The sequence below is a fragment of the Taibaiella koreensis genome (assembly GCF_003545715.1).
Classification (GTDB): domain Bacteria; phylum Bacteroidota; class Bacteroidia; order Chitinophagales; family Chitinophagaceae; genus Taibaiella; species Taibaiella koreensis.
In genome coordinates, this window is sequence record NZ_QVNU01000004.1 from 230,687 (window position 1) to 461,372 (window position 230,686).

Sequence of the window (230,686 nt, forward strand, 5' to 3'; positions counted from 1 at the left end):
GTGCTTTCCGTCGTCTTTCTTCCGGCCCTTGCCGCAGGTGTGCTGGGCTGGGTGCTCCCCGGCAACCTGCTGGGCAGCGACAGTACCGACGCCTTTATCTGTGCCGCGATACCAGTGGTTGTTTTCTTTATTTCACTATATGTAAGAGCTACCAAAGAAGATAAGCGCCCTATTGCGGCCCTGTTGGCCATCTTTGCTGTGAGCGTGATGTTCTGGGCAGTATTCAAACAAAACGGCACCGCGCTTACCCGCTGGGCCAAATTCTATACGGACAGGCAGGTATCTGAAAGCGTCGAAAAGCCGGTAGCTGCCTTATACCTCGCCGAAGAGGTGCCCTCATCAACTCAGACCGTAACCCGCTACGACAGCGAATTCCGCGCGGCAAAAGATGAACAGGGTAATGTTATTAAGGAACAGGGCAAAGACATTTACTTCCGCAACGCAGCGTCGGCAAGTATACCCACCGACGGGCGGCCGGTATACCTGATGAATACGGAATTATTCCAATCGGTAAATCCTGCCTGGGTTATTATTCTCACACCGCTGGTCGTTGCTTTCTTTGCGCTGCTGCGCCGGCGCGGTAAGGAGCCTAGTACACCATCCAAGATCGCTTTTGGCCTGCTCATATCCTCTTTATCCACACTGGTGATGGTGGCGGCCGTGTATATGGGCAACAATGGCGCCGTTAAGGTATCGCCCCTGTGGCTGATCGCCTGCTATGGCGTGATCACCATAGGCGAGCTGTTCCTTAGTCCAATGGGCCTTTCGCTGGTATCGAAGCTTAGCCCGCCACGGCTTACCGCACTGATGATGGGCGGGCTCTTCTTATCGATCTCGATCGGCAACAAGCTTTCCGGCGTACTGGCCAGCACCTGGTACAGCTACGAGAACAAAGCTCATTTCTTCCTGCTCAACTGCGGCTTGTTGCTGGCCTCGGCAGCGATAGGCTTCGTGATGCTGCGCTGGCTCAACCGGATCATGCGGGAAAAAGGCCTGAGATAAAGCCCGCCGTTAAACGAAATGGCCGGTTATCGGTCATAGAAAAGAGCATGGGGGAAAATTAGGGGTAATTTTCCACAGGCCTCTTGCTGATGCAAAAAAATAACTACCTTTCCCCACGTTTTTTATTCATAATAAAAATTTAACTACTACGAATGTCTCAACCAACTACTATCGATGGACTGAACAAGGACATGCCTGCGGATATGCCACAAAGCGGCAAGGGGCATCCTAAAGGTCTCTACCTTTTGTTCTTTACCGAAATGTGGGAGCGCTTCAGCTACTATGGTATGCGCGCCATCTTCGTGCTGTTCATGACCAAGATGCTGCTGATGACCAACCAGGATGCTTCCAATATTTACGGAAGCTATACCGGTCTGGTATACCTCACTCCCCTGCTGGGCGGTTACCTGAGCGACCGTTACCTCGGCAATCGTCGCAGCATCGTCATCGGTGGTGTTCTTATGGCCATAGGCCAGTTCCTGATGTTCCTCAGCGCCTCTACCGCAGGCGGAGCGGCCATCACCATGATGTGGGCGGGCCTTACTTTTCTCATCATTGGTAATGGTTTTTTCAAGCCGAACATCTCCAGCATGGTTGGACAGCTGTATCCCAAAGGAGACAGCCGTATCGACGGAGCATTCACTATATTTTACATGGGCATCAACCTGGGCGCCTTCTTCTCTCCCCTTATCTGCGGCAGTCTGGCCGAGAAAGTGGATTTCAAATGGGGTTTCCTCGCAGCATGTATCGGCATGATCATCGGTATCATCACCTTTGTCATGTTCAAAGGCAAGCTGCTGGTCAATAGCGAAAAGAACGGCATCGGGCTGCCGATCAAAGGTCTGGATATTAAAGGTATCAGCATGATCGTGGGCACCATTGCGCTTATCTTCTTCCTGCTCAACTTCAAAGACCTCTTCAAATCGGATGCGGACATCATCGGGTACCTCATCTACGGCGCTATGGTCGTAATACCGGTAGCCATCCTTACCGATAAAAGCATTACATCCGAAGAACGTAGCCGTATCCTGGTGATCTTTATTCTCGCCTTCTTCGTGATCTTCTTCTGGAGCGCCTTCGAGCAGGCCGGCGCCTCGCTCACCATCTTTGCCGAGCAACAGACCAACCGCGATATTGGCAGCTGGCAAATGCCGGCCTCGTGGTTCCAGTCGGTAAACCCACTGGCGATCATAACCCTGGCACCCATTTTCTCTGTGATCTGGTCCATGCTGAGCAAGCGCAACCTGGAGCCTGCTTCTCCCCGCAAAATGGCCTACGGCTTGCTGCTGCTGTGCCTGGGCTATATCGTGATCGCCGTGGGCGTGCATGGTGTCGACAGCAGCGTGAAGATCAGCATGTGGTGGTTGATGGCGCTGTACCTGCTGCACACCATGGGCGAGCTTTGTCTCTCCCCGATCGGTCTTTCCATGGTGTCTAAATTGTCGCCGCTGCGCTTTTCTTCCCTGCTGATGGGTACCTGGTTCCTGGCCAATGCTGCCGCCAACAAGCTGGCTGGTACGTTGAGCGCCCTGATCCCTCCCAGCGCCGAAGAGCTGGCCAAGGGCGTTAAGATCCCGCACCTGTTCGGCTATGCGATCAACAACCTCTACGATTTCTTTATGGTGTTCATCATTATGACCGGCGTAGCTTCTGTTATCCTGTTCGTTCTAAGCGGCTCGCTGCTGAAGATGATGCGTGGCATCCGTTAATATTTTTTTATCTATGATCAGGAGGCAACCTCAAAAGGAGTAAATTTTATCCTGTTCCGCCATCCGAAAGACAATAACACAACGACTCAAGCCTGTTTACATTTCGACTTCGCTCAATGTGACAGGCTTGCGTCCTTTTAAGACGGCCTGTTATCTTTATCTGAGTATCCGGATATAGGAAACAAAGTCGGTCCTTGAGCCTGTCGAAAGGACAAAGATGGTGCTTCGACAAGCTCAGCAGCCGTTATGTAGAAGCAAATTATATCCTGATAGTCACTTACCTTTAAAACACCCTCCAAAGAACACATATGGACAACCGGACGCTGAGCCTGGAAGACATCCAGGATTTCAAGGGAAAATATCCCAAACAACTGTGGTACTTATTCTTTAGCGAAATGTGGGAGCGGTTCTGCTTCTATGGTATGCGCGGTATGCTCACCTTTTTCATGATCCATCAGCTGATGTTCAATGAAAAAGATGCCAACCTGCAATACGGCGCTACGCAAGCCTTTGTCTATGCCTTTACTTTTATCGGCGGCTTGTTTGCCGATAAGATCCTCGGCTTTCGCAAGTCGCTCTTCTGGGGTGGTATCCTTATGATCGTGGGCAGTTGTATTCTGGCCTATGATCCGCACAAGTTCTTTTTCCTGGGTATCAGCTTCACGATCATCGGCACCGGTTTCTTCAAGCCCAACATTTCTACCATGGTGGGCTCGCTGTATCGGAACGACGATAGCCGCAGGGATGCCGGCTTCTCGCTGTTTTACTCGGGTATCAATATTGGTGCATTGCTGGGCGGCTACCTTTGCGTCGCTATCGGCAAGGGCCAGGTGCTTAGCTCGGTCATACCGGCCGATCATACCTGGAACGTTGCCTTCAGCCTTGCCGCTGTCGTGATGACCATTAGCCTGATCACGTTCATCTTTACGCAGCGTACTCTGGGGCCCATCGGCCTTTCACCGCTGCTGCCCAAACCAGTGGCCAACCAGGGCATGGAATCCGATACTATTTTCAGTGGTGATCCTAAAGTTGCCGGTCCCGCTGCTACCGGCAAAAAACGCCAATGGTACGAATATGTGGTTTACCTGGGTTCGCTCGTATTGATCCCCATCATTATGACCATGGTATCCAAAACAGAGTATACCAATTATTTTATGTGGACTATAGGCCCGCTAACGCTGGTATACCTGTTCTATGAGATGTCGAAATGTACAGCGGAAGAAAGGAAGAAGCTGGGCGCAGCACTTGTCTTCATCATCTTCTCTATCTTTTTCTGGGGCATCTATGAACAAAGTGGCGGGTCCCTGAGTGTATTCGCTGCCGAGAACCTGGACGATAAAGTCCTGGGCTTTCTTCACCTGGACCCCAACGGGGTGAATAACGCGGCCAATGCGCTGTTCGTGATCATCCTGGCGCCGGTGATCGGCGTGCTCTGGCTGTGGATGAGCAAGCGTAAGATTGAGCCCAATACCGTTGTGAAATTTGGCCTGGGCTTTGTATTTCTTGCCTTGGCCTATTATGTTTTCTATGCCACACGTTTCTTTGCCGATGCCAAAGGCGTGACCTCGCTCGACGTGTTTACCGTAGCATACCTGGTGGTAACCATAGGCGAGCTCTGCCTCTCTCCTATAGGCTTGTCTATTATGACCAAGCTGTCGCCGGGACGCCTGCAGGGTATGATGATGGGTATGTGGTTCCTGGCCAGCGCTTATGGTCAATACGTAGCCGGCCTGGTAGGTGCAGGTCTTGCCGAAGTAAAAGAAGGCAAAACCTATTCGCTGATCGAAAAGCTGCAGATCTATACCGATGGCTATTTTATGCTGGCCCTGTACGCACTGGGCGCCGGGGTGCTGCTGATCCTTATTTCACCCATCGTAAGAAAAATGATGCAGGGGGTGAAATAAAAACGGGTCATTTATATTTAAATGCATAGAGACGTAGCATTGCTACATCTCTATGCATTTAAGGACATTCTGTTCCGGACATTGTCGGAAAAAGAACAGCCGCCGGATATAAAATTGTCCGGCGGCTGTTCTTTATTTAAGATAAATATCGATATCCTGTAGCTTACACTTTAAAGCGCCAGCCGTGGGTATCGGCTACACGACCATAGCGAATATCGTCGAGCTGTACTTTGATCTTGGGTGAAATGCTCCAGGTGGCCACATCGGGCAGGTGCATCGTTTCTTCTTTATAAGTAAGGTCGGAGATAAACGACATCGAAGCCGCTGTACCACTGCCAAAAGCTTCCTGAAGCTTTCCATTCTTCTGCGCTTCGATCAATTCGTCGACGCTGATGGGACGTTCTTCTACTTTAATACCGTTTTCCTGCAGCAAGGTAATAATGCTTGCCCGGGTAACGCCGGCCAGGATGGTACCACTATTCAGATCGGGCGTCAATGCAACGCCGTCTATGATGAAGAATACGTTCATGGTACCGATCTCCTGTACATATTTGTTCTCTACCGCATCGGTCCACAGGTTCTGATCATAACCCATTTTGCGCACTTCGGCCGCAGGCAGCATGCTGGCGCCATAGTTACCGGCCGCTTTAGTAAAACCGATACCGCCTTTGGCTGCCCGTACGTAATGATCCTGCACATAAATGCGCACAGGCTTGTTGTAATAAGCGCCGGCCGGGCTGGTAATAATGGCAAAACGATAGGTATCTGAAGGGCGAACGCCAATAAACTCGTCCATGGCGATCATAAAGGGACGTATATACAGGGAGGTCTCTGCTTCGCCGGGTACCCATTCGGCATCCAACTCGATCAGCTGACGCAGGCCTTCCATGAAGATCTCTTCGGGAAGCTCGGGCATACCCATACGGTGTGCCGACACATTCAAACGCTCCCAATTGTCGTGCGGCCTGAAAACGGAGACCGATCCATCGGGTTGACGATATGCTTTAACACCTTCGAAGATGGCCTGACCATAATGAATGAAAGAGGTCGCAGGGCTCAGACTGAAGTCTTCGTAGGGTACGATCCCGGGAGTTTGCCACTCCCCATCTTTATAGTCACAAACCAGCATGTGGTCGGAATATTCTTTTCCAAATACGAGATTATCCTTGGTTAAAGGATGGATCCTGCTTTTCTCCGTTTTGCGGATGTTAATGTTAAGCATAGATACATTCATAAATTTTACGATTTACTCAGTTTTTGATTTAACTTTCTTTCTGCACTTCGCTATCTTTGACGGTGCAAAGGAACGAAAATTTTCTCTCCTTTGATTATCAATAGAATATTTTACAATAATATGATAATGTTAAATAGTAAAAATGATAGATTTTTTAATGTTTTATTTTCTAATAATAAAATCATTAATTATAAAGATAATTCTGAAAAAAATATTAGTGAGGAATTACTAACCATCAGAACATTAGTATTTTGCCGGCCTTTGGAAAATGTGCCGGAAGAGACAGAACAGCTGGAAAAAATATTGATTGCCTGTAAATTACAAAAAGAAGCGTATAAAGTTGTCCAAAACGTTCATTCATGGTCTTTTTACCGGAAAATAGAAAATATAAAAGAAATATTACTATTTGGTATAACTGAAAAAGACTTGAACTTAAACATACTTTTTACTGAAAATCAAATAAATAAATTCGACAACAGGATATTCATTAAAACGGCTTCGCTGGCGACCTTGCTCAGCAATCAACAAATCAAAAATGATCTCTGGCAGAATGCATTGAAAATCCATTTTTTATCCTAAGCCAATTTAATTACTACTTTAAAATGAATTTAATTTTTGCTTCTAATAATAAAGGTAAAATAATTGAAGTTCAAACGTTAATATCAGAAAGTATTACTGTGGTTTCATTGTTAGACGCCGGGATAACGGAACCCATAGAAGAGCCCTTCGATACCTTTAGAGAGAATGCCTGGGCCAAAGCCGATTATGTTTACCGTAAAACAGGTTTGCCTTGCTTTGCCGACGACAGCGGGCTTGTGGTTCCGGCGCTCGACGGCGCACCGGGTGTATATAGCGCCCGCTATGCCGGCGAATCCGCAAACGATGCAGCTAACAACCACAAGCTGCTACAGGCGATCGCCGGCATCGACAGGCCTGGGGCGTATTACCAGGCTGTCATTTGTTATATCGACAAGAACGGCGATACGCATTATTTCGACGGCCGGTGCCAGGGCTATCTTATCCATACGCCAAGGGGAAAGGGCGGCTTTGGTTACGATCCCTTATTTGTACCGGATGGCCATACCGGTACCTTTGCCGAATTATCGCAGGACATTAAAAACGAGATCAGCCATCGCGGCGCGGCCATGCGCAGCTTTATCGCCTTCCTTGACCAAACAGAATCCTAGCCTCTCCCGGCACTGTTCAAAAATATAAGCTATGATTGTACGCTGTTCTTTTGTTTTTCTGCTCCTGCTGGCCTCAATACCGGGGTACAGCCGTAAGGAACGTCCGGAGGCCCTTCGTCAATCCATTCAGGCGATTGTGGATACCGCCCGCGCGCATATCGGCATCGGCGTGCTTGACCTGGACACCGGCGACAGCCTGCTGTACAATGGCGCCGATACCTTTCCCATGCAAAGTGTGTTCAAGTTCCCGCTGGCGGTGGCGATGCTGCACCAAATAGAACAGGAGAAAAAGCCTCTATCCACACTTGTAAATCTTTCCCGGAAAACAATGGACCCGCATACATGGGGGCCATTGTTAAAGGAGCACAAGGAGGAGCATATCCATATCACCATCGGCGACCTGCTGGATTACAGCGTAAAGAAAAGCGATAACAATGCCTGCGACGCTTTGTTTCGCCTGGCAGGTGGCACCGGGACGGTGAACCGCTATATCCGGTCTCTCGGCATTACCGGCATGACGATAAGGGCTACGGAGGCCGAAATGCGGACCGCATGGCCGGTACAGTACACCAACAGCTGCCGGCCGGGAGCCATGCTGCAATTGCTACAACAGTTTTACCGGAAAAAGCTGCTTTCTCCCGAACACCAGCAGTTTTTGTGGCAGATCATGACGGACAGTGAAAATCCCTCCGATCGTATTAAAGGTCTGCTGCCGGCCAATGCCGTAGTCACCCACAAAACCGGGACCTCGGATACCAATGAACAGGGCCTGATGGCAGCCACCAATGACGTTGGCATTATCAGTCTGCCCAACGGCAAACATATCGCATTGGTGGTCTTTGTATCGGATTTTAAAGGCGGTACGGCGAGGGCTGCACACCTGATCGCTCTTGTCGCAAAAGCAGTGTGGGATCACTATAGCGATAAGTAAAAACAACATCAGGCACCCATACCAGTAGGGACGTAGCATTGCTACGTCCCTACTGGTATGGTATCAACAATAAGTGAATTGGTCCTCCTCTCGCTATTTACCTGCCGAAAGCAGGTTCATCATTAACCGGATCGCTCCATTGTTACCCGCAGGCAGCTGTCTGAAGAAGACCAGTGACGTATAAATAAACTGCCCCTTGCCGTAGGGCGCATAAATGATCGCGCTTTCTAAAGGCTTTTCACCGGTATCGTGCATCGACAACAGTGTCTTATAACGTCCATCGAGGCCGGCAGGATAATAAATGCCCCTTTCCTGTACCCAGTGATCAAAATCCTGTTCCCTGATCTCGTTAGGGAAATGCAGCAGCCTGGCCGAGGGATCGGTAAAGGTTACTTTGGCATCTTCTTCCGTTACCCTGTCTCTCGATATGCTGAAGGGATAAGGACCGTATTGCGTTGTCTGCAGATTTTGGTTGGTGTTGTATTGCACCAGTAAAGTACCACCGTTGGCTACATATTGCAGCAAAACGGGCATCCAGCTGCTGATCTGTTTCCGTGTATTGTAAGCGCGTACGCCCAGCACGATAGCGTCGAATTGCGACAGGTAGGCGGTATTGCTCATCGCGCTTTCCGGCACCTGGTCGATATCCAGACCAGTTTGGCCCAGCACTTCGGCCACATGATCGCCGGCGCCCTCTATATAACCTATTTTTTTTACCGCTGCTTTCCAGTCTTTGCGCACGATCTTCATTGAGGCATCGGTAAAGTATTGCAGATCGGGCAAATGAGGATACTGGATCAGGTGCATATCCCGGCTATAGACCTTTCCTCCGGCCTCAACAGAGCACAGCAGCCCATCCTGCTCTTTGGCGGTGGAAAGACCGGCTACCGGTACATCAATACTAAACAAGGTATCGATGTCCTTCCGCAGCTGCCCCAGGGATAGCGCGGTCAGCTCCTTATCTTTGAATTTAACCAGCAAACGGGCGTTATCGACCGCATCAAATGTTCTCACCCTTATCCCTACCTTGCTGCTTTTCCCTTCTTCGTAGATGAAAAGCGCATGCAGGGGAGCTACAGTAACTGCCGGAACGATACGCAATTGCTGTACCACATCGCCCTTTACCGGATCAAGCTTTTTATAGGAAACGGGTGCCGCTGCAGAGAACGATGCCCCGGCCACTTTGATCGTCACTCCGGCTGCCAGGTGGTTGGGCGTCTCAGGAGCGCCGGCATAAATGCTGTCGTATTGGTAAGCGCCGGTAGAGGCAGCATACCGCAGCCAGTACGGTTCGGTAAGCGGTTCTTCAGCGTTTAACCGGATGTCATATTTAAAGGACTGCAGTACATCGGACGATAGTACTGCCGGTCCGGCGCTCCCCTGCACTATTGTCGCGGGAAAACTGATCGATTCCAGGCTTACCGGCACACTACTCCGGGCGATAACGTTTACTGTAACCGGAATGGTTTTGCCGGCAACCGATTCAGGGTTATCGGTCAGTGCCTCGACCATAAGGCCGGCACAGGATGTGGCAATATCGTTAAGCTCCTGCAGCTTTCTCGTTTTCCAAAACGAGTCGCTAACTGTGTTGATCTCCTTTTGGATTGCAGCCAGTGCGGGCAGGCTTTTGGAAGGATCTTTATAGTCAAATGCATCGATCACCTTTGCAATATGCTGACCTATCTCCCTGCGCCCTACCCGGCCCCAGCTAAGGTCAATGCCATCATACAAGGAAGAAGTAACAGGCTTGCCCGCCAGCAATTTGAAATATTCATCATTAACGCCCACCGACTGCGGAGTGCCGGCGCCCTGGCTCTTATGAATGCTGCGGCTGCGCCCGGCCATTTCGCCATACCCTTCGCCCAGCAATGGATCAAATTGGTTCACAGCGACTTTGAACTGGTCTTCGCTTGTGGTGTTCATACTGCCGAAACGGAAGGCGTTAAAGAACAGACGGGTGGGCACCCAAACCGGCTTACCGGATTGCTTCATTTGTTCCAGGTCTTTAAAGGCATCCCCGGCAACGATAGCTGAAACGGTATGTTGCCCGTGACCGCCCTCTCCTGTAGTAGGGAAACGGCAAATGATCACATCCGGATGGTATTGCTGAAAGGCAGCTTTAACATCTTCTGCAAGCTTTGCCCTGTTCCAGAATTTAAAGGTTTCATCCGGGGATTTGGTATAGCCAAAATCAATCACGTGTGAAAACAGCTGCTCGGCGCCATCGATCTTCCGGGCTTCGATCAGCTCATGTGTGCGGATGAGCCCGAGTGTGCTTCCCTGCTCGTTGCCCAATATGTTTTGTCCGCCATCGCCACGGGTGAGCGAGAGGTATACGGTACGCACATGATCGTGGTGAACCAGGTAAGAGATCAGGCGGGTATTCTCATCGTCGGGATGTGCTGCTACATACATTACCGTCCCCAAAACATTCAGCTGCTGCAGCTTCTGGTAAATTTCAGCGGAAGGTGCCGGGCGATATTGCTGCGCCTGCAGGGAGAGCGACAGGCTTGTAAACGCCAGTAGCGTAAAGTATTTCTTCATTAATCAGGTTGAATTTAAAAACCCCGCAGCAAAGCTACGGGGTTTCAAAGATCAAAAACCAAGCTGGTTTTCGTCATCGAAGATTTTTATCGCATAATATATAGCTTTCCATAGCCGTTTTTAAAATACTTGTCGACCGCTGTATTCTTGCGTTGCTCGATGCTTTCCCCCCTGATAGAAGTAACAACCCGGTAGAGATACACGCCATTGCCCAGCATCTGGCCAAACTCATCTTTTCCATCCCAGCGATAATCCGTAATGTTCCGGCCGATATGCAGATCGCCAAGCTCGTACTTCTTGATTTCCCGTACTACCTTTCCCGTTACGGTCAGCACCTGTATCTTAAACTGCGAAGGGATCTCCGACCCGGTCATCGTAAAGATAAACTGGGTTGCGGTAGAGAAGGGGTTGGGATAGTTGAGCACATTGGTGATAGAGGGTTTGTTCTCGACGGTAAAATTGATCTCGTACTTTAGCGCATTGTTGGCCTGGTTACCTACTTTATCCCTTCCCGAAACGATCAGCTTATACTGCCCGTCCTCATTCAATGTGGGACGGAATTCAACACGCGATTCGTTCTTGTGGCCGTTGGCCGTATCGGCAGGGAAGAACTTGCATATCGTTCCATCCATGGGTATCTGCACGGGAGTAGATTGGTTGGGATACAGGAGCTGCACGTTCATCAATGCGGTGTCGTTGAGCGGCATAAATTTATTCTCGTCACGCATCTGTACTTTGATGAACGGCTTCGCCGACACAATGTCCTTATCGAGAATATGTACCCCGTCGAAAGTAACATCCATCAGCGGATTGTACTTATCCGCATTTACGAAGAGGTCCAGATAGCCCAGGTTGTTGGGATGGTACTGCTCAGCCTGATCGTTGTTAGGGTTTGCTTCAAGAAACAGAAAGTTCTTGCCATGGTAGGTAGAAGGATTGAAGTCTAAAGATGCGATCAGCGTATCGTTACCAGCCAGTTTTCGAAAGCGTTTGCTGGCGAGGTCATGCTTGATATTGTTGGCATCTATGATCTTAAAATTAACAAGCATACTATCCATGGGCAAGGGAGTAAGGTTCTCTATAGCGATCCTTATTTTGCCCTGCTGTCCTTCGTTTAGCGAATCGACATATTCGAGATGTGCCGCAGCATTGAGCGCAGCCTCTGGCACGGGGCTATACAATACCCGCCAGTAATCCAGGTAGGGACTGGTGCGGGATATATTGTCCACGCTGAACCATTTAAGCTTTAAGTTGGGATATTGAACTGCAGAAATAAAAGATAAGGGTACATCCCGGTCTGCACCCGAATATAATAGCGTCTCGTGGTGGAAGGTATCGACGCCATATACCGCCACATAAGGCGAATCGTTAGCAGGGTTGTCCAATGCCGATGTGCGCCATTTAAGTGTCTGCCATTCTTTGGCCGGCCCCACAAGGCTGGTCTGCATCGTAGCGGTATCGGGATAGCTAAAGAAAGGAACTTCAAATTGTATTTTGTCGCTGGCACCCACACCCAAGGCTTGTGTTACCGGAAAATTGCTGTCTCCCTTCTTCCTGAAGAAGGCAAAGACCCTTTTATAGGTAAACTGATCGATCTGGTCGAAACCCAGGTTCTTGATCGCGTGATAAAGCGAATTTCCTGGGCCATATGCCTGGGTGTCCGTTTTCCAGTCGTCAATCACCTTACCATCCCATGTTGTACCAGGAGGACCATCATAAATCAGGTTTTTGATCATCACATAATTACCGGCAGGAATGCTTTCAATAAAGGCGCGAGCGCTTTCACGGGAAATTCGGGTATCGGTCAGGAATTCGAACATATACCGTTGTGGCGGAATCTGCAGGCTACCGCAATAAGCTACGGAACCATACAAGCCTGCGGTTGTGTTCGTCCAGGGCTTACCCGAGGTCGAATCAATAACAAGAACCTGTACTGAACCGGACTTGTAGGTAACAAACGAAAACCCGCAACCCCAGCTATCCAGTAGCTGATCATTTAACGTGTGTCCTACATTAAAGTAGTCGTTCAGGGAAGGGTTTATTACCTTATCTTCGACTTTAAGCACATTGGTTACGGGGCTAAACCGGAAGCGCCGGTTGCTGGCAGGCAGCTCAAGTCCAAAATAAGGTTCATTCTTTTTATACTGGAAATAATGGGATTGGTTCCAGCCTTCAGAACCACCTGCCAGATAAATAAATGAGCTGTTACTCCAGGCATAGGCGCCGTTAACCAGCTCATCGGGAGCGGCTCTCCAGTAGTAGACAACGCTATCTTTATAATTGATGACCGGTTTCCATTTAATTACCCCTCCGCTACTGGCTATTTGGGTCGATTGCAGCAGTGGACTATCGAACGATTCGGTAGTATCGATCGAGAGGCGATAATTTTTCATAGGCGCAAAAGCGTTCAACGTAGAGGCTTTTAAAGTAATGCCCTGATCGTGAACGATAGCAAATTCAGGTGGGTATACCGGCTGCAGGTTTTGGGAGTAGATAAATATCTGCAGTGTCGCCTGGTTATTGGCTTCGGAGAGCTCATCAAACTTTTCGGCAGCATCTACCATTACGGTATAGTTGTTCAGGCCTACATCACGATTGGGATCGACCGGTATCCGGAATGAAACCGTATCTGAGCTCAGCAGACTTGGCAAGCGTACCGAATCGGCAAAGACTACGGTATTGGCTCCGGGAAGGGTATGCTGTACTCTCACCAGCACACTGTCGCGTGTGGTACGACCCAGGCTATAGACTACGGCCTTCAGCGTAAAGGTATCCACCGTAGTATTAACATTGGCCGGATTGGAGGATAAACCATTCTCCTCCACGGCAAAGTCCGGCTTTTCCGGACTATAAGTGGCCAATGCCGGATCACCCTGGAACAGCATGCTCTGGATATGGATATCCATGAATGCCGACGATGCGTTATCTTTCAGATAGATGAGATTCGCCTGGTATTGCTCACCCAATGTTTTCCCGAATTGCCGGTAGGACCAGCTCCGGTAGAGATTCTGCATGTAAGTATCCAGATAGCCAGTCCAGCCGAAATTATTGGCGGCGATCATGGCGATGGAGCCACCGGAAACAGAGTTAATATAATTCTCGCTCACGGTTTTGGCCGACGCATAACCGAAAATATGGGCAACTTCGCAGGCGAAAGAAGAGAATACCGGGTACTTTGGCTTGGAATGGTACTGATCGGGCGAGTTTAGATTGAAATCAAATCCTGAAGCAGCGCCATGTCCGTAAAAAGAAGTAAAGCGCAGCCCCTTGTTCATCAAAGAATCGATCACATAGTTATTGCCCTGGTCAACGGGGTCCGTAGAGGTTTTCCGGACAGTCGCGGCGACACCACCAATAAGCGTATCGGCCAGTATTGTGGCACATACGTTCAGCGAAGCTACCAGCGCATTCTGCTCGCTTAAAATAGGTGAGCCCGCAACATGGAGCGCCTTCTTTTTCCAAAATTCATGCTCCACAGTGGGAACTGCCAATGGCTTGATCGCCTCTTCATATACTTTTACCTTCTCCAGATACAGGCCAACTTCATCATTGCTCCAGGCCGAAAGCCGGCCTGTGGCAAGCGTCGGTTTCTCACTGTTGTTAAAGCTTGAAAACAGGTTATCGGACCCGGGATAGCCCCATGTCGGTACCGGGGCCAGGGGGCCTGGCGTAGCAAGGTAGCTCCTGTAATAGTTATAGGTATGGCCTCTGCCAATGATAAAGAGAAACCGCGGCTTAATGCTCCAGGTGGCCTGCGCATAAGCGATGAAATCCTTTACGCTAGAGGGATGGTATTCGTAACCATATCCGAACTGATCGTACAGTTCAGACACATCTACAACTACCGGATGATAAGATCCTCCGGTAATGCTGCTCCTGTAATTTTTAAAATCGTTGATGTAGCCAGGCGAGGCGTTGATCCAGCTCTTGTGCGACAAAATAATATAATCACCCTGGTTGGCACTATTGGCATAATCCCTGAATACAACCGGCACTAAGGAGGGAACGTTACTGATTGCCCCCGCACTGCTGAGAAAAGCGTCCCTGGGACCAGCGCTTGGATCGAGGTAAAACTTTACCACACCGCCGGTTTCTATGCCGGAATAAATCTTATTATTGGTCAGATCATATAGCCTTGGCGTCTGCCCACTGGTATTAAAGCCGGTAATTTCCAGATAGCGCTCTCCGGCGGGTATCTGAAACGCGGCTTTGGTGCTGAAGTTACCGGAAAAATTATAGGTCCTTGGATAGATAATAGATGTACCCAGGACCTGGAAATTAAATACATCTGAGAATGCTATCTGATTATTGTTGCTGCTGAGCTGCGCTGCCGCAATACCCACTTTCCTTTTGACCATTTTAAAGGCATCATACGTGGTATCGAATGCATTAGTACCATTTAATGTAACATAGGTATGATGTTGGGTAGCCACCACCGATTGGCCTGCAAAAACAACTTGTAGGTTGGCCATCGGTCCGGCTGCAAATAAACCAGGGGTAGCAATATTGAGAATTGTTGCTGAACTGGGATTATTATAGGCGTATCCTTCACCCAGGTCATAATCCGAAGAATAGTAATATTCTATAGTGGAGTAGGATCTTCCCTGGTCTAAGGCGGCATGGACATCCTCAAGCGGAATGCTGGTTGCCATGCAATAAGGCGATGGCGATGGTGCCGGCGAAGGGATCGTATTGCTTACCAGCGGCAACCGCTGGTGCACGTTATTATTGAAAGTCAGAAAATAATAAGCGGTATCAGAAATGAGGTTGACGTCAGTATTAGGTTGATAAGAAGGATCAAGATAAAGCTTGGTGTCGATCTTGCCATCGGCTTTGGCGGCATACAGCTCTATATAGTCGCTGCTTCCGAAGCTGCCGGTAGTAGAAGTATAAATGGGTACCTCCTGCCCTTCGCGGTACACGGCAAACTGGCTACCGGTCACAATTCCCATTCCTATTGCGTCAAGCTGGGACTTGGAAATACGGTATACCCCGCTCTGCCCTATCTTAAATTTATAATAGGTATTACCGAATTGGATCCAGGAGTTACTGAACGGCTGAGCAAAGCCATGCTCTATGGCTGTCGCCGAAAGCAGCAGGCCGATGAGCAAACCCAATAAACCGGAAGTAAGTAGTTTTCTTTTCTTCATCTTGATCGTGATATGGCGCCGGTGGCCGGCAGTTTCTTTACTTATCTTTTTTTGGATCGGCGGGTGTTGCAGACGGTACCGGAGTTGCCGGAGCGGGATCATCTGTTTTCGGCTTTCGTGATTTCAGGATGTCTAACCGTATAGACACCACATGGGACATCAAAGGATTGTCCTGCATTTGCAAACTGGTAAAAGCATAATCTACAGAAAAGCTCTTGACCTTAAAGCCTACCCCTACAGAAGGCTGGAATACGGTATATTTCTTGATGTTGTTGGTATCGGCGTTATCAAGGGCGCGGTAAAAGTTGCCAATACCGGCTCTTACAAAAATGGCATTTTTATAGCTGGCCTCCACACCCATTCTCGGATCGACACTCACAGGCTTAGACGAGATCAGCGTAGACCGTTTACCGTCGGTGGTGATATCGAAGCCCAACTCGGCCAGTACCTGGATATCGCTGCTTTCTTTAAGGAAGCTGCGTGCTACGCCAAAATTGAACCGGGGCAGCATTACTTCATAGGACTTAATCGGGATTTCATTGCCCGTAGCCGCAAATTTGGCTTTTTCCGCATCGGTAAGGTGGAACGACCAGGCGGTATAGCTGGTGGTAATGTCTTTGGCCGCCAGTCCAAACCGCCATCCCTTGTATCGCGCCTGCACACCGATATCCAGGCCAAAACCCCAGGCATTGGCCATGCTGCCCACATTGCGGTACAGCACTTTTGCATTGACACCTATGCTGGTATGAATATTGGGATTTTTTTTGATTAGATTTAGCTTCTGGGCATAGGAGAGTAGCACGGCATAGTCCCCCGCGGAGAAATCCTTTAGCTTGCTTTCGTCGAAAGAGCCATCAGGCTGCACATAATCGAGCGTATAAGGGATATTATCTGTGGCAAAACGGATAAAAGATATGCCCAGGGCGCGATCTTTGTTCTTTAGCGGAATGGCCACCGCGCCATAATCATATTTGAAAATGCCGGCAAAATACTCGGCATGCATGAGCCCCGCCTGAATGTCAGATTGCATCTGGACCAGGCCTGCCGGGTTCCAGTAGCCGGAGTATACATCGGAAGTGGAGGCAGATGTGGCGCCGGCCATGGCGAGGCCCCTCGCGCCGACACCGATATTCAGATACTCATTAACGTAGATCCTGCTTTGCGCTTGTGCCCCAACCACAGTCCCCAGTAAGAACAACGACAGTATAGTTTGCTTCATAAAGATCTTTTCCCGGCATTTACAAATACAACAATTATCATTTAACAATCCATTGCAGCCTAAACGACCGGACAAGAATAATATTGTCCGGCGCATATATTAAATTTTACGGTGATTTAGCAACAAAGTTAATGAAGATTAACATATTCTTTAAGCTGCCTTAAAATCTTGTCCATTATTTAAAACACATTATCTTACAGGGACCGATTTAGTCCGCTCTGCTACCTGATTTAGTCCCTTTTTAGGTAAAGCGGCTTACCGGGCGCCTGTTGAAAATCTTGGCCGTTAAGGAAAACGCCGTTACTTTTGCAGGCCGGAAAAGCATTAGTAATGATAAGGCTTTTGCGTTTTTTTCCTATTCATAAAATTACTTTTAGTGTTTCAAAATTTCATACCCGAGCTGCAAAAAAGAGGCCTCCTGCAAGACATTATTCCCGGTACCGAGGAACAACTGGCTAAAGAGATGACCTCCGGTTATGTGGGTTTCGACCCCACCGCGAACAGTCTCCATATCGGCAGCATGCTTCCGATCATTTTGCTGATGCATATGCAAAAATCGGGCCACAAACCCTACGCCCTTATCGGAGGCGCCACCGGTATGATCGGAGACCCCACAGGCAAGTCGGCGGAACGGAACCTGCTCGATGATGAAACATTGCAACGTAACATTGCCGGTATCAGCAAACAACTGGAAAAATTCCTGGATTTCGACGAAAGCCTGCCCAATAAAGCCGAGCTGGTCAATAACTATGACTGGCTCAAAGACTATACTTTCCTGGATTTCATACGCGACATCGGCAAGCACATCAGCATCAATTATATGCTGGCCAAGGATTCGGTGCAGAAACGGCTGGAATTTGGCCTGTCTTTTACCGAGTTCAGCTATCAGCTCATCCAGGGCTACGATTTTTATTACCTGAATAAGGAGCGTAATATCAAGCTGCAGTTCGGCGGCGCCGACCAGTGGGGCAATATCGTGACCGGTACCGAGCTCATCCGTCGTAAGGGTGGCAGTGATGCCTTCGCATTTACCTGTCCCCTGCTCAAGAAAGCCGATGGTGGTAAATTCGGGAAAACAGAATCCGGCAATATCTGGCTCGACCGGGAAAAGACATCGCCCTTCCGCTTTTACCAATACTGGTGCAGGGTAGCTGATGAGGATGCCAAAAATCTCATCAGGATCTTCACCTTCCTTCCGATAGAGGAGATACTGGTCCTGGAACAAGAGCACGATAAAGATCCTAGCCGGCGGATACTGCAGCACAAATTGGCTGAGGAAATAACCCGTATGGTACACAGTGAAGAAGACTTTCAGTTTGCCAAACAGGCTACCGGCATATTGTTCAATAAATCAGCTGTTGAACAGCTGGCCCAGCTGAACCAGGAAGATTTTCTGATGGTGATGGATGGTGTTCCCCAGGTCGAAGCAGACCGTTCTTTGTTGAAAGAAGGCCTGGACCTGATCTCTTTTCTTTCCGAAAGTGGTATCTTCTCTTCGAAAGGCGAGGCGCGTAAAATGATTCAAAATGGCGGGCTCAGCATCAATAAGGTCAAAGTATCGGGTATAGAGGCGAGGCTTGAAGAAAGCCATCTGCTCAATGACAAATATATTTTGCTGCAAAAAGGCAAGAACAATCCTTATCTCGCAGTATTTAATTAAGGAGCAAAAATGCGGAACAGTCGTTCCGCATTTTTTCAAGGCGACTATACAAATCACATATAGTGCCAAAAATTCTTAACCATACCCAAGGACCAGAACAAGAAGAATTGTACAACGATAATACCTCCAATTTATAACAGTAACTTTTTCGCACAAGAAATATAACTATATGCAACAATTCATTGAGGTTACTGATATTAGATATAATAATGGTGGCTTCTTAATAAATACTAGTCTCATAGCATCCATTACTGCCAATGGTAACAATGGTCTTACCGCAAGGATAAATTTTACACCTGTTGGCAGAGAAGTATTCGGAGCAACTGGTTTGGAGCTTAGAGAGACTTATAACGAGATATGTCAACAAATAGAAAATAAGCGATAAAAAGCTAAGCGCACTTCATCGGTGTGCCTTTCTTATAAAGAATTGTCCCAACTTGCATATAGTCACTTTTTTTTAACCCGGACCTATGAAAATTTTCAGCGCGCAGCAGATAAAGGAAGGCGATGCCTTTACCATCAGGCAGGAAGGGATCAGTTCTGCAGCACTCATGGAGCGTGCTGCAGGCAGCTGCTACCGATGGATCGCTGCGCGGTATAGCCGCGATACACCGGTCCTGGTTATTTGTGGCATGGGCAACAATGGCGGCGATGGCCTGGCGCTTACCCGCATATTGCTACAGGAAGGCTTTTCGGCCCGTGCGGTAGTGTTGAAGCATATGGAACAGTTCAGCCCCGATGCGACCCACAACTTCACCCTGCTGCATCAGCTGGCGCCCGACGAAGTGCAGATACTCGAACAGGGTATGTTTGTGACCGGGCTGCCTGCGCATATCCTTATCGTCGATGCCTTGTTCGGCGCCGGACTCAACCGGCCGCTCGAAGATTGGCCGGCGGCATTTGTACGGGAGCTCAACGAGCTCCCCAATGAGAAGATCGCCATCGACATTCCCAGCGGCCTGCCTGCCGACAGTCTGTCCCTACCCGATGCAGCCGTACTCAGGGCGCAACATACCCTGAGTTTTCAATTCCGGAAACGCAGCTTCCTGCACCCGGAAGCAATCCCTTTTACAGGCGCTGTACATGTGCTCGATATCGGCCTAAGCCGTACCTGGCAGGAAGCGACGCATTCCCAATACCATACTATCGACCCTGAGACGGCGCGATCCCTGTATCGTCCGCGTCAGGCTTCAGGGCACAAAGGCACCTACGGCCGTGCTATGCTGGTAGGCGGCAGTTATGGTAAAATGGGCGCTATTGCCCTGAGCACAGGCGCTGCCCTGCGTAGCGGCGCCGGCCTGGTGTATACACAGGCGCCTTCCTGCGGCTGCGACATTTTGCAAGCCACACATCCCGAAGCTATGTTCCTGCCTGACGGCGAAAAGCACATAGTGCATATCGGGAATACCAACCAGGCTACCGCTATCGGGATCGGACCAGGGATGGGACAAGAACCGGAGACAGCTAAGGCATTGCTGGCTTTCCTGGAACAATACGATAAGCCCCTGGTACTGGATGCCGACGGTCTGAATATCCTGTCGGGAAAAGAGGAGCAACTTCACCTGCTCACCGCCGCTTCCATTCTTACGCCACATCCCAAAGAGTTCACCCGGCTCTTTGGGTCCACCCGCGACAGTATGTTCCAGGTAGAGCTGGGCAGAGCCAAGGCTATGAAATATAATCTTTGCATCGTACTCAAAGGACACCATACAGCTGTATTACTGCCTAATGGGGAGTGCTGGTACAATACGACCGGCAACCCGGGCATGGCCACCGGTGGCAGCGGCGATGTGCTTACAGGTATCCTTACCGGTTTACTGGCCCAGGGTTATCCCACAAGGGACGCGGCGCTGCTCGGTGTGTTCCTGCATGGCCTCGCCGGTGATATAGCCGCAAAAGAGTTATCGGAAGAAGCATTACTGGCAGGCGATCTTATCCACTACCTGGGTAAGGCCTTTCTCAGCCTTCGCTAAATTATGTTCCGCTTTGCAAAATATCCCGGACAGGCACACCGTTTTCCAGTGATGCGCCTGGAATTTTCGCTGTTACTCTTCTGCTGGCTTACGACCTTCTCCGCCTCAGCCCGGGTCAGCTGGCTGTTCCAGGCCGGTGCCGGTACCGCCTACGGCTCTGTCAATAGCCGTATCGACAAGCCGGAAAACCATTATCGTGTCGACATCAGTCCGCGGATCACACCTACCGCCGGCCTTTCCGTTCTTATACCGCTCAGTCAGCGCCTGACGCTGGAACCCGGCTTACTTTACAGCAGGAAAGGTTTCCGCGGTATAGACGAGTTTGTGGTACACGACGGCAACTATACCAGCCAGGTGTTATTTGATACTCATTACCAGCTCAACTACCTCACGCTCCCCATCCAACTTAACTATACCCTGCTGCAATGCGGGCAACATAAACTGTTGCTTGGCGGTGGCATGAACTACGCCATCCTGCTCAACGGCAGCAACGACTATTTCACCCGCCAGGTATGGCGGGGCGCGGCATACGAAGGATGGTTCCGGAACAACCAGGTATTCAAAGGCTTGATGCAAACGAAAAATACCTATGAAGGCACCATGAGCATTTTCGATGCGGGGCTCAGACTGCAGGTAAGCTATATTTTCCGCTCCCGGCTAATGCTGCGTGTGTTCCATGAGCAAAGCCTCTATAGCGTTTACCTTAAGGAACCCAACAACCGGCCGGCGGTACGCCTGCGCTATACGGGATTGAGCATAGGCATCCTGTTTCCTTCGTTCAAAGGCGTAACAGCTGCCGCTGCAGGACCTGGCAGGTCTTAGGCCACAGCCGCCTTGCGTGAAGCAGGCTTAGCCGCTGTTGCTTTCTCTTTTTTGCTTTTGTTTTTGCGTCCCCACCAGATGAGGAAACCCGTAACGGGCATGCTGGCACAAATAAGGCTGGCGAAGAAGGCCAGTATTTTGCCGGCAATGCCGGCGACAGCACCTACGTGTATGTCGTAGTTCATACGCTGTATCTTTTCGGCCATGGTGGTCTGGCTCAATTTGCCATAAGTATGCCGCACCGGCATTTCTTTAAGGGTGTACTGGTCAAAGAAGCGGTAGTCGGCCTTCCAGTAAGTGCCACCGTCGGGATTAAGGGCTATTTCCAGCGCAGCGCTCCGCTCTTCGGGTATATGAACCTCCATTACACCGCGGTAGCCGGGGTTTTCCTGCCGCATGCGCTGCCACAGGACGTCGGCCGCCGGTTGATCGCCGCGTTGCGCCATAGCGGTCGTGTCCGATAATGGTGCATTGAACTCTGTCAGAGCTTTTCCACCCGAGGTGGTCCAGAAGACTGTTTTGGCAAACCATTCGAAGCCCCATACCAAACCGGTGAATGCGATGAAGATGATGATCCAGCTCATGTAAAAACCCAGCACATTGTGCAGGTCATAATTCTTTCGCCGCCATTTGGCATTGAGCTTAACGGTGAAACGCTGTTTGCGGGCAGCCTTATTCCTGGGCCACCAAAGAATGATTCCGGTGACCAGCAGAACTACAAATATGAGTGTAGCAGAGGCAACGATCGGTTGTCCTATTTTCGGCGGCAGCCAAAGATAAAAATGTCCGCTAATGACCACGCGGAAAAAGTCGCTGTCCATATCGCGGGTATGCAGCACCTTGCCGGTATAAGGATCGATGAACACCAGGTAGTAATATTCCGGGTCACCGTTGTAAAAGGAGGCAATAACAGAATGCCCGGGCTCATAAGCCAGGCTATGTAGCTTTTTGCCTGGCAGCTGGCCGCGAGCAATCGCTTCCAGCCGGGAGGGTGGCAACTGCTGCTTTGGTTGTTCCTTCACAAAGCGAAAGCTTTGCGTAGCATTTTCAATTTCCCGTTCAAAAGCAAGCATACAGCCGGTAATACCCAGGAAACAAACGATAAGCCCTGAAGCCAGGCCCAGCCACAGATGTACTTTGCCTACCGCCTTTCTGAATGGCGTAGGTCCTCCTTTTTTCTTTTTACCTGTCTTGTCCGCCTGTTTCATATTCTGTATGGCCTGCATTTGCAGCATTTAAGGGGGGAAGACAATCCGGCAGGCCGCCGGCCTTGCCTTCCCATATGATCGTCACCAATAGATTGCCTAAAAGCGGTAGCTCACGCCCAGGCGCCAGTTACGGCCCGCCTCAGCTTGCCAGGAATAAGCGGGGTTGCTGAAATAATTGCTGTAGTAAGCGCCGCTGTAAAGATAGGTATCCAATATATTAAACACATTCAATGTGAGCCTGATCTTACCCGCCTCGTAAAACAAACCGCCGTCGAGCTTAAAGTAGTCGGGCAGGTTCTGCTCCGGTTCCGTTTTGCTGTAAGATCCGGTAGCCCTGTCGCCAAGCCAGGTAAAGCCTCCGGAGATACCCAGGCCTTCCAGCACACCGCTTTGCACTTTGTAGCTCAGCCAGGTGTTGACCGTGTGGCGGTTGGAGCCCGCTACACGTTGTCCTTCGTAGGCAATGCTCTCCCCTACGCCGGCATTCACCTTATTCACTTTGGCATCGGTATAGGCATAGTTGGCGATAACGCTGAAGCCCGGGAAAATAGTGCCTCTCAGGTCAAACTCCACACCCTGGGCCAGCTTCTGGCCTATCTCCATGCTGAACTGCGAGTTGGGAATACCGGTAATCTCATGATCTTTCATGATACGGTATACCGACAAAGTGGTGTTCCACTTCCCATCGAACCAGTCCCGCTTTACGCCTGCCTCGATGTTACTACCGGTAATCGGACTAGCCGCTTTGCCGCCCACCAGTATGCCCGATTGTGGTACGAAGGCCTGATCGTACAGGGCATACACCGCTGTGTTCCTGTCGATAGAATAGCTGAGCCCGGCACGGGGTGTAAAGCGGTTAGCGCTCTCCCCTGCCGCACCATAAGCCGACTGGGTTACGGTGGTATAACGTGCTGCCAGGGTAAGCCGTAGACGATCATTAAAGAAACCCAGCTCGTCCTGTACATAGATACCTGTGTAGTGCTGATCGATAATACCGCCACCGGCTGTCGCCCGCTGATCGAGGCTAAGGGTTCTGTCAAACTTGGGATAGCCGAGATCGGGAACGCCGTATACCGGGTTTTTGGTATCGAATGGCGCTCCGGCCGAATCGAGTGGATAAGAACGCGACCAGTCGGCTAAATAATTTTTGGTGCCTACATCCAGGCCGGCCAGGATACGATGCGTTACAGCACCCGTTTGTACTTTGCCGTTAAGGAAAGCTTGTCCCAGGGTCATTTGGCTTTTGGCATCCCATATACCAACGGAGCGTATCATTTTGCCACCGGGCAATACATCGGCCGGCCACATGCTCGAACCGGTCTGGTTGTAATTAAAATAGGCGGCCTGTACGGTCAGTTTCCAGTCGTCGCTCAGCCGGTGGTTGAGCGTAAGGTAGAGGCTGTGATCGTTGATATTGGTGGGCGCCAGGCCGGGTGGTACAGCAGTAAAGTTGCGGGGCAGCGTAGCATATCCTTCCGTAGAGAAGACGTAGTAGGAGCCTACGTCGGTCATATTGGCGCGCTGATACGTATACTCGGCGGTAAGGCGGGTACGGTCGCTGATCTGGTAAGAGATTACCGGCGCCACCGTATAGCGGTCGTTGAATTCATTGGGCCGGAAAGAACCTTTCTTCTGACCGGCCAGGTTGAGGCGGAACAGCAGCTTACCATCTTTACTCAACTTGCCGTCGAGATCAAGCGAAGCCCGGTAGAAGTCGTAGCTGCCCATCATCAGGCTGGCTTCTCCTTTGGTTTCGCCCGTAGGCTTTTTGGTTACCACATTGTACAAGCCGGAAGGGTCGCCATTGGCCAGCATAAAGCCTGCCGGGCCTTTTACAAATTCGATATGATCTACCATGCTCAGATCTTCTGTAAGCGGCCCCCAGAAAGAATTCACCACGTTGAAACCATTACGGAAGGCCTGTATCTGCGACCCACGCATGGTAATATTCGTATAAAGATCGCCCCAGTGTTCCTGGCGGTTGGCGCCGCTTACATTACGCAGTACGCCATCGCTCATACTGGTTACCTGTTGATCGGCCAACACCTTGCCGGTAACGACCTGTATATTCTGAGGTATTTCCAGCAAGGGGGTCTGCAGCTTCAGGCTGTTGGATGTTTTGTCGGCAGTATAAGACTGGCGGTTGGCGCCGATAACCACTTCGTCCAGGTCGGTATTGCCTTTTTTTAGCTGGATATCATCAAGCATAAGCGTTTGTTCGTCGCTGATCGTAAACTCGACCGATCTGCTTTGTGCGCCTACGGCATGTACATAGAGCTTGTGCTTGCCCGCGTCGGCCTCCATAGTGAAGCGGCCCTGCTCGTCTGTTGAGATTTCTTCATTATGGTGATCCAGACGCAGCGTCACTTGCGCCGCCGGTGCGCCATCTGCATTAAGGATGCGTCCTTTGAGAATTCCTGTCTGGGCATAAGCGGCAGCGCTGGCGCCCAACAGGCCAAAAATCATAAAGATTTTGTTCATTTGTCTATACTGTTTTGCAAAAGGGAGATGTGATAAAAACGCAAGGGATAGGGCTTTGATCTTCAGGAGGGATATGCCTGATTGCTTTCTTCGCTGCAAAATTAGAACCGGGCGCAGCCACGGGTTTTCAAAATCGGGAAAAATACTTTCAAAATCGGGAAAACACTGTCTGCTCCGTGTCAAAAAACGGGACCTGTTACCGGTCCCTTTCCAGCAAATGATAATTGTAAGCTTTGTGTCATTTCTTAAAGGCGCCCTCTAACCCTGTAAGGGTTTAAAACCCCTGTAGGGTTAGGCGAAAATTTTTACATTTGCCTCATGAATTTCCAGCTAACAGAAGTCAGCAACGCACAGCACAGCAAACAATTCCTGGAGCTTCCACTTAAGATCTATAAAGATGACGCCAACTGGATCCGTCCCTTGGATAAAGATATCGAAGCCGTTTTTGATCCGGAAAAGAATAAATTTTTCAAACATGGGTCCTGCAAGCGTTGGCTGCTCCTGAACGGGCAGCAGGAGGTGATCGGGCGCATTGCTGCCTTTATCAATAAAAAATACAAGCAGGAGCAGCCCACCGGCGGCGTAGGCTTTTTTGAATGCATCAACGACCAGGCAGCAGCCAGCTTCATGCTGGACCATTGCCGCGATTGGCTGCAGGCCCAGGGTATGGAAGCGATGGACGGGCCGATCAATTTTGGCGAGCGGGAGCGCTGGTGGGGACTGCTGGTAGAAGGTTTCCACGAACCCCTGTACTGCATGAACTACAATCCGCCTTATTATAAGGAGCTGTTTGAACACTATGGTTTCCAGGTATATTTCAATCAGGAGTGCTTTGGCATGGAAGCCATCTACGAATTCCAGGATAAATTTTATACCCGGCACGAAGAGCTGTTGCGGAATAAGGACCTGCATGCGGAACCCATACGCAAAAAGCATCTCGAAAAATATGCCCGCGATTTCACAACGGTCTATAACAAAGCCTGGGCCAGCCACGGCGGCGGCAAAACGCTGGACGAGCGCCAGGTGATCGCGATGTTCCGCACCATGAAGCCGGTGATGGACGAAAGGCTAAGCTGGTTCGTTTACCATAAAGAGGAACCTGTAGCCTGCTGGCTCAACCTTCCCGATCTCAACCAATACTTCAAGCATATGAACGGCAAGTTCGGGCTGCTACAGAAGCTCAAATTCCTCTGGCTGCAGCGTTTTGGTAAAAATGAGCATTTCCTGGGTATCCTTTTCGGCGTGGTACCCGGATGGCAGGGCAGAGGCATGGATGCCTACCTTATCCTGGAAGGTTCTAAAGTGATTTGCTTCAAAACACCTTTCAGGCATTATGAAATGCAATGGATCGGCGACTTCAATCCCAAAATGATCAATATCGCCCACAATCTCGGCGCCCATATTACCCGCCGGCTCAGCACCTACCGTTACCTGTTTGACCGGCAAAAAGAATTCAGGCGGCACCCCATGCTCTAGGCTATGCGATGTTTCCGCCAAAAAAGAGTGGCACTTTGGTCCGGCATGCCTTATTTTTGCCGCTATCCCGTTTATCATTTTCAACGACAAATGCTCAAAAAACGCCATATCCTTAATATTGCCCTGCTCCTGTTGAGCAGCTTACCCGTACTGGCACAGGAAGACATGAGCGCCGATGTACGGCGCATGCAGGAAAGCGCCCATGCTTATCTTGGCCGCGGCGACTATGCCAATGCCATTATGATGTTCAGCCAGGCTATACGCCAGGCGCCTTCGGAAGTATCGCTGCGCCGCGACCTGGCGTATACCTACCTGCTGTCGGGCGACACCAAGAAGGCCAAAGAGATCATCGATCCCGTGGTTTCGTCCGAAGCGGCCGATGAGCAGACCTACCAGGTGGCCAGTGCCGTAGAAAATGCCCTGGGCAACACAGGCAAAGCTAAACGGCTGCTGAATGAAGGCATTGCCAAATACAGCAATTCGGGCCTGCTTTACAATAGTAAAGGCAATATTCTCAACTCGGATAAAAGCACCAAAGATGCGCTTGAAGCGTATAACGCGGGCATCAAGGCCGAGCCCTCCTATCCTGTGAATTATTATAATGCCGCCCGGATCTATTACCAGAACGATGATGCGGTATGGGCACTGATCTACGGAGAGATCTACGTAAACCTTGACCCTGCCTCGCCAAGAACTACGGAGACCAAAAAGATGATGATCGACGCTTATCGCAAACTGTTCTCCCCCGGCAAAGACGAGGCACTGCCAGGTTTTAAAGCAGCCAGCAAAGGAGAGACCAGGACCCGGAGTTTTGCCGATATCTTCAAAAAACTGATGCTGCAGGGGGCACCGGCGATCAGCGAAGGACTCAATACCGAGAACCTGATCATGCTGCGCAGCCGCTTCATGCTGGCTTACAGTAAGGATTACAGCATCAACTACCCTTTCACCCTGATGTCGTACCAGGACAAAATGCTCCGCGATGGCGTCTATGACGCCTATAACCAGTGGCTGTTCGGCGCCGTGGACAACTCGCAGGAGTTTTCTCTTTGGGTAAAGGTAAACAGTAAGGAATACAGTGCTTTCGAAAACTGGCGGAAAAACAACCCGCTACAGCCCACCCTTTACGATCCAAGACCGGGTAAATAAGGTTTCCGTTGAAACACGTATTCCACATAGCTGCTTTTAATAATTCATTTTTTGGATTACCTTTGCGGCTTTCACTATAGCTTACATGGAAGATCTGAAAGTAACTTTAAAGCAACAGATTATTGAATCGCTGAATCTTCAGGGTATGAAGCCTGAAGATATTGATGATAACGCACCGCTGTTTGGCGACGGACTCGGGCTCGATAGTATCGATTCTCTCGAACTGATGGTATTGCTCGAACGCAATTACGGCATCAAGATTGAAGATGCCCGTGAAGGCCGCAATATTCTCGCCTCTGTGCAAACGATGGCCGACTATATCCAGGCCAACCGGAAATTCTGATCAGGAAAACGATCTTATACAGGCTGTTTGGAAGCACCGGCGATCCGATAGACGGGAACCGGCCCTTTTGAACAGCCTCATTTTTGACCCCTATTCCCGCTACCGCTATAATGGTCCTGATCACCGGCACAGGCATGATCACCAATCTGGGCGATACCGTTCCGGAAAACCTGCAGGCAATCCTGGAAGAAAGGCAGGCGCTATGCGCCCCTGAGATTCTGCAAACCCGCCACCGGGAAGAAATGGTAGTGGGCGAGATACGGAAAACCAACGGGCAACTGGCCGCCATGCTGGGATTGCCCGCCGAAGGGTTCAGCCGCACGACACTCCTGGGCATCCTTGCCGTGCGGGAGGCGCTGCAAGGTTTACCGGCACAGCAACGCCTGCAGAAAAGGATCGCTTTCATCAACGCTACCACTGTAGGCGGCATGAGCGATGTGGAGAACTTCTATGGCGATATGATCTCCGCTGCTACCGAAGGCGATTTTCTCAGCTATATCGATTCACTCGATTGTGCCGACTGCACACAACGCATAGCCGATTACTTTGACCTCACCGGCTTTCAATGCACCATCAGCACGGCCTGCTCGTCGTCGGCCAATGCTCTGCAACTGGGCGCGCGTATGATTGAGAATGGTGAGGCCGACATTGCGATCTGTGGTGGCACCGACGCGCTTACACGATTCACCCTTAACGGCTTCAATGCGCTCAAGAATGTAGACAAGCAGCCCACCAGGCCTTTTGACCAGCACCGCAACGGTCTTAACCTGGGAGAAGGCGCTGCCTACCTTATATTGGAATCGGAAGCTTCGGCCCGCGAAAGGGGCGCCACACCGGTGACTACCTTGGCGGGCTATGGCAATACCAACGAAGCCCATCATCCGACTGCCCCATCTCCCGATGGCGCCGGGGCCTTATTGACCATGCAGGAAGCCCTTGCCGTGGCCGGACTGGATAAAGAAGCTATTGACTATATCAATGCGCATGGTACGGCAACGCTGGGCAACGATCTTTCCGAAGGTACGGCTATCGAGCGCCTGTTTGGCAGGAGAAACTGCCCCTACTTCAGCTCTACCAAGGCCTTTACCGGGCATACCCTGGCCGCCAGCGGCGCCGTTGGCGCGATCGTATGCTGCCTGGCCATACAAGGATCATTTATACCGCCTAACCTGCGCTTTGAAACGCCTATGGAAGAGATTGGCATCGTACCGCAAAAGACCTTGCGCCGCGATACGCCCGTCCATTATGCCCTGGCCAATTCCTTCGGTTTTGGCGGCAACAACGTATCGCTGATCTTTGGATCATTAGATGTTAGATGTTAGACATTAGATTGTTGGTTTTTGGCGTACAGAAGTATCAGGTATCAAGTATCAAGAGCCAAGTAGCAGGAGCCAAGAACCAAGTATCAAGAACCCAGTTACCTAATACCTAATACCTAATACCTAATACCTAATACCTAATACCTAATACCCAAATCCCTGCACCTCTGCGTCACTTTGCGCCTGCTTAGCGACCTTTGCGGTTAGAAGAAAACCCAATACACAAAATCCAAATCTCAATACCCAATACTCAATACTTAATACCCAACATGCTGGATATTCTTATTATCGGTGGCGGCCCCATAGGTCTGGCTTGCGGCATAGCCGCCCGGGAACAATCCCTTTCCTACCTCATTCTGGAAAAAGGCGCCCTGGTCAACAGCATCTATCATTACCCGCTTTACATGACATTTTTCTCTACGGCTGAGCGGCTGGAGATCGGTAATATTCCCTTTCAATGCATTGCACCCAAGCCCGGCCGGCAGGAAGCGCTAGAGTATTACCGCAGCGTAACCCGCAGGTTCGACCTTAATATTCATCTTTATGAAAATGTAACAACGGTCGAAAAAGGAGAGGACCATTTTGTAGTACAAACGGCCAAAGGAAGCTACCAGGCGCGGAAGGTGATCATTGCTACCGGCTTTTACGATATTCCCATCACCTTGAATGTGCCCGGTGAAGCGTTGCCCAAAGTACAGCATTATTACAAAGAGCCGCATCCTTATGCCTTCCGGAAAGTGACGGTGATCGGCGCGAGCAATTCGGCCGTAGATGCCGCACTGGAATTATGGCGCAAAGGTGCCGAGGTTACCATGGTGGTGCGCGGCGAAGCCATAGGCGCAAGAGTAAAATACTGGGTAAAGCCCGATATTGAGAACCGCATCGCCGAAGGCAGCATCAAGGCCTATTTCAGCTCATCGGTAACCGCTATCAGGGAGCTGGAGATCGATGTACAAACACCCGATGGGCCGCTGACGCTGGAGAATGATGTGGTGCTGGCCCTTACCGGCTATTGTCCCGATAACCAATGGCTGGAGCGTTGCGGCGTGCAGCTTTCCGATGACGGGCTGAAAAGGCCACAGCACGATCCACTGACCATGGAGACTAATGTGCCGGGCCTGTACCTTGCCGGCGTGGTATGCGGCGGACTAGAGACCCACAAATGGTTTATCGAGAATTCCAGGGTACATGCTAATCTGATCATTAACGATATCCTCGCAAAAAAATAGCCTTCACGCCGCCGGCATTGTCCAAAAAAGAGTTTCTTTGCGGCTAATGCGGTCGCATATTGTCCTTGTGGCAAACGAGCCCTAAACTTGCTGTTGTTGAAACCGATTTACATTACCCATACGAGTGCCATTACCCCGCAGCACCAAGCTGAGGGGCGCCTGCTCGATCCCCTGGTAGCAGATACCGATGGTAAGCTGCAAGTAATCGAGCCCGACTATACTGCGGTCATCCCGGCGATGCAGCTCCGTCGTATGAGCCGTGTATTGCGTATGGGAGTCTACACCGGCATGGATTGCCTGCGCCGTTCAGGCTGCGAATGTCCCGACGGCATCATCACCGGTACCGGCAAAGGCAGCATGACCGACACGGAAAAGTTTGTAAAAGAGCTGGCCCAATACCAGGAAGGATCACTCAATCCTACCCCATTTATCCTGTCCACCTATAATGCTGTCAATGGCGCCATTGCCTTGCAAACCAGGGCCACAGGCTACAATCAGACTTATGTGCATCGTGGCAGCTCCTTTGAAACGGCTCTTTACGATGCCCAGCTGAAGCTGAATACAGTGGCGGCGACGCAACATTACCTGGTCGGCTGCTTTGATGAGATCACCCCCGAATACTTTCTCGTTAAAAGCAAGGTCGGTTATTGGAAAAAGGAACGGGATCCCGGACAATCGTTGTGGCAGCAAGCCGATAGTCCCGGCACCCTGGCCGGGGAAGGTGCAGCCTTCTTTATGCTCAGCAATAGCCACGACGGCGCTATCACCGGCATACATGCGCTGCAGACAACTTACAAAACACCGGTAGCTGCCATTGGGCAGGTAGCAACGGAACTGATTGTCCGTAACGGCTGGCAGCCAGGAGATATTGATATGCTGGTGCTGGGCTTTAACGGCGACAGCAGGGATGAGCCCTATTATGAGGCATTGCAGCAAAGCATTCCCGGAACCCCGCCGGTACTGGCTTTCAAGCATCTTTGCGGCGAGTACGAAACTTCCGGCGGCTTTGCGCTGTGGCTGCTCTGTCAATTGCTTAACGGTAAGTCCTTGCCCGGGGCCGTCTGGTACAGGGCGCCGGACAAGGAGCGTTTCCATCCCAGAAAGATCCTTTACTACAATCATTACCGGGGTCAGAACCACAACCTGATCCTGCTATCGGCATAATAATCTGTTGCGTTCATTACTACTATTTTTCGCTGCGATGCTGCGCCCCCAAGAGCCATTGATAAAGGCCGTTATCTATAGTTAAGTAAATCAGTTCCGGGTGGTGAAACAGCGAAAGCTAAACGCAATAGCCTGGAATATAATTACAGCGGGTAAATTGATCTTGGGCCTCATTTTTTTTAAAATTCGCAATGGCCCCAGCTAGCGCGACATTGATAACCGGCAAGTAAGGACGGGGTTACATAGCTTCCTGCCGGCGGCTATTTGCTAATTAAAAATAACTCTGTACAACTCATTTCAGCCTCGCCAAAGCACTTATCGGTTCTCAATCCAATCTACGAGCAACTTGCGTTCAGAAAAGAGCCATTGGCCATTTTCTTTTGTAAACGTATCATGGTAACGGATAGTAGCTATCATCAATTTTTGCCCACCCTCTTTTATAGATAAGTGATGTGCCATACAGTAAGTAATACCTGTAGCATTATCGCCACGTAATGTTACCATGCTTTGCCCATTAAAGTGCATGGTGGCATTATAGGTATTAAGATTGTCGAATACAGGGAATAGGTTTGCTCTTTTATTGATGACTTGTGTCGGCGTATCAGATTTACTATCCATAAATACTACAAAATGGGTGTCCTCTGTAAACAGCGCCATTTGACCTTGCGCGTCTCTTGTGTCGGCGCAATAGGCATAGCGGTCCACCAATTCACGAATAGCAAGACGATCATCCGCTTCGATCATTTTTTGTTCGTCGTTCATTGTTGTTATTTTTTGATCATTAGACTCTCAGTAGGGGTAAGGCCGTACTTTTTTTTGAAACAAGTATAGAAATGGGATAAATTTTCAAAGCCCAGATCAAGATAGATATCGGCAGGTTTCTTATCCTTTCGGTGAATAAGATAGAAGGCTTCTTCCAAACGTTTTTCTTTGAGCCATTTGGCTGGCGGGGTTTTAAATTGCTTTACAAAATCCCTTTTGAAACCGGCGAGGCTTCTTCCTGTTAGTTTGGCGAAACTTTCAATCGGGGCATTGTACCGAAAGTGTTTGAGCATAAAGGTTTCCAGGTTTATTTTATACGGCTCGTTAAAATCAAACAGAAAAACGTTCAGGTCCGGATGTGTATGCAGTAGGAGCTCTATGGCTTCATTTACTTTTGCAATCGCCAGTTTCCTATTGCTTCTTTGTGGTTGTTCGAGGAACGGAACCAACGATTGAAAATAGCTTTTCAGGTACATATCGGCTTTTAAAACCATGTTGTATTTTCCTGAATATCTTTTATCCGGAATGATATTATTGACAGCAGCAAACCTCCTTAAATCTTCCGATCTCAGGATAATGGAAACTGCTTTATATTCAGGGTCAGTTGCAGGCATTTTTAAACTTTTCGCAAACTGGTTTTTACGAGCCAGGAGTATTTGATTTTTTCTTAAAACGAAAGTGCCCTGCTGATGAAAAATATGGGTTTCGCCAGATACCTGATAGGCTAAGATATGCTCCGGTATAAATTGCTCATAGCCCCATTTATCTTCAGAGGCACAGGAATACACAAATGAATCGTCGCTTGATGGAAGTATGCTTTTCATTGCGGTATGAATTTTAGCAATTGCTCCCGATAGGCCCTGTTTCGGGCTTCTGTATGCGTATCAACAGCCATCAAAAAAGCAGCCGTTAGCATGGTAGTAACCGTTATGGCACGCCAACTGGCAGAAGGAAATAACAGCAAAAGAATGGCAGCCAATATGACAATGGCCGGCAGTATTTTGAACACCTGCTCCAGTTCTCTCTTGGATTTTGTGGTTCGGGCAATTTCATTTTTCACAAAGCTGTCTGTATCGGCCCTATACTGCTTTTCAAATTGGATAATGCGGGGTTTATTGGCTGCATACAAACCAATACCTACAGCTATAAGAAATGCTGCTGAAACAAATAGTGGAATTACGAAGGCTTTAGCTGATACTGTTTTTCCGCAATAACTAAAACCTGCGGCGTTCAGCAATATGATTACACTAAACAGCCAAACTATTTTCGCAGAAAACAATTCTGCCTTTGCCCAGTCTGTACTCAACTTCAGTAAGTCCATTTTTTATGAATTGTAAGACAAATGTCTAAAATTACCAGCAATGATTATTTTCTAAAAAGCTCAAATATTGCTTTCTGTATGGCTTAGCTACCTGATGACCTTAACTGACATTTTTCGAAAAATCACTTGTCTTTTTAACCGGCTTGCGTCGACTCAATTGCCGCAAGCCGGCTCTTTAGTTATTTTGCCTGTATAAATTCGAGGTTTAAGCTTATCGTGACGTCTTTGCCAACGCCTCCTCCGGTTGGATCATATTTTATATGGTAATCTAGGCGGTTGATCGTAGTAAATGCTGAGAAGCCTGCCCTGGTATTTCCTTGAGGATCTTTGGTCGTACCGCCAAAGGTGACCTTAAATGTAACCTCCCTGGTAACATCGCGGATGGTTAGTTTGCCGGTAAGTTCATAGTCATTGCCTTTGCGTTTTTTAAAGGATAGGCTTTCGAAAGTCATATTGGGATAGGTAGCCACATTAAAGAAATCATCAGACTTTAAGTGTGTGTCGCGTTGCTCCACATTGGTAGAAATGCTATTGACATCTACCGTGAAATTAATCCTTGCATCGGTTAAATCCGGCTTGGTGGCTACAACAGTTCCATCAAATTTCTTAAATGAACCCTCTACAAACGAAATTCCCATATGCCTTACCGAGAAGCTGACAAAAGTGTGCAAGGGATCTACCGCCCATCTGGTTTGTGCGCTAGTTGCGATACTGATTGAAATGGCAACCAGCAATAAAAATACTTTTTTCATATTTTTTAAATTGATGAGTTGATAAAAGATGATTGCTTTGCTTACTTCATATTGTAATAACCACCGAAATACTTTACTGGCGACCATGCTGGAATTATTTTGGGAAGTGGGAGCGCCAGGTTGTTGTATTTGCCAGTGCCAAATACCACCCGTCCATCTACAACAGTCAATACGGAAGAGATGTTTTTTATTTCATCATCCGGTACCATGAAATAATCTGCACTGAGCAGTGCAAAATCTGCCAGGTTGCCGGGCGCAATTCTGCCTTTTTCATGCTCATTGTGCTCGAACCAGGCGGCGCCCAATGTGTATAACTTTAATGCCTCTGCCCGGGTTAAACGGTTGTCTTTGGCCAGTATTTCAGAACCTGATACAGACTTGCCAGTAATTGTCCAGCTAATGCCAACCCAAGGATTGTAAGAGGAGGCTCTAAAACCATCGGTTGTCATGGCCAAAGGAATACCGCTATCTACCAAGCGCCGTAAGAGCGGTGTTTGCAAAGCCTTTTCCCTGCTATAGGTTTTAATAAAAGCGTCTCCATGTAAGGCCATTTTATCATCCAAGGCAATACCGCCTCCCAGCTTTTTAACCCTTTCTATGTTTTCGGGGCTAATGGTCTCGGCATGTTCTATGCTCCAACGCATGCCATCAAGAGGGGTTTGCCTATTTACCTTCTCCAAAGCGTCCAAAAATGGTGTGATGTTTTCGTTATAGCTCATATGCATCCTAAAAGGGATTCTTCTCTTTACCAGTTTGGTCACATCTTCTTCAATGTAATGTCGCATCGTATCTGCATTGATAATGATCGCCGGTTCATCAAAATTTTCATAATCATGCAATTCAACCCGCAGTAATTCGCCAGCACCTTCATACTCATGACCGTGCGCCATGGTGGGATGGATATTTTCTCCGGGGCTGATCGGAGCTACTTTTGTGATGGCCCTGATATCTGCATCTACCATGGTGCCAGCACCAGGACTTCCAGCGCCCAGGTCAATAAAAGGGTACCGAATGTTCAGACGGTTGTCCCGGATCAATGCCTCAAGCGGGATATGCGCTCCCGGATAGCCTTTTATGCTTCCGCCATCATTAACCGAGGTGATCCCGAAGCGGTTAAGGTCGTTGATCACGTAGGCCAGCGAATTGATCTGCTCCTCAGGCGAAGGCTGTGGCACCATGTTCTCCAACGCCAGGAAAACAAAAGCATAGCCAATCACAAGGCCCGTATATTGCTCTTTTTTGTCTTTTTCGAGTACAGTGCCGGGAATCATCGGAAAACGTGAAGTACCTAAACCCATGGCCTTCATGGCCGGCTTATTTAAAAAAGCCCTGTTATAGGCGTATTGTACAATAAGTGGCTTATCGGGTACTGCGTTGTTAAGCTCTTCAATGGTCGGGTGCCTGTTTTCTTTAAACTGGTAGGGAGACCAGCCTCCGATCACCTTCACCCATTGTCCGGCGGGTGTTCTTTTTGCCTGTTCACTCAGCATTACCAATGCTTGCTTCAGGGTGGGTACGCCATCCCATCTTAGGTTGTAATTGTAATTGCTTTCGTTCAGTACATGGATATGCACGTCATTGAGGCCCGGTATCAGCCGCCGGCCATCGGCATCTATCAGTTTGGTGCTGTTGCCTTTGAGGCTAAGGATTTCGGAATCGGTGCCTACCGCATAAATCCTCCCTCTTTTTACCGCCAGTGCAGACGCTTCTGGCTGTGACAGGCTTTGTGTGGTAATTTTTGCATTGAATACGATCATGTCGGCACCTACAAACGGATCGTTAGTTTGGGCCTTTGCAGTAACAATAAATAGTACTGCTATAATTAAAGCGATTAGTTTTTTCATTGTCTTGATTTTTTAATGTGAATGATATTTAAGCCTGCTCTTCGTATTTGATTTTACCATATTTGCCATCGTGGAAATCGGTGTAGGCTATGGCGATCTCTTCGTGCGTATTCATTACGAAAGGGCCTTGCGCAACAAAGGGCTCGGTATAGGTGGCACCGCCAAAGAAAATGATATCAATAGGTTGTTCTGAAGGATTTTGGCTTTCGATGGTACCAGCACTTTTTTCGAAAAGCAGGAGCTCGCCCTTGCCAAATGTGGTGCCGTTGATCCTTGCGCCGTTGACCAAAAAAGAGGCGTATTCCAGGCCTTCTTCATCCTGCAGTTGGAAGGTTTTTCCAGGTTCGAGGTGGAGGTGATAAATGAACTGTTGCAGGTAGACCGGGATTGTTGAGGACTGTTGCCCGTAGGTGCCGGTAACTGCTTTTAGCCATCCCGCATTATCGTCCAGTTTTTTTACTGGGATTTCCCGGGCCTGTACGGGAACGTAGTCTGGCTTTTCGACCTTGTTTTTTGCAGGCAGATTTACCCAGAATTGGAAGCCGTGCGTAAGCCCATCGCCAGTATGAGGATCGGGATTTATCACCTCGTCATGTATAATGCCGGTACCGGCTTTCATCCATTGCGCCCCGCCCGAATACACTTTTGCGTGATGGCCGTTACTGTCAAAATGGTCTGCTTCTCCGTTTAGTACATAGGTTAGTGTAGCGATGCCCCTGTGCGGATGGGCACCGCTTCCGTTTACAGCCTTGCGGGGCTCGTTGGAGGCATGTAGCACAGGTGGCACATAGTCAAGGAATACAAAGGGCCCAACGGCCTGGGCATGCTGGTTGGGGAGCATGCGATGGATTTCGTATTCGCCCACCTTGGTCTTATGGCCTTGTAATGTGGATGTGATCTTCTTTTTCATAACATTTAGTTTTGGGATGTCGGTAATTGAATTGACAACACAAAATTGCTATGAAGAGAGAGCTCAAAACGATGATTAATGTTTCAAAAAAACGTTGATATTTATCATCATCTTCCTGAAAAGAAGGTGGGATTCTTTACTTTTTTATGGCCTGACTGCGCACCCTGCTTAGGGTTTCTTTGGCAACGCCGAGGTAAGAGGCTATGATATGCTGTGGAAAGCGTTGCAGGAATTCGGGATACTTCTCGGCCACGTGGGCATAACGTTGTTCGAGCGAAAGGCTATTGGAAGCGTTGAGCCTTTTCATATTGGCGAAGGAATGATTTTGGTCCAGCCTTCTGCTCAGTTCGAGCAGGGCAGGGATCGAATTGAACTCGACCAATCTGGCATGGGTAATGGTAAGCATATCTGTGTCTTCCCAGGCATCGATGTTATAGATGGAGGGGGTAAGCATGGTAAAACTTTCACGGTCGCCTGCCCACCAGTTCTCAACAAACAAGCTAAGAACGTGTTCTACTCCCCTATCGTCTACACTATACATGCGCATTGCACCTTTTACGATAAAGCCCATGTACTTGCATACCTCGCCTTCCTGCAAAAAATATTGCTTTTTCCTTATCCTTTTTGGTTCAAAAATGTTTTTTATAAGCCTCACCTCTTGTTCGTTAAGCGGCGTGGTAGCGTGCGTGTTGATATAGGAGATAAATTTTTCGTACATAATTTGCCAGCTGTTGACGCAAGATACAATATTTGATCCTGCAGGAACAAATCGTGCTTTGAGCTTATCCAGCAAAAGCGCTAATTTTAAATAGCTACTTTTGTTAACAGCATGCCGAGAAGCAGGTTTCATTTTGATGCTAATTTTAAAAATTGCGCAGCCAGAACGATGGAAAAATTGATTAAGGTACCCGGCCGGTTGCTTACCGGTGCTGCCACAGAAAATAGTCTGACTGTTGACGGCTGTTCGGTAATAGAGCAATGCACTCAACGTAACGGAGAAAGGGGTATCCTGTATCCGCAAGAACATGTATTGCTTTGTGTACTACAGGGTAGCGTGTTGCTCACGATGGGAGCACAGACCTATACAATTGCAAAAAATGAAATGACCTTGCTGAAAAAGGCAACAGTTGTTCCCTACGAAAAAAAGGGAGATTCAGACGGCGAGCATATTTACTACGGCTTGATGTTTAGCATAAAAGATGACCTCATCAAATCATTTCTGGCAACTACCGAAAAGATAACGCCAAAAGGAACAAGTGGCGAGATAAGGACTGGCGTACATGCCATGACGGAATGCCTGATCACATTTGCGTCATCGCTTCGCCCTTATTTCCAAAACACTGCTGAAGTTTACCCCGGTCAGCTCAGCCTGAAGATGAAAGAAATGCTGTACCACTTAGGTATAGGCAACCATGCTCTATACCAGCAACTGTTGCAGTTTCATCAGCCGGTACAAACAGGAATTCAGTATATCATGGAAGAATATTATACCTCGCCTGTACCGATCGCAGAACTTGCGTATATGTCTGGAAGAAGCCTTTCGAGCTTTAAAAGAGATTTTCAAGCGGTTTATAACATGCCTCCGGCTACGTGGATACGAAAGAGACGCTTGCAGAAAGCAAAAGAAATGCTAGAAGCAACGCAACTGCCGGTATCGGATATCTGCTTCTCCTTAGGCTTCGAGAATATGTCGCATTTTTCGAGAATTTTTAAGGACTTCCACGGACAGGCCCCCTCGTTCTATAGGAGCTGACAGAGCCTCATTTCAATTTGAGCTAAAAGGAAAAATAATCTGGACGTTTTGGAAAAACAAAGAATATGCCTCTCCAATACTTTTGCATAACAACAATCAATCAAAAAAGTATGGAATCGTTAAACACTCAAGACAAAGAAATCATATCGGTATTGGAAAACTATGCAGAAGGATTAAGAAATGGAAATATCGAACAACTGAAAAAAACATTTCATAGGGACGCGATTATGTATGGATACTGGGACCAGTATCTTGTCGAAGGCAGCATTACCAATTTATATGATTCCGTTGCCAGGCATGGATCTGCACCACATCTAAATACGCGCATCGAAATACTGCACAAGGCCGAAAATATAGCGTTAGTGCGTGTGGAGTACGAAAAAAATGCTGCCAATAAGGATGGCATGGATTATCATTCGCTAATCAAAGTTAACGGTGAATGGAAGGTCATCGCCAAATTGTTCCAGACATTTGAGAAGTAAATCTCTGGTTATCGGAGAGGGATCAGGGAGCGATCAATTTTGATCGTTCCCTTTTTTTATGTCAGAGGGGTTCGAACTTTTTTTTATTCATACCTGCTTTGGGAAGGGAGTTTTGTTGGCAAACCAAAGCTTCCATAAAGCTGCTCAATAAATAGGACAACGGTATACAAGTATCATTCGCCTTACGAGAACCCACCGGAGCGTTGACAGATAATGGTGCACCTGTTTGCGCAGGGACACTTGTGTAACGCGATATTTGGCCAGGTCCGTAATCCGCTTTGGGCATACTTCAGGAAGGGTCTCCATTTCTGGACTTTTCAAGACATAAACATTGGCCTTTTAAAGAAACCCGGGCGGATATCTCATGCTTATTTTTGCAGTGTAAATTCTCAGCTAATGGAAACAAAAAAAGCATACGTAATTACGGGGCCTACTTCGGGAATAGGTTATGAGACGGCATTGGAACTGGCCAAGTTTGGAACAGTTATTCTGGTTGGCCGGAATCCGGAAAAACTGCAGCGCGTCCAAAAAGCAATCGAAAATGCAGGACAAAAAGCAGTTTCGGTAATTTGTGATATTTCGGACATCACAGCGGTGAAACGCGCGGCGCAACAAATCGCTCACCTCGGTCTTACCGTACATGGACTGCTTAACAACGCGGGGATCATGCCACAAAAAGCGGCGAAAAGCGCCCAGGGATTTGATCTCACGTTTGCAACAAATTACCTTGGTGCATTCGCACTGACCGAAGCGCTTGCGCCCCATCTTCCTGATGGAGCAAACCTGGTGTTTGTTGGTTCCGCCGTCGAAGACCCTGAGCGTAAACCTGCAAAGATGGTCGGGATAAAGGGCGCCAGATTTATATCTGTCGAGGCGAGTGCAAGGGGCGAGTGGAAGCCGGGGGGGTCCAAAATTGCCGGAATAGACGCCTACGCTACTTCCAAGTTGTGCGTCCTTGCGGCAGCGATGGCTTTGGCGCGGGAAACCACGAGGCTCCGTTTCAATGTTGTTGAACCTGGTATAACCCGCGGAACTGCTCTTGGGGCCGAAAGTACAAATGCCTTTGTCCGTTTTATGTTTGGTCATATCATGGCCATGCTGCCGCCTTTCTCCAGATACAGCAGCACGCCCAAAAAATCGGCAAAAGTGATCGCGGGCATTCTTGTTGACAAACCAAGCCAGACAGGGGTCTACTACGACGAAAAGGGAAGACCAATGCAAGGCTCCGAGCTGTCGCGCGATACAAGCTTTCAGGATCTGGTTGTAGCAGAAACACGTTCTTTACTCGTAAAGGCGATAGCTGGCGGACAGGAATATTTTCAGCAAAAAAATACCTGAGCCAGAGGTTTCGGAAGTAGTTCGTGTATTGTATTTTAGCCAATATCTTCAGATAGTGAAAATGAAAGATTGTACAGCACATATACGGTACGTCGGCAGCGAAATTTCACCCGAACAGTTCATTGCCGATCATACCCTCGTCTATATCATAAAGGGGAGAATGAATATATACGACGGCAGCAGGCATACTGTACTCCAGGCCGGCAGCTGCTGTATTGCAAGAAAAAACAGGCTGGCGCGCTACAGCAAGGAAAAGGTAGCCGGCGCGCTTGAAAAAGTGTTTGTTTTTTTTGACGATGCATTTCTGAGACGGTTTCGGGAACGGCATAAGCTGCCGGTCACAAAATTTGAAGGAACAGATACCCTGGTGCCAATAGCGGAAAATGATCTGCTGCCAGGCTATATGCAGTCGTTGTTGCCTTATTACCACCGTGGCGACATCAGGGCCGCTTTTGCCGATGTAAAGCGGGAAGAATTGTTGATTATCCTGCTGGAAGTACAGCCGGAGCTTTCAGGCATCCTTTTTACCGACGACCTGCCACAGAAAATAAACATCGAAGCGTTTATGAACCGTAATTTCAAGTTTAACGTCAGCCTTGAACGGCTGGCTTTTCTTACAGGTCGTAGCCTATCCGCATTCAAAAGGGATTTCAAGAAGACATTTGACGATACGCCCGGCCGCTGGCTCGTGAAGAAGAGACTCCAGGAGGCGTATTTCCTTATTACCCGGAAAAATAAGCGTCCGTCCGACATCTACCTCGATCTGGGCTTCGAAGCACTGTCACATTTTTCTGCTGCCTTTAAAAAGGAATTTGGGAAAACACCAACCGAACTTGCAAGCCAGGGATAAGGCATCGGCGGAGTAGCCTCTTCATGTGTTGGCCTTAATTTCTTCGTCTGTTGAAAAAGCCGCGGAATGTGGGTCTTTTACCCATGCATGCCGTAGCTCACAACCAGGCTCCGGGAACCTAATCGAACATACTATATTTTATTAAAACATGATGTAGTCAAATCCGGCTGCAGGTAAATTTTAATAACCAAACGAATGGTTTGGTCAAAAAGGGAAATAATCACAACTAATCGGGAAAAGGGCTCACCCTTTACCCCTGGTCTTCCCCCCATCTTTGCATTATTAAATCACAACAAAAATTCTAAAATCATTCAAGATGGAAAATCATTCAAAAAACCAGGAAGTAAAAAACGTAGTATTGGTTCATGGCGCCTTCGCCGATGGTTCCGGCTTCAAAGCGCTTTACAACGAATTAACCCGAAAAGGCTACAATGTTTCGGTTGTACAAAATCCCCTGACTTCTCTCGAAGACGATGTTTTGGCAACACATGTGGCATTGGACAAAATCGGAGGTCCGGCCATCCTTGCTGGCCACTCCTGGGGTGGTGCAGTGATTACCGAAGCAGGTAACCATCCCAATGTAGCGGCCCTGGTTTACATTGCCGCATTCCAGCCCGACAATGGCGAATCGGCCTTACAATGGCTGCAAACAGCACCTATGGCGCCTGAGAACGGCGTTTTGTCTCCCGACGAAAAAGGCATTGTTTATTACGATAAGGACAAATACCATGCGGGCTTTTGTGCCGATATTGATGCCGGTGAAGCAGCCTTTATGTATGCCTCGCAAGGCGCATTCTACGCCAAAGGCTTTGTAAGTCCTATTACCGATGCCGCCTGGAGGCATAAACCAACTTACGGCCTGGTCGCTACTGAGGATAAAAGCATCAACCCCGACATCCAGAGAAATATGTATAGCCGGTCCAATACTGTGGTAACCGAAGTCAAAGGCAGCCATGTGATTTTCATGTCCCAACCGGAGATCGTCGCCGATGTCATTGTCAAAGCTGCACAGGAAGCCTCAGCAGAATAATAAGCATATTTTCAAATCATATGCCCCGTTTGCCGCAGCCGGTAACGGGGCATCTGTATTTTAATACTTCTTTCGTATTTTGGTTGACCATTTGATCTACCATGAAACTTACACTAAGAGCGGAAAATACCGGCGGCGAATTATTGCTTTTTAAAGAGGAGGCAGGGTTCGACCGCTTGTTCTTTAGCAGGGACAGGTTTAATAAGTACTTTACTATTGCCTGGAACCCCGGAGAAAAACAGACTGTCACCATCGATGGCTCAGAATATGATTTTCCCGCCAATTCGCTGCTAACACTCCTGTTCAACCAGTCCTTCAGCTTTGAAAATTCGGCGAGTATCGTGGCCTGGCAGTTCAACCGGGAGTTTTATTGTATCATCGACCATGACAGCGAGGTAAGCTGCGTCGGCTTTTTGTTCAGTAGCACAGACCATATGTTTGTTCAATTGAATGATCAGGCACAACAAAAGTTACAATTGTTGTCTGATGTTTTTATAGAAGAATTCAAGACCTCGGACAATATCCAGAACGAAATGCTGCTGGTACTGCTCAAACGATTGATCATTTATGTAACCAAGCTGGCCAAGTTAGGCTATATGCCTGTCAAAAAAATGCAAGATGACCGTTTTCATATCATCCGTAAATTCAATCTGCTGGTAGAAGCTCATTTTAAATCAGAACATTCCGTCAGCTTTTACGCAGGACAACTCTGTAAATCACCTAAGACCCTATCTAATCTGTTTGCGCTGTTCAAACAAAAGACGCCTTCCCAAATCATCCAGGAAAGAGTTATGGTGGAAGCCAAACGGCTTTTATGCTATACTGACAAATCGATAAAGCATATCACTTTTGAACTGGGCTTTGAAGACGTCTCCTACTTCTCCAATTTTTTCAAGAAAAATAGCGGTACGGCGCCATCGGATTTCAGGAACACAAAATGAGCGGATAGGCTTAGTTTGAATGCCGGTACCCGCTTGGGGAATGACCTGTCTTGCTCTTGAACAGCCTGCTGAAATGCGAGGGGTGCTCAAAGCCAAGCATATAGGCGATTTCGCTGACTGGCTTTTGCGTGCTCCACAATAGCGACCTAGCTTTATCCACCAATTGTAAATGAATATGCTCCAGTGTTGTCTTACCGGTAAAACGCTGCAACAGATCAGATAGGTAATTGGGCGACAGGTTCATCCGGGAAGCAAAGTAGCCTACATTGGGCAGGCCGATATCAATCAGCGTTTCCGGTGCAAAGTAATCTTTGATCAATTTTTCAAATTGTTGTACCACATCAGTATTTACTTTCTCGCGGGTATAGAACTGGCGGTCGTAGAAACGGCTGCAATAATTAAGCAATAGTTCAATATTGGATTGTATCAAACCGTTGGTATGTCTATCAATATTCTGTTCATATTCTTTCCGGATGTTACAGAGACATGCCGTCAATACACGCTTCTCGTCCTCAGAGACGTGCAAGGCTTCGTTAGCCTCGTAATTGAAAAAGGTATAGCTGGCCATCTTGCGACCAAGTGCGCAGGTATTGATCAGGTCGGGATGGAAAAATAATCCCCAGCCTTCTTCGATATGCAGTTCCGGGCTGGAAGTGACGACCTGGCCGGGCGCCGTGAACATTAATGATCCTTCGCTGAAATCGTAATAAGAATGTCCGTATTGGATGGAACCAGTGAATTTTTTACAAAAAATCGTGTAAAAACCAAGACAGCAGGTAACAGCAGCTTTGGGACGTTCGACCTGATTGTTGCCCATCTCTATTACCGTAATTAAAGGATGCCTGGGTTGAGCTACGCCATAAAACTTGTGCAGCTCGCTAATGGATTCAATTGCTAAATAGGACTCTGGCATAAATGTAAATTTACTATTAAGCTATTTGACAAAATAACTGCGCATTTGCCGCATATATTCCTGATCACTCTTTTGGTGCTTAGTGTCGATATAGAAATGAGCATCTGCACCGACTGCGTAGCGCAAGCGGTCGCTGTCGTCGGTCGCCGCTTCATAAATTGTTTGCGCAACCTCTTCTGGAGTAGCTTTGGATAAATGTGCAGCAGCCTGAGCATAATTGCTATAGAAACCGGCAAATAAAGGATCGTAGGCGGGGATGTCATTTTTGATCATATCCACGGCACCCCGGAAATTGGTAGCGATACTGCCCGGCTCGATCAGTTTAACAGCGATGCCTAAGGGCCGGAGTTCATGTGCCAAAGATTCTGACAGCCCTTCCACAGCAAATTTAGAGCTATGGTACAGGCCGCCAAAAGGAAATGTAACCTGCCCGCCCATCGAAGAGATATTGATAATGGTGCCGCTACCTTGCGCGCGCAAGTGTGGCAGCACAGCGCGGGTTACTTCTATTAATCCGAAAAAATTGACATCAAATTGACGCCGGATCTGCACGCTGGTGGCTGATTCGAATACACCGATCAGGGCATAGCCCGCATTGTTCAGGAGCGCATCTATCTGACCAAAGCGGCCGATACCTTCAGCAACAGCATCCTCGATAGATTGCTGGTTCTGTACATCAAGGCGGGCAACCAGTACATCAGCCAGCTTATTCAGCTCCGCTTCCTTTTCGGGTGAACGCATAGTAGCAATAACATTCCAGCCTTTTTGCTGAAACAGTTTGGCGGCGTCTCGGCCAATACCGGAAGAAGCACCGGTAATCAGGATAGTCTTTTTCATAATCTTGTATCATTTTGATAATACAAAGTTCCGGCAAGCCAGGTGGTAAGACTTGACGATATCTACGCAATCCTTAACGATTTCACGGCAGCAGCATCCTTTAAGCGTAAAGAAGGGAAATAATAGCAACTAATCGGGAATTGTGCCCATAAACATTGCCTGCTTTTCAGGGCACCTTTGTATCGTTGATTCAAACAAAAACTTCAACACCACAAAAAATGAACATGCAAACCTTAATGAACTCAATGAAAACCGGCGCCCTGGCTGCAACTGTTACCCTTTCTGCTATAACCGGCACGGTGGAACAGACCTATGCGCAAACAGTAAAAAATGTAGTGCTTGTACATGGCGCTTTCGCCGACGGCTCCGGCTACAAAGGCGTCTACGAGATCCTCACGAAACAGGGTTACCACGTAACCATAGTACAAAACCCTTTAACTTCCCTAGAAGATGATGTTGCAGCAACTAATCTGGCGCTGGATGCACAGGACGGTCCAACTATACTTGCCGGTCATTCCTGGGGCGGTGTTGTGATCACACAGGCTGGTAATCATCCGAAGGTTGCAGGGCTGGTTTATATTGCGGCCTTTCAACCCGACAACGGTGAATCTGCCTTGAAATGGTTCCAGACTGCCCCACCCGCCCCGGAAAATGGTGTGCTGCCTCCTGATGGGAAAGGCATCGTTTACTACGACAAAGCAAAATTCCATGCCGGTTTTTGTGGCGACCTGAGCAGCACGGAAGCCGAATTTATGTACGCCTCACAAGGCGCCTTCAACGGTAAATGTTTTGTGAGCCCCATCACAGAGGCAGCCTGGAGGAATAAACCTACTTATGGCATTGTAGCCACCGATGACAAAAGCATCAACCCGGAGATTCAGCGCAATATGTACAAACGTTCCAACACGAAGATTACCGAGATCAAAGGCAGTCATGCCGTTTATATATCACAGCCTGAGAAAGTAGCTGCTGTGATCGCACAAGTAGCCAAAACGCTCTCGGACAAATAACTAGTGCCGGACAAAGCTTAACACTAGAATTCTTTAGACAAGATTACCTTTGTGTTAATTTTTAAAACCGCACTACATGGCTAAAGAAACAAAAGCAATCCCCGAAAAAAAGATTTTACAAAAAGAGATTGCTTACCAATTGGAAAATTCCCTCGGAAAGCTAAAGGACCTTCTGGGTGAGAAAAAATTTAACTCCCGCATTAATAAAGCTGTGAAGCTCTTTACAGAAGGAATAAAAACAGATGAAAAGAAACCAAAGAAAGGAATTGTGAATCCCATCCCCACAAACAAGACGACAAAGGGTAAAAATGACCTTGCCGTTAAGCCAAATCCTCCAAAAGCACCTGTAAAGAAAAGGCCAGCAACAAAGAAGTCAGTGGTAGCGAAAACGCAGGTAGTTGCCCAATAAAAAAGGTTTATCCTGATAAGCAGAAAAGGCCGCCATTGTTGGCGACCTCTTCTGCTTATCCTGTTAGAATGTCCCCGGATTTTTGCAACGACCTTATTAGAATTTCACCAGGTTTAAGGTAGCCAGCGCGCCCTTTGCCTGTTGTAGCTTGCTGCCTTCGCCAAGGGAGCCCAGGTCGATCGGGGCAAAGCCCAAAGATTCGATAACGCTCATTACCTCACTTTTAGCAGGCTGGTCATTGCCGGAGACAAACAATACCCGGTTGCCTCCAGACACTGCCGGGTCTTCGGCCAGTGTTTTGTAAAAGATCGTATTAAAGGCTTTTACAATCCTGGCACCCGGGAGCAGTGAAGCTACTACCTCGCTGGATGCCTTACCACCCAGGTCTTCTACTTTAAACTCCGGGGCATAGGTGATGAAGTGGTTGGTGGCATCTATAACCACACGGCCTGTCCAGTCGGTAACACCGGCGAGTGTCGGTACCTGCGACCAGGGAAGCGAAAGCAACACAATATCGGCCTGGGCCGCCTCCTGGATGGTGCCGGCTTTGGCAGCCGCGCCCAATGACTGAACGATCTCTTTCAACGAATCGGGGCCGCTGTTATTAGCCAGGATAACCGGATGACCGGCTTTTATTAAATGGCGGGCCACGGTCTGGCCGATATTTCCCGCACCAATGATACCAAATGTCTTTTTCATGAATTTTGTTTTTGAAGCGTTGAACTAAATATTGATTGCCGTTCTCAAACCGAAATACAGGATATCGCTTTTTGTATCGCTGTTCCCCCTCAGGTAGCTACCTCTTCGATAGTAGGCCGAAATGAATTGGAAGCTGACGTGCTTACCTGCCTGGTATTGCGTAAATAAATCGTACATGTCGCCAACATGTTTCCCGGCATCTGCCGCAGGTAACAGGAAGGCGCCGTTAACTGCGTAGAGACCATCCTGCAGGCTTTCTCGCCAGAACCTGTAATAGTTTACTGTCAGGATAATCTGCATTGTTATCCTAAGCTCCACTTTGGGATGAATGACAATCAGGTTGGAAGATCCTGCATTGTCGATGTACCCGTAGAATATGGCCTTGGGATAGATCGGGCTAAATGTCTGCAGGCTATTATCGTTCGCATTACCATCACCACTGGAAATAGCGCCCTGGACAGATATTACGGGTCTTAATGCAAAAGAGCTGAGCCGGTAGCCAAAGGAGGGCGCTATCTTCCAGGCCAGGATACTGCCCTTGTTAAACTTACCCCATTGGAAGTCCAGCTCTGTAAAGCTAAACCAATCCTTGCTATCAAGGCTAAGCCCGGTTCCAGCAGTGTGCCTGAGCTCCTTGCCGCTGCCCTGGTTGTAGTGACTGTCATCACGATCCGTCACCAAGTAATAGAGATCGATTTTAGCCAGCACTGTTACCGGAAAATTCTGTGTCAGCCACAGGCCGCCGATGGTTTGATCCTGATCCACGGCATCGTCCAATACCCCCGGACGAACAGCAATGGCCTTCATCGCAAAGACGTCCAGTCTTGTACGCTTTGTCTCTAACAATAATTTACCACCGATAAAAGACCTCCGGACATTTGCATCGCGCAAGTCCAGCAATGTTCCCTGGCCATATTTCAGGTACTGCTTTCCAAGACGCAGCCGCAACCGGCTGTTTACCGTGGGGCTTACTGATACTTCAGCAAAAAGCTGGTTGACCGCCAGCTTATTTTGATCCTGCGCCGGGCGCGGCCCTCCATTCCTTCCGCTGATCAGGCTGCTCTGGAGCTCTGTAAAGAGGCGGAAATAACGGCTATATCGAAAGTTACTGTGCAATAAGGCGCGGTGCAGGAAATAACCATCCCGATCCTGCGGCCCTATTCCCCACTGGTAATCTTTAAAATACTCAAATCCTTCCCTGATATTGATCCCGGTACTTACAGACTCGTTGCCGCGAAAAACGGGCAGATGTTTAACGTTGGCTGGCAGCGTGCGTAGCGTATCCGCCGGCCAATACTCTTCGGATGCGTCTGTCAAATACCCGGTTGGTATTGTATCCCTTATCTGGGCATCAACCGACCGGCTTAAGATTGCTATCACAAAAATTGTCGCCAGTAGCTTCCCAATCATCAAACGCAGGCGCCTGTTCATTGCTGATAGCATGTCGTGGGTTAAGAGAACCGGGCGTGGCAATGCTACGACTGAACCGGTGTTGCCAGCAGCTGCAATTCCCAGTTAAGGCTTGTACCCACATTGCCCATGTGGTCCACCAGCATCTCGGCCAGCTTGGGAACGGTTTCAGTACGCGCCCAGTCCCTTTGCAACTCGGACCCGAATACGGTCCAGGTAATCGGAACCGCACCTGCCTGCACCATACGCGTTACCGCCATTTCATGTGCTTCCAGGCTTACACCACCTGAAGCATCCGTAACAATATACACTTCATACCCTTCGCCGAGGGCCTGAATAACCGGCATTGCCAGGCATATCTCTGTCCATAAAGCGGCCATTACTATCTTCTTCTTTCCCGTTGCTTTTACCCAATCGGTCACCCGGGTGTCTTGCCAGGTATTGATGAAAGTGCGGTCGATCGGTTTCTGATCTGGAAAGATGTCCTGGAGCTGCCTAATCAGGAAACCGCCCCGTTGTTCGACAACCGTTGTGAAAAGAGTCGGCACATTAAATGCTTTTGCCGATTTGGTCAGGCCAACCACATTGTTGATGATGGTCTGCGTGTCGTGGCTTCTCAATCCGGCGAACTGGAATGGCTGGTGATCGATGAGGATCAGCGCACAGTTGTCCGGAGTCAGCAGGGCTTCGAGGCCCGCTTTTGTGTTGGATTGGTTTTGAGCTTGCATTGCTTTTAGATTTTTAATTAATAAGGAAATAGATTACCGGGTCGATAATACGCAGGTGTCTGTTTCTGCGTCGCTATTGACAATGCGAAGATGGGCTGATAATGGGGGGAGATTTTTGACCTGCAATAAGAAATGCGATTGATACAGATCAATGGAAACGGGCAATAAATTTCTTATCGAAAGACAAAAAGAGACCTAATGGGATCAGGCGTGCAAAATCATTATGAGGTTTATTACTGGGAAAGCACCTGTTTGCGTACCCTGCTCATCGTTTCCGGTGTCAGGCCCAGGTAGGAGGCCAACATGCTTTGCGGAAACCTGTTGAAAAACTCGGGATGTGTCCGCATCAGGTAGCGGTACTTTTCTTCTGCCGTGTAGCTGATACCGGCTTCTATCCTTTTTTGAGCGGCAACGGAATGGTTCTGATCAAGGATATGGGCCATTTTCAGAAAGGTAAGCGACTGTTCCTTGAGCCTGGTGATTTTATCGAGGGTGGTGACCAACAGTTCCGTATCTTCTACGGCATCGATGTTATAACGGGAAGGTGTCAGGCTCATAAAGCTGCCCCTATCACTCATCCACCATCCCTCTATGGCCAGGATGGTAATGTGTTCCGCTCCATTATCATCTATAGTATACTGCCGCATGGCGCCTGAAGTAATAAATGACATGTACCGGCAAACACTTCCTTCATGAAGCAGGAACTGCTTTCTTTTAACCCCTTTGGTATCAAATGCCTGCTCTATATATACAAACTCCTCGTCGGGAATTACGGCGGCCGTTACGCGGTCAATATACTTCCGGAGTATGTCGTACATAAAATTAAGAGGCTGCAAAAAGATTTTACGAAATAGTGAATAGCACTGGCCCACTCCTTTTCTACCTTGATCAACAAAATGCTTATAGGCAATGCAGTATATCTCTGATTACCCGGCCGAAATTAAGGTTTTGTCATCAAAAAAAGGAACATGGTCTTGGCATACCTTAATATGGGATAAGCCAATTCCTTGATCTGCATCAACCGGCGGACAGCTCCCCGGTACTACTTTTGATGATGCAATGCTAAGGGTAACTATTAAACTATTAAAGTCTAAATCATGGCAAGGTTAAAAAACAAAGTAGCCATTGTGACCGGCGCTGCCAGCGGCATGGGTGAGGCAACCGCAACACTTTTTGCAGCAGAAGGAGCCAGCGTGCTGCTGACAGATATCCAGGAAGAAAAACTCAGGTCAGTCGTTGGCCGGATCCGGCTGGAGGGAAATACCGCCGACTTCATTATACATGATGTAAGTAATGAAGCGTCCTGGCAAAAGGTTGTTGAAACGGCTATAGATCTTTATGGAAAAATTGACATTCTGGTGAACAATGCAGGTATCACCGGAAACCTGTTTGCCCCGATACCGGAGCGATCGGCGGACGAATTCAACCGGGTGTTATCGGTCAACCTGCTAAGCCAGTTTTTGGGGATCAAGGCCGTGGTCTCTCCTATGCAACAAGCCGGTGGGGGCGCCATCATCAATATTTCGTCTATAGGTGGAATTATCGGATCAGCGGGCGCCACGGCTTATACTGCTTCTAAAGGTGGTTCCCGGGCACTTACCAAAGGGGCTGCCGCAGAACTCGCCAAAGATCGTATCCGTGTCAACTCTGTTCATCCGGGCTATGTGGCCACACCTATGACAACAATGATGGAAGGGGCAGAAGATTTTGCTGCTAGGGCCATCGGCACCACACCGCTGGGAAGAGGCGGAACGCCGGAGGAAATCGCCTTTGCCGTGCTATATCTTGCATCTGACGAATCTTCTTTCACAACAGGAGCTAAGTTTGTTATCGACGGAGGAACTATCGCTTTATGACCTGTCCCTAGTGCACATGAGATTATAAAAGATACCAGCTTTACATGGCATCGAAGTCTCCCTGCCCATTAGGTGTTCGACAACTACTGCTTTCTCAATTTAAATACGCGTGTCGATTATCTTGACAAGTTACCATATGTAGCCAACAGAAAAAGGACCCGCAACGGGCCTAGCAGGCGCTTCAGGAGCTTTTTCATTTAAGGGGCGGGTTGGGATCGCTGAAGGCGGGATTACGGATAAAGGAAGAATCGGTAAGCGTGTTCAGGAAAGCGATCAGGTCGGCTTTCTGCTCAGCGGTAAGGAATAAACCTTTGCCCAAAGGAACCACATGCTCATCAATATTGGGGCTTTTTTGGTGAATGCCGCTGCTGTAAAAATCCAGGACCTCTTCCAGTGTCTGGAAACGGCCGTCGTGCATATAGGGCGCCGTCAGGGCGATATTGCGCAGGGAAGGTACCTTAACCCGTCCCCGGTCCGATTCCTTGCCCGTTGTATTGTACAGGCCGGGCTTGGGGGTCAGGTCCAGGCCGTTGTTACGAAAATAGTTATCGGTGAGCAGCACATCGCTATGACAATGATTGCAGTTGCCGAAACCAAAGAAGATATCCAGGCCGCGTTCTTCCTGTGGTGTAAGCGCATCGGCCTGTCCGTCAAAATAATATTGGTCAAAACGGGTGTTGAAGGAGACCAGTGTAAGCTCAAATTGGGTGAGGGCTTTGGCTACCATGGTACTGTTGATCTTCCCGGGACCGAATACGGCTCCGAATAAACGGGGATAATCCTTATCCTGCTGCAGCTTATCCAGCACATCGGCCCAGGTGCCGGCCATCTCGAGCCGGTTGATCAGCGGTTCCGTCACCTGCTCGCGCAGGGAAGGCGCACGGCCGTCCCAGAAAAAGCTGCGGGCCCAGCCGAGGTTGAACAACGGCATGGTATTGATGATGCCGACGCTGTCGTGCACGCCCAGACTGAACGGGCGGTTATCGGCAAAGGCATGGCTTTGCTGATGGCAGGAGCCGCAGCTGAGCGTATTCCCGGCGCTTAAGCGCTTATCGTAGAACAGGCGGCGCCCCAGCGCAATACCTTCTTCGGTAAGCGGGTTCTCTTCATCCACCGGCATCTTGTCAAAGTAATCGCCGACGAATGCCGGCAGGGGAATGGTATACGGCGTAAGGCCCGTACGGTTGCGTTTGTCTTTACCCGCCAGGTTCGCCACTGCAAACAGGAGCGCTATGATCGTTATGACCGTCAGCCGCTTCATTTTTCTTTTTCCGTTCCTTCAAATTTACTATCCGACAGCTTCAGGGCCCTTCTTGCGGCTTTAATGATCACACCGTTGTCCCTGGGCGAGTAGCCCAGCCGCTTATAATAGCCTTTGTGGCGCTTACCACCGCCCAATACAAGGATTGTAGGCATACCCATTCCGCCATAGAACTTCACCTCTTCAGCGCCTTTGATGAAGACGGCGTCGGGTGTGAATCCGTTCTCCTTTACCCATTTCTTCATGGTAGCCGCATTGGTCTCATCTTCATATACCGTCTGAAAGTAGCGTATGCGGCCGGGATACAGCTTGCGCATGGAGTTCACGATCTTTTCCAGGCCTTTACCTGCCGTGATACAAGGCCGGCAGCTCATCATCACATACTCATGAATGATCACAAGTCCGCTATCCATCTGGTTATACAGGTCATACGCCTTCCCGGTTCGTATCTCTTTTTTTGTCCAGCGCAGCGTATTGTAAACATCCGATTTCGGGAAGGTAAAATTATGCACGTGATCGGCCTCTTCCATCACATATTGGGCAGCACAAAAGGCAGTCGGGAGCAGCAGGAAAGTAAACCATAGCAATAGGCAGCGCATCGTTCAAAGTTAAGGGTTCTATAGCAGATAAGACGGCGCCGCCTGCCTTTTGGTAAGCCCATGCTATCCCTTTCTCCTGAATTTAATTAGTTTTGCGACCAAAAGGCAACGTTCATGAAGAAACACCTGTGCTATTACCCGCTCCTGGTATTGCTCTGCTCACTCTATTTGTTCTCCTGTGGTTCGAAGGACAAGGGTGCCGATGCTCCCGACGCCTCCGGCATACGCATCAGCTATACCTCCTACCCCTTCTATAAAGATTTTTCGGCGCTGGATCCCAATCATGTTGCCGCCGGTCTCAGCAAGCTGAAGCAGCAATATCCCGGCTTCCTCGATTTCTATCTCGATACGCTTATCGGCTTCGGCTACCATCAGCAATACAACGACAGCAACCGGATGATGTACGATTTCCTGACGATGAAAGACTACCGCAACCTGCTGGACACCGTAAACATCGCCTTTCCCGATACCAAAAAATACGACGACTGGCTGAAGCAATCCTTCCGGTATGTTAAGTACTACGACAGTACTTTTGAGCTGCCGCAGCAAGTTTATTATTTCGTGTCGGGCATCAGGGGTGTCACCGCAGTGCTGCAATCCGAAACCAATATGGGCATCGGTCTCGACATGTTCCTGGGACAGGATTTTCTGCCTTACCGGCAATTGAACAAGTCGCAGTTTGAAACCATACGTATGACCCCGGAGAACATCCCGGTTTGGGCAGGCATGGCTATATACGAAGACAAGTATCCCTTTCAACCGGAGAACAAGAACCTGCTGGACCTGATGGTTGAGAAGGGAAAAGAGCTTTATTTCCTGGAAAAAATAGCACCTTATGCCGGCGACGAAGTACGGCTGGGCTTTACGCCGGAGCAACTAAAGTGGTGTCGCGAAAATGAAGCGCTGATCTATAACTTCTTTATCAAAAACAACCTGCTATTTGAAAACAACCTGCAGAAGACCATGCGGTATGTAAGCGATGGTCCCTCTTCTGCCGGTATGCCCGGCGACAGTCCCGGCAATACAGGCAGCTATATCGGCTGGCAAATCGTAAGGCGGTATGCAGCGCAGCGCCAGGTAAGCCTTCACCAGCTGCTGGAATTGAAGGACGCGCGCAAGATCCTGGAAGGCGCCAACTATAAACCCTGATCCAAAAGGAATTGGCATATTTTTTGCTCATAAACACCAAACACAAAAAAAGACCGCACATGAAGAAGCTACTTCTACTTTCCGCGCTTGCTGCGGGCGTGCTGCAAGTACAGGCCCAGCAAGGTTCCTACTACGAAGACCTGGCCAAAAAAAGCGCCGAGACAAAAAACCTCGATACCGTTGCCTGGATCCATTCAGGCGTGCTGAATCTGGGTATCAACCAGGGTATCCTGCACAACTGGGCGGCAGGGGGCGAACTGGCCTCGCTCACCGTCAATGGCCTTTTCAACGGTAGCCTTACCCGGTACAACGGGCGCAGCATCTGGACCAATAACCTGGATGCCGCGTATGGCCTTTTTTATGCTTACTCCAATTCTTTCGTACCCCGCAAAACGGATGACCGCATCGACCTGACCTCCAAATACGGCTATCGTCTCAGCGACTCGGGCAACTTCTATGTTACCGGACTGTTTAACGCCAAATCCCAGTTTACCAAAGGTTACAATTATGATGCACCGGAATGGGATACCTTTTCCACTTCCAAGTTCCTGTCGCCGTTGTACCTCACCTTTGCCCCTGGTATTGAATACCGCAAAGGCAGCCAGATCAGCGTTTTCTTCTCTCCGGCCGCCGTGCGCACTACTTTCGTGAGCAAGTATTACACCGTCCGCGACGAGGCCGGCGCCTACGGCGTGGAGAACGGAAAGACTTTCCGCTTTGAATTGGGTGCTTATGTCACTGCCCGCTATGTAAAGGACCTGACCAAGAACATCTCATTCCGCAGCCGCCTGGACCTGTACAGCAATTACCTGGCTAAAGATGTGTACAACAAGAGTGGCCTGCTGGTCAAAAAGGATAATCCCGGCAATATCGATATCCTCTTCGACAACTTTATCGCGATCAAATTCTACAAATTCTTTTCTGTCAACCTGGGGGTAGTTGCCATCTACGACAACGATGTACCCTATGTCAAAACCCTGGAAGATGGTACACCCAAGAACGAGCCTTACGAAGGCCTGGGCTGGTGGCAGATCAAGCAAGTGCTGAGCTTCGGCTTCAACTATAAGTTCTGACGATATCAGCCTTTATCAAAAAATATCCCGGTCCTGTTACGAGACCGGGATATTTTTTTCTTGCTCATAATTTCTTTATGGCTGAGGTTCTGCTTCGGCAATAGGCGCCGGCTGCGCTTCGCAGTTATACAGCTCGCTCTCCCTTTTCAATTGTCCGCAATGATAGGGATTATTGGCGCCGAGTCCTTTAGATTCCCTGCAAAATTGTCCCATGGACAGGGAATAGGTAAAGCCGCCCCTGATCGCTTCCTGGCTGTCTTCGTGCAGCGCCATAATTCGTTTTTTTACCAGCCGTAATGGCCCGCTGTGCAAATTGATTTTTTTCATAAACGAAGGTTTTAAAGTTATGCTTCCGGTAACTGCTCCTCTTGCGCCTGGGCCATTTCGGTACAACCATGAACATCCGATGCAATAGCAACGCCGCATGCTCCCGGGTTGTCTGCCCCAAGCCGTTGAGACCTCCGGCAACGATAACCCAGGGAAAGCGCATAGGTGAAACCACCCTGGATATCGGCCTGGCTTTGGCTGGTCAATGCCATCACCTGCTTTTTCTTCAGGCTGAGTTTCTGGCATTTAGGATTTACTTTCTTCATAGTCTTTCATTTAAATCATTAAGAAACAGATCATACAGATCCTGATGAATTCATAATTAATGCTAAAATACATTATTAAAAGCATTAAAAATGCTAAAAAGAATAAAAAATGAATACAAAGTAACCAGGCCAAACGAGTCCCAACAGCATAAGCATGTAGTCACGGAAAACCTGTATTTTTTGCGTAATGCTATGATAAAAGTGTGCTGCAGCTTGCAGGGGCTATTTGAGCCGGTTACATTTACACTCGCAAACAGCCTCAATTCTTCAACATATGGAAGCACAGATAGCGCAACTGAAAAAAGACGTCGCCCGGTTAAAACTATATGCGGCGATCATTACCCTCATATTCTTCTCTTTCATACTCTATTCGTTCAATCAGAAAGAGCGACCGGCGCCATTTAAAGAGATCAACGCCGAAAGGATCAATATCGTAGAGCCCAACGGACAACTAAGGATGGTGATCGCCAACAAAGAGCGCTCGCCCGAAGTATTGACCCACGGTAAAGGCTACCAGCCACCGATCCCCGGTCATAACCGTCCCGGCATCATTTTTTATAATGATGAAGGCACCGAGAACGGCGGACTTGTATTTTCCGGAAAAAGCGACAGCAATGGTCACTATTATGCCTCAGGACACTTCTCCTTTGACCAGTACAACCAGAACCAGGTGCTGTACCTGCAATATGGCGACGAGAATGGTGAGCGGAGCACAGGCTTGCATGTGGACGACTGGCAGGAGTCGCCTCCTTTTTGGGAATGGCGACGCCAGTACCGTGAGGCGCAAAAGCTGGCGCCCGGCGCCGAAAAAGAGGCTTTGCTGAAACGCCTTATGGAGCCCACGCCGGGCAACCCGGCTTATGCACAAAGAGTATTCGTGGGTAGAAATACCGAAAAAGCAGCTGTACTGCTGCTTTCCGATAAAGCCGGTAACCCGCGGTTGCGCTTGCTTGTAGATAGTACCGGCGCTGCGCGCATCGACTTCCTTGACGAAGCAGGGCGAGCAACCTATAGCCTGCCCGACCGGCGATAGCTGCGCTGGTTAAGCCACCGGTGCATAAGTGATCTCCAGTACACCCAGATCAAGCTCGGAGATGGCTTTGCGTTCCAGCCCGCTAAGCACGCCTTCTTTAAAGAACCTTTGTCCCCGTCCCATGATATGCGGATGGAGCATTACCCTGAGCTCATCCAGCAGTCCTTCCGCAATGAGGCTGTTGACCAGTTCGCCGCTACCCTGCACCAGGATATTGCCGGTTCCATTGGCCTTGATGTCCTTCAGCCGGGCCACGAAGTCTTCGCCGAGGATCGTGGTATTTTCCCAGGGCGCCGTCTTCAGCGTGTCGGATACGACGTACTTTTTGGTTTGGTTCAGCTTATCGGCCACCCCCATTTCATTGTTCTTCAACGACGACCAATAGGGATACAGCATTTCATAGGTCTTGCGGCCGTAAAGCATGGCGTCGCAATCCTGGATATTCTGTGTAATGCGTGCAGCGCGGCTGTCGCTGTGATAAGGGTTGAACCATTCTGCCATCAGGGTGGCGTCGAAGATGCCGTCCAGCGACATCCATACTGTTGCGATGATCTTGCTCATTTTGTGGTTTGTTTTTAGCAAAAGTAGTACCGCGGGGTACCCGGAAAATAGGATGGACCCGACAAAATGATCAGGAGGCCGTATAACCGGAGCGCAGGGCCAGGTAGGCTTTGGGCGTCATACCGGTGAACTCTTTAAATACCCTTACGAAATGGCTTTGATCGAAAAAGCCGTGCTGGTACGCAATATCGCTGAGCTTCGCAAACTGGTCCTTGTTGAGCTCGTTGAAAGCCGCATGAAACTGGCATATCCTTTTGTATACCCTGGGCGAAACGCCTATTTGCTCCTCGAAAAGGCGTTGTAAAGAGCGTTCGGTGCTGTACAGCTGCTCCCGTAGCCGGCTTAGGGAAGCCTCGCCCTGATCGCGTTGCAGTGAATCTGTGGCAAAGGCAATACGGCTGTAGTCGATGCGATCGGCCGCTACCCTGCTCCATAAAAAAGTATTGATCAGCTGCAGCCGGCCTGCTACCGACCGGGCTTCCAGCAATTGCTCCTGCAGCCCTATATCCCTTACAGCCTTAAGCTCGTCCAGGTCGATAAAGGCATTGGTAAGCTCCGTCGCGGATAGCCCGGTAATTGCCTTTGCCACATAGGGACGCAAAAAATAGGCGATCAGCACAAAGCGCTCCGGCAAACGCAGCTGACCGGGTGCAATCGTTTGCCCGTAAATACCCAAATGACCTGCTCTGTTACTGTCGCTCTGCGCTGCGTCATTCCGGAATACCAGGGTGGGCATGCCATTGGCAAATAAAGGCAGGACAAAATCGCTGCGGGGCTCATCCTGCTCGATCACAAGAATACCATTTACATAGGCAGAAAGTGCATCGGGCGGCGTCAGAGACCGTATGTTCATCATTGGATAATGTCGTTCAGACCCCAAACGGGTATCGTAAAGATAGCGCTCCGCCGGCTTTTTCCGAAACCGCAACGTGCTATTGTCCCGATGGCCCCTCTTTTTGTCGCAATGCCCCGTGGTCAGGCAAACAGGCACACGATACCTTCGAATCATACTTCCTTACGAAGGTTCAATGGTAGGTCGTCTATAAACATTTGTGAAAAACAGAAGAAAATTTTGCGCAACCGATTATTTGCATTTAAATTTGCAACCGAAAGGTAGCACATAATCAAGCACCCTTTTTGAAATAAAAAATATTCATCAATACTTCTAAAAAACAGCAATGAACACAAAACATCAGGTTAACATCGAGAAAGATCCCTCAGGCAAAAAAATGGTATTGACCCGGGAATTTGATGCCGATCCGGCTACGGTTTGGCAGGCCTACACCGACCGCAATTTATTGGACCAATGGTGGGCGCCCAAACCCTGGAGAGCGGAGACCAAGTCCATGGATTTCCGCGAAGGCGGCCACTGGCAGTATGCCATGATAAGTCCCGAAGGCGAACGGCATTGGGGCAAAGTGATCTACGGCAAAATAGAACCCGGCGTATCTTTTGTGGCCAACGACATGTTCTGCGACGAGCAGGGCCAGCCCAATCCCGGGCTGCCGGCCATGAACTGGACCAACAGCTTCAACGCAACGGCTTCAGGAACCAGGGTAACCGGTACCATCCTCTTTTCCAATGCAGAAGACATGCAAAAGATAACGGAGATGGGCTTCCAGGAAGGCATTGCCATGGCGATGAACAATCTTGATGAGCTGTTTGCCAAAGCATAGATAAACCAAGATTGATGCAAAGAGGCTGTCTCCCATGTTTGCGCCAGCAAACGTAGAAGACAGCCTCTTTTGTATTGCAGCGCCCATCCTAAGCACACGCCTGTTCCGTTGTTGGTTCAGAAACGAAACCCGACAACCGCGCAAATCGAAGGCCAGATAGCGAAATCATTAAAATTGAGGCTGTATTCTGTTCCGGAAAGGTAAGTCGTGAATCGCTCCCGGTTATCGCTCAGCCATAATGCTGCGGTGTTCAGCTGCAGCCCCATATAGCTACTGGACCGGGATCCTTCATACACGTATGTCAGCCATTTTATATTCAGCTCGATCTCCGGAAACCAGGCCTGGTTTATATGCGTATCGTATCCCAGGGAAGACTCACGCCCTTCTATCAGCAGCGTCTCACCTTTCGGGCGCAGCATACAAATGCCTACTCCTCCTCCAACGGACCATTCGTTGCGGTTCTCTTCGGTTTTAAGGATATCCCTGTTGATCCCTGCTGCTAAGGAAGTATGCCACACCGGCATGGCGAGGCTTTCTATTTCCTTGTTGTGCACCGGCAGCCGCATGGCATTGAGGGATACTGCCAGATAGGGTTGCCAGAAGAGCGATTCGCTATGGTACATAAACTGCAGGCGTCCGCCCAGGGTAGCATAGCCCAGCATATTTCTTCCCGATAGCATGAACGGGCAACCGCCCATAAATAAACCTTCAACTTGTATTTGCGCCCGGGCGACCGGCAGGCCCACCACCAGCGACAGCACTAGAGCGATCATTTTTTGCATCGATCTTTTTAACGCCGGAATACGGGTAATATTGCCTGCTGACCCGGCGAAAGGCGTTGCCGCGTTACCACCCAGGTACGGATTTCAGATCTTATAACTATCTTAATGCATAGGAAAATGGAGAATAGATCGCTTCGACGAGCGTACAGGAACCGGGATGGATGAACCCTGCGGTTTATGCTTATCGAGCATCAGGGAAGGATAGACCCCACCCTGCACTTTCCACACGGATAATATAGAAATTTAAGCGTACTTTGCCATCCCGAATGTTCTTTTGCAGCATATCGTCGCGACAACATGGCATCAACCGGTTACCAGATCAAGCTCCCACAGTTCGAAGGCCCTTTCGACCTGCTCCTGTTCTTCATCGAGCGGGATGAGCTCGATATCTATAATATCCCGATTCATACACTTACCCGCGATTTCCTGGACTATATACATCACCTGGAATCGCTGAATATAGAGCTGGCCAGCGAGTTCATCCTGTTCATTTCTACCCTGATGCGGATCAAAGCCAAAATGCTGTTGCCCCGCCGCGAGCTGGATGCACAAGGCAACGAGATCGATCCCCGTCACGAACTGGTGGATAAGATCCTGGAATACAAACGCTTTAAAGAAGCGGCAGCTACTATGGCCATGATGGAGGCTGAGCGCCTGCTCCAGGCCCGCCGCGGCAATATACGCAAGGAGCTCGAAGAGCTGGGCCAAACCTATGCCGAAGGCACTGAAGTGCAGACCGTAACCCTGTACAAGCTGATGAGCACCTTCGAAAAGGTAATGAAACGCTTCAAAGACAGGAATGAGAAGCCACAACATGTGGTGGTCAAGTACAACTACTCGCAGGAGGGACAACGCCTGTACCTGATCGAAGAAATGAAGCAAAAGAGAAAGGCTTCGTTCGAGGTTGTCTTTTCAATATGTGAAAACCGGATACACGCCATTTTTACTTTCCTGGCCATGCTTGAGCTGGTGCAACAGAAATACCTTACGGCGCTCATCGGCACAGGACGCAACAATTTTATTATCGAATGGAACGATGAACGGCCCGAAGACATTGACGTGTTTATCGGAGGCCCGGCCGGTCCCGGCGAAGAGCCTGATCATACAGGCGAGCTCGGTTTTTCCGCTGAGTGAGTATTGGGTATTAAGTATCAGGTATTAAGTATTAGGTATCAAGTATCAAGATCCAGGTATCGGATATCAATTATTGGGTACTTGCTTTTGGAAATTGGAATTTAGTAATTGGAATTTGAATTTTTGACATTGCCAACTGCATTTTGCCAATTCAAGATCATTCAGAGCGAAGTATTTTTCCATTGAAAAGCCAGGTGGGCTATAACCGGTAAGGCCGCTAAGTGATATGCAAAGGGCACAAAGGTTTGGTATAAAACCGGGACTTGGGTAATCACTTCTTGGGAATTGGAACGTAACAATTGGAGTTTGCTCTTTTCGAATTGCCAACTGCTTTTTGCCAACTTGCCAATTGCCAACTGCATTTTGCCAACTTATCCATTGCCCACTGATCCCCACATCCTGACGCTTGCGTCTCACTATCACAAGCATTTCATCAGGCTTTCCCATATCTGCACGGCCGAACGGTCCCAGCTGAATTTCAACTTTTGCACCCTGGCGGCTTCTATCATCTTTTGCCGCAGGCCCTCATCCTTATAGATCTGCATCATTTTGGCGGCAATGTCTTCCGGCGAGGCAGGGTCTACCAGTAAGGCTGCTTCGCCACCTACTTCGGGCATGGAAGAAGTGTTGGACACAATCACCGGCACATCGCAGGTCATGGCTTCCAGTATGGGAATACCGAAACCTTCAAACAAAGAGGGATAGACCAAAGCATAGGCCGAACCGGTAACCCGGGCCAGGTCTTCGACATTAAGATAACCGGTCCATACCACATCCTCTTTATAAGGCATCAAGTCCCGGGCCTTCGTGATCTCATCGTATTGCCAGGCCATCCGCCCTACGATCACCAGCTTGATACGGCTACGCTGCCGGCGTTTGAATTGTACAAAGGCTTTAAGCAGGTTCACCACATTTTTACGGGGATGCAGCGCGCCGGTAAAGAGGAAAAATTCTTCTCCATCTGTATATTGGGCCTTTACCTGCTCTTTTTTTTCATAATCCAGGGGTTTGTAGGCTTCATGCGCCCCATTATAGACCACGTCGATCTTTTCTTCCGGAATGCCGTATTGTTGTATAATGTCCTGGCGGGTATATTCCGATACGGTAATGATGCGCCGGGCCTTACGGGCAAAGCGGGGCAGGTAATGAGCATAATGCCACTTGTGCATCTTGTCCATAAACTGCGGGTAATGCAGGTAAGCCAGATCGTGGATCGTAATACAGGTAGGTACCTTCGAACGGAGCGTTCCCAACCCGTCGGGTGAAAAATAGAGGTCGGCCTTGTACTTACGCAAGGCATAGGGAATGGCCCATTCGGTCCAGAGGTAATACAAAACCGGATGCCGCGCCTGTGGTTTCAGTACCACAGGCGTGACATTGGGAGCAAAAACAAAGTCTTTATGATAGGGACGGTCAAAAAAGAAGATAAACTCGTGCTCGGGGTGCTGTCGCACCAGCCTGGAAAGGGTTTCGTGAGCAAACCAGCCGATACCTTCCAATTTACCTTTGAGAAATAACCTGGTGTTTACAGCAATGCGCATGATGGCCGCAAATGTACTAAACCGGGAGCATTAAAAATGAACTTCGGTAATACTGTTCAGCGGAACCGTGATGCCTCCTTTTAGTACGATATCATTTTCGGTGAGCGACCATACCGTCGTTTGTACGGTGCGCGCCCCCTTGGTAGTTGAAAACGTAATGGTTGTTTTACCCTTGAATTCATTTCCCAAGCGTTCTGCATAGCTCAGATCCTGTTGCAGGTGCAGATTGCGGGTCAGCTGGGAAGGAACAATCTCATACTGTCCGATCTCCTCTTTTAATATCATCGTATGTTCCATAACGATTGTAAACGATTTTTAGGTTAACGATACTCAAATTTAATAATAATTTTAAACCGAAACAATACCAGGTTTTCACCTGAACACCCGCATAAAAATGTAGCTACCCAACCTTTTCATATGCTATGCATAAAGAATGCCGGGGCCCTTAGCCAAAGTTTCGTTTTAGGGTTATATCAGTTCTGATCACCGGTTTTAAGCCTTGATTTTCTATATATCGCAGTCACTTTTTCTTTTTTGGTCAATAGATTACCTTTGCGAAAATTTTCTAAAAAGACATGGCATTACAAGTAGGCATTGTGGGATTACCCAATGTAGGCAAATCGACGCTTTTCAACGCAGTAAGCAATAGTGCAAAGGCACAGGCAAGCAATTACCGTTTTTGCACTATCGAGCCCAATATAGGCCTGGTGGATGTGCCGGACGAGCGCCTGGCCAAATTATCCGCCATTGTTCAGCCTCAAAAAATTGTTCCTACTTCTATCGAATTTGTAGACATAGCCGGCCTGGTAAAGGGTGCATCCAAGGGAGAAGGTCTCGGCAACAAATTCCTGGCCAATATTCGTGAGGTAGACGCCATTATCCACGTAGTACGCTGCTTTGAGGACGAAAATATCCTCCGCGATGAAGGGGCTATCAATCCCGTAAGCGACAAAGAGATCATCGATACTGAGCTGCAACTGAAGGACCTGGAAAGCGTAGAGAAAAAAATAGGCCGTACCGAGAAGATCGCCAAGAACGACCCCAAAGCCAAAAGGGTGCTGGACGTGCTGCTGCAATGCAAAAGCCACCTGGAGCAGGGTAAGAACATAAGGGGACTGAAACTGGAAGGAGAAGACAGGGAAGCCATCGCCGACTTGTTCCTGCTGACTGAAAAACCGGTATTGTACGTCGCCAATGTAGATGAAGGCGCGATACTTACAGGCAACCGGTACAGTGAAGCGATAGGCCAGGTAGCCAAAGAAGAAGGCGCCGAAGTGATCGTGATGAACAACAACATCGAAGCGCAGATTACCGAGCTGGAAAGTGATGAGGACAAACAGCTGTTCTTTTCCGAATACGGGCTTACCGAACCGGGTCTTAACCGCCTGATCCGCTCGGCCTATAGCCTGCTTAATCTTATTACCTATTTTACCGCGGGCGTACAGGAAGTAAGGGCCTGGACCATTCACCGCGGCTGGAAGGCCCCGCAAGCCGCCAGCGTGATCCATACCGACTTTGAAAAGGGCTTTATTAAGGCTGAAGTGATCGGCTACGACGATTATATTACGCTCGGTGGCGAAACGGTAGCCAAAGAAAAGGGTAAGCTGCGTATCGAGGGTAAGGAGTATATCGTGCACGACGGCGATGTGATGCATTTCCGTTTCAACGTATAACCGGGGAGCAGCATTCCTGCTGCCCTGGCCATGTTTAAGCTGCTTCGTAAGGGGCAGCTTTTTTTTGCGGACATCGTTCAGGTCGCTACGCGTCCCGACCGATCGCTTTTCGTTCAGGTCGCTTCGCGTACCAGGTGGTGTTCCGCTTTTCGTTCAGGTCGCTGCGTGTACCAAGCGGTGTTCCGTTTTTCGTTCAGGTCGCTACGCGTCCCGACCGATCGCTTTTCGTTCAGGCCGCTTCGCGTCCCGACGGGTGTCCCGACCGGGCTTTCGACAAAACGGGCTTTTCTTTCGACGAAAGTACCATGTAGCCTTTCGTCGAGAATTTTACGCCGTAGGTCTAATTGTTAAACCGTTTCCTTCCAGGCTTCTTTTCTTTGTTCTGTAAAAGCTTGTATCTTTTACCCGAATCAGGCAATCCTTTTCCCTGTAGCAGCCCTACCCTTAACGCTCAATTCAAAAAAGCAACGATGGAACTCGTTATCTCCAATGTAAGCAAGACTTACTCCAACGGCCTCAAAGCCCTCTCCGACATCAGCCTTACGATAGGCAAAGGCATGTTTGGCCTATTGGGCCCCAACGGCGCCGGCAAATCGACCCTGATGCGCACCATCGCCACCTTACAGGATCCCGATACCGGCAGCATTAAGCTGGGCGATATCGATGTGCTGCAGCAAAAGCCGGAGCTGCGCAAGACCCTGGGTTACCTGCCCCAGGATTTCGGCTTTTATCCCAAAGTATCGGCGCTTAGTCTGCTTGACCATTTTGCCGTGCTCAAAGGGATCAGCAATAAAGGAGAGCGTAAAGAGATCGTGGAAGCGCTGCTGCAGCAGACAAACCTGTACGACGCCCGCAAACGCAATGTGAGCGATTATTCGGGTGGTATGCGCCAGCGTTTCGGCATAGCCCAGGCCTTACTGGGCAACCCCAGGCTGGTGATCGTAGATGAACCCACCGCCGGCCTGGATCCTATGGAGCGCAACCGTTTTCACAACCTGCTGAGCGAGATCGGCGAGCAGGTGATCGTGATCCTTTCTACCCATATTGTCGACGATGTGAAGAACCTTTGCAACCGGATGGTGATCATGAACAAAGGCCGCATCATGCTGGACGGTACGCCTGCCGAGGCAGTAGCTTCGGTGGAAAATAAGATATGGAGCAAGCCTATCGCCAAAGAAGAGATCAATGATTACCGCAGCCGCATGCAGATCATCTCCTCGCATATGTCCGATGGCAGGCTGATCATTCACGCCTATGCCGACAGCGATCCGGGCAATGGATTTGAGCCCGTAAAGGCCGGACTGGAAGATGTGTATTTCTCTACCATCACCAAAAACTAACGCGCCATGTTCAAAGAGATCTTCCTATTTGACCTGAAGCGGAACTTCAGGAAACCGCAGACGTATATCTTTTTCGGTATCTTCTTTATCCTTATGCTTCTGCTGGGGCTGGCCGCCGCAGGCGTGTTCAACGTTGCCGCCGGCGACACCAACCTGGTGAGCAACTCGGCTATGGCCGTGGCGGGCGTTATTGTAAGCCTTAACAGCGGTATACTAGGGCTGGTCAACAGCGTGATCCTCGTGGCCGTGATGGCGACCGGTATCCAGAAGGACTACGAATACAATACGCATCCCCTGTACTTTACAAAACCGATAAGCAAAACGGGCTATTTCTTCGGCCGGTTCCTGTCGGTGCTCATAACGGCGCTGTTCGTCTTCTCGGCGCAGGTGATCGGCTACTGGATCGGCAGCTTATTCGGCATGGGTACTCCCTTTATGGGACCTTTCCGACTCATGAATTACCTGGAGCCTTTCCTTTTGTTTACCCTGCCCAACATCCTGTTACTGGGGATCATTATTTTTTCTATCACCACCTTTACCCGGAGCACACTCTCGGCCTACCTGTTCTGTATTGTTTTGCTCGTGATCAGGACCATTACCGACAATATCACCGCCGACCTTGACAATAAGGCTACAGCCGCCCTGTGGGAGCCCTTCGGCACAGAAGCCCTGCAATACCTCACCCAATACTGGACGCCCGACGAGCAAAACCACCGCATGATTCCGCTGGAAGGCGTATTGTTCCACAATCGCGCGCTATGGCTGGGTCTTGCGCTAGTCATTACCGGCTTCAGCTTCTACCGCTTCCGGTTCAGCCAGTTCCTCAGCCCTATTTCTTTATTCCGTAAAAAAGAGGAAGCTGTTTCGGGCCAGATCACCCTGCATTCCCTTTCGCTGTTGCCCAAAGTGCAGCAGCGGTTCTCGACAGCCGAGACCTGGCGGCAGCTCTTCTACCTCGCCCGCTTCGAATTCCGCAAGATCACCCGCAGCACCTTCTTCATTATCTTTTCCCTGCTGGGCATTATTACCATGTGCATGGTAGCCCGATTTATGGGGGCGATCTATGGCACCGAAACCTACCCCGTCACCTACCAGATCCTGGAAATGGCCTCGCCTTTCTTCCAGCTCTTTATCCTGCTGATGATCGTTTTCCTCTCGGGTAACGTGATCTGGCGGGAAAGGGAGACCAAGACCGACGAGCTCATTGGGGTTACGCCGGTAAGCAACACCGTGCTTTTCTTCTCCAAATACCTGAGCCTGTTCTATGTTACGGCGTTGCTGATGCTACTCATGTCGCTTACCGGCATCATGATACAGCTCACCATGGGCTTCTACAACATCGACCCGCTTCAATACCTGGAAAAATCGCTGATGCTGCTGGTGGCCGACATGGTGGTGGCCGGCCTGTGCCTGTCGGTGCAAACCGTGATCCCTAATAAGTACCTGGGCTTTTTCCTGTCGCTGGTACCTATCCTGTTCACCAATATTATCTTCAACTTGCTGGAATGGGATTTTGCGCTCTACCATTTCAATTCCAGCGGACCCAATATGCCCTACTCCGACATGAACGGCTTTGGGCATACCGTTAAGGTATGGATGCTGTTCAAAACCTACTGGATGAGCATTATCCTGATCCTGTGCCTGCTGGCCCTGATGCTGTACGCCCGTGGTAAGGAGAAAGGATGGAAGGCCCGCTACCGCTTGTCCAAAGGCAGCATTAAAGCGCCTTACCGTATCGCCTTATTCCTGTTGCTGGCCTGCGCTGCGGGTACGGGCGGTTATATTTACTACAATACCAAAGTACTGAACGAATACCGCACCGGCAAGGAGCAGGAAGCGCGTACGGCCGCCTTTGAGAAAAGATACAAATCCTTTGAGCAGGTACCCCAGCTACGCATCGTGTCTACAACGGCCGATGTCGATATCTATCCCCACGAGCGAAGCGTACACGTTAAAGGATACTATTACCTGAAGAACAAGCATGCCCTACCCGTCGATACATTATACATCGACTATCCCGGAGGAGGCAAGAGCTATTATCACTTTGAACAACTGCAGCCTTCCGTTCCTGCTACTGCAATAATCAGCGACCAGGAATTTGGCATCAGGGTATTCCGGCTCAACAAGCCCGTACAGCCCGGAGACTCTATCCGTTTCGACTTCGAGGTATGGTACCGGCCGGTAGGCTTTACAAACGACGGGACCGAAACAGATGTGGTGTATAATGGCACTTTCTTCAACAACATGACCTTCCCGGCGATCGGCTACAATCCTGATGCTGAGCTGGGCTCCAACAAGGCCCGTAAAAAATACGGCCTGTTGCCCAAGCCACGTATGGCGCCCGTAAACGATTCGCTCGCGCGAATGAACACGTATATCTCCAACGATGCCGACTGGATCCGCTATGAGACCACGGTTAGCACCAGCGAAGACCAGATTGCCGTTGCCCCGGGCTACCTGCAGCAGGAATGGACAAAGAACGGACGCCGGTATTTCCATTATAAGATGGACAGTCCCATCCTCAACTTCTATGCCTACCTGAGCGCCGCTTACCAGGTGAAGCGGGATAAATGGAAGGATGTGAACATCGAGATCTATTATCAAAAGGGCCATGAATATAACCTCGACCGGATGATCAAGGGCATCAAACGCTCGCTCGATTACTATACCGCCAATTTTGGTCCTTACCAGCACCGCCAGGTGCGCATACTGGAGTTTCCCCGCTATGCTTCCTTTGCGCAGTCTTTCCCCAATACCATCCCCTTCTCCGAATCGGTAGGCTTTATTGCCAGGGTGGATGAGAAAGACCCGGAAAAAATCGATGTGCCTTTCTATATTACGGCGCACGAAGTAGGACACCAATGGTGGGCCCATCAGGTGATCGGTGGCAATGTGCAAGGCAGCGTGCTGATGTCGGAGACCATGAGCCAGTATTCGGCACTGATGGTCATGGAAAAAGAATATGGTAAGCAGGCCATGAAAAAGTTCCTGCGCTACGAAATGGACAAGTACCTGCTGGGAAGGACCTTTGAGGCCAAAAAAGAGGTACCGCTGATGCTGTGCGAGAACCAGGACTATATCCACTACAACAAAGGCAGCGTGATTATGTATGCGTTGCGCGACTACCTGGGCGAAGATGTACTCAATGGTGCAATAAGGGCTTACCTGGAACGCTATAAATTCCAGGAGCCGCCTTATACCAATTCGATTGAATTTGTGAACTACCTGCGGGCCGCAACACCCGACAGCCTGAAATACATTATCAGGGACATGTTTGAGACCATCACGCTCTACGAAAATTATGTAAAGGACCTGAGCTATACCCGGCAGGCCGATGGCCGATACCTGGTAAGCCTGACTGTGGGCTCGGCTAAATTCAGAGCAGACAGCCTGGGCAAAAACACCAAAGTACCTGTATCCGATTATATGGATGTAGGCATATTTGGCGCAGGCGCAACGAAAGGCGACAAGACAGGCAAAGAGCTGCTGTTGCAGCGGATCAAAATGGACAGGCCCGAAAAGACCTTCACCTTTATCGTCAATGAAAAGCCCGTGAGCGCCGGCATCGATCCTTATCACAAGCTGATCGACCGCGCCCCGGACAACAATACCTGGAAGTTTGGCAGCAAGCCACCCCTGGTGAATACAGATGTAACCAGCAATAGCCCCGGAAGTATCTTAATAGACGCGGAATCAGACTAACAGACTCAGGCTTCCGGATTACCCTACCCCTGGCTGTACGGCACAGCCAGGGGTTCTTTTTGAAAAATCTGTCAAAAGGCAAAGGGATCGCTGAACAACCGGCCATGCGGAGAATACTTCCCGCCTATGAATTTCAAGCCATCATTTGTACCCCTTATCTAAAGTTTTGCCTCCTCCATGGCGAAGTGGTAAATCTTTTGCAGCGTCGCCGCCAAGAGCGGCAAAAACAAGCCATACTGCGATAAAAGCTTTGAAAATAATACAGGCCTTCCTCTTTTAGGGGGAAGGCCTGTATTGCTCAAATGAATAGTCATGAACCAGGCTACTCAGCCGGCTGTTAAAAGGTTCGCGGGCATACCGTACAATCGACGCAGCCGGTATTGCCGATCGGTGGCATGGGTTCTTCGCCGCACCATTGAGAAGCACAGGCGGAAACGGAAAAACAACCTCCAAGCGGATCGACAGACCATTGCGGCGTAGCGCCGCCAAAGGCTTTAGTCTTTTCTGTATTGGTCAGGCCACCGATCCTGGCCTTGTTCAGCTGTAATTTTGCTGCTTTGATCTTTGTCTTTTTCATGGCTCTCTTTTAGAAAGCAATATACACGTATTCAGGATCATGTGGAAATATCAAGCGCCATTAATGATCCGGGGTTAAATCTACAATTATTGCCCGGGAACAAGCATGGTGTCTGTTACCATAACTTCAGCCTTGTGTTCCAAGCGGGCTAAGCCGGTTCAAACAGCTCGATATTATTGCCTTCCGGATCGAGGATGTGTACAAACTTGCCGTATTCATAAGTAGCGATATCGTCGAGCACAGTTATACCCGCTTTCTTCAGATCGGCTACCAATGCCTCTATATTTTCGACCCGGTAATTGATCATAAAGTCCTTTTGCGAAGGTTCAAAATATTGGGTATCGGCAGGTTTGGGGCTCCATACGGTATAGCCTTCCTTTTCTGTATTATCCTTTTCGCGCCAGGGAAACATGGCGCCCCATTCTGTGGCCGGTATGCCCAGGTGTGTCGCATACCACTCATTCATTTTCGACGGATCGGCGCATTTAAAGAAGATACCGCCTATACCTGTTACTTTTTTCATTGATTGAAGTATTGAGAGATGATGAACAAAGCTAAGCAAAAAGATTCCCGGTCGCAGACCGCGGCCATCGTATTTTTTGTGTTGCCGGCTCATTACATAAATTATATTTTTTCTTAAAAACTGTTTGAAAAACCGGGCCGTATATAAGCAAAAGCAAAACGCTTAAAAAAGGATTCTTATGAAAAAAAGCCAACTCTTCCCCAGGAACGTGCGCAAGGCTGCTTTCCTGCTGTGCATGATGACGGCAGGCCTCCCGGCCTTTGCATCCAGCCATAGAGAGGCGCCGCTGATCTCGAGTGATCCGCAGGCCGACAACACCGATCTCTATGCCTTCAGAAGCCCGGATGACCCCGGTACCGTGACGATTATTGCCAATTATATTCCCTTTCAGCTACCCGAAGGCGGTCCTAACTATTATACCTTCGGCGCCAACATCCGTTACGAAATCCACATTAAGAACAAAACGACAACAACCGGCGACGATATTACCTACCGCTTTACGTTTAACCAGACCAATGAGGACAACACGACCTTCTTTAATATCAGGCTGGGACAACAGAACCTGAAGACAAACTATACCTGCGAAAAAAGCACCGATGGCGGTAATACCTTTACAACAATACTGAGCAATGGCGTGGTTCCGCCACCCAATATAGGCCCCCGCTCCATCATCAGCACGCCTGTGGGCCTGGGCGTTGCCTCTTACGGAACGTTGGTTCAAAATGCCATTGGCACTGCCAGCACAGGCGAAACCTTGTTTTGCGGCCCGGCCGATGATCCGTTCTTTGTAGACCTGGCCGGCGCTTTCGATGCCGGCAATTTCCGCCCCGAAGGCAATACCGTTAATGCACCCAAAGATGGCCTGGCACGGTATAATGTCAATACGATCGCGATCAAAGTGCCGATAAGCCTGTTACAAAAGGATGGTAAAGATGCCGGACAGGCAGCCAATATTCTCGATCCCGATTTTGTGATCGGTGTATGGGCATCTGCCAGCCGGATGCAAATAAAGACACTAAATGCCGACGGTACAGCAACCGCTTCCGGCGATTGGGTACAGGTTTCACGCCTCGGCATGCCCCTTACCAACGAGGCGGTAATACCGGTGGGCACTAAAGACAAATGGAACGCCACTACGCCCTACAATGACGTACAGTTTGCCGCATTCTTCAAGAATCCCGAGCTCGCGCTTTATATGGATGATTCGCAATTTGGCGGTGCGGTTCCCGCTCTTGGCGCCTTGCGCATACAGAAAAGCGCCTTGCAGACCTATGATTTCCGTAATGGCAAACCCGGTCTTTTTGCCTTGCGCAACACTGCAGCCGTAAGCGGCACGGCCTTTGATGAAACCTTGTTCGGACCGGTGCTGCTGCCCGATAATGCGAGCCCCCGTGCGGTAGACATCCTTCCGATCTTCTACACCGGCGTGCCCAACCTGGCGCCCTACCAGCTGGCAACAGGCAAGGCGGGCAATCCGCTGGCGGCCGGCAAACCATTTATCAACAACTTCCTGCCTACCCTCGGCGATATGCTGCGGCTCAATATGGCGGTCCCGCCCACCCCCAGAAACGATCCGAACTTCAGTTCCCTGGGAATCGTTAAAGCCGCTGTGCTGGGTCTTACCGATGCAGCCTACAACACCAATGCTACCCTCCAGTTTATTCCCAATATGGATGGCTTTCCCAATGGCCGCCGCCTGGAAGACGATGTGACCACCATAGAGCTCCAGGCCGTATCGGGTGTGGCTTTGGCCGCTATCGGGCTCTGGTACGACGACTATACACCTTCATCCACTTCTCCCGTAACGCCTCAATTACTGAATGTCCTGGGCTTTACGGCAGGTGTTACCCATAACGATACCACCTTTAAGGCGGCCTTCCCATACGTGCAGGAACCCTGGCGTGGTTACGACTATACCTTACAGGCCCGGTTCTGATCTCTTCCTTCTTTCATCAAAAAATAAAACATGAAAAGCTATATCCATAAAATAGCGGCCGCGCTGGCGATCTGCCTCCTGCCGCAGGTTGAGCTGCAGGCCTCGTCGCACAGGGAAGCGCCATTGATTGCCAATGACCCCCTGGCCGACAATACTGACCTGTATGCCTTTAAAAGTCCCTGCGATCCCAACAAGATCGTGCTGATTGCCAACTATATCCCTTTTGAGCATCCGGCGGGAGGTCCCAACTGGTACACCTTTGGCGAAAATATCCGCTATGAGATCCATATCGATAACAATGCCAATACCCCCGGCGATGATATCATTTACCGCTTTACCTTTCACAGGGAGAACGAGGACGGCACTACCTTCTTCAACATCAGGCTGGGTCGGCAGAACATAAAGACCACTTATACCTGCGAGCGCAGCATAGATGGCGGCGCCAGCTTTACTGCTATCGTAACAGCAGGTGTGGTACCCCCGCCCAATATAGGCCCCCGCTCCATCAATAATGCTACCGTGGGCCTGGGCAGCGATTATGGCAGCCTGATGACGGCTGCTGTACAAAGTCCTGCAACCGGTGAAAAGATATTCTGCGGTCCCATCGACGATCCCTTCTTCGTTGACCTCGGCGGCGCTTTCGATGCCGGTGGCTTTCGCCCTTCAGCGCAAGCCCGGGATGGCCTGGCCAAATTCAATTGCCATTCCATCGTGATCGAGGTACCCGTAGCGACGCTGCAGAAAGATGGTAAAACCGTATCGCAGGCGGCCAATATCCTTGACCCCGATTTCGTGATCGGTGTATGGGCTTCGGCCAGCCGCCAGCAAATTACGACGCTGAGTAATAACGGTGATCCCGCAGGTGTAAGCGGCGACTGGGTACAGGTATCCCGTCTGGGCATGCCACTTACCAATGAAGCGGTGATCCCTATCGGCAGCAAAGACCTGTGGAACAGGACCAACCCTTATACCGGCGACCTTACCTTCGCTGCTAATTTCTCCAATCCCGAGCTGGCCTTGTATATGGATGACTCGCAATTTGGCGGCGCCGTACCGGGCTTGTCTGCCCTGCGCATCCAGGCCAACTCCCTGGGCGCATTCGACTTCCGTAATGGTCATTCCGGCTTATATGCTTTGAAAAACACAGCAGCCGTAGCAGGCACAGCACTGGATGATGCCGCCTTCGGGACCGTCCTGCTCCCTAACAACACCAGTCCGCGTGCCGTGGATATATTACCGATCTTTTATACCGGCGTACCCAACCTGCGTCCTTACCAACTCGCTACCGGCAAAGGCGGCGATCCGCTGGCAACAGGCAAGCCGTTCATCAACAACTTCCTGCCCACGCTCAGCGATGCGCTTCGCCTCAACATGGCCGTACCGGCTACTCCCAGGAATGATCCCAACTTCAGCTCACTGGGCATTGTCAAGGCAGCGGTGCTTGGGCTTACCGACCCGGCTTATAATGCCGATGCCAGCCTGCAGTTTATCCCCAATATGGACGGGTTCCCCAACGGCCGGCGCCTCGAAGACGATGTGACTACGATTGAGCTGCAAGCCGTATCCGGCGTGGCCCTGGCCGCTATAGGCCTGTGGTACGACGATTTTACCGGTGGCAGTCCCGTAACGGCGCAGCTGGGCAATGTGCTGGGCTTTACTGCAGGTGTAACGCATAACGATACCACTTTCCAGGATTGCTTCCCCTATGTGCAGCAACCCTGGCGCGGCTTCAACGGCGATAGCTATACCGGTCCCGGCAGCACAGGCATAGCCGGCGTAGGTATGGGCGCACCGGAAGCGATCATGGTTGCCTTCCCCAATCCGTTCAGCAGCATGGTGAACCTGAAGTATAAGCTGGCGGCCAAGGGCGTTGTAAGCATCCGCATTACCGATCCTGTAGGCCGCGTAGTCGCTACGATAGAAGCAGGAAGCCAGCCTGCGGGTGAGTACACCACACGTTGGAGTGGCGCTGGTCTTACTGCAGGTACCTATTATGCACAGATCACTGTAAACGGCAAGACATTCAGGAGTGTAAAAGTAGTTAAAGTAAAATAACAGTAGTGGCCGGAGCCCGGTACGGGTTTCGGCCATTTTTTTTCCCAAGCAATACTTCACACACAAAAGTATTTTTATGTTCTCTTATATTACTACAAACTATAAAAAATGCCTGGTAACCGGTCTGTTGGCTGTCTACGTCATCGGCACCGTGTCCTGCAAACAGGGTCCAGGAGCACAGGAGGTTACCGTGAGCGAAGGCCTGTCGGTACCGCGGTTGCTCGACCGGGAAACCAAGACGGGCCTGCCGGAAGAAAATATACAGCTCCGGAAAACCTATGACGAGGCGATCGCCGCCCTAAAAACCAACCCCGCCAACCTGAAACCTTACCTGAGCCTGGCCACCGTGTTCATTACAGAAGGCCGCCTGACAGGCAATAACGGTTACTATGCCCGGGCAGCCCTGCAAATGCTGGATAAAGTAACAGAGGGCAATCCCTCTGATAAAAACCTGCTGTTTGAAGGTCTCAGCCTCAAATCGGCCGTGCTGCTGAATATGCATCAATTTAAAGCAGCCCTGGAGGTAGCCGAAGCAGGCGAAAAGATCAATGATTACAATGCCGGTATCTGCGGTGCACTGGTAGATGCCAATGTGGAAATGGGCCATTATGATGCTGCGGTAAAAGCCTGCGACAAGATGTTAAGCATACGCCCCGATCTACGTTCTTATTCGAGGGCTGCCTATCTGCGTCAGCTTCACGGCGACAATAATGGTGCGCGCGAGGCCATGCGTATGGCGGTGGAAGCGGGCGTGCCCGGTATGGAAAGTACCGAATGGGCCCGCGTGCAATGGGGCGACCTTTATCTGAATGCAGGTAAGCTGGATACTGCACAAATGATTTACAATACCGTCTTATCGTTCCGGGCCGGCTACCCTTATGCAGAAATGGGGCTAGCACGTGTAGCAGCAGCAGACAAACACTATGACGAGGCCATTGCCCATACCCGGAATGCGATCAGGACGATGAGCGAGGCCTCCTTCGTTTCTTACCTGGGCGACCTGTACCTGCTTAAAGGTGACAAGGGAAAGGCGATGCAGGTATACAAAGATGTGGTGCAGCAATTGGAACAGGGCGAACGGGAGCAATCGGGTAAAACCTTACAGCATAACGGCCACCGCGAGCTCGCCATGGCTTATCTCAATCTCGACGACAAGGCCAAGGCGCTGGAGCATGCGAAAGCCGACTATGCCATGCGCCCCGACAATATAGACGCCAATGACCTGATGGCCTGGGTGCTCTACAAAATGGGCGACTACAAGCAGGCAGCGCTCTATACAGAAAAAGTATTTACCACCAGGGAAAAAAATGCTACGCTCAGCTATAAGGCTGGCTTGATCTACGCAGCAGCAGGAAACAGCGATAAGGCCATGCAATACCGCAGCGAAGCCGCAGCCATATCACCCTATATCGACCCGAGGATAACGGCATCATCTATCAAACTGTAAGATCGCCCACTAAAGCCAGACTTATGAAGAAGCGATATGGTTTGCTTTTGCTATTGCTGTCTTGTGTTGCTGTAGCACAGGCGCATGTGATCTCCTATGACCTCGATCCTTTGCCTAAAGACCAGGTTTTTGTCCGGTACCTCGGGCTGGGCTACCAGCATATCATCCCCCTGGGCCTCGATCATATCCTGTTTATCCTTTGTGTCTTTTTCCTCAACAATAACCTGAAGCAGATCGTGCTGCAGGCCTCCATGTTTACCCTGGCACATTCCCTTACACTAGGGTTAGCAATGTATGGCGTAATACAGCCTCCGGCATCCCTTATCGAACCGTTGATCGCCTTATCCATCGTACTGCTGGCGCTGGAAAATATCTTTTCCCGACGCGTGAAGCCCTGGCGACTGGTCATAGTCTTTATTTTCGGGCTGGTGCATGGTATGGGATTTGCCGGTGCCCTTTCGGGCCTGGGCATGCCCTCTTATGCATTTGCTACGGCGTTGATCAGTTTCAATATCGGTGTGGAGCTGGGGCAACTAACGATTATCCTGCTGATGTATTTTCTTGTAGCCCGTTCATTTGCTCATAAAAACTGGTACCGGAAAGTGATCGTCGTTCCGTCTTCCCTGCTCATAGCCCTTATAGCCGGCTATTGGACAATAACGCGTATTGTTTACGCAGGTTAAGAACAACCTGCCCTAAATCTAAAACATGGCAAAAATATACCCCGCAAGGCTTATAGCCTTTGCAGCAGCCCTTCTTTTGCCCTTTGGCCTGCTGGCCCACACCGGCAGCATACGAGGCAAGATCACCGATGGCAAGACCGGTAAGGCCCTGGACGGGGCCAATATTTATGTGTTGCAAAGCAATAGCAGCGCCGTAACGAATGCCTTCGGCCAATTTCTGCTGCGCAATATAGAACCCGGTCCGCACACCGTCGTCATTAGTCACCTGGGCTTTGAAACGGTAGAAAAGGAAGTCAATGTAGAAGAGGGTGTGTCGGCCGATATCGTCGCTACCCTGCTTGCTTCCGGCATCAAGCTCAACGAAGTTATGATCAATGCTGCGAAGGCGCAGCCTTTCAGCACGATAAGCGACATAGACCTCAAATTGCGGCCGCTCAATACTTCCCAGGACTTTATGCGCCTGGTACCGGGACTCTTCACGGCACAGCACCAGGGTGGCGGTAAAGCAGAACAGATGTTTCTCAGGGGATTTGATATTGATCATGGTACCGATATCAACGTTACCGTTGACGATGTGCCCGTCAACATGGTGTCCCATGCTCATGGCCAGGGATATGCCGATCTGCACTTCCTCATTCCCGAGCTGGTGCAACGGATCGATTTCGGCAAAGGGCCTTACCAGCTGGATAAAGGTAATTTTACGACTGCAGGATTTGCCGCTTTTAAGACTTACGATGATCTTGAAAACAGTTTTGTAAAGCTGGAAGGCGGCCTGTATGGCTATTTTCGTACCGCTGCAGCCATCAACCTGCTCAACAGCAGCCAGGGCGAGGGTAAAAGCAGCGCTTACCTTGCGGGGGAGTATAGCTATAACCGGGGTTACTTCGATGCACCGCAGCATTTCAACCGGATCAACCTTACAGGAAAATATACAACACAATTGTCGGCCGACAAGCAGCTCAGTATTACGTTATCTGCTTTCCGCAGTCGTTGGGATGCTTCAGGACAGATACCGGAACGGGCCGTGGCAGAAGGGATCATCGGCCGCTTTGGCGAACTGGATGGCGAGGGTGGCAATACCAGCCGCTATCACGTCAATATCCAATACCTGCAATCGATCAGCGATCACAGCCTGTTCAAAAGCAATGCCTATGCCGGCTACTATGATTTTGACCTGCTTTCCGACTTTACCTTTTTCCTGAACGATCCCGTAAATGGCGACCGGATACGGCAAAAGGAAAAACGCCTGTTCACCGGCTACAATGCCAAATATGTAATCGATTATCGTGTAGGCTCCTTTAAAACCACTACAGAAGCGGGTTTAGGCTTCCGGTATGATCATACAAACAATTCAGAGCTAAGCCATATGCTGAACCAGGATATTGTACTGCAACGACTGGCTTTTGGTGATATTGACGAAACGAACCTCTATGGCTACGCCGGCCAGACACTTTACCTGCTGCCACAACTGGTGTTGAATGCCGGTATGCGATTCGATTACTTTATTAACGGGTACAATAACAAGCTACCATCGGAACCATCGCGCAGCACCTATACTACCCATGGGCTCAGCCCCAAGGCCGGCCTGTACTATAACTTCAGTAACCGGGGCCGGCTCTACTTCAATTACGGCACGGGCTTTCACAGTAATGATACACGGGTAGTGGTCGCACAGGCAGGAAAAGAGGTACTGCCTATGGCACATTCCTTCGACCTGGGTACGGTCATCAAACCTATACCCAAGCTATTGCTTTCCGGGGCCCTGTGGATGCTCGACCTGCAGCAGGAATTTGTATACGTGGGTGATGAGGCCATCGTGGAACCCAGTGGCAGAACGCGCAGGCTGGGAGTAGACTTTTCTTTACGTTATGAGCTATTGAAATATTTATTTGCCGACGTGGACTTTAATTATGCGCATGCCCGCGCCAGGGATGCCGCCGAAGGGGACAATTACATTCCGCTTGCAGCCAGGATCACCTCGACCGGCGGGCTCACCTTCAGGAAAGACCATTGGGGCGCCAGCCTGCGTTACCGCCACCTCGGTAGCCGTCCGGCAAATGAAGATAATACCGTAGTCGCAAAAGGATATACGGTATTCGATGCCGCAATCAACTACACTTTGCGATCTTTTGAGTTTGGCATACAGGCGCAGAATATTTTCAATACGGAATGGAATGAGGCGCAATTTGACACCGAATCCCGGTTAAGAAACGAAACGATGCCGGTATCGGAGATACATTTTACACCAGGTACACCTTTTTTCCTGAAGTTGACGGCTACATATAAATTTTGATAAGCTTAATTACTCCCTTATTGCCTGCCGGCAGTATCCTGGGACAAGCGTCAAACACTGCCATCGCCGGCGGCTATAATTGTCAGGTAATTTGCTACAACAGGTTAACTTTGCCCTCGATTGTATACCAAAAAACAAACGATGGCCAACTGGCACGCAGGCGTCTGCGAAACAAACGGAATTAATATACACTATACGCGAACCGGCGGCGATAAGCCACCCTTGATCCTGCTACACGGATTAATGACGAACGGCCTGTGCTGGACCGGTTTGGCCCGCACTTTGGAGCAGGAATATGACGTGATTATGCCCGATGCCAGGGGACATGGGCTATCGGATGTCCCTGACTACGGCTACCGGTACGATGATCATGCCAATGATATTGCCGGTCTCATCCATACTTTAAAGCTTCAAACGCCGCTCCTGCTAGGGCATTCCATGGGCGGTATGACGGCCGCAGTAGTAGCCAGCCTTAAGCCCAACCTGCTCCGCGGGCTCGTCTTAGCCGATCCAAGCTTCCTGAGTCCCGGTTGGCAACGCGAAGTACGTGACAGCGATATTGCCACGCAGCACCGGGTAATGCTCGGTAAATCGTTTGAAGAAGTGCTCGCCGATGCATGCAGCCGGCATCCTGGTCGTTCGCCGGAAAACCATGAATTGTTTAGCCGCGCACGGCTGCAAACCAGTATGGCCGCCTTTGATGTGCTCACCCCACCCAACCCCGACTATAGCGCGATAGTAAGCCAGATCGACATACCTTGTCTGCTTCTCTTTGGCGACAAGGGCGTCGTTTCTGTTACGGTCGCTGAGGCCTTACAAAGCCTTTGTATAAGCCTTGAATGGGAACAGATCCGGGATGCTGGTCATAGCCTTCATATGGACCAGCCGGAACGCTTTGCTATGGCTGTGCAAACATTCCTGGGACGATTGCATACCCAACGGAAAGCCATTCAGTAAAAGCAGTAACGATCCGTAGTTTTACCCTAAGCGATCTGGTATTCCTACCGGTTTTATCAAGCTGCCTGTTGCGGAAAGAAATCTTTCTCTATTTTGCACTGCGAAGCGAAACCAAAATCCCTCAACATGCTTTTTATGAAGAAATGGCTATGCCTGTTACCGGTCACTTTGTATGGCAGCTTTTTATGGGCGCAGACCAGTTTTAAATTTGAGCTCATCGAACAAAAGGAATTCAGCGAATATGTGGATGCCGCCTGCAAGGAGAAATTTGGCGGCATTTCTGCCATTGAGATGATACCGGATGCGGTGGCTCCGGGCAATCCGGAGCATAAAGCCGGTCGACAGTCTTCACTGTATCTCGTTTCCGACCATTATCCCAACAGGAGAAGTGCCGGCGTAACCCAGTATAGCTATAGCTTCCGTATAGATGCGGCAGACAAGGTATACGAGCCATCAGTTTTCTTCGGGCAGAACAGTGTTGAATCGGTACGTTATAACGAACAATCGGGCAAGCTGTTTTACAGCTATGAAGGAGACGATAACACAGGCATCGGCTATATCGAATCAGGGAAAGGCCATATCCTGTTTGAAGAGCCTATTCCATCAGACAACCGGGGCATCGAAGGCATTACCTTTACCAGCGATAATCGCTTGTGGGCCGTTTGTGAATCGGGCGATCAGCAATCCTGCGGGTATACGGTACCCTTTTACTGTTTTCCACCCGACAGCAGCACCAATGGTGCTTACGATATCAAGGCCAGGACCGAATACCAGTACCCTTTCGACAAATGCAGCTGCCTGGATGCCGGCTGTGGTTTTAATGGCAGCATCGGGAATGGCATATCCGAAATACTGGCGCTACAAGGCAGGAAAGATAAGATCCTGGTATTGGAACGCTGCTTTGAGGGGAAGGCCGCTCATGTGCGGCTGTTTCTCGCGACAGTAACGGCCGGTAGCCGTATTTTAACCAAGCAGCTTGTGTTTGACTTCAACGACAATGCCACTTTCAGCGCAAAAGACAAAGCCTTTACCCCAGACAATCTGGAGGGAATGGCATGGGGTTCGGCTGAGAACGGCAATCCTGTCTTGTACCTCGTAAGCGATAACAACTTCAATCCTTCCCGTCAGCGTAACCAGATCGTCAAATTGAGGATGATCGCCCAATAATGCTTGTGTCAGGAACAGCGGCTGTCTCCCCTGCTTGCTTACACAAACAGAAGAGACAGCCACTCGATTCAATTGAATAGCGATCAATCGAATTGCTTTTTGAATGATCGGCTTGGAAGACCACACCTGTAACGACTCCGGACAAAGCAGGTTTTCTTAATAGCTCAAAGCCGGTAGTGCGGGACTGGCGGCAAACGTATAATTATCGAGCTCCTCCTCTGTAAACCGGAACAACTCCTCCTTATCCATCACCACCGGCAGCAGCTCATTGCAGGCTCCCGCCATCATGATCATTTCCACATGGATACCCGGATATTGCTTAGGCGCTGAAATAGGCTCCAGGCCAAGGAAGCGCCGGTATAGAGGCACATGTTTGGGACGAACGGCGGTGAGGATATAATCGCTTCTGAATTTTAGTACATTGAGTATAATGAACCGGAACGGGATCTTGAACAGATACTTGGAGTCGACTTTCCCGGGGTGTATCACAAACCGGTTGGATTCGACGATGGTTTTATCCAGGTCTATCGCCTGCTCAATTTCCTGCCGGTACACTTCAAAAGCCGGCAGCGGCAGAAAATCATGCGCCTTACTGTAGATACAAGCCCTTACCGATGCTACGGGCGCACCTTCCTCATATACGATACTGGTTGCGGCATTGGGCAGCAGGTCATATTTGTCCCTGAATTCGGCCATTGCATTTTCTTCTATAGCCCCTGCATTGTGATAGGCAAGGTATCTTAATCTGACAGCTTCCGATAGCTGTTGTTCTGTTTCGCAACATGCTAACAGGTACTTGTTTTCCATGTGATAGGGGGTTTATTGTTTGGGTTCTAAATATGCGCTGATGGCATTATTGGGATGCAAAAGTAGAAGACAGGATTGATTATCAAAAGGGTATGCCGGAAACTTTACGTTACGATTTCCTCTTGACGACGGCTCTATGCCTAGTTGCTGTGGATAGACGCTATTCTTTCTTGTGTTCAGAAAAGCGCCTATGCCGGAAGAAACAAAAATGATCTTACAAAACCTTTCCTTATAAAAGGCTTGCAAAAGAACAGCGGCCGGCCAGAAAATGATCCGGTGAGGATCCGCCGGCTACAGAATGTTGAAACAATACTAGTAAAGTTAAGAGGTACGAAAATGGGGTTGCAGGCATGATAATAAATCCAAATCTTTAGGGTCAATATTTTCAAACCTTAACCAAAATCTCAACAATGAAAAGCAAACTTTTCCCGATCTGCGCAGCAGTAGCGTTTATGGCGCCTGCATTCCTTTCCTGTAATAATGGTCAGGTAAACAATAGTGATAAGAACACTAACGATACTGCACAAACAATCACGATCCCAAGACCTCCAAGAGAACGGGTATTGACGGCAGCAGAACAAGCCGCATTGACACCCGATGAAGTGATCAAAAGCCTGAAAGAAGGTAACGAACGATTTGTAAGCAGTGATATCACCGCGAGAGATCATTCTGCCATGGTGCGTAATGCAGCTGCCGGGCAATTTCCCAAAGCAGTAATTCTCTCTTGTATCGACAGCCGCATACCCGTGGAAGATGTTTTTGATAAGGGCATAGGCGATATGTTTGTGGGACGGGTCGCCGGTAATTTCGTGAATACGGATCTGCTGGGTGGTATGGAATTCGGATGTAAAGTAATGGGCGCAAAGCTGATCCTTGTCCTGGGCCATGAATCCTGTGGGGCCATCAAAGCGGCTATCGACGATGTAAAGCTGGGCAATATAACAGCTATGCTCGCCAATATACGGCCGGCAGTGGTTGCTTCGCAAGACTTTGCAGGTGATAAAACGTCAAAGAACGATGAATTCGTACATTATGTTTTGAAGAACAACGTGATCAATGCAATAAAGACCATTAAAGAAAAAAGCCCGATCTTAAAGGAAATGGCAGATAGCGGCGCCATCAAGATCGTGGGTGCTTATTACAATATTAAAACAGGCGCTGTAACTTTTCTGGATTGATGCCGGCGATGCGCTTCATTTACAAAATGCCAGGATAGCGCTTACACATAAACATGCCCCCGGGAAATATCTGCATTCCCGGGGGCATTAATTTATAGATAACCCTTTCGACAAAAGTTATCCGCTTATATTTGCTCACCTCCGGCCGGGACACCCTGGCCGCTTTTGAACGTTCCTTTTTCTACAGTGCTGGCCTGGACATTAAACTCTTTGCAATAAGTATCAATGGCGTCTTGTGTAAATTTTCCTGTTTCCTTATGATCGGGATGCGGCACCGTTTGCCTCCTGTAATAGGTCACTTTTTTCTTAATGCCGCTTTGCATCGGCTGCGTCATGTATTCTGGCATTTGCGTTTTTTTATTCCTACTCTTTTTTCGGAAGGTTAGAAAATGATGTTTGGCACTTCGAATTTACCATGAGTATCCTGGCTTATTACGAGTAGAAACACCTGTTTTCATTTTCCCGTGAAAACCCGTACCAACCCGGAGTTGACAATGCATCCGGCAAAGAGCAATTATCGCACGCCACAAACACAGCCGGCGGTTTTCCCCCGGATTCCATGCGATGGTAAAATATTTATTGAACTTATCCCTGCTGTAGCACAGCCGGTCGAAGCCTGCTTCCTCCTTGAAGAGCAGCAATTCCCCGCCCGTGTTTTCCTCCCTTAATTTGAGCCTCATTACGTGTCGAATGAATGGTCGTTAACTGATGCAGTCACCGGATTGTTGCCGGCGTTGGTGACTCAAAATACAAAAGGTGTGGGGGAAGGTCAAAGCCCGTACATTCCAGGTTTTCATTTCGTAAAAAGATAAGCCCTGTTTGCCACTCAGGGCAAACAGGGCCACGATATAAATGGTATCCTTCTTATTTAGATAATTCCTGTGCAGCTTGTGCGATAACGGCGGCAACTTTTTCCGGCTGCGATACGTAAACAACATGGCTACCCTCGATCTCCGTCACCCTGGTACCAGATCGTTTATACATGTTCCGCTGAATATCGGGATTGATGCTTTTATCCTGGGTAGCGACAATTCCATAGGTAGGTTTGTTTCGCCATGCGGCATCGGTGATCGGCGTTACAAAGCACTCGCCGTAAAAAGCCCCTTGCGAAGCATACATGAACGCCGCTTCTTCTTTGCTCAGATCGCCACAGAAGCCGGCATGATACTTTTCCTGGTCGTAGTACACGATGCCCTTGTCATCGGGGGGTAGCACACCATTTTCCGGTGCGGGAGGAGCAGACTGGAACCATGTCAATGCAGACTCGTTATTGTCCGGCTGAAAGGCGGCAATATAAACCAGGCCGGCAACTTTAGGGTGATTCCCCGCCTGCGTGATAACGGCGCCGCCCCAGGAATGACCGGCAAGAATAGCGGGACCGTCCTGGTTATCCAGCGCCAGGTGCGTAGCGGTTACATCGTCCTGCAGGGAAGTAAGCGGGTTCTGTACTACGGTTACCCGATAACCTTGCCGGGTAAGGGTATCGTAAACACCTTTGTAACCGGAGCCGTCGGCGAATGCGCCATGTACCAAAACGATGTTCTTTACTGCGGGGGAATTGGTTTGATTTTCCATTTTGTTTGTTTTTGAAAGTTTTCGTTTAGAATGATGACACAAAGGTGCGGCGACCAGGCCGGCTCAGTTATGCGTACATTTCCCTTTTACTTGTAATCATTTCCCTTTTTTACGATTCCAGCTATTTTCTCAAGCCGGAGCACGCTATGGCTGCCTATCATTCCTGCCGGGGCGCCCCCGGATCAATCTTTACAGAGTAGAAGCCATGCCTAAAAAAAGAAGAGTGCCCTCAAAGCAACTGCTGCTTGGGGGCACTATACGCCAAAGCCGGTATCTTTTACATACCGGCTGCTGTATTCCTTAACTACACCTGCGACCAGGGCAGGGATTGGTTATACAGCCGATCTTGGGATCATAAGTAGGACTACCGGCCGACGGTCCGCAACCTGCCGTAGCGCCACCGACAATGGCATTCCGCTTTTGGCGATCCAGCTGATCGACGATTTCTTTTACTAAAACAAGCTTTCTGTCGAGATTCAATGTTTTTCTCTTCATAAGACGTAAATGTTTAGCGTTGTGAAAATTCAAAGTTAACTTGAATGGCTGCAGATTTCATGCAGTAAAGGGGCGGTATGATCATTGGACAACCCAAATTGCATAGCCTCCCTTGCTCTTCCCCCACCCGTCTTCCTTTCATTTGGCCGACGGTAGCTGTATAGCACTCCGCTCAAAAAATGAACCCAAAGATTGCCGCGGTTTACCTAAATTTACAAACGAGAATTCGTGCCAAGCGCTGCACCGATCGCAGCCAATAGCGGGCCTTAAGGAATAAGTAATATTTCAATAATTTCAGAATTTACAGAATTATTGATTTCTTCAGTAGTACCGAATAACCGGATGAATACAGGTTTTAAAACATCAATCAAAAAAAAGGTCTTTGCGATCTTCCTTATCAGTCTGGTTGCTTTAATCAGCTCCTATTTTATCAACCAGTTCGCCTTTAGCGAAATACAAAGCTCGGTAGACGACTTGTCTCATACCACCAAAAAGCTGATCACCATTAACAATGTCTTACTGGAGGTGAATCAGTCGGAAAAATCGTTCCGGAACCTGCTGACTACAGATCGTTCCATCGATGAATTTGTACGGCAGTCGCAGCAATTAAAGCGCAGCTCTGATAGCTTAAGAAGCCTTTGCGCTGCCAATAAATACCAGGTGAGCCTGATCAACGCCGTAGACAGCCTATTGGGCATCAGGCAGAAATTCCTGCTCAATTATATCGACTTCAGGCGTAAGCTGAACAACAGCAATCCCCTGATGGATCGCGCCAGGATACTGGACTCCCTCTTTTCTATTGAAAGCGCGCCCATCGATAGCCTTGTCTATTCCAATGTGCGCAACCAAAGCGTTACGCAAATTGATACCGTCCTGCTGGCAGAGCAAGAGGAAAAAAAAGGGCTTTGGAAGAAAATATTCGGATCAAAAAGAAAGAGTGTTCCAAAGACCAATAAAGTTATCCGGATGGATGAAAACAATAAAGTGGATACCATTATCCAGGTCCGGAGAAATAGCGTTACGCAGGAAACACAGCGGATCCTCAATGAAATTTATAAGGAACAAATTCAAAGACGGGAAACCTTTAAAAACAGGGAAAACCGGCTGAATGGCTTCGAGAGCTCCTTTCATAATCAAATTACCAATCTGCTTTCTGAAATAGAAAGGGACATCACACGGCAAACAGGGTTGATCCATGACAAAGCTGAGAATAGCATCGGGGTAAGCAAGAACCGTACTTTTGCCATTCTTTCCCTCTTTTTATTGGTATTGCTGATCATCGTTTTCCTCATGTTGGGCGATATCACCAGGAGCAATAAATATCGTCAATTGCTGGAAGAAGCGCGGAAAGACGCCGAATGGCAAAGTCTTTCCTGGCAGCGCTTTTTATCCAATATGAGTCATGAGATCAGGACACCGCTGCAATCCATTATCGGTTATTCCGAGCAGATGAAGAAGCAAGACCGGGCCGACCCTGGCTATGTTACCATCATACACGACTCCTCGGAGCATTTGCTACAGATCATCAATGAAATACTCGATTACAACCGGATCAGCTCCGGCAAATTTGTGTTTGAACGTGTTCGCTTTAATATGCGGCAATTGCTATCAGAAGTATTGGCTATATTGAGATTACCTACAGAGCAAAAAGGGATTGACCTTATCTCAAACGAGCATGCGCTTCCTGAAGACGGTTTTCTGGAAGGCGATCCTTTCCGGCTGAGGCAGATATTGCTTAACCTCATTGGCAATGCGATTAAATTTACCGCCGAAGGAAAAATAGCATTACAGGTAACAACCACAAGTTCCGATACCCTTACGGAAACCTTTACCTTTAAGGTGAGTGATACCGGTCCTGGTATCCCGGTGGACATGCAGGAGGTGATCTTTAACCGGTTTGAAAAGGTAGCCCTTTCGTCGGAACAGCAATACCAGGGTTCCGGCCTGGGCCTTAGCATCGTTAAAGCGCTGATAGAGGGGCAAGGCGGCCATATTTCGCTGCTGAGCGAGCCAGGAAAGGGCGCGTGCTTTACCTTTAGCATAACCTATACAAAAGCCGGCGCTTCCGTTGCCCGTAAGACACCCGTACCTGCGCCTTTACGAAGCGCCAATGGCCCGGTATGGCTTGTAGACGACGACCGGCTGATCCTGCAATTGTGTGGCCGTATACTGGAAAAGCATCATATTCCTTACGAATGCTTTCATACGGTCGCATCTTTTCTCGATAGCGCAGCGGATCAACATCCATCTTTGTTCCTGGTAGATATAAGAATGCCCCACAAGAATGGCTTCCAACTGTATGATGAGATCAGGAACAGTTTCCCGGCCGGCATTCCTGTGATTGCCGTAACGGCTCAGGCACTTGCCGAAGAACGCTACGAGATCTTACGCCATGGATTCAACGATATTTTGCTGAAACCTTTTAGGGAAGAGGAGTTGCTCTCTTTGATCCATAAATGGACCGGCCATAGCTTTCCCGCAACACTTGCCCCGATAAACGATATAAACGCCAATGGCGGCCGGCCTGTAAAACAGGTAGACCCGGACATTGAGATACTCCAATGCTACAGGGAAGAAACCGCGCAGGATATTGCTCATTTGCAATCGGCCGTGGACGGAGAAAACGGGGAAGCGGTAGCGATGATGCTACACCGCCTGGCAGGAAGGACCGCCCAGATAGGCGAAAAGGAGCTGGGGCAGAACATCAGGAAGATGGAGCTGTTGGTGAGAAACACCCAGACGGTTGACCATGATGGGATCGATAAGCTCATCAAAGCGCTCCGGGCTTTCCTTTCGACAATACCATCATCCTGAATTTACTTTCCCTGAATATTATATTTCTCCATTTTGGCGTACAGGGTACTACGATTAATATTAAGCAGCCTGGCGGCTTTCAGCTTATTGTAGTTTACTTCCTTAAGTGTCTTTTCGATCAATGCTTTCTCCCTTTGCTCCTGGTCCAATTTCAAATCGGGGCTGAAAGGCGTTGTGGAAGGCTCCAGATCTAAAAGCATATCTTCGGGAAGATCGGCTTTGCCGGCAATAGTGCCATCAGCCAGCAGCACCAATCTTTTTACGATATTTTTGAGCTCGCGGATATTGCCGGGCCAGTCGTACTTTTCAAATATTTCCACCACCTCCGGGGAAAGCTGGCTTACATTCCGGTGAAGCGCCTCGTTCGATTGCTTAATGAAATGCGCGACAAATAAAGGCAGGTCTTCCATACGCTGACGCAGGGGCTGAACATCTATCCTGAATTCATTCAGCCGGTGATAGAGATCTTCCCTGAAATTTCCCCTGCCGGCCTTAGCTTTGAGATCATCGTTGGTCGCAACGATGATGCGGATATCAAACCGTATCATCTTACTGCCGCCAACAGGATAGGCTGTTCTCTCCTGCAAAGCCCGCAGCAATTTTACCTGCACCTCATAACTGAGGTTTCCTATTTCATCCAGGAATAGCGTTCCTCCGTTGGCCTCTTCAAACTTACCTGTTTTATTTTGCAGGGCACCGGTAAAAGCACCTTTTACATGTCCGAACAGCTCGCTTGGGGCCAGCTCGGGAGATATGGTGCCGCAATCTACCGCGATAAATGGCCTGCCAGATCTGTGGCTCTGCTCATGTATCTGCCGGGCTATATATTCCTTGCCGGTTCCGCTTTCCCCATAAATAATAACGGACATATCCGTTGGAGCAATGAGGCTGATCTGCTGAAGTATCTTTTTGGTGGATTGGCTTATCCCTTCAACAAAGGAAGATTGGACAGCAGCTGTTCCCTGGGCGTGATGTTGGGCTTGTATCGCATCCCGTATCAACATCAGCAATTCATCCTGGTTTACGGGTTTGGTGATGTAGTCCAGCGCACCCGATTGCATCGCTTTTACCGCAGTTCTCACATCGTTGAAGCTGGTCATGATAATAGCGGGTATCCGGAGAGCTTGTTGCTGCGCGATGCGCATTACATCGAGCCCTGTACCATCGGGCAGGCGATAATCCAGCAACAGCAAGGCATAGGAGCGCGTCTGCAGCAGCACGGTTGCCTCCGTAACACGATGACAGGTATCGATCACATAACCGTTTCTTTTCAGAAACTGTTCTACGATCTTCGTGAACGTTACATCATCATCGACCAGAAGTATTGTCTCCATACTATTTGTTGCCGCAGCTATTGTCAAAATTAAAAAAGACCAGGAAAATCCAGGCCTTTTACATGCAATGTCGCTTAAATATCTTTAACAGGGCGCACCATAATTATTTTTTCCCGGGCAGGCTACGCGTCAGCCAGCCGCTTCGTGCCACGGTAGCAATCGAATAGGGCGTAATCCAAAATAACGAAAAAGTACAGAAAATGCTGTAGGTATATGCCCACAAAGACTCTCCCACATGGTAACGCCTGGCATAAAACAGCATGGGAATGCTTGAAAAAACCAGTATACCCGACAGCGAGGCACTAAAGAATAAAAGAGGCTGTGTCAGTATGAAAAACAACATGAGCAATACCATAGGACAAGACAATATTAGTTTTGACCATTGGTCCAGCAGCAGCACCCTGGTACCGGCTTTGTTTCCCTCCCTGAATTGACCGAAAGCAAACTTACTCATCATGATGCTCTCGCGTACATTGCTTCGTTCCCAACGGATAAGCATTTTGGTCAGTGTCTTGTATTTTTCAGGTATATTGGTAAGCACATAGGCATTACGCTGAAACAATACATGGTAGCCCTGCTTCAGGATCATATTGGTCATGGCCCTGTCTTCTCCTATATCGGAAGGCTTGCCCATGAACGTCTGATTGATCCATTGGGGAAGACAGGCGAGCACCACATCTTTCCGGTAAGCAGCCAGGGCGCCGGGTGTGCAGAACACAGACCCCAAAACACTTTGCGCAGACCGGATAAATTCAAAGCTAAAGGCAAAGCTCACATTGAGCATTTTGGGTATGATCCCTTTTTTATTGTTCAGTACACGTACGTTTCCGGCTACAGCACCGCATTTAGCATTGGTCACGAACGGACTGACCATGTTACGCAAGGTATTTTCTTCGACAATGGAATCGCTGTCGACAGTGACCAGCACTTCGCCTGTGGCCAGCATAAAGCCGCGGTGCAGGGCTTGCCGCTTTCCTTTATTTTCCAGTTGCTGATAAATCGAAAGCCTGTCGCCCAGGATACCTTTTGCCTTTTTCATCCAGGCCCGGGTATCGTCCCCGCTACCATCGTCTATCGCAATGATCTGCATTTTCCCCTCCGGATAGTCGCTGTTGGCAAGGCTCATCAGTGTTTGAAATACAAGCTCCCCCTCGTTGTATGCCGGAACGATAACGGTGCAGGTAGGCAACAGCTCATTGGCAACAGAGGACACCGATCTGTAGCGCAGAGACAGTAAGAACAGGTACAAGAGAAAGGCAATTCTTAACCCCAGCAAAGACAAGGAGACAACGATAAACGCTTTTCCCCATGGAGTGCTCAACCGCTCCAGCTGCACTTTCGCAAAGAGCGGCTGCAATTTATAGACCAGGAACACCGCGGCAAACATCAGAAGGAAGGTGCCTGCCAGGATAAGGAAGTTTATGCGCGAGGAAGCGCGGGGGGCGACCGTTGCTGCAGCATTCGAACGTTCTCTTTTGTTCACCTGGATTTTGGGAAGCCCAGGAAAGGAGACCTGGCTCAGCGCGGGCATGGGACAATAGGCTTGCTCCTTGGTATCTATCATATGTAAACGCATTTAATTTTATCCTTGTTACTATTATTGTCGTATCTCCCCTCTTACTGTTTCATTGTGACGGGCGCCGGCGCCACATGAATCGTATCACACTCACTGTATAGAATGTTCCAAACATCATGCCATGCGGCTTTTGCCCTTATTTTGCCCCTTCAGACGCATATACCCCCAGCATTTTGCCGGAAAATCCGACAATATGCTGTTGTATCTTCCGACAGTATATAGCGTGCCTTGCACAATAGTTGGCCTGGATCATAGCAGATGGACCGGGACTGACTATAAAAAGAAATGAGATGTGCGCGTAAGGAATAGTATCTGCCGGAAAAAGGAATCTGGGATAGAGAAGCTTGTCTCATGTTTCCGATACTGCGGCCAGGAGAAAGTATTACTTTAGCGGTAATATGGAAAATAAGATCATTGTCGTCAGCATCGAGATCAATGCGCCGCTGGACAAAGTCTGGAGCGTGTTTACCAACCCGGACGTGACCAAACAAATGGGTGGCTATTACGATACGGACTGGAAGGCCGGCAGCCCCTTTGCATTTAAGAAAACGGATGGGAGCAAGCTTACCAGTGGTGTACTCCTGGCGTTCGAGCCCGGGCGGCTCATAAAGCATAGTTTGTTTGAACCCGGCAGCGAGGCCGTAATGGCTGTTCTTACCTATGAATTCCACGAAAAAGGTGATTTTACCCTATTGACGGGCAAAGAAGAATTATCTCAGCCATTGGACCAGGCCGGCTTTGACGATGCGCTGGCAGGTTGGAGAGCAGCCCTGGAAAGTGTGAAAAGGATCGCTGAAGCGTAAAACGCATTCTTCCCTACTGTAATATTTCCGGGAAGAAATGAAATCAATAGCGTAAGCAATATATCCAATGGCCCCGCATTCCTGATATCGCCAGCAATATCTTGCTTCTTTTATTTGTCCATATTCTTCTTGAAAAATCCCTGAAGCAAAGCTTCCCTAACCAGGCTGGCAACATTTTTGACACCAAATTTCAACAACAGGTGTTGCCGGTGGTTTTCAACCGTACGAAAGCTGATAAACAGCTTCTCCGATATTTCATGTGTCGTAAGTCCTTCCACCAATAGCTGTAATACATCGCATTCGCGGGGTGTTATATTTACTTCGGAAAGTTCCTTTTTATCATCGAGCAAAGCTTGCGTTGCTAGCAAAGGCTGTATGAATTTTGCGCCATCATAAACCGTGTGGATAGCGGTCAAAAGTGTCTGACTATCGGTGTCTTTTGATAAATATCCTTTGCACCCGCCAAGCATAGCCGATCTTATTGCAGAAGGCAGCACCACTACCGTCAGGACAATGATACTGATCGAAGGATATTCATTGGTAATTATAGGTATCAGTTCCCTGCCGTCAATATCCGGCAAAAGAAGATCCAACAATAGTATATCGGCCTGCCTTATCGATAAACCCGTTAAAAGTGCCTGGCCGTTAATATAGCGGCCAACGACAAGTATCTCCTCATCATAATTTAACGAATCGACAATGCCACTGATAATCAAAGGATGATCATCCGCGATCATAACATTAATGGGCATCTGTTTGTGTTGTCTGTATTGGTTGATATTGGTACTGTAAGTTGAAATATAGCATTAACCATATGGTCTGGTCATTTCGATCTCAATATGAATCGTTGTTCCCTGTGCATTACTGTTTATATCCCATTGACCGCCTAATGCCGCCAGCCGTTCCCATATATTATTAAGGCCGCTCCCCTGCGCCCGAGTAGCCGACAGATCAAATCCCTTACCATTATCCTCTACCGTAACAGACAGCAGATGGTTCCGGCAGCTCATTTGCAACAGCACTTTTGTAGCCTCCGCATGCTTCATTATGTTCTGCAGTAATTCCTGTATGATCCGGTAAATAAAAAGTTCCAGCTCAACGTTGAGGCGGGGAAACACTTCTGTTCTCTGAAAGACAATGTCCAGAGCCGTTCCCTGTCTTAAGATCAGGCAGAAGTCTTCAATAGCCTTCACCAACCCGTTTTCATGCAACCTGTGAGGCATCAGGTTGTTGGAGCTGATTTTAAGCTCTCTTATGGCATCCTCCATTCGATGTGTAACCCAGGAAAGATCGGCAGAAGACAGCGGATCCTTACGCCATTTTTCTACCCTCATCTTTATAGAAGAAAATAAGACCACTACCCCATCATGCAGATCTTTTGCGAGCCGCTGACGCTCCTTTTCTTCTCCTGCAATTCTGGACCTTAAAACATTGACCTCGTTTTCCCTCTTCATCATCTCTACACTTTTTTTGTGTATCCGCGATGCAGCCTGGTGCTTCATCAGGATAATGATGATTAAACAGATGAGCAGGAAGGCTGCTAAAGTAATTGTCAGGATCCACGATCGTTGCCTGGACGACGAAAGCTGCTCTTTTGCTATGGCTATATCCTTTTTAATCAGGAAGGCCTGCTTACGACTGATCTCCTTATCTTTCTCCGAAGTGCGATACTTAACTTCAAGTTCGTTGATCAATTTTTGCCTGCTTGTCAGATGTAGACTGTCGGCTAGCCGGCTTGCGAGCGCTTTATAATGGTAGGCCATTCTGTAATCCTGCAAGGGCCCGGTATACAACCGGCACATCAGGTTGTAGGCAGCATTGAGCGTGTGGTGGTCTATTTCATTACGTTGAGCAGACCGTAGCAGTTTTGCGATTGTCGCGCTGGCTTTATGAGCATCGCCCGATAAGTAATAAACCCTGGCAAGGCTGACATATATTTCCGGCAGTTGCCCCGGCACAGGTTGCCTGTCATCCTCTGCAGCCGCCTGTAAATGGTGTGCTATGGCACTCTTCCATAGGTTATGCAAGGCTTCGGCCTGCCCTAACCTAAAGTGTAATGTACTCCGTACCATTTCGTAAACGGACAACTTGTACTTTGCCAACAATAACAATCCCCTATCGGCATAGGCTTTTGCTTTTTGAAAATCTCCGGCCATCACATAATTGGTCGAAAAATTTTCATACAACGGTATCAGATCAATTTCATCGCTGATATAGGGCTTAGCCTTGTTAAGATAGAACAAAGCCGTATGAGGTTGCTCATTATTACTGTAAACATTGGAAAGCTCAATAAATATGCTGTAGGGAAGTTCTGTCTTCTGAAGACCAAATTCATCTACTGCGGTCAAAGCCCTGTGATAGTAGCTGGCCGCGCTATCGATCTGATCAGACAAAACGAAGCAGTAGGCCTTTCTCCTGTAAAAATTAGCCCATTGTATACCTTGGTCTTTATAACACAATTGTGGTATTAATACAGACACTACCGACAAATATTGGTTACAGGCAGCAATGTCCCTTTTGTACCGAACGGCCAGGAACGACAGGTGCAGCAGTGATACCGATTTACCGAGCGTAAAGTGACGGCTATCACAGTATCCGATTGCTTGTCTCGTAACATAGATAGCGCTATCTATGTCAGATCCTTGCAAAGCCATAGCTCTTCCGATCATATCTGAAATAACAGCCTTATCCTTGCTTTGATCCGCATTTACAAGTGCAATGATATGCTTACTCCAGCAAGTATTATATGCGTTAGAAGACCAGGACAAACAGAAAAGCAAGGCCAATAAAAGATTACCTGGGGTATATATTTTCATTCGTGATTAAAGATAAATCGTCTCCTACAAACGCCATATAGGGGAAATCTCTCATTTGCAATTTGCGCGATTTCCCCTATAGCTTTTTTTATAGTTTAATCTTACTCTTGTGAAACGAATAATAGTTGCTTACCAACACACAATTTATGTTCAATTATTCATACCAAAAGTGCATTTGTGTATTCTTTATATTTCGTAAATGTTAGCATTGATCAGCACAAACCAGCAGTTTCTGGAGCTGGGAATAATCAGCATACTGCAACGAAATGTGCCCTTTCTGCAAACAATAGCTGTTCTGCCTTCTCAAAGCATATCGGGTATTTGTGCCAGCCCCGATCTATTAATCCTTGATTTAAATAGGCTTGCGGAGTATATCTATGAAGGTGAATTATACAAGTTAAAAGAGCATAACCCTCAATTGAAAATATTGGTGTTAACGGAGCATGCTGATGAGGCATTTCGCTATGTACAATCCATTGGCGCAATACCAATAAACCTGAAGAGCACCTGTGAAGAGATTACAAAAGTGATCGGGGAAACAATAAGGCAAATTTGATTTCAACATTATCGCCCTGCTATGTACGACAACTGTTTAAACATTCCTCCCGGCAGCATTTTCAAAGTCGATCTGGGAAAGTTCAAAATCTATGGAAGGATTTTGAACTACGGAGATATTGCGATCTATAAGACCGGCCTATCAGACATAATAGATCCGGTTCTCATAGACACGGCTGCGCCAGGTAATATTTTGCTGAGAGTGATTTTACTGGGAGATTGGCGGTCGTCCTGTCTTTGGGAGATTATCGGCAACCGTCCTTTGGAAAAACAATTACAACACTCGAGATATTGGCTGCTACGTTTCACCGGCGATTATTCCTGTACGATATTCGACGATGGTCATTACTACTCCGGAATGCCCGAAATAGCAAGAAAAAATCTTGATTTTGCGCTGGAGCTTACTTTGGAAGAAACCATTATGCTGGTATACGATCACTATCTATAGCACCTCCTTTTGCCTGCAAAGCGTACATACAGGTTATATATACTCGAAAAATGCGGGCGGACTGTCGCAGAGCTGCTTTTGCTTCGCCCATTGTCTATGTGCCTTACTATAGCGATAATTGCGGCGATAGCCGCTGCCCGGCCCATTAGGAGCAAGCGGGCAAAAAGACGCAGCTATAAGCAGGTATAGCCGATCACTATTCTTTCTCCTCTTCATGATATTGTGTGTAATAGTCAAACTGTGGCAGGCGCTTACCGCACCATGGACAATAGTTGACAGGTACACAGAATTTTTGCGACGGATGCTGCATGCCAAAAGCTTTAAAGTCGTCCCAATAGATCACAAATTTTTCCGGACTTGGTATCTCCTTCTTCCTTACTTTCTGTGTCAGGTCCTCCAGGTGCCACAAAGCAAATTCAAGACAGCAGAATTGATCGACATCAATATGCAGATCCTTAAATCGTTGCCTTATGTACCAGTTCCTGCACTGAGGATCATTTGTAAAAGCCATTGCAAACGCAAATGGAGCCTTCTTCAGAATCTCCGTTACGGGCATCCTGGAGTACAATAAGTATTGCCCGATAAAATCTCTCAATTCCATTTTCAGCATCTGATTTTGATATCAGGAAGACAAATAAACAATATTTCCCGTACTGTCTTTACTTTGATTGCTCCATAAGTTAACGCATAGTTTGGCTTTATTCCTCATTTAAGTTACAAGTTTCCGGACTTCGGTTACAGAAACATCGCCTGAGGGCTTCACCTTTGTGATATGAAAAACGAAACAAAAAATAAACGCATAACCTTGGTTACAGGTGCTAACCAGGGCGTCGGCCTTCAGGTGGCCAGGGAATTGGCAAAAGAAGGTAATACGGTACTGCTTGGTGCACGAGACCTGGCAAAAGGAGAAGCAGCAGCTAAAGAGATCGGTGCTGATGTTATGGCAATACAGCTGGATGTGACCGATCAAGCCTCTGTCGCTGCCGCAGCAGCTTTTGTAGAAAAACAGTTTGGTCATTTGGATCTTTTGGTGAACAATGCCGCTATCTCCAATACCCGGAAAGGCGATTTGTCGCTGCAGGAATACGCAAAGATCAGCCAGGCCAGCAATATATCTCTTGAAGAGGTCCGTTCCATTTGGGAGACAAATGTGTTTGGAGTCCTAGCCGTTTACCAGGCGATGCTCCCTTTGCTGCGCAAGGCTGAACATGCACGGATCGTAAATGTATCCAGCGGTGTAGGCTCGCTTACACTCAATGCAGACCCTTCCTTTCCTTATCGTGGTGTGTTCAGCCCTGGTTATGCAGCGTCTAAAACTGCGCTGAATGCCATCACCCTGGCAATGATGATCGAATTGGAAAACAGCAACATAAAAGTTAATTTAGTATCGCCGGGATTTACCAGCACCGCACTCAATGGCTTTGAAGGAACAGAGTCCCTGGAAGAAGGTTCACGCGAAGTAGTGCGGGTGGCCTTATTCGGGCCCGAGGAACCATCAGGAACCTTTACCCGTTGGGAAAATGAACAGATACCATGGTAACGCAACCCCAAAGGATGAATTCGCTATCGGAGGTACATGCGGCTTTCGGCCTTCCGAAACCGCTGCATCCGCTCATTAGCATCGTTGACGGTATCAATAATGATATCGAAGTTACCTTCAGTTCCGATTCCCTTATAAGCAGCTTGTACAAGATTACTTATACGGACAAAACAAAAGGTAAGATCAAGTATGGCCAGGGTTACTACGACTTTGACGAAGGAGGATTGCTGTTCGCTGCGCCCAATCAGCTGATGGGTGGCAGCGAACACAATGGTCCCTATTCCGGTTATAGCCTTTTCATTCATCCCGACTTCTTACTGGGTTATCCGCTGGCTAAAAAGATAAAACAATATGGCTTCTTCTCTTATGCCACTAATGAGGCCCTGCATTTGTCCGAAGCGGAGCGAAATACCATCATCACCATTTTGAAGGGTATAGAGGCGGAGCTATTACTACCTATCGACGATTTCAGCCAGGAAGTGCTGGTAACGCAAATAGCGCTTTTGCTCAACTACAGCAACCGCTATTACAAGCGCCAGTTCATTACCCGCAAAGCAGTCAATGCCGGCCTGCTGGAAAAGATGGAAGCCGTTCTGGACGATTATATCAGTAATGAAAAAGGCATTCCGACAGTTCAGTATCTGGCTGAGCAGCTTACCGTTTCCCCCAGCTATTTGAGCGATATGCTACGTATCCTGACCGGTGAGAATGCGCAGCACCATATACATGAAAAGCTGATTGAAAAGGCAAAGGAACAGTTGACGACTACCGATCTGTCGGTTGCTGAAATTGCTTATAAATTAGGCTTTGAGCACGCCCAATCGCTTAGCAGGCTATTTAAGGTAAAGACCAATATTACTCCTGTCGCATTCCGGGCATCGTTTAGCTAAAGAGAACATGGCCTTTTGAACTATAGCCTCATGCTCAAAAATCAATGCATATGGATTTTGTATTGCGATGAAAGAAATGCACCGCCGCCGCATGATGTTTGATTTTATTAATTTTGCCCTATGGCATTTCAAACATTATCTGATATTCCGGGACTAGATATGGCCGATCTGCGGCTAAAAGGCTTTAAGGTTCATAAGTTGGCTGCATCGACAGATGTGCCCGTCCGGTCGGGCCGGCGTGACTTTTATAAAATGGGCCTGGTCAATGGCGACATGACGATTGACTACGGAGGGCAATTGCTGGAGATAAAAGGAACAGTGCTTTTTTTTGTAAATCCCCAAGTGCCGCATGCTATTGTTCGCCGTGTGAAAAGGACAAGCGGCTATGCCTGTATGTTTACGGAAAGCTTTATCCATACCAGGGAATTGCGGGACTCGCCGCTCTTTAGTGTCGGCGACAATCCTGTGATCGTGCTCAATAATGAACAAGCCGCCTTTATGGAAGGGATTTATCAAAAAATGGTATCTGCTTATTCCGGTGATTATCCCTACAAGGCAAACCTGATCAGAAGCTGCATCGAGCTCATTATTCATGAGGCTTTAAGGATACAGCCATCTCAAATGGCTTCACCTCACCGCAACGGAGCTACCAGGATGTATCATTTATTTGCGGACCTGCTCGAAAGGCAATTCCCCATTGAACGTAGCAGTGAGCCCCTAAAGCTGCGGACGGCACAAGGTTTTGCAGAGCAGCTTTCTGTTCATGTGAACTACCTCAACCGCGCAGTAAAAGAGGTGACAGGCAAGCCTACTTCTGCACACATAGCAACACGTGTTGTGGCTGAAGCCAAAGCCCTGCTTCAGCATACCGACTGGAGCATCGCCGATATTGCCTACGCGCTGGGCTTTGATTATCCCGCCTATTTCAACAACTATTTCAAACGGCTGACAGGCGCCACACCGAATTCTCTTCGAAAGGTTTGAAAATTATAACTATTGGTTTGATTACGCATCTGCTCTTTAAGATTTCAGGCGCAATTTTGCCTTATCAAATTAATAAAGACCTATGAAGATTTTAGTAACAGGAGCTACAGGCAAAGTAGGCAGCAGATTTGTCCCACGTCTGTTAGCAAAAGGATATGATGTTTCCATACTGGTAAGAGATGCCTCCAAAGCATCTGAGCTGGCCGGGCTCGGCGCAAACATAATTACAGGTGATCTATATGATCCCGGCACCTTGCCGCCAGCGGTGGCGGGTATGGATGCAGTAGTGCATCTTGCGGCCCTTTTCCGGACTTTTACCGACAATGAAGGTATCGTTAAGACCAACCGGGAAGGTACTGTAGCGCTGGCAGAGGCAGCGCTGGCAGCAGGCGTTAAGCGATTTGTTTTTGCCAGTACAAGCAATGTTTACGGCTCCGGGTACCGGAGACCTGCCAGGGAAGATGAACAAGTAGACATCAACGATCCCAGGGCGTATTCTTCCAGCAAGATTGCAGCAGAGCAGCAGCTGCTTTCGTTGCATAAAAGTAAAGGTTTCGACGTGCGCATCTTGCGACTAGCATTTGTATACGGGGACAAGGACCCTCATATCGCAGAGATCATTCCGCTATTAAAGCAACTGAAACGGCATTCCGGATCCCGCATGCATATGGTACATCACCTGGATGTTACGCAGGCCTTGTTACTACTACTGAATACCAATGGGCTGGACGGAGAAATATTCAATGTCGCTGATGACGCCCCTATTACGCTCTATGAGCTGGCAGATTCTGTAGGAAAAGCGGCGGAAACCTTTGATGCCGAAGAGAGCGCCCTGAACGATCCGTTTGAAGGCATCCAGGATATTTCGAAACTCCGGCAAAAAACCGGTTTCAGGCCCATGGTACCGAGCTATTATGTGGCGCGCGATCTGGATATTTTATAAGCTTCGGCCTGATAAGTAGTGTGAAAAGAAAACAATAACGCGTAAAATATGCAAAACCCGCTCTAGGAGCGGGTTTTGCATATGGCATTCATGAGCGGAAATCCAGGTCAAAAATGCTAAAAATGAGCTTAAAAAATGAATTAGCCTTAGTAACCGGCGGCAGCAGTGGTATCAGATTGGCTACGACCAATTACCATGCTCTGCAAAAATACTATCAAATAAAAATCAAGGGAAGGGATGTCCGTGTTAGCTTCCGGGAGCCAGGAAGTTTGATCCGGATTGGATGATCTACGATGAATTCATTGAGGCAGGTCTATAAATGCCTTTACTATGCCAGGAAGCCTTTCTTTCCATCCTTGCTTGCTGGGCTGCTTGGAATAGTTGAATTCCGGAACTTTTGCCTGAAATTTGGTCTGCTCCGGTAATTTTATTAGTTTTGCGGCCGTCCAGAGGGTCCGGTAGCTCAGCTGGATAGAGCATCAGCCTTCTAAGCTGAGGGTCATTGGTTCGAATCCAATCCGGATCACAAAGTAGAACAGGTTCGCAACGCGAGCCTGTTTCTTTGTGCCCTAAATCCGAACTAAAATATGAGAATAGCGATAATTGGTGCGCACTGTGCCGGTAAAACGACCTTGGCGGAAGAACTTCTGGAGCACCTTCCCGGTTATATATTGGAAATAGAACCCTATTATCAATTGGAAACATTGGGCTATGAGTTTTCAGCGATGCCTACTGCTGAAGATTTCATAGAACAGTTTAATTATTCGACCAAACTACTCGCCAAAAACGAAAGCAATGTGCTATTCGACAGGTCTGTCATTGATATCCTGGCCTATATTCATGTTATCGATCCAGAGAGGAATATTCAATCACTATTTGAAACAGCTCAATCAGTAATGGCCGGTATCGACTTGCTCGTATTTGTGCCTATGGAGGAACCCGATCTGATACCTGGTTCTCAGACAAATCTTCCAAGATTTAGAAGTAAGGTGGATGATCTACTCCACAATTGGATATGGGATTTGGGTGTGGAGACCATTGAAGTCAAGGGGCCTTTATCGAAGCGCAGAGACCAGGTACTCATTAAAATTTCATGATGCCACAAAAGATCATCGGAGATAATCCAATCCGGTTCAAAAGTACATTAAAACTCTCTCCAGGAACAGGTTTTTCTGTTAACGATTTTATCAATTTTAGCTCATAAGCAGCCATCTCGTTATTGTGAGTATTTTAGTATTTTTGCATGAAATGTTGCCTAATGATACCAGAATCGAAATTGAAAATATCGTTGCGGGAATTATCCTTGAAGGGAGAACGGATCATTGCGCGACAATCAGGAATTCGCTTTGCAACCGCTATGAAACAAGTAGAGTGGTTAAAGCAGCATTCGAAAGTAACGCAATCATTAAAAAAGAGCAGGCCGGCTTAATTGAAGCTTATTGTGACAAACATAGCTTTTGGTTCAAAAATCTTCCCGGTGAAGATAGGTATCTTACACGCGGTGGAGAATCCAAAGTATATCTTGCCAATGATGACAAGCATGTTGTAAAGTTGAATGATGCCGTCTATTATGCTACCTGGCTTGAATATATCAATAGTATTCTGCTTCACAATATACTATTTACAAATACTTCTTACCGGCTACTGGGTTTTGTTAAACAAGACAACACATTGTTTGCAGTAGTTGAGCAGATGTTCATCGTTGCAGATGCCTTGGCTGAACTTGATGACATAAAGAAATTTCTGGAATTCAACGAATTCGCAAACATCCGTAGAAATGATTACGCAAATAAGCGCTTGGGACTAATTCTTGAAGATATGCATGATGAAAATGTCCTCGTAAGTTCAGAAACGTTATTTTTTATCGATTCCGTGTTTTACACTGTTGCTCCTGAAAAAACCTAACAAGGCTCGGCCGGCAAAGTAATTCTCCTATTTATTCTCTGAAATAAAAAAGCTCTGAATTCAATCAAATCAACCATCGATAAGTTCGAACTCAGTCCAACCGCTTTCGCAAACAGCAGCAACCAAGACTGCTTTCTTTATTTTTAGGCGTTTCATTAGCATTATGGTGCACTAGTTTACCTTATTTTACACGTATAGCCGGGGCAAATAAGAGTTACCTACATTGCAAATTCCAGACACGCTTAAGTTCAATCCGATACGTAACAGCCTTCCATAGGAACCTTTTTCTAACTAACATGAGGACTTACTTTCATAAACGCCGCAATCCCTATTTTTACCGCCCATACCGGCATTTTCCATGAATCAAAAATCAGAAGACGAACAATTCATGCGCCGTTGCATCGTGCTCGGCCAAATGGCAAGGGAACAAGGCGACAGCCCCGTTGGCGCGCTGCTGGCTAAGGATGGCCGGATTGCCGCCGAGGGCATCGAAGCGGGCAGATCCCGGAAAGACATTACTTACCATGCCGAAATTGAGGCCATAAGGGCCTTGATACAGCAAACCGGCGACACAGATCTGTCGGGGTACACGCTGTACACCACGCACGAACCCTGTATTATGTGTTCCTATGTCATTCGCCACCATAAGATAGCGAGGATCGTTTGGGGTATTTCCACCGGCGCTATTGGCGGATATAGCTCCGACTATAAGCTGCTGAAAGATACAGTACTGGAAAAATGGGGCGCGCCACCGGAAATTGTAGCCGGCGTGCTGGAAGCAGACTGCCGGCTATTGCACCAGGAAAACAAATTGAAATGAATCTGTACAAACGTTACCTGTCTGTCGCCCTGTTGGCCGCATTGCTATTACCGGTGGCCTGTAAATCTATATCCCGGTTCTCGCAGGGTCGTGTTATTGATGAAGAAGGCCGGCCGTTGACAGGCGTCAGGGTAAAAGAAATGCACGGTATGCCTTCGGCTACAACCGATCGCAATGGCTATTTCAGACTGGACAAAGCGCCGGACAGGATTGACGACCTGGTCTTCGAAAAAGAGGGCTATCGTAACGATACGATCCCTTCTGTGTTTACGCATTCGGGCGAAAGCATCGATTACAATTTCCAGGGCAAAGATACCACCGTTGTCATTTTAAGAAAATCAATTGCTCCCTGAGCGCCCTTCAGAAAGGGCGGCTATAAAATCCAGGAATCCCGGCACGCTTTGCGCGATCCAGGCCGGCGAGCTATTCCGTTCGATACCATAATAAGCGTGAAAGCCTTTATAGTCGGCCCTTATATAGGCAAAGGTCAGTTCGAAGGGCGCTGTCAGCTCTTTCAGGGTATAGCGGTATGCTCCCGAGGCCTGGTATTCTTCCTCGTCGATCCCCGCTGTAATGGCCAATGCCACCTTTTTCCCACTCATCCTGTAACCGCTCCCGCTGCCATAAGCCCAGCCATAGGTCAGCACCTCATCCAGCCATTGCTTGAGCAAGGGCGGACTGCTAAACCAGTAAAACGGGAATTGGAAAACAATATGATCGTGCGCTTCGATAAGGGCCTGCTCCCGGGCAACATCGATCTGCCCGCCGGGATAGGCCTCATATAAGCAATGCAGGGTATACCTGCCGGGGTCTTGTTCCAGTGCGTCTATCCATCTTTGGTTGATCTTCGAATCTGCTATCTTTGGATGTACGATAATGACCAGTGTTTTCATGTCTCTGCTGAATCTTTGCAGCAAAACTACACCGCTGTATCAACACGGGCTTCAACACAACCCATTGTTCGGTACGATCAAAAATGTAAGTAATGACCAGGATCAAAGAAACGTCGACCCATGCCGAAAACAAAAAGACACTGGCCGGCGAATGCCCCGAAGTATATGCTGCCAGTCTCATTGGCGGACAATGGACGCTGGCTATATGCTGCTATCTGATCAACGGCAGACAACGGTTTGGAGCGCTACGGAAGCAGTTCCCGGGCATTACAGAGCGCATGCTCACGCTTCAGCTGCGCAAACTGGAGCAGCACGGCATCGTGCAGCGAACGCTATATGCAGAAGTGCCGCCCATGTAGAATACGAGCTCACGCCCATCGGCTACCGCCTGCATACGGTGATCAAAGCGCTGGAACAATGGGGTAAGGAACATCAGGCGCTTTAAAGCAACGCCGCTAATGACCAGTAATAGTAGATAGGCCCGGATCGTAAAAAACATTGGCCGCTCAGGTAAGAGCAGCCAATGTCCTCTATTCAATGAGCCCCTGTAATTACTTCGCGACCTTATAACGGTATACTTGTCCTTGCGCCGTATATTCAACCGTATATATGCCTGCAGGCCATGTGGCGCCCGTTGCCAGCGTAATATCATTATATCCCTTTTGCAGGCTTACCGCTTGCTGTACCAACCGGCGGCCATCCACGCTGTAAAGCGCTACAGAACCCTCACCCTCGTTTGCCGACTGAACACGCAGGTGCAGCACATCTTTAAAGGGTACAGGATACAATACAACGCCTTCTTCGTGCTGCAGGCTTACCTGTCGTACAATGCTGTACTCGCTGCTACCATCGCGGTCAATTTGTTTCAGGCGGTAGTATAGCATGCCTGCAGGTTGCGCCATAGCATCGGCATCACGCATAGCATATTGATGTTGCTCCTTGCTGTCGCCGCTGCCCTTTACACTACCTATCGTTTGAAAATGTCTACCGTCGGTGCCGCGCTCGATCTCAAAGTGGTCGTTGTTGATCTCCATAGAGGTAATCCAGGACAGCTGCACATCATTGCCCGAAGGACTGGCAACGAAGGAAGATAAGGTAACCGGCAAAGGCGCCTGGACCATGGTGTATACCGTATCGACATTATTGGTGGTATCCTGGTCCTGGATGGAAGCCGAGCTGATGCGCACCGTATTGCGTATGGACTGACCGGCGGTAAGCCCATTGATTACGCCCCTGAGATGCAAGGTTACCTCAGCGTCTGCCGCAATGCTGGCCGTACCGCTCAGCACACCATTACTCACGGTAAGGTTGCTCACCGTATTGGCAGGGTTGCCATAATTTTCGATAGTAATACCGGTATCCACGCTCAGGGTATATCCGGCGGGTAGCAGATCCCTTACCTGTATATCGTTCAGTGCTATAGTGGATCCGTTGCTCACGGTAATATCGTAGTTCAGACTATTGTGGCCCCCGTTCAGATTAATGTATTCAGGTCCCTGCTTGTCGACCGAAATATTGCCCGGTGTGGTGATGATCAGGTTCCTGATCTCATGAAAATTATGCTGGGCGCCGGTGGCAGAGGCAAGTCCCAGCTTCAGCATGGCCGGTGGCAGGCTGGTCATGGTTACTGGTCCGAATAAAGTGGTAAAGGGATCAGAGGTATGCTTTTTCCATTTAACCGTTACCCGGTAAGTACCATTGTAAGGCTCCAGGCTGATCTGTACCCTGCGGTAAAACTGGCTGGCCGTAGGCCTTGTAGCCGTAGTGCTATTGTAATCGATGCCGCCATTATCGCCGGTACCACCGTCGTCTGTGATCACCTGGTTGCCCGAAAGGTAGGCATAGTTTGGCGCTGGACCTCTGAGCACAACAGCATTCTTAATGAAGCCGGGACCACCTACCCTGCCTTCGGTAGGATTGGAGTAATTGCCGAATTCGTCAAGCCCCAGGCCCAGGTAACCTCCACTCAGGCCTGCTGCCTCCGTCCGCTTGGAGTAACCTAACGAACCGCCATAGCCACCGACCCGAAACGAGTCGGACTGGGTGGCATCAAAGAGGAAAAGAGAAATACCGTCGGCGCCGCTGCCATCGCCGGGGCGGCTCCAGGTAACGTATTCAAAGTCGACCAATACCCCCATGGCCGAAGGGAAGGCCTGCTGGATCACAGCATAGCCGGCCTGGTAATTGCTGTCGCTTGTAAGCCGCAGCCAGCCTTGTCCTTGCGGATCGCCGGCGCCGGAGGTAAGGCGGGCATTGCCGCCCAGCGTAATGCCGCTTGCGATGGTGTTGTTGCGAAAAGTTTCGTTGATATTGAACTGCGCTTGTGCGGTTTGAACCAGGGAGAGACACAAGGCAATCCCGGTCATAGTGTAGGTTAACTTCTTCATGTTTTAAACTGTTTCTTTGTTTCGCAGTTCAAAACAAGTGCCACAAAATGCAGGTAATCAAGTCAGGCTGATAATCCAAACGGAAAACGGATAAATCATAATTGATACGTGAGTTTTAGAAGCTGGATGTTAGGGGTTAGATATTAGACGTTAGACATTAGATTTTAGAATCAGGATGCAGGGTCTGCGAAATGTAAGTTATTGTAAGTAAGGTATTAAGTATTGGGTATTGAGTATTGAGATTTAAGATTTGCCAACTGCCAATTGCCAACTATTCCAATGGGTATTGAGTATTGGGTATTGGGTATTGAGCAGTGAGCAGTGAGTATTGAGTAGTGAGTAGTGAGTATTGAGATTTAAGATTTGCCAATTGCCAACTATTTTATTGAAATTAGGATCTGGAACTTAAGATTTGCCAACTGCCGATTGCCCACCAGGCAAATAACCGCAAAGGGCGCTAAGCTATACGCAAAGGACGCAAAAGGTGAGTGTGAATTCAGATGGAATGTCCAGTAGCCGTCAACGACATTAGGACTGTAAGTGCTGCTTATTGGGATTTGGAACTTGGAATTTTAAGATTTGAAAATTGCCAATTGCCAACTATTTTATTGGAAATTGAACTTTGGAATTTGAATTTTAATTTTTGACTTTTGACTTCTAATTTTTGACTTTGAACTTATGCCCCCTGCACCAATCATCGAGAAAGATATCCTGATCAAAGCCACGCCGCAACAGGTGTGGACGCTGCTTACCGAGCCGGTGCATATGCTGCAATGGATGGGCGATCCCGAAATGGCGCTGGAGATCGATACCAATTGGCAGGTGGGAGAACCTTTTATAATCAGGGGACGGCATCACATCCGTTTCGAGAATAAAGGCATCCTGTTGGTGTATGAGCCATTCCGTCGCTTGCAATACAGCCAGCTCAGCTCCTTATCGCGCCTGCCCGACCTGCCCGGAAACCATACCCTTTTTGATTTTGTGCTGCACTCTCAGGAAGAAGGGACCTTGCTTACCTTAAGGCTGTCCCATTTCCCCACTGAGACCATAGAAAAACACCTGGCCTTTTACTGGCACACCACCTTGCATAAGATCAGGAAAGCGGCAGAGTCATTAACTCAGGCCTTAATGTGAAGGGGCGTTGCCCTGCAACGCCCCTTCACATTAAGAATTAAATGTCGTTTTCGTTAACACACACAACCGGGCATGCCGCTAAAGCAGGTGCCGCCGTTGCAGGATACAAAGCAGGTATTCTGGTTGCAGGTCTGCTTAATGGTGCCTACAGGTGTGCCGGTACAGGCCGCGCAGTTGGTCTGGCAGGCCGATAATGCTTCCGTATTGGTGACCCCGCCGAATACGCTTCCTTCCTGGTCGTCGTTAAGCATCATGATCGTTTTTTTCTGCAGAGAAAGGCGAATACTCATGTTTTTCTTTTTCATTTTGTTTGGTTTTTGGTTTTAAATGAACAATAATATGATCGAAATTACAAGCCACCGCTGCAGGAAAAATGCAGCACCGGCCTGTATCTTTACCCTAACCTGTAAATCGATAAAAATGAAAAAGAAAAAAGTACCCCTGAAGCTTTCGCTGAACAAAGATTTTGTTCTCGCCCTGCAGCAGCGCGCCCTGGGCGGCCAGCTCAATCCAACCACGGCGCAGCCGGTCACCCGCCATCCTGATCTTACCTGCCAGCGCGAATCCAATTGCCAGTCCTGCGGCACCAACACAACTTGCCGTACCATACCGGCCGGAGGACATAAGTGCTTTGAATGCTAGGCGCCAGCCACCCCACAAATGCAGGCGCGTCCGCTGTGACGAGCCTGCATTTGTCTTTCCCGGTCAAACATTGCCCTTTTTTGCTTCACATCGCCTACGCTATGGTGCACCGGCATTAATATCTGCTGCAGACCTGTTGGTCGAATAATTGCCGGCATCCGCATAATATCCCATAGCGCCGCTACCGCTTCCGTTACTTTTACCAGGCAACGCTTCGTTCCCGCAAGCAGCGGGACCATCGAAAGTATAGGCATCAGGAACCGGCCTGGGATACCGGGTGCTATTTATGAAGAGGATCGTAACACTATTATTGTTTCTGTATGCATTTGCATTGAATACCGCAGCGCAATCCTTTGGCCTCGGTGCCAAAGGAGGCATGAACATCAGCGGCTATGCCGGCGGCAATATGCAATCCAAAGCGCTCGTGGGCTACCATATCGGCGGTATGCTGAGCTTCGGCTTCGGCCGGGTGCTATCGCTGCAGCCCGAAGTCCTGTTTTCTACCCAGGGCGCTATGGTTACAGCCAACGGAACCAGCGAGCGGCTGCGTACACAATACATCACCGTACCGGTTATGCTTAAGCTGAAGGCCTCCGGGGGCTTTTACCTGGAGATCGGGCCACAGTTTGCCTACCGCTCTTCCGAACGGATACCGGAGCAAAATTTCGGCAGCTTTACCCGCAACCTGGATCTGTCTGCCGGCTTAGGCATGGGTTACCAATCGCGGGCAGGCTTTGGCTTTGGCGCACGCTATCTGGTAGGACTTTCCAGGGTCGGCGATTTCTCCGGCCGCGATATCAGCCCCGATTTCAGGAACAGTGTTCTTCAGCTCAGCCTGTTCTGGATGTTCCATTAGCACCATACCAGGCAACTTTTTTGAAATGACCTAAATTCGCCGCTATGATCCGCCCCTTCTGTTCAACCGCCCATCCGAATTTGCGCTCATGATGTCTCATCCAGACCAGGGCGGCCAGACCCGCGATTTTGATCCGCGCCGGACCTACCTGTATATATTTCTTTTCGACAGGCGGTTCCGGTTTCCCCGGCATGCCCTGGTGATCCTGATCCTGATGCTGGCCTTCTTTTCCAGCTTCAAGGAATTCCGTAAGCCGGAAGTGTATTTTATACAACCGGTCAACCTGCTGTACATTTTCCTGCTGCCCTTGTACACCAATATGTACTTCCTGGTGCCCCGCTTCCTGTTCCGGGGAAAGTATTTCCGCTATGTGCTCCTCGCAGCGGCCATGCTGGTCCTGCTCCTGATCGGGGCTTTACTGCTCGACCGGGCCTGGGACCCCTACCGCGTGGTACCTAAGCAACCGGCTGAAGATGAATTGCAGGGCTTCCTGGCATTGATCATCCTTTTTGCCGTTTTCCTGTTGTCCTCCACCGCGCTTAAGCTGTTTAAGCGATGGATAGACGACAGCATTACCATTCACGAGCTGGAAAAATACAGGGTGGAATCGGAGCTGAATCAGCTGAAGAACCAGATTACACCACATTTCCTGTTCAATATGCTGAACAATATCAATGTGCTTACCCACAGGGACCATCAAAAAGCCTCCGAGCTACTGTTCCGCCTGTCGGATCTGCTGCGGTACCAATTGTACGACAGCGCCAAGGCCAGGGTCTTTCTCAATGCGGAGATCCGGTTCCTGGAAGATTTTCTCACCCTGGAAAAGATCAGGAAAGATCATTTCCGCTTTAAGATAACGGTGGAAGGTAATCCTGATGCGATCGTGATCCCGCCTTTCCTGTTTATCACCTTTGTGGAAAATGCGATCAAGCACAACGTTTTCGGCAATCGTATTGCCTTGGTAGACCTTCTTTTTCGCATAGAAAAAGATCATTTATTATTTCTTTGCATCAATTCAAAACGGGCTGCTCAAGAAAAAATTTCCGGCAGAGAGGGGGGATTGGGCCTTTTAAGTGTCAATAGATGGTTGGATCTCAATTATGGCCGGCAATACGAGCTGGAGATTAGCGAAACCGACGAACGTTTTTCCGTTACCTTAAAAGTCCCCCTATGACCTGTATCATTATCGACGATGAGCCTTTGGCGCGCGAAGCCCTGAAGATGCTTATCGACGACAGCAAGGAGGTAACCTTGCTGGCCAGCCTCGGCGACCCCGAAGAAGCCGAAGCGCTCCTGCCCGCCCTGCGCCCCGATATCGTATTCCTTGATATCGAAATGCCCGGCCAAACCGGCCTGGACCTGGCGCAAAAGATCGCATCCGATGCACTCATCATTTTTACGACCGCTCATCCGCAATATGCCGTGGAGAGCTATAACATACAGGCTTTGGATTATATCCTGAAGCCTATAAAACCCGACCGGTTCCATAAAGCGTTGAGCAAAGCCAGGGCATACCTCTCACTGTTGAGCCAGCATATTGCCGACGCAGGCGATTTTTCCGAAGATCATGTTTACATCAAGGCCGACCGTAAATTCATGAAGGTCCAATATGCCGACATTCTGTATATCGAGGCCTTGCGGGACTATGTTGTGATCCATAAAGCCGATCAGAAGATCATCACGGCTATGAATTTGAAGACGATCTATGAGCAGTTGCCCAAGGGCAGGTTTGTCCGCATCAGCCGTTCTGCCGTGGTCAACAAAGATCATATATGCTCTACCGATGGCTTTGTGATTACCGTGCAGGAACAAGAACTGACCATAGGCGAAAGCTATAAACAGGACTTTTTCAAAGAAGTGATCCACCGGCGGCTGCTATCACGTTGAGGCTAAGGTCGCGTAAAGGATGGGTTGGTAGAAAAAAGGCCGGGGCTCATCGAAAATCAGGAAAGGGCATCAGGTAGTAAGCTAATTTTGAACAGAACAAGTCCTTAAACCTGCTTTCATGCAATACCTGGTCTATCATAAGTTTGAAAGCCCTTTGGCGCCGGAGCAGCTCACTGCCCACCTGCGCGGGGTAGCGGATAAGATGTATGCCTGCAATGAGCTGATCACCATAGATGCAACAGAGACATTGACACTGTCCCTGCTCATCGATACCCTGCACGACTTCCTGGGAGAAAGCAGCCTGCAACGCGACGATATCCTGTACTTGTTCTACCCCGATGCCGGCGGTCAGATTGCCCTCTGGCCGTTTAAAAAACAGGGCAACCTGCTCCAACGGAAACGGGAGACAGTATGGACGACGCCGGGCAAAATGGCAGATGCCTTGTGCTAAACGGGTTACACTTTGCGGGCTACCAGGATCAGGTCCATAGTCCCCATCGGGCCGGGAGAAGATTGCTGCTGTGTATGAAGCAGCTCAAGCCCTGCGGCCTCAACAGCGGGAATAAGATCGGGCGCCTCGTAGTAATGCATATACACCTGCTTACCATTGGAAGAAGTGTATAGACCAGAACTGCTGTAAGGTCCTTCAATGGTGCTGAGGTAAAAGATACCTCCGGGCAACAACAAAACAGCCGCATCGGCTATCAGCTTCAATGCTTCGGCCCGATCGAGGTAAGGCAGCACGAAGCCACAGACGAGGCCATGATACCGGTCGTTGAGTCCGGCAATATCACGGCAGTCCATCTGCGCAAAGGTTGCTCCGGGATTGTTGCTCCGGGCCAGCTCCAGCATGGCGGGCGCGAGGTCGAGTCCCAGCAGCTGTAATTCGGGCCTCTGCTGCAGCAGGTAACGGGTAATGTTGCCGGGTCCGCAGGCGAGGTCGAGCACGGTTGCTTTGCCAGGAGGCAATGAACTACAAAACAGATCAAGTGTATTGCCGTAGAGGCTTTGATCCATATACTTATCCTGGTAGTTCCTGGCTTGTTCGTCAAATACCTGGACGGCTATTGTAGTCTTGTCCATAAAGAATGAATTTAGAATTAAAGAGATGTATCCATAAAAGCCGGGGATAGGCAGGTTAAGGAGTCGGGCTTGGGGGAGTCTATCCTTGTTGTCGCCCCGGCTTTGGATACGTTATTATCATACAGCGATAAGGCTCTTAGTCTTATCGCTTTTTTATAGCTGTTTACTGATAATTAATCTTTTACTCGTACTACCTAATGCATAATATGCAATACCCAACACTTGCTTCCTGATTCAATATCAAATACCAATACGCAAGGAAATAGTGAGCAATTGGCAGGTGGCAAATACCATTACCCAATAAAGTAGTTGGCAATTGGCAATTTTTAAACCTTAGATCCCAATCCCATACTCAATACTAAATACTTGATTTTTAATGCCCGATACTTGATACCTAATACTTAATACCTGATATTTAATACTTAATACCTGATACTTGATTCTTAACGCTTAGGTCAGTGCTGTTAACCTGCCTGGTTGGCAATCGGCAGTTGGCAATACTCAATACTCAATGGAATAGTTGGCAATTGGTAGTTGGCAAATCTTAAATCTCAATACTCAATACTCAATACCTAATACTTAATACTTAATAATCAATACTTAATACTCAATACTTAATACTCAATACTCAATACTTAATAACCCATAACTAAGCGCCGGCTTTTCTAGCAAACTTATCTGCGACGAGGTTGAGCTCGATACCATGTTCCAGGTAGGCCTTAAGTCCGTCCAGCACCGTAGTAAACCCACCGGTATTGTCGTTGATCGCCCGGATGAGCGCATCGCCTTCAAGCTGAAAGCCATAGCTCCGGATGGTCACATAAGTAGTATCGGCCGTCAGTGCTTCAAACATAAATTCGACCGTAAGCGGCGGCTCCTGCCATTCGATGACGATGAGGCTGTCGGGTATCAGCTCCCTTACATGTACTTCAGATAACACCCCATACATACGCCATTCCCAGGTCACTGTCTTTCCTTTTTCCAGCATACCACTGGCATGTGTAAACCAGAAGTGTGTTGTAATAGCAGGATCGGTAAATGCCCGGAAGACCATCGCAACGGGTTTCCGGATCAGCATTTGGGCTTCTACGCCCGTAAATGGTTGTGCAGACATCGTACTTCTTTTTTTGATCTATGGTAAAATGAGTGATTGTATCAGAAATCGACGCCAAATCGAGGATCAGGGTCTGTTGGCAACTATAAAAGTAAACCGTCATCGCCGACCGGACTATTGTGAATAAGATGATGCGATGGTTTTACCCATACGGCTACTTAAATAAAAATATGTGACTATCCGGATATAGGAAACAGGATACAATTTGCTTCTAAATAACGGTTGCTGAGCCTGTCGAAGCACCATCTTTGTCCTTTCGACAAGCTCAAGGACCGGCTTTGTTTCCTATATCCGGATAGTCAGATAAAAATAAATAAAATAAACCAATAATAGACTCCTGCGAGCAAATCGTCTTTAAAGCCGGGCTTGCGACGATGTGACACCGTAGGGTTGCCAGGCAATTTCTTTCCAAAAGGGAAATGTAAAATTCAGGAGTAAATGAATAGAACGCCTTATTTTTCCTTATTTTTAGGATATGATTCTTGAACTGTCGCTTTCTGCTCCGGAACACGCCCACCTGATCGAGGGCTATCATGATTTTTTCCAGGACAATCATATCTTTTCGACGGAATGGCCTTACCCGGCGCTTCCCGGGATCGGCCATTCTATAGACGAAGCCTATATCGTTGCCTTCCTGGCCGGGAAAGTGAATACGGATATGCTGCCGCATACCTGGACCATCGTGGATCTGAAATGGCACGTGGTGTCAGGATCTGTGCTGCCAAGACTTTATATAGTAGGAAAATAACTGACACAGCGCCTATCAACACATGGACCATCATGACGAACAACACCGTCGCTATAGAGATGAATGCGATGGAGCGGAAGATATCAAAGCAACCGTAGGACTGGCAAGATCGTTTGTTGAAAAAAAATTGATGACCCTGCCCGAAGCCCTTAAATATTTTAACCTGCCCCTTGCGGTCTACGAACAATATGCTCAAGAGGCCACAGGACAAGATAAAAGATAGCAATAGCAAGCCCAATACGCCCCGCATGATAATGCAGGCCTGCATTCCCGCCCGTTTTACAGAATAGCGATACCTTTGTATCCGTTTCCCCGCATAGCCGGGAACAAAAAAACCAAGCCAATAACCTGCAGCCGACCCGATCTGTACTGTCCGGAATGGAAACATAACATCATTCATTACAGCTATATCCGGTTTAATCCTCATTGCGTGCTACGTATCAACAAGATCATAGTATTTTCTCCTATACGACGTTTGAGCTGGCTTTGCTCAATGGTCTTCCTGCTTGTCTCCTGTGAAAGGCCGCCGGCATCGGATCCTTTGCGGGAAAAGAATAGCGCCGGCCTGGCAGCGATAAGCGCGCCATCGGCGATCGTGGCGCCCGAAGCCAAAGGGACCAGGCGTATTCTATTTGTGGGCAATAGCCATATCCGGTATTATATCAGCATACCCGATCTGTTTGCCAATCTTTGCCGTTTCAATAAAGTGGAGATCAAAGAGGAGCAGGTAGTAGAAATGGGCATTTCACTACTGGATATTTACAATGATCACAAAAAAAAGCTGGAGCAGGCCTGCAGTAAAAAGGATCCTGACGGTAATTATTTCGACTATGTGGTTCTTCAGGAACGGACCCCGGTGGTGACCAACAATGCGGCCGAATACAAAGCTTCGGTAAAGCGGTTGATGGCGCTGATACGGGCCAACAGTCCGGGCGCAGTATTCCTGGTGTATGAAATGGCGCCCTCCCGCGATTACGTTCGTAACCAGGACGAGTTCCGGAAACTCTACCAGAATATTCTTAAAGTAAACCGGGAAATCGTGGCAGAGCAAAGCAATACCAAGCTGTACAAGGTCGCAGAAGCCATTAATGCCGCTTATGCAGGTCAAAGTGGCTACCAGTACCTCGTTGGCGGAGAAGACCGCCTGCGCCGTGGGAACCTGACGCTGCACCTGCTTAACGACTCGGGCTTTATGGCCGCGGTACAGCTATACGCCTCATTATTTGACAGATTGCCGGCCATACCTTCGGAAATGCATTTTAACGATAATGAGCCCGGTAAGCTGCGGCTCTATGCGGTGAAAGACGCTGTATCCAATCCTGAAGCATTGTTGCAGATCGCCATGTCCTACCGCTGATCGCCTCTTTCGCAGTGACCAAATAAAGAGATTCAAGTTTTTTGAAAACTTGAATCTCTTTATTTATACCCAAAAAATATTTTCCCCTCCCAAAAGAAGACTGCCATACTGTTGTCAGTGACCGCCGCTTACTTTGTCTTAGCAAATCAAAAAAACACATCTTATGTCAATGATCCCCATGTTCCGGAAGGAACTCGAACAAGAATCTGTAGTGACCCACAAAATGCTGGAGCGCATTCCCGACGATAAATACGACTGGAAACCGCATCCCAAAAGCATGACCATCAGGCAACTCTCCACGCATATCGCCGAGTTGCCCACCTGGGTCACCATGGCGATCACCACCGATGGCCTCGACTTTGCCACAGCCCCTTATAACCCCCCGAAAATTGACAACACAAAGGAGCTGATGAACCTGTTTGAAGCTTCGCTGAAAGATGGCCTGTCTGAACTTAAGGAAGAAAACGAAGGCAAGCTGGGTGATCCCTGGACACTCCGCAATGGCGAAGAAGTGTATAGCACCACCAGCAAGGCCGAGACGATCCGCATGGCCCTGAACCAGATCACACACCACCGGGCACAGCTGGGCGTGTTCCTTCGCCTGCTCGATATTCCAATTCCCGGCAGCTATGGTCCAAGCGCCGACGAGATGAATTTCTGATTTTCTTACAGATACCGGAGCACAATGCCTGACAGGCCTTGTGCTCCGGCAATATTAACAGCGATGACCAAGATCGATTTTACCCGCCAGTACCGGAACTATTATACGGCCAAAGACCGACCCGAACTGATCCACATAGAACCGGCAATCTATTTGTCTGTTGAAGGCAAAGGCGATCCCGACGGCGCGCCTTTTGCCGAAAACATACAGGCTTTGTATAGCTTGGCTTATGCGATCAAGTTTGGCTACAAGGCACAGGGCGCCGACTTTGTAGTAGCCAGACTGGAAGGGCTTTGGTGGTTTGATGAAGAACGTTTCAGCGGGCAGCATATGGGCAGCGCACCGCAGCAGGTGCCACGCAGCGAATGGTCGTATCGCCTGCTGATACGCATGCCGGAAACCATAATAGCGGAGGTGCTGGAAGAAGCGAGGGAAAAAACCATGCAAAAGAAATCCCTGCCCGGCCTGGAAAAGGTATCGCTGTACCGCATGCATGAGGGTCAATGCGTACAGATGCTGCACAAAGGCCCTTTCGCCAACGAGCCGGAGTCGCTGCAGCAAATGCAGGCTTTTATGACCGATTACCAGCTGGCACGGAACGGGGTGCATCACGAGATCTATTTGTCCGACTTCAGGAAAACCAGCCCCGAAAAGCTTAGGACCATTCTACGGGAGCCGGTAAAACAAGCGTAGCTGGTCAACATCGGGGGCATCTGGTTTGTTTAGGTTGTATGATCTTAAAAGCAAAGGCTATGCAACCACAATCTTACAGCAACCATATCCGCTATTACGCCCCACATCATTTTGTCTTCTATCCACTGCTATTATTGCTGCTGCTGGCCTGCCTTTTTATGGGATGGCACGATCCTGCGCAACGCACCCTGTGGCTTGGTTTCGGCGTGCTGTTGGTATTGCTGGGCTGGCTATCCTTCATGATGCGCCAGCATTATGCGTTGAACAATCAGAACCGGATCGTAAGGCTGGAGATGCGTTTCCGGTATTTTACACTCACGGGCCAGCGCCTCGAGCCAATGGAACACCGCTTGTCCTTTGGCCAGATCGCCGCGCTCCGGTTTGCCGGCGACGAGGAATTGCCGGCCCTCATCGGCCGTACACTGGCCGAAGGTCTTTCCCCAGGGGCAATCAAGCGGGCTATTCAACATTGGGAGCCCGATTATATGCGTGTGTAAAACGCCCGTCAAAATAAGCTTTCCTTAACAGGACATGTCCGCAAACGCAGTTATCTTTACGGGACATTTAACCAGTTAAAAAACAAATAACTATGAGAAAGATCGCTGCTTTCTGTACACTTTTGATGACGGCTGCGGTGCTCCAGGCGCCTGCACAGGATATGAAGCATGAGCAATCGGCACCGAAAAGCCCCCGTGTAACCGCCAAAAACGACATTGCAGAAGTAAGCTACGGCCAGCCTTCTAAGCGTGGTCGTGAGATCTTTGGCAAACTTGTGCCTTATGGTGAAGTATGGCGCACCGGCGCCAATATGTCGACCGACATCACCTTCAATACCGATGTCCTGTTTGGTGGCGTTACAGTACCTAAAGGCACCTATTCGCTGTTCACTATCCCCGGCAAAGAGGTATGGACGGTGATCCTCAACGGACAGCCCGCCCAGAAAGGCGCTTTTGAATACGAAGCCAACAAAAGCAAGAATGTAACCGAGGTACGTGCCAAGGTGAACAAGCTGAGCAGCGTACAGGAGGCTTTCGTGATCGAAGCAGGAAAAGATGCGCTGACCTTTAAATGGGACAACGTATCGGTTTCGGTACCGATGAAGAAAAAGTAATAGCCGCCAATGGCAAACGAAGAGGCTTTCCCTACCGGAAGGCCTCTTTGTTTTAGGACAGGCTACGGCCTTATCCTGCGGAAGGTAAGGCTCATACGGCCACCGGCGGTATCGGCGGCGGGAATAGCATGCTGCCAGTGCTGCTGCACTTCTTGTGTCATATACAGTAAAGAACCTGCAGGCAAAGCAAAATCGCGGATATCCTCTTTATTATCTATGCTGCGGAAATGTAGTATCCTCGTTGTACCTAAGGAAACAATAGCAATCCCGGTGCCGTCTTCGAGTATATCTGTCTGATCGGCATGAAAGCCCATCCTTGAACGGCCATCGGGATAGTAATTGATCAGGCAGTTGTTGGCTTCAAAGCCTATGGCCGGCGCCAGGTCGCCCATTACCTTCAGTAAGGGTTCGGGTATCGCCCGGTAAGGATAAGCCATCTGGGAATAATTGTAGGCGCTGCCATAGCTGGCCGTTCTGCGGGCAGCCATGCTTTCGTCCCAAACGGCGTGCTGCTGCAGGTAGTCCAGCAATATGCCGGGCTCATTTACAAAACGTTCCCGGTAAAGTATGCCTTGAATATCAGGTTCCATGTTTTTTTGCTTAAAATCCCGACGTACGAAATATAGATCAAATTTACTCCGGCTGAGGTTGCTGAGCCTATCGAAGCACGGTTGCTAAGCCTGTCGAAGCACCATTGTATACTTGTCCTTTCGACATGCTTAAGGACCGGAAGGGTACTTTGTTTCTTGTATCGGGAGGAGGTATGCTTATTTTTTCAGGATACAGGTGCCGCTGCTTAATGCTTATCAAGCCGGCTCAGCAAGGGAGACAGCAGGTATTGCCGCACCCAGGCTTTGCGATGGGCGCTGCGCGCAATCCAGGCGGCCATAGGTGGTGACAGCAAGTAATAAGTTTTTATAAAAACCCTTCCAGTCACCGACCAGGACAACACCTCGTCCCGGTAACGGCGTAGCCGCACTACTTCCGGAGCATCCTCATCGCCATAGCAGGCTGTCGCCACAAAGCAGGCTTTCTTGGCCGCAATGTTCCGTTCTTTCATCAGGCGGTCGACATAGGCTTTCCCTTGCTGCAGGTTCCAGCCTGTAGCCGTCGTAACATATTTGATGGCCTGCAGCAATCCCTGGTTTTGCAATATGGTAGCGACAGCACCTGGATCGGGCCCATTCTCGTCAGCTGGTGTAGCGGCCTGGAACGACGCATTATGCGGCGTCGCGATACGGTCGACATATTCTTTCGACTCTTTCAGGCCCCAGCCATAAGTATCGTAGCAATATTTAACAGCGGCGAGCTTACCCTGTGTATTGACCATGCTCAGGACATAGGCATCATCGCCCCCCGATACCGCAGGCCGGCTTTGCGGCGTAGAAGCGGACCAATTGCCCGCCTCCTGCGAAAGCTTGCCCTGTCCGGGTTTAAACACATGACCGCAGGCATTGCACTTCAGTTCCATGTTATTGTTATCCACATTACCCGAAGGCATGGTCATAGCGCCGGCAGCGCTGCTGCTCAACCCTTCGAGGTACATGCTGAGATCGGGCGAGTAGCAATAGGGACAAATGATCTTTACAGGAGGATTCATAAACCGGCGTTTGATACCGCAAGATAACCATTAGCGACCATTCGGAGTTCGATAGTCTACCGGATGCGCTTCAGCACACTGAATTTCTGTATCTCAAATGCTTCGTCTTCTTTATCATTCGCATCGTCCTCGCTCAAGGGCTTCAGGGCAGGCTTTTCCAGCACGATCACCTTCTTCAGCAGCTTTTCACGTGGCCGCCCCCAGTTCTTGTACAGTTCCACATAAGCTTTGGCCTTAGACGAGGTTTTGGTCTGATCATCGTTATAGTATTCCAGCCAGGTCCTGTACACGCCTGAAGCGGCGTTTTCCTGCACAAACATTTCCGGTCCAAAGCCATTGGTGACATCTATAGTAAGCCGGCCACCCAGCTTGGTTTCCCGGTTGCGGTAAAAACATTCCTCTCCGGACGGATCCTTTACATGCAGGTCTATGTCCGTATTATCAATATTCCAGGATAAGATCACGACCACATCGGCTTCCGGCACAAACAGATCTTCTTTGACAAGATAGCTGCGCACCTGCTGCTGCTGTTGCCGGTAATACTGCTGTGCAGCTGGCGACAGCTTCTCAGGCTGCTTCAGCAGGCGGTCAAGCATACGGTAATGATACAGGGACGCGATCTCCCTGATACTGCCGTAATCCCTGTCCCAGTGGCAATGCGTGCAGATATAGTAATACACCAGCGCCAGATCGTTCTCTCCAGCACGTTCCAGGGCACGAGCCGCGATAAGATACGATAAGGCAAGCTCTTCCCGGGCCGAGATCAGGCGCCGGATCATGTAATAGGCCTGCACGCCCATATCCCAGTCGATGGCCTTCAGGCTCAGGTCCCGGAAAGCAACATAGTCGGCAGGATTGCGTTCGATCACTGAGCTCATCAACGTGAGCGCCGACATCCTTCCGTACAGGCGTTTCCGCTCCTCTGCCAGTGGCAGCAGGTTATCGTATTTGAGCCGCTCATTGCCCAGCATCTCCAGTTCATCATCGGTCTGGCTGCCGGCCGGCAAGGGCTTTTGCGTAGCAGTTCCATTGCCCGGGGAAAACACAGCCGGCGGAAGCTGACCGACATACTGAAGGAAGCTGGTATCTGTATCCATAGCAAGGCGTTTATGCTGTCGTAAACGGCCAAGCCAGGCCATAAAGTCTGCTTTGCCATTGCCCAGCGGCGGGCCATCAGCAAGTTGCCGCCATTTTTCAAGCAATGCCGCAACCAGGTGATGTTGGACATAAGCTTCAGATGCGTCATCGTCAATGTCGTAACGGTAATAATCCGACCGGCTTTCCAACATCAGGAAAGACATGGTTTCGCCCGGGATACGGAAATGCTGTGCATAGGCTTCCGTAGCATCTTTGACCGTTTCATCTGCCTGCACATAGGGGGCCAGGCTGGACAGCGCCAGCTGCCCATAGATACGGGCACTAAGCCCTGAGGCCAGCGGCTGGCCGGCAGCAAGCAGCAGCTCCCTGGTTTCCGTACCATTGCTTAGCTTCAGATAAATATCGCCGCCGGGTCTGCCCTTGCCCGCAAGGATCAGCTTTTGTCCATTGTACAATTGTGTAGGCTGTCCCGAGATCAGGAAATCGCGCACGCCTTCCACCCGAACCGCTTCAATATTCCAGGGCCGGTAACGGAATGACTTTGCCGTAAGCGCGGCCTCCTCTTCACCGGTAACGGTAAAGGCAAAGCCGTTCGTTCTTTTGCTCAGGGTATTCAACACTTCGGCATTGGTTCCGGGCAACCCGGTCTTATAGGTATGTATCCGGTCGCCCGGGTGAAGGACTGCCTGCAGGGCATTCAGATTACTCTCGCCCCAGTTGTAGTCGCCATCGCTCATCAGGAAAATATGCTTGGGCAGATTCTGCTTTATCCAGGATGGCGCCGATGCTTCTGCCAGGGCACTACCCAGGTCAGTAGCGCCCTCCAGGGCAAGTGTCTGTGCATAGTCGAGGAAGCGGTTCAGGTTATAGCTGTTGTTCCGTACAAAATGGGGTTCCCACCAATGCTTTTCGATATTGAAAGTTAGCACGGCAAATTCCTTTATGACGTCTCTGTTCTTTTCCAGCACCTCTTCGATCAGCTTCAGCCATACGTTGAACTTATCAGGATTGGCGCTTAGCGAAAGATCAAGCAGGAAGACCGCTTTCGAAGGCAAGTCGGCCTGGGCGATCTCGGGCAGATTGATCCGGTAGCTGCCGCCAAAATATCCCTGCACACTGTCGTAGAGCATCAGAGGATCGACCTGCGGATAGGTTACGGTGTATGCCTTTTCCTTCGGATCTTCCACCATAAACTGGATACGGTCTCCTCTTTTAACCGTGACTACTACAGGACTGATCTCAGGTTGCAGGGAGCCGCCGGCAGCAATATCCATCGCCACACGCAGCTTGCCCGTCCCGGGTAGTGCCAGCTCGTACGAACGAAAGTCGAGCGCTTCGGTCATGTTAAGGTCGTAGCCGATCACGATACGATGCATTTTGCCTTTCGCGAGCGGGAACACGCGGCAGCTGAACATATCAGCGCCCGCCCACTCCATCAGCGCCGGATCAATGCGGGCGCCCACAGTCTCTTCATAGGCCCTGGCCGCCTTTTGCCTGGAAACGATCCGGGCTTCTTTCATATGTTGCCAAACACGGCTGGTATCTTTGCCCAGCTCATCGGGCGACAGGTGAAAGCCTTGCTTCAGGTAATCCACATAGGCCACCCCGGGCAAGTCATCGGTATTGGTCAGCACCGTTTCGCCAAAGGCAAAGTAATAGGGTGTAGCCCCTGTGGGCAGCTTGAGCTTGAACACGCCCTCTATGCCATTTTTAAGATCATTATAGAAAAAACAATCCAGGAGCACGCGAACCCGGAAACCATCCACTTTTACGGCCACCTGGGCCGCCTTCAAAGGCAAGTACTCCTCATCGCCGGTCTCGAGCCGGATCGCATTCTCCGGCAGACCAGACCGTTTCCACGTTGTTCCTTTACCTTTCCTGTCCCGGGTTATCTGTGATGCGGAAGACATAGACGCAGCCCCTGTCATTTGCCGCCTGCTTACGACCCTGCCCGTCACTACAACCTCTTCCAGATCCAGGCTCGATTGCTGCAGGGTTATATGTACTTCAGACCGGGCCGCGCTTACCAATAGCTCAAACCTTTGGAAGCCGATAGCATCGATCTCCAGCCGTACACTATCCCGGGCAACGTCCAGCTCAAATTTGCCATCCAGATCCGTGACCGCGCCATCAGGCAAGCCTCCCTTTATACGCACAGTGGCTCCCGGTATCCCTTCTCCCTTTTCATCAACAACTGTCCCATGAAGCTGCCGTAGCTGTGCCTGAGCAGCCAGAGGAAACAGCAGCATGAATAGCACCAAACTAAAAGCATATCTGGTCATAGGAAATATGGTTTAGGTTACCATCAATGTACGGCGATATCCCGGAATAAGAAAGGTTTAACGATAAAGCGCAAATCATCACAACAATGTCATATATCTGCTTTCCGGTTAACATTTTCATTTTTTGTCCAAACCATTTTACAAGGCCCTTCCCGGTTTGAGCCGATACCCTTACATTTGCAGCCTCCCCCTTTTACCTGTTACAAACCCTATTGAAATGCACCCTTTGAAATGGCTCCTTTGCCGGGCATTGCCTTTGCTGCTATGCTATACCACCAATGCCCAACAGGTATTAAGCGGTAAAGTGAGCGACAAAAAAGGAGCGCTCGCCTTTGCCACTGTACTACTGCACGATGGCAGGGACAGCTCCCTGTTATTGCCACCTGTATTTACCGACAGTAACGGCGTTTTCTCGCTCAGCCTCCCCGATCCCCAACCCTCCTGCTTTATAGAGATCAGCTTACTGGGATACAAACCCTTTTTCAAGTCTGTACCGGCCAGCGGCCCGATAAGCACACCGATGCAGGTCGTGCTGGAATCCGACGGCGCCTTGCTTGAAGATGTGGTGATCAGTGGAAAAAAAGCGTTGATCGAGCGCAAACCCGATCGTACCATATTCAATGCCGAGCAGAGCATCGGCGCTGTAGGAAGCGATGTATACGAACTGCTGAAAAAGACACCCGGCGTCCAGGTCAGCAGCGACGGGATAAAGATCGTGGGCAAAAGCACGGTCAATGTAATGGTCAACGACAGGCCCGTACAGCTCACGAACGAAGAGCTGGAATCGATGCTGCGCAGCATGCCCTCAGGCGATGTGTCGCGCATAGAAGTGATTACCGCACCGCCCGCCAAGTACGACGCCGAAGGCAATTCGGGCATCATCAATATCGTCACCAAGAAGAAAAGGGCCAACGGCTTCAACAGCACGCTTACCGGCACCTACGAGCAACGTACCCGGCCTGCCTTTGAGGCAGAAGGTCTTTTCAATTACAGGCAGGGCAGGCTAAACGCTTATGCAACGCTTAGTGGCGCCAGGAACCGCTATGTCTCCCAACAGCAAACCAATACTTTTTATCCCGGGCAGGAGCAGGCCCTGATGCTTAACCAGGATAACCGCCCGGCTTACACCTACTCCCAGGCGGGCATAGACTACGATGTCAGGGACAACATGACACTGGGCGTACAATATACCCATGGAACGCTGGATGCCAAAAGGGACGAGCAGATCCGTATCAACGTATGGCAACGCCCGGGCCAGCAGCTGGATTCTACCATGAACACCGATGCCTTTGCAACCGAGAAGGCGGTGAGGAATGTGATCAACCTCAACTACGACTGGAAGCTCGATAGCAGTGGCCACCGGCTGACGCTCAATGCCGAATATTTTGAACGGCGAAGCGATAAGACAAGAAATTTCACGACCGGCAATTTCTTTACGGATGGCACCGCCACCGGGACCAGCAGCGACAACCATACCGGTGGCATGCAGCGGACACGCATCACCAATGTACGGGCCGACCTCGAATGGCCCACAAAGCTTGCTACCTTTTCTACCGGCGCCAAAGTCACTTTTATCCGGAATAACAGCGATAATAGGTTTGAATACCTGGAGAGACCGGTATATGTCACAGATCCGGGCAAGACCAACAGCTTCGATTACCAGGAAAACACCCAGGCCCTGTATGCCAGCGCACAGCGCTCCTGGGGCAAGTGGCATATGCAGGCAGGCCTCCGGGCGGAATATACGCAGACCCAAGGCTTTTCGCAAACCATCAACCAAACCAATACCAATGATTACCTGAAGTTTTTCCCCTCGGCTTATCTACAGTACCAGCCCAATGAAACGCATAGCTGGAACATTAACTATACCCGCCGTATTAACCGGCCGTCATTCTGGAGCATGAACCCTTTCCGGGTCTATAGCACCGCTACTGCTTACGAGCAGGGCAACCCCTTCCTGCAGCCCTCTTTCAGCAATAATATTGAGCTGGGCTATACCTATAAGTCCATGTTGACGATAAGCGCATTCTTCCAGAAAGTGGACGCCTTTGCCACCAGGGTATCTGCTATCGACACCATCAACAGCACGTTCTTTTTCTTCCAGGCCAATGCCGGTAACGAGATCCAATTTGGTTTCAACGCGAGCCTTACCTTCAATCCCCTGCCCTTCTGGGAAACCTCAACGCAGTTCTTCGGCGTCTACAACCGTTTTCATACCACTTATTATAATACCGGCCAGCCCGGATCGGGCCGGCCAGCCTTCTCGCTGGAAACCGACCATACCTTTACCCTGAACCGGTCAAAGACGCTAATGGCGCAAATACATGGGAATTATTACGGGAAAGCGCAGGACGATGTTGACATCCAATCGGCCGGCGGATCCTTTGATATCGGGATGAAAGTGTTGCTGTTCCGGAAAAAGATCACGGTATCGGCCTATGTATCGGATCTCTTCCGAACCGATATTGTCGCATTTGTCAATGCCTATAACGGCACCTACCAGCACCGTTATTTCGATAGCCGCAGCCTGCGCATAGCGCTGAGCTGGAAGTTTGGCAACAACGATCTGAAAGCCCGGAAAGAACGGAAAGCAAACGAAGACACACGCCGCGCCGGCTGATGCAACCACTATGCCCTATACCAGCATACTCCTGATCAGGTTGCCCAGGACCTTTAGGGCATTGTCCAATTGCTCGTTCCAGGGCATACCATAGCTGATCCGCATACAATTGTCAAACTGTTTTTTCAGGGTGAACATGCGCCCCGGCGCTATGCTGATCTTCTTCTTCATGGCGCGCTCGTATAGCTCCATCGTATCGATACGCTTGTCGAGCTCAACCCACAACACAAACCCGCCCTGCGGCCGGCTGACCTTGGTCCCTTCGGGAAAATAGTCGGAGATCGCCCGGATATACTGCAGGAAATTGGTGTGCAGGGTTTGTCGTAGCCGGCGCAAATGGCTTTCGTAGCGCCCGTTCTCCAGGAAATCGGCGATCACCTCCTGGGTTAGCGTCGTAGGCGAAATGGAATGGACCTGCTTCATCCTGATCACTTCGTTCTTGAATTGACCGGGTGCTACCCATCCCACGCGATAGCCCGGCGCCAGCGTTTTGGATACCGAGCCGCACCAGAGCACAAGGCCACTTTCATCGTAGGTCTTGCAGCATTTGGGTCTGCTATCACCGAAATAGACATCGCCATAGAGGTCGTCTTCGATCAGGGGTACATTGTAATGTTGCAGCAGCGCCACCACGGCTTTCTTGTGCTCATCGGGCATACAACTGCCCAACGGATTATTGAAATTGCTCACCAGCAGGCACAGCTTGATCTTATTTGTTGCCAGCGCCTTCTTCAGAGCGTCGATCTCGATGCCGGTCTTCGCGTTGGTAGGCAGTTCCAATACGTTCAGGCCAAGGCTCTCGGCCAAGCGTACAATACCAAAGTACACGGGACTCTCCACCGCAATCGTATCGCCCCATTTGGCAAGGGTCATCATGCAGAAAGAGATGGCATTCATGCAGCCCGCAGTGGCAATAATATCCTGCTCGCCCAGGTTGCCGCCCCAGTTATACGACCAGCGTGCAATATCTCTACGCAGTTTTTCGTTACCTTGGATCGGCTCGTAAGCGGTACCACTGCCGGGCAGGGTTCTTATTGCCTGTACCACGCCTTTGTTCAGCTTGGCGATAGGCAGCAGCTCATCGGCCGGAACGCTAAGGGAGAACAGTGTAATATCATTGCTGCCGATAGTGCGGAACACCTTATCCACAATATCGCGCGGGTTATGCTCTCCCGGCTGGCTGGGCTGGCTTGTACCGGGAATCGCCGGCTGCCGGTGCGGACAATAGGATACATAATAACCCGATTGCGGCCGCGACTCGATCAGCGAACGGCTTTCCAATTCCAGGTAAGCCTGCTGGGCTGTGCTCATGCTGACGCCGTGCTGACGACATATCATACGGATGGAAGGCAGCTTATCTCCTATTTTCAGCAACCCTTCCTGGATCTGCTGCTCAATACCCCGCGCAATGCGCAGGTACAGCAAATCTTTCGAATTTTTTAAAAGCGTTTTCATAGTATCAATACCCAAACTGTACTGGTCAAAATTAACAAAATTGTATCTGTATTGGAAAATAAATTTCCCACACCTTTGTGTGGCATTTCGAAAAAGACCGGTACCGGTCATCACATCTCTGAAACATGAATCAATCAAAGGCTTACCTGGCGCTACTTGTGATCTGTATCGTCTGGGGCACTACCTACCTTGCCATGCTCATTGGCGTTGCCAGCTTCCCGGCATTTTTATTTTCCGGGCTGCGGCATACGATAGCCGCCACTATACTGTGGCTGTCTATGCCATTGCTGAAGAAGAAGATCTCACTCAACGCACGCGACATCATGAAACAAGTTATCCCGGGCGTATTAATGCTGGCGCTGGGTAACGGAACCATAGGCTGGGCCGAGAAATATATTCCCAGCGGCCTGGCCGCGCTCATTGTATCGGTAATGCCCGTCTACGTGGTCCTCATCAATTTCGTGACCGGCAGAGGCAAAGGAACACTTAATGGCAAAATCATACTTGGTCTTCTTCTTGGTTGCGCCGGTATTGTTCTGATTTTTAAAGATAACCTCGGCGACTTGCTCGATACGCGTTACCTCATGGGCGTACTGGTCTGCTTTGCCGCCTCACTCAGCTGGGCCGCAGGCACCGTGTACATGAAGCATAGCGGCGCTACTACCGATTCGTACGTCAATACAGCGATACAGTTGAGCAGCGGCGGACTGGCACTGCTGATCAGCTCGCCCTTTCTCGACGATCTGGGGCAGCTGCAGCATATCGAGCCCGAAAGCTTGTGGGCACTGGCGTATCTCATCGTGTTCGGCTCGATCCTTTCGTTCCTCTGCTACATATACGCGATCAAGAATCTGCCGGTAGGACTGGTTTCTATCTACGCCTATATCAACCCATTTATCGCCGTATCGCTGGGCTTCCTGCTTAAAGATGAACGCGTCACCTGGATCACAGTAATCGCCTTCGCGACCACGCTTGGCGGTGTATTCTGGATCAACAGGGGCTATAAAGTCAACAATCAACTTAAACCTGTTTCCAAATGACAGCAGAACAATATACCTGGCTGTTCCGCCAGGGCATCGATAAAGTAAAGGCCGAGTTGACCGCTTATCCGGATGAAGAAAGCCTGTGGATCAAGGCCAAAGCGATCAACAATTCCACCGGCCACCTGGCACAGCACCTGGTAGGCAATCTCAGGCTGTTCGTAGGTAAAACTATGGGCGAAGTGCCTTATGTGCGCGAGCGCGACCGGGAATTCAACGAACGGCAGTTTGACCGGGATCAGTTGCTGCACATGCTGGAAGAAACGGCAACTATTATAGTGCATGCGCTCCAGGGAAAAGACGAAGCATTCTTTGCCCAGGCCTTCCCGGAGACAGTAGTAACAATCAAGGAGGGACAAACCTTTGGTTTCATGCTCCATTATCTCTATGCGCATCTCAACTATCACCTGGGACAGATCAATTATCACAGGAGGCTTTTATCATGACAGGAACAACAGACATTACGATACAATCCTACCGGAAAGAATACCAGCCTTATTTTGAGCGGCTGAACATAGCCTGGCTGGAAGCATACTTCAAGGTCGAGCCGATAGATGCTTATGTACTGGGAAACCCCGAAGAGGCCATACTGAATGAGGGTGGCGCTATCCTTTTTGCGGCCATTGATCAACAGATCATCGGCACTGTAGCCCTAAAGTATATGGAACCCGGCGTTTACGAGCTCACCAAAATGGCTGTCGACGAGTCGTTCAGGGGGAACGGCGCCGGAAAAATACTCTGCGCCGCTGCCATAGATAAAGGCAGGGAACTGGGCGCCCATAAGATCATCCTGTATTCGCAAACAGGTTTGAAAGCAGCCATAGGCATTTACCGTCAGCTGGGCTTTACAGAGCTTCCCCTTGAACCCGGTAAATATGAAAGAGCAGATATCAAGATGCAATTGCTCTTGTAGTAACGATCATGAACATTAGATATGATGCACCGCCTGCAAGCGGTGCATTTTTTATACAACTGCAAACCTGGTAGCTGGTGTCCACATAGGCAACTTAATACCTTGCCATTTGTTAAACAGTCAGATAGGGATATTGTATTACCAGGATACAGAGCGTTATTTATGAAAATGTCTTCAACCATTTTTAAAATAAAGGGTTATGGAAACAGAACAGCTGAAGCAGGAAATTAAAGATAAAGAGTTGCGGCTAAGCCAGCTAAGAAGTATGGATACGCACCAGCTACACAAGGAAGACCGTGAATTGATCGGTCAGCTGGAACAGGAAATCAAGGAGTTGAAAACGAGGCTTCACGAAACGGATTAAGCGTTTTGTATGACATTAAAAACGGTAAAAGATGGCAAAAGAAATCGGAAAAGATAAAGCTGGCGATGAACAGGAAAATTCTTTAAATAAGAAAAGCCCCGACACACAAGCTAAGGTAGATGACCCGCATAGAGATATTACCGGAACACCCTCGCAGCATGAAGACCTGGCGTCGGAGACAGCGCCCAATAATGAAGCAGATGAAGTAAGTGCGCAGCAACAAGCAGCCAATAGGAAGGGACACGCTACAGATGAAGAGAGGGAACAAGATAAAGATCCGGCAAGTGAAGCAAAGGAATCCGGCGACGCAGACAAACAGGACGAGGCAACTGAACAGCAAGAGACCCGGCCGGAAAAGCCTTCGGACCAGGAGCATAGCGAGGATCCCCACCGGGGTACTGCAGAAACACCCTCACAGCACAAAGGTCTTGAGCCGGGCGGCGAACGGAATAATGATGCAGAAGCCTATGGCAAAGATGCTGCCCGACCCGACGTACCGGACGATAAAAAGAATGCAGAAGAAGACCAGAACATCGGGGGCAAAAAGGATGGGTTGTCCTGATCGCTCTCTGAAATGCCGGTCTTGCCGGCTTTTTTTTGCCCTTAATTTTATAAGATTAATATTCACCTTTAAAAATGATATGATATGAAAGCGACGAACCTGTTTTTTCCGGCCCTCTTATTGATGACAGTATTCTTTACGGCCTGTGCCGGCAACCCGGAAAACAATAATGCCCGCAGTGTTAATGTCGACAGCAGTAATGTACATGGCGCCGCACCTGTGCAATACGGCGCCGATGATCCTGCCGATACCACACCAAAGCTGGAAGCCAGTGACGATACCGGCCGCAGGGCGAATACCGAACAACGTTAAGCCTCCTGATTTGCCCGTAATACGTTAAACGCCATATAAACACCACCAGATGAAGGACAAACCGGTGATCAGGATCAGCGATGCAAGCAACAACCAATTACTGCAGCTAAAAAACTGGCTGAACGAAGACTATACGATCAGCACCGACACTGCCGAAAGTGCCAACCTATCGATATCGTATACAACAGAGCTCACTTCAGGCATCCATACACCTTTTATCCGTTTTGAGTCGGTAAATACAGGAGATCTCCGGTCGACCTCATTATCTTATCAGCTTCCGGCACATCACGTTACCCCTTCTATCATCAAAGTGATCGTGGGCCTGCTGCTGCATTCCGGTAAAGAAGCGCTGGACAGTAAGAACTACCGGATGGCCTTCGACAGGGCCCATGACCTGATCCTGCTGGCCGACTGCGAACACAATATCCTTCGCGCCAATCAGTCGGCGATAGACATACTCGGCTTCAGCGAAGCGGAATTGAAAGGCATGAACCTGGCCTCGCTGTTTTATTCCGCAGCGGCGGGCGAGGATTTCATCAGCAATATCTGCGAGAAAGGACGCATCGTGCATTGGGATTACCGGCTCAGGACCAAAACGGGCTTGCCTGTCGATGTAATGATGAGCGCCGATATGATGAATGAAGAGGACAAAATATTCCTGTGCATCGCCCAGAATATTTCGGTACATAAGGAAGCAGGAAGACAACGTAAGCAGGAAGAGCACCTGGTGATCATGGGCAAAATGGCCCAGATGATCGCCCACGAGGTACGCAACCCGCTGAATAATATCCTGCTTGCCGTAAGCCAGCTAAAAACAGATCCGAAACCTCCGCCGGAAGCGGAAAAAATGTTCCTGGACATCATCGACCGGAATTGCCTGCGCATTAATGCACTCGTAACCGAAATGCTGGAGCCCAGCCGCCTCCTGGATATGGAGCTGGAACCCGTTTCTCTGCGTACTATCGTCGAAGAAGCGCTTTACCTCAATGAGGATCGCATAGGCCTGCAGGGGATCAAGGTAACGCTCGACCTGCAGCAAGATAGGCCGCTAATGATAGATAAAGAGAAAATGATCATTTGCGTTTCTAATATCCTGGTCAATGCTACCGAGGCAATAGACGGCGATAAGGGCAGGATCACAATCAAAACCCGTCAACATGGTGATCGGATATTGCTGTGCATAACCGACAACGGCAAGGGCATGACAGAAAATGAAAAGAATAATATCTTCAACCCTTATTTCACGACAAAACCAAGGGGAACTGGTATGGGTATGGCAGCAACACAGCAGATCGTCAGGGCACACAACGGAACGATCGAAGTCATCAGCGAAAAAGGCAAAGGCTCTGAGATCATCCTTTCCCTGCCCCTACCACAGCAACAATAAAATTATCTTATGGATCTATCGGCATACGATACGCTCGACATCCCCTCGGCCAGGGCCGTACAGGAAACGCTGAGGAAGAATATTACCCTGATGCCCATGCAACAGGAGATCCATACCATCGCCGGCGCCGATATATCCCTTAACCGCTTCAGCGAAGTCATCTATGCCGGACTGGTCGTACTGCGCTACCACGATTTACAGCCGATCGCGTATTCACTGGTTAAAGGCATTACCCGTTTTCCCTATGTGCCGGGTTTCCTGGCCTTCCGCGAAGTGCCGGCATTGATGCGGGCCCTGGAGCAGATGCCATTGAAGCCCGATGCGATCATGGTAGACGGCCACGGTATCGCGCATCCCCGCCGTATGGGCATTGCGGCACACCTTGGCTCATTGGCCGGACTTCCCACTCTGGGTTGTGCCAAGAAAAAGCTGTTCGGAAAATATACCGAGCCGGAAAATACAAAGGGGGCACATGAGCCGTTGAAAGATAAGGAAGAGACTATCGGCTATGCCTTACGTACCAAAAATCGCGTAAAAGAAGTATTTATTTCACCGGGCAATATGATGAGCCTTGAAGACAGCCTGCGTATTGCCATGCATTGTACCGGCAGCTATCGCCTGCCGGAGCCTACACGCCGGGCGCATGAATATGTCAACCTGCTGCGTACCGGTCAGATCCCGGAAGGCTACCATGAGCTACCACAAGAGACGCCGCTCTTTTAAGCCGTACCACTTCAACCTTAAGCATCAGAAAATGTTATCCTCTCAAGAAATGCAGAGCGGATGACGATTATCCCAATAATAGCCCCTAAAGAGATGGCGAGGGCCATGCAGCTACGCTACGTAAGCCCCGAGCAGAAAGGCTACCGGCGCAGTAAAAGAGGAAATACTTTTATTTACCTGGACCAGGAGAACAAGCAGATCACAGATCCCGAGATCATCGCGCATATCCGGGGCCTGGTATTGCCTCCGGCCTGGGTCGATGTATGGATATGCCCTTTTCCCAATGGCCATTTACAGGCCACAGGTATCGATGCCCGCGGACGAAAGCAGTACCGTTATCACTCCCGGTGGTCCAAGCTCCGTAACGAGCGTAAGTTTGACCGTCTTCTGGCTTTTGGCAAAATGCTTCCGAAGCTACGCAGGCAGCTGAGCAAGGACATCAGGCGCCGGCAGCTTATTCGTGAAAAAGTAGCTGCCATAGCACTCGGCGTCATGAACGAGACTTTCATCAGGGCAGGCAATGCCGCTTACGAAAAGGAATATGGCTCCTACGGATTAACGACACTTAAGAATAAGCATGTGTCGATATCCGGGTGTCAGGCTTTTTTCCGGTTCAAAGGAAAAAAGGGTGTACTGCAGCAGGTTGCTTTAAAAGACGCGTCCCTGGCCCGTTTGCTGAAAAATGTACGGGAATTGCCCGGACAGGAACTGTTCCAATACTACGATGATGAAGGTGAATTGCATAAGCTGGAGTCGGGCGATATTAACGACTACCTGAAAGCGCATATGGCCGAAGATTTCAGCTGCAAGGACTTCCGCACCTGGGCCGGCTGTATTGTTGCACTGCAGCTAATGGCCGATCTTACCGATTTTAACTGTGATACCGATTGCCGGAAAAACATTATTGCCGTTGTAGACGGCGTGGCCGCACGCCTGGGCAATACCCGCACCATTAGCCGGAAGTATTATATCCATCCACTGCTGTTACAATCCTATGAAGAACGTAAGCTGGATGACCTTTTGCTAAAGCTGCAAAAGATCAAAGACCCGAAGGCACTAAACACGGCCACAGAAAAAGCGTTGCTTGCGTTTTTAAAAACATTGTCATAACCTAACTTGTCTTCCGCTATGGACCTGTATGCCGGCTTTCCTTTCTGGCTGATCAAAAATCCCTTGTACAACTACGTCAACGAGGTAAAAGACCGTATGCATACTGATGTAGCGATCATTGGCTCCGGCATTACAGGCGCCCTGGTGGCACACGAACTGTGTGCCAGCGGTATCTCCTGTGCTATTTTTGACAAGCGTGCAGTGAGTACAGGAAGCTCGGCAGCCAGCACCGCGCAACTGCAATATGAGATCGATGTACCCCTGTTCAAGCTGCTTGAGAAGATACCAGAGAAACCGGCCGTAATCGCTTATCGCGCCAGCTTGCAGTCCATCAGCGATATCGAGCAGGTATTCCGGAAAGCAAAAATTGATGCGGAATTCCAGCGCCGGTCCAGCCTTTTCCTGGCCAGCGACAAAAAGGGCTGCAAAGAGATCAAAAAGGAATTCCTTACCCGGAAGAAATACGGGCTTCCCGTCAACCTGCTGGAACACGAAGAGCTACAGCAAACCTACGGGATCAACCGCCTGGGCGCCTTGTGGAATGAAGAGGCCGCCCAGATGGATGCCTATCGCTCGGCTATACTCCTGCTACAATACAACCAAAGGAGGCATGACCTCCGGCTTTATCCTTATACCAGAATCGCGAAGCATGAGGCCGTACGCAACGGCTATGTGCTGCATACAGACGATGGCAAGCAGATCAGCTGCCATTACCTTATCGTAGCCGCTGGCTATGAAGCAGGTCAATTCCTGCCCCGTAAAGTGATGGATCTCTCAAGCACCTATGCCCTGGTCACCGAACCCTTACGTCCTGACCAGCTGTGGCACGATGAAAGCCTTATCTGGGAAACGGCCCTCCCCTACTTTTACCTTCGGGTTACAGCCGACCACCGGATCATGATGGGAGGCGAAGACGTACCCTTCAGGAACGAGCGGCTCCGCGATGCGCTACTATCCCGGAAGACAAAACGGCTCCTGGAAAAGTTTGCCGGCCTGTTTCCACACATACCGGTACATTGCGATATGACCTGGTGCGGCACGTTCAGCAGCACCAAAGACGGGCTGCCTTATATAGGTGCCTACCCGGGCAGCCCTAACCTGTTCTTTGCCCTGGGCTATGGGGGCAATGGCATAACCTTTAGTATGATCGCCGCGCAAATGATCCGCAATAAGCTCAAAGGCGTTAAAGATGAGCGGGAAAGTGTTTTCGGCTTCGACAGGAAATAAAAACAATTACAACAAGACAATACGCCCGGGCAATATGGCAAAGATGCTGGCCCGCTTTGTCCTTTCCATCATATACAACCCGGTAAGCGCGCCGAAGGCAGGTAACAGGAATACTTGCTCATAAAGATAAAAGCAAGGCAGCCGTACGCTTTGCCTGCCAAGCCCCCGCAAGAGGCAACCCGGATGAATATGTCCCGCGACGTTGATCTTACCGGGTGCAACGTGCTCCAGCGGCTCATGTGAAAAAACAAGATCGTCTAACTCCAATCTTTCCGGAACAACATCCAGCGACAATGCCGCATAATGCTCCGGCGCCAGGATATCGTGGTTGCCCCTGATGAGCACAAAGCGGACGTCGGGATAAGTAAGGATAAAGGCTTCGAACAACAGCCAGTCGGAATTGTGCGCGCTATGGAACAGATCGCCCAGGAACCAAACCTGTCGCGGACGGTAGCGCTGCATCAGCTCATGCAATACAGCATAGTCCCGGTCGCCACTGTCGCGTGGCATAAAGATACCGGCCTTGCGAAAATGCATACCCTTGCCCAGGTGCAGGTCGGCGATCACCAAAATACGGTCTTGCGGCAGGAATAAGGCTCTTTGCGATAGTAATTCAACGACGGCGTTTCCCAGTACGATCTCCATGCTTGCTGTCTTCTTGCTCCAATTGTGCTTTGATCTTGTTCATCCGGTCTTCCAGGCTTTCGTTGCTGAACTTTTCCCGGAAAACTTCTGCAAAAATAGGAAAGGCGAACGGTGTAAGCTGTTCCGGCTGCTTCAGGATCACCTCATGTGTGCTGATCCGTTCGAATGCCTGGCGCATCCTTACGATCTCCAGCTGAAAATCATATACCTCCTCATAGGCCTCTCTGAGCAGCAGATTGTTGGGGTCGTAGTCCTGGAAAACCTTAAAGAACAAGCCGGAATTGGCCTGGAGGTGCCTGGCCTTAACCTGCTTGCCGGGATAGCCCTGGAAGACGAGCCCTGCAATACCGGCAATATCCCGGAACTTACGCCGCGCCATTTCCGTTGTATTAATGCTGCCGGCAATATCGGCGCTCAGGTTGTCCGTAGAAAACAATTCCTGGAGCAATGCATCCTCCACCGGGATATCCTGGTCGCTGAGCAGCTCAAAGCCGTAATCATTCATGGCCATCGAAAAGCTGAAAGGCCGTATACGGCCCAGGCGGTAAGCAATAATGGCCGCCATCCCCTCGTGAACAAATTTACCTTCGAAGGGATAAACAAAAAGGTGACAGCCTTCCTTGGTCCATATCTTTTCGATCAGCAATTCCTGCTCCCCGGGCAGGTAGGATCTACGCTTTTGCTCTTCAAACAAGGGCTTCAGAAAATCCAGCTCCCGGTCGGCAACACCCTGCTGCGCTTCGTTCAGCTTATGCCGCAGAGCGCCGGTAAGGTAGGAGGATAAAGGCAGCCGTCCGCCCATCCACGAAGGGACCACCCCTTTCTTTTTATTCGAGGCCTTTACAATAGCCTGCATATCCTTTACCCGTATCAATTCCAGGTTACGGCCGGCAAACCAGAAATTATCCCCAGGCTGCAAGCGGGAAATAAACCACTCCTCAATGCTGCCGAGGTATTTGCCGCCCAGGAATTTGACCTGCATCATCACATCGCTTACAATAGCACCGATGCTCAGGCGATGCCGCATTGCGATACGCCGATCGATAACCTTGTATAAGCCATCTTCGACAACCACCTTATGAAACTCATCATAAGCCTCCAGCATACGGCCACCCCTGGTGATCATCAGCAGGCACTCGTCAAACTCTTCCCGGGTAACCGAAGCATAGCAATGGGTTTGCGTTATCTGCTCAAATAGCTCGTCGGCGCGGAAACCGTCGGATACCGCCAGTGTCACCATAAACTGGATCAGCACATCGAAGGAGCGGATATAGGGTAGCCGGCTTTCTATCATCTGGTGCTTTGCTGCATAGCGGAGTGCCGAGCCCTCCATGATCTCCAATGAATGTGTTGGTACAAAGTATATCCTGCTGGTCGCCCCCGGGTGATGGCCGCTGCGCCCGGCCCGTTGCAGGAAGCGCGCCACGCCTTTGGCGGAACCGACCTGGATTACGGTGTCTACCGGGCGGAAGTCCACACCCAGATCAAGACTGCTGGTACACACCACCGCCTTCAGGATACCCTGGTGCAGGGCTTCCTCTACCCACTGCCGTATCTCCTCGCCCAGCGAGCCATGATGCAAAGCCATGACTCCCGCCAGATCGGGATGGACCTGCAGCAGGTGCTGGTACCATATCTCCGCCTGAGAGCGGGTGTTGGTAAAGATCAATGTTGAGCGGCTGGCATCGATGATGGGCAATATTTTACCGGCCAGCCGGATACCCAGGTGCCCCGCCCAGGGAAACTTCTCCAGTGTGTCGGGCAGTACGGTTTCAATAAGCGTTTTTTTCTGGATATTGGCCCTGATCATGGTTGCATGGGGATGTTCCATGCCCAGCAGGATATTCCGCGCTTCGTCAATATTGCCGATCGTAGCGGAGATGCCCCATATCTTCAGCGCCGGGTTGATCCTTTTCAGCATGCTCAAAGCCAGCTCTACCAGTACGCCTCTTTTGGTACCCAGCAGCTCGTGCCATTCATCTATAATCACAAATTGAAGGTTCCTGAAAGCATCGGCATAACCCTTCTGTGACATCATAATGTGCACGCTCTCCGGTGTGGTGACCAGCGCTTCGGGCCACTGCCGCTTTTGCCGGGCTCTTTCTGCCGCCGGGGTATCGCCGGTACGCAAGCCTATCCTGTAAGGCAGATCCAGGTCTTCGCTCACCGTAGTGGTCGCATTAAGTATTTCCTTTGATAAGGCACGTAGCGGTGTAATCCAAAGGCAATGCAAGCCCGAAGCCTTCTTTTTGCCTTCGTAACGCTTTTGGTGATCGGCCAATACACCAAACCAGATCGCGTAGGTCTTACCACAACCCGTAGGCGCATTCAACAGGCCCGAATACCCGCCGGCAATGGCTTTCCAGGTATTGCGCTGAAAAGGATAAGATGTCCATCCTTTGAACTCGAACCAATCTTCTGCCCATTTGTTCATGTACGCTGTGTCGCTATCAGTTGTAAAAGGTCTGCCTTGGTATTGGCTTCGGCGGCTGCTTTATCCTTCCGCCATCGCAATATACGGGGAAAACGAAGCGCTACGCCTGATTTATGTCTTGAAGATAAGTTAATCCCTTCAAATGCCAGTTCGAATACCAGCTCCGTCTTAACACTGCGCACCGGCCCGAAACGATCGATGGTATTGCGTTTGACCCAGGCATCGACCTCCAGCATTTCTTTATCGGTAAGGCCGGAATAAGCTTTGGTAAAAGGCACCAGGACATCGCCGTCCCATACAGCGAAAGTATAATCCGTAAACAGGTTGGCCCTGCGCCCATGTCCCTGCTGCGCATAGATCAGCACACCGTCTACCGTGAGCGGATCGACTTTCCATTTCCACCAGTTGCCGCGCCGCCGCCCCGTTTCATACACGCTGTTTTTCCGTTTAAGCATTACCCCTTCGCTGTTGTTGGCGCGTGAAGCCGCCCTGATTTCACGTACCGCTTCCCAGGTGGGGCAATCGATCACAGGCGACAGCAAGAGGGCAGCAGCATCGAGACCGTTAAGCAACTGCTCCAGTTGTGCCCTGCGATAGCTGAGGGGTTCATTCCTGATATCGCGTCCACCCAATTCTAATAAATCGTAGCAAACCATCACCAGGGGTGCCTCCTGGAGGGCTTTACGCGTAAGGCTCTTTCTGCCAATACGGGTCTGCATCACGGCGAAGGGCAAAGGTCTGCCTTCCTTCCAGGGAATGACCTCGCCATCGAGAACGGTACCATCCGGCAGCAATGCCGGCAACGAAGCGAATTCAGGAAATTTGTCCGTCATCAGCTCTTCGCCACGGCTCCATACAAACAGCTCCTGGTGACGTACAATGATCTGTCCCCTGATGCCGTCCAGCTTCTCTTCAATCTGCCAGTCGCTCACCGCACCCAATGCCTCTGGTACCTCTTCCAACTGGTAAGCCAGGAAAAAAGGATAAGGCTGATAATAGCGGTCAGTATGTTCCTCGTTCATCAGCAGTGCCTGCAGGGTAATCGATGCGGGATCCCAATGTCCCATCAACCGGTGCGCCACTTCAGCTTCCGCCATTCCGAAAGACCGGGCTGCCGCTCTGATGACCAACTGACGGGACACGCCCATCCGGAAGTTACCGGTGATGAGCTTATTGAACACAAATCGCTCAGCAGCCTGCTGCAGCATCCAGCGACCGGTCACGGCAGCTTTTTTCTGTTCGTCAGTATAGCTGCCCAAAAGCTGTAAAAAGTCGATCGTTTCGGAGAGCGAATGATCTTCCTGCCCCGTGGGATCGGGAAGGATGAGGGTAATGGTCTCGGCCAGATCGCCCACAATGGGATAAGCTTCCTCAAACAACCATAAAGGCAAACCCGCCAGTTCGGCCGCCCAGGCTTTCAAGTCAGCTGTCTTCAGCTGCCGTTTCAGCGTCTTACCAATCAGGATGCTGATACACCAAAGGATATCCCGTTCCGGCGCATTTGCAAAATACCGGACCAGGGCGTCGATCTTGGCATTGGTCTTGGTCGTTTGCTCTATGGCGGTGAACAGCGCGGCAAATGCTTTCATTTCAAATATTTTTTTCAGACGTTACGTGCAACGTATCCACATAACAATGACTGTCCATAATTCATGAGACGTTGCATGCAACGTCTCTACAACAATGCCAATGGAAAATATAGCTATGCGTATAGAGACGTTGCGTGCAACGTCTCTACGGACGATATTTCTACGAAAAACATATTTGCAGGTGATGAGACGTTGCAGGTAACGTTTTTACGGGGGCAATATGTCTTCGGTATCTTCGGCCCCTTCTGCTTCGTATAGGGTGTCTACCTCAAAGGCTTGTAACCCCATTTCCTCCCGCAGCCAGCGGGCAAATATCGATTTATAGCCATGGGTGACGTATATATGTTCAGCACCTGTGGCCTTGATCGCCTCATTCAGTTGCGGCCAGTCGGCATGATCCGAAAGTATGAAGCCCCGGTCGGCCGACCGTCGGCGGCGTGCACCTCTCAACTGCATCCAGCCGCTACAAATGCCCAGCCTGTAGGGCAAAAATCGTTTCAGCCAGGGACTTCCTATCGCAGAAGGCGGCGCTACGATCACGGCATCCTGCATACTATCTTTAGACAATTCAGGAGTAATGCGCAGGGAAGGATTCAGCGATACACCGTTTGCGGCAAGGGCTGTATTGACATTATCGACCGCGCCATGCACCAACACGGGACCAATACTACTGTCCAGATGACGAATGATGCGCTGGGCCTTACCCAGCGCGTAGCCTATGATCACAGTATGTTGCCCATCGGCTGCATTTTGTTGCCACCAGTCATTGATTTCCTTGTATACCTCTTCCGGTGCGGGAAAGCGGTACACCGGCAATCCGAAGGTGGACTCCGTAATGAAATGATGGCAACGCAGCGGTTCAAACGGCGCAGAAATACCATCCTCCTGCAGCTTATAGTCGCCCGACACCACCCATACCACGCCCTGGTATTCCAGGCGTATTTGCGCTGATCCGATAATATGGCCCGCAGGATGGAAGCTGATCCTGACACCATTGAGAAATACCGGCTCACCATAGCCTATGCCTTCTACGTTGATCTCCTGGCCCAGCCGCAGCTTCAGTAAGGGTACCGTATTGTGGTGACACAAATAGGCCTTGCTTCCGCTGCGTGCATGGTCAGAATGCGCGTGGGTAATCAGCGCCTTATCTACCGGCTGCCAGGGATCAATGTATACCCCGGCCTGGCGACAGTAAATACCCTTAGTATCAAATTGTAACATATAGCTTAGGAGAATAACAAAGCCTCACTCCCATTTGTTCGGTATACACAGCATTGCCGGATGCTTTTATACATACTCATTTCCTATGAATTATAATTAGGCCTAAATCGTTGTCCCGTAACGCTTCCGGCGGCTTTTCCCCGCCAACATTTTTGCCTTCCGATTGTATTTAACTGGCATCCAACCAAGAGCCTGCACAAAGTGTATTATGAAACAACCTAAGATCATTATTGTCGCTAACCGCCTGCCTGTGCGTGTAGAAATCAAGAATGAGGAATGGATTTATCATTCCAGCGAAGGCGGATTGGCCACGGGCCTCGGCAGCATCTATAAAGACGGAAATAACATATGGATCGGCTGGCCCGGCGCCTATATCGAAAATGAGAAAATACAGCATATTATACGGCAAGACTTTCTGAAGCAGAACCTTTACCCGGTCATGCTTTCCGAGTACGAGATCCACCACTATTACGATGGCTTTTCCAACGATACGTTATGGCCTTTGTTCCACTATTTCCCCAGCTATGCCAGCTATGGCCGTAAGGACTGGGAGGTATACCAGAAGGTGAACCGCAAATTTGCAAAAGCCGTCACGGAAATTGCCGATCCGGGCGACACCATCTGGATACAGGATTACCAGCTCATGCTGGTGCCGCAGATGATAAGGGAAGCGATGCCCGATGTCAGCATCGGCTTTTTCCAGCATATCCCCTTCCCTTCTTACGAAGTATTCCGGCTCATACCCTGGCGCGACCAATTATTGAAAGGATTGCTGGGAGCTGATCTTATCGGCTTTCACACTTTCGACGATGTACGCCATTTCATGAGCGCGGCTACCCGCATCGTTCATGCGCCGTCCAACGCCAATGAGCTGATCCTGGACGATGAGCGCTCGGTGATCGTCGATGCTTTCCCTATGGGGATAGACTATGACAAATACCGGGATAACGTCTTCAATCCTAAGACCAAACGGAATGAGACCAAATTGCATCAGCTCATGGGTGATCGCAAATTGATGATCTCGATCGACCGGCTCGATTATAGCAAAGGCATTCCGCAACGGCTGAAGGCTTACGAGCTGTTCCTGAGAAAGCATCCCGAATGGAAGGAGCGGGTGATTTTTATACAGCTGGTGGTCCCTTCCCGCGACCAGGTAAAGCAATATGCATCGTTGAAAGAAGAGATCAACCGATTGGTCTCCGAGATCAATGCCAAGCATGGCACATTGTCCTGGCAACCGATCCATTACTTTTACCGTTCTTTCCCGCTGGAAATGCTTTCGGCCTTGTATGCTTCAGCCGACATCGCCCTGGTAACACCCCTGCGTGATGGCATGAACCTGGTATGCAAAGAGTATATCGCCAGCCGCATAGATAAGACCGGCGTGCTGATCCTGAGCGAAATGGCCGGCGCCTCAAAAGAGCTCTACGAGGCCCTGGTTATCAATCCTACCAACGAGGACGCTGTAGCAGAAGCCATTTACGAGGCGCTTACCATGCCAGAGGAAGAGCAGGTACGCCGTATGGAAGCCTTGCAGCATACAGTAGCCAAATTCAACATACATCACTGGATCAAAAATTTCATGGATAAACTAACCGAAGTAAAGCTGAAGCAGGAGCAATTAAGCACCCGTATGCTAACCGAAACATTTAAGGACACTTTGCATCTCCGTTATAAGGAAGCCGGCAGACGCCTCATTTTCCTTGACTACGATGGTACGCTGGTCAACTTTACACCCGATCCGCTCAAAGCCATTCCCGACAATGATCTCAAAGCATTGCTGCAGGAGCTTTACAGCGATCCCCACAATAAGATCGTGCTCATCAGTGGCAGAAAAAAGGAGACCCTGGAGAGCTGGGTGGGCGATATGCCTATCGATATCATTGCCGAGCATGGCGCCTGGTTACGGGAAGACGGAAGGCCTTGGGTAATCGCCAAGGACCTGAATACCGATTGGAAAGAAGAGTTCATTCCCATGCTGAAGCAGTTTGAAATGCGCACACCGGGATCATTTATCGAAGAAAAGGACTATTCACTGGCCTGGCATTACCGCAAGGTAGACAAAGGCCTGGGCGAGCTGAGGGCAAAGGAAATGACCGGCAATATGAAATATGCCGCGGCTAACCTGGGCTTGCAGCTACAGGAAGGCAATAAAGTAATCGAGATCAAAAGCGCTATGATCAACAAGGGTAACGCAGCCCGCGAATGGCTGAAGCAATATCCGGCTTCATTCATTCTCGCAATAGGGGACGACTATACCGATGAAGATACCTTCAAAGCTATGCCGGAAGAAGCAGTTACGATCAAAGTGGGTTCCGGCATCTCTGCCGCTACCTATTTTCTGAAAAACCCGGAAGAAGTGCGCAGCTTCCTCAGAAAGCTGATCGGAAGCAGCGAAGACAACAATCAGAATGAAGAAAAAAACACCGCCCTTATAAAAAATTAGGGCGGTCGCGCTTCATAGCAATACGATAAGCGGCATTCATTAATCCCACATGGCTATACGCCTGTGGGAAATTGCCCCATTGGCTGCCGGTAGAGGCTTCCACATCTTCGCTCAGCAGACCCAGGTGATTGGTATAGCGCAGCAATTGCTCAAACCGCTCCTGCGCCTCATCTACACGGCCAACGCAGGCAAGTGCCTCAACATGCCAGAAGGCAGTGATAAGAAAGGTAGACTCAGGCTTACCAAAGTCGTCTTCGTGCTTGTACCGGTAAAACAAGCCGCCTGGCGCCGACAAAACGGTTTCCACAGCTTTAAGGTGATCCTTTGCACGATCCGATGCGGGATCCAGGTAGTTCATCATGATCAGCTGCAGCGTGCTGGCATCCATATACGGCGAATTGATCGCTTGCTGATATACCCTGCGTTCAGGATCGTAACAAGCTTCGATACGGTTGGCTGCCTTTTCGGCAAGCCTTGCCGCCCAGCGTTCCAGTTTTTTGTCTTTGATCTTTTGTGCGATAAGGATAGCCGCCTGGCAACCTGCCCACTGGAAGAGATAGGTATAGCAGAAATAGCCGCTGATATCGCGGAACTCCCATAGCCCCGCGTCTTCCTCATCGATCACCATTTCGATCATCTTCAGCACCGAAGATATCCAGGCCGAAGAATCGGTACGCTCCTCAAAAACAAAACGCTCGTCGGAGTATAGCGGCAACAGCGAGAGCAATACTTGTCCGTACACATCGTTCTGGATATGCTCACTGGCCTGGTTGCCGATACGTACCGGCTGATTGCCCAGATAACCGCTGAGCGGGATCTCGTATTCCTTCAGGTACTTTTCCCCCGTGACACTGTATAGGGGCTGGTAGCGGCCCTCTTCCTTTACAGAAATATTGGCGATAAAATTGAAATACCCTTCCATCTCCTCGAAGTGACCGATATGGTTAAAGGCCTGGAGGGTATAATAAGCGTCGCGCAACCAGCAGTAGCGGTAGTCCCAGGTACGGCCGCTGCCCGGGTATTCGGGAAGGCTGGTCGTGCTGGCAGCGATAATAGCACCGGTATCTTCATACTGATGTATCTTCAATACCAATGCGCTGCGGATTACCGCATCCTGGTAGATATTACCGATGCTCGTCTTTTTGATCCATTGCCGCCAGTAGTCCTTGGTACGGGTATAAAATTCTTCCACGGTACTTTTCAATGGCGCTTCCAACGGCGTGCCATAGGTCAGTACCAGGTATTTGGTCTCGTTCAACACTACATGATGCTCGTCGAGAATATGATTGATAGAAAAATTAGTGGTCAGCCTTATCGTATTGGCAGCGCCGAAATAATCGATATGGTTGCTGGCCGGCGAAGCTTCCAGCGCCCGGGAGCCATATTCGGTTACCGGCTTACAGGTAACCTTTATACGCGGATTGCCCACAAGCGGCTCTATCTTTCGGATAAGCATTAGCGGCTTAAAATAGCGCTCATATAAGTAGAAGCGCGGCGCGAAGTCGGTGATCCGGTAGCTGCCGTCCTTACATTCAACTTCGGTACACAGGATATTGGTATTTTCTACGTAATACTGCTTCGAGGTAAATTTGCCATCGGGCAATATGGAATAAGCACCGCCGCTTTCGCGATCAAGCAGGTTGCCGAATACAAAGCTGCTGTCGAAACGCGGCCAGCACAGCCAACTGACATTGGTGTCGAGACCGACGTGCGCGATGAAAGAACAATTGCCAATGATACCTGATTGGTACAGGTGCTTCTTTTTTGCCATAGATGAGCCGGAATTGGTCCGGTTCAGATAAACCGGCGGATGAAAAAATGTTCATCACAAAACTGTAATTAGCAATTGTTTAATAAAAAACAGCTTCATATTTCAAAAACGAAGAATCCGTCGGTAAGGCCCTCTTTTTGCAATACGGGCTTAGCTACATTGAATATCTTTATTCCCGATAGCTCCGCATCGAGGTTGCCGGCATGGGCATGACCGTGAAAGGCGGCTACCACTTTGCGTCGTAACAGGGGCTCGGCCAGGCGTGAAGAGCCCAGGAACGGAAAGATGACTTCCGGCTCGCCTATCACCGTTTCGCTTATAGGCGAGTAGTGCATCAGCGCTATTTTTCTGATACCATCATGCTCCTGATCGAGCCTTGCCAAAGCTCTTTCCAGATGCAGCGCCTCGTCTACCGCCTCTTGTACAAAAGCCTTCATCGCCTGCTCGCCGAACATCGACAGCATATAGTTGTCAAACCCTCCGCCAAAGCCCTTTACCCCGGCAAAACCGACGCCATAAAGTACCACCGATTCCCCGTCGAGCACATGCAGATGCGCGTGTTTCAGCAGGATCTGCCGGATCAGCTTTTGCCGCCCCTTCTCATAGTCATGGTTACCCAGTACCACCACGATGGGTATGGTACAAGCCCTCAGCTCTTCCAGCAGCACTTCCGCTTCCGCTTCGTCGCCGGTATGGGTTAGGTCGCCCACAATAAGGAAAACGTCGGCCGATGCTGCTACTTTCGCAAAATAATCTTTCCACTTACCCTTATCCGATTCATGTACATGAATATCGCCTACAGCGGCGATCCTTACTTTTTTTGCTTCAGGTTCCATAAGCGTTATACTGTTTTTATGGTGTAGGATTTATAATCCCATTCTTTAATGTCCACCTGGTATTGCGTTTGGTCGATCCAGGGCCCGCGACATACCTTTTCTACCGGCGGCGGCAAATCGTATTGCGCTTTTGCCCGCTCCAGCAATTCCTCAAACATCTTACGCGGCAATATCCTGAAATAGTCGGCGGGATAGACAAACTGGAACAACAGGAAGCAGGACAAAAGCAGGTGCCAGTTGGGTTCCATCAGCTGCTTTAAGAAAGGCCAGTCCAGGCGCTCGCCCTGCTTCAGCATCAGGTGGTTCACATCGGCGCCATCGTACCGTTCCCGGTTCATTACGTACATTTTTCCCCAGATCAGGTGTTCCGGAGAAATGAAACTTACCGGCATATCAAATACGGTGGCCTCGCGGGCCCGTTCAAACCAGGTATCATCTACCCGGCATATATTGTTTACCGTATCGAAGATAATGTCGATGAACCGTCCTTCCTCATTGAACACTTTGGCCAGCCAGCGTACATCCGTTTGCTGCACTTCGTATCCCTTACCGGCAAAGAACTTCAATATACCGGGATAATCTTCGGGACGGCAATATATGTCCATGTCCTTGGTTTCTCTCGTAGTGCAGGTGTATTCAAATACAGCAAATGAGCCGCCGATGAGGAAAGGAATAGCACTATCCTTAAGCAGCAACAATATCTGCTTGTAGAACATGGCTGTTTTGTTGTATTCTTCATTGGTCTTCATGGGCATTAATTATATTGCAATAACATCTGTAGCGGGAAAAAGATCAGGGATACCGGCACAAAAAAAGCTGCCCGTACAGAGCAGCTCTTCTTATATAGCTTTCGGCAGGAACACTACCGGGCGTCCCGTAACGATTTAACACGGTTGTGCATCGTGAGAATGCCGTCCTCCTGGCGTTTCAGCACACTGTGCACCATAACTGATTCTGCCCGTACACCACTTTCCACGATGTCGCGATAAGCACTGAGGGCCACATCTTCTCCCCGCTCGCAACTTTGCAGCACTGCTTTGGTATTGCTGAGAGACAAGGCCGATTTTACATCCATCCAGATACGGTACAGATCCCCGGCTGTCGACGTATCCGTCACCGGCGAGCCGCCGTGCTGGATCACGATCTGCCGCAGCTCATTAATGTTCTCGTTACTTTGCTTGCAGCAATCTTCGAAAAACGCTTTCAACTGGGGTTCTTTAGCCTGGTCTACAGCCTTTTCATATCCTTCCCGGCGGTCGATATTGGTTTGAATAATTTTGTTGACCTGTGTTACCAAATGTTCGTTCGTGTCCATCATATACAATTTATAGTTGAAAAATATCGCTGTTATTGCTTCCTTATCGTGTCGGGTGGCGTCGGCATTGGCTGCGGTGGTGGAATAGGTAGTGTATCCCTTTTTCGGATCAGTTCCGGATCATTAGTGACCGGTATACGGGTATTGGATTGGGTATCCATGCCCATCCGTTGATTTTTGGGTCGTTGTTTTCCCTGCGGATCACCTGCCTGGGCGGTAACCGCTATAGAAGTAAGTGCCAGCAAGAGCACGGCAGCAATATTTAAAAAGAACGTTTTCATATAAAACCAGTTTTATAAAATGAAATAATCGGTGTGCCGCTATTTGGGCGGCATGGTTCCCTGTTTGGCAGCCGAATCGAGCGCCGGGTCTACGTGCGGGACGATAGCCGTATCGCCGGGCCTTGCCGGAGCGGTTTCCGGGGATGATGGCGTCGTCTCCGCCGGGAGTGTATTGACCGAAGTATCGGTATCGCTTTCGTTGGTATTGTCATGGTTACTGCAAGCACCCGCAAACAAGGCAGGAATAGCTGCTGTAAGCACACTTAAAAGGTATCGTTTCATAGCTTTTGTTGATTTAATGAGACCAGTAAGCCCTGGTCGTTCTATAAAAGAGCCAAAAACCATACCAAAAGCATAAGGCTTATGGCAATCAGCGTTTACGGTATGCCATGTGTCCGGCTTGCTGGGGAATTACGGCACCATTATTCGCCTTTTTTCCTCAATGCTTACCTTATTCGTCTCGCTGCGATGCGGCGAACAAAGCAATTAATCCTATTATTTTTTTTATCTCGCAGCGACGCCGCGGCGCGGCGAGCAATACAATTTAGCGCCTTGCCTTGTTAGAGAAAAAGCGTGCCATGAGATTTTAAACAAATAGCCTCATGCAGTAACGCAGCCACGCAGCGAGTAATATAATTTAATGCCTTTGGTAGAGAAAAAGCGCGCAAGGAGATCTCAAATAAATAGCCTCTCGCAGCGACGCAGCGGGCAATACAACTTGGTGCCTTGATATAGAAAAGCACGCAAGAAGATCTTAAATAAATAGCCTCTTGCAGTGACGCCATGAGCAATGCAGTTATCAAAATATTTTTGTGTTTTGAAAATTTTTGCTACTTTAGATGTCATAAATATGACATCTAAAATGTCAAAAGGAAATTTCACCAAACAACAAAGCCTGTGACGCTGCCTGCCGGGAATTGGCCCGGCAGGCTTTACTACCTGAGAACAAAATGATTTGAAAATGGAACGGCATATCGTGCACCTGGACCTCGATGCTTTCTTTGTGAGCGTAGAACGGCTGCGAAATGCGGCGTTGAAAGGCATTCCTTTACTGATCGGCGGCATGGGCGATCGCGGCGTGGTGGCTGCGGCCAGCTACGAGGCCCGCAAATATGGTGTTCACTCGGCAATGCCCATGAAGCTGGCACGCAAGCTTTGCCCCGAAGCCCGCATAATCAGGGGCGATGCCGAAGAGTACAGTAAAATGTCTCACGTGGTCACCGATATCATCGCTTCCAAAGTGCCGGTATATGAAAAAAGCAGTATCGACGAGTTTTATATTGATCTCAGCGGCATGGACCGCTTTTTCGGCTGCACCCAGTATACTGCCCACCTGAAACAATATATTCTTAAAGAATCGGGCCTGGTGGTCTCCTATGGCTTGTCGACCAATAAGCTGCTCAGCAAAGTGGGCACCAACGAGGTGAAGCCAGATGGCGGTGAAATCATTCCTGCCGGTGAAGAGAAGGCTTACCTGGCGCCCCTCAGGATAGATAAAATGCCGATGATCGGGAAAAAAACAGCCGATCTGCTGTACAGCATGGGTGTCAATACGATCAGGCTGCTGAGCGAAATTCCCAGGCCTATGCTGGAGCAATTGCTGGGACGCAATGGCTCCGAATTGTGGCGAAAGGCCAATGGTATCGACGATACGCCCATTGTGCCTTATAATGAACAAAAAAGTGTAAGCGCTGAAAATACTTTCGGCCAGGATATTACCGACACCCAGTGGCTGAAAGGTCAGCTGGTAAGGCTCACCGAAAGGGTCGGCTTCGAGTTGCGCGAGCAGCATAAGCTGGCGGGCTGCCTCACGCTGAAGATACGCTATGCGGGCTTCGATACCTATACCAAACAGGTGACTATCCCTTATACCGCCATGGACCATATCCTGGTCGATAAAGCCAAAGAGCTGTTTGACCGGCTATATGATCGGCGGCAAAGGGTGCGCCTGATAGGCGTGCGGCTATCCAGGCTGGTGCCCGGCAATTATCAGATCGACATTTTTGACGACACCCGCGAGAAAATCGCTTTATACCAGGCCGTGGATCAGATGAAACACAAATACGGCAGCCGGTACCTGAGCAAGGCTGTAACGGGTCTCCGGCTCAGCGACGAGCTGCAGTCGCTGCATGCTCCCGAAGAATCGCCGGCACTCAGAGAAGCCCGGCTTAAAGACTTCAAAAGGCAGACCCGGAAACCTTACCTGTTCGAAATCAGAAAAAGAAATGCCCATGTATCTCAATTGTAAAACCTGGTTCAGCTATCGCTATGGTACGTATAAGACCAAAGATCTGGTAGCCGATGCCCGCAAACAGGGCGTCACCACGCTGGCACTCACCAATATCAACAATACAACCGACACCTGGGATTTTATACGTGCCTGCCGGGAGAATGATATACAACCGATCGCGGGCGTCGAAATCCGAAACGGAGATAGCTTTCTATACCTGATCCTGGCCCGTAATGCGCGAGGCTTCTTTATGCTGAACCGTTTCCTGAGCGAGCATTTGCATGCAGGCAAACCCTTTCCATCAAGACCTTTCGCGGCCTGTGAAGACCTATGGGTCATTTACCCGCTGGGCGCTGCCGATCCTTTAAGCCTGAAGCCCTGGGAGAAGATAGGCGTGCAAACCGGTGAATGCAACAAGCTCTACCGCTATCGTGATGAAGCTTATGCCAGCAAGTTTGTGATCCGGCAACCGGTCACTTTCCGGGATAAGATACAGTACAATATTCACCGTCTGCTCCAGGCTGTGGATAAAAACACCCTGCTTAGTAAGCAAGACCCCTTGCTGCTGGCGGCCGCCGATGAAGTATTCCAAACCGAGCAACAGCTGCTGCAAAGATTTTCAGCTTACCCTCAACTGATAACCAATACGAGGACGGTGATGGACAGCTGTACTACCATCGATATGGATGACAAAACGCCCAAAACCAAAAAGACCTTTACCGGAAGTGCGGCGGAGGACAAAGCGCTGCTGCGGCGGCTCGCGCTTGAGGGCATGCAGCAGCGGTATGGAAGCAATAATGCAGCAGCCGAGGCCCGCGTTGACAAGGAGCTGGCCATCGTGGACAAGCAGCAATTCAATGCCTATTTTCTCATTACCTGGGACATTATCCGTTTTGCACGCGAGCGGGGCTTTTTCCATATTGGCCGGGGCAGCGGCGCCAATTCTATGGTGGCCTATTGCCTGCGCATTACCGACGTGGATCCCATGGAACTGGACCTGTACTTCGAGCGTTTCCTTAACCCGCACCGGGCCAGTCCGCCCGACTTCGACCTGGACTTTTCCTGGCAGGACCGCGACGAGATCACACGGTATGTGTTTGAGAAATACGGCCGGGAACATGTTTGCCTGCTGGGTATGCACAGCACCTTCCAGCAAAGAGCGATCACCCGGGAGCTGGGCAAGGTATTCGGCTTGTCCAAGACAGAGATTGATAACCTGGTCAATAATCCTTATGCAGCCTATGCCGACGACTCGTACCAGAAAACGATAGGCTACTATGTAAAGGAGATCACCGATTTTCCCAACCACCTGTCGATCCATGCCGGTGGTATGCTGATCAGTGAGGAGCCCCTGTATCGATACATGGCTACAGAACTGCCACCCAAGGGGTATCCCACCTCACAGATTGACATGCATGTAGCCGAAGCGATAGGCCTGGAAAAGCTCGATATCCTGAGCCAGCGCGGGCTGGGACACATCAAAGATACGTTGCAACTCGTGCTGGAAAACAAAGGCGTAGCAATCGATATCCACGATATCAGTCGATTTAAAGCGGACAGGCAGGTCGCGGCCAATATCAGGCAGGCCAACAGCATCGGCTGCTTCTATATCGAAAGTCCGGCGATGCGCCAGCTGCTGAAAAAACTGGAATGCGATACCTATCTTACATTAGTGGCTGCCAGCTCGATCATCAGGCCCGGTGTGGCGCAGAGCGGTATGATGCGACAGTACATCCACCGCTTTCATCACCAGGAAGAGATTCCCTACCTGCATGAAAAGATGAAAGCCTTGCTGGAGGAGACTTATGGGGTAATGGTCTACCAGGAAGACGTAATCAAGGTAGCCCATCATTTTGCCGGTCTCGACATGGCCGAAGCCGATGTACTACGCAGGGCTATGAGTGGCAAATACCGGGGCAATGAAGAAATGCAGCGCATCAAGACCCGGTTCTTTGATAACTGCAAGGCCTTAGGTTACGATGATGCGGTGACGCAGGAGGTCTGGCGTCAGATCGCCAGCTTTGCCGGCTATTCTTTCTCGAAGGCCCATTCGGCCAGCTTTGCAGTGGAGAGCTACCAGAGCCTTTATCTGAAAACCTATTATCCTATGGAATTCATGGTCGCCGTGATCAACAATTTCGGTGGCTTTTACGGCACCGAACTATACTTCCAGGAATTAAAGAAAACAGGCGCCAGGCTGCATGCGCCCTGTGTGAACCACAGTCGCCGGCTGACCCATATTCAGGATAAGGACGTTTACGTAGGATTTATCCATATACAAGGCCTGGAAGACGGCTTACTGCTCCGGATCGAGAACGAACGGAATCATTACGGCAGCTTCCTCAACCTGTACGATTTTATCGAACGCACCGGGGCCGCTACCGAACAATTGAATATACTGGTACGGGTAGGCGCATTACGTTTTACCGGAAAAAACAAAAAACAACTTCTATGGGAAGCAAACTTCCTACGCCGGCGGCGCCCGGAGCCTGTCCCACTCGCAACCGGCGGCTTATTTTCCGAACAACCGGAGGTCTATACCCTACCCGAACTGTACCAGCATCCGCTGGACGATGCTATGGATGAGCTGGAACTACTGGGCTTTTCATTGGGCAATCCTTTCGACCTGGCCGATGATGATGTACGCCAATACCCGGCTACCGACGATTGGGCGCCTTATACCGGCAGGGAGATCACGCTGCTTGGCTACCTGGTCACCACCAAACCGATCCACACACTTAAAGGAGAGCGGATGTTTTTCGGCACCTTTATCGACGCACAGGGCAATTGGATTGACACCGTCCATTTTCCGGAGATCGCTTTTAAATATCCCCTGTCCGGCAATGGCTTCTACCGGATTCGCGGCACGGTAATCGAAGAATATGGCACTTACAGCATTAACGTGCAGCATATGGAAAAGGTGGGCATCAAATCGAGACGCTAGTATACCGCTTGCAGAGGAGGTAGGCTATGCTCGCAGCGCCGCAACGTCGCTGTGGGAAAAACTTGTTGTGCCTTGGTGTCATCGTGGCAAAAAGTACGTAATAGAATTTCCACCGCGGCACAACGACACAAAGAAGAATACTACATAAGACATCTCTGCTACGTCGCTGCGAGAAAGCTCAAGGCCCCTTTGCATGGGAAGAAGAATTGATCTAGGTCTAAAGCATGGCGGGAAAAACTGTAGCATCCTTCTTTGCCGTGCAGACCGCTGCGCGTTCCGACCGGCTGGTTACGGCTAAGGGCAAAAAAAGGATCGCTGTGGGAAGAAAAATATTCTCGCCGCGACGCGGCGCCGCTGCGGGATACACCAACTTTGTGCCATCGCCTTCGTGGAAAAAGCATGCCATAAGAAAAGAAAACAGTTGCCCACCACGACACAACGACGCAAAGAAGAATGTCATATAAGCCATCGCTGCTACGACACTGCGGCGCTGCGAGAAAACTCAAAGCCCCTTTGCCTTTGCATGGGAAGAAGAATTGATACAGGCCTAAAGCATGGCGGGAAAAACAGTAGCATCCCTCTTTGCCGTGCAGACCGCTGCGCGTTCCGACCGGCAGGTTACGGCTAAGGGCAAAAAAGGATCGCTGTGGGAAGAAAGATATTCTCGCCGCGACGCAGCGCCGCCGCGAGCAAAAAATCTAAATTCCTGGGTGACGCGGCTAGAAAAACTAAAGCCCTAAAAGTATCAATCGTGCGCTTTACCCGCTACTTTCAGGTATTGAAGGGGCGCTTTACCCGTAAACCGTTTGAAATCTTTGGCAAAATGGCTCTGATCGTAATAACCATGTTCCTGGGCCAGTGCCGCAATATCTGTCTTCTCAGACAAGCTAAGGCAGGCGAGGAGAAAGCGTTGCTGACGGATATACTCCTTGGGTGAAAGGCCCAGGTTAACCAGAAAGTTCCGTTCAAGCCATTTACAGGTAACTTTCAGCTTTAAGGCAAGCTCCTGAACCCGGATGTTACCACCGTACTGCCCCACCAGCGCAATAGCTCGTTCCAGCATGGCATTATGCTTAGTATCCTTGATGCACTGTGCTAGGCAAAATGCTTCTATCGCCGCTATTTTGCCCGCCGGCGTATCATGCTGTTGTACTTTACGTAGCAGGGCGACTCCCGCTTGGCCAAGCGCCGCAGGTAGTTCCCGGCAATGACGATCTCCTGTGCCTGGTGCGACGGCTCCGAAGAGGTGGTAACCATGTGCAGGCCGGAAACGGACAATCAATAACGCTTCCTTACGCTGTTGCCACATAAGGCTCTGTTCCAGATAAGGACTGTTCAACCAGGCCGGGCCAGGCCTAAACGTATTACCGGCCACGGAAAAAATGACCTGGTTGCCGGTCATTGTAAACACCAGCGTCGGTATACCGTCGCTAAAAGCCATGGTGGGACCGGCCCAGGCGCCGGCCGGTACAAAGTAGAACCTGTCTATTACAGCCGCCAGTTCAGTCGAAGGCTGGAAACGCTCTACCAGACCACCGGCCACCGGAACATCACGTAAATAAGGTAATAAACTCAGGGGCATGGTACAAAGATAGCGGGCTGCCGACAGACACAACTGTCTAAAATTTACTATGTTCGCTGGATTTTTTTAAGCAGCTTTGCCTTTATTTGCCTTTATGATCTTACCGATTGTCGCTTACGGCGCGCCGATACTGCAACAGAAATGCTTTCCCCTGCCCGCCGACTATACTGCTTTACCCGAGCTGATCGCCTGTATGTGGGAAACTATGTACGGTGCTTCCGGCTGTGGGCTTGCCGCCCCGCAGATTAACATGCCGGTACGTGTTTTTATCGTCGATAGCATAGTTACTTACGAGCAAATGGAAGAAGAGGAAAGAGCGCTCTATTTTTATGGGGATACGGGGATCAGAAAAGTATTCATCAATGCCGAGCTCCTGGCCGTTTCCGAAGAGCAGCTATGGGACGACGATGAAGGCTGCCTTAGCATTCCTGGTCTTTCCGCCAGCGTGCGTCGTCCATGGGCGGCCACCATCCGGTATTACGACGAGCACCTGGTGGAACATACAGAAACCTTTACGGGGCTTACGGCCCGGATGATCCAGCATGAATACGACCATATTGAAGGCAGGCTCTATCCCGACCTGCTTGGCCCGGATGCCCGGAAAGCGATCAACAGAAAACTTCAGAATATAAAGAAAGGACGATTTAAGTCGCTATACCCCATGACCCGGGAATAAAACTATTTTTACAGAATACGCAAACGAGCCGCTCCCGAAAAAGAAAGGCTCGTTTGCGTATTATCATTCGTTAGCGGATCAGGGTAAGGTCGCCGCGCTTGTCCAGCACTTCGCCATTCACGCACTTGCCGGTAACGCGGTAGTGATAAGTGTCGATATTGGCCGGCTTGCCGTTGACGGTACCATCCCATCCATCCGTAACATTATAAGAGACGAAGACCATTGCACCCCAGCGGTCAAAGATACGTAAGGCATATTCCTTGGGATGACCGTTGGTTTCGGGTTTGAAGCGATCGTTAAGACCATCTCCGTTAGGACTAAAAGCATTGGGCAGCCATAAGGTGCAACAAGGCTGCGCGTTAAGCGTAATAGAAGCCGAATCGCTGCAGCCATTGGCATCGGTACCGGTTACTGAGAAAGCGTTAGCATAATCGGGGAGATATACTTTATGGGTAATGCCGGTGCCGATATCGACGCCGAAAGCATTGGTCCAGCGATAGCTGTCGCTACCTTTCATATTCAGCACAATGGAATCACCGATACAATAGCTGGTCTTCTCCGGCGCTTCAAAAGCAACAACCGGCAAGGGATTAACATCAAGCACGAGCACAAAACTGGAATCGCATCCCTGTGCACCGGTATAAGATGCCTTATAGACACCTGCTGACTGATAAGGCTGTCCGTGGAACATATAGCGCTGCCCTTCACATATCGCAGCATTTACGGTATCTATCTGAGGCTGCACTACGGTAACCGTCACCGTCCGTTCCAGGCTATCACAGCCATGCACGCTAGTGAACATCCGGTGCAGCATGGTTGATGACGTGTAGGTAATGCCTTCAAATACTACAGTGCCACACCCCGTGGTATCAACATGCAGTTGTACAGGTGTATTGTTATAGACCGTGATATGGATGGTACGATAAAGGCTGTCACAATGATTAACTGTTTTCAGAGTATCGTTAAGCGTAATGCTGGAATGGTACTGATGACCTTCAAAGTTGACCACACCACATGATGCCGTGTCGATACTTTGTGTCCCGGGCGCCGGCGATATGGTAAGCGTCATTGTAACCGTACTATCGCAACCCGAAGCGGCCGTGAATACCTGGTTATAAACGCCTGCGGTAGTCAGGGTCTGCGTACCCCATACGTAACTGCTTCCATAACAGATAAGCCGGCTCGCGCTATAAGTGATCTGTGGCCTTACGTAAAGCTGCAGTGTAGCGATACTGTCGCAATGCACGGCAGCGATGAATGTCTGGGTATAGGTGCCTGTCGCTGCCAGGGTTTGTGTACCCCAGGTATAGCTTTGACCAAAGCATACGGTATCGGCAAAGGTATGGGTGATCTGGGGTCTTACCCACAGGTGCAGAGTAACATTACTATCGCAACCTGCTGCCGCTGTGAAGAGCTGACTATAGGTTCCTGTGGCCGTCAGCGATTGGGTGCCCCAGGTATAGGTTGCACCAAAACAAATAGTATCGGCTGTGGTACTGCTCAGCTGAGGGGCCATGAATAAATTCAGGGTAACCGTGCTGTCGCAATTTACAGAAGCCGTAAATACCTGTGTATAGGTACCGGCGGCGGTCAGTATCTGTGTGCCCCAGGGATAAGGCTGGCCAAAACAAATCGTATCGGCCACGGTCTTTGTGATCTGCGGGCGGACGAAGAAATTCATGGTCACCAGGCTGTCGCAGTTAACGGCAGCTGTAAAAGTCTGGGTATAGGTGCCCGTGGCTGTCAGCGTTTGCGTACCCCAGGTACGGCTTTGGCCAAAGCATACCGTATCGGCCACGGCCTTGGTGATCTGCGGGCGGACAAAGAAATTCATCGTCACCAGGCTGTCACAGTTCACGGCAGCTGTAAAGGTCTGATTGTAGGTTCCTGTGGCCGTCAGCGTTTGGGTGCCCCAGTTACGGCTTTGGCCGAAGCATACGGTATCGGCCACAGTCTTGGTGATCTGCGGGCGGACAAAGAAATTCATCGTCACCAGGCTGTCGCAGTTAACGACAGCCGTAAAGGTCTGCGTATAGGTTCCAGTGGCCGTCAGGGTTTGGGTACCCCAGCTACGGCTTTGGCCGAAGCATACGGTATCGGCTACGGACTTCGCGATCTGCGGGCGGACAAAGAAATTCATTGTCACCAGGCTGTCGCAATTGACAGCGGCCGTAAAGCTCTGGGTATAGGTGCCTGTGGCCGTAAGCGTTTGTGAGCCCCAGCTACGGCTTTGTCCGAAGCATACGGTATCGGCCACGGTCTTCGTGATCTGCGGGCGGACAAAGAAATTCATCGTCACCAGGCTGTCGCAATTGACAGCTGCCGTAAAGGTCTGCGTATAGGTCCCCGTGGCCGTCAGCGTTTGTGAACCCCAGCTACGGCTATGACCAAAGCATACCGTATCGGCTACTGTCTTTGTAATTTGCGGGCGGACGAAGAAGTTCATGGTCACCAGGCTATCGCAGTTAATTGAAGCCGTAAAGGTCTGCGTATAAGTCCCCGTGGCCGTGAGCACTTGCGTTCCCCAGTTACGGGTATGACCAAAGCATACCGTATCGGCTACCGTCTTGGTGAGCTGCGGGCGGACGAAGAAATTCATCGTCACAACGCTATCACAGTTAACGGAGGCCGTAAAGGTCTGTGTATAGATCCCTGTGGCCGTCAGCGTTTGCGTTCCCCAGCTACGACTATTACCAAAGCATACTGTATCGGCTACCGCCTTCGTGATCTGCGGGCGGACAAAGAAGTTCATCGTCACAACGCTATCGCAGTTAACAGCAGCCGTAAATATCTGTGTATAAGTCCCCGTGGCCGTGAGCGTTTGTGAACCCCAGCTACGGCTATGACCAAAGCATACGGTATCGGCTACGGTCTTCGTGATCTGCGGACGGACAAAAAAGTTCATCGTCACAACGCTATCGCAGTTAACAGCAGCCGTAAAGATCTGTGTATAGGTGCCCGTGGCCGTCAACGTTTGCGAGCCCCAGTTACGGCTATGACCGAAGCATACGGTATCGGCTACCGCCTTCGTGATCTGCGGTCGGACAAAGAAGTTCATGGTTACCGCACTATCGCAGTTGTTTGCAGCCGCAAAGGTTTGGGTATAGGTGCCCGTGGCCGTCAACGTTTGCGAGCCCCAGTTACGGCTATGACCAAAGCATACGGTATCTGCTACGGTCTTCGTGATTTGCGGATGATAACCCAGGGTTATCGTTACCATACTATCGCAGCCGCTGCTATTCGTAAAAGTATGCGTCAACGTTTGTGGCGTTGTGTAAGTGTTACCGTTCCAGCTAAAAGGAACGCCGTAGCAAAGCGTAGTATCCTTTACAGTAGGCGGCGATGGCGAACAGGAATACATCTGAAAATCGTCGATCGCATTGCCGTTATCACTTCCCGCGCCGTCGGCGCAAGCCCAGCTAATACCGAAGACAGCACCCGGCAAAATATTGAGCCCGGTAAGCGTGATCGACTTGGGTGTAGTGGTCGCAGTACCTGTAGGGCCCGCAAGTGCGCTCGTGCTGTTGAGCCCCGCCAATGAAGAAGCGCTGAGCGCACCTGTGCCCGTTACCGTCCATCCGACGGTATTGCCCCCGGCGTAGCGCCATTGCTTGTACTTATAAGAGATCACCAGCTGCGTAATGACAGCGCCGGTATTGTTGGTAAAGCTGGCATTGTAGGCGATGTTGGGGGAAGTACCCGATCCCAGGTAACCTAGCGAATAGTCGCCGGCGCTACCATAAGCCCAGGCGCCACCCGAGTTGCTGGTACCCGTGCCTTGTCCCCGCCAGCTGAATGAGCCGGTTGCCGTCCAGCCGTAAGGAAGCGAGACAGCAGAACTTCCGTTATAGCCGTTAAAGTTCTGGGTATAGGTCATACCCGGCATAAAGAGAATCTGTGCCTGCCCCCTGAATCCCGTCAATGACAGGAGGAGCACAAAAAGATAGAGAAACTTATAATAGCGATGCTTCATGATCAGGTTTTATTTAACGACAAGCACTTCTCCTTTTCTCCGGATCAGGGTGCCATCCTTGCAGGTTACTTCTATGAGATAATAATAATTGCCCTGATCAACAGACTTACCCTGATGGGTACCATTCCAGGGCTGATCGCTGCTTCGGTCGTAGAGCAACTGTCCCCAACGGTTGTAAATGATTGTACGGGTAACCTTGCTGCCATTCCTTACAGCAATTTCAAAAAGGTCGTTCCTGCCGTCGTTATTGGGCGTAAAAGCAGAGGGGATAAAAATGTAGTCGTCGCAGCAGCGTTCTACGATCACGGAGAGCTTTACCCGCTCGCTCTCACAAGAACCCAGGCTGCGGGAAACATAGAAGTCAAATACACCTTCTGCCGAGGTAATGATCGCCGGCCGGCCATCGTAGCGGTCGTTACCGGTTGCTGTCTTGTACCAGACCAGGTCTTTGTCGTTAAGGGGAAAATTGCTTACTTCTTCGTTCAGGCAATACTTAAAGGGTCCGTTGACCACCGGTGTCGAAGGGAAGGTCACAATGTCCACTTTTACCGAATCCGTAGCCGAACCGCATACGCCACCTGATACGGAGACATAGTAATAGCCGCTTTGCGAGCTCAGGGGATCGGCAATGCTCAGCTCCCTGGTGGTAGCGGTAAAACCATGCGGGCCGGTCCAGCTATAGGTAAATTCCGGATCATCGGGCTGTATATCCGGGTTGATCAATACCGGTGTATGTTCGCACAGCGTCATGTCTTCACCAGCCTCGACCGTACCAGGTATCGGCAATAAGGTAATGGTCAGGCTACCGGATATAGGTGCACAACCGCTGCCAGGCAGGGTTGCCGAAAGGGCATAAGTAGTGGTTGTCCCCGGTGAGGCCACAGGTTCTTTAATTGCAGGATTATTAAGTCCCGATGCGGGTGTCCAGCTGTATTGCAGATCATTGCTGCCTGCTACGCGAATGCGGACCTGTCCACCCTGGCACATCACTGTATCCGGGGTCAGGATCACTGCGGAAGGTGTATCCAGCAGCTGCAGGATTACGGAGTCCAGGAACTCCGGCGTACCGGCGCAGCTAACCGGCGCATTCAGGTAAAGCTTCAGGAGTTTTGCTCCGGCCGGCGGGGTAGTCAGCCCGGTAACGGTAAGCGTAGTCTGGGTGGCATTGGCGGGTATGGTTACACTTGCCGGAAGCGCCGCATAGTCTGTGCCGCCAATAGCATCGCCACCAGCTACAAAGGTGAGCACCTGGGGTGTCGGCTTGGCCACCGAACGGCTAAAGGTAAGCGTGGCCGGACTACAGCCTTTGTAAATTGTAGGCAGACCGCCCACTGTCAGCGGCGCAGTAAGTGCTACATCATAAGTAGTGGATTGCAGGCTGCCGGCTTTGATAAATACACCAGAATCGTACAAGCCATTTACGGCATCGGCAACAGTAAGCTTCAGGTGATACGTATCGCAGGGAATTACGGTCTGGGCTGCTGTCAGCACCGTAGTCAGTCCCCTGTAAGCTACCGTCGTGCTGCCCTGGTTATTGTTGTACCAGGTGGTAAAGGGCGCGCCAGGACCCATAGCGGTACAGTTGGGTAAGGAACCATATGGTCCGGGGATACCGGTATTGATAGAATTGACAGCCACCGGGATATTGGTCCCCGGTACACGGGCTATATTCTGTATGCCGGTAATACCCGGCCCGGAGATAAAGAAGGCGAAGGCATCGTTGTAAGGGCCACAGATGGAATTGATATATTCTTCAGAGCCGAACACATAATCAAACTTCACCGTATCGCCCTTAGGAACCAGGTCGAACTGCAAGATACAAGCATCCCTGGTGGTCGATGCACCGGAAAGGGCCGTCAGATCAGGATCACCGCCGGTGTTGTTGTTAAAGCTGGTGAGCCCCGGCTCGGGCCCGGCTACAGCCGCCGCATTGCCGGTCGTCAGCACGATGCCGTCTGAAATGCCCAGGCTGCTGGATACTGCGGTAAACGAACCATTGCCCTGTGCGGCACAGGTAAGTGTGGCATTCAGCACAGTGACGCCGCTCCCGGCCAGGTTTTGGGCAAGCGCGGTGGCGGTTTGCCCGGTGGTTACGGTAAGCTGCGCCGCGCTGCGCGACAAGCAGCCCAACAGCGGCAATGTAATCAATGCAAGGCGGTAAAGTGGCTTCATATGCTTTGTTATTTCATCAATATTCCGGGCCCAATGGGTCCGGAATATTTTAGGGTTATACTTTGATAAATTTCATGCTCGTTGTTCCCGTCGTCGCCTGTAACGGGAACAGGTACAGGCCCGGCGGAAAACCGGTAAGGCAGATACCCACTTTGCTGCTACGGCCGGCATAGATGTGCCGGTACTGTTGCTGTATCATCATTGCCATGATCCTTCTCGTGTTACAGGTAAAAAACGGGGCTGTTTTACAAATAAGCCTTCAGCACCTGGTGCGAGGGCTTTACCCGCAAAATATCCAATGCCCTATCCTTGATTTGCCGCACCCTTTCGCGGGTTAGCTGATAATAGGCAGCTATATCTTCGATAGAATAAGGCTCCGGCACTCCAATGCCGAAGTACAGCTTGATAATATTGCGCTGCCGCTCCGGCAATACGGATAAATATTGGTTGATATCTTTTTTAAGCGAATCGTGATGCTCCATAGCACGGTCGATACTGGCCGCGTGCCGGTCTTCCAGCAGATCGGCGAGCGTGGCATCTTCGTCGTGCTGTACGGGTGCATCGATACTGGTATATTTTTGTGAGGCATGCAGTACGCTTTCCACTTCGGTAAGCGCAACGCCCAGGTGCTCGGCCAGCTCACCGGCCAGGGGCTCCCGCTCCAGCTGCTGCTCGAGCAGGTTGTTGGCCCGGGCTATGCGATTGTTGAGTGCCACCTTATTGAGCGGCAGCCGGATGAGGCGGCTATGCTCGGCCAATGCCTGTAATATGGACTGCCGTATCCACCACACGGCATAGGAAATAAACTTAAAACCCTTTGTTTCGTCAAAGCGTTGTGCGGCTGTGATAAGGCCCACGTTGCCTTCGTTGATCAGATCGCTGAGACTTACCCCCTGGTTCTGGTACTGTTTTGCCACCGATACCACAAACCGGAGATTGGCTTTGATCAGCTGATGCAGCGCTTTTTCATCGCCAAGCCGGATCTGCACGCACAATTCTGATTCCGCATCGGCAGAGATCAGGTCTACTTTACCAATTTCCTGGAGGTATTTCTCAAGGGCATGGCTTTCACGGATCGTAATGGACCTGGAGATCTTTAGCTGTCGCATAACGCAGAAGGATATATTAATGTACCGCTTTGGACGGTAGAGATAACGTGCGAAAAAGGGGGGCTTGGTGCTGGATTGGTGGTGCGTTTGATCTGTTGTTTCCCCCACTCTGAATTACAATTCAAAAGTATTTCCCTTTCGGCTGCCGGCCTATAATCCTATGGTTATGTATTTAAATTAACAATACGTTTATAGCTGACAAACATTACAATAACGAGTAGTCATTCAATTTGATAACATTATAATAATAGCTACATAATACCCCTGTTTTCGTTCTGTTTTTAATAAAAAAAACGTTGCTGAATGCCTGGCAACAACTTATGTCAATGGCATTTCTCATGGCTATCTCAGATAGGGGGGAACCGGTAAAGGAGCTATGTCTGTATTAGAGAACGGACAAGAAAAAAGCGGCCTCTTTTCAGAAGCCGCTGGACGAAAACAATTTTGTCTTGATCAATGTACCAGCACAAGCTTGTGCAACAATCCATTGCCCTCTCTGCCCTTAAGCTGCAGCAGGTACAGACCGGGTATCAGGCCCGGTATCGTCACGCGGAAATCGGACTGACGCCTTGCCTCCCAGGAGGCGCTGTACAAGGCCGCTCCCGACAGGCTGTGAAGGGTAACCTTAACTGCGCCATCGACCTTTGCCACATCGCTGCAATGCAGTCGCAGCAGGTTCCCCTCCAACGGGTTTTCTACGTTGAATATGCCCGGGTCACCGGCTTGAGGGCCGGATATACCGGCGCCTTGGGTCACTTTACGTACCACGAAGCGGGCGGTAACGGGAAGATGATCCGACATGTTGTATAAGGATTGCAGGACCGTCGAAGGCACGATGGTATTCGCAGGATTGTCCAGCAAGCCCCTGTTGAAATGGTTGCCATCCTGGCCAATGATGCGATAGCTCATGGGCTGGTAGCTGATCCGCTGCTCGTTGTTCTTTATGGGGCCCGATATCAGGATCTGATCGAAGCGATCGTCGAGCCCTCCGGTGGCGCCGCCATCGGCCAGGGCCACCCTCCGGGTACTCTGGCTATGGATATCGGCAAAAGAGCTGTTACCATTCCAGTTGCCCGGGCGGTCAATAGGGTCGTAGAATTTTGATTTGGGATTGCTGCTGTTTACCAAGTTCTGGTAGCAGCCTTCCTCCGAGGTATATACATTCATGTCTCCCATGAAGAGGTAATTGCCCGGGTTCCCCGGATAGGTATTCAGGTAAGTAGCGACGAGAGCTGTTTCTCTTATCCTGTCGAGCGAGTCCTGGCTATAGCTGCCTGCTTTCAGGTGCGCTACGATCACCGTGAGGAAGGTGGTGTCCCGTGTCTGTGCCAGCATCGCATCCTTGTAGTACAGCCGGAAGGCAATAATATCGCGGGTCTGGCTGGCGATGGTTTGCTGGTGCAACAGGCCCAGCTTGCTCTTTTTCCAGAAGAGCATATTGGTCTGGATCTGGTTATTCGCGTTGGCGTAACTTCCCTTTTCCCATTCGGCGCCCAAAACAGTATTGAGGATCTCCTCCGAATATTCGGCGCCCCTTGTAATCTCATTGGCGCCAAAAATATCGGGCTTCACGAAATCGAGGATCGTCTGTAATCTCGGGTTCTTATAAGAAGTCGGATTGTCCCCGTCGCCATAATTCAGCAGGTTGTACTGCATTACGCGAAGGGTGTCGGTATCCTGGCCGCGGGCGGGGGTAAAAGCCTGTCCGCTCAACATCAGGAGGAACAGGGGTAGTTTTATTGGTTTTATTGACATAGAAAAGATTACCGGGGGCCTGTGATACGTTTGTAATTTTTAAATCGTTTATCCTTTTTCAGTTCGAGGTGCTTTTTCCTGAATTTACGCTTGTTCATCATTTCCATGATGTGGTAATGTTCGGCCAGCTCCTGTATCTCCTGCAACTTGGCTTTATACTTCACAAAGATATTTTCCTGCTGCACGATATCGTTGATATACTGAAAGATTTCTTCCTGGTCGATACCCAGGTCTGACCACAGCAGCACCTGCTGCCTCAATTGCACACAAAACTGATCGTGTCTGCTCGCGCTGATGAATCCCATATGTAGCTTCGTTTTGGTTGAATAATTAACGTAGTAAGGTCACATTACCCTGGTAGTTTTCGGAGCGACCGTTGCGGAAGGCCACCTGGATCAGGTAAATGTACACGCCACCTGGCTGTGCCGTTCCGTTGAAGTAGCCATCCCATCCCCGCCCCTCCGGTCTTGTGGTCTCGAATACCACCTGCCCCCAGCGGTTCAGCACCTGCATTTTGAAAAGCGATACGGAAGAAGAAAGCAATTGCCTGGGGAAGAAGTAATCGTTGGCGCCGTCGCCGTTGGGTGTAAAGGCGTTGGGAATGTCGATATAGCAGTCCTTCGCGATATGCACTTGGTCGGAATTACTGCAGAAATCTGTAAATACCGTCAGCTTAATATCGCCGTGGTGCTTCACCTCGATTGCCGGTGTGGTTTCACCCGTGCTCCATTCATAGCGGGCATGAGCTTCGGCCGGTTCCTTGTTGGCCAGGTATATGGCATTGCCATGAAGACACATGCTGGAATCATTACCCAGGCTCACTTTCGGCATCGGATGTACATTTACCGAGTCCAGCACGATGCCTTCGGGACAACCGGGGGTTGTTGTATTAAGTGTAAAGAAATAAGTACCTTCCTTCTCATATGCGTGGGTCATTTCGCGTACTTCCTCACGGTTCCGGTTGTCATTTTCCCGGTCATTCAGCGTTTCCCTGTTGTTGTCGCCAAAATCCCAATGCATGATCCCGAAACCTCCCGTGTATTTCATGGTGAACAATACTTCATCACCCGTACAAATGTCATGCTTATCCAGGCTAAGGTCTACCGCAGCAACCGGCGATACCCATACCATTTGGCTGCTGCTGTCGCGGCAGCCGTCGCTGTTCGTGATCTTCAGCTTAACGGAAAATATACCGGGTCCACGATACAGGTGCTCGATATTACGCGCATTGCTGGTGTACTCATCACCTGTATTCCAGAGATAGTCCAGGCTGTCGCCTGCCGAAGTATTGAGCGTTACCAGCGGATCGGTAATGCATAAAGTATCTTTTTGCAGGGTGAATACCGCATCGATGGCGCTTACAGTTACCCTGATATGCCTGCGCCTGCTTTCACAACCGTTAGCCGTTGCCGTAACATACCAATGTACGATCCCCGCTGTAGCGGTATTGATCACCGGCGCTGTAGCCGAGGGTACACCACCGGTAGCGGTAGGATACCAGATGAGGTTGGGACCAGTAGCACTAAGGGTATATGCAGGTGCATTCTGGCAGAGCAATATCGAGGTATCGGCCGCCGGCATATCGGGCAGTGGGTTGATGCGCACCGTGATCTCGCTTCTCGGGCTTTCACAGCCATTCACCGTTTCCGAAACGTACCAGTAAAAATTGCCGGTGTCTGCCGTTGAAGGAACGGGTATCGTCGCGCTACCGGTACCGCCTACGAGGGTATCATACCAGGTAAGATGCGTGCCTGTAGCGCTCAGCGGCACCGCCACACCATCGTTACAATAGGAAACAGGGCTTACAACTGCTGGCGCTGCCGGTATGGGATTGACGGTAAGATCGATCGTTACGATAGAGTCACAGCCTCCCTGTGAGGTAAAATGTTCGGTATGATAGCCAGCAGTGGTATACAGGTTGCTGCCCAGGGGATAGCTTTCGCCCTGGCATATGGATACGTCCAGCGTATCGTTGGATGAAGTGCCGCCGGCCGGCGCTTTCATGCTGTTGATCCAGGTGGCGTTAGCCGCAGTATTAGGCAATCCGGGTGTTTCATTGGTGGGCACAGCACCCGATGTCCAGCCTGCCGATAAATTGTATTGATCGTTGGTCAGGTAAAATACCTTTTGCGCGCCTGAGCCCGCAATATGTACTGGTGCTACCACACCACTGCCATAGCTTACAGCATGGTAAGCCGCGGTAAGATTGGCAGGATCTACAGTCTGTACGGCATCATTGGTATTGTTAAGCGCGATATTGGTCCAGGTGGTAGAAGGACCGAAGCCAGTGGAAGGATAATTCATAGAGCTGGTCGACGGAACGGTCAGATTGAGCTCAAGCAGCGGCGAGCTCACCGGCAGGATATAGACGCCGTCGTTATTGGCATCTGTAGGGTCATCGGCCGGCATACTGGGATTAAGATCGCCACTGTTATAGATCACGATAAGGGAACCATAAGGCACACAGGACCAGTTAGCATCGCTCGCAAAGCGATAACAACCAGGGGAAACAGCAGTCGAGCCATACCAGCCATTATTATCGTCGAAGATCCAGCCACGCAGATCAAAGCAGGTATCGTTGCAGGTGGCCTGCCCTTTTACCAGCAACTCTACATACTCTTTATTACCGGAGGCGCCATTTGAAAATTCATTCACAACGAGCTGTGCCCTGGCCTTAAGACCCAAACAAAGGAAAAATAGACCGGAAAGAAGCGCGAAACTGCGGAGCTGTTTCATTAGAATGGAAGTTGTTGGCTTTTTACAAGTGGCCTTGGCGGGGGCATTGCCAAAGGACTTTAACCGGGCACAAAATTATTTCCGCCATAGCTGCTGCCCTATAATCCGATAGTTAAGTATGGGTTTTAACTATACTTTTTGCATTACAAACCAATAAGTTGATCAAATTGCCTACCATTTGATAACATAAGGATAATACAAAAAGAAGGAAAGCAAGCTGCTACATTAACTTTTGATTACCAACCACCCAAACCACCTCCGGCAGGCGTATTGTGCCTAATTTCGCGGTTTTAATATTCGGATCATAAACCACAGCAAAACCATTTACCAACCGGAAACAAAAGGATGATGAACCTTGCGCTGGCAGAACAGGAAAAAGAAAGGTTGAAGGCCTTCCTGGATGGAGAACAAAAGGAACGGAGCCGCATCGGCCGGGAGCTGCACGACGGTATCGGCGCGATGCTGTTCACCATCAGCCATCAATTGAAGGCATACTTCAATGCGAACGAGCAGGAAGACAAAGAAGCATTGAACCGGCTGATAGGATTGGTCAATGATACAACAGTAGAGCTGAAGAACACGGTACACAGTCTTATACCGGAAACCATCGCCCTCCGGGGACTTGAGGCTTCCCTTGCTTCTTACTGCGATCTCATCTGCCGGGGGCAGCATCCGCATATACAGCTGAATTGTTATGGCAACTGGAACATGGTAGACGTGGCCGTGCTGCACTCGCTGTTCCGTATGGCCCAGGAGCTCATCCGGAACATCATGATGCATTCGGGCGCCAGCTATGCAGCGGTTACCCTGTCCTGTTTTGACAATAGCATCAGGCTTTTTGCCGAGGACAATGGTTGCGGCTTCGATGTTGTTCATACGCCGTATGGTTCAGGCCTGCACAATCTCCATGCCAGGGTATCGCTGCTCAAGGGCGAGATCAGCCTGGAATCCGTACCAGGCAAGGGAACTACCTGTACGATCATCATCGGCCTCTAGTTATGCTCTGTTATGGTTATAGCACCTCCCGGGTATTCGTGCCCAACCCCGCGCCCGGTAATGCTGTCTCTGATCCGTTAAACCTAACAACACCATGAGCATTATAGCAGGCATACTGGATGATCACCCCGTAGTAGTAGAAGGTCTTTTGCGCATGTTCGCCGGCAATAAGGATATCAGCATTCAACATACCTGGTATACGGCCAAGGCGTTTTACGATGACCTGGAACGGGGCATCAGGCCCGAGGTACTGCTGCTGGATATATTATTGCCCGATACCAATGGCGACATCGTCGCGCAGCAATTACAAAAAAGCAACCCGGAGATAAAAATACTGGCCATCAGCGTGCTCGACAGCGCGATCAGCGCCAATACTATGCTGCGTATCGGCTGCCTGGGCTATATTATGAAGCATGCCATATTGGAAGAATGGCAAAAAGCCATCCTGGCCGTCGCTTCAGGAAAGCAATATATCGAACCCACACTGGAAAATAAGATCGCCACACTGGGTGCAGGACGTACCCGTGAAGCCTCGGTAAAGACCACCTTAAGCCCCAGGGAAAAAGAGGTGCTGCAAATGATCGCCAGCGGCAAGAGTAAAAAAGAGATCGCCCTGGAACTGGGTATCAGTGTCAATACTGTCAAACAATATCAATTCAATATTTCCCTCAAGCTGGAAGTCAATAGCACGGCGGCGCTGGTGCGTCATGCGCTGCGCACGGGCCTGGCGGAATAAGATAGCAGTGCGGAGGCTGCCTTAAAAGGCCTCAAACCTATCACATTGAGCGATTCGAAATGGAAACAGGCTTGAAACATAATTTTTGTCGTATTTCGACTGCGCTCAATATGACAAAAATTACCCCTTTTGATACAGCCCCGATATACATGGCATAAGCTAAGCTTCCATGGCCTCCTTCAATACTGCATAAGAATGCAATCTCTTCTCCGTGTCATAGATATTGGATGTCACCATCAATTCGTCGATGCCGGTCTCTTCGATAAACGGCAATAGCTTTTCTCTTAAGGTCTCTCGGTTACCGATAAAGGTGCAGGCAGTCATCTGTGCTACAGCAGCACGTTCCTGCAATCCCCATAAGCCATCCATCGTTTCCACCGGCGGCTGCAAGCCCTTCCGTTGGTTGGTAATAATGCCCAGGAACATCCGGTACATGGAAGTAGCCTGGTAAGCCGCCTCCGCATTGGTATCTGCGCCTATCACGTTGACACAAGCCATCATATAGGGTTGCTGCAGGTAAGGCGAGGGGCTGAAGTTCTTTTTATAGATGTCGACGGCATGGCGAAATTGCGCCGGCGCGAAATGAGCGGCGAAGGCATAAGGCAGGCCCATCTCGGCCGCCAGGAAAGCACTATCGGTACTGGAGCCCAATACCCATATGGGAATATCGGTTCCCTCCCCCGGAAAAGCCCGTACCCGGGCATGCTCGCTGGTATTGCCAAGATATTGCTGCAGCTCTTCTATGCTGCGGCCAAAGTTATACGCACCATCGGCATAGTTGCGCCGCAGCGCCGCGGCAGTCACCTGGTCGGTACCAGGCGCACGGCCAAGGCCGAGGTCTATCCTTTTGGGATACAAAATTTCCAGCGTACCGAACTGCTCAGCGATTACGAGGGGCGAGTGATTGGGCAGCATAATGCCGCCGGAGCCCACACGAAGTGTTGTGGTATGCCCTGCCACATGCCCTATCAGCACTGCGGTAGCCGAGCTGGCGATATTGGCCATATTATGATGTTCCGCCAGCCATATCCTTTTATACTGTAAAGCTTCTATATGCTGTGCCAGCGCTACCGTACGCGCTATGGCCTCCGCGGCATTGCCGCCCTCCCGTACTACGGCGAGATCCAGCGCCGATAAGGTGATCTTTTCCATATACAACAAATCCTCTTATACCCCGGATCAGTCCCGGGGAGAGCAAATGTACGCCCGGTGATACATGCCGGGTAACAGCTATTATCAATAAGGCTATTGGCGTTAACCATGTCCGACATAGCAGCGACATCGTGTGCAACGTCGCTACTATGTCAGCAAAGAGAAGGGCCGCCCGCTGACCGGACGACCCTTTACAGGAAAAATTCAGTTGTTTTCTTCGGTATCAATCCGCTGTATCAGCCATCAGCACACATGAACGATCTGCTCCGGCGCGATGCCCCGCAGCAGCAGGGCCTGCTCAAAGGCGGCAGCCGCCTCTTCTTTGCCCGCCAGGTAAAAGATGCCTTCCTGCCATAAAGTCCATAGCTCTGCTTCCAGGCGGTCGAGATAAGCGATCGCATGCATCGCCGGCTCGGGTCCGTAAGGCACTACATCCAGCAGCAGGCCGCAGCGCTCCGGCTTATAGAAATAGATGCCGGGCATTTCCAGCACGCCTATATAGTGGCATTGGTGAAGGCAGGCTTCCTCCTTCAGTCGTTCATATAGCTCGATCGAATACTCATTCCCGAAGAAAAAATGATAGCGATGCTCCTTAAGCAGGGGCAATTCGGCATATGATTGTCTTACAGGTGTCATAACATGAATTTGATGTCTCATGTCTCGATAGTTTAGCATTACTTTGCAAAAGTGAAACAAATTCCGGCAAAGGTTTTTATATCATCGGGATACTGTTTTATACAAAAAGGATTTTTATGCCGGTAAGCGTTTACGACAGCAACGGACAGCAATATTCCTTTGGTGACGGCAGCTTTAGTGCCGGCATCATCAACCAGCCGCTGGTTACCGAAAGCCGGGTGAAGTACAGCTTCCCTTTCGGCGACGCAGAATTGGTACAGATCGCCTTTTCGGGTATCTACATTGTATACGGCGACATTATGATGCAGGAGGCCAAGGTCCTACACTTCAGCATGGCCGAAGAGATCGACCTGGTTGAGCTTCATTTTACACTGGCAGGCAGCGGCAGCTTATATAACGAGGCCAGTGGCAGTACCTACAACTTCAGGCAGAACGAATACAATATGCACTATATCCCTCATTTTGAGGGAACGGGAAATTACCGTAAAGACCAGAAATACCAATTCTTCGAAGTCCATTTCACAAAGAAGTTCTTTACCGAGCTGGCACAGGACAGTTCACCTATGCTGATGGAATTTGCCGGGAAGCTGGCAGCCAGCGACCTAACCGAACTCGTCACACCTTCGCTACCGATGACCTTTGCCATGCACCAATGCATCCGGGAGATCATGGGTTGCAACCAGAAAGGTGGCCTTAAACTATTGTTCCTGCAGTCCAAATCGATAGAGCTGCTTACCCTTCAGGCACAGGCCTTCGAAGAATACCATGACCGTAACCCGGGCGCCTGCAAAACCGAATACGACAAAGAACGCATCCACTATGCCCGCGAATACCTGCTGCTGCATGCCGCCGAGCCTCCTTCGCTTACGGAGCTGGCCCGCGTGGCCGGGCTCAATGAGTTCAAGCTCAAAAACGGGTTCCGGGAAATCTTCAACAACAGCGTGTTCGGCTACCTGAACGAATACCGGCTCCAAGGCGCGCGGGAAATGCTGCTGGCGGGCGGCGCGATCAAGACCGTCGCCGATCACTTCGGTTTTTCCTCCGTACAGCATTTTAGCAAGGCCTTCCGGCAACAATTTGGCCTGCCTCCCGGCCAGTGCCGGACCACCTGAATAGCATCGGCCTTTCCGCTTCGTATGAAAGATTTATCTTTGCTGTAATACGATGCGACCTTTCATGTACGCTTTTCTTATCCGGCATAAAACATTGTTACTTTACGGCCTGTGCCTGGCCGTCCTGCTGTTCCTGCTCAAATGGCTGGAGGTACGGCTGCTGCTGGTCGACCATGCATTCGAACTCTATATCGGTGGCATTGCTGTTCTGTTTACGGCATTGGGCATATGGCTTACCCGTAAGCTTACCCGTCCGCGTGTGGAGACGATCGTGGTGGAAAAAGAAATCTATGTTCAAAAAGAACAGTCGTTCCAGGTCAACGAACAGGAGCTGGATAGCCTTGGTATCAGCAAAAGGGAGCTGGCGGTCCTCGGACTGATGGCAGAAGGATTGAGCAACCAGGAGATCGCCGACCGGCTGTTTGTATCGCTCAACACAGTGAAGACCCACTCCTCCAATCTTTTTGAGAAAATGGAAGTCAAGCGTCGCACCCAAGCCGTAGAAAAGGCTAAAAGAATGAATATCATCCCTTAAACCTGCTACTTAAGGGTGAAAAACAGAAAGTAGGAACCAAAATCACCCAAAAGTATGAGCCCCGGAAACTGCGGATGATCCATTTTTGTCGCTCACGTTCAAAAAACAATAACATGAAAAAAACGGTATGGATCTCCGGTAGTATCGCCGGTCTTATTGTAGCCGCCATTATGGCCATCAGCATGATGGTCTATCACAACAATCCCGACATGGAGGGAAGCATGTTGCTGGGTTATGCCGGTATGCTGCTGGCTTTTTCCCTCATCTTTGTAGGCGTAAAGCAATTGCGCGACAAACATTATGGCGGTCTCATTTCCTTTGGCAAAGCATTCAAGGCCGGGTTATTCATTGCGCTTATCGCTTCCACTATCTATGTGCTGGCCTGGCTCATTATCTACTACGGCTTCATGCCCGATTATATGGACAGGTACTGCGATCACATGATCAGGAAAGCACAGCAAAATGGTAATGCTGCGGAGCTGAAAAAGCAAATGGATGAAATGGCCTTCTACAAGGAGTATTATAAAAATCCTCTTTTCGTGATCCTGTTTACCTACGCCGAGATCCTCCCTGTTGGTATAGTGGTATCACTCATCTGTGCACTCCTGCTCAAGCGGAAAAGCCGGCAGCTGCCTGTTGCATCCTGATTTTAAGTATTAGGTATTAAGTATTAGGCATCAGGTATTAGGTATTAGGTATTAGGTATTAGGTATTAGGTATTAGGTATTAGGTATTAGGTATTAGGTATTAGGTATTAGGTAATCAAAGTGTAGAGAGCAGTTAGCAATTGGCAGTTCGCAAATCTCATTACCCAATACTCAAATCTCATTACCCAATACTCAAATCTCAATGCCCAATACTCAAATCTCAATACTTAATACTCCAAAGCCCTTTTATTATCTTATTATGACCTCCTTTTGCAGCAGGACGCGCCCAAACCCACGTCCTGCCTGCATTGTACTGGTTTTCTGGGATTATCAATTTTACTTATTTAACCCAACTTTAACCTATCAAATAAAATCCGGTTCCCTAATTTAGCCTCATTATTTAATCGCTTATTTTCCTAACATTTAAAATCCATTTACTATGGCGACTTCAGCAAGTAAATTGGCCGTTCTTGACGTTAACGGCACCGAGTTTAATGTTTTCCAGGCGAGCTTCGAATCGCTCAAGCCTGTGGACCAATGGAACAGGGTTACCGCCTACGCTACAAAGGCCGACGCCCGTTTTGTCATCGAAGGCAACGACAAGACTTCCAAATTGTTTGAAATGTATTCAAACAGCCGGAAACGCTTCAATGCCAAGCTTACTTTATTCAACACTCACGACGAAGGTAAGCTGGTGGAGACCAATTTTAACGATTGTTCTATCACCTACTACTCATCCAAGTACAACTCTTCCGACGAAGTACCGTACACCATTACGGTCGTATTCTCGCCGAAAGTAACCACGGAAAATGCTGCCGAGCTGGCATTTGAGCAACACACTTAAGAACGGCTCTGGTATACAGCAATGAATGAGCGTCCGGTAAGCCCGGACGGGTAAGTTGTGTCTTGCCGGACGGCTCAATATTCATAGTCATTTACCTGCTTCCCGTTTTTGCTTCCGGCCATTATTATGGCATACCGGCGTATTGATCTGCCCGGTTAACTATAGCAATGTGAAAGTGTGTTTCTGACAAATGATAGCTGTAGCCGAGTCTGGATCTGCATCCCGGCCTTATTGTTCCTTATCGTTAACTGGCTATCCACTTCATTATCAAATACTACAGGCTATCCCGTAAACCGGGGTCTGTCCTCATATCTTTTCATTCAATCATTTTAAAACCCATTTACAATGGCAAATTCAGCATCCACCCTGGCCACCCTTAAGCTGGACGGTAAAACGTATACCGTGTTCCAGGCTTCTTTCGAATCTATCAAACCCGTTGACCAGTGGAACCGCGTTACCGCTTACGCGACCAAAGCCGACGCCCGTTTCGTGATCGAAGGTAACGCCGAGACTTCGGTTATCTTCGAAAAATATGCCAATAGCCGCAAACGCGTTGACGCCGTGCTGACCCTCAACAACACGCACGACGAAGGCAAGCTGGTAGAAACCAATTATAAGGATTGCTCGATCACTTATTATTCTTCCCGTTACAACTCGTCAGACGAAGTGCCTTATACCATCACTTTCGTGCTGTCGCCCAAGGTAACCACCGAAGGTAATGTTGAGCTGGCCTTCGCTCAAACAACTTAATAAAGTTCTTTTTGTTTGATCAGCAACAAGCTCCGGCAAGGTCCGGGACCCCGGTCCCGGCCTGCCGGATTGTTTGCTTTTCATCAGCCTGGTGCTTATTCCGGCATCCTGCTGATTAACCACCAAAAGCCTTAACTATGTTTGATAGTCTGAGCGCCATAGCCAGCCAGCTGCTCCCTACCTATATCGGCGCCAATGTGTGGATCGGAGACAAACAGATCAAAGAGATACTATCTCTGGAGATCAGGCAGGAACATGCCTGCCATCACCTGCTCTCCCTGCGCTTCTACCAGGACCAGGTACAGCAGGAAGGTTCCATGATCTTTGATGGCGCCGAAAACCTCCTCGGACAGGTCGTTGAGGTCATCCTCTTCGACAGGAATGCCACACAAGGCGACAGGAAGCTCAAGAACCTCTTCGTCGCCACCAGGATCGCCTTCGACCACAGCGCTATGAACGAGGGCATACTCGTGCTCGAGGCCAAAGCGCCCACCTATGTGCTCGATGGCGCACCCCATTACGAAAGCTTTTACCACAAGAACCTTGCCACCATAGCCAAAACGGTATGCAAGCCCCTGGAGAAGGTCAACAGCAAGCTTATTGCTGCCCCTACCCTCGATGCCTCCCTCAGCTATGTCTCCCGCTTCGGCGAAAGCGCCTGGAACTTCATGAAGCGGCTCAGCGCCGAGACAGGACAGTGGCTTTACTTCAATGGTAAGGAGCTTATATTCGGTCAGCCCGAATCCCAGCAGGCACGCGACCTTATCTACGGACAAAACTGCTATAAGCTCGAAATGAGTATGCAGGCCAGGCCCGTACAGGGCGGTTACTTCGACTACAATGCCTCCGAAAATACACCCCTCAGCAGCGCAGCCAACAGCGATACCGATGTGGCCAACTCCGACAGGGGCTTTGCTTTCGGAAAGGCTAAAAATATTTTTGGCGGTGATAGCTATACCCATCCCGTCGCCTTGCCCGCCGATGCACAGACGCTGGCCGGCATAGGCAAAAGCAGGGCCAATACTACGGCTGCCGACCTCTACCTCGTCAATGGTGAAAGCACCCTGCACGAGCTTAATGTGGGTATGATCGCCAACCTGCAGATGGTGCGGGCAGGCGTCAAGCTTGACCATACACCCGTACGCATTACCGCCATTACCCACCATCTCGATGCCACCGGCAGCTACAGCAACAGCTTCAGCGCCATCAGCGCACAAAGCGTGACCCCGCCGCCAATAGACTTCCTGGCCCCCATGGCTACCGCCATGCCCGCAGAGGTGATCGACAATGCCGACCCTATGGGACAGGGCCGCGTGCAGGTCAAATTCCTGGGCTGGCAGCAGGACCACAGCCAGCAGCAGACCGACTGGATCAGGATACTGACGCCCGATGCCGGCAGCAGCAGCGCCGTGAACAAGAACAGGGGCTATGTCTTTATTCCCGAAAAAGGAGACCAGGTAATGATCGCCTTTGAACAGAACAATCCCGACAGGCCCTATGTGCAGGGCAGTATCTTCCACGGCAGCAACGGTGCGGGTGGCTTTGCAGAAAACCACCTGAAAAGCATCATTACCCGCAGCGGCTGTACCATACAGCTCGACGATACCGATAATGCGGGCAGCATTAAGATTCAGGATCCCAGCGGAAACATCGTCTTTTTGGATGGCAAAGGCAATATCAATATAACGGCTCCCAAAAACATCAATATAAAAGCAGGAGAAGACATCAACATATCGGCGGGCCGCAATATAGCCATGGACGCCGGGAAAGATATGGGCGTCACGGTGAGCGACAACAAGTCGGTGACCGTGGGGAAAAATTACAGTCACCAATCCGACAATCATGTAGTATCGGTAAACAAAGACAAAACAGAGCGGATCGGAGCGGCATTTACGCAAACCTCGGGCAATGCGGATATCAAAACCCTCAAGGGCGATATGCTATTGAGGGGAAGCGGCCTCGCTGTCGTTCAGGGTGGAAAGGATGTCAAAGTAAGCAAAGGTTAAACAGCTGAAAAGATCGGTATGGAAACGGCCAAAACAACACACGACGAAAAGCTGGAACAAAAGCGGGAGCAACTCCAGCAGCAGCAGGCGGGCGACTCGCCCAGCGAAAAAAGGAAAGTGGTGATGCACGGAGCCAAGCTGAAATGCCCCTACGCATCGGGCCCTGGTAAGCTTTCGGTAGACTCTAACGACATCAAGCTGCAGGATCAGCTATGGGGCACCGAAGAGGATAACAACAATATGATCAACCTGAAATTTAACGGCCCCTGCGGCCATCCTAAATTTTCGGGACAGACGCCCCCGCCCTGCCAGAGCGTGATCTTCCTCAGCAAATGGCAGGATATAGGCACCACCAAAGTGCAGGAACATACCGTGCTCATCAAGGCATCGACCATTACCTGCAATCCCACACTCAACAGTGCCACACCCCGACCCCGCAATAGTAAATCGGCGCCCCCTGCTGAAGAAAAAACAGGTAAGATCAAAAAAGGATGGTGGGCCCTGGATGCCGCAGGCAATAAGGTCCTGCGGCGCGCGGTGCCGGGCATGAAGGTCTATTTTCATGTCGAAACGCAGGATATAGAAGACGGCGAAAGCCTCCACATGCGCCTGTTTGACGACGATAACCACGAAAGCGAAGAAAGCGGCACAGGCGACAAGGACGATCATTTCCCGTTGAAGAACCAGAGCACCGGCCTCACGCTGAGTGAATATTTCCCGGTAAAAGGGAACAAAGTAGTGGTACCGCTCACCCTGGCCCTGGATGAAAGCACCCTGAGCTCTGACGCCGACCAGCAGTTGGAGTTCTACTTCCGCTGTACCTACCGGGGCAACAATACGGAACTGCCGGCCGACACCAAAGATTACCTCGTGGTGGGTACCCTGGTGATCGACCGGTACAAGATGCCTGGCCTTAACAGCGCCGGTGACGATATTGCCGACGATATGACCTATGGCCGTGGCGTGAAGCATAATGGCGCTATCTACGACAGTGGCGCGCTCAATACCTTCAAATCGGAATATAAGGAGAACGGATTTGATCCCGCAAAGCATGGTATTTTTTCCAATGCGCAGGACATCCCCCCCGCCGATGGCAGTGCCAAGGCCCGTTACAGCCGCGAAGAATGCTACAGCACAAAGTATGGCTGGATATCGACAGGCCTGGATGTACGGATCTTCGACAACCTCTCGAACGACCGGCTTTTATGGGATTTTAAGAATACGGCAGAGCTATACTTTGCGCAAGGTGAGTTGCAGGGTAACCTGGACCGGATGATCGACAAAATGGCTGCTAATACAGGCGGCATTTACGAAGACCAGGTGCTGACACGCGGTGTGCTGGCCAACGAAAGGACCACCAGTTATTGCCAAAAGGTTGAAGACTATATTGCCGAGCAGCTGAAGAACAAGCACACCCAATTGGAAGAAGTGGATGATAAAGAGCCTTACTTTGAAAAAGGTAAAGCAATGGCTAACGGCAAGGGTACAAGAAAAAGCCAACAGAAAGAGGACTTCTCAAGACCAATCTACAATAATGACAAGACGGGCGGTCTTACGATTGCTTTGAATGATATCTGGGCCACGGAAGTGATCCTGACCAAGCTGGACTATGCCGATGGCAACTATACCGCCAAATACCGGGTGACCCTCTGGGATCACTTCGGGCTGGATAAACCCGACATGGAAAAGATATTCAACATCATCCCCAGCGTAGGTGAAGCCTTTGTTTGTTGGTTTATCTTGCAGCATCTGCGCGGCTATAAACCTTTCCTGACGAAGATCACCTTTGAAAAGGAATTCAAAGGCAATATCAATTCGGGAGGGGCTGCCCGGCAAAACGACCGGGAAAAGCAGCGACAAGCCGAAGCCCAAAAATGGGCGGAAGAAGAACGCTTAAAAATGTGGAGTGGACCTAAATTTTAAGTAACGAAAACAATTGAACCAAGTACTGGAAAAACAGATTGGAATGGGCACTATTGTAACTGAAGGAAAAAAAAGGCTAACAAGTGACCTTGTTCTATTTATAGTATTGATATCATCTGTTCTCTCTTGCCGGACAAATAAGTCACCGATCATTCAAACGGCTGTAGGCAACTATTATTTGATCAAAAATCCGCCGCAGGACAAGGAATTATTAAAGAAAATGATCGGCAATTTTGTTCATCAGCGAATGAAGCAACACAAGGATATGTCCTACGAATATTTCTACCGGTATTCCAGCAACACTTCCTATTTCATCGATCACAAACCGGATCCGGGCGGGCATTCAAGCTTTGAATTTGACAACTATGACGAAGATAAAATCGCTACGTTTGGTTTATTCAAATGTGAAAAGGATACGACAAAACAACTTGGCGAACTCAGGTTTTTTAATCAGTGGGGAAACTACTATCAACCCGATACCTTATTTAATCCCTGCAAGTAATATTGCCCGACAGATGGCTTGGGTGAGCTGACGCTGCAGCGATGTAAAACGGACAATCAGAAAAAAGGCCATGGAAACCACCGAACAGCCAAAGACAACGCCCAAAACAGATCGCTATACGGCCAATCCCAACCAGCATGTATACGACCAGGCGCACCAGACCGATTTTGTGACCGAGGTGCTGGAAATATATTTCGCCGAAAAAGTGCCCAAATATAAATGGGAACCAAAGGAAGATGTATACACGGTAAAGAGCGGCGGTAAAGTAGCCGATGTTAAAAAGAAGTATGAGGGCAAAAACAGGAGAAATATACAGGCCGATCCGGATCATGAAAATCCGCTGAAGAAAGACGACCAGATCAAGGTCACCTGGGACGAGCAGGTGGAAGATGGCTTCGACTATAAAAAGATAAAAAAGACCTCAGCCAAGAAGAAGATCTTTCTTATTGCCCGCTGCACAGGAGAAAAAGGCAAGCTTACCATCAACCTGAATGAGAACAAGCTGACGGAAACGGAACAGATCTATGATAGCCCTTTAAAATTCCTGGATGGCGATACCGAGCAGACCAAGGTTGAGTTCACGCTTGATGGCAGCATGACCTATGCAAAGGAAATTGCTTTGCGTCCCAAGAGCGACGAGGACTTGAAAAAGCTGGCCGAGCAGTTTGACAAGCGGAAAGACCCTGTGGCCTATATTTATGCCAAAGCCGAAGTATCGGGTACCGGCGATACCGTGAAGTATCCCGACGAAACACAGGAGTTTCTCAATAAAGATGGCGACCGGCTCGAGGTAAGGTTCTGCGACTGTGGCATCAAATACAGGAACGATGTGGAATGTACCCGCTGGAGCGGTCATTACGGGCCGGTATACTGGGGCGAGATGCCGCTCGACGGCTTTGCCAAATGGGACGAGCTGGTAAAAAACAATACCGTGACGGAAACGGAAAAAACCATCCTGATCGCGATGTCGGAGAACGAAGGCAAGATGGACGCCGTACAATCTTACGATAGCGAGATATTGACGGCCGGCGCCATGCAAAAGACCATTAACCCTGAAGGCTATGGGGAGCTACCGGTCCAGCTATGGGAATTCAAAAGCAAGTTCCCCGATAAATACGATTGCTATCTGAAAAGCTGCGGCTGGGAGATCGAAGAAGAGGCCGTAGAGAAAAAAAATAAACAAGGAGAAGTGATCTCCACCACCTACAAGTACAAAGCCAAGTACAACGATCTTACCGGCTCGGCCCTTAAGGACAAGATAAGAGAAGGCTTTGATGCCTCGCAGTTCAAGAAAAAGGTAAAATCGGAGCCGGTAGAGCCGATAATCAAACTAATGAAGGATGTCGACTTCCAGACCAAGCAGATCGAAGATTTCGTCAAACGGCTAAACAGCGCATTGGCCAAGACGCCCACGGGCTATTCCGGCAGCATATCGACCTTCGTTAGTTCCAATCTAGGAAAGGCGACCGTACTGGATCATGATGTGAACCGGCCCGGGCATGTCAAGGATTGCTTTGGAGAAGCCCTGAATACCTTTTTTGGAAAACATCCCAAACTATCGAAAAGCCCTGCAGACTGGGGCGCCGATGCCGCGGGCTATGAAACGGAAATACTGGAGATCTATGGTCCGCTCAGGGGAGAAGGATCGTATACCATGACCGATGCCAGCGGCAGATATGCTAAATTAAAGTCGAAGCTATGAGATACCAGATACTGTTGCTCTGCCTGTTGCTACAATGCTGTGCCGCCTGTGCGCAACCCAAAGGTACAGCCCGCTTTGCGGGTGTGCTGCCACTGAAAAAAGGCTATACGCTGGTCTTCCTGGCCAAGGACAAAAGCTCGGCTCTGTATCGCCAGCCCAGGATCAAAGCAGGCAATACGGTAAAGAAGATCGATGGCTTCGATGACGGCAACTTTTCTTCAAAGCGTATCAAGCTTTCACCTGACGGCAACTATGTTACGGTGGAAAACATTATCAGGGGCTATGTGCAGCAATCGGAGACTGATAGTGTATTCCATGAAAATTATGGCTGCGCCATCGTTGACCTGAAAAAGGCAAAAGTAGTGCACTACCTGCAATCGGATTGCGACGGCGCCTGGAACAAGCAGAACGAATGGATCAGCGACGATAAAGTTATCTTTAGCAAAGACGAACAGTAACTATGGTTTATCTTTTCCCCGACATTCCCAAACAAATGGAGATCCGCCTGCGGGCAGGGGAAACGTCGCGTAAAAGCTTCTATAAGCTGATGACAGCCGAGCGCAGCTTTATGGATGGCATCATTCAAAGAAGCGAGGTCAGCCGGGTCGTTCACATAACGTTGACGCCAACAGATAAGGAGCGCTTTGCTTTATCCCTGGAGACCTTTGATGCCCGGCGCAAAGACAGTATCATGTCCCTGGGCATAAAGGACCTGCTGGCAAGGGTTGAGCGCTGCTACCAGGACCTGGAGCTAACGCTGAACAGCAGCGGCCATATCGTTTCCATTCAGAATATGGACCAGATCAGGGAAGTACTGGCCGCACAGAAACAATATCTGGAAGAACGGTTTAATGGTCCGGGCATGCAGGCGGTCGATCAGTTTGAAAGCTGTGTGCTGCAAAGCGAACAAACGCTTACCCGTTATCTCTGCAATGACCGGAAGCTCGGACTACTGTTCCAGATACCCTATGGCGCCGTAGGCGCTTCCTGGATGCCGATGTTCCGCACCAGGACCAATAATTTCATGGATCAGACCATTGCTATGGTCAACGAATCGTTCCGGCTGAGCGAAGCCAATGAGGAGCATATCCGGATAGAAGGCCGCGGCCAGCTGGAGCCAGGCATACAAACAGCCCTCTTCCGGTCGGCGATGCAACGGCATAAGCTTCCTTTTCATCCTCAGGCCGATAAGCCGGTATTGATCCGCTATACCCGGGACCTTGTCCTGGATGTACAAACGCAATGGCCGCTGAGCGCGCAACTGGCGGCCCGGTTCGAATTCGGAAAAAGCTATACCAAAGAAATAGACTATCAATTGACGGCCGTGGCCGCGGAAGAAGTATAACGATCTCAACTTTATATCATGTCAGCGACGATCACAATCACCCATGACGGACAAACCCAGACGGTCAATCCCGGCGAGCTGAACGAGCTCGACGATGGTATACAACGCATCAGCAACGCCTTTTTTGCCCGTAAGCGGGTAACAAACGATAACGATATACTTACCGTAGCCTTCGAGCAGTTGAATGAAGGCATTCTCGGGCGCAATGTATACCTGGTGATCGAAACCAGCAATATGGCAGGCCTTTCGCTGGACGTTACCCTTAAGCCGGCCGATAATACACTTACCGGCGGCACCGATGCGCTGGAGCTGATGCAGAGCGGGGCCGCTACGACAATCTTTAAAACAACGGTGGGCGACTTTACGGCGCTCAACAATACAAGCGGCACGCACGACCATTATACCCATCTCGATACCTTGCGGGACAAGGCGATCATCCGCCTGGACCTCAGGCCACAAGCCACTGCTACCTTCAATACCTGGGCCACGAATATAGGCGCCGCAACCGCCGGCCTGCGCATTGAAATTGAAAGAAGCGATAAACAAAAGGCAGCCTTCCGCAACGAGGCAGATGAGAAGGACGGTCCTTTCCCCTTCCCGGAAAATCCGTTTCCCCTGAGCAATAAGAACGTCTTTGAGGTATTCCATTCGGAAAACCAGTACAATACTTACAGCCAGCATAATGGCAGCCCCAAAAAGATAGGGAAGATCGCCAATGCGGCGACAGACCAGATCAAGTACTTCTACCATAGCAATATCGACAACGAGATCGAGCTGGCAACTTCAACCCTGCAGACGGTGGACGGCAGGGCAAACGGGCGTGAAGTGCCGGCGCTGCCACCGGGGCATACCAGCGAAGCGCCTGCGCCGGCTGGAGGTAATGCCATCACCAACTATTACTATGAAGACAACAGGATCGTTACTTATGGCAATTATCCGGGCGTCGCCTATGTGAGCTATGCCGCTTCCGGCAGCCAGGTAACGCTCATACGGATGCCGGACAGCCGCAACATTAACGAGCAGGGCGTGGTGATCAGCTATACTTTCAGCGGCACGCAAAGGCGCTATTGCAACCCGGAATGCTTTGCCGGCTTCATGGTAGCCCTGGGCGAATGTAACTTTGCGGTTGCATCGACCGGGATGTGCTTTGGCGATGCAACCAGCTATCCCAGCTTGTCGCATCCCAATGGCGATAGCATCGATACGGCCTATTTGGGTGACACCCCCACGCAAAGGACCCGGCAGCAAACCTTGCTCAACGCTTTCGTCGCTGCCGGATTCAGCCAGGTGATCGCTGGAACCAGCAAGCAGTCCTGGCTTACCGGAGCGCATATGTATAACACACACCACAACAATCACCTGCATTCCGGCAACTTTTCCAATGACTATGTTGAAACTTTAATCGGATAGCCTATGCACGTTACGCTTCGCAGATACCGGGCATTGATGCAGTTTTTGCTTTTTGCTACTGCTGTTGGCTTACCGCAGCAGCTTATGGCCCAGGATCATAATCTATCTACTATGCAGACTACTGAAGAAAGGACAATATTGAACAGCGGCGACTTCCGCTCCTGGCTCAGCCATCTTACCGGACCGGTAACCGGCCCGCTGGGTTCAGACCTGGTTTTGCGTCACTTCCCCTCTACCTGGTCTGTGCCAGGTTATCATGAAAAGAAGACAGCAGCCGTTAATCCCAATTCAACGGACGTAGACAGCATGAACAGGCTGCTATATGAGGCTTATGACCTGAAAACACGACGTGAGTTCGTGCCGGACAGTGCCCTGAGGGAGCAACTTTTCCCGGAAAGACTGCGAAAAACCTTTCACCTGGATACCTTTTCTGATACAACGCCCTTTCGCGCACAACTGCTGCACACCGGACCCGCGGGCAACCTTTATTCCTTAATGGCGACCGGCGAGATAGCTTGTAACGCATGCGATAACAATAAGCGCCAGACCGTCGATATATGGCTGCTTGTAGCCGATGGCCGCATTGCCGATCTGATATTGGTTGCTTACGAGACTGGCGACGATGTTGAAAAGGAGATGCGATATTATTACCTGGATCCCCATCATAATCTTTTCATGAAAGACTTTACCATAGGCGAACTGTCTGTAAGCTTTAACGGAGAAGAGAAATGGCATATCGATAAGCAGTTCACCAAAATACGCTGAACGACGCCCCTTCCTGGTTATTATGGCAAACTTTTTCACGATGGAATAGTCTGCTTTTACTGGCAAGACATCTTATCAAAACCGCCATAGCACTGCATTCTACTGGTATTCAGGGATTAAGCCAACAATTGATTTAACCCAACTTTAACCCTGCTTTTCCATAACGCTTCCCTAATTTAGTACCATAATTTTATATTTAATATTGTAAATCATTTTACTATGGCGACTTCAGCAAGTAAATTGGCCGTCCTCAATGTCGATGGAAAAGAGTACAACGTTTTCCAGGCCGTTTTCGAATCTATTAAACCCGTTGACCAGTGGAACCGTGTTACGGCTTACGCCACCAAGGCCGACGCCCGCTTCGTGATCGAAGGCAACGAAAACACTTCCGTACTGTTCGAGAAATTTGCCAACAGCCGCAAACGCTTCAATGCCAAGCTTACCTTGTTCAATACCCACGAAGAAGGCAAGCTGGTGGAAACGGAGTTCAACGATTGTTCCGTAACCTACTATTCTTCAAAGTACAACTCTTCGGACGAAGTGCCGTACACCATTACGATCGTGCTGTCGCCCAAGGTGACCAGGCAGGATGGTGGTGAGTTGTCATTTGCACAAACCACCTAGGCAAAACGTTCCCCTTAGGAAACAAACATAGTTTAACCTGCGCAATCAGTAGCCTGATGTTTCATGCTACTGATTGCCAGGTAATTCTTTGAACTTTATTGCAGATTTGATGTAATTACAAATGAAAGGAAAGCCGCCTCCGGCGGTACTTTTCGCAGGATTGTAAACCCCTGTTATAAACCGCCTAAAGCCATTTTTATGTTTGATAGTCTGAGCGCCACAGCCAGCCAGCTGCTCCCTACCTATATCGGCGCCAATGTGTGGATCGGAGACAAGCAGATCAAAGAGATACTATCTCTGGAGATCAGGCAGGAACATGCCTGCCATCACCTGCTCTCCCTGCGCTTCTACCAGGACCAGGTACAGCAGGAAGGTTCCATGATCTTCGACGGCGCCGAAAACCTCCTCGGACAGGTCGTCGAGGTTATCCTCTTCGATAGGAATGCCACTCAAGGCGACAGAAAGCTCAAAAACCTCTTCGTCGCCACCAGGATCGCCTTCGATCACAGCGCTATGAACGAGGGCATACTTGTGCTCGAGGCCAAAGCACCCACCTATGTGCTCGACGGCGCACCGCATTACGAAAGCTTTTACCACAAGAACCTTGCCACTATAGCCAAAACGGTATGCAAGCCCCTGGAGAAGGTCAACAGCAAGCTTACTGCTGCCCCTACGCTCGATGCCTCCCTCAGCTATGTCTCCCGCTTCGGCGAAAGTGCCTGGAACTTCATGAAGCGGCTCAGCGCCGAGACCGGACAGTGGCTTTACTTCAATGGTAAGGAGCTCATATTCGGTCAACCCGAATCCCAGCAGGCACGAGACCTTATCTATGGACAAAACTGCTATAAGCTCGAAATGAGCATGCAGGCCAGGCCCGTACAGGGCGGTTACTTCGACTACAATGCCTCCGAAAATACACCCCTCAGCAGCGCAGCCAACAGCGATACCGATGTGGCCAACTCCGACAGGGGCTTTGCTTTCGGAAAGGCTAAAAATATTTTCGGCAGTGATAGCTATACCCATCCCGCCGCCTTGCCCGCCGATGCACAGACCCTGGCCGGCATAGGCAAAAGCAGGGCCAATACTACGGCTGCCGACCTCTACCTCGTCAATGGTGAAAGTACCCTGCACGAACTTAATGTGGGTATGATCGCCAACCTGCAGATGGTGCGGGCAGGCGTCAAGCTTGACCATACACCCGTACGCATTACCGCCATTACCCACCATCTCGATGCTACCGGCAGCTACAGCAACAGCTTCAGCGCCATCAGCGCACAAAGCGTGACCCCGCCGCCGATAGACTTCCTGGCTCCCATGGCTACCGCCATGCCCGCAGAGGTGATCGACAATGCCGACCCTATGGGACAGGGCCGCGTGCAGGTCAAATTCCTGGGCTGGCAGCAGGACCACAGCCAGCAGCAGACCGACTGGATCAGGATACTGACGCCCGATGCCGGCAGCAGCAGCGCCGTGAACAAGAACAGGGGCTATGTCTTTATTCCCGAAAAAGGAGACCAGGTGATGATCGCCTTTGAACAGAACAATCCCGACAGGCCCTATGTACAGGGAAGCATCTTCCATGGCAGCAACGGTGTGGGAGGTGGATCCGATAATGTGACCAAGAGTATTATGACCCGCAGCGGCCATACGATAGAACTCAACGACGATAACGACGGCACACATATCATTATCAGGGACCCGGGAGGCAACGAGATCTTCCTCGATACCCAGGGTAAAAACATTACCATTACTGCGCCCGAGACCATTACCATGAATGCAAAGAATATCGTGATGAATGCGGCGCAAAGCGTGATTACCACAGCCGGCATTAATGTCACGACCACGGCAGGCGCCACGGTGACCACTACGGCCGGCATCAATATTCAGAGTACCGCAGCCAAGGACCTGACCATGATGGCTACCAATATCATTGGTACCGCCGACGACAGCGTGAGCCATAACGCCAGCAAAAGCATCAGCAAACGGGGCAATACCATCGAAGCGACCGCGACCGAAGAAGATTTTAAGATATACAGCGCCAAGAAAGTGGTGAACACCAGTGGCGAAAAGGGTAAACTCTTTTAAAGGTCAGCATAATGGGTAATATTGTTTTCACCGCAAAAAGGATCACAGATAATTCGCCGGCAGCCACCTGGGTTGCCGAAGGCGGCGATGCGACCCTTGGCGCCAGCGGCCTGGTCAAACAGAAAGGAGATGCGGGTGTGGACCTGCTCATAGGCCAGCCGCCGGCAAAGGAAAAGCAGGAAGCGCAGATAGCAGTGGAGACCGTACGGATCAACACTGGCCTGGATAAGGGTTGTGATTATAAAAATAGCGGCGCGCTGAGGGATGGCATGTTGTTTGATAAACAATATGAGCTCGAAGTCACCAAATTCAAAAACAATGTAGCGCCACCCAGCGACCAGGACATACAGTGGGCCTATCGTTACGAAACGGAAGATGGCGTCCAGGAAGGCGTTTTTTTGGGCAGAGGGCGTAAAGTGATGCTTGGCTTCGGAACGAACCTGAATATCTGTGGCAGAGGCCTGACCATTTATGCATTTATCCGGGACAGGAAAACAGAAGGCGTGCTCAACACCTGGGTACACTATCGTTTCAGGTGGTTTTCACGGGAGCAGGTCAAAAAAGAAGTACAGGAACGGAAAACCCATCCCTGGAAAATAGACCAAAACAATACCTCCCTTTGCGGCATGGCCTGCATCATGTACCTGCTGGCCAAGAAGGACCCGGATGGCTATGAAAAAATGGCTTTGCAGCTGCATCAGCAGGGCCAGGTAACCTACAAGGATTATGCCATCAAGCCCTGGAAAGGTCTCCTGGAAATGAATCCGGCGGATGCCGCCTGCAAGTATCCCTCGTCTTCTATGCCTTACGCAGACTGGATTACGCTGGCCAGCCTCAGGAGCTCTGAGAGCTGGGTCGGCTATAAAGGACAGGCGGGCGACGACAGCAGGGCGATCAACTGGCCCGTGATCATGATCACGCTGGGTAAAAAGCTTCTGGGATACCAGGACGTTTCTATAGATTATTACAAGCTCAATAAATCCTACATAAGGGATTGGCTGGGCTCGAATGAGAAGCTGAGAATATTGAAAGAAGATATCGACGCGGACTATAACAACGGCTACCAGATCAGCATGATGATCGACAGCGATATGATGAAAGGGTCGGATGCCTATAGCTGGAGCGATTTTAGCGAATACCACTGGATCGTCTACGAAGGTGGCTTGCAGCTGCTCAATGCAGCAGGCGGTGCAGAAAGCGATTACGATAAGGTAACTAAGGTAAAGTTCAAGGAATTCACCTGGGGAGAAGATGTACAGACTTCCCGGACCTCTGGCGGCATATCCAAAAGTGCATTCCAGACGAACTATTATGCCTATGTAAAAATGAAATAGCCATGATCTGTAATCTTTCTGTACTTTTTGTTGCCAGCCTTGCTCTGCTCTCCTGCAGACCCAATGCTACCGGAACCTCATCGGAAAACACGGAAACGGACTGCCAGCAACAAAAAACGATCAAAGGGCTGAGCTTTTACTTTAACCATTACCCCTATGCCGAAATGGACACGATCCGTATCAAAGTAGGCGGAGGTTCTGAAAGCTGGGAAAGCTTTGGTACGCCGCAGCAAATGGTCGATAGCCTCAGGGAGCAACGTTATTTCTATTTTGAAAGAACCATCAATATTACCGACACCGTTTTCTTCAAATTGAAAAACGGCAAGGTGCATGCCGCCTACAACTTCCGGTACCTGCTACGCCCCCATCGCGGCTCGGCTACTACGGACTATAGCTGTGATTTCTACGAGCTGTACCTGGATGGGGAAAAACAAACAGGAGGCGTCGTATCGATGGAACGCAGCAAAAAATAGCCAGGAGGCTCTACAGAATTGACATTAGGAGTATGAGCATCGAGGAACAGATAAGCACGAGCAGCAACAGAAAGGTGTTGGAAATACGCCCTACGGACCGGTGCCGTACCTACGGCGTCATGATCCGTTTTGACGACAAAACCCGTATCCATTATGAAACGGAGGTGAGCCTGTGGCCCGGCGAAGAAGGGTTTCTTTTCCAGGTCGACAGGCGTCAGGTATATATCAACGATCATGCGCCCGATCTTATCATCGATAAGCTGGCAGACGATCTGGGCAAAGTCCTGTATCCCTTACGGCTCCATACCGATCACCAGGGCAAACTTCTTGGAATCGCCAACGGGGAAGCGTTGAGGCAGCGCTGGCAGCAGCAAAAAGACCTTTTGCTACAATACTACAAAGGCGACCTTGTCGACAAAGCAATCCTGGAAATGGATCAGGTATTGAAGCAGGAAAAGAGTATACTATTACGCCTGAAAGACGATTGGTTTTACAGCCTTTTCTTTTCGGGCATATATGGTTTGCGCGCTTATGATTTCAGGGAAAAAACGATCATGGCGCTACCGGTAATCCCCTTTGGTCCGCCACTGCAATACGCTGTAACCAGGGAAATTACCGAGCAGCATACCGAAACCAAATGCCTCGTTATCGAATGTAAAGGTTCATTGGAAGAGCAACGCAGTGCAGAAGATATAGCGCTAAAGCATCAGATACCTGTTTACAAGCTTATGAATGGCAAGGCTACCGAAGCAGAAGGGGAAGTGAAGATCGCATACCGGCTTTATCATAAGGATTTCAGCATACGGTCGGTTACCGGTGAGAGCAGTTTTAAAGATCCCGATCAGGGCTGGCGCAACGTCCGGTTCGAGCTCTATCACCTGCCCGACAAGGATAAACCGCAGGAACATTACCGGCAAAACGATAGCCGGAATAAGAAAATGTAGTCCAGAACCATTAAACCCGGTATCATGAGTGAAAAACATTTAGTGTGTAATGGGGCCATGTGCCAATGTAAGTTTGGCACCACACCCGACAAGCTGAAAGTAAAGCAAACGGATTATTACATCAACGACAGCGACGGAAGTCAGAAATCGATTGCCAATACCATGGATATCGGTCAGCCGTTCCAGGCCAATACCTTCGGCAGCTGTAAAAAGATGAACAACAATCCCTGTAAGCCGGCAATTACCGAATGGAAAGATTTTTACGACAAAGTCACCCTGCAGAATGGTGGAAAAATACTGCTGGAAAATAGCAAGGCCACCTGCACTGTAGGTGGAAGCCCTTGCGTGGATATTACCTTTCACGGACAAACGGCCGCCGTAGCTGCTCAAAATACGGCGAAGGCGAAAGAGGAAGTGGGCTCCCAGCTCAATCCCCTGGTAAACCTGAAGACCGTAGAAGAAAAGCAACCTGTATTACCTACGCAAACCCAATAATGAAGCGCCTGACATGGAAACAAAAGGAAATGATCTTCAAATTATCCCCATCACTTCGGGCAGCCAGTATTTCGATAAGCAGGGGCGTGTGCTCACTTTGCAAAAAGCGGAGTCGTTTGCTTATACGATAGGGAAGCTAAAAGATGAGCTGGATGCCACAGACAAAAAGCTAAAGGCAGAGCAGGCCCAACAAAAAGGCAAACCTCCCGTCAAAGGCAAGTCGGCTACAGAGCAAAAAAAACAGGACCTTCTGGCACAATATGCCGACCTGTTGTGGCTTTGGCAGATCGCCGCGGGTCCCGACCGCCTGGATCTGAGCAATCATAACGAAAGCTTCGGCAAAGGCATGCCGCAAAGTACCCGCCAGGTATCCTTTCCCAAGTTCCTTGAGGGAGGCGGCTATATATGGCTTGAGGGCTTCCGGGGTACCGCCACGGGTTCTCCTTCCAACGGCATTTTCGTTTGCGCCAAAGGCAATCCCGATATCATCGGCGTAGAATGGACCAATCTTAATGGCGACAATATTGATGGCAAACAAGTAAAATTCGGAGATACGGTATTGCTGCGGGTATATACCGAAGCCCTGTTTGGAAGCCAGGTGATCGTGAAACTGCAGGATAAAGATCTGGCCAGCTGGGTAGACAGCCCCGATCTGCTGCCGGCCTACGAGCGTGAAGGAGGTACACCCAAGAACAAGAAAGAAGGAGAGAATACGCCATCCAAAGAATTTCAGGTATTGACAAGGGCAGTGAGTTACGGCCCCTTCAAGAGCGCTATGCTCAGCCCGGAGCAGGGCGAGCGTCTCCGCAAAACACTGGGCAGCCTGGAAGGGCATACCGAAAAATATGTTCAGAAAGCGGAGATCAAAGTCTATATCGATGAATTCTGGCGTTATGATGGGGGCACCTCGTTAAAAATATTTCCTACCGTCAACGTCAGGAGCCTCAATGCGCCAAAGGCGTTCGAAGAAAAATATATTACAGTTGAATACAGCGCTCAGGAAGCACCGGTGCAATCACAGCTTTCTCCCACAGGGAACAAACCTATCCTGGCAGGAGAAATAGAAACCAATATCAGTGCTTTCCGGCATTGCTATTATACAGCGGTAAAAGTGACTACACCTTTAAAGAATGAAGAGGGCAAGGAAGAGGAAAAGCCGATCTATCTATTTAAAGAAAAAAGCGACGAACCTATATACCAGCAGATACGTGACTTTGAGGTAGTGGTCGGAGAAACGACAGGCCTAAAGAAAATAACGATCGAGCTGGAGCAGCTGCACAACAATGAATCGGAATGCGTCAGCCAAACCAAGCACAAAGGCGGGCATACACTAACTATCGACAGCTATCCCGAACAAAAGGCGCTTCCCGCGCCGAAGCAGGAAGTCAAAGAGGAGAAGGAGGAGGAGAAAGTTCAATGGAAAGTAAAAACCAAGACGGACGCTGCCCTGGGTAGCATAGAGACCAAGCGCTCGATCGATAGCAGTGTAGCCTTAAAGGTTTACACCCCAAAGGACAGCGACGAAAAGCTCACTTTTGACGCACGGTTTATCTATAACAAAACACCCATCGGCGTTGGTCCGCTTACACTGCCTTATGCGTTCCGTTATTTCTGGATGGGCGCCAATGCAGCAGGGACGCCCTATATCATCAATGCCAACACCTGCAGGTACCAGAACCGGGTAAAGGTGATCCCCTACCCCGATATTGAATGGAAGCTGGCACTCGAATACAACAAGTTTGAGCCCGGCGCCGGTGAAGATGCCAGCGCCAAGACGAGCCGCGTGCTGATGAACAACTTCAAGCAGTCGCGGCCACAGCATCAGCAAGAACACAAGTTCGTCGATGTCGGCGGCAGAAAGCTCGGCGTATCCTTATCGGCCAAATGGAACGGCTCCGATGAGGTCAGTTTTTCTGATGAGTTTATCAAGAACCTGCAGGAAAAATTCAAAACGGTCATCGAGCTGGTGAACATGCTCGAAAATATCTTCTCACCCAAAAGCACCGACAACGACCCGGATGCACAACGAACCCTGGACGATTTCAAACGAAGCCAGGGCAACGAGATCGCCAAGCGGGAACGGGAAGAACGGGATATGCGCAAGCAGCGTGAATACCTGCGTGATGCCAAAAGAGATTATTCCGCATCGGAGAGTGGAACAAAAGACCGTAGAGACGCCCGGAAAAAAATGGAACAGCTCGACCGGCGAGGCGACAGCCACTTCGAGGGCATGAAGCGGGAAGCGGTTGGTCTGGATATCATATGGCCCAGCCTGGAAGGCTCTTTCGGCTGGAAACTGGTCAACACCAATACCAACCAGGCCGAGCAATACCGGAATAAGGTGGGGCTTTACCTTACGGGCACTATAGAATGTGCACCGCTAATAGGTGCGTCTATTTACTTCGATTTCCTTGCTTTGGTCCAGCGTGCACACCCGATAGCCTACGCTGTAATCGCCATCGCCGACCTTACGCTGGCGCTCCTGGGCGACGGCAGTAAGATCGTATGCGAGCTAAGGATCACCGGTACCATCAATGGCAAGCTGGAAGGCTTTGTCAACACCCTTACCGGAGAGAATACCTTCAATAAAAAGGACCGTAAGGCCAATAGTACAGACATTGCCACCGTTTCGGGTGAATTAAAGATAAGCCTGAAGGTCCAGATCAAGATAGCAACGAAAAAGAACCTGGTGTTTGTCGCCGTAGAAGGTTCCCTGAGCGCCAGCGCCGAAGCCACTGCCACCTGGAAGGCGCGCGCCGAATTCGATACCGACAAGCAGGGCTTCTTTGCCAATATTTATGGTAACTTCGACGGCCTGGTACTCAAAGGTGGCGCAAAGGCATCGGTAAAAGTAAAGGGCCGCAAAGGAGGCAGCATGGGCACAGAAGGCGGTGTAGATGTGGAAAAGAAGGTAATGCCCAAGCAACCCGAGGCCCTGCTGAAAAAGCTTGTCCTGGCCAGTGCTTAATTCAAAACGACAATGAAAAAAACAGCTCTGGCATTACTCCTGATCAGTGCGCTTTCTTCCTGCGCCCAAAACCAAAAGAACATGAACAATTCACTTAAAGATCTATACAAAACGGTTCAATACAAGGACAAGGCAATTGAATACCGGGCCAATATCCAGGTGGGCGCCTGCGACTTCGAACTCTTCATCAACGACATTCCCGTTGAGCAATACTTCGGCAATGTCGATGGTACCTTCAATACCAGCACGCCTATCAACGATGCGATACTGAAAGCCGGACCTCAGCGCTGGAAGCTGGTACTGTATCCCGGCTACAGGAACAATAACCTTACCACAAGCCTTTCGCCCAATGTCTTCCTGGAAATAGAGATAGAAGGACTGAAGCATAATCCGCAAGGCGTGGAAACGATAGCAGGTCCTATAACGCTCATCAATACGCCGCAACGGAAAGATGAAAACGGAAAGGATATTTACCTGGAGGCCGGCAAACCTACAGCTGTATATGAAGGCACGTTCAATGCAGACGTACCTTATACCTTGCGTGGCTGGAGTGAAAGCGCCGATCTCCGGAAAGAGAACCAGGACCAGCTGCTGAAAGAAGTGCTCGCATTTTATCAAAAGTATTCCGGTTACTATGCCCACAAGGATATAACAGCTATCATGAACACCGTTCATGATAAGGAAAAGGAAAGAGCGCAATACTTTTTCCAGGATGCGGCAGGCCTCCAGGAAACTTACGAAGATTATACGGAATTCATGTCTTTCCCATCGCCGAAAGTATTGCCCATAGAGCACTACAGGCTTCGCTTTTATGGAGACGGCAAGGTCGTGACCCTGGAACGCAACGACTTTCCCAATATAGGAGAGCCGGTTACCCGTATTGTGTATAACGATGAGAACGGCAAACCGGTCACTGAGTTTATGTACGGCTATCTTCACCGGCAAAAAAGCGGCATGCCGCTCGAAATGATCCGCTAATATCGATCCATGACCTCATACCACTTATGAAAAAGCTTCTGTCTCTTTCGCTCCTTTTGGCCTGCACTACAGCTTTCGCGCAACAAAAGAAACAAGCCGCCAAAGCGCCTTGCGGCAACGAAGAGCACGCGATGGCCTTGCTGCAAAAGCTTCCCGAGGTAAAAGCCCGCGACCGTTTCATCGACTCGCTTACACAACACAAGCACGGCATCGCTATGATCAATTATGATCAGGACAATACCTCTGCCCTGTCCTATTACGAGATCAATGTGGGCTATTCTTCAGAAATACGTTTCGAGAGTTATTATACCTTCAGGGTGTTCAAAAACGATTGCCATATCGAGGTCGAAGACATCGAAGATGGCTGGATCAGCCTGGCGGAATGGCGCAAAAGACAGCAATAGCACAATGCACAGAACCTTTGGCAAACGATAAGGGAAGATGAACGTTCAATGAGGTGTCCTTCCCCTGTCTTTCTTGTAACCAATCGCGTTCCCTGCTTGTCAAAATTCCTGTGCATATCTTCCTTTCCGACAGCAATGTCGTTTAGTTAAGAAACAAGGGATCTACAGCATTTCAAAATTTCGTCCCGCGAAGGCAAACTCTTAAGTTAAAGAAATAGCGTTCATTTAATGTATGCCGATATCCTTTCTCCACAGAAAGAGATCCTTCATTTCGCATGCTGCGCAAGCTTCGTATCAGGATGACAGCGTGATGTTTACAGCCGAGGGCAAGCACAAAATCATAAACACCCCATTGTCATGCTGACATCTGCGCAGCAATGGAAGCATCTAATACCTTTGAACAACTTAAGACCTTGCTCTAAAAGATGCAGTTGATCAGGTCGGTTGTTAGCTACCGGCATATGCCTTTAATGAGTGAAATGCCTTTGAAACACTTAGTGCCAAATCTTTGCGCCCCTTGCGTACAGTTTGGCGTCCTTAGTGGTTAACTACATGCCTTTTTCCTTAAATGCTTAACGAAACAACATTGATTCCCGGTAGATAAATAAGCCGGAAATATCTCGTTTCCCTAATGTAAATAACCGCGTCCTTTTCCCATCAATTACTACCCTTTGGTCATGTAGAACCAGAAGGAATTTCCCTGTCTCAAAGAGATATAAACGGGCATATGACGCCATGCCCTACACTTGTAGCAACAGCTGCAACCCTTTATAGCAGCGGATTACAGCCGATAGCACTTACTATGCCGTTAAGGAAATCACAAATGAAAAAACAGTTTCTTCGCATCAACAAAAAGCATAACTTTTAAAACTTTCGCAGCCAAATTCAAATAACCAAAAAATAACATTTAACCCAACCTTAACGGCTCAAAAGGCCAATACGTTCCCGTCTGTAATAACTTCGTTCTATCATTTTTTCTTTCACTTTTAAAACAATTTACTATGGCGTCTACAGCAAGTAAACTGGCTTCTGTCACTATCGACGGAAAAGAATTCAACGTACATCATGCGTCCTTCGAGTCCATCAAACCGGTGGATCAATGGAACAGGGTAACCGCCTATGCGACCAAAGCCGATGCGCGCTTTGTGATCGAAGGCAACGCGGAAACTTCGGTGCTATTCGAAAAATACGCCAACAGCCGCAAACGCTTCAATGCGAAGTTGACCCTATTCAACACCCACGATGAAGGCAAGCTGGTAGAAACAGAGTTCAACGACTGCTCTATCACCTACTACTCGTCCAAGTACAACTCTGCCGACGAAGTACCGTACACCATTACCGTGGTATTATCGCCCAAAGTAACCAAAGAGGCGAACGCTTTACTTGAATTCGCTCAGCACACTTAATCTCCTGCCGGTCCCCGGCTTTGAGGCGATACGATAGAGCTGTAAAGGGAACACAAAGCCCGTATTGCTGCTTTTATTGTATCGCCTTTTTATTGGCCTGCCTGTTAATTTTTGTTGTATTGCCTGTTACCTGCTGTTGGGAAAACCTTGCAGTATCTGATCCTGTAAACCATGCGCTTTCTCCTATCCGGGCTTTCTATTCCCGCGACCTGAGTAAGCGTGATCGCCCATATAACCAAAACCTATTCGGATGTCTCTGAACGCCAATCTACCCCCCGATGCCGGTGAAGCGGCAAAGGCAGCCGGCATGGCTGCTGCCGGACAAGCACTAAACCGGCTGAACGATAAGCTACCCGGCGATAAAGCCCTGGAAGCAGCGGAACAAGCGCAACAGGCTGCAGGGTTGTACTCATCGGCCACCCGTCAATGGACCAGCAAACCGGCCGCCGCCCCCCTGCCCGGTGTCCAGGCCATTCCCTTCGAAGACCTGGATACGCCTTCGGCCACACGTTTGGCTATGAGCAATAGCCAGGGGAGCGAGCAAAATAATCCGGCAACGATGGCCGAAGCCTCTGCGCCCAGGAAAATGACAGCCAGGGTCTTCGTCGGCGACACCTCCATACAGGAAATCCTGTCCCTTACCATAACCCAGCAGTATGGCGAGCACAATATCCTTAAGCTACGCTTTTTTCAGGACCAGGCGCAGGCACAAGGCTCGTTTACGTTTGACGGCGCCGAAAAAATGCTGGGCCAGGTAGCCGAGATCGAGCTTTTTGACCAGAACAATTCCGACTCCGGCAAGCTGCAGCATCTTTTCGTGATCGCCGATGTGCAATTTGACCAGGAGGCCCTTAATGAAGGCATCATTACGCTCACGGGCTATTCGCCTACCTGGATACTGGATGGCGATCCTCATTTCGAAGCCTTCTATAAAAAGGATCTTGCCGCCATCAGTAAATCGGTATGCAAGTCGCTGGAGCAGGTTAAAGGTAAGCTGAGGAGCAATCCTACCATTACCGACCAGCTTCCCTTTGTATGCCGCTATAACGAAAGTGTATGGAATTTCATGAAGCGGCTTAGCGCCGAAACGGGTCAGTGGTTGTATTGGAATGGCAGCGAGCTGGTATTCGGCCGCCCCGACAATAGCTCGGGCCCGGCTTTGGTCTATGGCGAAAATTGTTTCCATATCAGCATGGGTCTCCATGCAAGACCCGTGCAGCAAGGCCTTTTCGACTACGAGTCCGACAACCATACCCCCATCAGCAGCGAAGCCAACACTTACGATGGCAATGCCGGCGCTTATAACAATATCGCCTTCAGCAAATCCAAAGAGCTCTTTGGCAGCACGCCTTCGTATGCAATGCCCAGAGCCCTGTCCTCCAAAGGAGATACCTTAAAAAAGATCGCTAAAAGCCGTAGCGCCCAGCGTGCCGCCGGCATGTATACGATCAAAGGTGAAAGCACGCTCCATGAATTGCGCACCGGCATGGTGGTCGATGTGTCTTTTAAGCGGCAGCAGCAAAGCGCCAGCCATGCCCCTATGCGCATTACCTATGTGGCGCACCAGCTCGACGCCACCGGTATTTATATCAACAGCTTCGAAGCCATACCGGCAGCATCGGAAATGCCGCCCGACATTCATTTTATACCGCCGGTTACTTATCCTATGCTGGCCGAAGTGATCGACAACAACGACAGCAAAGGCCGCGTGCGCGCCAAGTTTATGGGCTGGCAGCAGCAGGATGTGCCGCAGACTGATTACATCCGCGTGCTGACACCTGATGCCGGCGGCGGTGGCGACAAAGTGGCTTCCAACCGTGGACTGGTCACGGTTCCCGAGATCGGCGACCAGGTGTATATCGACTTTGAGCATGGCAATCCCGACCGTCCTTTTGTAACTGGCAGCGTATTCCACGGTGGCGTGGGTACCGGCGGTGGAGGCGGCAACAATGTCAAGAGCCTTACTTCGAAAAGCGGGCATACGGTTACGCTGAACGATGGCGCCGGCATTACCGTAAAAGACAAGGACGATAACATCATTACGCTCGACGGCGCCGGAAATGCGCTGATGGAGACCAAAGAGACGATCACCATCAAATGCGGCGAAAGCAGCCTCTCCATGGATAAGAGCGGCAATATACAGATCAAAGGCAAGCAGATCGTGACCCTGGGCGAGGCCATAGGGGTGTCGGCTAAGAACAGCGTGGGCATAGGTGTAGGACCCGAAGGCGGCACACCTACCTCTGGCATGGCCATTGAGGCCACAACACTTGACGTGGGCACCAAGACCCTTACCCTGAGCGCCGAGACGGAAGCGCATCTTGCCGGTAAGACGGTCAACATCGGCGGCGGTACGGAAACCAATATCAGCAGCGGTAAAGTGAAGCTGAATTAATACAATACAGGAGCCATGAACCCCGTACAACTGGAAATAGTCAAAATAGACCGGCAATGGCAGCAGGAGGTAAAGCAGCACCTCGATACGCCCCTGTTCATCTGTCTGGGCGAACGCCATGAACTCAATCTTTTCGAAGCCTATTTTAAATACCAGCTTTCCGACGAGGGCACCAGCAACGACCTGTTCCTGCTGCACTACCAGCCCTTCGAACAAGGAACCCGCTACGGCCAAAGCCTCATTGACGAATGGAAAGAGGTATATGATCTTTGGCAGGCAGAAGAAGCAAAGCCTATCTCCTGGAACACCGACGCCGGTGAGGCCGGCCGATACCGTACAGATGCCTACAAACCGGTCGTAGCGCTGGAAACGCTGATACGCCAATATCCCCAGCTGAAGACCAAAAAAATATTTGTGCACCTGGCGCCCGCCCGTATCGCCGATCTTAAGGATTTCGGTCTGTGGGTGCAGGAGTGGTGTACTGCTGCGCAGGCACTACCCCAGCTCAAGCTGGTATACGGCGATCATCATGCGCACCGAACCCTGAAGCATGCCGAAGCCCGCAGGGAGTTCCGCCTGCAGATCGATATCGGGCAAATGATGCAGCATGCTGCCGCTTATACCAATCCCCAAAAGAACGAACCGGAAGCCGACTACCAGCAGCAGATCCTGATTGCCAGCAATTTTATCAGCAAAGGACAACACAGCCAGGGCCATACCGCCCTGGAAAGAGCCATCGCTATCGCACAACGACAGGGCAGCAACGAGGCGGAAGCTACCGCACGCCTCATGCTCGCGCAAAGCCTGGCCGCCATAAGGCGTAGGAAAGAAGCCCATCGCCAATACCACCTGGCCCTTGGTGCAGCCGGAACAGAAAGCCTTATCGGTGCACAGATGCACATGAACTACGGCAGCTTCCTGCTTATGGAAGCCCGCAAAGCCGAAGCCCGCTCCTATTTCAACAAAGCTACCGAGATCGCGGAACGTCTGGAGAACGGCTTTATGGCCCTGGAATGCACCCGCATAGCGGGACAGCTATCGGAAAGCAAATGGAACGGGCCGGAAAAAGCCATGTCCTATTACCGGAAATGCATCGAAATGGGTAAGGGCATGCCCCTGGAACGCAGGCGACAAAGCTCCATGGCCTATGTAGCCCTTACGATCGAAAAAATATATGGACCGGAGCATGAGGAAAGCATAGCGCTGGACCGCGATATGCAGGAACACATCGGTGCCGACTGGCGCCAGCTTGCCGTGCTGCCCGATCAATATGCACCCACCAACTAATGAAGAAGCTATGGAAAATGTAAAGCTTATCAAAGCAGCGAAGCCGGTGATGACCAATAACGCCCGGCAGCATGTCAGCAAGCATTTTGATATCGTGCTGGCCATCGACTTCCACTGGACAACCATACCCCTGCCACCTTCTTTCGGTTTTATACCGCTACCCCTGCCCCATCTCTTTATCGGCATGGTATTTGACCCTATGGACTACCTGCATTTCGATATTCCTATTCCTTCTTTCTTACAGGAAAAAATAGGGGCCAAAAGCATTCCCCTGGGCGGATCGATCTATGTGCATGGCAGGCACAAGGCCACCACTACGACCAGCGTGATGGGTGTGTTATTGCCTTTCCGCCATATCTCGTCGATACCCGGCATTTATTTTATCGTCAATATACCCGGTTCTCCGCATGAAGGCGAAGTGTACTGGGGTTCTACTACGGTACTGGCCCAGGGCAGTGAGCTCAGCGGCTCCGATCCGCAGCAGGTGCTTACCTGCTGGTGTCCGCCTATGGGCCTCAAGATGCTGCCCACCATGCCCAATAAGATCAAGAAGAACCCCTTGTCCTATTTTGCCTTCTACAATGATATCCTCAGCATGTATGTGCAGATCAATACCGGCGGCCCGGTATTGGTAGGCGGTACCTTTGCCCCGCATAATTATACCATGACCGAAATGCTGATGCGTTTCGCCGGTATGGCCCTGATCAAAGGCCTGGGTAAATTAGCAGGCGCTCTGGGCAAGCAAGCCTTGAAAGGCGTTAATAAACTGCTGCAAAAAGCTTTCGGCCTCACCAATCCCTTGTCCAAAAGACTATGCGCCTTCGGCCTGGAACCGGTCAATTTCGTTACCGGCGCCATGTTCTTCGAATGGATCGACTTCGAGCTGCCGGGCGGCACCGCGCTGAAATGGGGCAATATCTGGCGCAGCGACAAGCCTTATACCGGTATGATGGGCAATGGCGTGTACAACAGCTACGACCTGTACATCATTCCCGACGAAGAGGCCGGCATCGCGGGATTCAATCATCCCAAAGAAAACATGGTGATGCCGTTGCCTTATATCAAAGCCGGTGCTATGCCTTACTACGACAGGAGCCAGAGGGTATGGATGGAACGTCCTGATGAGCAGACCTGGATCATTACGCTCGACCAGGATGTCTATACCTATCTGCGGCATGCCGGAACAGATGGCGATATATACCGCATCCATTCGATACACTATGCGGAAGGTACACAGCTTGCTTTCAGCTATCATAGGGGCAGCAGTCTCCTCGCTACGATTAAAGACAATACGGGACGGGCCCTTGAGCTGGAATGCGATGAACAGCAAACGCATATCGTGCAGGTGTTTTACCGCTACCAGACTTTGAGAAAGCTCATGGTGCGCTACGATTACGATGAGCATAACAACCTGGTACGGGTTACGGATATCGCCGGTAAGGCGCTCCGGTTTGAATACAACAGCCAAAACCATATCATTAGCCGGACGAACCGAAACGGCATCAGCTATTGCTGGACCTACGATCAGGAGGGAAGAGTGATCCATACACACGGCCCCGAGGGATACCAGGAAGGCCGGCTCAACTATTTTCCCGAACTGGGCTATAACGAGGTGCACTACAACGACGGCCGCGTGCTCAGCTATCATTACGACGAAAATGACCTGCTGTATAAAGAGGTCGACGCCATGGGTGGCGAAACCTTTTATGCCTATACCCGCTTCAACGAACGGCGAATGGTGGCCAGTCCCGAAGGCCGCCTGGTAGGCTATGATTACGACGAACAGGGGAATATCTCGGTTTACCATACACCGGAAGGTGAGCAGTACCAATATGCTTACGATGTTATGAACCGGCTTATCATGCGTTCAGAACCCTCCGGGCTAACGGAAAGCTGGACTTATGAAGGGTTGCGAAAAACGCAGCAGGTAACAAAGGACGGCCGTATCGTTCGCTATCATTACGATGAGGCCACGGGACTACCGGCCTATTGCATCGACGACAAAGGGCGTTCGCTGCACTGGCAATATAACGGACTGCGGCAGACAATATCGGAAACAGATGGCAGTGGTGCTGGCCGCAGCTGGCAATATGATGCTTATGGCCGTATGATGGTCTTCCGCCCTGCGCCACAGCAGGAGCTGCGCTGGCGACGCGATGCCATGGGCCGCATCACGCATTACAAAGGTCCGGGGCAGGATGAGGTCGTTTTTGCTTACGATGCTTATGAACTACCTGTCTACGCTGCCGACAGCAAAGAGGAATGGCAGCTGGAATACACGCCTATGGGTAATGTACGCCGGCAGACGCGTAGCAGCAAGACCAATGCGCGCCATACGCAGGAGCTGGCATTCAGCTACGATAATTATGAGCAATTACAATCGGTCACCAACGAAAAAGGCGACCGGCATACCTTTGGCAGGGATGCCAACAACCAGGTGATCGAAGAGACCGGCTTCGACGGACTGCGACAGGAATATATCCGTGATCGCGATGGCCAATTGTTAAAAACGGTGCTGCCCGAAGGAAAAAGCATTTACCATAATTATGATTTGTCGGGAAGATTGGTATACAACCGTTACGACGATGACTTCTGGGAAGCCTTCAAATACGACCGCTCCGGGCTATTGGAAAGCGCCGACAATCCACATGCTTCTGTACAGCTGCGCCGCAATGCCCAGGGACAGGTAGTACAGGAACAGCAGGGCGATCATACCATCGATTATACCTACGACGCCTTCGGCAACCTGACAGGTCTTAAAAGTGCACTAGGCGCCGATGTCGCCATGTCGTACGACAATCTGGGATATCTTACCGGCATGCAGGCGCAACAGGATGGGCAGGCCTGGACGGCAGCGATCGGAAGAAATGAGCAGGGCGACGAGCTGGACCGCAGTATGACGGGTGGCTTGCAATCCTCATTCGTATACGACCACGAGGGCCGTCCCATCAGCCAGAAGATAACACAGGATGGTCATACCCATTTGCATCGCCAGTACAGCTGGAACAACAATTACAAGCTGGCCACCTGCCTCAATCTGCTCACCGGTGGTAAGATCACTTACGATTATGATAGCCGCGGCGACCTTGCCGCTACCACCTACGACCAAAAAGCGCCGGAATACAAAACAGCCGATGATGCCGGTAATGTATTCCGTACGGCACAGCAACAGGATCGCGTATATGGCGCTAATGGCAAGCTCCTGCGCGACAACGAATGGCACTACCGTTACGATGCCCTGGGCCGGCTGATACTGAAGAGCAAGCGGAACGTCAACGATATGCCGTCAGGCAATATGGATCAGGCATTGTCAGCATCGCAGCAATGGGCATGGACCACCACCGATGCTGCCGGACCGGCAGGAGCTGATCCCGGTACACTAAGCCAGCTGCCCGATACCGCGCCGGACACACCGGAATGGCAGCAGGACGATTGGTTGTATACCTGGTACCCCGACGGCATGCTGCAGGCAGTGAAAGATCCGCGGGGCCGGGAAACCCGCTTTGAATATGATGCCCTGGGCCGGCGTACTGCCAAGATCAGGGACCAGCGTATCCGTCGCTATCTGTGGCAGGGCAACCAACTGCTGCATGAATGGGAATATGACCTGTCTGAGCGACCGCAACTGGTAGTCGACAGCACAGGCAAGCTGGGCCCGGACCGCTCGGAGCCGGTTGGCACAGACCTGATTACCTGGATCTATGAAGGGGACAGCCTCACACCGGTAGCCCGGCTGGCCGGCGGCCAACGCCATTCGATCGTAAGTGACTACCTGGGTGTACCGGTAATGGCCTTCGACGAAAAGGGGCGTAAAGTATGGGCCTGCACACTGGACAGCTATGGCTGTATCCGTACCCTGTACGGCGAGCGCAGCTTCATTCCCTTCCGTTACCAGGGTCAGTACGAGGATGAGGAGACGGGCTTATACTACAACCGCTTCCGCTATTACGACTGCCATACGGGTACTTACATCAGTCCCGATCCGATAGGGCTTGCCGGCAACAACCCTACATTCTATAGCTATACCCACGATCCCAATATTTTTTTCGATCCCTTTGGTCTTACGACCTTCCAGAAGCGCCTGGGCGATTATGGTGAAAACTGGGCCAAACAGCAGCTCAGCAACAACGGAAAATACAAGCAGGTATTTCATGTGCAAAATGCCTCCAATAATGGAATTGATTTGGTAGGTTTGCGGCACGATGGCAAGTTCGACATCTTCGAAGTGAAGACCAATATGTCGGGCGAAGTAGGCAAGCTTTCCCCAAGGCAGGCCGATCCGGCAGCCTTTACGCGGGATGTGTTGGGTCCCAATAAGGCCGGCAATGGCAGCTACGGCATTTCGCCGCAGATGGCCAACCGGATAAAGAACAACATCGGCGAATACAGGCTTATCGATGTATGGGTGCAACGCGGCGAAAAAGGCCGTTGGTACGTAGAGAAAGCTATGGTGTCGGACTGGACCGAGATCGGCAAACTTTATCAATAAACGTAAATATCAATAATGGATCATAAGAAAGTACAGGCTTACCTCCAGGGGATATATAAACAGATTGCGGCCAATGAAGCCAGCATGACAGCCGACGATAGCTTTACCGGCTTCCTCGACACTTCACTGCAGGAGCTGGTGGCCGAAGGCAAAGCCTTATTTACCACCAGCTTTACGGAATTTGGGGAAACATTCACCACAGACTACAGCACTACCGGCTTATTGCATTCAGCAGCTACCTTAAAGATCTATCAGGCCGTTTTATCATATCGCGATCAAAAGGATACCGCAGCCTACCAGCACCTGCTACAGGCTTATGGCCTGATCCTGATGGTAGAGACCGCGGCCCTGAAGGACGGAGATGGCGAAGAGAGCCTGTTCAGCACCGACATAGCGCTGTCGCTGATGCTGGCCCTGACTTACTTTCCTGGCGATGCACCCGGCATAATGCGTTACCTGCTGTTTTACCTGGAAAAGAACCAGGAGCTGATGCAAGCCAAAATGTATGCCAACCGTCTCGGCAAAACCGATCTGCTGCCGCTCGCCCTGTTCCTGGCCGAAGCTGCGGGGCTGGAAGATGCATCTGCCATCAGGCCCTATTGCAGCGACAAGACCGATCCTGCTTATGCCGCTGCTATCCGGGACCTGTATACCACCGAAGAAAACCTGGTCAACCAATGGGTAGAAGACCTGGTTACCTCTCACATCGACAACAGCAAAGATGACTGGACCTTGTCGTTCAACAACATTACCTGGCAATTCTTTCCTATCGAGATCATTGCCCTGCTGGTATTAAGGGCAAAAAAGGGATTGGACAATAGCTTTATCAACAATCCGCTGATAGCGGAATTTCTGCCCTATATCGAAACAGGCGTTGCCGATACGGCTTTGCTGGACCATATCCGGGAGCGTGTGAAGGCCTAACCTTCAAGGGAAAACACCCTTTTCAAAATTTAAATCTTCCTTAAGATTCAGGTAAGCTGAATCTTGATACTTTCGTAACGGATACCGGATCATCGAACTTTTTGGGTGATCCGGTTTTATATGCTAACAATCGCTACGCTATGAACATTGCTATCACCAATCAATTTACCAAGGAAGCGATCAAAGCACGCATGCTGCAGCACGCGGCCAACCTGTGGGGCGTTAAGAATCCCGTAGCACTGGACCCATTTGTACGCCTGCTGATCGAGGCCTTCAGCACCGAGATCTATCGCGCTGCTAACGAGACACAGAATATCGAAGGCCGCATCCTCGACAAGATAGCCCGTATGCTGACCCCTAACCTGCTGACGATGCCTAAAGCGGCACATGCCGTGATGCAGGCCCAGCCGGTGGAACCCCTGCACTTGCTGCATCCTTATACGCACTTTACCTTGCAGAAGAGGATGACACATGGCTTTGGTGGTACACTCCGCAACGAAGAAGTGCAAATAGGCTTTACGCCTGTCGACCATACCTATATCGTCAAAGGCAAGCTGATGGTTATTGCCAACAGTTACCAGTTGTTCTCGATCGACAACTCAGGCTTTAAACAACCTTTATACCGTACCGCCGAACCCTTACCCTGGGCTACCTGCTACCTGGGACTGCAGTTGCATACAGCAGTCGACAACCTTAAAGAAGTATCGCTTTATTTCGATTTCCCTTCTTACGAAAATATGACCTGGCTATACCAACTGCTGCCGCTGTGTACCATCAGCTGCCAGGGCAAGCCGGTCGAAGTGAAGGCGGGCCGGAACTATGTTCAGACCGAAGAGCTATCGCTTGAGCAGGAGATATTCCAGGATTATGACCTGATGCATAAAGTGGCAGAGGAGATCAAGAACCTGTACCAGCATAAGTTCATCACACTGGGCGACTGCCCGATAGACCGTAAGGCCGCGGGCTATCCCGAAGCCTTGCTGAGCCGCTTTGCACCCGAGCAACTATCAGCCAAAGTGCCCAAAGACCTAGTCTGGCTCGAGTTGAAGTTCCCGCCCAATTATGCCTACGATATCCTGGGTAATTGCTATGTGGCCATCAATGCTTTCCCTGCCCTCAACCGCAGCCTCATCAACAATACGTATAGCTATAAAGGCCTCAACAACATATTACCTCTTCGCACCGAGGTGCATGAACGCTTTATGACGGTGCAGCGTGTTACCGACGGCCATGGACGGCAATTCAGCGAAATTCCCTACAGCCGTTCTTCGCAGCACCAGAAAGGCTATTATTCCATTCGCCATGGCGGCGTCGAACGTTTCGACCAGCGTGCCGCGCAGGATATGGTGAATTACCTGCTGGAGCTTACCCGCGACGAGGTGGCCGCCTTTTCCTCCCTGGACCAAACCTTCATCCGTTCTTCGCTCGAAGGCCTGTCGCGACAGCTGCGCCAGATCCAGAACAAATCGGAACAGATCGATAAGTTCATCAAGCAGGCGCCCAGTTACCTGATCGTGGAGCCTTACGATCCCGAAGACAATATACAGGTGGAATATTGGGTGACCCATGGCGAAGAAGCCAACAACATTCGTAGCGGCACGCCCTTCCGCTGCCAGAACAGTCCCGATATCTCGGCGCAGGATATCCTGCTGCTGAGCGAAAGTACAGGCGGGCGGGAACAACTGCAGGCAGGCGAACGTCTCGATGCCTGCCGTTATGCCTTAAGCAGCCGCGACAGGCTCATTACCCAGGAGGACATACGCAATTTCTGTAAGGCCGAGTTGGGCAAAAAGCTGAAGGAGGTGCGCTTTACAAAAGGCCTGGCGCCATCGCCCCATCCTAAGCAAGGCTATATACGTACCCTAGACATCCACCTGGTCCCCTTCCAGTATGGTGAATTTTCGCAAGCCGAATGGGATCATGTAGCCCAGACCTTATTTACCAAGATACGCAACCTGAGCCCCGACGGCACCAATTTCCGTATCATGCTCGACCATCCTCTGGCCAGCGCCTCATAAATCAATTCATAAAGGCTCCTGTTTATAAAGGAGCCTTTGTTTGTTATTAGAGCAAACAATTTGCTGCCGGCGCGTTGCCCCTACTATCGCCAATTACCAAAGCAAATGCAATTGTACCGGTATAGTCGCCGGCGTTGGAATATTTCCAATGATCTGCCTGTAATATGAAGCCTGCTTTAACCGGATTCTTATCATGAACTTTTTGTTCAATTAGGCCTATACGCCATAGCGGTATTGGCACGGTCGGCACGCCCGCGCCTGCAGGGAATATAGATTTATTGCCCGATCACACTTAATCTAAATCCGGCACAGTTAACTCAGGATATAATCCACTTGCCAATTCTCCATTTTCCGGTTCCATTGAATGCCTTTTCTTTGTTTGGAAACACGATCTCAAAACACAAAAAAGACCACAATCCTTACCCAAAGCCTACTCGCATCTTCCTCTCACAGGCTGATGTGCAGGTATCCACAAGCTTCTTCTTATTTTAAACATCAGACCTACATGAAAAAAAATCTATGGAGCTGTTTGCTCCTTTTAGGAGCGGTAACGGCCGCCCGGCCCTCCCATGCACAACAAGGCAAGTGGTATATGCCGCCTTACCATTATGATATGAGCACAGCGTCACCCACTCCTGCAGCGACAACAAGTAACTTTAATGGCGCACAATCTGTTTATAAGCCGGATGGCAGCCTTCTATTTTACATCAATAATACTGCGGTCTACTCCAGCTCAGGTACCCTTACCTGTTACCTCCCCACTTATTATTCGGGCGATGAATATTTTGGCACAGCGTATCAGCTGGGCTCATTGTATCCTAAAATGATTGTGGTTCCGGTACCTTCCGTATGTGATAAATATTATGTCATCTACGCCTTATACGGACCTTTAGGCGCTTCTTCTGTATTTTCGGCGATCATCAATGTATCTTCGGGCCAGCCACAGCTCGATCCCTCCGGCCTGACCGATGTACCCCAGGGTTCCGGCTTTCTTTGGGTACCGGGTGGGCATAAGAATCCCACAAGGATCTGCACCGGCGGTACCTTCGCCGTTTCAAAAACCATCAACGGCATCAATGAACGTTACCTGTTCGGATATGAAAGCGGCAAGCTGAACAAATACAAGATATCGGCTACCGGCATCAACTACGCATCGGTTACCATCGATTTTGCCAACCCTTTTGACAATTACTATCCGCCGAGCATAGAGCTGTCGGCCGACCAACAATATATTGCTACCTGCCCCGGCTCAAGCGACACCAAGCTTTACCAGGCACAGCTGCAGGCAAACTATGAACCCAATGGCAGTCCTGTTTCTACCAGCTTAGGCTATCGCCCGGTAGGTATGCAGTATGATGCAACTTCATCTTATCTTTTTGTAACCGGGGGTACTGCAGGCGTGAGCTGGCATAGCGCTGCTAATCTCAGCACAGGGGCCTTTACCACTATCAGCGGCAGCAGCAGCTATGCCGGCTCTTCACTGGAAATGGGCAAGACCGGTAATATTTACGCCATACAGCAGAGCCCCCACAGTCTGGCCTATATCAGCACCACTATGCCATCACCTTCCATTACGACAACCGGCATTACGGTCAATAGTACTTATGGCCCCAACTCCGGCGGATGGGGTCTGCCTGGCCAGATAGACGGAGAAGACTACAGCTATTTTGGATCGGTGCCGCAGTCGGTAACCAATTATAATGTAAATGGTGTACCTCCCGGTAATACTCCGCCATCGTTCCTGAACGTATATACCTGTTCCGATATCACGCTGAACAATACAAGTACCGGAACACCATCCTATTCATACACCCTGCTGATACAAAGCTGTGATGCTACAGGTACGGCACTGACCGGATCGGGCACCCTTGCCTATTTTGTTTCCATGGTGCACATTCCCGCATCAACTATTGATCTGAAGAACTTACCTTACACTTCAGGCGCCCAAACGACATGGCTGGCTGACCCTGCTCATATAGGCTATTACAAAGTCTCCTTCAAGACACATAATGAATGTGGCAACACCACACCGTACAAGGTGATCTATCTCAAGCTCAATGCGCCTCCTTCGGCCGCTACGATCAATCTCCAGATCAATAACGGCAATACCGGTATTCCCTGTATGAATAAAACCATCAGTACCGCTTGTCCAACAGGCATTTACTCCGGCTCCTATAATATAGGTGCGCCAGGTACTACTTTTGGATCGAATAATATCGCTTCGTATAGCAGGAAAATTGAAGAAGTGGATTGCAGCAACGGGAATGTCCTCTCTCTTTTGTATGAAGATGCCGTCCCCGTTACGGCCAACGGATCAGGCGCCGCGACAGGCCTGGCATTTAATGCTATACCAATTGGCGGAACACCTGGCTACTTTGCCACCCACCCTGTTCTGGGCAAGTGTTACAAGTTCACGCTTACGACATACAATGCCTGCTCCAATGCTTCAGACTGGTCTTACTTTAAGATAGACGGGTATTACCGTCCCGGTCCAACAGGCATCGATAACAAGACAGCCAATGACTATGCCGTTTCTGTTTATCCTGTTCCCGCAGAAGACCTGGTCAATTTTGAATTTACGCTTAAAGATGCTCAGTCGGCAAGTGTAGAGATCTATGATGTACAGGGCAGGTTACAGCTCCGTGAGATGAATATCCTAAAGGGAGCTGGTAAAAATCAGCAATCCGTAAATGTCAGCGGTCTTTCATCCGGCTTGTACATTTACAAGCTTCATATCGGCAGCGAGGTCATTACCGGCCGGATATCGAAACGCTAATCTGTTTTAGATTTCAACATGCCCCAAGGGCTGTTACAGGATGCAGTACCCCAAAATTGTCTCAATTTTGGGGTACTGCATTTGTTGGCTTCCAAAATATTACACGGCACCGCGGGCGGTACGGCAAAACAAGTCGACCCGTAGCGACCACCTACTTCTTGCTTTCCAGCTCCCGCTTCGCCTTCAAATAAGTTTTCAGATCGATCTCTCCCCTGTCCCTTGCCTGTTGTAGCTGTGCCAATTGTTTCCGGAGGTTAGCTGTCTCGTTTAACGGCTGGTCCGGCGGCGCTGCCCGGGCATATAGCTCGGCTTCAATATCCGTCGTCTTGCTTAGCACCTCTTCGAGAGAATCGCCGAGTATCACCGCCTCTTCTGCAAAAGGATTTCCGGAGGCAACGGCTATAACGGAAGGGTTATCTGGCATCCTGAAATCGTAGGCGTAAAAAATGCCGCCGCCATTGAACGCTATAGGCAGGAAATAAGGCAGATATTGAGGGAAGCCATAAGCAAAATAATAAGACCTGATCTCGTCCAGGCCAAAAAAGCCGAACTCCCTTTCACCATTGACGATGGTACCGCCATTAGCGTAACGCAACAGCTGCAATAGCTCTTCAGGCAGGGAAAGTACCGTAGGGATGTACAGCGCGGGATTGTTTACAAATTGCGGGTACAAGGTGGCTATACCCGGGTAACGTTCCAGCTCCTCTTCCGAAAGCGGCCGTGTAAAGAAATCCGGGCCAGGTGTTTCAGTTAATCCTTCCTGCTTTGAATGGAATGTAAGCTTATCATACCACATAGGCCGATCTTTACAACAACGGCGCCAAGAAGCATCTTAGCGCCGTTAGGAGAAAAAAATATAGTATCGCTATAGTTTAGTCCAGGATATTCCAGCCTTTGCGATCCTTCGTTACTTTCGACAGCACTTCTTCTTTCACCACGATGTTCTCCTTACGCAGGCCGATGTATTCGAGCGTATTGAGCTTGCGCCATATGGTGAGTATATGCCGCAGCATATCTTCTATGGCAGCAAAGTAGGCGCCGTTACTGTAGTGGTCGTAATTGATCTCGATCACCTCCGACAGCTTGTTGGAGAAGATAACAGGCGTGATATCGCTCCATTCGAAAAAATAATTCAGCATTTCTTCCTTCTCGCTTTCCGGTAAGGACTGGATAAAGGAGAAGAGATAGTTGGCCAGCTGGGCCATAGCATCGACCAGGTACACCGGCGGCTGCTGGTGCACAATATTCCGCAGGTTGAAATAATGCGCTGCGCAGTAGTGGAGCACCGACTGGCAGGTTTGCTTAATGTTCTGCGCTACCGTCGATTTCTGGTTTTTGTAATTGATCTTTTGAATGATCTGCAGCGAAATATTCTGAATATCGCTCAGGTATTGGGTAATGTCGCGGTAGTACTTTACCAGCCGTTCGCTGCTCATTACCGTAGTGCAGGGTGGAATAAAATTCTCGTCTTTATAGAATTCATTGCCGCTCTTGCGTATACGCCCGATCACCAGGTGATAGGCGCCAAGCTCGGCTGTATTGATGCTGTTGGCATGGGCTACCTGCACTGTGTAGCGGGGTTGTGTATACGGCTGCCTGATGGGGATCTCCTCAGGATCGGGATTGCCATACATTACTTTTTCAAACAGGTTAACGACCATGATCACGTAGAAGTATTCCGTGTCGCGGCTCTCCAACTCCTGCCCGTCTTCTTCTTCCAGCACATCCGACAGGCGTATATATTCCTTAAGGCTCTCCTGGGCAATTTGTATCCGTACACCGCCTGGGGTAAGGGCCTGGCAATAGTTGATGGTGATCTGGAGCTGGTTGGTCGTCGTTTTGCTCACAACATAATCGCTTAGCTGCGCGCCGCTGCCGGCAAGCGGTGGCAGCAACCCGAAATTGATACGATTCACACCCAATGAGGCGGTGTCCCGTACCTGGTCGATGAGGAAATTTTCGGTATCAATAAAATGTTCCTTATTCACCTTCATCCCATCGGCCCAGTTAACGGCAAGGTATTTCTGAGGTATAATCATGGTTAGTTGTTTTGACTGGCTACTCTGTGAAAATATTCTTCCTGGTGCTCCACCACCCGTTTGGAGGTGATGGTAACATGCTCTTCTATCTTGTTCTGCGCTATGGTCTGATCGGGATCCAGCAGACGGCGGCGATGGAAGAACGACCGCTTGCAATAGAAGACCCAGCCATGCATATCGCCGTCGTCCCTGGCATAAATAATGGCTGAATTGGGGAATTTATAATTGTAATCATCTATAAACTTACGGAACCAATCACCAAAGGTGATATCGGCCGGCGCCTTGGCCTTTACCCGCAGGCGATCTACGTCGTCGGGCTGGCGGCTGAACTCCAGCTCCAGCACCATGAGCTTATTGAAATCGAGACCGTCAAAATTGATCTCATCCACGTTGCCCCTGGGGTATTGCCACACTTTGTATATCTCGAAGGGTATGGCGATAAAGGCTGCATAAGTCCAGTAAAAAACCAGTGGCAGGAAAAAGGCCAGTAAGGATGTGGCACCGATATAACCGTTGTGGGCATCGTTGAACAGGTTGTACACGACTGCAAACAGGTAGCCTCCGAGTGTTACGATCACCAGCATTACCGATAGCTGCATCACAAGCTTATATTGCTGCACATCTTTTCGGATATACTTATCATAAAAATGGACGAAAGCCACACCCAGCAATAGGTAGATCACCTGGGCAATCATATAGTACCAGGGTGCAAAGGTAGATTGTACCAGGCCAAACAAGCCAGGAATGGCCATTACGAGGCTATACAGCAGCACAAATACGATCAGCTTGCGGTTACTCAGTAGCTGATTCTTCTTTTTCATGACCACCATGAGGCTGCCTACGATAAGGACAATCAGCGGCATCAGGAGGTATTGTAGAAAAATAGTTTTCAAACTCATAGTCATAGCGGGCTACAGATAAAAGGTGTACCCCAGGCGTCCCGAAGCAGCATCGGGAAGCAGGGCTGTTTGTGGTACAGGTTCAGATTGAATAAAATAGCTTACAAAAATATTGGCCGGGACAAAATGCTCGCAAAGAATATCGAGCAGCTGGGTAAAACCCGATTGCGGCAGCACCGATATTGTAAGATACTCCGGCACCGGTCCGATATGGATATCCCAGCCAAACATGCCGTCGTACTGGTTGCCCGAAAAATTGCTGTCGATGCCCAGGGCCGCTTTACCAACTGTAAAACTGTCAAGCACCTCATCAATCCTGCCCGAGACATAATTTTCTTTTATCGTGACAGGAAAGCCGGTAAGAAAAGCCATACATTTTTCGGTCCACTCACGGTTGCCTCTTACTTCGTTCAGGATGGGAAGAATATAAATGAAGCTCAACGCAGTACTGTAGGGCAATTTGCTGATCACCGGCCAGCCTTGCTCAAAAAGACGGTACAGGTTATCATAGCTGCCTTTCTTTTCGTACATCAGTTCCAGCATCAGCGCCTGCATTTCCAGGTAAGGCGCTTCCTGCTCAAAGGGCTTGAAGAAAGTACGGGCCTCCCTTTCCTTTTTGCGCTGGACCTTGATCTCCTCTACGATCTCGTCCTGGCTCTTACCCAGTCCGCCAAGCGTAGGCGGATGAAATACGTTTTCGGGCACAGCTTCGTAGATGCTCTGCCGGAAACTTTGCAATACGGTATATTTATCAAGATTGTACTGGCTAATGTCTTCGTAGCTCCGGTATACATCCTTGGTATGGGTTCGGGGCGTACTGCCGAGCCGGTCGATAATGATCTTGCTTACATCCTGCTCCTCGGCCAGCAATTGCGTTGCAATCACTTCGGCCTTGAAATCGGCTGCCATTTTCTGAAGGATGTTCATGCGGTCAACAAGGGTTCAGGATGATGTTTGGATAGGCCGGATACCCTGCTGCAAAAGTAGGCAACCTGTAAAAATTGTACCCGGCGATATTCGTCTATTTTGAGTTAATATTTCCTTATAATCAAACAACTAGGTATGGATAAAGTTGCAGGCCTTATGTCATGCTTTTACAAATGTCTGTCACCTGCGCTCTCTTTTCCTTACACAGTTCATAAGCTTTATAAAAAAATAATACAACCATGAAAAATCTGGGAAATATTACTTTCTTTGCAACTTATGCACAGCAAGGTCGTCATCATCAATGCCTTTGAGCCGGAAGACTTCTTTATCGCGCAGCTTTCAAAAGCCTACGATAACGCGATTGTCGAGAAAGGGATCTCGGCCGAATTGTTGTTTGTCAACAATATGAACTTTTCATTTACCCCGTTTCCCGATCAATATACTTACGAAACCCTGGAACCCGATCTGCAAAAGAGCGTCGATGCGATCAAAGGCGCTTCCACGGTGGCTTTTTTTACTTCGGCCAACAGGGACAAGGTTATTCCTATCTTCACCCAATACGTCGCCCGGCTGTTCCATCTTAAAGAGGGTACCGTAAACAAAGATATCTGGGGCTATATCGATGCTTACAGCAAGATCCTGCGCATCATCACCGTGCTCGACGATCCGGATACCTGGAAGCAGTTCCGCAACAACCGCAAACCTTCGCTTGTGCCTATGCCCAAGATCAATTTCGGACTTTTCGGCTTCGGCCAGATCTTCAGCCGCACTTTCGGCTATCTCAAAGAAGGCTATGTGCTCAATGAATACGCCCAAAAGTCCATAAAAGCGATGCGGATCATGGCCGAAAAGGACTAAGACTAACGCTTTCCTGCCAGCAGGCATCCACGCCCTTATTTCCCCATCTCATGGATGCTGGCCGACTTCAATACAAACCGGAAGGAATCGTCCAGGGTAAGGTAGGCAGCCGAATCCCGCGCCGGCACTACAGGTGCATTGCGGGTCCATTCCCAGCGCAGCTTATTAATAGCAGCCAGCTCATCGCTGCTATCCGGCGCCGATAGGAAAACGATCATATCCTCATGACCTGACGAAGGCTTACCACGGCTGATATAGTAAACCATATGCCCTGCAGGCGCACCTTTCCATACTTTATTGACGCGAACCCCTACATAATAAAAGGGTACCCTTACGCCGTGAATGGTGCTATCCACAGTTTGTACCGCACCGCTGAGCACCAGGTTGCTGCGATCGGCCGCTTCCGTAGCGCTTATAGCGTCCGCGCTTACTTTGACGGTCGCGGCAGATGAATCGCTATCGGAATACACCGGAAGCGAAAGCGCCGGTTCGTTCTTTATCGTATAATCGGGTTGTTGCTGGCCGCAAGCAACCAGCAAGATACAGCCAAGGCTTATCGAGGTCTTTTTCAGGTTCATTTTGAGGTAATATCCAACGGAGCATGATTACGGATAGCACAAGGAGCTGCCACCATCGGCGGAACAGCTCCCTGCAAGGTCCGGGACGGGCAAGGCTGCCTAGCTTTGTTCGTATTCCGTATTCCAGTCGGTACCTTCATCACCTTTATGACCATCGAGCTTGATCACGAAGCTCTTCGCAGGGAAGTACGGTGTGATGTGTACGTCAAGCCAGATACGGTCTTTATTTTTTTCATCCTGCTCAAAGCGGACGATCTTGAATTTCTCGATCAATTTGGAAGGACCTTTCACGCTATCGAGATAGTTCACGATCTGGCTGCGCAGATCGGCCTCGGTTTTCGAATTCCAGTTCTCGAAAGCACGGCGGTTCAGGAAGTCGAACAACACTTTGGTGATGTAGTCAAATACCCGCACTACAGAATACGTTTGCAGGCCTATGTTATCGCCGTTAAACAGGGTCTTGGCCGAGAAGGCCATTACCTTACCATATTCGCTTACCATAGGTACCAGGCCGATCTTCTCCAGGTGGGAGATCTCCGATTTTTTCAGCTTGAAACGTACGGCATCCACTTCGTTCATACCGCCATGCTTCTTACCGGCAGTTACCTGGCTCAGGAGCGTGTAGTGCATTTTGCCGGCAAGGGAGCTAGAGCCGGGCAGGAACACATCTTCCTCCTCGCCCACCTCATCGGCTTTGCCGCGGCCTACAAGGTAGTTGCAGGTCATGATCACATTGCTGCGATGGAGCTCGCCACCCGTCAGGTTGGCGCCGTCAAACATTTCGATCACGTCGTCGGGCTTATCGAGATTGAGGAAGTCGGTAACCAGCATTACCTTATTATCATTGGCGATCTTAGCCCACTTTTCTACTACCTTGTTGGAACCGAGATAGCCGGGCAATACCAGCAGCGAATAATTGTCGCGCAGGTCCAGGCGGTCGTAGTTCTGCTTCATTTCGTCGGCCACAAAGTCGATAAAGTAAGGGTTATCGAGATCTCTCATCTGGTCAAGAGAAGCATTCAGCACGACCACGTTATTCACTTTATCCGATTCCGTGTTCTTGTAGAACTGAGAAACCGTACGGTAAGCCGTTTCCAGGTTACGGGTAGTATCCAGGGTCTGCTTCAGGTTTTCCTTCATGGTCTTTTCGGCCGCTTCGGCTTCTTCCTTACATTTCGCCGCCATTTCGGAAGTTTCGCTACCGCCCTCCAGCACACCGATCCAGAGCTTCAGGGTCTGGAGCAGGTCTTCACGGTCTGTTTTTTTATCGGCATCCTTCAGGAAGATCTCCTTGCGGGCTTTGCGGTCGGGATTAAGGTTGGCGATACCGTCGATACAGCTTTCGAGAAAAGTGAAGCCGCCGGCTTTGGCTAGCTTCTGTATGGATTGCTGCAGGCTCTGCTCTTCTGCAGGTGCAAACTGTTTTTGGGCTACCTGGTTTGTTTCCAGTGGATTGGTAGAAGACATAACACAATTAATTTAAAAGAATAGTTTAGGGTTCCGGGTTATTGACCAGGCTTATGCTTCAGCCGAAGCTTCCAGCTCACCGGCAACCTGCCGCAGGGCGTTCACGATCGCCTCTTTTGTTTCTGCATTAGCCAGCATAGTTTGCAGCACTTTATTGGATTTCAGCTGCTTCATGATCTTGGTATATTGCTCCTGCTGTATTTTCAGCGTGTTGAGAAAAGCACTCTGGCGGGTAATGCCTTTAGGGGTAAAATCATCCAGCTTACCGAACTTCATCGTTTCCCTGATCGCTTCGCCCTGCGCGGTCTGCATTTCCACTTCGATAGAGGGTTTGAAATGACGGAAGACATCTTCAAGCGTCTTAAGACCTCCTACGGTTTCGGGCTGGATGGGCTCATCGGCAGTGAGCTGCGATACCAGCATGGTCTTATTCGCCTGGATCTCATTGATCGCCTCATTGGCATCTACTTTAACTTCATTGCCTCCGACTTCATAATTGAACATTGCCATGTTATCTGTTTTTATTGATGATGTAGTTTGTATTTCATTTGTAATGTTGTTCCCATCGCTTTTCGCACCAAAGCTGCCGGAACGAAAAAAATGTTTGATCCGGTCCCAGAACGTCATGATAATCTTATGTTTCAGTATATTAAGATAAGCGCAAACCCGCTACCGCAAAGACTAAAAATTTCCTAACGAAAGGCAACGCCCCACCCGGCCGGTTACCTATATTGATTACGAATACAATAGATATTTATTTTATTTGGCCGGCGAAGCATGCTAACAAAACTTTATCAGTCCACTTGCCATACCAGCTGCTGTGCCTCATCGTGGCTTAATCGCAAGGTATTGCCTGCCTTTACCTCGCCGCCTACGATCATACGCGATATGGGCCGGCGAATCTGCTGCCTTATGGTACCGCCGATCTGCCGCGCGCCGTACTTCGGTGTAAAGCCGCTCAGGGCCAGCATTTTCCGGGTATCGTCGCCAATTACCAGCTGGATGTTCTTTTTCCGGAGCACCTCTTCCAGGCTACGCAGCTGGATGCTGAAGATCTGCACGGCCATCTCTTCCGTAATGGGGCCGAAGGGAATGATCTCCGTGATACGCGCCAGGAATTCGGGGCGGAACTTGCCGCTCATCCGTTCCATCAACTCATTGGACGCCGGTATCTTTCCTTCGTTGAAACGGTCGATGATAAAATCGCTGCCGATATTGGAGGTGAACAAAATAAGCGCATTGCTGAAGTCACCTTCCTTGCCCAGTTTATCGTGAATATGCCCTTCGTCCATGATCTGCAGGAATACATCGAACACCGATTGGTGTGCCTTTTCAATCTCATCAAAAAGGACAACAGAATAGGGCTGCTGTCTGATCTTATTGACCAGCATGCCTCCCTCCTCATAGCCTACATAGCCCGGAGGCGCGCCATACAGCAAAGCTGCTGAATGCTCTTCCTTGAATTCCGACATATCGAAGCGGATCATTGCCTTTTCATCGTTGAACAGCAGCTCGGCTATCGACTTGGCCAACTCCGTTTTACCGGTACCGGTAGGGCCCAGCAGGAAGAAGGAACCAATGGGCTGCCCCGCCTTATTGATCCCGCTACGGCTTTCTACAATAGCCTCGCTGATCACTTTAAGCGCATGCTCCTGCCCTACCATACGGCGTTTGAGATAATCCTCCATGTTCAGGAGCTTTTCCCGCTCCTGCGTTTGTATCTTGCCAATAGGAATATTGGTTTTACTGGCTACCACGGCGGCTACCTCAAGCGGACCTACGCTTTCCTTTTTCTGCAACGACAGCTCTTTCAGCCCCTGCAGCATACGGTCGAGGTAGGCAATGAAATCGGCAACAGTGTCGATCTTCTCCACTTCGGTCTCATCAATCAGGGCGCCCAGCAAAATGGGGCTCATCCGGCTTTTGAGCATGCGGTGAAACCAAACCAGTTCTGCAAGCTTATCCTTTTCCGAAAGCTGATCGTCATGTTTCAGCTCATCATATTGTATTTCCGCTGTGGCCAGCTCCTGCTCCGAAGTTTCGTCCATCATACGGATCGCTGCCATGGTACGGTCGAGCAGGTCGAGCGCGGCATCGGGCAGGCGTTTGTCTTTGATATAGCGCTTGGCCAGGCGCACACATTCCGGTATCGCAGCGGGCTGTACGCTTACCTGATGATGGCTTTCGTAGTGCGGCACCAGCAGCTTTACCATTTTTTCCGAAGCCTGCAGATCGGGTTCGGCGATCTGTAGCAGCTCAAAGCGACGGTTGAAGGCCTGCTCGGGCTCAATGATCTTCCGGTATTCATCCAGTGTGGTCGCGCCGATCACGGTAATTTCTCCCCTGGCCAGCTCCGGCTTCAGCAGGTTTCCCACACCGCTACCCATAGGCCCTTTGGCGTCCAGCATCACATGCATCTCATCGACAAACAGGATTGCTTTATCAAACTGCTTCAGCTCGGCAATGATCTTCTTTACCCGGTCTTCCACCTCGCCTTTATACGAGGCGCCCGCCATAAGCGCGCCCAGGTCCAGCTCCAGCAGTACGGCTTGCTGCAAGTGCAAGGGTACTTGCTGGTTCACGATAGCCAGGGCAAAGCCGTCGAGCAAAGCCGTTTTACCCACGCCGGGTTCTCCGGCTATGATCACATTGGGTTTGCTCCGGCGTCCCAGTATCTCGATCATTTGCCGGGTCTCGCCCTCACGGCCGATAATGGGGTCGAGCTTTCCTTCCCTGGCCATTTGCGTTTTGTCTTTGCAATACTGCCTTATATTGGTGGTGCCGGTGATCGTGCCATCGTGCTGCGGCAGGCCGGCGCCCGGCGATGGTATACCTGGAACACCCGTTGAAACGTGGTACAACGACATAAAATCGGCCTCGCGCAGCGGTAACGATTTCAGTTGCTCGGGGCTAAAGCCGATCCTGGGCTTTACCAGGGCCGCCAGCAGGCACAAGGCCGATACTTCGTCATAACCGAATTTGAGCCGTATATCGTCGGCCTCCTCGAGAACGGCGTCGATCGCATCGTCGGGTGCGGGATCATCGGGCAGCACACTGGTCTTGGGATACTCGTCTATCCGTATTTCGGCCCAGTCTCTCAGGTAGGCAACGTCTTTACCTGTCGATTCCAGGAAGCCTGTAAGGCCGGAATCTTTATGCATCAGGGCACGCAGCAGATGCGGCGCACCGAACTTTTCATTATAGTTTTCCCGGGCAAATGCCTTGGCGATATGGAAAACAGCGTGAACGCCTTCGTTAATGTACACAGAATTCATGCCTCTTTGTCAGTTTTTATAGGGTTTACTTATCGGCAAAATCTACCGCAACTAAAAGTTAAAAATAACTTCTAATGTTAATTTTTCTGAAGGAAAACCATTGAAGTGTAAAAATTGTTCGACGGAAGGGCAAAAATATCCTGGAAACCTCCTCGTAAATAACTCTTTAAACTGCAGACAAAAATAATGAGCGTGAATTGTGTCATGCGTTAATTTATTGATAATAAACGTGTCCCAATAGCAACCAAATTTTAACAATTTAGGCTTTCATGAATCTGAAAATAGTCAATAAACAAATTTACACCAATTATTTCACTATGAAAAAAAGGAAAATAAACGTTTGATATATTGATCTATTTAAAAATTATTTCATTAACAAATTGACCTAAAACCGAGGTCCAGACCAATATCGAATAGTTGTTATATTTAAGTTAACTTGATTTTAAAGCCGATTTGCTATTAGTTTTGTCCCTGAAACTACCTTGAAAAGGTATAGATACAGCTCAAAACAGATATTGATCATCCTTTTTTAAATAACATACTATAGCTATATATAATTATTGACATTAATTAATCAAACAACATCAAAAGGTATATCACGAAAAAATAAACATGACTAATTGTCAACAACTTACAAACCTTTTTACAAAAGAAATGTTTGGGAAAGATCACCAGGCATCAAACGAATAAAATATACATGATCGCGTTAAATAAAGCTGAGATCAGAAGTACATCGGCCCGCTTCTGGACCCTTTTCGGAATATTGTTGCTCAGCACCCTCATCATTGTTTACTTCTTCATATGGTCGGCGCAAAAAGAAAGCGAAGATTATATTGCCAAGATCCAGGAGAACCGTTCTGCGATGAATAAGCAGATTGCTCTGCAGCCCCGGATCGATTCCCTGTACAAGCTGATGCTGGACCTGGACCGGAACGACAAATACAATTATATTTTCCTCGAGGCCTATATCCGGGAGCAAAGGGGAAGCGTGAGACAATTGATCGGCTCCGACAGCGCTACCCGGTTCAGCGGCTATACCCGGCTAATCAATCACCTGGACGAGCAGATCCTGCTACAGGATACCATCATCAAGCTTAAGAACAATATCGAAGATCTGCGCAGCGATATTGAAGACTGTAAGGTCAGGAACAAATCCCTCAGTAAGTCACTCATCAGAACCTCACGCCAATAGTTATGGAAGAAACGATAAAAATGAGCCGCAAGGAAAAACGGCATTACCTGTGGTATCTGATCGCCCTGTATATCGGCTCTGCTGCCATCTTTAGCTGGATCATTTTCCTGGGTGTACCCAACCCTTTCTCTTCCATTTCCAACCAGGAAAGAGAACAATTGAACCAGGCCAAAATATTCGAGGCCCGGCAGATCGAGGCGCTGCAGATCTATGATACGGTGATGCAAAAGGTGACAGCGCTGAAAAGCAATCCTGGTAACCAGATTGTCGAGGCAGACATCGAGCAGCGGATCAATTACCTCAACAGCCTGAATGATGGTCTGCCCAACCGTGATATGCGCACTTACGGCTTTTACCAGATGGCAAAGTATCTGAACAACCACTTTCAGAACGCAAAGATCCTGCGCAAAAAATCGGAGAATATTCAGCTTTTCGAAAAGCAGCTGAGCGATTGCCGTATCGGTTACCAGCAAAACGAGCAATATATGAACCAGATCCGGGCTGCACAGTCCGGCCGATAAAACCAGAAACAAAATCTACCCCTATGTTGTGGAACAAAAACACCAGTAAAATTGTAGGCATTACCCTGCTTGTTGCCGCGCTTGTCGTTCTTGCCATTTTCGGCATCCGCTCCTTGCTGCCTACCAAAGGAAACCTGAAATCGGGCGTATACCCGCGTGTGGTCGACGTCTCCGACAGTATTTATTATAGCGATTCGTCCGATTTCGGTCGACAGTACCGGTGGGTCTTCGGCGATGGTACCCAGTCCTTTACGCCCGCCGGCCGCCATAAATACAATGCTCCCGGCAATTATACAGTTGTTCTTACCGTCAACAATAAATTCACCGACACTTTTTTTGTTTCTGTAACAGGAACAGCGCCTACTTTTAGCTTGACCGATTCCCTCATTACTATTGACGCCAAGGAGCTGGCAATGCAGGGCGAGAACATCGTATTTCGCGCCAAGGGCCAGGGCGCTACAGAATTTGTCTGGGACTTTGGTGATGGCAGCAGCCCTGTAAGCACCACCAGCGATATGGTACAGTATGCTTATCCCAGCGACGGGGAGTTTGTAGTACGACTGAAAACACGTAGTACGGAATACCCGGTAACCCATAAGATCACCATTGTCCCCTCTTATAAAGCAGAACGGGACAGCCTGGCCAATCTCGATGCGATCTATCAGCAGTATGAGAACGATTTCAAATATCATCTGCAGCAAATCGCCGACGGAGGCGATTTTGACCAGCATTACTATTACCTGCTCAGGAGATATCTCTGCGGCAACGAAAAAGCCGTAATGAAGATCAACGACCAAAAGATCAATGACTTCAATACCTATTGTCTCAACCTGCAATTTGCCAAAAATATCCTGATCCAAAGCGTGAAGCTCGTACCCGATAACGATATCCATTGTATCAAGATGGCAGAAGTAAAAACAGACAAAAAACTGTAATCCGCCGCCCTGGCAGCATAAATCCAAACATTCACGAAACGAAAACAACATAACTGATGAGAGCCTTTGCCATCACCGTATTTACCCTGATCAGCGCAGCGATCCCTCTTTGCAGCCAGGCACAGTTTGGCCTGTTCAACAAGAACTACATGGTTATGAAGAACCCCGGAAGCGGGGCCTATAACCTCCAGGATGCCGACCGCAACCTCAGCGACGGCTTACCCATAAGTAAAGATGCCTGGATCGTTTATTCCGACCAATCCAACAATACGACTTATAAAAGTCCCGGCGGCGATGCACCTTTCAAGACGCTGAAATTCATGCAGCCTTGCTATGTAGTGAAGAAAAAGGGTGAGTACGTGGAGCTGGCACAGTACCAGCCGGGTCAGAAGATCAACGGCCGCAAAATATCGAAGAACAGCGCCGACAACCTGGGCTGGATCCATAAAGACAAGCTCTTGCTATGGAGCTACCCGCTGCGCGACGGCAGAACGAAGTTCCCGGTTAAGGCGATTACGGCTTATGATGGCGAAAACGCCTTCAGCTTGCTGCCCAACCATGTATCCGGCGATTCACTAATGCTTTTCGGTAGCCCTTTTCTTAAAAATGAAGTGAGCAAATGCAGCATGGAAAGCATTTTCTACATTTACAAAAAGTCGAACAGCGGTAACGAATACCTGGTAGGCGCCACACCGGTGCTATTTGCCGATAGTGCCGGCGTCACCAAGACGGGCTGGATATCCAAAGACCTTATCAGCGTTTGGGGTACACGATCTGTCTTCATGCTGAACGACCAACCGGCTAAAGGGAAAGAGAAGAAGAGCCAGGAAGCCGGTATTTCCTTTTACAGCGACACGACTTTTCTCAACAGGGAAAAGCGTCTCCTACCCTTGATCCTGGCTGACAACGAACGCCAGGAGGACAACAGCCTTTTGGAAAATCTGTATCCTATCAACGCCTTTTACAGGACAACCAACGGTACCAGCCTTATCAAGACCGCCGTGCTGACCGACGCCCTGGACCGCAGTAAGAACGAAGTATACAATGTATCCGGTAACCGGATCACTTATGCCGAATTTAAACGCATACTGAAAGACAATACCCGCCTGAACATCGTTTTTGTGGCCGACGGTGGCGCTGAGAATGCGAAATACATGAATCAGCTGTATTCGATATTACAAAACCTCGAGCTGCAGCTCAATACTTCAAAATTATTTAAGAAGGTTCGCATCGGCAGTGTGGTCTATAAGGACAATCTAAGGGATTGCCGCAATGCCATTGCCCCGCTTACATCCGATTACAAGAACATCACCGATTTCTGGGCCGCAAATATCCGGCAGGCATTCAGCTGCAACGACGAATATTCGGAGCAGGCGGTATTCAGCGGCCTGGCCGATGCCTCTGAGATGCTGTATAAGAACAAAGGTGAAAGCAATATCATCGTTCTTTTTGGCGGAGCCGGTAACAACCGGGATGGCGGCAGCAACTGGAGCGACGTGATCAGCAGGCTCAGCTATGTAAATGCACGCCTGTTCATTTTCCAGTCGCACAGCCTTTCCGACCCGGCCTATAATAGCTATGTGGTGCAAGCCAAGGACCTGGTGGTACAATCGGCTGCCAATATCGCCGACCTGAAAAAAGAAAAGCTCGTAGATTATACCGCCAGCGTGCTATCTTCCTCCGATTTCTCGCTTATCGCCAGCGATTCGGGCGTATTCAATCTTAATTATCCCAACCAGGCTATGCACCAGGGCTATGTGCTCTTTCCACCCAAGGGCGAAGTGATGCGACCTTCCCTGCTCTCCGCCAATCTGGATAGCCTTATCGTGCAGATCAACCGGGACAACAAGCTGATTGAAGAATCGCTCTACCGCAATTTTCAGGGTATAGGCGCCCGCAATACCAAGGTGGACAGCAAGTATGCATTCAAGTACCCCATGTACTCCAGCAAAACGATTCCCGCCGAGTTCATGCGATCCAATTCGCTGCGCACACAGTCGTTTTATATACCCGCCTGGACCAGTGTTGCCGTTAACGATACCAACCGTTCTTTAAAAACCGGCTTACTGCTGAACGCAGATGAATACCAGCAGCTGATCAACAGGCTGCAAACCCTGGGCGGCAACAAAAGCTTCAAAGGCCGCAATAAAGACGCCATTTACGACCAGGTAACAGGCGCGGTAGCCAAGGCAGTCAAAGAACGGAAGCTAGAGCTGGGCAAACCGGTTTCGGACCTTACCTTCTCTGAGGCGCTCGAAGTAATGACCGGATACCGCTCGCTCGACCCGGTATGGCTGTCGACCTCACTGAAAGCCTTTAAGCATTCCAATGCCATGAACCTGCAGGACGGACAACGGTTTGTGGAAGAAAGCAGCCGCAAGGCAGCATGGTTACGTGATAATATCAATAATAACCAGATCCAGTTCAGCAATAATGGCAGAACATATTACCTGATTACCGAAGATAAGCTACCGGGCGGCCGTACAGGAGCGCTTTAACCATACCTAAAACGAAGACTATGAAAAAATGGCTTTGCCTGATGCTTTTACCCGCGCTGCCATTGGTGGCGAAGGCGCAACGCGATAGCCTGCCCAATCCCCAGCCTGCTGTACTCGCACCCGACAATAAGGTCTTTATCAGGGATTATATGAACCGGTTCCAGCATGGCATGGTCAATCTGCAAAAAGACAAGCAGATACTGATGAGCTATTTCGATCAATCCCTGGCAAAGAATGGCATTCCTAAAGAATTGAAGAACCTTGCCGTAGTAGAGTCGTATCTGGAACGCCGCACGGTCTCACAAGCCGGGGCAGCAGGTCCCTGGCAATTGATGGAAGGTACCGCACGCGGATCGGGGCTTATCGTGAGCGACACACTCGACGAGCGCTTTGATGTGATCAAGAGCACCCGGGTAGCGGTTAACCTGCTCAAGTTCCTGCATAAGAAATATAACGACTGGAACCTGGTGGTTGCGGCCTACAATGCGGGATCGGGCCGCGTAGACCAGGCCATACGGCAAGCCGGCGGCTCTACGATCTATTGGGATGTTGAGAAATACCTGCCCGCCGAAACGCGTTCCCATGTCAAAAAGTTCATGGCGTCCTCCTTTGCCCTCGACGGACGCATCCCGGAGCCGGGCCAGGCAAAGAATACCGCACAGCCGGCCGATACGCTGGCGATGCAGGGAATGCTTACCGAACCCGTCACGGCCAGTTTCCGGCTCGATGTGATCGCCGAAAAGCTCGACCTTACCGAGACCCAGTTGCGCCAATGGAATACCGGTTTTGAATCGGCCCTGGCCAAAGACGGCAATACCCAGCTGGTATTGCCCCGGGATAAAATGCCGGATTTTATTTACCGTAAAAGCGATATCCTGAAGGCTTCGATCGAAAAGAATATTACCGAACCATTAAACCCTGACAACGAGCGTTAGCCATGTATTACAAACTTCCCTTCGATTTCGGCCGCATTATGGAAGGCCAGGATGCGGAACCCAGCTATAACATGGGCGAAAATATCGCGCAGCATATCCAGCTGCTCATTACCACCAAATTGGGCGAGAACCGTTACGACCCCCATTATGGCAATGAGATATGGAATGTAGAGTTTGAAAATTCCATTACCGACTCCCAATGGGAAGAAATGTTCCGGCAATCGGTGGTTAATAGCATCAGGGCCTACGAACCCAGGCTCATTCAACCCGATGCCAGCATTCATGCCGAGCTGGTGGAAAAAGTGTGGCCCATCAAAGACTATACAGAAGTCAAAAAGAAAGTGACCGTGATCGTCAGGGCCGTTCTTGCCGATTCGGGAGAAAAATTCTCTTTCAAGACCGAACTGTTCCTCAGTCCGATGTCCGTCGACTGATGTGACCGGGAACAGTGCCGGATAAACAATATCGATAGCAACCATTTCGCCAATGGTTGCTATTTTTATGGAGCAAAGCAAATCACGGATCATGAAATTAATCATTTGTTACGCTGCCGCGGGGTACAACTTATTTGGCGGCCATCTGTAATTCTTCATACGAGGTTTCAAAAAACTGGAGTACACATGCCCGGAAAAAAGACCGACCATTTACAGATCCTTTCTATCGACATCGGCGGCTCTCATATAAAGGCCGCCCTGCTCAACCACAAAGGCAAGATCGTGCACGACTACGTTAAAGCCGTAACCGTTATGCCCTCAACGCCACAGAACCTGCTGGCTACGATACAAAAGCTGGTGGTAGATTTTCCCTCTTACGATTGCATTTCTGCCGGCTTCCCGGGCTATGTAAAAAATGGTATCGTAATGACTGCACCTAACCTGGGCACTGAAGCCTGGGCCGGCGCTCGCTTCCAGAACATGCTGGAAAAGGCCCTGGGCAAGCCGGCACGGGTAGTCAACGATGCCGATATGCAGGGACTGGGTGTAGTACTGGGCAAAGGCTTTGAGCTGGTGATCACCCTGGGTACCGGCTTTGGAACGGCGCTGCTCAACGACGGCGTGCTGCTGCCCCATCTTGAGCTGGCCCATCATCCTGTCGCAGGTAAGAAGGACTATGACCAGTATATAGGCGACAAGGCCCTGGCAAAGATAGGCCCTGAAGAATGGAACCAGCGCATGATAAGGGTGCTGGCCATCCTGAAGACCGTGATCAATTACGATACGCTTTACATTGGCGGCGGGAACGCACGTAAGATCAGTTTCCCGCTGGCCTCCGACATGCAGATGATCAGCAACCGGGACGGCATCAGAGGCGGTGCACGACTCTGGACGGGTATTCAGCCCGGCAAAAGCAGCCCCTCCCCTTCTCCCGATCCAATAAAAAAGAAAAAGAAATGAGTCAAAACAACAATGCCCTGGAGCAAAAAGCCATCAACACCATACGCACACTAGCCGCTGATGCCGTTCAGAAAGCTAACTCCGGTCATCCCGGAATGCCCATGGGTGCAGCACCAATGGGACACGTGCTCTGGTCGCAGTTCATGCGGTATAATCCCACCAACCCACAGTGGCCTAACCGGGACCGGTTCATTCTTTCAGCGGGACATGGCTGTATGCTGCAATATGCACTGCTCCACCTTACCGGCTACGACATCACTCTCGACGATATTAAAAACTTCAGACAGTTGCACAGCAAGACTGCCGGCCACCCGGAATACGGCCTGGCGCCTGGCATCGACGTCACTACAGGACCATTGGGGCAAGGCTTCGCTAATGGCGTAGGCATGGCTATCGCGCAAAAACACCTGGCCGCAACCTATAACAAACCGGGTTATTCTATATTCGATTACCATATTTATGCCATTTGCAGCGACGGCGACATGATGGAGGGCGTTACCTCCGAGGCGGCATCCCTGGCCGGTCACCTCGAACTGGGCAATATCATCTACCTCTACGACGATAACCATATTTCCATTGAAGGCAGCACCGATATTGCCTTCAACGAAGATGTAGCCAAACGCTTTGAGGCTTATCACTGGCATGTGCAGGTCGTGGAAGATGGCAACGACATCGACGCGCTGGCCATGGCAATCCGCAATGCCAAAGGGGAAACACAACGTCCGTCCCTCATCAAGGTCAGGACGCAGATCGCCTACGGCAGCCCCAACAAGGTAGATACCGCCGGCGCGCACGGCTCTCCCCTGGGCGAAGAAGAAGTAAGGGCGGTGAAAACCTTCCTGGGCTTCGATCCCGATCAGCATTTCTTCATACCGGACGATGTACAGCAATACTACCGTGATATCGGTAAAAAAGGAACACAGCAGGAAACACAATGGCAGGAGCAATTTGAAAAATACCGTAAGGAATATCCCGATCTGGCCGCCGCCTGGGAACGTTCGGCAGCCCATAAGCTACCTGATGGCTGGAAAAAGAAGCTTCCGGTCTTTGCACCCGGCGATAAAAAGATCGCCACCCGCCAGGCCTCCGGCCAGGTACTGAATGCCATAGCGGCCGATCTCCCTGGCCTTATCGGTGGCGCCGCCGACCTGGCGCCATCTACCGAGACCAATCTGAAACAATACAGCTCCTTTGGTCCCGAAGACCGTACCGGCCGCAATTTCCACTTCGGCATACGTGAGCATGCCATGGGAGCGGTATTGAATGGTATGGCGCTGACCCCGGGCATTATTCCCTATGGCGCTACTTTCCTTATCTTTTCCGAATATATGCGGCCACCTATACGGCTGGCGGCGATTATGAAGTTGCGCACGATCTATGTGTTTACCCACGACAGCATTGGCCTGGGCGAGGATGGCACTACGCACCAACCGGTAGAACAACTTATTTCGCTGAGAGCAATCCCCAACCTGACCGTTATCCGGCCGGCCGATGCCAATGAGACCAGCGTCGCCTGGCGCGTTGCCCTGGAACACCTGAGCGGACCGGTAGCGCTGGTGCTTACCCGTCAGGGTCTCCCCGTACTCGACCAGGAACATTATGCCGCTGCCGAAGGGCTGACAAAAGGCGCTTATGTTTTAGCTGAAGCAGAAGGCGAAACACAGCTTATCCTTATCGCTACCGGTTCAGAAGTGTCGCTGGCACTCGAGGTACGGGCAAAGCTGCAGGAGGAAGGGATCGCCGTACGCGTAGTCAGCATGCCTTCCTGGGAACTATTTGAACAGCAGGACAAGGCCTATAAAGAAAAGGTATTCCCCCCTGCCATCAGGAAACGCCTGGCCATCGAAGCAGGTTCGCCACTGGGATGGCGCCAGTACGTTACCGATGAAGGCACTATACATGGTATGACGACTTTTGGAGAATCGGCGCCGGCCCCAGACCTGTTCAAGGAATTCGGTTTTACCGTAGAAAATCTGTATGCCAAAGCCAAAGCATTATTGTAAGCTTATACCGATTTATATGAAGATAGGGATTGCCGCCGATCACGGCGGCTATGCATTGAAAGAGATCATCCGCAACCAGCTTGAAGCACAGGGGCACGAGCTCAGCGATTTCGGCGCTCATACCCTGGACCGGGACGACGATTATCCCGATTTTGTACTTCCTCTGGCACGGGCGGTAGCCGATACGACTGTAGAACGTGGCATCGCCATTTGCGGCAGCGGTGTAGGCGCGGCCATAGCCGCCAATAAGGTAGCAGGCGTACGGGCATCTCTGGTTGCCGAACATTTCTCGGCGCACCAGGGGGTAGAAGACGACGATCTCAATCTGCTCTGCCTGGGCGGACGAGTGACCGGCGAAAGCGCCGCTCTGGAGCTGGTCGGCACCTTTATTAATGCACAATTCAGCGGCGCAGAAAGGCACCGGCGCCGGCTCGAAAAGATACAACGGGTAGAAAACAATTCCGGTTTATGAGCAAGGCCAGCGCAAAAACAATATTTCTCGACATTGGCGGTGTGCTGCTCACCAATGGCTGGGGAAGCGACTCCAGGAAGGAAGCAGCCGCCCGGTTCGGGCTAGATTACGACGAGCTTAATACCCTGCACAATTTCGTGTTCAATGTCTATGAGATCGGCAGCATTACATTGGATCAATATCTCGATACGGTTGTCTTTCATACCAGCAGGCCTTTTACCAGAGAAGCATTCAAAGAATTCCTGTTTGCTTGCTCGCAACCCTTTCCGGAAATATTGTCCTGGCTTAAAGAATGGAAAAAAGATTGCGGCGCCCGTATTATTGCCATCAATAACGAAGGCAAAGAACTGAATGACTATCGTGTGGCGGCCTTCGGATTGCACGATTGTTTCGACGCCTTTATTTCGTCCTGTGAAGTACAGCTGCGCAAACCCGACCCGAGAATATTTCAACTGGCTATGGGTATTGCTATGGCCCAACCGGAGCAATGTATTTATTTTGATGACCGGCCTATGTTGGTTCATGCGGCACAGCAGCTGCACATCCGGGCTTATCATCATACCGATTTCCTTACCACCAGGAATATCCTGGAACAATTCAAAAAAGAAAATAACAAATAATCATGCTTACAGATCAATATGATTTTGGAATGATAGGCCTGGGTACCATGGGGCGCAACCTGCTCCTGAATATGGCCGACCACGGTGTGAGAGGAGCCGGCTACGACAAAGATGGCGATAAGGGCCGCCTGCTGGAGCAGGAAGCCAACGGAACCGCGGTCAAAGGCTTTAGCGACCTGCAGGCTTTTCTGGATAGCCTCAAACAACCCAGGGCCATTATGATGCTGGTGCCGGCAGGTAAGATCGTCGATGAGGTGATCGCCGAACTACAGCCGCTGCTCAGCAAAGGCGATATCCTGATCGATGGCGGTAATTCTTATTTTAAAGATACAGAGCGACGGGTAGCGGCACTGGAACCACAGGGGCTGCATTTCTTCGGCATGGGCATATCGGGCGGTGAAGAAGGCGCCAGAAGAGGGCCCAGCATGATGCCGGGCGGCGATAAGGAAGCCTATCGTGTGATGCAGCCGATACTTGAGGCCATAGCTGCCAAGGTAGATCATGAACCCTGCGTAACATACATTGGTCCGGGAGCCGCCGGCCATTTCGTCAAAATGGTACACAACGGCATCGAATACGGACTCATGCAGCTGATCGCAGAGACCTATGCCTTCATGAAACAAGGCCTGGGTATGGACAACGAAGCCATAGGCAATGTATTTGGCGAATGGAACCGGGGAAGATTGCAATCATTCCTGCTGGAGATCACGGCGTCGATTTTCAGCTACCGGGAAAAGGGCGCAGACCATTTGCTGCTCGATGATATCAGGGACGAGGCCAGGGCCAAAGGTACCGGTAAATGGACCTCGCAGATCGCCATGGACCTTGAGGCGCCCATACCGACCATCGATATCGCCGTATCCATGCGGGACCTGAGCAAATACAAATCCCTACGGGAACAACTATCCGCCAGCTTCGCCAATGCCGGAAGACCGGCCGGAGACAACCGGGAAGCGCAGCTGGCACAGCTCGAACAGGCCTTCTTTGGCAGCATGGTGATGGCCTATACGCAAGGCCTGCATTTGCTGGCAAAGGGTTCGGATGCCTTCGGCTACGAGCTCGACCTTGCGGCTATTGCCAGGATATGGCGTGGCGGCTGCATCATCCGGTCGGCATTTCTGCAAGATATCTACGCGGCTTTTACCAAGGATGCTCAGTTGCCGTTATTGCTGGCCGATACGGCTGTAGCAGCCCAGGTAACCGAAGCAGTACCCGGATGGCGAAAGATATTGGGCGAGGCGATTGCTTCCGGCCTGGCGATGCCGGCTTATGCCGCTTCGTTAAGCTACCTGGATAGTATCAGTAGCGCGCACATGCCTACTAACCTGATACAGGCGCAACGCGACTACTTTGGTGCACATACTTATGAAAAAGTCGGCAGTGAAGGCGTCTTTCATACGCAATGGAGCCAGGGATAGCAACGATCCCACTATTAGCCGTTTAGCGCTTTAATATTCAATCTTTATTCAAAACGATATTGCTTATGAATACCAGCCTGCGATGTGAACCTGTGATCTTCGTGATCTTCGGCGCCACGGGCGATCTTAATCAGCGCAAGCTGGCTCCCGCCCTGTACAACCTGTTTCTCGACGGTTGGCTGCCGGAGCACTTCGCCATCATCGGTACCGGCCGTACGGAACTCAGCGACGAT

204 protein-coding genes, 1 tRNA gene and 1 pseudogene (2 of these 206 cut by a window edge) are annotated in these 230,686 nt (G+C 49.9%); 128 read left to right on the forward strand and 78 right to left on the reverse strand.

Annotated features, from left to right (window positions below; all coding sequences use genetic code 11):
- From DZK30_RS14680 to DZK30_RS14690, 3 genes are all read left to right on the forward strand, one after another.
- A protein-coding gene (locus DZK30_RS14680; RefSeq protein WP_118975247.1) for a peptide MFS transporter crosses the window boundary here: on the forward strand, positions 1–1,002 show its 3' portion. 651 nt of this gene lie to the left of the window's left edge; only the last 1,002 of its 1,653 coding nucleotides appear in the window; its start codon lies off the left edge, out of view; its stop codon occupies positions 1,000–1,002.
- Positions 1,003–1,154: 152 nt separating this feature from the next.
- Positions 1,155–2,711, forward strand: coding sequence for a peptide MFS transporter (locus DZK30_RS14685; RefSeq protein WP_205529454.1), 1,557 nt, complete (start codon positions 1,155–1,157; stop codon positions 2,709–2,711).
- Positions 2,712–3,019: 308 nt separating this feature from the next.
- Positions 3,020–4,615: a peptide MFS transporter gene (locus DZK30_RS14690; protein ID WP_118974898.1), complete on the forward strand. Its 1,596-nt coding sequence runs from the start codon at positions 3,020–3,022 to the stop codon at positions 4,613–4,615.
- 163 nt (positions 4,616–4,778) lie between these two features.
- Here DZK30_RS14690 and DZK30_RS14695 read toward each other — a convergent pair whose 3' ends face one another.
- Entirely contained in the window at positions 4,779–5,849 is a 1,071-nt protein-coding gene (locus DZK30_RS14695; RefSeq protein WP_118974899.1) for a branched-chain amino acid aminotransferase, read from the reverse strand.
- Positions 5,850–5,975: 126 nt separating this feature from the next.
- Between DZK30_RS14695 and DZK30_RS14700 the strand changes: the two genes are divergently transcribed.
- Genes DZK30_RS14700 through bla form a run of 3 tightly spaced genes read left to right on the forward strand, consistent with a single transcriptional unit; the run spans position 5,976 to position 7,967 of the window.
- Positions 5,976–6,428 carry a hypothetical protein gene (locus tag DZK30_RS14700; RefSeq protein WP_162903101.1) on the forward strand — a complete coding sequence of 151 codons (453 nt, stop codon included), beginning with the start codon at positions 5,976–5,978 and terminating at the stop codon, positions 6,426–6,428.
- A gap of 23 nt (positions 6,429–6,451) precedes the next feature.
- Positions 6,452–7,036 (forward strand): RdgB/HAM1 family non-canonical purine NTP pyrophosphatase, encoded by a 585-nt coding sequence (gene rdgB, locus DZK30_RS14705; RefSeq protein ID WP_118974901.1) that lies wholly within the window; start codon positions 6,452–6,454, stop codon positions 7,034–7,036.
- A gap of 31 nt (positions 7,037–7,067) precedes the next feature.
- Complete coding sequence (gene bla, locus DZK30_RS14710; RefSeq protein WP_118974902.1) at positions 7,068–7,967, forward strand: class A beta-lactamase; 900 nt, start codon at positions 7,068–7,070, stop codon at positions 7,965–7,967.
- A 93-nt stretch (positions 7,968–8,060) separates the two neighbouring features.
- Here bla and DZK30_RS14715 read toward each other — a convergent pair whose 3' ends face one another.
- From DZK30_RS14715 to DZK30_RS14725, 3 genes are all read right to left on the reverse strand, one after another.
- Positions 8,061–10,511 (reverse strand): PIG-L family deacetylase, encoded by a 2,451-nt coding sequence (locus DZK30_RS14715; protein ID WP_118974903.1) that lies wholly within the window; start codon positions 10,509–10,511, stop codon positions 8,061–8,063.
- Positions 10,512–10,597: 86 nt separating this feature from the next.
- On the reverse strand, positions 10,598–15,661 hold the full coding sequence (gene porU2 / locus DZK30_RS14720) for a putative type IX secretion system sortase PorU2 (RefSeq protein ID WP_162903102.1): 5,064 nt from the start codon (positions 15,659–15,661) through the stop codon (positions 10,598–10,600).
- A 37-nt stretch (positions 15,662–15,698) separates the two neighbouring features.
- Entirely contained in the window at positions 15,699–16,880 is a 1,182-nt protein-coding gene (locus DZK30_RS14725) for a putative type IX sorting system protein PorV2 (RefSeq protein WP_162903103.1), read from the reverse strand.
- A gap of 376 nt (positions 16,881–17,256) precedes the next feature.
- Between DZK30_RS14725 and tyrS the strand changes: the two genes are divergently transcribed.
- From tyrS to DZK30_RS14745, 4 genes are all read left to right on the forward strand, one after another.
- On the forward strand, positions 17,257–18,540 hold the full coding sequence (gene tyrS / locus DZK30_RS14730; protein ID WP_118974905.1) for a tyrosine--tRNA ligase: 1,284 nt from the start codon (positions 17,257–17,259) through the stop codon (positions 18,538–18,540).
- 169 nt (positions 18,541–18,709) lie between these two features.
- Complete coding sequence (locus tag DZK30_RS14735) at positions 18,710–18,925, forward strand: hypothetical protein (RefSeq protein WP_118974906.1); 216 nt, start codon at positions 18,710–18,712, stop codon at positions 18,923–18,925.
- 85 nt (positions 18,926–19,010) lie between these two features.
- Positions 19,011–20,513: an NAD(P)H-hydrate dehydratase gene (locus DZK30_RS14740; RefSeq protein ID WP_118974907.1), complete on the forward strand. Its 1,503-nt coding sequence runs from the start codon at positions 19,011–19,013 to the stop codon at positions 20,511–20,513.
- Between the two features lie 3 nt (positions 20,514–20,516).
- Positions 20,517–21,335 (forward strand): outer membrane beta-barrel protein, encoded by an 819-nt coding sequence (locus tag DZK30_RS14745; protein WP_118974908.1) that lies wholly within the window; start codon positions 20,517–20,519, stop codon positions 21,333–21,335.
- Here the strand turns inward: DZK30_RS14745 and DZK30_RS14750 are convergent.
- Positions 21,332–22,561, reverse strand: coding sequence for a PepSY-associated TM helix domain-containing protein (locus DZK30_RS14750; protein ID WP_240432935.1), 1,230 nt, complete (start codon positions 22,559–22,561; stop codon positions 21,332–21,334). The genes DZK30_RS14745 and DZK30_RS14750 overlap by 4 nt on opposite strands.
- Before the next feature lie 78 nt (positions 22,562–22,639).
- Positions 22,640–25,024 (reverse strand): TonB-dependent siderophore receptor, encoded by a 2,385-nt coding sequence (locus tag DZK30_RS14755; protein ID WP_118974909.1) that lies wholly within the window; start codon positions 25,022–25,024, stop codon positions 22,640–22,642.
- A 318-nt stretch (positions 25,025–25,342) separates the two neighbouring features.
- Here DZK30_RS14755 and DZK30_RS14760 point away from each other — a divergent pair, with 318 nt between their 5' ends.
- The 6 genes from DZK30_RS14760 (at position 25,343) to DZK30_RS14785 (ending at position 31,704) form a co-directional block, all read left to right on the forward strand.
- Positions 25,343–26,500 carry a hypothetical protein gene (locus DZK30_RS14760; protein ID WP_118974910.1) on the forward strand — a complete coding sequence of 386 codons (1,158 nt, stop codon included), beginning with the start codon at positions 25,343–25,345 and terminating at the stop codon, positions 26,498–26,500.
- Positions 26,501–26,590: 90 nt separating this feature from the next.
- Positions 26,591–27,649: a tetratricopeptide repeat protein gene (locus DZK30_RS14765; protein WP_162903104.1), complete on the forward strand. Its 1,059-nt coding sequence runs from the start codon at positions 26,591–26,593 to the stop codon at positions 27,647–27,649.
- Positions 27,650–27,734: 85 nt separating this feature from the next.
- A complete protein-coding gene (locus DZK30_RS14770; protein WP_118974912.1) occupies positions 27,735–27,992 on the forward strand; it encodes a phosphopantetheine-binding protein in 258 nt (85 codons plus the stop codon).
- 83 nt (positions 27,993–28,075) lie between these two features.
- A complete protein-coding gene (locus DZK30_RS14775) occupies positions 28,076–29,314 on the forward strand; it encodes a beta-ketoacyl-[acyl-carrier-protein] synthase family protein (protein WP_205529455.1) in 1,239 nt (412 codons plus the stop codon).
- Positions 29,315–29,580: 266 nt separating this feature from the next.
- Entirely contained in the window at positions 29,581–30,540 is a 960-nt protein-coding gene (locus DZK30_RS14780) for a YpdA family putative bacillithiol disulfide reductase (RefSeq protein ID WP_118974913.1), read from the forward strand.
- Between the two features lie 96 nt (positions 30,541–30,636).
- Entirely contained in the window at positions 30,637–31,704 is a 1,068-nt protein-coding gene (locus tag DZK30_RS14785; RefSeq protein ID WP_162903105.1) for a beta-ketoacyl synthase chain length factor, read from the forward strand.
- A 315-nt stretch (positions 31,705–32,019) separates the two neighbouring features.
- Here DZK30_RS14785 and DZK30_RS14790 read toward each other — a convergent pair whose 3' ends face one another.
- From DZK30_RS14790 to DZK30_RS14820, 7 genes are all read right to left on the reverse strand, one after another.
- Positions 32,020–32,466 (reverse strand): nuclear transport factor 2 family protein, encoded by a 447-nt coding sequence (locus tag DZK30_RS14790; RefSeq protein ID WP_118974915.1) that lies wholly within the window; start codon positions 32,464–32,466, stop codon positions 32,020–32,022.
- A gap of 5 nt (positions 32,467–32,471) precedes the next feature.
- Positions 32,472–33,290, reverse strand: coding sequence for a helix-turn-helix domain-containing protein (locus DZK30_RS14795; protein WP_118974916.1), 819 nt, complete (start codon positions 33,288–33,290; stop codon positions 32,472–32,474).
- Positions 33,287–33,787 (reverse strand): hypothetical protein, encoded by a 501-nt coding sequence (locus DZK30_RS14800; protein ID WP_118974917.1) that lies wholly within the window; start codon positions 33,785–33,787, stop codon positions 33,287–33,289. Before DZK30_RS14800 ends, DZK30_RS14795 begins: the two co-directional genes overlap by 4 nt.
- Positions 33,788–33,966: 179 nt before the next feature.
- Positions 33,967–34,626, reverse strand: a complete 660-nt coding sequence (locus DZK30_RS14805; protein ID WP_240432936.1) for a YceI family protein — start codon at positions 34,624–34,626, stop codon at positions 33,967–33,969.
- Positions 34,581–36,383, reverse strand: a complete 1,803-nt coding sequence (locus tag DZK30_RS14810) for an amidohydrolase (protein WP_118974919.1) — start codon at positions 36,381–36,383, stop codon at positions 34,581–34,583. Before DZK30_RS14810 ends, DZK30_RS14805 begins: the two co-directional genes overlap by 46 nt.
- Positions 36,384–36,411: 28 nt before the next feature.
- Positions 36,412–37,293, reverse strand: a complete 882-nt coding sequence (locus DZK30_RS14815; protein WP_118974920.1) for a pirin family protein — start codon at positions 37,291–37,293, stop codon at positions 36,412–36,414.
- A gap of 136 nt (positions 37,294–37,429) precedes the next feature.
- Positions 37,430–38,011, reverse strand: coding sequence for a Crp/Fnr family transcriptional regulator (locus DZK30_RS14820; RefSeq protein ID WP_118974921.1), 582 nt, complete (start codon positions 38,009–38,011; stop codon positions 37,430–37,432).
- Between the two features lie 168 nt (positions 38,012–38,179).
- Between DZK30_RS14820 and DZK30_RS14825 the strand changes: the two genes are divergently transcribed.
- The 6 genes from DZK30_RS14825 (at position 38,180) to DZK30_RS14850 (ending at position 43,687) form a co-directional block, all read left to right on the forward strand.
- Positions 38,180–39,046 carry a helix-turn-helix domain-containing protein gene (locus DZK30_RS14825; RefSeq protein ID WP_162903106.1) on the forward strand — a complete coding sequence of 289 codons (867 nt, stop codon included), beginning with the start codon at positions 38,180–38,182 and terminating at the stop codon, positions 39,044–39,046.
- A 110-nt stretch (positions 39,047–39,156) separates the two neighbouring features.
- Complete coding sequence (locus DZK30_RS14830) at positions 39,157–39,528, forward strand: nuclear transport factor 2 family protein (protein ID WP_162903107.1); 372 nt, start codon at positions 39,157–39,159, stop codon at positions 39,526–39,528.
- 396 nt (positions 39,529–39,924) lie between these two features.
- Positions 39,925–40,866, forward strand: a complete 942-nt coding sequence (locus DZK30_RS14835; RefSeq protein ID WP_118975251.1) for an SDR family NAD(P)-dependent oxidoreductase — start codon at positions 39,925–39,927, stop codon at positions 40,864–40,866.
- A gap of 61 nt (positions 40,867–40,927) precedes the next feature.
- On the forward strand, positions 40,928–41,716 hold the full coding sequence (locus DZK30_RS14840; RefSeq protein WP_118974924.1) for a helix-turn-helix domain-containing protein: 789 nt from the start codon (positions 40,928–40,930) through the stop codon (positions 41,714–41,716).
- Between the two features lie 316 nt (positions 41,717–42,032).
- Entirely contained in the window at positions 42,033–42,746 is a 714-nt protein-coding gene (locus tag DZK30_RS14845; RefSeq protein ID WP_118974925.1) for an alpha/beta hydrolase, read from the forward strand.
- 101 nt (positions 42,747–42,847) lie between these two features.
- Positions 42,848–43,687 (forward strand): helix-turn-helix domain-containing protein, encoded by an 840-nt coding sequence (locus DZK30_RS14850; RefSeq protein WP_118974926.1) that lies wholly within the window; start codon positions 42,848–42,850, stop codon positions 43,685–43,687.
- Between the two features lie 10 nt (positions 43,688–43,697).
- On the opposite strand, the gene DZK30_RS14855 is transcribed toward DZK30_RS14850, so the two are convergent.
- Complete coding sequence (locus DZK30_RS14855; RefSeq protein ID WP_118974927.1) at positions 43,698–44,600, reverse strand: helix-turn-helix domain-containing protein; 903 nt, start codon at positions 44,598–44,600, stop codon at positions 43,698–43,700.
- A 21-nt stretch (positions 44,601–44,621) separates the two neighbouring features.
- Positions 44,622–45,437: an SDR family oxidoreductase gene (locus DZK30_RS14860; RefSeq protein WP_118974928.1), complete on the reverse strand. Its 816-nt coding sequence runs from the start codon at positions 45,435–45,437 to the stop codon at positions 44,622–44,624.
- Positions 45,438–45,673: 236 nt separating this feature from the next.
- Here DZK30_RS14860 and DZK30_RS14865 point away from each other — a divergent pair, with 236 nt between their 5' ends.
- Positions 45,674–46,447 (forward strand): alpha/beta hydrolase, encoded by a 774-nt coding sequence (locus tag DZK30_RS14865; RefSeq protein WP_118975252.1) that lies wholly within the window; start codon positions 45,674–45,676, stop codon positions 46,445–46,447.
- 76 nt (positions 46,448–46,523) lie between these two features.
- Positions 46,524–46,856, forward strand: coding sequence for a hypothetical protein (locus tag DZK30_RS14870; RefSeq protein WP_118974929.1), 333 nt, complete (start codon positions 46,524–46,526; stop codon positions 46,854–46,856).
- 96 nt (positions 46,857–46,952) lie between these two features.
- On the opposite strand, the gene DZK30_RS14875 is transcribed toward DZK30_RS14870, so the two are convergent.
- From DZK30_RS14875 to DZK30_RS14890, 4 genes are all read right to left on the reverse strand, one after another.
- Positions 46,953–47,555, reverse strand: coding sequence for an NADPH-dependent F420 reductase (locus DZK30_RS14875; protein ID WP_118974930.1), 603 nt, complete (start codon positions 47,553–47,555; stop codon positions 46,953–46,955).
- Between the two features lie 24 nt (positions 47,556–47,579).
- Positions 47,580–48,872, reverse strand: a complete 1,293-nt coding sequence (locus DZK30_RS14880) for an alginate export family protein (protein ID WP_162903108.1) — start codon at positions 48,870–48,872, stop codon at positions 47,580–47,582.
- Between the two features lie 158 nt (positions 48,873–49,030).
- On the reverse strand, positions 49,031–49,693 hold the full coding sequence (locus DZK30_RS14885) for a hydrolase (protein WP_118974932.1): 663 nt from the start codon (positions 49,691–49,693) through the stop codon (positions 49,031–49,033).
- A gap of 233 nt (positions 49,694–49,926) precedes the next feature.
- Positions 49,927–50,511, reverse strand: coding sequence for a Crp/Fnr family transcriptional regulator (locus DZK30_RS14890; RefSeq protein ID WP_118974933.1), 585 nt, complete (start codon positions 50,509–50,511; stop codon positions 49,927–49,929).
- A gap of 279 nt (positions 50,512–50,790) precedes the next feature.
- Here DZK30_RS14890 and DZK30_RS14895 point away from each other — a divergent pair, with 279 nt between their 5' ends.
- Positions 50,791–51,549 (forward strand): SDR family NAD(P)-dependent oxidoreductase, encoded by a 759-nt coding sequence (locus DZK30_RS14895; protein WP_118974934.1) that lies wholly within the window; start codon positions 50,791–50,793, stop codon positions 51,547–51,549.
- A 193-nt stretch (positions 51,550–51,742) separates the two neighbouring features.
- Here the strand turns inward: DZK30_RS14895 and DZK30_RS14900 are convergent, their stop codons facing one another.
- Entirely contained in the window at positions 51,743–52,810 is a 1,068-nt protein-coding gene (locus DZK30_RS14900; RefSeq protein ID WP_118974935.1) for a cytochrome-c peroxidase, read from the reverse strand.
- Entirely contained in the window at positions 52,807–53,409 is a 603-nt protein-coding gene (locus tag DZK30_RS14905) for a hypothetical protein (protein WP_118974936.1), read from the reverse strand. The genes DZK30_RS14900 and DZK30_RS14905 overlap by 4 nt, the downstream gene beginning before the upstream one ends.
- 114 nt (positions 53,410–53,523) lie before the next feature.
- On the opposite strand from DZK30_RS14905, the gene gldB reads away from it, so the two are divergent.
- Positions 53,524–54,558: a gliding motility lipoprotein GldB gene (gldB, locus tag DZK30_RS14910; protein ID WP_118974937.1), complete on the forward strand. Its 1,035-nt coding sequence runs from the start codon at positions 53,524–53,526 to the stop codon at positions 54,556–54,558.
- Positions 54,559–54,617: 59 nt separating this feature from the next.
- On the forward strand, positions 54,618–55,631 hold the full coding sequence (locus DZK30_RS14915; RefSeq protein ID WP_118974938.1) for a DUF3078 domain-containing protein: 1,014 nt from the start codon (positions 54,618–54,620) through the stop codon (positions 55,629–55,631).
- Positions 55,632–55,706: 75 nt separating this feature from the next.
- On the opposite strand, the gene DZK30_RS14920 is transcribed toward DZK30_RS14915, so the two are convergent.
- Both DZK30_RS14920 and DZK30_RS14925 read right to left on the reverse strand, forming a co-directional pair.
- On the reverse strand, positions 55,707–55,958 hold the full coding sequence (locus tag DZK30_RS14920) for a hypothetical protein (protein WP_118974939.1): 252 nt from the start codon (positions 55,956–55,958) through the stop codon (positions 55,707–55,709).
- Between the two features lie 17 nt (positions 55,959–55,975).
- Entirely contained in the window at positions 55,976–56,224 is a 249-nt protein-coding gene (locus DZK30_RS14925; RefSeq protein WP_118974940.1) for a hypothetical protein, read from the reverse strand.
- Between the two features lie 274 nt (positions 56,225–56,498).
- On the opposite strand from DZK30_RS14925, the gene DZK30_RS14935 reads away from it, so the two are divergent.
- A complete protein-coding gene (locus tag DZK30_RS14935) occupies positions 56,499–57,257 on the forward strand; it encodes a hypothetical protein (protein WP_118974942.1) in 759 nt (252 codons plus the stop codon).
- A gap of 9 nt (positions 57,258–57,266) precedes the next feature.
- On the opposite strand, the gene DZK30_RS14940 is transcribed toward DZK30_RS14935, so the two are convergent.
- Positions 57,267–57,818, reverse strand: a complete 552-nt coding sequence (locus DZK30_RS14940; protein WP_118974943.1) for a dihydrofolate reductase family protein — start codon at positions 57,816–57,818, stop codon at positions 57,267–57,269.
- A 70-nt stretch (positions 57,819–57,888) separates the two neighbouring features.
- A complete protein-coding gene (locus DZK30_RS14945; protein WP_162903109.1) occupies positions 57,889–58,674 on the reverse strand; it encodes a helix-turn-helix domain-containing protein in 786 nt (261 codons plus the stop codon).
- 322 nt (positions 58,675–58,996) lie between these two features.
- Between DZK30_RS14945 and DZK30_RS14950 the strand changes: the two genes are divergently transcribed.
- Positions 58,997–59,494, forward strand: coding sequence for an SRPBCC family protein (locus DZK30_RS14950; protein ID WP_118974945.1), 498 nt, complete (start codon positions 58,997–58,999; stop codon positions 59,492–59,494).
- 116 nt (positions 59,495–59,610) lie between these two features.
- On the opposite strand, the gene DZK30_RS14955 is transcribed toward DZK30_RS14950, so the two are convergent.
- Entirely contained in the window at positions 59,611–60,267 is a 657-nt protein-coding gene (locus DZK30_RS14955; RefSeq protein WP_162903110.1) for a hypothetical protein, read from the reverse strand.
- 306 nt (positions 60,268–60,573) lie between these two features.
- On the opposite strand from DZK30_RS14955, the gene DZK30_RS14960 reads away from it, so the two are divergent.
- The gene (locus tag DZK30_RS14960) at positions 60,574–61,410 is read left to right on the forward strand and encodes a segregation and condensation protein A (protein ID WP_118974947.1); all 837 of its coding nucleotides are present in this window, start codon (positions 60,574–60,576) and stop codon (positions 61,408–61,410) included.
- A gap of 66 nt (positions 61,411–61,476) precedes the next feature.
- On the opposite strand, the gene DZK30_RS14965 is transcribed toward DZK30_RS14960, so the two are convergent.
- Genes DZK30_RS14965 through DZK30_RS14975 form a run of 3 tightly spaced genes read right to left on the reverse strand, consistent with a single transcriptional unit; the run spans position 61,477 to position 63,248 of the window.
- Positions 61,477–61,839, reverse strand: coding sequence for a hypothetical protein (locus DZK30_RS14965; protein WP_162903111.1), 363 nt, complete (start codon positions 61,837–61,839; stop codon positions 61,477–61,479).
- Positions 61,830–62,951, reverse strand: a complete 1,122-nt coding sequence (locus DZK30_RS14970) for a glycosyltransferase family 4 protein (protein WP_118974949.1) — start codon at positions 62,949–62,951, stop codon at positions 61,830–61,832. The genes DZK30_RS14965 and DZK30_RS14970 overlap by 10 nt, the downstream gene beginning before the upstream one ends.
- Before the next feature lie 30 nt (positions 62,952–62,981).
- Entirely contained in the window at positions 62,982–63,248 is a 267-nt protein-coding gene (locus DZK30_RS14975; protein WP_118974950.1) for a hypothetical protein, read from the reverse strand.
- A gap of 278 nt (positions 63,249–63,526) precedes the next feature.
- On the opposite strand from DZK30_RS14975, the gene ychF reads away from it, so the two are divergent.
- From ychF to DZK30_RS14990, 3 genes are all read left to right on the forward strand, one after another.
- Positions 63,527–64,624, forward strand: coding sequence for a redox-regulated ATPase YchF (gene ychF, locus DZK30_RS14980; protein WP_118974951.1), 1,098 nt, complete (start codon positions 63,527–63,529; stop codon positions 64,622–64,624).
- Between the two features lie 470 nt (positions 64,625–65,094).
- Positions 65,095–65,964, forward strand: a complete 870-nt coding sequence (locus DZK30_RS14985) for an ABC transporter ATP-binding protein (RefSeq protein ID WP_118975253.1) — start codon at positions 65,095–65,097, stop codon at positions 65,962–65,964.
- Positions 65,965–65,970: 6 nt separating this feature from the next.
- On the forward strand, positions 65,971–69,666 hold the full coding sequence (locus tag DZK30_RS14990; protein WP_118974952.1) for an ABC transporter permease/M1 family aminopeptidase: 3,696 nt from the start codon (positions 65,971–65,973) through the stop codon (positions 69,664–69,666).
- Between the two features lie 337 nt (positions 69,667–70,003).
- On the opposite strand, the gene DZK30_RS14995 is transcribed toward DZK30_RS14990, so the two are convergent.
- A complete protein-coding gene (locus tag DZK30_RS14995) occupies positions 70,004–70,243 on the reverse strand; it encodes a hypothetical protein (protein ID WP_118974953.1) in 240 nt (79 codons plus the stop codon).
- A 148-nt stretch (positions 70,244–70,391) separates the two neighbouring features.
- Positions 70,392–70,766, reverse strand: a complete 375-nt coding sequence (locus DZK30_RS15000; RefSeq protein ID WP_118974954.1) for a VOC family protein — start codon at positions 70,764–70,766, stop codon at positions 70,392–70,394.
- Positions 70,767–70,944: 178 nt separating this feature from the next.
- Here DZK30_RS15000 and DZK30_RS15005 point away from each other — a divergent pair, with 178 nt between their 5' ends.
- From DZK30_RS15005 to DZK30_RS15035, 7 genes are all read left to right on the forward strand, one after another.
- Positions 70,945–72,702 carry a DUF4331 domain-containing protein gene (locus DZK30_RS15005; RefSeq protein WP_205529457.1) on the forward strand — a complete coding sequence of 586 codons (1,758 nt, stop codon included), beginning with the start codon at positions 70,945–70,947 and terminating at the stop codon, positions 72,700–72,702.
- A 30-nt stretch (positions 72,703–72,732) separates the two neighbouring features.
- Complete coding sequence (locus DZK30_RS15010) at positions 72,733–74,757, forward strand: DUF4331 family protein (RefSeq protein ID WP_118974955.1); 2,025 nt, start codon at positions 72,733–72,735, stop codon at positions 74,755–74,757.
- Between the two features lie 76 nt (positions 74,758–74,833).
- On the forward strand, positions 74,834–76,204 hold the full coding sequence (locus tag DZK30_RS15015; RefSeq protein WP_118974956.1) for a tetratricopeptide repeat protein: 1,371 nt from the start codon (positions 74,834–74,836) through the stop codon (positions 76,202–76,204).
- Positions 76,205–76,227: 23 nt separating this feature from the next.
- Positions 76,228–76,887, forward strand: coding sequence for a HupE/UreJ family protein (locus DZK30_RS15020; RefSeq protein WP_205529458.1), 660 nt, complete (start codon positions 76,228–76,230; stop codon positions 76,885–76,887).
- 25 nt (positions 76,888–76,912) lie between these two features.
- Entirely contained in the window at positions 76,913–79,180 is a 2,268-nt protein-coding gene (locus tag DZK30_RS15025) for a TonB-dependent receptor (RefSeq protein WP_118974957.1), read from the forward strand.
- Positions 79,181–79,321: 141 nt separating this feature from the next.
- On the forward strand, positions 79,322–80,137 hold the full coding sequence (locus DZK30_RS15030; protein ID WP_118975256.1) for an alpha/beta fold hydrolase: 816 nt from the start codon (positions 79,322–79,324) through the stop codon (positions 80,135–80,137).
- Positions 80,138–80,272: 135 nt separating this feature from the next.
- Positions 80,273–81,304, forward strand: a complete 1,032-nt coding sequence (locus tag DZK30_RS15035; protein ID WP_162903112.1) for an esterase-like activity of phytase family protein — start codon at positions 80,273–80,275, stop codon at positions 81,302–81,304.
- A 156-nt stretch (positions 81,305–81,460) separates the two neighbouring features.
- Here the strand turns inward: DZK30_RS15035 and DZK30_RS15040 are convergent, their stop codons facing one another.
- The gene (locus tag DZK30_RS15040; RefSeq protein ID WP_118974959.1) at positions 81,461–82,111 is read right to left on the reverse strand and encodes an N-acyl amino acid synthase FeeM domain-containing protein; all 651 of its coding nucleotides are present in this window, start codon (positions 82,109–82,111) and stop codon (positions 81,461–81,463) included.
- Positions 82,112–82,521: 410 nt separating this feature from the next.
- On the opposite strand from DZK30_RS15040, the gene DZK30_RS15050 reads away from it, so the two are divergent.
- Positions 82,522–83,289 (forward strand): carbonic anhydrase family protein, encoded by a 768-nt coding sequence (locus tag DZK30_RS15050; protein WP_205529459.1) that lies wholly within the window; start codon positions 82,522–82,524, stop codon positions 83,287–83,289.
- A 125-nt stretch (positions 83,290–83,414) separates the two neighbouring features.
- Here the strand turns inward: DZK30_RS15050 and DZK30_RS15055 are convergent, their stop codons facing one another.
- The 3 genes from DZK30_RS15055 to DZK30_RS25870 form a co-directional block, all read right to left on the reverse strand.
- The gene (locus DZK30_RS15055) at positions 83,415–83,636 is read right to left on the reverse strand and encodes a hypothetical protein (protein ID WP_118974961.1); all 222 of its coding nucleotides are present in this window, start codon (positions 83,634–83,636) and stop codon (positions 83,415–83,417) included.
- Between the two features lie 517 nt (positions 83,637–84,153).
- Positions 84,154–84,864 (reverse strand): alpha/beta hydrolase, encoded by a 711-nt coding sequence (locus DZK30_RS15060; protein ID WP_118974962.1) that lies wholly within the window; start codon positions 84,862–84,864, stop codon positions 84,154–84,156.
- A 300-nt stretch (positions 84,865–85,164) separates the two neighbouring features.
- Positions 85,165–85,359: a class I lanthipeptide gene (locus DZK30_RS25870; RefSeq protein ID WP_162903113.1), complete on the reverse strand. Its 195-nt coding sequence runs from the start codon at positions 85,357–85,359 to the stop codon at positions 85,165–85,167.
- Between the two features lie 342 nt (positions 85,360–85,701).
- Between DZK30_RS25870 and DZK30_RS15065 the strand changes: the two genes are divergently transcribed.
- The gene (locus DZK30_RS15065; RefSeq protein WP_118974963.1) at positions 85,702–88,173 is read left to right on the forward strand and encodes an ATP-binding protein; all 2,472 of its coding nucleotides are present in this window, start codon (positions 85,702–85,704) and stop codon (positions 88,171–88,173) included.
- A 2-nt stretch (positions 88,174–88,175) separates the two neighbouring features.
- Here the strand turns inward: DZK30_RS15065 and DZK30_RS15070 are convergent, their stop codons facing one another.
- Positions 88,176–89,507, reverse strand: a complete 1,332-nt coding sequence (locus DZK30_RS15070) for a sigma-54-dependent transcriptional regulator (RefSeq protein ID WP_118974964.1) — start codon at positions 89,505–89,507, stop codon at positions 88,176–88,178.
- Between the two features lie 103 nt (positions 89,508–89,610).
- A complete protein-coding gene (locus tag DZK30_RS15075) occupies positions 89,611–91,071 on the reverse strand; it encodes a glycosyltransferase family 2 protein (RefSeq protein ID WP_205529460.1) in 1,461 nt (486 codons plus the stop codon).
- A 410-nt stretch (positions 91,072–91,481) separates the two neighbouring features.
- Here DZK30_RS15075 and DZK30_RS15080 point away from each other — a divergent pair, with 410 nt between their 5' ends.
- Entirely contained in the window at positions 91,482–91,886 is a 405-nt protein-coding gene (locus DZK30_RS15080; protein ID WP_118974965.1) for an SRPBCC family protein, read from the forward strand.
- A gap of 110 nt (positions 91,887–91,996) precedes the next feature.
- On the opposite strand, the gene DZK30_RS15085 is transcribed toward DZK30_RS15080, so the two are convergent.
- Both DZK30_RS15085 and DZK30_RS15090 read right to left on the reverse strand, forming a co-directional pair.
- On the reverse strand, positions 91,997–92,623 hold the full coding sequence (locus tag DZK30_RS15085; protein WP_162903114.1) for a LuxR C-terminal-related transcriptional regulator: 627 nt from the start codon (positions 92,621–92,623) through the stop codon (positions 91,997–91,999).
- Positions 92,624–92,692: 69 nt separating this feature from the next.
- Entirely contained in the window at positions 92,693–94,279 is a 1,587-nt protein-coding gene (locus tag DZK30_RS15090; RefSeq protein ID WP_162903115.1) for a tetratricopeptide repeat-containing sensor histidine kinase, read from the reverse strand.
- Positions 94,280–94,901: 622 nt separating this feature from the next.
- On the opposite strand from DZK30_RS15090, the gene DZK30_RS15095 reads away from it, so the two are divergent.
- Positions 94,902–95,258 (forward strand): response regulator, encoded by a 357-nt coding sequence (locus DZK30_RS15095; protein WP_118974968.1) that lies wholly within the window; start codon positions 94,902–94,904, stop codon positions 95,256–95,258.
- 21 nt (positions 95,259–95,279) lie between these two features.
- Complete coding sequence (locus tag DZK30_RS15100) at positions 95,280–95,705, forward strand: hypothetical protein (RefSeq protein WP_118974969.1); 426 nt, start codon at positions 95,280–95,282, stop codon at positions 95,703–95,705.
- Positions 95,706–95,901: 196 nt separating this feature from the next.
- Here the strand turns inward: DZK30_RS15100 and DZK30_RS15105 are convergent, their stop codons facing one another.
- Entirely contained in the window at positions 95,902–96,306 is a 405-nt protein-coding gene (locus tag DZK30_RS15105; RefSeq protein WP_162903116.1) for a DUF6980 family protein, read from the reverse strand.
- 171 nt (positions 96,307–96,477) lie between these two features.
- Between DZK30_RS15105 and DZK30_RS15110 the strand changes: the two genes are divergently transcribed.
- From DZK30_RS15110 to DZK30_RS15150, 9 genes are all read left to right on the forward strand, one after another.
- The gene (locus DZK30_RS15110; RefSeq protein WP_118974971.1) at positions 96,478–97,245 is read left to right on the forward strand and encodes an SDR family NAD(P)-dependent oxidoreductase; all 768 of its coding nucleotides are present in this window, start codon (positions 96,478–96,480) and stop codon (positions 97,243–97,245) included.
- A gap of 14 nt (positions 97,246–97,259) precedes the next feature.
- On the forward strand, positions 97,260–98,135 hold the full coding sequence (locus tag DZK30_RS15115; protein WP_240432937.1) for a helix-turn-helix domain-containing protein: 876 nt from the start codon (positions 97,260–97,262) through the stop codon (positions 98,133–98,135).
- Between the two features lie 120 nt (positions 98,136–98,255).
- Positions 98,256–99,119, forward strand: coding sequence for a helix-turn-helix domain-containing protein (locus tag DZK30_RS15120; protein ID WP_118974973.1), 864 nt, complete (start codon positions 98,256–98,258; stop codon positions 99,117–99,119).
- 82 nt (positions 99,120–99,201) lie between these two features.
- Positions 99,202–100,062 carry an NAD-dependent epimerase/dehydratase family protein gene (locus DZK30_RS15125; RefSeq protein ID WP_118974974.1) on the forward strand — a complete coding sequence of 287 codons (861 nt, stop codon included), beginning with the start codon at positions 99,202–99,204 and terminating at the stop codon, positions 100,060–100,062.
- Between the two features lie 452 nt (positions 100,063–100,514).
- Positions 100,515–100,588, forward strand: a tRNA-Arg gene (locus DZK30_RS15130).
- 61 nt (positions 100,589–100,649) lie between these two features.
- Complete coding sequence (locus DZK30_RS15135) at positions 100,650–101,159, forward strand: AAA family ATPase (RefSeq protein ID WP_118974975.1); 510 nt, start codon at positions 100,650–100,652, stop codon at positions 101,157–101,159.
- A 124-nt stretch (positions 101,160–101,283) separates the two neighbouring features.
- Positions 101,284–101,967, forward strand: coding sequence for a putative polyvalent protein kinase domain-containing protein (locus tag DZK30_RS15140; RefSeq protein WP_162903117.1), 684 nt, complete (start codon positions 101,284–101,286; stop codon positions 101,965–101,967).
- A gap of 358 nt (positions 101,968–102,325) precedes the next feature.
- Positions 102,326–102,787, forward strand: a complete 462-nt coding sequence (locus DZK30_RS15145) for a nucleoside deaminase (protein WP_118974977.1) — start codon at positions 102,326–102,328, stop codon at positions 102,785–102,787.
- Positions 102,784–103,140 (forward strand): carboxypeptidase-like regulatory domain-containing protein, encoded by a 357-nt coding sequence (locus tag DZK30_RS15150; protein ID WP_162903118.1) that lies wholly within the window; start codon positions 102,784–102,786, stop codon positions 103,138–103,140. Before DZK30_RS15145 ends, DZK30_RS15150 begins: the two co-directional genes overlap by 4 nt.
- Here DZK30_RS15150 and DZK30_RS15155 read toward each other — a convergent pair.
- The gene (locus DZK30_RS15155) at positions 103,126–103,680 is read right to left on the reverse strand and encodes an NAD(P)H-dependent oxidoreductase (protein WP_118974979.1); all 555 of its coding nucleotides are present in this window, start codon (positions 103,678–103,680) and stop codon (positions 103,126–103,128) included. The genes DZK30_RS15150 and DZK30_RS15155 overlap by 15 nt on opposite strands.
- Positions 103,681–103,772: 92 nt before the next feature.
- Between DZK30_RS15155 and DZK30_RS15160 the strand changes: the two are divergent.
- Positions 103,773–104,125, forward strand: a pseudogene (locus DZK30_RS15160) (winged helix-turn-helix transcriptional regulator).
- A gap of 106 nt (positions 104,126–104,231) precedes the next feature.
- Here the strand turns inward: DZK30_RS15160 and DZK30_RS15165 are convergent.
- The gene (locus tag DZK30_RS15165) at positions 104,232–106,067 is read right to left on the reverse strand and encodes a T9SS type A sorting domain-containing protein (RefSeq protein WP_118974980.1); all 1,836 of its coding nucleotides are present in this window, start codon (positions 106,065–106,067) and stop codon (positions 104,232–104,234) included.
- A gap of 678 nt (positions 106,068–106,745) precedes the next feature.
- Here DZK30_RS15165 and DZK30_RS15170 point away from each other — a divergent pair.
- Positions 106,746–107,201, forward strand: coding sequence for an SRPBCC family protein (locus DZK30_RS15170; protein WP_118974981.1), 456 nt, complete (start codon positions 106,746–106,748; stop codon positions 107,199–107,201).
- Between the two features lie 53 nt (positions 107,202–107,254).
- On the opposite strand, the gene DZK30_RS15175 is transcribed toward DZK30_RS15170, so the two are convergent.
- Positions 107,255–107,506: a class I lanthipeptide gene (locus tag DZK30_RS15175; protein WP_118974982.1), complete on the reverse strand. Its 252-nt coding sequence runs from the start codon at positions 107,504–107,506 to the stop codon at positions 107,255–107,257.
- A 115-nt stretch (positions 107,507–107,621) separates the two neighbouring features.
- Here DZK30_RS15175 and DZK30_RS15180 point away from each other — a divergent pair, with 115 nt between their 5' ends.
- Positions 107,622–107,843 carry a hypothetical protein gene (locus DZK30_RS15180; protein WP_162903119.1) on the forward strand — a complete coding sequence of 74 codons (222 nt, stop codon included), beginning with the start codon at positions 107,622–107,624 and terminating at the stop codon, positions 107,841–107,843.
- Here DZK30_RS15180 and DZK30_RS15185 read toward each other — a convergent pair.
- Positions 107,840–108,097, reverse strand: coding sequence for a hypothetical protein (locus DZK30_RS15185; RefSeq protein WP_118974984.1), 258 nt, complete (start codon positions 108,095–108,097; stop codon positions 107,840–107,842). The two genes, DZK30_RS15180 and DZK30_RS15185, sit on opposite strands and share 4 nt — an antisense overlap.
- Before the next feature lie 32 nt (positions 108,098–108,129).
- Here DZK30_RS15185 and DZK30_RS15190 point away from each other — a divergent pair, with 32 nt between their 5' ends.
- The 4 genes from DZK30_RS15190 to DZK30_RS15205 all read left to right on the forward strand — a co-directional run bounded on the left by DZK30_RS15190 (position 108,130) and on the right by DZK30_RS15205 (position 111,037).
- Complete coding sequence (locus tag DZK30_RS15190) at positions 108,130–108,699, forward strand: porin family protein (RefSeq protein WP_118974985.1); 570 nt, start codon at positions 108,130–108,132, stop codon at positions 108,697–108,699.
- A gap of 88 nt (positions 108,700–108,787) precedes the next feature.
- Entirely contained in the window at positions 108,788–109,873 is a 1,086-nt protein-coding gene (locus DZK30_RS15195) for a sensor histidine kinase (protein ID WP_118974986.1), read from the forward strand.
- Positions 109,870–110,586 carry a LytR/AlgR family response regulator transcription factor gene (locus tag DZK30_RS15200; protein WP_118974987.1) on the forward strand — a complete coding sequence of 239 codons (717 nt, stop codon included), beginning with the start codon at positions 109,870–109,872 and terminating at the stop codon, positions 110,584–110,586. The genes DZK30_RS15195 and DZK30_RS15200 overlap by 4 nt, the downstream gene beginning before the upstream one ends.
- 118 nt (positions 110,587–110,704) lie before the next feature.
- Positions 110,705–111,037, forward strand: a complete 333-nt coding sequence (locus DZK30_RS15205; RefSeq protein WP_118974988.1) for a hypothetical protein — start codon at positions 110,705–110,707, stop codon at positions 111,035–111,037.
- Positions 111,038–111,042: 5 nt separating this feature from the next.
- Here DZK30_RS15205 and DZK30_RS15210 read toward each other — a convergent pair whose 3' ends face one another.
- Both DZK30_RS15210 and DZK30_RS15215 read right to left on the reverse strand, forming a co-directional pair.
- Positions 111,043–111,669 carry a class I SAM-dependent methyltransferase gene (locus DZK30_RS15210; protein WP_118974989.1) on the reverse strand — a complete coding sequence of 209 codons (627 nt, stop codon included), beginning with the start codon at positions 111,667–111,669 and terminating at the stop codon, positions 111,043–111,045.
- 649 nt (positions 111,670–112,318) lie between these two features.
- Complete coding sequence (locus DZK30_RS15215; RefSeq protein WP_162903120.1) at positions 112,319–112,783, reverse strand: SRPBCC family protein; 465 nt, start codon at positions 112,781–112,783, stop codon at positions 112,319–112,321.
- A gap of 475 nt (positions 112,784–113,258) precedes the next feature.
- Between DZK30_RS15215 and DZK30_RS15220 the strand changes: the two genes are divergently transcribed.
- The 7 genes from DZK30_RS15220 to DZK30_RS15250 all read left to right on the forward strand — a co-directional run bounded on the left by DZK30_RS15220 (position 113,259) and on the right by DZK30_RS15250 (position 117,353).
- Complete coding sequence (locus tag DZK30_RS15220) at positions 113,259–113,531, forward strand: hypothetical protein (RefSeq protein WP_118974990.1); 273 nt, start codon at positions 113,259–113,261, stop codon at positions 113,529–113,531.
- A gap of 22 nt (positions 113,532–113,553) precedes the next feature.
- The gene (locus DZK30_RS15225; RefSeq protein ID WP_118974991.1) at positions 113,554–113,754 is read left to right on the forward strand and encodes a hypothetical protein; all 201 of its coding nucleotides are present in this window, start codon (positions 113,554–113,556) and stop codon (positions 113,752–113,754) included.
- Between the two features lie 207 nt (positions 113,755–113,961).
- The gene (locus DZK30_RS15230) at positions 113,962–114,888 is read left to right on the forward strand and encodes a hypothetical protein (protein WP_162903121.1); all 927 of its coding nucleotides are present in this window, start codon (positions 113,962–113,964) and stop codon (positions 114,886–114,888) included.
- 163 nt (positions 114,889–115,051) lie between these two features.
- Positions 115,052–115,549: a DinB family protein gene (locus DZK30_RS15235; protein ID WP_118974993.1), complete on the forward strand. Its 498-nt coding sequence runs from the start codon at positions 115,052–115,054 to the stop codon at positions 115,547–115,549.
- Between the two features lie 63 nt (positions 115,550–115,612).
- Entirely contained in the window at positions 115,613–116,242 is a 630-nt protein-coding gene (locus DZK30_RS15240) for a GyrI-like domain-containing protein (RefSeq protein ID WP_118974994.1), read from the forward strand.
- A 59-nt stretch (positions 116,243–116,301) separates the two neighbouring features.
- Positions 116,302–116,739 (forward strand): DUF6526 family protein, encoded by a 438-nt coding sequence (locus DZK30_RS15245; RefSeq protein WP_118975260.1) that lies wholly within the window; start codon positions 116,302–116,304, stop codon positions 116,737–116,739.
- A gap of 92 nt (positions 116,740–116,831) precedes the next feature.
- Entirely contained in the window at positions 116,832–117,353 is a 522-nt protein-coding gene (locus DZK30_RS15250; RefSeq protein ID WP_118974995.1) for a DUF2911 domain-containing protein, read from the forward strand.
- A gap of 62 nt (positions 117,354–117,415) precedes the next feature.
- Here the strand turns inward: DZK30_RS15250 and DZK30_RS15255 are convergent, their stop codons facing one another.
- From DZK30_RS15255 to DZK30_RS15265, 3 genes are all read right to left on the reverse strand, one after another.
- Positions 117,416–117,943: an alpha-ketoglutarate-dependent dioxygenase AlkB gene (locus DZK30_RS15255; RefSeq protein ID WP_118974996.1), complete on the reverse strand. Its 528-nt coding sequence runs from the start codon at positions 117,941–117,943 to the stop codon at positions 117,416–117,418.
- Positions 117,944–118,149: 206 nt separating this feature from the next.
- Positions 118,150–118,953 carry a CFI-box-CTERM domain-containing protein gene (locus DZK30_RS15260; protein WP_162903122.1) on the reverse strand — a complete coding sequence of 268 codons (804 nt, stop codon included), beginning with the start codon at positions 118,951–118,953 and terminating at the stop codon, positions 118,150–118,152.
- A 56-nt stretch (positions 118,954–119,009) separates the two neighbouring features.
- Positions 119,010–122,333, reverse strand: a complete 3,324-nt coding sequence (locus DZK30_RS15265; protein WP_118974998.1) for a carboxypeptidase-like regulatory domain-containing protein — start codon at positions 122,331–122,333, stop codon at positions 119,010–119,012.
- A gap of 217 nt (positions 122,334–122,550) precedes the next feature.
- Between DZK30_RS15265 and DZK30_RS15270 the strand changes: the two genes are divergently transcribed.
- Positions 122,551–124,953, forward strand: a complete 2,403-nt coding sequence (locus tag DZK30_RS15270) for an outer membrane beta-barrel family protein (protein ID WP_118974999.1) — start codon at positions 122,551–122,553, stop codon at positions 124,951–124,953.
- Positions 124,954–124,968: 15 nt separating this feature from the next.
- Here the strand turns inward: DZK30_RS15270 and DZK30_RS15275 are convergent, their stop codons facing one another.
- Positions 124,969–126,408: an aminotransferase-like domain-containing protein gene (locus DZK30_RS15275; RefSeq protein WP_118975000.1), complete on the reverse strand. Its 1,440-nt coding sequence runs from the start codon at positions 126,406–126,408 to the stop codon at positions 124,969–124,971.
- A gap of 125 nt (positions 126,409–126,533) precedes the next feature.
- Here DZK30_RS15275 and DZK30_RS15280 point away from each other — a divergent pair, with 125 nt between their 5' ends.
- The 10 genes from DZK30_RS15280 to DZK30_RS15320 all read left to right on the forward strand — a co-directional run bounded on the left by DZK30_RS15280 (position 126,534) and on the right by DZK30_RS15320 (position 134,046).
- Positions 126,534–127,448 carry a DMT family transporter gene (locus DZK30_RS15280; protein WP_118975001.1) on the forward strand — a complete coding sequence of 305 codons (915 nt, stop codon included), beginning with the start codon at positions 126,534–126,536 and terminating at the stop codon, positions 127,446–127,448.
- A complete protein-coding gene (locus DZK30_RS15285; protein WP_118975002.1) occupies positions 127,445–127,894 on the forward strand; it encodes a DinB family protein in 450 nt (149 codons plus the stop codon). Before DZK30_RS15280 ends, DZK30_RS15285 begins: the two co-directional genes overlap by 4 nt.
- A complete protein-coding gene (locus DZK30_RS15290) occupies positions 127,891–128,361 on the forward strand; it encodes a GNAT family N-acetyltransferase (protein WP_118975003.1) in 471 nt (156 codons plus the stop codon). Before DZK30_RS15285 ends, DZK30_RS15290 begins: the two co-directional genes overlap by 4 nt.
- Positions 128,362–128,560: 199 nt before the next feature.
- The gene (locus DZK30_RS25875; protein ID WP_162903123.1) at positions 128,561–128,725 is read left to right on the forward strand and encodes a hypothetical protein; all 165 of its coding nucleotides are present in this window, start codon (positions 128,561–128,563) and stop codon (positions 128,723–128,725) included.
- Positions 128,726–128,756: 31 nt separating this feature from the next.
- A complete protein-coding gene (locus DZK30_RS15295) occupies positions 128,757–129,287 on the forward strand; it encodes a hypothetical protein (RefSeq protein WP_118975004.1) in 531 nt (176 codons plus the stop codon).
- 84 nt (positions 129,288–129,371) lie between these two features.
- Positions 129,372–129,599, forward strand: a complete 228-nt coding sequence (locus DZK30_RS15300; RefSeq protein ID WP_118975005.1) for a hypothetical protein — start codon at positions 129,372–129,374, stop codon at positions 129,597–129,599.
- Between the two features lie 49 nt (positions 129,600–129,648).
- Positions 129,649–130,986 (forward strand): two-component system sensor histidine kinase NtrB, encoded by a 1,338-nt coding sequence (locus DZK30_RS15305; RefSeq protein ID WP_118975006.1) that lies wholly within the window; start codon positions 129,649–129,651, stop codon positions 130,984–130,986.
- Between the two features lie 9 nt (positions 130,987–130,995).
- Positions 130,996–131,709 carry a deoxyribonuclease V gene (gene nfi / locus DZK30_RS15310; RefSeq protein ID WP_118975007.1) on the forward strand — a complete coding sequence of 238 codons (714 nt, stop codon included), beginning with the start codon at positions 130,996–130,998 and terminating at the stop codon, positions 131,707–131,709.
- Between the two features lie 60 nt (positions 131,710–131,769).
- The gene (locus DZK30_RS15315; RefSeq protein WP_118975008.1) at positions 131,770–132,819 is read left to right on the forward strand and encodes a DNA topoisomerase IB; all 1,050 of its coding nucleotides are present in this window, start codon (positions 131,770–131,772) and stop codon (positions 132,817–132,819) included.
- A gap of 18 nt (positions 132,820–132,837) precedes the next feature.
- Positions 132,838–134,046: an NAD(P)/FAD-dependent oxidoreductase gene (locus DZK30_RS15320; RefSeq protein WP_118975009.1), complete on the forward strand. Its 1,209-nt coding sequence runs from the start codon at positions 132,838–132,840 to the stop codon at positions 134,044–134,046.
- Between the two features lie 6 nt (positions 134,047–134,052).
- Here the strand turns inward: DZK30_RS15320 and pdeM are convergent, their stop codons facing one another.
- The 4 genes from pdeM to DZK30_RS15340 form a co-directional block, all read right to left on the reverse strand.
- On the reverse strand, positions 134,053–134,691 hold the full coding sequence (gene pdeM, locus DZK30_RS15325) for a ligase-associated DNA damage response endonuclease PdeM (protein WP_118975010.1): 639 nt from the start codon (positions 134,689–134,691) through the stop codon (positions 134,053–134,055).
- A complete protein-coding gene (locus DZK30_RS15330; RefSeq protein WP_118975011.1) occupies positions 134,660–137,125 on the reverse strand; it encodes a ligase-associated DNA damage response DEXH box helicase in 2,466 nt (821 codons plus the stop codon). The genes pdeM and DZK30_RS15330 overlap by 32 nt, the downstream gene beginning before the upstream one ends.
- The gene (locus DZK30_RS15335; protein WP_118975012.1) at positions 137,122–138,714 is read right to left on the reverse strand and encodes an ATP-dependent DNA ligase; all 1,593 of its coding nucleotides are present in this window, start codon (positions 138,712–138,714) and stop codon (positions 137,122–137,124) included. The genes DZK30_RS15330 and DZK30_RS15335 overlap by 4 nt, the downstream gene beginning before the upstream one ends.
- Before the next feature lie 207 nt (positions 138,715–138,921).
- The gene (locus tag DZK30_RS15340) at positions 138,922–139,935 is read right to left on the reverse strand and encodes a ligase-associated DNA damage response exonuclease (protein ID WP_118975013.1); all 1,014 of its coding nucleotides are present in this window, start codon (positions 139,933–139,935) and stop codon (positions 138,922–138,924) included.
- 208 nt (positions 139,936–140,143) lie between these two features.
- Between DZK30_RS15340 and DZK30_RS15345 the strand changes: the two genes are divergently transcribed.
- Positions 140,144–142,381, forward strand: coding sequence for a bifunctional alpha,alpha-trehalose-phosphate synthase (UDP-forming)/trehalose-phosphatase (locus tag DZK30_RS15345; protein ID WP_118975014.1), 2,238 nt, complete (start codon positions 140,144–140,146; stop codon positions 142,379–142,381).
- Here the strand turns inward: DZK30_RS15345 and DZK30_RS15350 are convergent.
- From DZK30_RS15350 to DZK30_RS15375, 6 genes are all read right to left on the reverse strand, one after another.
- Complete coding sequence (locus tag DZK30_RS15350) at positions 142,368–144,152, reverse strand: glycoside hydrolase family 15 protein (protein ID WP_118975015.1); 1,785 nt, start codon at positions 144,150–144,152, stop codon at positions 142,368–142,370. The two genes, DZK30_RS15345 and DZK30_RS15350, sit on opposite strands and share 14 nt — an antisense overlap.
- Before the next feature lie 95 nt (positions 144,153–144,247).
- Entirely contained in the window at positions 144,248–144,988 is a 741-nt protein-coding gene (locus tag DZK30_RS15355; protein WP_118975016.1) for a metallophosphoesterase family protein, read from the reverse strand.
- Between the two features lie 5 nt (positions 144,989–144,993).
- On the reverse strand, positions 144,994–145,737 hold the full coding sequence (locus DZK30_RS15360) for a nucleotidyltransferase (RefSeq protein ID WP_118975261.1): 744 nt from the start codon (positions 145,735–145,737) through the stop codon (positions 144,994–144,996).
- Positions 145,738–145,850: 113 nt separating this feature from the next.
- Positions 145,851–146,306, reverse strand: coding sequence for a ferritin-like domain-containing protein (locus DZK30_RS15365; RefSeq protein WP_118975017.1), 456 nt, complete (start codon positions 146,304–146,306; stop codon positions 145,851–145,853).
- Positions 146,307–146,335: 29 nt separating this feature from the next.
- The gene (locus DZK30_RS15370) at positions 146,336–146,584 is read right to left on the reverse strand and encodes a hypothetical protein (protein WP_118975018.1); all 249 of its coding nucleotides are present in this window, start codon (positions 146,582–146,584) and stop codon (positions 146,336–146,338) included.
- A 39-nt stretch (positions 146,585–146,623) separates the two neighbouring features.
- Positions 146,624–146,866, reverse strand: a complete 243-nt coding sequence (locus DZK30_RS15375) for a hypothetical protein (protein WP_162903124.1) — start codon at positions 146,864–146,866, stop codon at positions 146,624–146,626.
- A gap of 679 nt (positions 146,867–147,545) precedes the next feature.
- Here DZK30_RS15375 and dinB point away from each other — a divergent pair.
- The 3 genes from dinB to DZK30_RS25880 all read left to right on the forward strand — a co-directional run bounded on the left by dinB (position 147,546) and on the right by DZK30_RS25880 (position 152,222).
- A complete protein-coding gene (dinB, locus tag DZK30_RS15380; RefSeq protein ID WP_118975020.1) occupies positions 147,546–148,832 on the forward strand; it encodes a DNA polymerase IV in 1,287 nt (428 codons plus the stop codon).
- Positions 148,810–151,758: a DNA polymerase III subunit alpha gene (locus tag DZK30_RS15385; protein ID WP_240432938.1), complete on the forward strand. Its 2,949-nt coding sequence runs from the start codon at positions 148,810–148,812 to the stop codon at positions 151,756–151,758. Before dinB ends, DZK30_RS15385 begins: the two co-directional genes overlap by 23 nt.
- 224 nt (positions 151,759–151,982) lie before the next feature.
- The gene (locus DZK30_RS25880) at positions 151,983–152,222 is read left to right on the forward strand and encodes a hypothetical protein (RefSeq protein WP_162903125.1); all 240 of its coding nucleotides are present in this window, start codon (positions 151,983–151,985) and stop codon (positions 152,220–152,222) included.
- A gap of 281 nt (positions 152,223–152,503) precedes the next feature.
- Here the strand turns inward: DZK30_RS25880 and DZK30_RS15400 are convergent, their stop codons facing one another.
- Positions 152,504–153,340 (reverse strand): AraC family transcriptional regulator, encoded by an 837-nt coding sequence (locus tag DZK30_RS15400; RefSeq protein WP_118975024.1) that lies wholly within the window; start codon positions 153,338–153,340, stop codon positions 152,504–152,506.
- A gap of 94 nt (positions 153,341–153,434) precedes the next feature.
- Between DZK30_RS15400 and DZK30_RS15405 the strand changes: the two genes are divergently transcribed.
- Complete coding sequence (locus DZK30_RS15405) at positions 153,435–154,016, forward strand: peptide deformylase (RefSeq protein WP_118975025.1); 582 nt, start codon at positions 153,435–153,437, stop codon at positions 154,014–154,016.
- Positions 154,017–154,086: 70 nt separating this feature from the next.
- On the opposite strand, the gene DZK30_RS15410 is transcribed toward DZK30_RS15405, so the two are convergent.
- The 7 genes from DZK30_RS15410 to DZK30_RS15435 all read right to left on the reverse strand — a co-directional run bounded on the left by DZK30_RS15410 (position 154,087) and on the right by DZK30_RS15435 (position 165,761).
- On the reverse strand, positions 154,087–157,989 hold the full coding sequence (locus tag DZK30_RS15410) for a gliding motility-associated C-terminal domain-containing protein (RefSeq protein WP_118975026.1): 3,903 nt from the start codon (positions 157,987–157,989) through the stop codon (positions 154,087–154,089).
- Positions 157,990–157,998: 9 nt separating this feature from the next.
- Positions 157,999–160,161 carry a choice-of-anchor L domain-containing protein gene (locus tag DZK30_RS15415; protein WP_118975027.1) on the reverse strand — a complete coding sequence of 721 codons (2,163 nt, stop codon included), beginning with the start codon at positions 160,159–160,161 and terminating at the stop codon, positions 157,999–158,001.
- 55 nt (positions 160,162–160,216) lie between these two features.
- A complete protein-coding gene (locus tag DZK30_RS25885) occupies positions 160,217–160,369 on the reverse strand; it encodes a hypothetical protein (RefSeq protein WP_162903126.1) in 153 nt (50 codons plus the stop codon).
- A gap of 37 nt (positions 160,370–160,406) precedes the next feature.
- A complete protein-coding gene (locus DZK30_RS15420) occupies positions 160,407–161,270 on the reverse strand; it encodes a sigma-70 family RNA polymerase sigma factor (protein WP_118975028.1) in 864 nt (287 codons plus the stop codon).
- Positions 161,271–161,723: 453 nt separating this feature from the next.
- Positions 161,724–163,025 carry an exonuclease/endonuclease/phosphatase family protein gene (locus tag DZK30_RS15425; RefSeq protein ID WP_118975029.1) on the reverse strand — a complete coding sequence of 434 codons (1,302 nt, stop codon included), beginning with the start codon at positions 163,023–163,025 and terminating at the stop codon, positions 161,724–161,726.
- A gap of 8 nt (positions 163,026–163,033) precedes the next feature.
- Complete coding sequence (locus DZK30_RS15430; RefSeq protein WP_162903127.1) at positions 163,034–163,330, reverse strand: hypothetical protein; 297 nt, start codon at positions 163,328–163,330, stop codon at positions 163,034–163,036.
- A gap of 25 nt (positions 163,331–163,355) precedes the next feature.
- Positions 163,356–165,761, reverse strand: coding sequence for a T9SS type B sorting domain-containing protein (locus DZK30_RS15435; RefSeq protein ID WP_118975031.1), 2,406 nt, complete (start codon positions 165,759–165,761; stop codon positions 163,356–163,358).
- A 345-nt stretch (positions 165,762–166,106) separates the two neighbouring features.
- On the opposite strand from DZK30_RS15435, the gene DZK30_RS15440 reads away from it, so the two are divergent.
- Together DZK30_RS15440 and DZK30_RS15445 are read left to right on the forward strand one after the other, a co-directional pair.
- Positions 166,107–166,757, forward strand: a complete 651-nt coding sequence (locus tag DZK30_RS15440; RefSeq protein ID WP_118975032.1) for a sensor histidine kinase — start codon at positions 166,107–166,109, stop codon at positions 166,755–166,757.
- A gap of 94 nt (positions 166,758–166,851) precedes the next feature.
- Positions 166,852–167,493: a LuxR C-terminal-related transcriptional regulator gene (locus tag DZK30_RS15445; protein WP_118975033.1), complete on the forward strand. Its 642-nt coding sequence runs from the start codon at positions 166,852–166,854 to the stop codon at positions 167,491–167,493.
- A 159-nt stretch (positions 167,494–167,652) separates the two neighbouring features.
- Here the strand turns inward: DZK30_RS15445 and DZK30_RS15450 are convergent, their stop codons facing one another.
- Positions 167,653–168,645: an LLM class flavin-dependent oxidoreductase gene (locus tag DZK30_RS15450; RefSeq protein WP_118975034.1), complete on the reverse strand. Its 993-nt coding sequence runs from the start codon at positions 168,643–168,645 to the stop codon at positions 167,653–167,655.
- A gap of 243 nt (positions 168,646–168,888) precedes the next feature.
- On the reverse strand, positions 168,889–169,302 hold the full coding sequence (locus DZK30_RS15455; protein ID WP_118975035.1) for a hypothetical protein: 414 nt from the start codon (positions 169,300–169,302) through the stop codon (positions 168,889–168,891).
- 95 nt (positions 169,303–169,397) lie between these two features.
- On the opposite strand from DZK30_RS15455, the gene DZK30_RS15460 reads away from it, so the two are divergent.
- From DZK30_RS15460 to DZK30_RS15600, 29 genes are all read left to right on the forward strand, one after another.
- On the forward strand, positions 169,398–170,393 hold the full coding sequence (locus tag DZK30_RS15460; protein ID WP_118975036.1) for a helix-turn-helix domain-containing protein: 996 nt from the start codon (positions 169,398–169,400) through the stop codon (positions 170,391–170,393).
- 64 nt (positions 170,394–170,457) lie between these two features.
- Positions 170,458–170,928, forward strand: a complete 471-nt coding sequence (locus tag DZK30_RS15465) for a helix-turn-helix transcriptional regulator (RefSeq protein ID WP_118975037.1) — start codon at positions 170,458–170,460, stop codon at positions 170,926–170,928.
- A 113-nt stretch (positions 170,929–171,041) separates the two neighbouring features.
- On the forward strand, positions 171,042–171,575 hold the full coding sequence (locus DZK30_RS15470) for a DUF4199 domain-containing protein (protein ID WP_118975038.1): 534 nt from the start codon (positions 171,042–171,044) through the stop codon (positions 171,573–171,575).
- Between the two features lie 439 nt (positions 171,576–172,014).
- Positions 172,015–172,419 carry a type VI secretion system tube protein TssD gene (tssD, locus tag DZK30_RS15475; protein ID WP_118975039.1) on the forward strand — a complete coding sequence of 135 codons (405 nt, stop codon included), beginning with the start codon at positions 172,015–172,017 and terminating at the stop codon, positions 172,417–172,419.
- A 345-nt stretch (positions 172,420–172,764) separates the two neighbouring features.
- Positions 172,765–173,169, forward strand: a complete 405-nt coding sequence (gene tssD / locus DZK30_RS15480; protein ID WP_118975040.1) for a type VI secretion system tube protein TssD — start codon at positions 172,765–172,767, stop codon at positions 173,167–173,169.
- Positions 173,170–173,306: 137 nt separating this feature from the next.
- Positions 173,307–175,175 (forward strand): type VI secretion system Vgr family protein, encoded by a 1,869-nt coding sequence (locus DZK30_RS15485; RefSeq protein ID WP_118975041.1) that lies wholly within the window; start codon positions 173,307–173,309, stop codon positions 175,173–175,175.
- An 18-nt stretch (positions 175,176–175,193) separates the two neighbouring features.
- Entirely contained in the window at positions 175,194–177,098 is a 1,905-nt protein-coding gene (locus tag DZK30_RS15490; RefSeq protein ID WP_118975042.1) for a DUF3289 family protein, read from the forward strand.
- Between the two features lie 43 nt (positions 177,099–177,141).
- The gene (locus DZK30_RS25890) at positions 177,142–177,600 is read left to right on the forward strand and encodes a hypothetical protein (RefSeq protein WP_162903128.1); all 459 of its coding nucleotides are present in this window, start codon (positions 177,142–177,144) and stop codon (positions 177,598–177,600) included.
- Positions 177,601–177,670: 70 nt separating this feature from the next.
- On the forward strand, positions 177,671–179,302 hold the full coding sequence (locus tag DZK30_RS26270; RefSeq protein WP_205529463.1) for a hypothetical protein: 1,632 nt from the start codon (positions 177,671–177,673) through the stop codon (positions 179,300–179,302).
- The gene (locus DZK30_RS15505; RefSeq protein WP_118975044.1) at positions 179,299–179,760 is read left to right on the forward strand and encodes a hypothetical protein; all 462 of its coding nucleotides are present in this window, start codon (positions 179,299–179,301) and stop codon (positions 179,758–179,760) included. The genes DZK30_RS26270 and DZK30_RS15505 overlap by 4 nt, the downstream gene beginning before the upstream one ends.
- A 2-nt stretch (positions 179,761–179,762) precedes the next feature.
- Complete coding sequence (locus DZK30_RS15510; protein ID WP_162903129.1) at positions 179,763–180,647, forward strand: hypothetical protein; 885 nt, start codon at positions 179,763–179,765, stop codon at positions 180,645–180,647.
- Between the two features lie 18 nt (positions 180,648–180,665).
- Positions 180,666–182,057: a hypothetical protein gene (locus DZK30_RS15515; protein WP_118975046.1), complete on the forward strand. Its 1,392-nt coding sequence runs from the start codon at positions 180,666–180,668 to the stop codon at positions 182,055–182,057.
- Between the two features lie 111 nt (positions 182,058–182,168).
- Positions 182,169–182,822, forward strand: a complete 654-nt coding sequence (locus DZK30_RS15520) for a hypothetical protein (RefSeq protein ID WP_162903130.1) — start codon at positions 182,169–182,171, stop codon at positions 182,820–182,822.
- Between the two features lie 219 nt (positions 182,823–183,041).
- Positions 183,042–183,446, forward strand: a complete 405-nt coding sequence (gene tssD / locus DZK30_RS15525) for a type VI secretion system tube protein TssD (RefSeq protein WP_162903131.1) — start codon at positions 183,042–183,044, stop codon at positions 183,444–183,446.
- A gap of 198 nt (positions 183,447–183,644) precedes the next feature.
- Positions 183,645–185,531: a phage baseplate assembly protein V gene (locus DZK30_RS15530; RefSeq protein WP_118975049.1), complete on the forward strand. Its 1,887-nt coding sequence runs from the start codon at positions 183,645–183,647 to the stop codon at positions 185,529–185,531.
- Between the two features lie 11 nt (positions 185,532–185,542).
- Entirely contained in the window at positions 185,543–186,865 is a 1,323-nt protein-coding gene (locus tag DZK30_RS15535) for a hypothetical protein (protein ID WP_118975050.1), read from the forward strand.
- Between the two features lie 2 nt (positions 186,866–186,867).
- Positions 186,868–187,338: a hypothetical protein gene (locus DZK30_RS15540; RefSeq protein WP_118975051.1), complete on the forward strand. Its 471-nt coding sequence runs from the start codon at positions 186,868–186,870 to the stop codon at positions 187,336–187,338.
- A gap of 32 nt (positions 187,339–187,370) precedes the next feature.
- On the forward strand, positions 187,371–188,282 hold the full coding sequence (locus DZK30_RS15545) for a hypothetical protein (RefSeq protein WP_118975052.1): 912 nt from the start codon (positions 187,371–187,373) through the stop codon (positions 188,280–188,282).
- A 24-nt stretch (positions 188,283–188,306) separates the two neighbouring features.
- Positions 188,307–188,777: a DUF4280 domain-containing protein gene (locus DZK30_RS15550; RefSeq protein WP_118975053.1), complete on the forward strand. Its 471-nt coding sequence runs from the start codon at positions 188,307–188,309 to the stop codon at positions 188,775–188,777.
- A 13-nt stretch (positions 188,778–188,790) separates the two neighbouring features.
- On the forward strand, positions 188,791–191,745 hold the full coding sequence (locus tag DZK30_RS15555) for a hypothetical protein (RefSeq protein WP_118975054.1): 2,955 nt from the start codon (positions 188,791–188,793) through the stop codon (positions 191,743–191,745).
- 12 nt (positions 191,746–191,757) lie between these two features.
- Positions 191,758–192,723, forward strand: a complete 966-nt coding sequence (locus DZK30_RS15560) for a hypothetical protein (protein ID WP_162903132.1) — start codon at positions 191,758–191,760, stop codon at positions 192,721–192,723.
- Positions 192,724–192,749: 26 nt separating this feature from the next.
- Positions 192,750–193,127: a hypothetical protein gene (locus DZK30_RS15565; protein WP_118975056.1), complete on the forward strand. Its 378-nt coding sequence runs from the start codon at positions 192,750–192,752 to the stop codon at positions 193,125–193,127.
- Between the two features lie 1,001 nt (positions 193,128–194,128).
- Positions 194,129–194,533: a type VI secretion system tube protein TssD gene (gene tssD / locus DZK30_RS15570; RefSeq protein ID WP_118975057.1), complete on the forward strand. Its 405-nt coding sequence runs from the start codon at positions 194,129–194,131 to the stop codon at positions 194,531–194,533.
- A 250-nt stretch (positions 194,534–194,783) separates the two neighbouring features.
- Positions 194,784–196,928, forward strand: coding sequence for a phage baseplate assembly protein V (locus DZK30_RS15575; protein ID WP_118975058.1), 2,145 nt, complete (start codon positions 194,784–194,786; stop codon positions 196,926–196,928).
- 15 nt (positions 196,929–196,943) lie between these two features.
- On the forward strand, positions 196,944–198,215 hold the full coding sequence (locus tag DZK30_RS15580) for a tetratricopeptide repeat protein (protein ID WP_118975059.1): 1,272 nt from the start codon (positions 196,944–196,946) through the stop codon (positions 198,213–198,215).
- A 10-nt stretch (positions 198,216–198,225) separates the two neighbouring features.
- Positions 198,226–202,704: an RHS repeat-associated core domain-containing protein gene (locus DZK30_RS15585; RefSeq protein WP_162903133.1), complete on the forward strand. Its 4,479-nt coding sequence runs from the start codon at positions 198,226–198,228 to the stop codon at positions 202,702–202,704.
- A 15-nt stretch (positions 202,705–202,719) separates the two neighbouring features.
- Complete coding sequence (locus DZK30_RS15590; protein ID WP_118975061.1) at positions 202,720–203,628, forward strand: hypothetical protein; 909 nt, start codon at positions 202,720–202,722, stop codon at positions 203,626–203,628.
- 140 nt (positions 203,629–203,768) lie between these two features.
- Positions 203,769–205,646, forward strand: coding sequence for a type VI secretion system baseplate subunit TssF (locus DZK30_RS15595; protein ID WP_118975062.1), 1,878 nt, complete (start codon positions 203,769–203,771; stop codon positions 205,644–205,646).
- 505 nt (positions 205,647–206,151) lie between these two features.
- Positions 206,152–208,422: a T9SS type A sorting domain-containing protein gene (locus DZK30_RS15600; protein ID WP_162903134.1), complete on the forward strand. Its 2,271-nt coding sequence runs from the start codon at positions 206,152–206,154 to the stop codon at positions 208,420–208,422.
- Between the two features lie 151 nt (positions 208,423–208,573).
- On the opposite strand, the gene DZK30_RS15605 is transcribed toward DZK30_RS15600, so the two are convergent.
- The 4 genes from DZK30_RS15605 to DZK30_RS15620 all read right to left on the reverse strand — a co-directional run bounded on the left by DZK30_RS15605 (position 208,574) and on the right by DZK30_RS15620 (position 212,287).
- Complete coding sequence (locus DZK30_RS15605) at positions 208,574–209,218, reverse strand: SMI1/KNR4 family protein (protein WP_118975064.1); 645 nt, start codon at positions 209,216–209,218, stop codon at positions 208,574–208,576.
- A gap of 76 nt (positions 209,219–209,294) precedes the next feature.
- Complete coding sequence (tssK, locus tag DZK30_RS15610; protein WP_118975065.1) at positions 209,295–210,461, reverse strand: type VI secretion system baseplate subunit TssK; 1,167 nt, start codon at positions 210,459–210,461, stop codon at positions 209,295–209,297.
- A gap of 2 nt (positions 210,462–210,463) precedes the next feature.
- Positions 210,464–211,354: a TssN family type VI secretion system protein gene (locus DZK30_RS15615; RefSeq protein WP_162903135.1), complete on the reverse strand. Its 891-nt coding sequence runs from the start codon at positions 211,352–211,354 to the stop codon at positions 210,464–210,466.
- An 18-nt stretch (positions 211,355–211,372) separates the two neighbouring features.
- Complete coding sequence (locus DZK30_RS15620; RefSeq protein WP_118975067.1) at positions 211,373–212,287, reverse strand: hypothetical protein; 915 nt, start codon at positions 212,285–212,287, stop codon at positions 211,373–211,375.
- Positions 212,288–212,563: 276 nt separating this feature from the next.
- Here DZK30_RS15620 and DZK30_RS15625 point away from each other — a divergent pair, with 276 nt between their 5' ends.
- A complete protein-coding gene (locus DZK30_RS15625; protein WP_118975068.1) occupies positions 212,564–213,145 on the forward strand; it encodes a hypothetical protein in 582 nt (193 codons plus the stop codon).
- Positions 213,146–213,180: 35 nt separating this feature from the next.
- Here DZK30_RS15625 and DZK30_RS15630 read toward each other — a convergent pair whose 3' ends face one another.
- From DZK30_RS15630 to DZK30_RS15645, 4 genes are all read right to left on the reverse strand, one after another.
- Positions 213,181–213,723 carry a hypothetical protein gene (locus DZK30_RS15630; RefSeq protein WP_118975069.1) on the reverse strand — a complete coding sequence of 181 codons (543 nt, stop codon included), beginning with the start codon at positions 213,721–213,723 and terminating at the stop codon, positions 213,181–213,183.
- A gap of 99 nt (positions 213,724–213,822) precedes the next feature.
- Positions 213,823–215,190, reverse strand: a complete 1,368-nt coding sequence (locus DZK30_RS15635; protein WP_118975070.1) for a DUF5458 family protein — start codon at positions 215,188–215,190, stop codon at positions 213,823–213,825.
- Positions 215,191–215,241: 51 nt separating this feature from the next.
- Positions 215,242–215,700: a type VI secretion system contractile sheath small subunit gene (locus tag DZK30_RS15640; protein WP_205529464.1), complete on the reverse strand. Its 459-nt coding sequence runs from the start codon at positions 215,698–215,700 to the stop codon at positions 215,242–215,244.
- A 284-nt stretch (positions 215,701–215,984) separates the two neighbouring features.
- Entirely contained in the window at positions 215,985–218,465 is a 2,481-nt protein-coding gene (locus DZK30_RS15645) for an ATP-dependent Clp protease ATP-binding subunit (RefSeq protein ID WP_118975071.1), read from the reverse strand.
- A 697-nt stretch (positions 218,466–219,162) separates the two neighbouring features.
- Here DZK30_RS15645 and tssO (DZK30_RS15650) point away from each other — a divergent pair.
- From tssO (DZK30_RS15650) to zwf, 12 genes are all read left to right on the forward strand, one after another.
- Positions 219,163–219,657, forward strand: a complete 495-nt coding sequence (tssO, locus tag DZK30_RS15650; RefSeq protein WP_162903136.1) for a type VI secretion system TssO — start codon at positions 219,163–219,165, stop codon at positions 219,655–219,657.
- Positions 219,658–219,659: 2 nt separating this feature from the next.
- Positions 219,660–220,178 carry a type VI secretion system TssO gene (tssO, locus tag DZK30_RS15655; protein WP_118975073.1) on the forward strand — a complete coding sequence of 173 codons (519 nt, stop codon included), beginning with the start codon at positions 219,660–219,662 and terminating at the stop codon, positions 220,176–220,178.
- A 23-nt stretch (positions 220,179–220,201) separates the two neighbouring features.
- Entirely contained in the window at positions 220,202–221,113 is a 912-nt protein-coding gene (locus tag DZK30_RS15660; RefSeq protein WP_118975074.1) for a PKD domain-containing protein, read from the forward strand.
- 56 nt (positions 221,114–221,169) lie between these two features.
- Positions 221,170–223,611 (forward strand): type VI secretion system protein TssR domain-containing protein, encoded by a 2,442-nt coding sequence (gene tssR / locus DZK30_RS15665; RefSeq protein WP_118975075.1) that lies wholly within the window; start codon positions 221,170–221,172, stop codon positions 223,609–223,611.
- A 20-nt stretch (positions 223,612–223,631) separates the two neighbouring features.
- Complete coding sequence (locus DZK30_RS15670) at positions 223,632–224,546, forward strand: lytic transglycosylase domain-containing protein (RefSeq protein WP_118975076.1); 915 nt, start codon at positions 223,632–223,634, stop codon at positions 224,544–224,546.
- Between the two features lie 2 nt (positions 224,547–224,548).
- The gene (locus DZK30_RS15675; RefSeq protein ID WP_118975077.1) at positions 224,549–224,980 is read left to right on the forward strand and encodes a GPW/gp25 family protein; all 432 of its coding nucleotides are present in this window, start codon (positions 224,549–224,551) and stop codon (positions 224,978–224,980) included.
- A 186-nt stretch (positions 224,981–225,166) separates the two neighbouring features.
- The gene (locus tag DZK30_RS15680) at positions 225,167–225,940 is read left to right on the forward strand and encodes an ROK family protein (RefSeq protein WP_118975078.1); all 774 of its coding nucleotides are present in this window, start codon (positions 225,167–225,169) and stop codon (positions 225,938–225,940) included.
- Positions 225,937–227,943 (forward strand): transketolase, encoded by a 2,007-nt coding sequence (gene tkt / locus DZK30_RS15685; protein WP_118975079.1) that lies wholly within the window; start codon positions 225,937–225,939, stop codon positions 227,941–227,943. Before DZK30_RS15680 ends, tkt begins: the two co-directional genes overlap by 4 nt.
- A 16-nt stretch (positions 227,944–227,959) precedes the next feature.
- Complete coding sequence (locus tag DZK30_RS15690) at positions 227,960–228,415, forward strand: RpiB/LacA/LacB family sugar-phosphate isomerase (RefSeq protein ID WP_118975080.1); 456 nt, start codon at positions 227,960–227,962, stop codon at positions 228,413–228,415.
- A complete protein-coding gene (locus DZK30_RS15695; protein WP_118975081.1) occupies positions 228,412–229,035 on the forward strand; it encodes an HAD family hydrolase in 624 nt (207 codons plus the stop codon). Before DZK30_RS15690 ends, DZK30_RS15695 begins: the two co-directional genes overlap by 4 nt.
- A gap of 2 nt (positions 229,036–229,037) precedes the next feature.
- On the forward strand, positions 229,038–230,453 hold the full coding sequence (gndA, locus tag DZK30_RS15700; protein WP_118975082.1) for an NADP-dependent phosphogluconate dehydrogenase: 1,416 nt from the start codon (positions 229,038–229,040) through the stop codon (positions 230,451–230,453).
- A gap of 65 nt (positions 230,454–230,518) precedes the next feature.
- Positions 230,519–230,686, forward strand: the 5' portion of a protein-coding gene (zwf, locus tag DZK30_RS15705) for a glucose-6-phosphate dehydrogenase (RefSeq protein WP_118975083.1). 1,350 nt of this gene lie beyond the right edge of the window; 168 of the gene's 1,518 nt are visible here — the first part of the coding sequence; the start codon lies at positions 230,519–230,521; the stop codon falls past the right edge of the window.

What these genes read in the sequence shown, in the direction of transcription:
- DZK30_RS14685 (WP_205529454.1), top strand. Translation starts at nt 1,155, where the DNA reads ATGTCTCAACCAACTACTATCGATGGACTGAACAAGGACATGCCTGCG.
- DZK30_RS14690 (WP_118974898.1), top strand. Translation starts at nt 3,020, where the DNA reads ATGGACAACCGGACGCTGAGCCTGGAAGACATCCAGGATTTCAAGGGA.
- DZK30_RS14695 (WP_118974899.1), bottom strand. Translation starts at nt 5,849, where the DNA reads ATGAATGTATCTATGCTTAACATTAACATCCGCAAAACGGAGAAAAGC.
- DZK30_RS14700 (WP_162903101.1), top strand. Translation starts at nt 5,976, where the DNA reads ATGTTAAATAGTAAAAATGATAGATTTTTTAATGTTTTATTTTCTAAT.
- rdgB (WP_118974901.1), top strand. Translation starts at nt 6,452, where the DNA reads ATGAATTTAATTTTTGCTTCTAATAATAAAGGTAAAATAATTGAAGTT.
- bla (WP_118974902.1), top strand. Translation starts at nt 7,068, where the DNA reads ATGATTGTACGCTGTTCTTTTGTTTTTCTGCTCCTGCTGGCCTCAATA.
- DZK30_RS14715 (WP_118974903.1), bottom strand. Translation starts at nt 10,511, where the DNA reads ATGAAGAAATACTTTACGCTACTGGCGTTTACAAGCCTGTCGCTCTCC.
- porU2 (WP_162903102.1), bottom strand. Translation starts at nt 15,661, where the DNA reads ATGAAGAAAAGAAAACTACTTACTTCCGGTTTATTGGGTTTGCTCATC.
- DZK30_RS14725 (WP_162903103.1), bottom strand. Translation starts at nt 16,880, where the DNA reads ATGAAGCAAACTATACTGTCGTTGTTCTTACTGGGGACTGTGGTTGGG.
- DZK30_RS14735 (WP_118974906.1), top strand. Translation starts at nt 18,710, where the DNA reads ATGCAACAATTCATTGAGGTTACTGATATTAGATATAATAATGGTGGC.
- DZK30_RS14740 (WP_118974907.1), top strand. Translation starts at nt 19,011, where the DNA reads ATGAAAATTTTCAGCGCGCAGCAGATAAAGGAAGGCGATGCCTTTACC.
- DZK30_RS14745 (WP_118974908.1), top strand. Translation starts at nt 20,517, where the DNA reads ATGTTCCGCTTTGCAAAATATCCCGGACAGGCACACCGTTTTCCAGTG.
- DZK30_RS14750 (WP_240432935.1), bottom strand. Translation starts at nt 22,561, where the DNA reads ATGCAGGCCATACAGAATATGAAACAGGCGGACAAGACAGGTAAAAAG.
- DZK30_RS14755 (WP_118974909.1), bottom strand. Translation starts at nt 25,024, where the DNA reads ATGAACAAAATCTTTATGATTTTTGGCCTGTTGGGCGCCAGCGCTGCC.
- DZK30_RS14760 (WP_118974910.1), top strand. Translation starts at nt 25,343, where the DNA reads ATGAATTTCCAGCTAACAGAAGTCAGCAACGCACAGCACAGCAAACAA.
- DZK30_RS14765 (WP_162903104.1), top strand. Translation starts at nt 26,591, where the DNA reads ATGCTCAAAAAACGCCATATCCTTAATATTGCCCTGCTCCTGTTGAGC.
- DZK30_RS14770 (WP_118974912.1), top strand. Translation starts at nt 27,735, where the DNA reads ATGGAAGATCTGAAAGTAACTTTAAAGCAACAGATTATTGAATCGCTG.
- DZK30_RS14780 (WP_118974913.1), top strand. Translation starts at nt 29,581, where the DNA reads ATGCTGGATATTCTTATTATCGGTGGCGGCCCCATAGGTCTGGCTTGC.
- DZK30_RS14790 (WP_118974915.1), bottom strand. Translation starts at nt 32,466, where the DNA reads ATGAACGACGAACAAAAAATGATCGAAGCGGATGATCGTCTTGCTATT.
- DZK30_RS14795 (WP_118974916.1), bottom strand. Translation starts at nt 33,290, where the DNA reads ATGAAAAGCATACTTCCATCAAGCGACGATTCATTTGTGTATTCCTGT.
- DZK30_RS14800 (WP_118974917.1), bottom strand. Translation starts at nt 33,787, where the DNA reads ATGGACTTACTGAAGTTGAGTACAGACTGGGCAAAGGCAGAATTGTTT.
- DZK30_RS14805 (WP_240432936.1), bottom strand. Translation starts at nt 34,626, where the DNA reads ATGGTCGCCAGTAAAGTATTTCGGTGGTTATTACAATATGAAGTAAGC.
- DZK30_RS14810 (WP_118974919.1), bottom strand. Translation starts at nt 36,383, where the DNA reads ATGAAAAAACTAATCGCTTTAATTATAGCAGTACTATTTATTGTTACT.
- DZK30_RS14815 (WP_118974920.1), bottom strand. Translation starts at nt 37,293, where the DNA reads ATGAAAAAGAAGATCACATCCACATTACAAGGCCATAAGACCAAGGTG.
- DZK30_RS14820 (WP_118974921.1), bottom strand. Translation starts at nt 38,011, where the DNA reads ATGTACGAAAAATTTATCTCCTATATCAACACGCACGCTACCACGCCG.
- DZK30_RS14825 (WP_162903106.1), top strand. Translation starts at nt 38,180, where the DNA reads ATGGAAAAATTGATTAAGGTACCCGGCCGGTTGCTTACCGGTGCTGCC.
- DZK30_RS14830 (WP_162903107.1), top strand. Translation starts at nt 39,157, where the DNA reads ATGGAATCGTTAAACACTCAAGACAAAGAAATCATATCGGTATTGGAA.
- DZK30_RS14835 (WP_118975251.1), top strand. Translation starts at nt 39,925, where the DNA reads ATGGAAACAAAAAAAGCATACGTAATTACGGGGCCTACTTCGGGAATA.
- DZK30_RS14840 (WP_118974924.1), top strand. Translation starts at nt 40,928, where the DNA reads ATGAAAGATTGTACAGCACATATACGGTACGTCGGCAGCGAAATTTCA.
- DZK30_RS14845 (WP_118974925.1), top strand. Translation starts at nt 42,033, where the DNA reads ATGGAAAATCATTCAAAAAACCAGGAAGTAAAAAACGTAGTATTGGTT.
- DZK30_RS14850 (WP_118974926.1), top strand. Translation starts at nt 42,848, where the DNA reads ATGAAACTTACACTAAGAGCGGAAAATACCGGCGGCGAATTATTGCTT.
- DZK30_RS14855 (WP_118974927.1), bottom strand. Translation starts at nt 44,600, where the DNA reads ATGCCAGAGTCCTATTTAGCAATTGAATCCATTAGCGAGCTGCACAAG.
- DZK30_RS14860 (WP_118974928.1), bottom strand. Translation starts at nt 45,437, where the DNA reads ATGAAAAAGACTATCCTGATTACCGGTGCTTCTTCCGGTATTGGCCGA.
- DZK30_RS14865 (WP_118975252.1), top strand. Translation starts at nt 45,674, where the DNA reads ATGAACTCAATGAAAACCGGCGCCCTGGCTGCAACTGTTACCCTTTCT.
- DZK30_RS14870 (WP_118974929.1), top strand. Translation starts at nt 46,524, where the DNA reads ATGGCTAAAGAAACAAAAGCAATCCCCGAAAAAAAGATTTTACAAAAA.
- DZK30_RS14875 (WP_118974930.1), bottom strand. Translation starts at nt 47,555, where the DNA reads ATGAAAAAGACATTTGGTATCATTGGTGCGGGAAATATCGGCCAGACC.
- DZK30_RS14885 (WP_118974932.1), bottom strand. Translation starts at nt 49,693, where the DNA reads ATGCAAGCTCAAAACCAATCCAACACAAAAGCGGGCCTCGAAGCCCTG.
- DZK30_RS14890 (WP_118974933.1), bottom strand. Translation starts at nt 50,511, where the DNA reads ATGTACGACATACTCCGGAAGTATATTGACCGCGTAACGGCCGCCGTA.
- DZK30_RS14895 (WP_118974934.1), top strand. Translation starts at nt 50,791, where the DNA reads ATGGCAAGGTTAAAAAACAAAGTAGCCATTGTGACCGGCGCTGCCAGC.
- DZK30_RS14900 (WP_118974935.1), bottom strand. Translation starts at nt 52,810, where the DNA reads ATGAAGCGGCTGACGGTCATAACGATCATAGCGCTCCTGTTTGCAGTG.
- DZK30_RS14905 (WP_118974936.1), bottom strand. Translation starts at nt 53,409, where the DNA reads ATGCGCTGCCTATTGCTATGGTTTACTTTCCTGCTGCTCCCGACTGCC.
- gldB (WP_118974937.1), top strand. Translation starts at nt 53,524, where the DNA reads ATGAAGAAACACCTGTGCTATTACCCGCTCCTGGTATTGCTCTGCTCA.
- DZK30_RS14915 (WP_118974938.1), top strand. Translation starts at nt 54,618, where the DNA reads ATGAAGAAGCTACTTCTACTTTCCGCGCTTGCTGCGGGCGTGCTGCAA.
- DZK30_RS14920 (WP_118974939.1), bottom strand. Translation starts at nt 55,958, where the DNA reads ATGAAAAAAATCAATTTGCACAGCGGGCCATTACGGCTGGTAAAAAAA.
- DZK30_RS14925 (WP_118974940.1), bottom strand. Translation starts at nt 56,224, where the DNA reads ATGAAGAAAGTAAATCCTAAATGCCAGAAACTCAGCCTGAAGAAAAAG.
- DZK30_RS14935 (WP_118974942.1), top strand. Translation starts at nt 56,499, where the DNA reads ATGGAAGCACAGATAGCGCAACTGAAAAAAGACGTCGCCCGGTTAAAA.
- DZK30_RS14940 (WP_118974943.1), bottom strand. Translation starts at nt 57,818, where the DNA reads ATGAGCAAGATCATCGCAACAGTATGGATGTCGCTGGACGGCATCTTC.
- DZK30_RS14945 (WP_162903109.1), bottom strand. Translation starts at nt 58,674, where the DNA reads ATGATGAACATACGGTCTCTGACGCCGCCCGATGCACTTTCTGCCTAT.
- DZK30_RS14950 (WP_118974945.1), top strand. Translation starts at nt 58,997, where the DNA reads ATGAACACAAAACATCAGGTTAACATCGAGAAAGATCCCTCAGGCAAA.
- DZK30_RS14955 (WP_162903110.1), bottom strand. Translation starts at nt 60,267, where the DNA reads ATGATCGCTCTAGTGCTGTCGCTGGTGGTGGGCCTGCCGGTCGCCCGG.
- DZK30_RS14960 (WP_118974947.1), top strand. Translation starts at nt 60,574, where the DNA reads ATGGCATCAACCGGTTACCAGATCAAGCTCCCACAGTTCGAAGGCCCT.
- DZK30_RS14965 (WP_162903111.1), bottom strand. Translation starts at nt 61,839, where the DNA reads ATGCTTGTGATAGTGAGACGCAAGCGTCAGGATGTGGGGATCAGTGGG.
- DZK30_RS14970 (WP_118974949.1), bottom strand. Translation starts at nt 62,951, where the DNA reads ATGCGCATTGCTGTAAACACCAGGTTATTTCTCAAAGGTAAATTGGAA.
- DZK30_RS14975 (WP_118974950.1), bottom strand. Translation starts at nt 63,248, where the DNA reads ATGGAACATACGATGATATTAAAAGAGGAGATCGGACAGTATGAGATT.
- ychF (WP_118974951.1), top strand. Translation starts at nt 63,527, where the DNA reads ATGGCATTACAAGTAGGCATTGTGGGATTACCCAATGTAGGCAAATCG.
- DZK30_RS14985 (WP_118975253.1), top strand. Translation starts at nt 65,095, where the DNA reads ATGGAACTCGTTATCTCCAATGTAAGCAAGACTTACTCCAACGGCCTC.
- DZK30_RS14990 (WP_118974952.1), top strand. Translation starts at nt 65,971, where the DNA reads ATGTTCAAAGAGATCTTCCTATTTGACCTGAAGCGGAACTTCAGGAAA.
- DZK30_RS14995 (WP_118974953.1), bottom strand. Translation starts at nt 70,243, where the DNA reads ATGAAAAAGACAAAGATCAAAGCAGCAAAATTACAGCTGAACAAGGCC.
- DZK30_RS15000 (WP_118974954.1), bottom strand. Translation starts at nt 70,766, where the DNA reads ATGAAAAAAGTAACAGGTATAGGCGGTATCTTCTTTAAATGCGCCGAT.
- DZK30_RS15005 (WP_205529457.1), top strand. Translation starts at nt 70,945, where the DNA reads ATGAAAAAAAGCCAACTCTTCCCCAGGAACGTGCGCAAGGCTGCTTTC.
- DZK30_RS15010 (WP_118974955.1), top strand. Translation starts at nt 72,733, where the DNA reads ATGAAAAGCTATATCCATAAAATAGCGGCCGCGCTGGCGATCTGCCTC.
- DZK30_RS15015 (WP_118974956.1), top strand. Translation starts at nt 74,834, where the DNA reads ATGTTCTCTTATATTACTACAAACTATAAAAAATGCCTGGTAACCGGT.
- DZK30_RS15020 (WP_205529458.1), top strand. Translation starts at nt 76,228, where the DNA reads ATGAAGAAGCGATATGGTTTGCTTTTGCTATTGCTGTCTTGTGTTGCT.
- DZK30_RS15025 (WP_118974957.1), top strand. Translation starts at nt 76,913, where the DNA reads ATGGCAAAAATATACCCCGCAAGGCTTATAGCCTTTGCAGCAGCCCTT.
- DZK30_RS15030 (WP_118975256.1), top strand. Translation starts at nt 79,322, where the DNA reads ATGGCCAACTGGCACGCAGGCGTCTGCGAAACAAACGGAATTAATATA.
- DZK30_RS15035 (WP_162903112.1), top strand. Translation starts at nt 80,273, where the DNA reads ATGAAGAAATGGCTATGCCTGTTACCGGTCACTTTGTATGGCAGCTTT.
- DZK30_RS15040 (WP_118974959.1), bottom strand. Translation starts at nt 82,111, where the DNA reads ATGGAAAACAAGTACCTGTTAGCATGTTGCGAAACAGAACAACAGCTA.
- DZK30_RS15050 (WP_205529459.1), top strand. Translation starts at nt 82,522, where the DNA reads ATGAAAAGCAAACTTTTCCCGATCTGCGCAGCAGTAGCGTTTATGGCG.
- DZK30_RS15055 (WP_118974961.1), bottom strand. Translation starts at nt 83,636, where the DNA reads ATGCCAGAATACATGACGCAGCCGATGCAAAGCGGCATTAAGAAAAAA.
- DZK30_RS15060 (WP_118974962.1), bottom strand. Translation starts at nt 84,864, where the DNA reads ATGGAAAATCAAACCAATTCCCCCGCAGTAAAGAACATCGTTTTGGTA.
- DZK30_RS25870 (WP_162903113.1), bottom strand. Translation starts at nt 85,359, where the DNA reads ATGAAGAGAAAAACATTGAATCTCGACAGAAAGCTTGTTTTAGTAAAA.
- DZK30_RS15065 (WP_118974963.1), top strand. Translation starts at nt 85,702, where the DNA reads ATGAATACAGGTTTTAAAACATCAATCAAAAAAAAGGTCTTTGCGATC.
- DZK30_RS15070 (WP_118974964.1), bottom strand. Translation starts at nt 89,507, where the DNA reads ATGGAGACAATACTTCTGGTCGATGATGATGTAACGTTCACGAAGATC.
- DZK30_RS15075 (WP_205529460.1), bottom strand. Translation starts at nt 91,071, where the DNA reads ATGATAGATACCAAGGAGCAAGCCTATTGTCCCATGCCCGCGCTGAGC.
- DZK30_RS15080 (WP_118974965.1), top strand. Translation starts at nt 91,482, where the DNA reads ATGGAAAATAAGATCATTGTCGTCAGCATCGAGATCAATGCGCCGCTG.
- DZK30_RS15085 (WP_162903114.1), bottom strand. Translation starts at nt 92,623, where the DNA reads ATGATCGCGGATGATCATCCTTTGATTATCAGTGGCATTGTCGATTCG.
- DZK30_RS15095 (WP_118974968.1), top strand. Translation starts at nt 94,902, where the DNA reads ATGTTAGCATTGATCAGCACAAACCAGCAGTTTCTGGAGCTGGGAATA.
- DZK30_RS15100 (WP_118974969.1), top strand. Translation starts at nt 95,280, where the DNA reads ATGTACGACAACTGTTTAAACATTCCTCCCGGCAGCATTTTCAAAGTC.
- DZK30_RS15105 (WP_162903116.1), bottom strand. Translation starts at nt 96,306, where the DNA reads ATGGAATTGAGAGATTTTATCGGGCAATACTTATTGTACTCCAGGATG.
- DZK30_RS15110 (WP_118974971.1), top strand. Translation starts at nt 96,478, where the DNA reads ATGAAAAACGAAACAAAAAATAAACGCATAACCTTGGTTACAGGTGCT.
- DZK30_RS15115 (WP_240432937.1), top strand. Translation starts at nt 97,260, where the DNA reads ATGAATTCGCTATCGGAGGTACATGCGGCTTTCGGCCTTCCGAAACCG.
- DZK30_RS15120 (WP_118974973.1), top strand. Translation starts at nt 98,256, where the DNA reads ATGGCATTTCAAACATTATCTGATATTCCGGGACTAGATATGGCCGAT.
- DZK30_RS15125 (WP_118974974.1), top strand. Translation starts at nt 99,202, where the DNA reads ATGAAGATTTTAGTAACAGGAGCTACAGGCAAAGTAGGCAGCAGATTT.
- DZK30_RS15135 (WP_118974975.1), top strand. Translation starts at nt 100,650, where the DNA reads ATGAGAATAGCGATAATTGGTGCGCACTGTGCCGGTAAAACGACCTTG.
- DZK30_RS15145 (WP_118974977.1), top strand. Translation starts at nt 102,326, where the DNA reads ATGAATCAAAAATCAGAAGACGAACAATTCATGCGCCGTTGCATCGTG.
- DZK30_RS15150 (WP_162903118.1), top strand. Translation starts at nt 102,784, where the DNA reads ATGAATCTGTACAAACGTTACCTGTCTGTCGCCCTGTTGGCCGCATTG.
- DZK30_RS15155 (WP_118974979.1), bottom strand. Translation starts at nt 103,680, where the DNA reads ATGAAAACACTGGTCATTATCGTACATCCAAAGATAGCAGATTCGAAG.
- DZK30_RS15165 (WP_118974980.1), bottom strand. Translation starts at nt 106,067, where the DNA reads ATGAAGAAGTTAACCTACACTATGACCGGGATTGCCTTGTGTCTCTCC.
- DZK30_RS15170 (WP_118974981.1), top strand. Translation starts at nt 106,746, where the DNA reads ATGCCCCCTGCACCAATCATCGAGAAAGATATCCTGATCAAAGCCACG.
- DZK30_RS15175 (WP_118974982.1), bottom strand. Translation starts at nt 107,506, where the DNA reads ATGAAAAAGAAAAACATGAGTATTCGCCTTTCTCTGCAGAAAAAAACG.
- DZK30_RS15180 (WP_162903119.1), top strand. Translation starts at nt 107,622, where the DNA reads ATGAAAAAGAAAAAAGTACCCCTGAAGCTTTCGCTGAACAAAGATTTT.
- DZK30_RS15185 (WP_118974984.1), bottom strand. Translation starts at nt 108,097, where the DNA reads ATGCCTATACTTTCGATGGTCCCGCTGCTTGCGGGAACGAAGCGTTGC.
- DZK30_RS15190 (WP_118974985.1), top strand. Translation starts at nt 108,130, where the DNA reads ATGAAGAGGATCGTAACACTATTATTGTTTCTGTATGCATTTGCATTG.
- DZK30_RS15195 (WP_118974986.1), top strand. Translation starts at nt 108,788, where the DNA reads ATGATGTCTCATCCAGACCAGGGCGGCCAGACCCGCGATTTTGATCCG.
- DZK30_RS15200 (WP_118974987.1), top strand. Translation starts at nt 109,870, where the DNA reads ATGACCTGTATCATTATCGACGATGAGCCTTTGGCGCGCGAAGCCCTG.
- DZK30_RS15205 (WP_118974988.1), top strand. Translation starts at nt 110,705, where the DNA reads ATGCAATACCTGGTCTATCATAAGTTTGAAAGCCCTTTGGCGCCGGAG.
- DZK30_RS15210 (WP_118974989.1), bottom strand. Translation starts at nt 111,669, where the DNA reads ATGGACAAGACTACAATAGCCGTCCAGGTATTTGACGAACAAGCCAGG.
- DZK30_RS15215 (WP_162903120.1), bottom strand. Translation starts at nt 112,783, where the DNA reads ATGTCTGCACAACCATTTACGGGCGTAGAAGCCCAAATGCTGATCCGG.
- DZK30_RS15220 (WP_118974990.1), top strand. Translation starts at nt 113,259, where the DNA reads ATGATTCTTGAACTGTCGCTTTCTGCTCCGGAACACGCCCACCTGATC.
- DZK30_RS15225 (WP_118974991.1), top strand. Translation starts at nt 113,554, where the DNA reads ATGGACCATCATGACGAACAACACCGTCGCTATAGAGATGAATGCGAT.
- DZK30_RS15235 (WP_118974993.1), top strand. Translation starts at nt 115,052, where the DNA reads ATGTCAATGATCCCCATGTTCCGGAAGGAACTCGAACAAGAATCTGTA.
- DZK30_RS15240 (WP_118974994.1), top strand. Translation starts at nt 115,613, where the DNA reads ATGACCAAGATCGATTTTACCCGCCAGTACCGGAACTATTATACGGCC.
- DZK30_RS15245 (WP_118975260.1), top strand. Translation starts at nt 116,302, where the DNA reads ATGCAACCACAATCTTACAGCAACCATATCCGCTATTACGCCCCACAT.
- DZK30_RS15250 (WP_118974995.1), top strand. Translation starts at nt 116,832, where the DNA reads ATGAGAAAGATCGCTGCTTTCTGTACACTTTTGATGACGGCTGCGGTG.
- DZK30_RS15255 (WP_118974996.1), bottom strand. Translation starts at nt 117,943, where the DNA reads ATGGAACCTGATATTCAAGGCATACTTTACCGGGAACGTTTTGTAAAT.
- DZK30_RS15260 (WP_162903122.1), bottom strand. Translation starts at nt 118,953, where the DNA reads ATGAATCCTCCTGTAAAGATCATTTGTCCCTATTGCTACTCGCCCGAT.
- DZK30_RS15265 (WP_118974998.1), bottom strand. Translation starts at nt 122,333, where the DNA reads ATGACCAGATATGCTTTTAGTTTGGTGCTATTCATGCTGCTGTTTCCT.
- DZK30_RS15270 (WP_118974999.1), top strand. Translation starts at nt 122,551, where the DNA reads ATGCACCCTTTGAAATGGCTCCTTTGCCGGGCATTGCCTTTGCTGCTA.
- DZK30_RS15275 (WP_118975000.1), bottom strand. Translation starts at nt 126,408, where the DNA reads ATGAAAACGCTTTTAAAAAATTCGAAAGATTTGCTGTACCTGCGCATT.
- DZK30_RS15280 (WP_118975001.1), top strand. Translation starts at nt 126,534, where the DNA reads ATGAATCAATCAAAGGCTTACCTGGCGCTACTTGTGATCTGTATCGTC.
- DZK30_RS15285 (WP_118975002.1), top strand. Translation starts at nt 127,445, where the DNA reads ATGACAGCAGAACAATATACCTGGCTGTTCCGCCAGGGCATCGATAAA.
- DZK30_RS15290 (WP_118975003.1), top strand. Translation starts at nt 127,891, where the DNA reads ATGACAGGAACAACAGACATTACGATACAATCCTACCGGAAAGAATAC.
- DZK30_RS25875 (WP_162903123.1), top strand. Translation starts at nt 128,561, where the DNA reads ATGGAAACAGAACAGCTGAAGCAGGAAATTAAAGATAAAGAGTTGCGG.
- DZK30_RS15295 (WP_118975004.1), top strand. Translation starts at nt 128,757, where the DNA reads ATGGCAAAAGAAATCGGAAAAGATAAAGCTGGCGATGAACAGGAAAAT.
- DZK30_RS15300 (WP_118975005.1), top strand. Translation starts at nt 129,372, where the DNA reads ATGAAAGCGACGAACCTGTTTTTTCCGGCCCTCTTATTGATGACAGTA.
- DZK30_RS15305 (WP_118975006.1), top strand. Translation starts at nt 129,649, where the DNA reads ATGAAGGACAAACCGGTGATCAGGATCAGCGATGCAAGCAACAACCAA.
- nfi (WP_118975007.1), top strand. Translation starts at nt 130,996, where the DNA reads ATGGATCTATCGGCATACGATACGCTCGACATCCCCTCGGCCAGGGCC.
- DZK30_RS15315 (WP_118975008.1), top strand. Translation starts at nt 131,770, where the DNA reads ATGACGATTATCCCAATAATAGCCCCTAAAGAGATGGCGAGGGCCATG.
- DZK30_RS15320 (WP_118975009.1), top strand. Translation starts at nt 132,838, where the DNA reads ATGGACCTGTATGCCGGCTTTCCTTTCTGGCTGATCAAAAATCCCTTG.
- pdeM (WP_118975010.1), bottom strand. Translation starts at nt 134,691, where the DNA reads ATGGAGATCGTACTGGGAAACGCCGTCGTTGAATTACTATCGCAAAGA.
- DZK30_RS15330 (WP_118975011.1), bottom strand. Translation starts at nt 137,125, where the DNA reads ATGAACAAATGGGCAGAAGATTGGTTCGAGTTCAAAGGATGGACATCT.
- DZK30_RS15335 (WP_118975012.1), bottom strand. Translation starts at nt 138,714, where the DNA reads ATGAAAGCATTTGCCGCGCTGTTCACCGCCATAGAGCAAACGACCAAG.
- DZK30_RS15340 (WP_118975013.1), bottom strand. Translation starts at nt 139,935, where the DNA reads ATGTTACAATTTGATACTAAGGGTATTTACTGTCGCCAGGCCGGGGTA.
- DZK30_RS15345 (WP_118975014.1), top strand. Translation starts at nt 140,144, where the DNA reads ATGAAACAACCTAAGATCATTATTGTCGCTAACCGCCTGCCTGTGCGT.
- DZK30_RS15350 (WP_118975015.1), bottom strand. Translation starts at nt 144,152, where the DNA reads ATGGCAAAAAAGAAGCACCTGTACCAATCAGGTATCATTGGCAATTGT.
- DZK30_RS15355 (WP_118975016.1), bottom strand. Translation starts at nt 144,988, where the DNA reads ATGGAACCTGAAGCAAAAAAAGTAAGGATCGCCGCTGTAGGCGATATT.
- DZK30_RS15360 (WP_118975261.1), bottom strand. Translation starts at nt 145,737, where the DNA reads ATGAAGACCAATGAAGAATACAACAAAACAGCCATGTTCTACAAGCAG.
- DZK30_RS15365 (WP_118975017.1), bottom strand. Translation starts at nt 146,306, where the DNA reads ATGATGGACACGAACGAACATTTGGTAACACAGGTCAACAAAATTATT.
- DZK30_RS15370 (WP_118975018.1), bottom strand. Translation starts at nt 146,584, where the DNA reads ATGAAAACGTTCTTTTTAAATATTGCTGCCGTGCTCTTGCTGGCACTT.
- DZK30_RS15375 (WP_162903124.1), bottom strand. Translation starts at nt 146,866, where the DNA reads ATGAAACGATACCTTTTAAGTGTGCTTACAGCAGCTATTCCTGCCTTG.
- dinB (WP_118975020.1), top strand. Translation starts at nt 147,546, where the DNA reads ATGGAACGGCATATCGTGCACCTGGACCTCGATGCTTTCTTTGTGAGC.
- DZK30_RS15385 (WP_240432938.1), top strand. Translation starts at nt 148,810, where the DNA reads ATGCCCATGTATCTCAATTGTAAAACCTGGTTCAGCTATCGCTATGGT.
- DZK30_RS25880 (WP_162903125.1), top strand. Translation starts at nt 151,983, where the DNA reads ATGGCGGGAAAAACTGTAGCATCCTTCTTTGCCGTGCAGACCGCTGCG.
- DZK30_RS15400 (WP_118975024.1), bottom strand. Translation starts at nt 153,340, where the DNA reads ATGCCCCTGAGTTTATTACCTTATTTACGTGATGTTCCGGTGGCCGGT.
- DZK30_RS15405 (WP_118975025.1), top strand. Translation starts at nt 153,435, where the DNA reads ATGATCTTACCGATTGTCGCTTACGGCGCGCCGATACTGCAACAGAAA.
- DZK30_RS15410 (WP_118975026.1), bottom strand. Translation starts at nt 157,989, where the DNA reads ATGAAGCATCGCTATTATAAGTTTCTCTATCTTTTTGTGCTCCTCCTG.
- DZK30_RS15415 (WP_118975027.1), bottom strand. Translation starts at nt 160,161, where the DNA reads ATGAAGCCACTTTACCGCCTTGCATTGATTACATTGCCGCTGTTGGGC.
- DZK30_RS25885 (WP_162903126.1), bottom strand. Translation starts at nt 160,369, where the DNA reads ATGGCAATGATGATACAGCAACAGTACCGGCACATCTATGCCGGCCGT.
- DZK30_RS15420 (WP_118975028.1), bottom strand. Translation starts at nt 161,270, where the DNA reads ATGCGACAGCTAAAGATCTCCAGGTCCATTACGATCCGTGAAAGCCAT.
- DZK30_RS15425 (WP_118975029.1), bottom strand. Translation starts at nt 163,025, where the DNA reads ATGTCAATAAAACCAATAAAACTACCCCTGTTCCTCCTGATGTTGAGC.
- DZK30_RS15430 (WP_162903127.1), bottom strand. Translation starts at nt 163,330, where the DNA reads ATGGGATTCATCAGCGCGAGCAGACACGATCAGTTTTGTGTGCAATTG.
- DZK30_RS15435 (WP_118975031.1), bottom strand. Translation starts at nt 165,761, where the DNA reads ATGAAACAGCTCCGCAGTTTCGCGCTTCTTTCCGGTCTATTTTTCCTT.
- DZK30_RS15440 (WP_118975032.1), top strand. Translation starts at nt 166,107, where the DNA reads ATGATGAACCTTGCGCTGGCAGAACAGGAAAAAGAAAGGTTGAAGGCC.
- DZK30_RS15445 (WP_118975033.1), top strand. Translation starts at nt 166,852, where the DNA reads ATGAGCATTATAGCAGGCATACTGGATGATCACCCCGTAGTAGTAGAA.
- DZK30_RS15450 (WP_118975034.1), bottom strand. Translation starts at nt 168,645, where the DNA reads ATGGAAAAGATCACCTTATCGGCGCTGGATCTCGCCGTAGTACGGGAG.
- DZK30_RS15455 (WP_118975035.1), bottom strand. Translation starts at nt 169,302, where the DNA reads ATGAGACATCAAATTCATGTTATGACACCTGTAAGACAATCATATGCC.
- DZK30_RS15460 (WP_118975036.1), top strand. Translation starts at nt 169,398, where the DNA reads ATGCCGGTAAGCGTTTACGACAGCAACGGACAGCAATATTCCTTTGGT.
- DZK30_RS15465 (WP_118975037.1), top strand. Translation starts at nt 170,458, where the DNA reads ATGTACGCTTTTCTTATCCGGCATAAAACATTGTTACTTTACGGCCTG.
- DZK30_RS15470 (WP_118975038.1), top strand. Translation starts at nt 171,042, where the DNA reads ATGAAAAAAACGGTATGGATCTCCGGTAGTATCGCCGGTCTTATTGTA.
- tssD (WP_118975039.1), top strand. Translation starts at nt 172,015, where the DNA reads ATGGCGACTTCAGCAAGTAAATTGGCCGTTCTTGACGTTAACGGCACC.
- tssD (WP_118975040.1), top strand. Translation starts at nt 172,765, where the DNA reads ATGGCAAATTCAGCATCCACCCTGGCCACCCTTAAGCTGGACGGTAAA.
- DZK30_RS15485 (WP_118975041.1), top strand. Translation starts at nt 173,307, where the DNA reads ATGTTTGATAGTCTGAGCGCCATAGCCAGCCAGCTGCTCCCTACCTAT.
- DZK30_RS15490 (WP_118975042.1), top strand. Translation starts at nt 175,194, where the DNA reads ATGGAAACGGCCAAAACAACACACGACGAAAAGCTGGAACAAAAGCGG.
- DZK30_RS25890 (WP_162903128.1), top strand. Translation starts at nt 177,142, where the DNA reads ATGGGCACTATTGTAACTGAAGGAAAAAAAAGGCTAACAAGTGACCTT.
- DZK30_RS26270 (WP_205529463.1), top strand. Translation starts at nt 177,671, where the DNA reads ATGGAAACCACCGAACAGCCAAAGACAACGCCCAAAACAGATCGCTAT.
- DZK30_RS15505 (WP_118975044.1), top strand. Translation starts at nt 179,299, where the DNA reads ATGAGATACCAGATACTGTTGCTCTGCCTGTTGCTACAATGCTGTGCC.
- DZK30_RS15510 (WP_162903129.1), top strand. Translation starts at nt 179,763, where the DNA reads ATGGTTTATCTTTTCCCCGACATTCCCAAACAAATGGAGATCCGCCTG.
- DZK30_RS15515 (WP_118975046.1), top strand. Translation starts at nt 180,666, where the DNA reads ATGTCAGCGACGATCACAATCACCCATGACGGACAAACCCAGACGGTC.
- DZK30_RS15520 (WP_162903130.1), top strand. Translation starts at nt 182,169, where the DNA reads ATGCAGACTACTGAAGAAAGGACAATATTGAACAGCGGCGACTTCCGC.
- tssD (WP_162903131.1), top strand. Translation starts at nt 183,042, where the DNA reads ATGGCGACTTCAGCAAGTAAATTGGCCGTCCTCAATGTCGATGGAAAA.
- DZK30_RS15530 (WP_118975049.1), top strand. Translation starts at nt 183,645, where the DNA reads ATGTTTGATAGTCTGAGCGCCACAGCCAGCCAGCTGCTCCCTACCTAT.
- DZK30_RS15535 (WP_118975050.1), top strand. Translation starts at nt 185,543, where the DNA reads ATGGGTAATATTGTTTTCACCGCAAAAAGGATCACAGATAATTCGCCG.
- DZK30_RS15540 (WP_118975051.1), top strand. Translation starts at nt 186,868, where the DNA reads ATGATCTGTAATCTTTCTGTACTTTTTGTTGCCAGCCTTGCTCTGCTC.
- DZK30_RS15545 (WP_118975052.1), top strand. Translation starts at nt 187,371, where the DNA reads ATGAGCATCGAGGAACAGATAAGCACGAGCAGCAACAGAAAGGTGTTG.
- DZK30_RS15550 (WP_118975053.1), top strand. Translation starts at nt 188,307, where the DNA reads ATGAGTGAAAAACATTTAGTGTGTAATGGGGCCATGTGCCAATGTAAG.
- DZK30_RS15555 (WP_118975054.1), top strand. Translation starts at nt 188,791, where the DNA reads ATGGAAACAAAAGGAAATGATCTTCAAATTATCCCCATCACTTCGGGC.
- DZK30_RS15560 (WP_162903132.1), top strand. Translation starts at nt 191,758, where the DNA reads ATGAAAAAAACAGCTCTGGCATTACTCCTGATCAGTGCGCTTTCTTCC.
- DZK30_RS15565 (WP_118975056.1), top strand. Translation starts at nt 192,750, where the DNA reads ATGAAAAAGCTTCTGTCTCTTTCGCTCCTTTTGGCCTGCACTACAGCT.
- tssD (WP_118975057.1), top strand. Translation starts at nt 194,129, where the DNA reads ATGGCGTCTACAGCAAGTAAACTGGCTTCTGTCACTATCGACGGAAAA.
- DZK30_RS15575 (WP_118975058.1), top strand. Translation starts at nt 194,784, where the DNA reads ATGTCTCTGAACGCCAATCTACCCCCCGATGCCGGTGAAGCGGCAAAG.
- DZK30_RS15580 (WP_118975059.1), top strand. Translation starts at nt 196,944, where the DNA reads ATGAACCCCGTACAACTGGAAATAGTCAAAATAGACCGGCAATGGCAG.
- DZK30_RS15585 (WP_162903133.1), top strand. Translation starts at nt 198,226, where the DNA reads ATGGAAAATGTAAAGCTTATCAAAGCAGCGAAGCCGGTGATGACCAAT.
- DZK30_RS15590 (WP_118975061.1), top strand. Translation starts at nt 202,720, where the DNA reads ATGGATCATAAGAAAGTACAGGCTTACCTCCAGGGGATATATAAACAG.
- DZK30_RS15595 (WP_118975062.1), top strand. Translation starts at nt 203,769, where the DNA reads ATGAACATTGCTATCACCAATCAATTTACCAAGGAAGCGATCAAAGCA.
- DZK30_RS15600 (WP_162903134.1), top strand. Translation starts at nt 206,152, where the DNA reads ATGAAAAAAAATCTATGGAGCTGTTTGCTCCTTTTAGGAGCGGTAACG.
- DZK30_RS15605 (WP_118975064.1), bottom strand. Translation starts at nt 209,218, where the DNA reads ATGTGGTATGATAAGCTTACATTCCATTCAAAGCAGGAAGGATTAACT.
- tssK (WP_118975065.1), bottom strand. Translation starts at nt 210,461, where the DNA reads ATGATTATACCTCAGAAATACCTTGCCGTTAACTGGGCCGATGGGATG.
- DZK30_RS15620 (WP_118975067.1), bottom strand. Translation starts at nt 212,287, where the DNA reads ATGAACATCCTTCAGAAAATGGCAGCCGATTTCAAGGCCGAAGTGATT.
- DZK30_RS15625 (WP_118975068.1), top strand. Translation starts at nt 212,564, where the DNA reads ATGCACAGCAAGGTCGTCATCATCAATGCCTTTGAGCCGGAAGACTTC.
- DZK30_RS15630 (WP_118975069.1), bottom strand. Translation starts at nt 213,723, where the DNA reads ATGAACCTGAAAAAGACCTCGATAAGCCTTGGCTGTATCTTGCTGGTT.
- DZK30_RS15635 (WP_118975070.1), bottom strand. Translation starts at nt 215,190, where the DNA reads ATGTCTTCTACCAATCCACTGGAAACAAACCAGGTAGCCCAAAAACAG.
- DZK30_RS15640 (WP_205529464.1), bottom strand. Translation starts at nt 215,700, where the DNA reads ATGGCAATGTTCAATTATGAAGTCGGAGGCAATGAAGTTAAAGTAGAT.
- DZK30_RS15645 (WP_118975071.1), bottom strand. Translation starts at nt 218,465, where the DNA reads ATGAATTCTGTGTACATTAACGAAGGCGTTCACGCTGTTTTCCATATC.
- tssO (WP_162903136.1), top strand. Translation starts at nt 219,163, where the DNA reads ATGATCGCGTTAAATAAAGCTGAGATCAGAAGTACATCGGCCCGCTTC.
- tssO (WP_118975073.1), top strand. Translation starts at nt 219,660, where the DNA reads ATGGAAGAAACGATAAAAATGAGCCGCAAGGAAAAACGGCATTACCTG.
- DZK30_RS15660 (WP_118975074.1), top strand. Translation starts at nt 220,202, where the DNA reads ATGTTGTGGAACAAAAACACCAGTAAAATTGTAGGCATTACCCTGCTT.
- tssR (WP_118975075.1), top strand. Translation starts at nt 221,170, where the DNA reads ATGAGAGCCTTTGCCATCACCGTATTTACCCTGATCAGCGCAGCGATC.
- DZK30_RS15670 (WP_118975076.1), top strand. Translation starts at nt 223,632, where the DNA reads ATGAAAAAATGGCTTTGCCTGATGCTTTTACCCGCGCTGCCATTGGTG.
- DZK30_RS15675 (WP_118975077.1), top strand. Translation starts at nt 224,549, where the DNA reads ATGTATTACAAACTTCCCTTCGATTTCGGCCGCATTATGGAAGGCCAG.
- DZK30_RS15680 (WP_118975078.1), top strand. Translation starts at nt 225,167, where the DNA reads ATGCCCGGAAAAAAGACCGACCATTTACAGATCCTTTCTATCGACATC.
- tkt (WP_118975079.1), top strand. Translation starts at nt 225,937, where the DNA reads ATGAGTCAAAACAACAATGCCCTGGAGCAAAAAGCCATCAACACCATA.
- DZK30_RS15690 (WP_118975080.1), top strand. Translation starts at nt 227,960, where the DNA reads ATGAAGATAGGGATTGCCGCCGATCACGGCGGCTATGCATTGAAAGAG.
- DZK30_RS15695 (WP_118975081.1), top strand. Translation starts at nt 228,412, where the DNA reads ATGAGCAAGGCCAGCGCAAAAACAATATTTCTCGACATTGGCGGTGTG.
- gndA (WP_118975082.1), top strand. Translation starts at nt 229,038, where the DNA reads ATGCTTACAGATCAATATGATTTTGGAATGATAGGCCTGGGTACCATG.